The sequence below is a fragment of the Cupriavidus sp. MEYA8 genome (genome assembly GCF_059278825.1).
This window is the reverse complement of sequence record NZ_CM181221.1, coordinates 1684874-1909293: the sequence shown is the minus strand read 5'-3', so window position 1 is coordinate 1909293 and position 224420 is coordinate 1684874. Positions and strand designations below refer to the sequence as shown.

The following is a 224420-nucleotide window of genomic DNA, read 5'->3' as shown; positions in this document are numbered from 1 at the left end:
CGTGCGCCGCATGCGCACGCTGACGTTCCTGCTCGGCGGCGGCTTCGGCGCGGTAGCGGGGGTGCTGGTGACACCGCTGCTGTCGATGAACTACCAGATGGGTATCGGCCTGACGCTGAAGGGCTTTGCCGCGGCCATCCTCGGCGGGCTGGGCAATCCGCTGGGCGCGGTGGTGGGCGGGCTGCTGCTGGGCCTGACCGAATCGCTGGCGGTGGTGGGCTTTCCGTCGGGTTATCGCGACGTGGTCGCGCTGTCGATCCTGGTCGTCATCATGATTCTGCTCCCCAACGGCGTGCTGGGCCGCGCGGGGCGCAAGGGAGGATAAGCATGAATGCATCATCCAACGCCACGCGCTGGCTGGTGGTGGCCGCGGTGGTAGTGTGGGCGCTGGCCGGGCAACTGCTGTCGCGCCACCACATCGACCTGCTCAACTTCGCCGCCATCCTGGCCGTGGGCGGCCTGGGCGTCGGCCTGCTGCTGGGGCAGTGCGGCATCGTCAACCTGGCGCAGGCCTCGTTCTACGGCATCGGCGCCTATGCCTCGGCCTACAGCACCACGGTGCTGGGATGGCCGGCGCTGGCCGGTGCCGCGGCAGGCCTGCTGGCCAGCGCGGCGCTGGCGGCGGCGATCGGCCTGCCGGTGCTGCGCCTGGGCGGCTTCTTCCTGGCGCTGGCGACGCTGGCGGTCGGCAGCATCGCCAATGTGCTGTTCTTCGAATGGGACTGGCTGACCGGCGGCACGCTGGGCATCGGTGGCATCCCCAAGCTGTCGCTGTTCGGTTTCCTGCTGGATACGCCGGAGCGCTATTACTACTTTGCCTGGCCGCTGGTAGGGCTGCTGCTCTGGCTGGTGGACAACCTGGTCAAGGGCCGCCCCGGCCTGGCCATGCGGGCCATGCGCGACGCGGCGCCGGCAGCGCAGGTGCTCGGCATCGACATGCACCGGCTGAAGACCGTGATGTTCGTGCTGTCGGCCATGCTCGGCTCGCTGGCGGGAAGCCTGTTTGCGCACTACGTGTCGTTCGTCAGCGTGCAGAGCTTTACGGTGGAGCGCTCGATCGTATTCCTGCTGGTGCCGGTGGTGGCAGGCGCGCGCTCCACCTGCGGCGTGGTGATCGGCGCATTGTTTGTGTCGCTGGTGCCGGAGCTGCTGAGCGGATTGGGGGATTTCCACCAGGTGTTGTTTGGCGCGGTGCTGGTGCTGGTGGTCACGTTGATGCCTGGCGGGATCATGGGTGGGCTCGCGGGCATGGTTGGCCGCATGCATCGCCGCACCTTCGGCCGCACGCAGAACCCCGCATTGAAGGAGGTCCGATGAAATCCGCCATCGCTGAATCCGGCACCAGTGCCGCGGGCGCGGCAGGCGCGCAGGCCCTGCTGCGGGTCGAAGCGGTCGCGCACAGCTTTGGCGGCCTTGACGTGCTGCGCAATGTTGCGTTCGATGTGCCGGCCGGCGGCATCGTCGGCCTGCTCGGCCCCAACGGCAGTGGCAAGACCACCTGCTTCAACATCATCTCCGGCTTTCTGCGGCCCAAGGGCGGCAAGGTGCTGCTGGCGGGGCGCGACATCACCGCCGACAGCGTGCAGCAGCGCAGCCGCGCCGGGCTGGTGCGCACATTCCAGACGCCACAGGTGTTCGAGCACATGACGGTGCTGGAAAACCTGATGGCCGGCTGCCACAAGGCCACGCGCTCGGGCGTGGTGCATGCGATGCTGCGTTCGCCGCTGTCGCGGCGCGAGCTGCAGTCGATGCACGAAGCCGCGCTGGGATGCGCACGGAAGTTCGGTCTGGAAGGCCTGCTGCAGCACCGCGCCGGCGCGCTGCCCGCGGGCCAGCGCCGCATCGTCGAGCTGGCGCGCGCCTGCATCGGCGAACCCCGCCTGCTGTTGCTCGATGAACCGTCCTCGGGGCTGAACAGCGAGGAAATCGAACTGCTGCGCGCGTGGATCCTGCGCCTGAACGGCGAAGGCATGACCATCCTGCTGGTGTCGCACGACATGGGGCTGATGACGATCTGCGGCACCGCCCACGTGCTGTATTACGGGGAAATCATTGCCAGCGGCACGCTGCAAGCCGTGCAGGCGGATCCGCGCGTGCGCGAAGCCTATATGGGAGTCTGACCATGCTGAAAGTGAAAGGCCTGTATGCCGGCTACAGCCCGGTGCCGGTGCTGCATGATATCGACATGGAGGTCGGGCCGGGCGAGGCGGTGGCCGTGGTCGGCGCCAACGGCGCGGGCAAGACCGCGCTGGTGCGCACGCTGTCGGGGCTGGTGCGGCCGATGGCGGGCAGCATCGTCAAGGACGGGGTGGAAATCGGCCACGTGCCGGGGCATCGCCGCTTCGAGCATGGCATTGCCGTAGTGCTGGAGAACCGCAACCTGTTCGGCGAGCTGTCGGTGCGCGACAACCTGCGGCTGGCCGAGCAGGCCGGCAGGCGCGCGCGCGGCGGCGCGATGCGCTTCACGCACGACGAAGTCTGCGAACTGTTCCCGCTGCTGCGCGAGCGCGGCAGCGGCCAGGTTGGCCTGCTCTCGGGCGGGCAGCAGCAGATGGTGGCGATCGCCCGCGCGCTGCTGCTGCAGCCCGACCTGCTGATCATGGACGAGCTGACCACGGGCCTGGCGCCGCGCATTGTCAAGGAAATCCTGGCCGTGCTCAACCGGCTGCGCGAGCGCGGGCTGAGCATCGTGCTGGTGGAACAGAGCGTGGCGATTGCCGCGGAGATGACCGACCGCGCCTATGTGCTTTCGGTGGGACGGGTGATCCACGAAGTGCGGCGCGGAGAGTGGCAGGCGCTGCTGAACGACAAGACGCTGGTGAAAGCGTATCTGCATGGCTGAGGGCACCGGCATGGGCAAAACGGACACAAAGACCGGAGGGTATATGGAAGATCTCGCTGCGCTCAGGCAGGCGGATGCCGCGCGATACCGCGCGATGCTCGCCGCCGATATTGCGGGGCTGGAAGGCCTGCTTGCGGATGAACTCAGCTATACCCACTCCTCGGCGTTGCGCGAAGACAAGCAGGCATACCTGGCATCGCTGCGCAGCGGGCGGGTGCGCTACCTGCAGGCGTCGGTACGAGAGGTTGGGCAGGAAATCTACAACGACATCGCCGTGATGCAGGGCAAGGCCCTGCTGGTTGCCGTGGTCGACGGCGTGGAACGCACGCTGGACAACCGCTTCCTCTGCGTGTGGAAGCGGCGGGAGGGCGCGTGGCAGATGCTGGCGTGGGCCTCGACGCCGATCCCCGCGCCGGTTGCTGCTGTCCCAGGCCAGGCATTTCAATAGATATATTGATATGGACTTCATCATTCATTGCCTTGACCACGCCGATGCGCAGCAGCGCCGGCTCGACAGCTACGACGCACATCGCGCCTACCTGGCTGCCGCGGAGGTCCGGTGCGTCATGTGCGGGCCGTTGATGTCCGATGACGGCGGCCGCATGATCGGCAGCCTGTTCCTGGTGCGTGCGCTGGACAAGCGGCAGGTCATCGACTTCACCACGGGCGATCCCTTCCAGCAGGCCGGCGTGTGGAAGGAGGTGCAGATTCATCCGTTCCTGCTGCGGGTAGACAACCGCGATCCCGACTGAACGGACGCGATGATAACTGCATCAGCTATGACCCGACCTTTGCCTACGCGCTCGCCGTGATCATCCAGGACGGCCTGCGCCGCATGATGCAGGAGCAGGAGGATGTGTACTACTACCTCACGGTGATGAATGACCGCGGCTCAACCGTGCCGCAGCAGGGGCGCCGGCTCAGGCACCTGGCTGCCGCCCGCGGCGCGGGCCTCCCACGGCGGCGGTGACATTGCCTGCTGCAGGTATTGCACCAGCGTCCGCACTTTCTGCGAGGTGAAGTTGCTGCGCGGATAGATCGCGAAGATGCCGTCGTCGAGCGGAACCTCGTGCGGCAGCACCTGGACCAGGCGGCCCGCCGCCAGGTCCGCCGAGATAATGAACAAGGGCAATACCGTAATGCCATGGCCGGCCAGCGCCGCGTCGCGCAGCACTTCGCCGTTGTTGGCGGTGAAGACCCCGCGCGGGGCGATGACCTTCGGCGCGGCCTGCGGGGTCGCGCCACGGAACGCCCACACCTGGCCGGGCGCGGAGTTGCTGTACGACAGGCAGGCATGCTGCGAGATGTCGGCGAGGCTGGCCGGCAGCCCGGCGCGCGCAGCGTAGGCCGGGCTGCAGCATGCGATGCGCCGGCTCACCGCCAGCCGGCGCGCGATCAGCGCGCTGTCGCCCAGCCGGGTGATGCGGATGGCAACGTCGTAGCGCTCATGGCCGGTATCGGCCAAGCGGTCATCCAGCTCCATCACGACATGCAGGCGCGGGTGGGCGCTGGCAAACTCGGCGATCATCGGCGACAGCCAGAGCGTGCCGAAGCTCATCGGCGCCAGGATGCGCAACTCGCCGCATAGCTGCTGCGATGTCTCGGAAATGCTTTCCGCCGCATGCGTCAGTTGCGCCATCGCAGCACGGGCCTGTTCGTAGAAATGCCTGCCGCTTTCGGTGGGCTGCACGCTGCGCGTGGAACGCTGCAGCAAGGTCACGCCAAGGCTGCGCTCCAGGTCGCTGATACGTTTGCTGACAACGGACTTCGACAGTGCCAGGTGGCGCGCGGCACCGCTCACGCTCCCTGACTCCACCACCAGCAGGTATGCCTCGATCTCCTCGGTCTTGAGTTGCATGCTGGTCTTCCATATTTCGTTGCTCTCGGCACGAAGGATACCGGGCGGTACTGTACAGGAGCAATGGTTGGAAGCCTTGTCAGGGCCCTTCCAGTTGGCGGGAGTACAAAGCCCCATATCGGCTTGCCGCTTATGCCGTTCCGCTAGGCTCGAAGGGGGGCGAAAACTATCCTGGCTTCGCGCCCGAGCCGATGATGAGTTCAAGCTCGGTCTTGAAGCCTTCACCGACGTCGAACTGCTTTAGGCATTCATAAACATCGTTCCAGGCCCTCACCCTGGCCGCGACGTCGAGGTCCGCTACCACCGCCCGGTATGCCCCGGCGGCTTCCTGCATCAGTTGCAGCGCATCGGACGCGCTCGGCAAGACGAGCTGCGCTCGGACGTGGCGTGTTCTCACATCGCCAAGACCGCTGTCGTGCATCAGGCGTTCCAGCACGCCATCGCCTCCCAGTGCAAAGATTCCGGGTTGTCCGGGCGCGGGAGGAGACTTGCCCGCGTGGCGTAGAAGGATCGCCATCGGCTGAGCCATAAAGGGATTGGCGGCCGGCGTCGTGAAGACCAGCGCCGCGAAACGCGCGCCAGGCTTGAGTGCGCGCTGGACAGATTTCAATGCCTCACCAGGCGACGGAAAAAGCATTAGTCCCAATCGGCACATCGCCGCGTCGAACGGGGCCAGTGTCTCGTCCAATTCGTCTGCTGCGCATTCCAGCGTTTCGATATTCTGAAGGCCGGCACGGGCGGCATTTCGGCGGACATGCTCCAGCATGGTGCCCGATATATCACTGGCGACCACTTCGCCGTCGGCACCCACTCGCATCGCTGCCTGGATGCTCTGGCTGCCGGCACCGCAAGCCAGATCGAGAACGCGCATGCCCGGCCGGACACCGGCCATATCAATGAGCGTGTCCGTGGCGCCAGAAAGAGTGGTGGCGAACACATTCTCCCACTTCGCCCAGCCGGGTGCTGCCGACTCCCACGTATTGCGAAGACTGGATTTCACTCCGTTGTCGGTCATCTGGAGACTCCCTCAGGATCCACCGCCGCCTGTACAGAAGCATTGTATTTCCATCACTCATGAGCCGGCGGATCCTTGTCATAAAGAGAAAAGTTAAAGGCACGCAAGGGAAAGCGGAAAGCGGCGCCAGGCTCGATGATTCGGTCATGCAAAGTGCACTCGGACATCAACCCGTCTGAGTCACACCAGCACCGGCTTGTCCATTTTGTCCATCGGCGAGCCCAGGCGGCAAGCCCCAGGCAAGCCGTGACATCTACTCAAGAACAGGAGACCACATGGCGAAAGTCGTTAAGATTTACGAGACAGGCGGACCCGACGTCCTTCGTTTTGAGGACGCGCATGTGGGTGATCCGGGGCCAGGGGAGGTTCGTGTCCGTCACGTGGCCGCAGGTCTGAATTTTGCCGACACTTACTTCCGCAGCGGTACCTATAAGGTCCCGCTGCCCAGCGGCATCGGCAACGAAGCCGCCGGCGTTATCCAGGCCGTCGGTGCCGGCGTCACCCATCTGGCGGTCGGCGACCGTGTGACCTATACGGGCTTTACCAACACGCTGGGCGCCTACAGCACGGAGCGGTTGATCTCCGCCGCACCGCTGATCAAGCTGCCGGAGACGATCAGTTGCGAAATCGCGGCTGCCATGACCATGCGGGGCCTGTCAGCGGCCTACCTGATGCGCCGGATCTACCCCTTCAAGGCGGGCGACTCCATCCTGCTGCATGCCGCGGCAGGCGGTGTCGGCCTGATCATTTCGCAATGGGCCAAGCTGCAGGGACTGACGGTGATCGGAACGGTTTCTACCGATGCCAAGGCCGAAATCGCGCGCGCCCATGGCTGCGACCACACGATCAATTACAGCCATGAGGACGTGGCCACGCGCGTGCGGGAGTTGACGGATGGCGTGGGCGTGAACGTGGTCTTCGACAGCGTGGGCAAGGACACCTTCATGGCCTCGCTGGACTCCCTCAAGCGCCGCGGCCTGCTGGTGTGCGTGGGTTTCGCCTCCGGCCCGGTCACCGGGTTCGATCCTGCGATCCTGGCCCGCAAAGGCTCGGCATTCCTGACGCGCCCGGGCCTGGCCGACTATATCGCCGATCCTGCCGAGAAGGCGGAACTGGTGAGCGAGCTGTTCGGCCACGTGGCGGCGGGCCGCATCCACATCGGGATCAATCAGCGCTATGCCCTGGAAGATGCCACGCAGGCACATCGGGACCTCGAGTCCCGAAAGACCACCGGCTCGTCCATTTTCGTGATTTGACAGCGCGAAGCAGCCTTCCCATCTAGTTCGACGTTCCCAAGATTCAAACCTCAACCCGGAGATCCATCGATATGAACTTCCTTGACGGCCACCTGTATCCCGAGAACCAGCAGCCCCTGATCATCACCGCCGCTCCCTATGCGCCAGGCTGGATCCCGTCAGACTTCCCGGAAGACATCCCTGTCACCATGGCGGATCAGATTCAGAAGGCGGTGGATTGCTACGAAGCTGGTGCGAGAGTGCTGCATCTGCACGTGCGCGAAGAGGATGGCAAGGGCAGCAAGCGGCTGTCCAAGTTCAACGAACTGATCGCCGGCGTGCGCAAGGCCTGTCCGGAAATGGTCATCCAGGTGGGCGGCTCTATCAGCTTCGCGCCTGAAGAGGGACAGGCCGCCAAATGGCTTAGCGATGACACGCGGCACATGCTGGCCGAACTTGATCCGAAGCCGGACCAGGTGACGGTGACCGTCAACACTTCGCAGATGAATGTGACGGAGCACGCCAGTGTGGATGATTTCAAGGGAGTTTCGCGGGGGTTCGCGCACCTCTACGAAACCTACAAGGACATGGTCGTTCCCTCGAATCCCAGCTGGTTCGAGGAGCACGTTCGACGCCTGACGGCCGCCGGTATTCAAAGCGAGTTTCAATGCTACAACATCAACAGCTTTGAAACGATTGAGCGGATGATTCGCCGCGGTGTCTACAAGGGCCCGCTGGTGATGAACTGGGTGGCGATCAGCGGCGGCATGGATCAGGCGAACATCTACAACCTGGCCAACATTCTGCGTGCCGTGCCGGACGGAGCCGTGGTAACGGTGGAGAGTTCGGTGCTGAACGTGCTGCCCATCAACATGATCGGCATGGCTTTGGGCCTGCATGTGCGGTGCGGCATCGAGGACGTACTCTGGAACCAGACCCGCACCGGAAAGATGAGCACGGTCGAGCAGATCAAGCAATTGGTGCGTATTGCCGGCGAATTTGGTCGCCCCATCGCGACAGCGCAGCAGACCCGCGAGATCTTGCAGCTTGGGGTCTTCTACGACACGGTGGAAGAGACGCTGCAGAAGAATGGCTTTGCCCCCAATCGTAACGGTGGCCACCAGGGCTTCCTGCGCAAGGCCGAATGCATGTAAGTAGCCCTTGGGGGAACTTGACAGCATTTGCGGTATTGGCGATGCCAGCGTTGCTCATGCCGCCATGTGCGTCGCGCCTGCTGCCAGGGCGACGCACATGGAAGGCGCGCAGCTTGACCAATCGTCAACAAAACAAGTACATGGAGGTAGACAATGGCATTGCGAATTCAAAAGCTGGTTGCGGTCACGCTGGGCACCACAGCGCTTCTGGCGTTGTGCGCTTCAGGGCAGGCGCAGGAAGCCTGGCCCGCGCGCCCGATTCAGATGATCGTGGCCTCGTCGGCAGGATCAGGAACCGATGCCCTGGCACGGGTGATGGCGCAACGCCTGTCGGCATCCCTGAAGCAGCCAGTCGTTGTTGAAAACCGGCCGGGCGGCAGTGGAGTCATTGGGACAAGCGCTGTAGTCAAGGCGCCGGCCGACGGATACACGATTCTTTACACCACGGCATCGAACCAGGTCATCGCCCCGGCCGTTCTGAAGACCATCCCGTATGATCCTAAGAAGAGCCTTGTCCCAATCGCCGAGACGGCCGAGGGTGGCGTGATGTTGCTGGTGAGCAATGATCTGCCGGTCCACAACCTGCAGGAGCTTATCCAGTTGGTGAAGGCGAATCCGGACAAATACAGCTACGCTTCCTGGGCCACCGGCTCTTCAGGGCAGCTGACGATGGAATGGCTCAAGAAGCAGACCGGCATGAAGACCGATCACGTCGCATATCGGACCTCGAATCAGCTATTGACTGACCTTTCCTCAGGTGTCGTGAAAATCGGCTGGACCGATCCGGCCGCGCCCGTTCCCTTCCTGCGTTCCGGAAAGGTCCGCGCCATTGCCATTACCGGCAATGTGCGTGCGCCGCAGCTGCCTGATGTCAAGACCATGGGTGAACAGGGCTATAAGTTCGATATGGTGGGGTGGTTCGGCATGTTTGCTCCAGCGGGAACCAACCCGGCGATCGTGAAGAGGCTGGCCGATGAAGTCAACAAGGTGCAGGCGTCCCCTGATCTCGCAGCGATGATGAAGAGCATGAACTTTGGGCCGCCGCCGGTGAAGACCTCGGTGCAGTTCGGCGAGACTGTCAGCAACGATCTGCAGGCCTGGTCGAAGATCGCAGGCGATGCAAAGATCCGGCTCGATGAATGAAACGTGTTGTGACCGGGGGCGTTCTCACCTTGCCGATGGCGAGGCAAGACTGCAGCAGGTGAGGCTCCCCCGGGATCCGTGCCAGGTCGGAATCATGAACAAATCCGGTCGGCAGCGCTTGCCTGCGAAGGGGCTGCCTGTCGGCGCACGCTGCCGCTTGCGGCCCGGCTCTCCTTGGGGCTGCAACCGAATTGCACGTGATACCAGCGCGAGAATCCGCTTAGCGCGGAAAAGCCGAGCAGTGTCGCCACTTCAGTCAACGGACGATCGCTCTCGATGACATGACGGGTCGCGAGCTCCGTGCGGACTTCGTTCACGATCGACGAGAAGCTCTGACCCTCTTCCGCCAGCCGGCGCTGGACCGTGCGGCACACCACGCCCAGGCTATCAGCTACCCGTTCGATGCTGCAGCGCCCACTGGGCAATAGCAGCAGGATGGTGCGCCGCACGTCCTCATGCATTGTCGCCCGATGCGGCATGGCGGACTTGTCGACCAGCTGCTGCGCATAGCGCACCATGGCCGGATCGGCCCACGGATTGCGCGCATCGAGGTCGGCCCGCGCGCAGAGGATCCCGTTGAAGTCACAATCGAATTCGATGCGAGGGCCAAAAAACCGCTGGTGTGCGCTCAGGTCGCGCGGCGCCGGGTGCTCGAAGCATACGCGCTGCGGCTGCCAGTCGGGCTTGAGAAGCTGGCGTATCAACCGCACCATGACCCCCAGGGCCAGTTCAACCCTTTGGCGGGTTGGCTGATGCGCGCTGCCGGCGATCAGCGCCTCGCGGATGATGACCAGTTCGCCGCATTCCTCGACTGCCAGTGACTGCGCACCGTTGAGCATCGGCTGGTAGCGCATCAGCGTGCCAAGCGAGTCGCGCAGCGTCGCCTGGTCGCGGATCAGCATGCCTACCGCCCCGAGATTGGACAACTGGCGTGACTCGGCCATGCACAACCCGAAACTCTCGTTGCCCGACAGGTCTGCGGAGGCCTGGAGCAGGCGTCCGAAACGCTCGACTGGAATCATGAGGTCCGGCTCGCGAAGTACGCTCGGACTAATTCCTGCGTCAGACATCAGCCGCACCGGATCCAGTCCGGCGGCACGAGCGACCTCGCTGTAGTTGGTCAGGGCTGCAGCGCGGACAAGTAACGACATCGGGAAATGAGGCTGAAAATGGACAGCTCATGATAAATCGCTGTCACGTACTGTCAAGCGAGAATGACCCGCGACGTTCATCCTCTCAAGGTTGCGGGGAAGCGTTGAATCCTCTGGCTTCCTGTGCAATTGGATGGTTGTCGTCAATTGCCAAGTTCAAGGCGCGCAAGGCAAAGCGGGAAGTGTCGCCAGGCACGATGATATGCGTCAGCGGTCATTATCGAGAATTGTCACGTGAACGCGACTTGACTTCCTTCGCGACGGCGCCGCCGGAAAGCCTGGAACGCCGGATGCTCATCCGCAAGCAGCCGGACTCTGAACCCGTTCGCAGATTCATCCACCTGCAGGAGACGTAGAAATAATGAAGATCAGGCAAATCACCCCCGCCATCGGGGCCGAGATTTCTGGCGTCAACCTTGGCGAGGCGGCGCGCGATCCTGCGCGCTTCGCCGAGATCCGCGCGGCGCTGCTCAAGCACAGGGTGCTCTTCTTTCGCAAGCAGGAGATCACGCGCGCCGATCACGTGGCCTTCGCCAGCGGCTTCGGCAAGCTGGAAGACCATCCGGTGGTCGGCAGTGTTCCCGGGTATCCGGGCCTCGTGAAGGTCTACCGCAGCGACAACCCGCACAGCTACGAGAACAGCTACCACTGCGACGGCCTGTGGCGTCCCAATCCGGCCATGGGCGCAGTCCTGCGCTGCATCGAATGCCCGGAGATCGGCGGCGACACCATCTGGGTCAACATGGTCAAGGCATACGAAGAGCTGCCGGAGGAGATCAAAAGGAAGATCGACGGCCTGCGCGCCAGGGCCAGCATCGAGCACAGCTTCGGTGCGGTCATGACCCCGGAAGACCGCGCAAAGCTGGCCCAGGATCATCCGCCGGTGGAGCATCCGGTGGTACGCACCCACCCTGAGACCGGCGAGAAGATCCTGTTCGTCGGCGCCTCGTTCACGACGCACTTCACCAACTACAGCACCCCGGACAACGTGCGCTACGGCATCGACAAGTCGCCCGGCGCCTCGCTGCTGCTCAATTACCTGACCAGCCGCGCCACCATTCCCGAATACCAGGTGCGCTGGGCATGGCAGGAGGGCGACGTTGCGGTCTGGGACAACCGCAGCACGCAGCACTACGCCGTCAACGACTACTACCCGGCACCGCGCAAGCTCGAGCGCGCCGGCATCGTGGGCGATATCCCCTGCTAAGCCGCAAGCGGGCCGGGAGAATCACTTCCGACCATCGGCCGTACTCGCCGACGGACCAGGCTGCGCTGGCGAATCATCAAATCAAGCGAGGAAAATGAATCCCATGACATCCGGAAATCAGCCAACGGTTGTGATTGTTCCCGGCTTTCGCGATCACATGCCGGAGCACTGGCAATCGCTGCTGGCAGAGCGTTTGCAGCAGCAGGGACGAGCGGTGCGCATTGTGCCCCAGATTGATCAGGACAAGCGGTTGCGCAGTGCCAGGGTGGCCAACCTTGACCGTGTCGTAAGCAGCATTGCAGGGCCGGTCATCCTGGTTGCACATAGTGTTGGCTGCCTGATCACGGTTCACTGGGCACAGGAGACGGCGCGCGCCGTGCAGGGCGTGCTACTTGCCGGGCCGACCGACTACGACAGTCCGTTGCCGGCCGGATACAAGGATCCGCAGGCGCTGGCAGAGGAAGGATGGATCCCTATCCCGCGGCGGCCTCTGCAATTCCCGAGCATCGTAGTGGCGAGCCGAAATGATCCGCTCGGGAAGTTCGAACGAATCCGCGACCTGGCGCAGGCCTGGGGCAGCCGTTTCGTCGATGCCGGGGAAGTGGGCCATCTCGGACCGGCAGATGGCTATGGACCGTGGCCGCTGGCAGAGGAACTGATTCAGCAACTCTGAGTGGCTACGTCTCCTGCCGGCTTCCACGCATATCTTGCCGGAACATCTACTTTCCAATTGGCGACATTCAGGGCGTGGTCACAGCCGGCGACGGCAAAGTTCCCGAGCATTTGCGGCGTCGCATGAAGCAGTTCATTCCCCAGCCAGAGAACGAAGGAAATCTACCATGGCAGCTCCCCAGAGCAAGGTTATTGTCACGTGCGCCGTGACCGGTGGCATCCACACTCCGACGATGTCGCCTTATCTCCCCATTACCGCGCAGGAAATCGAAGACGAGGCTGTTGCCGCGGCCGAGGCAGGCGCCTCGATCGTCCATCTGCATGCCCGCAAGCCGGAGAATGGCCAGCCGTCCCAGGACCCCGCGCTCTTTCGTGAATTCCTTCCGCGCATCGCGGCGCGCTCCGACGTGGTGATCAACCTCACGACCGGCGGCGCCCCCAACATGCTGGTCGAGGAGCGCCTCCAGCCGGCGTTGCAGCTCAAGCCGGAAGTGGCCTCGCTGAACATGGGTTCAATGAACTTCGGCTTGTACCCGATGCTCGCCCGGCACAAGGAGTTCAAGCACGACTGGGAGCGTCCTTACCTGGAGGGTTCCGAGGACCGCGTCTTCCGCAACACGTTCAAGGAGATCCGCTACATCCTGGAGTCGTGCGCCGACAATGGCACTCGCTTCGAAGTCGAATGCTACGACACCAGTCATCTCTATACCGCCGCCCACTTCGCTGACCGCGGCATACTCAAGGCGCCGTTCTTCATCCAGTCGGTGTTCGGCCTGCTCGGCGGCATCGGCTCGCATCCCGAGGACGTCATGCACATGCGCCGCACCGCCGAGCGGCTGTTCGGCAAGGACTACTACTGGTCGGTGCTCGGCGCCGGCCGCAGCCAGATGCCGATTGCCTCGATGGCCGCCGCCATGGGCGGAAACGTCCGCGTGGGGCTGGAGGACTCGCTCTGGGACGGCCCGGGCCGCCTGTCGAAGAGCAATGCCGACCAGGTCAGGCGCGTCGTTGGTGTTCTGGAATCGCTGAACCTCGAGGTGGCTACGCCGGACGAGGCGCGTGACATGCTTCAACTGAAGGGCAGGAACGCTGTCGCATTCTGACAGTGCGAATGTTGTGCCGGCCAGTTGAGCATCCGGGCATGCGCGCGTCTTGAACATCTTCCCCAGGCTCTCGAATAGCTCCTCTTCACTCCCCCGAAGGAAATTCTCATGTCTCATGCTGTTGTCTTGATTACCGGTGCGACGGCAGGCATCGGCCGCGCGACGGCGCTTGCCTTTGCAGCCAAAGGTGCACGACTGGTCTGCTCGGGTCGGAACGCCGCTGCCGGAGATGCCCTCATCTCGGAACTTCGGCAGATGGGCGCGGAAGCGGACTTCGTCGCGGCCGATATCAGCCGTGAAGACGATGTCATCCGTCTTGTCGGCCATGCCGTCGAGCGCTTTGGATGCCTTGATATCGCAGTGAACAGTGCCGGAACGGAAGGAACCCCGGGATCGATCGTCGAGCAGACCGTCGAGTCGTACACGACGATTTTCGATGCGAATGTCCTTGGGACATTCCTTTGCATGAAGCACGAGCTGCGCGCGATGATCTCGCAGAAGCGTGGGGCGGTCGTCAACCTCTCTTCCACGATGGGCAGCCGCGGTAACCCGCGCAATCCCATGTATGTGGCAAGCAAGCACGCGATCGAGGGCTTCACCAAGTCGGCGGCGCTGGATGCCATCAAATCGAATGTCCGCGTCAACGCCGTGGCGCCGGGCCCGATTGAAACGGAAATGCTCGGACGCATTGCCGGCGGCGCGGATCGGGTCGCAGCTGTCGCCGCAACGATCCCAGCCGGACGCGTCGGCACACCGGAAGAAGTCGCTGAGGCGATTATCTTCCTGGCATCCGGCCAGTCCACGTACATCACGGGCCAGATCCTTCACGTGAACGGCGGGAAGACAGCCGCGTAGCTTTCATGGCATTCCTGCGCTCCCCCAGGCGCGGCTGTAGTCGCGCCACTTGATCCGGTTCAGGCGCGGGAGGGGGGCGACAGGGGGGCGACGTGCCACCCATCACTTCGACAGAAGCATGACACGTCGCCACTATGCGGGCCTCAGAAGACGTGACGGATACCCACGGCAACGCCAAACATCGAGGTCTGGCCATTGGGGAGCGCGTAACTATTCAACGTAAGGCTGGTGGCGAAATTGCTTGCCGCCGATTCCATGGCCAGGCCAGCGTTCTTTGAATAGGCCGTGGTCAGGTAGATGTCGGTACGCTTGGAGAGCACGTAGTCTGCAATCAGCGCAATCTGCCAGGGGTTGGCAATGTGAGTGTTCCCTCCCAGGTTCTTCACGTCCTGGTAGTTGTACTCGAGCGTGAAATCGAGAGTCGGTGAGAACCGGTATTGACCGCCAATCCAGTAGAAATCGTCACGTTGAATCAACGTGCCATTTTGATTCTTGTTCTGACCCCAGCGATAACCGCCCATTACCTTCGCCGTTCCATTGAGAGCGTAGCTGGCCATGACAGCAGCCTTCTTATAGGTACCGTGGCCAGTGCCGATCGTCGGATTCCATTGGTCATAGCCGACGCCCACCCCGAAAGGCCCGGCAAGATAGTTCAGCCCTGCTCCATAGCTTGTGTCCCGGCGGAACTGCCCTGGCACTTCACCGTTGCCACCAGCAGTCGGGAGGGTGGGAGCGACTTGCGGAAGTGTTGTGCCCACGCCAAACGACCAGTTTGCCATGGCCGTGAGCCCCCCGAACACGCCGGTGTACTTCACCGCGTTGTCCTGGCGGAAGTTGGCACCGGCAATCACGCCGGTAGGCTCATACTGGCTGGCATATCGCGCCGGGACAAAGTTGGCTAGCGTGGAGAACAACGAATGGTATTGCCGGCCGAAAGTAATCTGGCCATATGGCGACTCAACGCCAACAAAGGCCTGGCGGCCAAATATCCGGCCACCCTGTTGCAGGGTACCGGTATCGCTCGAGAAGCCGCTCTCCAGAACGAAAACCGATTTCAGCCCGCCGCCCAGGTCTTCCTTGCCGCGAAGGCCCCAGCGCGAGCCGGAGTAGCCGCCGGCGTCCTGTCTGAATGCTTTGCCGCCCGTGCCCGGATTGAATCCGTTACTCGCCTGCGGCACGGCACCAACGTGATTAACGTACTCGACGTTCACGTCCATCACGCCGTAGAGCGTTACGCTGGATTGCGCTTTGACTGCGCCACACGCAACCATCGCGGCGAGGGCGATCATCGTTCTTTTCATCTACTCGTTCCTCCTTGGCCCATGTTCTGGTTTCATTCTTGTGATGCTCGGCAACCCTGACATGCAGGATCAGGGTGCTGGGCGAGTGTCTGATGCCTTGGGCGCGTCGCGCTTGTGTTGCTGCGACTTTGAATTGCTGATTGGCGACACGTTGGGGCATACCCCTACCCGGCAAGCGGCAGACGTTGCGGACGCTGATGCGGGGCGTGTGACTGGCGAGTTCACAAGGGCCTGGCGCTGACGCATAATCCCAGGGCATACGGATAGCACGGCAGCGGCGGTTGAAGCCGCGCCGCATCGAATCCGGCCCCGGCGAAGCGCCGGGATAACAAGAAATCGGAGTCGCCTTGTCAGAAGATCAGGTGCAACGGGGTCCTGACGGGAACTGGATAGTTCCTATCCCCGGTCACAGTCCTTACACGTTCACCCGCATGAAATGCGGTTTCGATGCCCCCGACTCGCGCCACAAGGTGGTCGTGATCAACCTGGCGAAACTGCTCGCCTGCGCCGACCGCGATACCACGGACTATGTCCTTCAGGCTGCGCAGTACTGGCATGCGGGCAAGGTGCGCGGCATTTGCGAGTTCCTGGCGCCCGGCCAGGAGCGGATTCCGGAAGTCCCCTATGTAACGTTCACAACCCGGCGCCGCCGTACGCTATCCGGGCTGATCGGCATTGCCAGTGAAGGCGTGGTGTCGTTTCGAAACGGCCAGCATCGCGCCCGCTATCTGGCGTTTGCCGGCGCAAGCAGCCTGCCGGTTGAAGTCCATGAAACCGAGGCGGAACTGCTCGAGCGATTCTGCGGGTGGGGTCGTTAGCCAGCGCCTGGATGCCTGGCGGGCGCGTGAGCCTTGCCGTGGATGAGATTGTGCGGTAAATGGCATTTGCCGGTTACCCGGTCTGATCGCTCGGGGATCCGGTCCGCCCGGGAAGCTACAGTAGTAACATCGTCCTACCCACGCGCCAAGGAGCAGGGCATGCAGTTTCTCTGGCCGCAAATGCTATGGCTGCTGCTCTTGCTCCCACTGCTGGCAGCCGCCTACCTGTACCTGCTTGCGCGGCGCAAGAAAATCGCCCTGTTGTATTCCAGCCTTGCGCTGCCGCGCGCCGCGCTGGGCCGCAGGCAACGGCTGCGGCGTCATATCCCGCCGCTGCTCTTCCTGCTCGCGCTGGGCGCGGCGCTGCTGGCTTGCGCCCGTCCTACGGCGACCGTCACGCTGCCGTCCGACACCATCACCCTGGTGCTGGCCATGGATACTTCCCGCAGCATGGAGGCCACCGACGTCGCGCCCACCCGGATCAGCGCGGCCCAGCAGGCTGCGCGGGATCTTATCGTCGGGCTGCCGGCCAGCGTGCGCCTGGGCATTGTCTCTTTTGCCGCCACGGCGACCGTGGTGCTGCCCCCGACCGACAACCGGCAGGACATGATCGACGCGATCGACCGCTTCCAGCTCCAGCGCGGCACGGCGACAGGCAGCGGGCTGATCCAGGCGCTGGCGATGCTGTTTCCCGACGATGGCATCGACCTGGAAGCGATCCTCTTCAGTGGCGAGTCGCTCGCGCCCGGGCCGGGTGGCAGATCGATGACAGAGGCCGCGGCGGCGGACGCCGTCCGCAAGCGCGACCTGGAGCAGCCGGCGGCGCTGCCGGGCTCTTACCGGCACGGTGCGGTGATCCTCCTCAGCGACGGCCGCCGCACCACCGGCCCGGACCCCCTGGACGCCGCGCGCATGGCGGCCCAGCGCGGCGTTCGCGTCTACACCGTGGGCTTCGGCATGCCGCAGGACGGGGGTGCGGCAGTGTCTGGCCTGTCTTTCTACATGCAGCTGGACGAGCCCACCTTGCGCGCGGTCGCGGCGCTCACTGACGGCGAGTACTTCCAGGCAGGCTCGGCCGCGGACCTGACGCAGGTGTATCGCCGGCTGAGCGCCCGTTTCGTGCTCGAGCGCAGGGCAATCGAGATCGGCGCCTTGCTGGCGGCGGCCTCGGCCGTGCTGCTGGCGGCGGCGTGCGGGCTGTCGCTGCTGTGGTTCCGGCGCTGAACTGAAAGACCTCTGCCGGCGCCGGGATGGCGCCGGGGCGACAACAGCGGTCGTGGACGACTTCGTTGGGCGGCATCGGCACCCGCTACCAGTGGGCGCATCAGGCCCAGGCCAGATCAGGACCTGACAGCGATTTTGTATGTCTTTGTATTGCGCAGCCGGGGCGATACGCTTGGTGACAGCATCGGCCTCCCTGCACTACACGCGCGATACACCGGTCTCCTTAAATACGTTCCGTGGCCCGGCGCCGAAATCCAGCGAAAGCAAGCACCGGGCGCTCACAGTTCAACGTCGATTCTTGAGGAAACCAATCATGACTACCAACATCGCCCGCCGTTTCGTACTGGCCATCGCCTTGACCGCCGCAGCGGCAGGTGCCCAGGCCGCGAGCCTGTCCCATGTGGGCGCGCGTGACCCGTACACCGACGGCGCCCGCTCGGTGCTGGATGCCCGCGACCCGTACAGCGAAGGGGCGCGTTCGGTGCAGGAGCCGCGCAGCGCGTACAGCGACGGCGCCCGCAGCTTCGATCCCTTCACCGATGGCGCACGGACGCTGGCCGGCCTGGACCGCACCGGCGTCTCCGCGGCACCGGCGCGCAGTGCCGACCCCTATCTCGACGGCGCACACGCCTGACCCACGCCATCACCGTCTATCAAGGAGCAAATCATGACCCGCATCGAAAATGTGCTGTACACCGGCAAGGTCCATATCACCGCGGGTGGCCGCAACGGCGAAGCCCGTAGCGATGACGGCCGCCTGAACCTGCAGTTGTCGTCGCCGGGGTCCAGCGGATCCGGCACGAACCCGGAGCAATTGCTGGCGACGGGATGGTCGGCATGCTTTATCGGCGCGATCGGACTGGCTGCCGGCAAGATGAAGGTCAGGCTGCCGTCGGACCTGTCCGTCGACGCGGAAGTCGACCTGGGCACGGCCGGCGAAGCCTACCTGCTGCAGGCCCGCCTCAATGTCCGGATTCCCGGCATCGAGCGCGACGTGGCCCAGGCACTGGTGGATACCGCGCACCAGACTTGCCCGTATTCGAAGGCCCTGCGCGGCAACATCCATGTCGAAACCAAACTGATCTGAAGACCCGGGGATCCGCCTGCGTTCGCCAGGCGGTCCCACTCACCGAAGGAGGAAATCCATGTCGAACACCAGCACTCCTGCCGCCATGGCAATTTCGCCGGGCACGTTCCATGGCATTACGCTGGTCGGGGCCGTGGTGGCCGCAGTGACAACTTTCGTGACGCTCGCCGCGGCGTTGCCGGCCTGGGCCATGTTCCTTGGCTGGGTCGGCTACAACTCGCGCGGCCAGACGGTGCGCGAAGGCCTGGCGAATCTTGTGGCACTCCTGCTCGGCATCGTGTTTGGCGCCGGGACGGCACTGCTGATCGGATGGCTGTCCCCGCACGTCGGGAACCTTGCTACGCCGCTTGCTGTATTCGCCGATGTGGTGCTCGTGCTCAGCTTGCGGGCCTTGCCCGGCATCAACAACCCGCTTGCCTACTTTCTGGGGCTGATCAGCTTCTTTGCCGCGAGCCAGCCTCCGACTCCGTCGTTGCTGGCCGGACTGGTCGCGGCGGGGGTGCTCGGCGCGCTGGGCGGTGGCATCAGCAATGTGCTGCAGGGACGCCTGGCGCGCTAGCGCTGCTACCCGCAATCACGGCGAGTGCGGAAATGCCGTGATGGCATCGCAATCGCATCCGATCGTATCCGGTTTGCGCCGGATGCGGTCGCGTGCGCCTTCCGGCCGGCTACGCCGTTGCCGGGCGGGCCCATGATATATTCGCATGCGAACAAATTCACAATGCCGCCGAACACATGGAACCTCGCCTCGTCTACCTGTTGAACGTGGGCCAGCGGCGCCTGCAGCGGTGGTCTCAAGCGCGCATTGCCTCCGGTGGCGTGACATCCGCCCAGGCCGGGCTGCTGTTCTTTCTGGGCAGGAATGATGGCGCGCTGATGAGCGAGGCCGCCGCGGCACTCGATCTGGGCGCACCCGGGATGAGCGGGCTGGCCGACCGGACCGAACGGGCCGGCCTGATCGAGCGTCGGCCGGACGATAGCGATCGCCGTGCATCGCGCCTGTGGCTGACGGAAGCGGGGCGCAAGGCGCGCCTGCGCTCCAAGGCCAGCATGAAGGTATTGAATGCCAGGCTGACCGAGGGCTTCACCCCGGACGAGATCGACGTAGTGGCGCGCTGGCTGGGCAGTTTGCAGACGAAATTTCCGGCCGCCGACGAGCATCAGGAGTAACCCGGGGCAGCGGCGCCGAATCGAGGACGCGAGGCAGCCGGCTTACTGCCCGTCGAGCCTGGTGAAGTCCGGCTTGCGCTTTTCGGCGAAAGCCTGGAAGGCTTCCCTGGCTTCCGCACTGGCCAGCCGCTCCTCGAACCTGGCGCTTTCGCTGTGCATCTGCGACACCAGTTTTTCCGCATCGCGCATCAATTTTTTCATGGCGCTCAGCGAGCCCGGCGGCCGGGTGGCAAGCTTCTCGGCCATGCGGCGCGCCTCCGGCCGCAACTGGTCATTGCCGACGACCTTGTTCGCGATGCCCCAGGCCACCGCGGTCTGCGCGTCGAGCGGCTCGCCCAGCGCGAACATCTCGAAGGCCCTGACGTGGCCGATCCGCAGCGGGAGCAGATGGCTCGATGCCGCCTCGGGAACCAGCGCCAGGTTGACGAAAGGCGTGATCAACTGCGAATCCTGGCCGAGCACGACGTAGTCGCAATGCAGCAGCATGGTAGTTCCGACGCCGACGGCCTTGCCGTTGACGGCGGCGACAGTCGGTACCGTCGAGTTGGCAAGGGCGTGCAGGAAGCGATGCACGTGGCGTTCGCCGCCGTGCTTTCCCGCCGCGATCGCGGCGAATTCGCCGATGTCGTTGCCGGCGGTGAACATGTCCCCGTCTCCCTGGACCAGCAGGACCCGGATACGCCGGTCCTGTTGCGCCTGCTCGATCGTGTCGGCGAGTGCGCCATACATGTCGTTCGTCAGGGCGTTCTTCTTGTCGGGCCGGGCAAGCGTCATGGTCAGCACGCCGCCGGTGAGGTCAATGCGGATTTCGGGGGTCATTGGTCGGTCTCCGGGTGAGTTGCGGGATGGCAGGATGCCGTGCAAGCATCGGAATGAAGTTCGCGTGCGAAGTATATATATAATTCGCATGCGAAGTAAACGGATGAAGGATAGGTGCGCTGTCCATAACCGCAAGCCCTGGGCGCCGTGCGTCGCAGGCTCACCGAGCCGTGGCGGTCGCCTGTTCGGCCTGAAGGCGCTGATACAGCGCGAGGCGCTTCTGATACTCGGCGTTTTCGAAGTTGGAAGCGCGGTCGCCAAGCCGGTACTCCGACAGCCCGGCGCGGTGCCAGGCTTCGAGATCGGCGCGCACGGCTTCGCGGGTCAGGGCGCGGCTGGTGGCGTTCGTATCGGCGGCTTGCGCATGCGTCGGGAAAGCGAGGCTCGAAGCCATCAGCGCTGCAGCGAGCAAAGAAATCGTGATGAGTTTCATAGCATTTGAGACCTGTTCAAACGTACCGGGCGTCGCCTGTGACACCCGCCTCCAGCCTTCTCAGCCGGGGAGCGCCGATCCGGCGCCCCGGGATAACTGCCAGAGAACTGCCAGTGAACTACCGCGCCACGCCGTACCGGGCCGCGGGCCGGTCACGTGACAGATTGGGACCGAGCGCGGCACGTGCAGCCTCGAACGCCTTCCAGTCCGCGTCGTCGGGCAGCGATGGCACGGTAATCACTTCACCCAGGTCAAGCCCGGCCAGCGCGGCATCGACCAGGTCGTCGCCGCTCATCACGATGCCTTGCGGCAGGTTTTCGACCGAATGGCCGGCGGTGTCCCAGAACTCGGTCCGCGTGGCGCCGGGAAGCACGGCCTGCACGCGCACGCCCTTGCCGGCAAGCTCATGCTGCAACGACTGGGTAAAGGCCAGCACGAACGCTTTCGTGCCGCCATAGACGCCATTCAGGATCTCGGGCGCCACCGCGACGATCGACGCGATATTGATGATGGTGCCTTCGCCGCGCGCCACGAATGCCGGCGCGGCGGCATAAGTCAGGCGGGTCAGGGCCGTGACGTTGAGCTCGATCATCGCCTGCATCTTGTCGACGTCCGAGACCTCCAGCGGTGCCGCGGCGCCGACGCCGGCATTGTTGACCAGGGTGTTGATGCTGGCATCGCTGCGCAACAGTTCTTCGATGCGGCGGACATCGGCAGCCTGGCCAAGGTCCGCGGTCACGATCTCGACCGAGCGGCCGGTGTCGTCGCTGATGCGGCGGGCCAGCGCTTCGAGGCGGGAGCGATTGCGCGCCACCAGGATGAGATCGTGGCCGCGGCGCGCGAGGCGATCCGCATAGATCGCGCCGATGCCGGACGAGGCGCCGGTGATGACGGCGGTGCCGGCGTGGATGTGAGTCGTCATGTCTGAGCTCCGGGGTGCTGGGGAGGAGGGTGGAAGCCGTGGCCGGAATGGCCGGCTGCGTGAACTGAAGAGTAGGGGCACAATGGCATGGCGCCAATGTCATATATGCAACCTTTTCTGCCATCGCCACCGGCGGCGCGCTCATGCAGGGAGGGAGGGTGCGGTACGGGAGGCAACGGGATATGTACCGGATTGTGGCGTGTGCTGCGCCGGATACAGTGAGATACACGGAGAATTGCCGCCACCCATACAATGGCGTCGACGCAGACTGGCGGTTCACCTGACTTTTCTGAGGGGATAGAGATGGATGCACACGTCGACCATGTCCTGGTTGTCGATGACGACCGGGAAATCCGCGAGCTGGTATCGACCTACCTGACCAAGAATGGCCTGCGCGTGACCGTAGCGCAGGATGGCCGGCAAATGCGCTCGATCCTGGAAGCCAACGCCGTCGACCTGATCGTGCTGGACGTGATGATGCCCGGCGACGATGGCCTGGTGCTGTGTCGTGAACTGCGAGCCGGCAAGCACAAGACCACCCCGATCCTGATGCTGACCGCGCGCAGCGACGAGACCGATCGCATTCTCGGCCTCGAAATGGGTGCCGACGACTATCTCCCCAAGCCTTTCGCGGCGCGCGAGTTGCTGGCCCGCATCAAGGCGGTGCTGCGCAGGACGCGCATGCTGCCGCCCAACCTGCAGATCACCGAAGCGGGCCAGCTGCTGGCGTTCGGCGACTGGCAGCTGGACACCACGGCGCGGCACTTGATCGACCGCGATGGCATCATCGTCGCGCTCAGTGGCGCGGAATACCGCTTGCTGCGCGTGTTTGTCGACCATCCGCAGCGCGTGCTCAACCGCGACCAGCTGCTCAGCCTCACGCAAGGCCGCGAGGCGGAAATGTTCGAACGCTCGGTCGACCTGCTGGTCAGCCGCTTGCGCCAGCATCTCCGGGACGATGCGCGCGAGCCCCGCTACATCAAGACCGTGCGCAGCGAGGGCTACGTGTTCTCGGTGCCGGTCGAGATCCGGGAGGCCCGGCAGTGAATCTCCGCGCCTTGCCGTGGCCCCGCACGCTGGGCTCGCGGCTGTTCCTGATCTTGCTGGCCGGGCTCGTGGTGGCCCATGGGCTGTCGTTCGGCGTGCTGTTTGGGGAGCGCTACATCACCGCGCGCCAGGTGATGCTCGGCACGCTGGAAACCGACGTGTCCACGTCGATCGCCATCCTCGACCGCTTGCCCGCGGCGGAGCGGCCGCAGTGGCTACGGTACGTCAATCGCGGCAACTACCAATATGTGTTGGGGCCGGGTCTGCCAGGCATGCCGGAGATGAGCGAGCAGGCCCAGGAGATCGCCGATCGCATCACCGAGGCGAGCGGCGGCCGCTTTCCCGTCAGGGTCGAGTCGATCCCGGGGCAAGGCAAACGCCTGCAGGCGCACCTCACCCTCAGCGATGGCAGCCCCCTGACCATCGACGTGCATCCGAAGCCGCCACCCGTCGCGCAATGGCTGCCCTATGTGCTGGTGCTGCAGCTCTTGCTGCTGGTGCTGTGCTGCTGGCTGGCCGTACGGCTGTCGCTGCGTCCCGTGGTGGCGCTGGCCAATGCCGCCGACGCGCTCGACCCGAACGCCGCGGGCAAGCCGCTGGCCGAGACCGGTCCGACGGAACTGGTGCGTGCGGCGCGCGCGTTCAACGCCATGCGCGAGCGCATCGCACGCTTTGTCGAGGAACGCGTGCAGATCCTGGCGGCGATCTCGCACGACCTGCAGACGCCGATCACGCGCATGAGGCTGCGCGCCGAGATGGCGGAGGACTCCGAAGACAAGCGCAAGCTGGTGCACGACCTCGCCGAGATCGAGACGCTGGTGAAAGAGGGGCTGGCCTATGCGCGCGCCATGCATGGCGACGGCGAGAAGGCATCGCGGATCGACATCGGGTCATTTGTCGAGAGCCTGGTCTACGACTACCAGGACACCGGCAAGGCCGTCACGATCCTGCAGAACATCGGCGGCGCCATCATGACGCGGCCGCATGCGCTGCGCCGCATCCTGACCAACCTGACCGACAACGCGATCAAGTTCGGCGGGGCGGCGGAGCTGAGCGTGCGGCGCGATGGCGCGGTGGTGGTGATCGGCGTGCTCGATCGCGGCCCCGGCATCCCGGCGGAGAAGCTTGAATCCGTGGTGCAGCCGTTTGTCAGGCTCGAGGAATCGCGCAACCGCGAGACCGGCGGCACCGGCCTGGGCCTGGCCATTGCGCACCAGCTGGCGCTGGCGATCGGCGGTTCGCTGACGCTGCGCAATCGCGAGGGCGGCGGGCTGGAGGCGCAGCTCAGGCTCGGCTGAGGCGGTGAGGCCGGGACATGCAAACTACCAGCCGCCACCCAGCGCGCGGAACGTTGCCACCGCCGCGCGGGCATTGTCGGCGCGCACACGCGCCTGCTGGTCGCGCGCGGCCAGCAGCAGGCGATCTTCTTCGAGCACTTCGAACAGGCTGACGGCGCCGCCCTTGTAGGCATCCTCGGCCGCGCCGCGGGCGCGCGCGTGCGCGGCCACTTCCACGGCTAGGTCCTTGCTCTGCAATTCCAGCTGGGTCAGGGCGATGATCGCGTTTTCCACGTCCTCGGTGGCGCGCAGCATCGCCTTGCGGTAGGTGGCCAGCGCCTCGGCGTTGGCGCCCCTGGCCTGCGCTACCTCGGCGTCCACCCGCCCGAAGTCGAACAGCCGCCAGCGCAGCCCCGCGGCAGCGGCAGGCTGGAACGCGGCGGCGGTGAACAGCTTGCCGGCGGAAAGGCTTTCGAACCCGAGCAGCGCCGACAGCGACAGCTTCGGGTAGTACTCGGCAGTGGCCACGCCGATGCGGGCGCTCGATGCTGCCAGCCGGCGTTCGGCGGCAATCACGTCGGGGCGGCGTTGCAGCAGGTTGGCGGGGCCTTGCGCCACGGAAATCTGCGGGACCGTGGCGCGTTCGACGGGCGCGAGCAGTTCGGCTGCATACGTGCCCGGATGCGCGCCCATCAGTACGTCGAGGCGGTTCAGCTGCGTCTCCAGCTCGATCTGCAGCGGCGGGATGGTCACGCGGGTCTGTGCGAGCTGTGCTTCGGCCTGCGCTCGTTCGCGTTCCGCGCCAACGCCGTCGGCGAGACGGAACTGCACCAGTTCCAGCAGCCTGGCATTGGTCCGCACCTGCTGCTGCGCGATCGCGATGCGCTGCTGCGCGCCGCGCACGCGGAAGTACGCATCGGCGGCTTCCGCGGCCACCAGCACGCGCACGCCCATGTGCTCGGCTTCGGCGGCCTGCGCTTCCGCGCTGGCCGCCTCGGCGCCGCGCCGCAGGCCGCCCGCCACATCGATCTCCCAGCTCGCACCGGCGCCCACGCTGTACACCGTGCTGTTGCGGTCAAAGCCCGGCCGGCTGTTGGCAAGGCTGCCCAGCGGTCCTTCCAGCGATTGGTGCTGTTTGACAACGCTGCCCGACAGCGACCCTTCGGGCAGCAGCGCGGCGCCGGCGTACTGCGCCGCCGCGCGCGCCTGGTCGACGCGCGCGATGGCGGCTGCCAGGTCGAGGTTCTGTTCCAGCGCACGCCGGATCACCCGGGTCAGCGCGGGGTCGTCAAAGCCCTGCCACCAACTGTCGAGCGCCGGCGCTTCGCGGGTGGCTTCGCGGGCTTCCAATGCCGCGGCGTGCGGGTAGGCGGCCGGCAGATCCGACGACGGAGTCTGGTAGTCGGGCCCCACCGCGCAGGCGGCGAGCGCGGCCGCCAGCAGCAGCGGCACGGCGCGGGGGGCGATGCCGGCGCCGGGGCGCTGCAGACGGGAGCGCGTGGTGGGATGGAGGGCAGAACGGGAGGGATCTTGCGGCATTGCTAACACCTTTCAACGGCGACCTTCAGCGACTCGACAGCGGCGGATACTGCACAACCGAAAAACTAACTTGCATGATGATAGTGACTACTCTAGACTAACTTTCAAATTGAAAGCAACTAGATTCTCAGAGGACGCCGATCATGCCGAAAAAGCCCCTTGATCAAATGCCATGTCCCATTGCACGCACCGTGGCCCGCGTTGCCGACAGCTGGAGCGTGCTGATCCTGCGCGAGGCCTTCTATGGCGTGACCCGTTTTGACGAGTTCCAGCAGAACCTGGCGATCGCTCCCAATATGCTCACGCGCCGGCTGAACTCGCTGGTCGAGGAAGGGATGCTGGAGCGTCGCCAGTACTGCGACCGGCCGCCGCGTTCCGAATACATCCTGACCGAACGCGGGCGTGATTTCCGCCAGGTGCTGCTGGCCATGCTGGCGTGGGGTAACAAGCATCTCGCGCCCGAAGGCGAAAGCGTGCAGCTGGCGGACCGGCGCACCGGCGCTCGCGTGGAACCCCTGCTGGTCGACCCTGCCACCGGCAGCCCGGTCACCGGCGCCGACTACCACATTACGCCTGGCCCCGCCGCCAGCGAGCGCGTGCGCCAGCGGCTGAGCCGCTCGGCCGAAGCCTGATCCCGTTCCCCTTTCCAGTTTTCCGACCACCCGATTTCCCGACCCAGCCGCGCCACAGGCGGCGCAGACCCCCGACAGCAACGAGCAGAGAGCAGAAAGGAAGTGCCATGAGTAGCAATACGCTGACTGACCGGGCGGGTGCCGAACCCGTTCCCGAGCCGAAATCCAAAGCCAGTCCCAAGCGCCTGCTGGCGGCCGGCGCGCTGGTTGTCGCGGGTCTGGCGGCCATCGGCTATGGCCACCACTGGTGGACGTCGGGCCGTTACCTGCAGAGCACCGACGATGCCTACGTCGGCGGCGATGTCACGGTGATCGGTGCCAAGGTCGGGGGCTATATTGCCGAAGTCGCGGTGACCGACAACCAGTCGGTCCACGCCGGCGACGTGCTGGTGCGCATCGACGACCGCGACTATCGCGCGGCGCTGGCCAGGGCCGAAGGCGCCGTGGCAGCACAGAAGGCGCTGCTGGCCAACCTGGATGCCACCGCGCGGCTGCAGGAGGCGGTGATCGCGCAGGCCAGGGCGGGCATCACGGCGGCCAATGCCGACACGGTGCGGGCGCACGACGACCAGGTCCGCTACGCCAGCCTGGTGGCCAAGGCAGCCGTCTCGATCCAGAGCTCGCAGAAAGCCGACTCCGACTACAAGCAGGCGCAGGCCAATGGCGACAAGGCGCGCGCTGCGCTGCTGGCGGCCCAGCGCCAGCTTGAGGTCATCGGCACGCAGAAGCAGCAGGCCGAGGCCGCGCTGGCGCAGGCGAGCGCCGAGCGCGATATCGCCAGGCTCAATCTCAGCTATACGGAGCTGCGCGCCCCGGTGGACGGCACCGTCGGCAACCGCCGCGCACGTGTCGGTGCCTTTGCCGGTGCGGGCAGCCAGCTGCTTTCCATCGTTCCGGCCAACGGGCTGTGGGTGGACGCGAACTTCAAGGAAGGGCAGCTGGCCCATATGCGCCCTGGCATGCCGGTCGAAGTGGAGGCCGATATCCTGCCCGGACGCGTCTTCCATGGCCGGGTCGCGAGCCTGGCGCCCGCCACCGGAGCGCAGTTCAGCGTGCTGCCGGCGGAGAACGCTACGGGCAACTTCACCAAGATCGTCCAGCGCGTACCGGTGCGGATCCGCCTCGACGACCAGGACGCCCGGCTGGGGGTCTTGCGCCCGGGCCTGTCGGTCATCGCGCAGGTCGATACCAATCCCGCCAATCCCGCCACGCAGACCACCCCGCGGGTGCAGTGATGACGACGGCCAGCGTGACCACCCCTGCGGCCGCCGTGGCGACGACGCCGGACGCGATGTCCACCGGCGCCAAGGTCTTCGCCTTCGGCACCATGTGCGTGGGCATGTTTATCGCCTTGCTGGACATCCAGATCGTTTCCGCGTCGCTGCGCGATATCGGCGGCGCGTTGTCGGCCGGCGCCGATGAAACGGTATGGGTGCAGACCAGCTACCTGATCGCCGAGATCATCGTCATTCCGCTGTCCGGCTGGCTGTCGCGCGTGATGTCGACGCGCTGGCTGTTCGCCGCCTCGGCGGCCGGCTTCACCGTGACCAGCCTGCTGTGCGGGGTGGCGTGGGATATCCACAGCATGATCGTGTTCCGCGCGTTGCAGGGGTTCCTGGGCGGCTCGATGATCCCGATGGTGTTCACCACGGCTTTCGCGTTCTTCACCGGCCCGCAGCGCGTGATCGCCGCGGCCACCGTCGGCGGGCTGGCTTCGCTGGCGCCCACGCTCGGGCCCACGGTGGGCGGCTGGATCACCGATCATTTCTCGTGGCACTGGCTGTTCTTCATCAACCTGGTGCCGGGCATCTTCGTCACCATCGCGGTGCCGCTGCTGGTCAAGGTCGACCGGCCGAACTGGTCGCTGGTGCGCGGAGCCGATTACCTTGGCATCGTGATGATGGCGCTGTTCCTGGGCTGCCTGGAATACACGCTGGAGGAAGGCCCGCGCTGGGACTGGTTCGACGATGACGTGATCCTGACGACGGCGTGGATCGCCGGCGTGTCGGGCGTGGCCTTCATCTGGCGCACGCTGACCTACGCCAACCCGATCGTCGACCTGCGGGCGCTCAAGGATCGCAACTTCGCACTTGGCTGCTTCTTTTCCTTCGTTACCGGCATCGGCATCTTTGCCACCATCTACCTGACGCCGCTGTTCCTGGGGCGGGTGCGCGGCTTCAGCGCGCTGGACATCGGGCTGGCGGTGTTCTCCACCGGCGTGTTCCAGATGGCTTCGATCCCGTTCTATGCCTTCCTCGCCAACCGCGTCGACCTGCGCTGGCTGATGATGGCCGGGCTGGCGATGTTCGCGGTATCGATGTGGTTCTTTGCGCCCATCACCCACGACTGGGGCGCCGCGCAGCTACTGCTGCCGCAGGCGCTGCGCGGCATGGCACAGCAATTTGCCGTGGCGCCCACCGTGACCCTGACGCTGGGCAGCCTGCCGCCGGAGCGGCTCAAGCTGGCCTCCGGCCTGTTCAACCTGATGCGCAACCTGGGCGGCGCCATCGGCATCGCGGCGTGCGCAACCGTGCTCAACGACCGCGGCAACATGCATTTCCTGCGCGAGGCGGAGCACCTGAATATCCGCAATGAAGCCATGGGAAGCGTGCTGCAAGGGCTCACCGACCAGTTCGTGGCGGCCGGGCACGATGCCTTCGATGCGCATACCGCCGCGCTCAAGCAACTGTGGGGGCTGGCCTGGCGCGAGGCCCAGACGCAGACCTTCGGCGATGCGTTCCTGGTGATCCTGGTCTGCTTCGTCATCGCCACGGCGATGGTGCCGCTGATGCGCAAGGTCGGGGCGCCGAAGGGCCCGTCGGCGGATGCGCATTGATGGGGGCAGCGATGAAAGCCGTTCTGTTCAGACGAGTGCTGTGTGCCGCGCTGATCGCGGGCGGGGCGACGTTGGCCTACGCTGGCAATGAGCGCCCGCGTGACACCGGCGTGGCCTGTTCGCGGGCAGGCAATACGTATTGCAACCTTCAGGAGCCGGCCGCCGGGCGTTTGCCGCAGGGCGCCACGACTGAAGCGCGTGTGACCGATTGATCATTGGTTTTTTGGCAGGGAGAAAGCAATGCATGCAAGAGATGTCGTGCTGTGTCAGCCGGTGCGGACCGCCATTGGCGCCTACAACGGCTCATTGAAGTCCATTGCGGCAACCGAACTCGGCGCCGCGGCGATCCGGGCCAGCGTGGAACGCGCGGGTATCGATCCGGGCGAGGTCGGCAGCGTGGTGTTCGGCAATGTGATCCAGGCCGGCAACCGGATGAATCCGGCACGGCAGGCCGCCATCGGCGCGGGGCTGCCGGTGTCGGTTCCGGCGATGACCGTGAACCGCGTCTGCGGCTCGGGCGCGCAGGCGATCGCCACGGCCGCCGACGAGGTGCGCCTCGGCTATGTCGACATCGCCGTCGCCGGCGGCATGGAGAACATGGACCGCGCGCCTTACCTGATGACGTCCGGCCGCTGGGGCCAGCGCATGGGCGATGCCGTGCTGCGTGACAGCATGCTGTACGACGGACTGCACGACGCCTTCTCGGGCGAGCATTCCGGATGGCATACCGAGGACCTTGCCGCCCGCTATGAGCTCAGCCGCGAGGCGCAGGATCGCTGGGCCGAACGTTCGCAGCGCAATTTCGCGCGGGCACAGGCGAACGGCCGGTTCGCCGGCCAGATCGCCGGCGTGGCGGTCAAGGGCAAGGGCGGTACGACGTCTTTCGAGGTGGATGAAGCCAACCGGCCCGATACCACGCTGGAGGCGCTCGGCCGGCTCAAGCCGGCGTTCCGCCCCGACGGCACCATCACCGCCGGCAATGCTCCCGGGCTCAACAGCGGCGCCGCGGCCATGATCGTGGCGGAGCGTTCGCTGGCCGAAGCCCGCGGGCTGGAGCCGCTTGGCCGGCTGGCGGCCTACGGGGTCGGCGCCGTCGAGCCCGGCATGTTCGGCCTGGGTCCCGTCCCGGCGGTGCGGCAGGCGTTGCAGCGCGCCGGCTGGGCGCTGGGCGACATCGAGCGCATCGAGATCAACGAAGCCTTTGCCGCCGTGCCGCTGGCCGTGGCGGCGGAACTGGGCTTGCCCCACGACATTATCAATGTCGACGGCGGCGCGATCGCCCACGGCCACCCGATCGGCGCGACCGGCGCGGTGCTGACGACGCGCCTGCTGCATGCGATGCGCGCGGACGGCATCCGGCGCGGCATCGTCACGCTGTGCATCGGCGGAGGACAAGGAATCGCGCTGGCGCTCGAGGCCCTGGCCTGATCCGTCGGTTGCCGTCGCAATCAACACCTGGAGGAGCAAACCATGAACATCCAATTTATCGAGGATCTGGCGCCAGGCCAGAAATATGGTTCGGGGCGGCTGACCGTCGAGCCCGAGCGGATCAAGTCCTTCGCTGCCGAGTTCGACCCGCAGCCGTTCCACCTCGATGAAGCCGCTGCCCGCGACACGCTGTTCCGCGGCCTGGCCGCGAGCGGCTGGCACACGGCGGCGCTGACCATGCGCCTGCTGGTCGACGGCGAGCTCCGGCCCGCGGGCGGCATCATCGGCGCGGGCTTCGAGGAGCTGCGCTGGCCCAGGCCGGTGCGGCCCGGCGATGCACTGCGTGTCGAGAGCGAGATCCTGGAGGTGCGGACGTCCAAATCGCGTCCTGACCAGGGCATCGTCAAGGTGCGCATCACGACCTTCAACCAGCATGACGAAGCGGTGCAGGCCGGCGTCGTCAACCTGGTGGTGCAGTGCCGTCCCGGCGGCACGGCGTAGTCGGGAGGCACCATGAAGATACTGGTACTCGGCGCCGGCGCCATGGGCGGCTACTACGGCGCGCGGCTGATCGAGGCGGGCGCGGACGTCACCTTCCTGGTGCGGCCCGGCCGCGCACAGGCGCTGGAACGCCACGGCCTTGCCATACGCAGCGAACTCGGCGACTTCCATCGCCCGGTCAGGACCGCGCTGGCGGGCCAGGTAGACGCGCAGTACGACCTCATCCTGCTGGCATGCAAGACCTACGACCTGGCCGACGCGATCCGGGCGGTCAGTCCCGCCGTGGGCCGGGACACCGCGGTGCTGCCCTTGCTCAACGGGCTCGGCGCCTATGACTCGCTCGACCAGTGCTTTGGCAGGGAACGCGTGCTGGGTGGGGTCGCCTACATTGCGACCACGCTGGCGGCGGACGGAACCGTCATGCACGCCGGCCGCATGGACCGGCTCGTGATCGGGTCGCGTGCCGCGCAGGCGTCGGCAATTGCCGCGGAATTCCACGCGCTGCTGTCGCGAGCGGCGGGCACGCGTGAAATATCGGGCGCCATCGGGCAGGAACTCTGGAACAAATGGGCCATGATCGCCGCCGGGGCAGTGATGACATGCCTGATGCGCGGCTCGGTGGCGGACATCATGAAGACGCAGGATGGCCGCCGGCTGATGCTCGATGCAATGGCCGAATGCCGCACGGTGGCGCGACTGTGCGGCCATGCCATTCCCGAACCCGTTGCGGCCGCCATGCAGTCACGGCTGCTGGACGAAACCTCGACCTGGGCCGCGTCGATGATGCGGGACATTGCGCAGGGCGCGCCACGCATCGAAGCCGACGCCATCGTCGGCGACCTGATCCGGCGCGCCGCCGCCCACGGGAACGAGCTGCCGTTGAGCCGCACGGCCTATTGCCACCTGCAGGTCTACGAGCGCCAGCGCGCTGCCAGCCAGGCTACTGCCTGAACCGCGTCCGCCCACTCAAGCCATCAAGAATCACGACATGACGAATTTTTCCTCCCTGTTGCAACGCACCGAAGGCAGCGTGCGCGTGCTCACCATCAACAACCCGGGCAAGCGCAACGCCATCGCGGCGGATCTTTATGACAACATCCGCGCCGCTCTGGCCGCCGCCGCGGACGATCCGGCGATCGGCGCTATCGTGCTGACCGGCGCCGGCGACTACTTCTGTGCGGGCGGCGACCTGACATTGATCAGCAAGCGGCGCGAACTGACTTACGGCGAGCGCATCGAGAAGCTGGGGCACCTGCACGACGTCGTATGCAAGCTGCGCGACTTTCCCAAGCCGATCGTCGCAGCGGTGGAGGGCGGCGCGGCGGGCGCGGGCTTCTCGCTGGCACTGGCCTGCGACCTGCTGGTGGCATCCGCCGGCGCGGCCTTCTCGATTGCCTATGTAAAAGTGGGGCTGACACCCGATGGCGGCATCACGGGCCTGCTGGCGCAGAGCCTGTCGCGGCAGGTGCTGACGCAGCTCGCGTTGAGCGGCGACCGGATCACGGCCGAGCAGTTGCAGCAGTTCGGCGTGGTCAACCAGCTGGTGGAGGCGGGGCAGGCCGGCGCGGCGGCGATCGCGCTGGCGGCGCGGCTTGCCCAGGGCCCGCAGCAGGCGCTGGCTTCGATCAAGGCGCTGTGCCGGCATGCGCACGAACGCACGCTCGATGACCAGCTCGAAGCGGAACGGGTATCGATGGCCGTGGCCCAGGGCGGCGCAGAAGCCGCGGAGGGCATCGCCGCCTTCCTGGAGAAGCGTCCCGTGGACTTTGCCCGCTTGCGCCGCGGCGATCCGGCATAGCCGCGGCGCACGGCTGCCCGGCATTGCCGCCGGGCATTACTGTCCGACCTACTGGCCGGCGAGCTTCAGGCTCCTGGCGATACGGGTCAGCTTGGCGTGTTCGGTGCTCAGGAAGGCTTGTGCCTGCGCCATCGTCATCGGCTCGATCGCGCGCTGCAGGTTGACGGAGCGCCGGGTGCGGTTTTCCGGGCTGCCCACCCAGGCATTCATGGCTTCCACCAGCCGTGCCGCCACGGGGTCCGGGGTGTCCGGCGGCGCCAGCACCCCTGCCCACTGGCTGTACTCGAAGTCGGCAAGTCCGCTGGTTTCGGCCAGCGCCGGCACATCGGGCAGCGACGGATGCCGTGCCTTGCTGGCGACGCCGATCGGCCGGAAGCGGCCGGACTTGATCATGCCGTAGGTCGGGCCGCCCATCGGAATGAAGGTCAGGTCTACCTGCGCACCCGCGATATCGCTGGTGACCGGTGCCGCGCCCTTGTACGGGACTTCCAGGAAGCGCACGCCGGTACGGGCCTGGAAGTCGGCGCCGACCAGGTGGGGTGCCGAGCCTGGGCCCCAGTGCGCCAGCGACAACGGGCGGTTCTTCGGGTTCTTCGCGTAGGCGATGACCTCGTCGACGTTTCTGAACGACAACGTGGGATTCGACACCAGGATGAAATCGGAAATCCCGCTGAAGCCCGCCAGCTTGAACTTCTCCGGCGCATACCTGGCCGAGGCGATGGTCAGCGGCGCGACCAGGAAGTCGATGCCGGTCGTTCCCAGCAGGGTGTAGCCGTCGTTGGCGGCGCGCAGTACGTTCATGGCACAGATCGAGCCGCTCGCCCCCGGCAGGTTGTCGGCAATGACGTTCTGTCCAAGGCTTCGCTTCATCACGACGGCTGCCGCGCGGATCGACTCATCGGCCGGACCGCCGGCGGGAAATGCTACCTTGATCACAACGGGCTTGCCCGGATAGGTTCCTTCGGCGCGCAGCCAGGATGGCGCGAGCATGGCCGGCACGGCGCCGCAGGCCGTTTGCAGCAGGCGCCGGCGCGATAGCTGGATAGTCATGGTTGTCTCCTCTATGGATTGTGCTGGCCGGCAGCGCATCCCGCGATGGGGCGGCTGCCGGCAGGCACTGCTTCTGGTGAGAGCTGCCGGGCGGACTGCGGACTATTCGTAGACCACCGCGTACTTGATCGTCAGCGTCGTGAAGGCCTTGTCGATGCTCGCGACCGCGGCCTCCCGCTCTTCGGCGCTCAGCGCGGACGGCAGCACCAGCGTGGACAGCAGCCCCTGATCGCCCCGGTCGTCGATGCGGATATCGACAAGCGGCACGGGCGACTGCGCATTGACCTCGGCAAGCATCTGCCGTTGCGCCCGCAGCACGGCGTCGCTGCGCAGCGCATTCTTCTGGATCTTGCCGACCGCGGTCTTGGGAATGGCATCGACCAGGTAGAACTGCTTGGGCACGGCGGCGCGTTCCGGGATCACCTCATAGGCGTAGTGCTTGATCCGGCCGAGCGGGTAGGTGCTGCCCGGCTTGAGCGCGACATACGCCACCGGCAGCTCCCCGGCGTGTGCGTCAGGCAGGCCGACCGCGGCGGCATCGAAGACCTCGGGATGGCGATACAGCGCCTCTTCGATCATGCGCGGGTCGATATTGTTGCCCCCGCGGATAATCAGGTCCTTGGCCCGCCCCGTCAGCCAGAAGTAGCCGTCCTCATCCGCATAACCCAGGTCGCCGGTATTGAACCAGCCGCCGTCGAACCAGATGCCCTTGTTCTGCTCGGGATTCAGGTAGCCCGCGAAGATGTTGGGACCGCGCACCACCACGATGCCGGGTTCCCCCGGCGCGCAGTCGCGCTGGATGCGCCCGTCCGCCACCTTGACGACCTTCATCTCCTGGTAGGCCATCGGCAGGCCGATGGAGCCGATGCGGCGCTGGCCATAGCGCGGGTTGGTGGCGCTGAGCGCGGTCCCTTCGGTCAGGCCGTAGCCCTCGAAGATCAGCGCGCCGGTCAGTCGTTCGAAGGCTTCGGCAACGGCCACCGACAACGGCGCGGTGCCGCAGCTGGCCGCCTTGAGCGAGCTGATGTCGGCGTCGCCGACCGGGATATTCAGCGCCATGTTGACCACGCTCGGCACCATGCCGAGCGCGGTGACGCCGAAGTGTTCGACGATCTGCCAGAGGTTGCGGATGACAGAGGGATCGCGCCAGCCGCTGGACGTCAGCATCACCACCGAGGCGCCGCGGGCCAGCGGCATCAGGCAATTGGTCAGCACGCCGGTGACGTGGAACATCGGCACGCCGCAGACGCGGACATCCTCGGGCTGCACGTCGATCTGCATCGCGCTGATCCACGCCATCGCCACTTCATTGCCATGCGTGTGCAGCGCCAGCTTGGGCGTGCCGGTGGTGCCGCCGGTATGGAACATCGAAGCGGTGTCCGCCGGGGAGAACACGCGCTGGCTGTCGAGCGAGTCGCCGTCGAAGCGCTCGAGCGCGGCGTCCAGGTCGACGATGCCCGGCTCGCTCGCCTTGCCGCCGCCCGCCTTGATCCAGTGCTGCACGCCGGGCAATTCGCGGCGCACCAGCATGGCCTTGTTCCAGGCTTCGATATCCGGGTCGGGACCGTAGGCGATCACCGCCTTGGCGCCGGCGTTGCGCAGCAGCGCCGCGATGATCTCGGGCTCGAGCATCCAGTTGACCGGGCAGGCGATGCCGGTGGCCTCGCTGCCCCAGATCGCGTACTGCGATTCCGGCGTTACCGGCATCAGCACCCCGATCACGTCACTGGCGCCGAGGCCGAGCGAGTGCAGCAGGTTGGCGGTCTGCGTGATGCGCCCGAACATCTGCGCATGGGTGATGGTGACCGACTTCGCCAGTTCGTCGCCGGAGGTGAAGTAGTGCAGGGCGGGCGCCTCCGGCGCGCGGTCGCGCGCCAGCCGCAGCAACTCATAGGTGCTGTCGGGCAGGCGGCGCTCGGCCAGCGGTGTCTGCTCGAAGCGGCGGATATCGGCAAGCGCCGTCACCGTCAGCCTCGGCCGGTAGGGGTCTGGCTGCACCAGGTTGGCGGCTGCCTGCACGCGTGTAGTGAGCTGCGTCATGATCAGACTCCGCGATAGACCGGACGGCGCTTGTTGAGGAATGCTTCGCCGCCTTCATGCATGTCTTCGGTGCTGAACAGCGTGGCAAAGGCCAGCTGTTCCAGCATCAGCGCGGTATCCAGCGTGGCGTCCTGGCCGTTGTTGATCATCAGCTTGGCCATCGCGATCGAGTGCGGCGACTTCTCGGCAATGCGGTGCACGTAGGCTTTGGCTTCCGCCAGCAGTTCGTCCGCGGGCACCACCTTGTTGACCAGGCCGATGCGGTAGGCCTCGTCGGGCTTGATGATTTCGCCGGTAAAGATCATTTCCTTGGCGCGTGTCGCGCCGACCAGCCGGGTCAGCCGCTGCGTGCCCCCGCGTCCCGGGATCAGGCCGACGTTGGTCTCGGTCTGGCCCATCAGGGCATTGTCTGCGGCGACGCGCAGGTCGCACGCCATCGCGAGCTCCAGGCCGCCGCCAAAGCACGGTCCGGCGATGGCCGCGATCACGGGGATGGTGCTGTGATGGATCAGCGCCCACAGGTCGGGCGCGCCGCTGGTCGGCACGAAGGCTTCGATCGGGCGGCGCGCGAGCATTTCGGGAATGTCGCCGCCCGCCACGAAGGCCTTGGTGCCGCCCCAGAGGACGATGCCGCGGACCGTCCGGTCCGCCATCAGCGACGACAGCGCCGCGTAAAGGTCGCTGCGCAGTCCCGTGTTCAGCGCGTTGTACTTCTCCAGCCGGTTCATGGTGACGACGGCGCAGGGGCCGTCGCGGTCGATGAAGACGGTGTCGTACTCGGTGATATCGGTCATCGGTGTCTCCGTTATCGCTATGGGGTGCTTAGTGGATGAACTCGAACAGGCCGGCTGCGCCCATGCCGCCGGCGGCGCACATGGTCACCACGCCATATTTGGCCTTGCGGCGGCGGCCTTCGAGCAGGATGTGGCCGGTCTGGCGCGCGCCGGTCATGCCATAGGGGTGGCCGATGGCGATGGCGCCGCCATTGACGTTGACGCGCTCCAGCGGCAGGCCGAGCTTGTCGATGCAGTACAGCGCCTGGCAGGCAAAGGCTTCGTTGAGCTCCCACAGGTCGATGTCGTCGATGGAAAGCTCGTTGCGCTCCAGCAGGCGCGGCACCGCGCGCACCGGGCCGACGCCCATTTCGTCCGGTTCCACGCCGGCGGTGGCCAGGCTGACAAAGTAGCCGAGCGGTTCCAGGCCGCGGCGTTCGGCCTCACGCTCGGACATCACCACCAGCGCCGCGGCGCCGTCGGACAGCTGGCTGGAGTTGCCGGCCGTCACCTGGTAGCCCTCGCCCTTCACGGCGGGCAGCGCACCCAGGCCCGCCACCGTGGTGTCGGGACGGACCCCTTCGTCGGCCTCGAGCAGGCATTCCACCGTCGACGTCTCGCCGGTCACCTTGTCCTTCACCGCCTTCACCGTTGCCAGCGGGACGATTTCGTCGGCGTAGCGGCCTGCCTTCTGTGCTTCGACGGTGAGCCGCTGGCTGCGCAGGGCGAACTCGTCGGAGCGCTCGCGCGACATGCCATAGCGCTCGGCCAGGATTTCGGCCGTATCGATCATATGCAGGTAGACGTCGGGGCGATGCTTCGCCAGCCACGCCTCCTGCTGGGCGACCTTCAGCGTGACCGGCTGCGACAGGCTGATGGATTCGACGCCGCCCGCCACCATCACCGGCACCTTGTCGATCAGCACGCGCTGCGCGGCAAACGCGACCGCCTGCAGGCCGGAGGCGCAGAAGCGGGTCAGGGTGGTGCCGCTGACGGAGACCGGCAGGCCGGCGCGGATGCCGCCTTGCCGGGCAACGTTGCCGCCGGTTGCGGCGATGGGCTGGCCGCAGCCGAAGATGATGTCCTCGACTTCAGCGCCGTCGATTCCCGCGCGCTGGACGGCATGCTGGATGGCATGGCCCGCCATGGTTGCGCCATGGGTCATGTTGAATGCGCCCCGGGTGGCTTTGCCGATCGGGGTGCGGGCAAACGAAACGATCACTGCACGCGACATGGATTCTCCTTTGGAGTGGATGGAAGGGGGCGTTGACGGCCCGCCGGATCGAATATAGACAGTGGATAGATTTAGGCGCCTGTGGTTGCGTCGGACCGCAATCGGAAGCGTGAGAGGCCGGATGCTTCGCTTGCCTGGTTGCGCCAGTGCGGTCAGGCGCGAGCACCCAGTGTATCCACTGTCTACATCCTAGGATTGCCGTTGCAACGGCGTCAAGGAGTCGTTGGGCAAGGTCGGGTTTACCACCCCGTCAAAGCGTTGGCATCGCGGCGCCAGCCGATTGGGAGCGCTAGGGGTTAGCACTAGGGGCAAATGGCGTCCCGTTCCTTGACGCTGGCCGATGCGCTCCCTACGATATAGACGCTGGATACATTGAGCGTCCGGCCATGCGGTGACGACATCGCAGCAGCCGAAAGGAGCAGATATTGGAATTCACTGGCACACAGGTAATCAATGCTTCCAGGGCAGAGGTCTGGAAGCGGTTGAATGATCCCGCGACCTTGCAGCAGTGCCTGCCGGGATGCGAGCAGTACGGGCAAGCGGAGGATGGCAGCTATGACGCGGTCATCGTCGCGGCAGTCGGGCCGATCAAGGCCCGCTTCAAGGGAAACGTCCGCTTTTCCGGCCACGAAGAAGGCATCGGCTATCACATCGAAGGCAACGGCAGCGGTGGCGTCGCGGGATACGGCAAGCTGGGCGCCGATGTCCGGCTGGAAGACGCCGATGGCGGGACCTCGCTGCACTACGTGGCCGTGGCCCAGATCGGCGGAAAGCTCGCACAGATCGGATCCCGCCTGGTGGGTTCCGTGGCGAACAAGTTCCTCGCGGAGTTCTTTTCCCGCTTTGAGCGGCTGGTCACGCAGGAGATGGAGCGAAGTGCCTCCTCCCTTGAAGCGTCTTCCTAAGCAAGCTTCCGGATGGAGCGTAGTGCACCAAAAATTTTTGGCTCGTCAGCGAAATCTGTGGGTGAATCGAGGCGCGGTCAGGCGTTCGGCGACCGATTCAGATACTGGTAGAGCTTTCGGCAGGTTGCATCAAACGAATTCTGCTCAGACTCGGAGATACGTGGCCAGATGAGGGGGCCGCCGTCCTCCTCGATGAGGTTGTGCAAGAGGGTCACCACGGGCATGGCAAGCGCGTCGGGATCCTCGTAGCGTCGCCGGATCATTTCGCCGCCGAGCATCCAGAGGTGATCGCGGTGGCGAAGAAGTGTCTTGCGTGCGTATCCCAGGGTCAGCAGATGCTCGAGGAAAGGCGTGAATATGGCCACGATTGCCTGTCCTGGCGGGATATCCCTGTCTTCGACGCGCCACGATGCAGGCCATTCCTGCAGGTCGGGCACATATCGCACCAGCGTGTCTGGATCCTGCGCGACAATGGCCGGTTTGCCCTTGCCGCTCGCGGCCTTGCTAGCCATGTTGCTGACCCGCCTGCTCAATGCCTGCCATCATGTACCCGGTTTTGTTTACGAAGGTGCGCGGCTGTGCGAGCTCACCCAGTCCATCGAAATCGACGTACGTCCGCGCAAGGGTTCAAAGGCGATCTGCTCATGCTGTAGTCGGCCCGCCCGGGGCTACGACACGCTCGCACAGCGCAGGTTCGAGTTTATCCCGGTGTGGGGCTTTGCGGTGTTTCTGCTCTATGCCATGCGCCGCGTTGACTGCCGCGATTGCGGCGTGAAGGTTGAAGAGGTGCCGTGGGCCAGCGGCAAGCACACGTTGACGAAGGCTTACATGCTGTTCCTGGCGCAATGGGCTCGCAAGCTGTCCTGGAAAGAAACGGCACGAAGCTTCCGGACCAGTTGGGAGAAGGTCTTCAATGCAGTGGAATGGGTGGTGCAGTGGGGACTGGCCCATCGTGAGTTGGGCACGATCCGCGCCTTTGGGGTCGACGAGATCCAGTATGGCCGTGGACACCAGTACCTCACGCTGGTCTACCAGATCGAGGCCGGCTGCACGCGGCTGCTCTGGGTCGGGCAGGAGCGCACGAAGGAAAGCTTCGCTCGATTCTTCGGCCTGATCGGCGAACGGCTATGCGAAAGCGTCGAGTTTGTCTGCTCCGACATGTGGCAGCCCTATCTCGACATGGTTGCAAAACACTGCCCCAATGCGCTGAACATCCTCGACCGTTTCCACATCGTGGCGAAGATGAACAAGGCGATCGACGAGGTCCGTGCTGACGAAGCCCGCCGCATGAACCGCGACGGCTATGAACCGGTACTCAAGAAGACTCGCTGGTGCCTGCTCAAGCGGCAGGAAAACCTCACCGGCAAACAGCGGCTGCGCCTGCGTGAGCTGTTGCAGTACAACCTGCGTACCGTGCGCGCCTGGCTGCTCAAGGAGGAATTCCAGCAGCTATGGGAATACGTCTCGCCGGTCTGGGCCGAGAGATTCCTCGATCAGTGGTGCACCCGGGTCATGCGCTCGCGCATCGAGCCGATGAAGAAGTTCGCCCGTACTGTACGCGTGCACCGGCAACTGATCCTCAACTACTTCCGCGCGCGCGGGCAGTTCTCCAGCGGCATCGTTGAGGGCTTGAACAACAAGGCCAAAGTCACCATGAGAAAAGCCTATGGATTCAAGACCTTCAAAGCGACGGAAATCGCGCTATATCATGCACTTGGCAAACTCCCTGAGCCGCCGACAACCCACACTTTTTACTGACGAACCAAATTTTTTGACCTTTAGTATGATGATCGTAATACTATACGCATCGCGTCGACTGATGCTGAAGGTGATAACGGAGACACAGAGGCGACCGTGAAAATTGAAAACACCATCAATGGCGTGACCGGTGCGACCGAGGTCGAGCCAAGGCGGCTGCTGGTGCATATGCTGCGGGACCAGAAGCACCTGACCGGCGTCCATATCGGTTGCGATACGTCCCAATGCGGCGCCTGCACGGTCCTGCTGGACGGCTCGACCGTGAAGTCATGCACGGTGCTTGCCGCGCAAACCGACGGCTGCGAACTGCGCACGATCGAGGGAATGGAGCATGACCGCACGACCGACGCCCTCAAGCAGGCCTTCAACGAACTGCATGGCTTGCAGTGCGGTTTCTGCACGCCGGGAATGCTGCTGGCGGCGCGCGCGCTGCTCGGGCACCAGCCGGAGCCGGCCGAGGCCGATGTCAGGGAGGCGCTGCATGGCAACCTGTGCCGCTGCACCGGGTACCAGAACATCGTCGATGCGGTGCTGCTCGCCGCGACCAGGCTGCGGGAAGCGCAGGCCGTGATGCAAGCGGAGGCCTCCAGATGAGCGAAGCACTGAACGGCAGCACGACCCGGTATATCGGCAAGTCGGTCACGCGACGGGAAGACAAGCGGCTGATGAGTGGCCAGGGCAGGTTTACCGACGACCACCGGTTCCCTGGCATGGTCTACGCCGCCTTTGTCAGGTCGCCATATGCCCACGCCAGCGTCACCGGCATCGACACCTCGGCCGCGCGCGCGCTTCCCGGCGTGGTTGGCGTGCTGACCTACGCGGATATCGAGGGCAAGGTCGGCGACATCCGGCCGAACTGGGTGGTGGGCAATTCCAGGGTGCCGCCTCATCCGGCCCTCGCGGCGGAGCGCGTACGGTACGTCGGCGAAGCCGTGGCGATGGTGGTTGCCGGGAGCCGGGAAATCGCGGCGGATGCGGCCGAACTCGTCTCGGTGAGCTACGAGGAATTGCCGCCGGTCGTCGATGCGGAAGCCGCGCTGGCGGACTCCGCGCCCCAGCTCCACGATAACGTGCCGGGCAATCACATCGGCACTTTCCGGCTCAAGGGCGGCAGCTACGAGGACGCATTGAAACGGGCCGACCGCGTCGTATCGATCCGGCTGGTCAACCAGCGGCTGATACCCAGCCCGCTCGAACCCCGCGCCCTGTGCGCAAACTTCGACCCGGCCGACGAGCGCCTCACGTTTATCGTCCCGACCCAGGTCCCGCACATGTCGCGACGCTGGCTGGCGGAAACCCTGCGCTGGCCCGAGCACCGGGTCCGGATCGTGGCACCCGATATCGGCGGCGGATTCGGCGCGAAGATGCACTTCTATGCGGAAGAGGTGCTGGTGGCGTTCGCTTCCAGGCATTTCGGGCTCCCGGTGAGCTGGACCGAGACGCGCAGCGAGAACTTCGTCGCGACCACCCATGGCCGTGCGCATACCGAGTATGTGGAAGCCCCCGTCACCAGCGACGGCAAGGTGCTGGGGATCCGCTTGCGCTCGTACGCCAACCTCGGCGCCTACCTGTCGAACATGGCGACGGGCATCCCTACCGTCAACACGGCCAACTACATCACGGGAAACTACCGGATTACCTCGGTCGACGTGGAAGTGAACCTGGTGACGACCAATACCACGCCGGTCGACGCCTACCGCGGCGCCGGCCGGCCGGAAGCCGCATACATCATCGAGCGGCTGATGGACGCCGTGGCGGGCGAACTGGACCTGGACCCGGTCGAGCTGCGGCGCCGCAACCTGGTGCAACCCGACCAGTTCCCATATCTGCCGCACGACGGCGCGCGCGGCAAATGGGACTCCGGCGATTACGAAGCCTGCCTGAACCAGGCAACCGAGCTGATCGGCTACCGGCGCTGGCGCGAGCAGCAGGCGGCGCTGCGCGAGCAGGGCAGATATATCGGCATTGGCGTGATCTGCTATCTGGAGCTGGTCGGCATGGGCATTTCGCCGATGCTGGAAAAGGTCGGGTTCAACCGCGGCGGCTGGGAAAGCGCGCATATCCGCGTGCACTCCGATGGCAAGGTCACGCTGTTCAGCGGCTCGATGCCGCAGGGCCACGGCCATGCCACCAGTTTCGCGCAGATCGTCGCGGATGCCTTGCAGCTGCCGATGGCAGATATCGACGTCGTGCAGGGCGACACCGACCGCGTGCTGGCTGGCCACGGCACGTTCAACTCACGCTCGATGCCCGTGGGCGGCAGTGCCGCCTACATGGCAGCGGGCAAGATCCTGGCCAGGGCCAGGCGCATCGCCGCCTTCATGCTGGAAGTCCCGGAAGAGGAAGTGAACTATGCAGATGGCCGTTTCTCGAGCGCAGCCAATCCCACCGTTATCCCGTTCTCGCAGGTTGCAAGAATGGCATACCTTGCGCACAAGCTGCCCCGCGATTTTGAAGCAGGGCTGGATGAACGCGTCTTCTATGAGCCGGTCGCCCTGGGAGCGCCGAATGGCTGCCATGCCGTGGTTGTGGAAGTCGATGCCGAGACGGGCGTCGTGACGATCCTCGACTATGTGGCGGTCGACGACGTCGGGGTCCTGATCAATCCGATGCTTTGCCACGGCCAGATGCACGGCGGCATCGCACAGGGTATCGGCCAGGCGCTGTATGAGGAAGCCATCTACGACGATGCCGGGCAGTTGCTGTCCGGTTCGCTGCTCGACTACGGCTTTCCGCGCATCGAGCAGATCCCCCGCATGCGCACCGGCTTCCATGTCTCGCCGGCGCCGTCGAATCCGATCGGCGTCAAGGGCATCGGCGAGGCGGGCTGCGTCGGTGCGCCGCCCGCGGTGGTGGCGGCGGTTTGCGATGCACTGAAGCCATTCGGCATATCCCATCTCGATATGCCGCTGACGCCGCCGAAGGTCTGGCGTGCCATCCAACAAAGCCGGAGCGCGACATGATTCCCTACGAAGTCGAATACCTCAGGGCCGGCAGCGTGCAGCAGGCACTCTCCCTGCTGGTCCAGAATCCCGAGGCGAAGATCCTGGCCGGAGGCCACACGCTGCTGCCGATGATGAAGCTCAGGCTGGCGCGGCCCGCACTGCTGGTGGACATCGGCCGACTGCCCGAGCTGCGTGGGATCGCGGTCCATGAGGAAACCATTTCCATCGGCAGCGCCACGACGCACGCCGAACTCGAGGCGAGCGCGGAACTGAAGCAGCTGGCGCCGTTGTTCCCGCTGGCCGCCGCGGTGATAGCCGATCCGACCGTCAGGAACCGCGGCACCATCGGCGGCGCGCTGGTGCACGCGGATCCGTCGGCGGACTGGCCGGCTGTCGTGCTTGCCATGGACGCCGAGATGGAAGTCGTCGGCGCACACGGGAGCCGGCGCATTCCGGCGCCGGAGTTCTTTGCCGGCTTCATGGCGACTGCGGTCGCGCCGGACGAAATCCTGACGCGCATCCATGTGCCATTGCCGGCGCCGGCACGGGTTGGCTACCGCAAATTCCGCCATCCGTCGTCGGGCTATGCGGTGGCCGCGGCGGCCGTTGCGATCAACATCGGCAAGGACGGCTATACCTGGGGGAGGATTGCCATCACCGGCGTTGCCGATACCGCATTCCGCGCCTGGGAGGCCGGGGCGTTGCTGGAAGGCAGCTTCGCGGACCTGCCGGACAAGGTCGACGACATCGTCGAAGCCGCGTTCGCCAACGTGCCCCCGCTGGAGGACAACTTTGCCGATGGGGCATACCGGCTGCAACTGGGCCGGGTGATGCTGAAGCGCGCGCTTGCCGATGCGCTGAAGGGGCCGGGCACAACCTGAGTCTCCCGAGGGAGAGGTCACGTCTGCGCGGCGCTGCGTGACCTCGCCTTCGGTTTGCTTGCGGCGGCCTCGTCGGCCGCCGCGGCTTTTTTCTTATGGCCCGCTGCCAGCAGGCCGGTCAGCACGAACTGCTGCACGCTCTGCCGCCATTGGGCCAGCGCCACGCGCGGGCGCGGGCTGGGCCCCGTTGGCCTGGCACTGAAGAACATGCTGACGCCATGCATGGCCGACCAGGCGCAGCGCACCATCATGTCGTCGAACTGCTCGGCAAGACCGTTCTCGCGGAAGTAGTCCTGGACGGCTCCCGACAACAACTGGTAAGAAGCGCTGCCTGCTTCCAGCAGTTCCGGATACCGCTCCTTATCCTCGATCTGCGGCCCGAACATCAGGTAGAACAGCGCGGGATGCTTGACGGCGAACTCGATGTAGCCATCCATGATCGTCAGCAGCCGGGCCTCGGCGCCCATCTCGGGCGACAGGCGGGCGCGCCGCACCGCGACCAGCTCCCGGAACCCTTCTGTAGCGATCGCGGCCAGCAGGCCCTCCTTGTCGGAAAACTGGTTGCGCGGCGCGCCGTGCGAGACCCCGGCGAGCTTGGCCGCGGAGCGAAGCGTCAATCCATGGACGCCCTGGCTGGCGAGGATCTCGCGGCCGCAACGGATCATTTCTTCCCGCAGGTTGCCATGGTGATAGCTCTGGCGGGCCGGGCGCTTGGTGGTGGTGGTCATGAAAATGCGGGTCGCGGTTTCGTCAGGCCTCAATATTAGCGCCAACCCGTCGCGTGTTCGCTTGTTGCGGCGCGCAGGCGTGCCAGCTACCGGGCGGGCTGCAAAAGGACCGCAGAGGGGCCGCTAACGTCCCTGGGCGTCGATGACCTGGATGTCATCGAAGACGATCGGCGAGCCATCGGCGCGCGACAACGGCGGCGCCACGATCTCGCTGCCGGTCTGCTTGTCGACGAAGCGCTTGGCGCGCCGCTTCGGTTCCGCGACCCATCGCTCCGCCCACGCCTTGAGGCTCAGGTACGTCGGCAGGAAATCGCGCGCGCTGTCGGTCAGGAAATAGGCGCAACGCGTGCTGCCCTCGAGCCTCCTGCGCTCCAGCAGGCCATGATCGGTCATCGCCTGCAGCCTGGCGCTCAGGATGTTGGAAGCGATGCCGAGCCGGCGCTGGAACTCCTCGAACCGTGTCGACCCGTAATACGCTTCGCGCAGGATCAGGATGACCCAGCGCTCGCCCAATACTGCCGATGCATGTGCCACGGGACAGGGCATCGCGAGGAAGCGGGCTTGGCTCATGTCGGCTCGGGTGCTGTAGGCGCTCGCCTACAGGCCGGCGTGGAGCCCGGCCTGGACTGCATCCAGGATTTCGCCGGACAGCGCTTCCGACCTGACCGAACGCGCCAGCACCATCCCGCCGACCATGGCCGCCAGCGTAACGATGGCGTCCTTGCGCGCAGCTTCGTCATCGCTCCCGGCGATGGCATCGACCAGCGCTGTCACGCGCGCCTCGAAGCGCTTGCGCGTCTTCGCGTCAAGCCGCGACACATCGGCACCGAGCGCCGCGATGGCGCAGCCCGCTCCGGGGTTGTCGCGGTGCTTCCTGTTCACATACGCCTGGACGACGGCTTGCCTGCGCTGCCGGAAAGAGGCCACCGAGGTCGCATCCTTCAGGAAATCCATGGTCTGGTCGAAGGCCGCGTCGATGGCCTCGGCCACCAGCGCGTCCTTGGATTCGAAGTGCGCGTAGAAGCCGCCATGCGTGAGGCCGGCGCTTTTCATCAGCTGCGCAACGCCGATGCCGTTGACGCCATGCTTGCGGAATTGCGTCGAGGCGGCCTTCACGATGTGCTTGTGGGTTTCAGCTTTCTGGTCGAGCGAGTAGCGCATGATCGGGAGACGGCAACGGCAGGTGAGTCTCTGCAATATATAGCATTACGATCGTCATTGCATCGGGCGCTTCCCGAAGTCTGCCCGCCGCGCCGGGAAATGTGGCTGCCGAGGGACTCACGCCACCTCCTTCACTAGGGATAGCACCAACGCCGTGGCGGGGTGATCGTCCTTGACCCTGCCGCATCGCCTGACTAGCATGTAGACGCTGGATACATCAGCGGGGGCATGCAGGAATTTCGCGGCGAACGGCGTGGGGAACGTCATGGCCGCTGCGATCGTTCGCCCTTTGATATGACGATCATCATTGCATGACAGACAACGGAGACAACGCGCATGAAACCACAGCAATCCAGCTCGCCGGGGACGGTTGACGTCCAGGCGTTCATCGACAGCCAGAGATTCTCTCCCTACCAATGGATGATTCTTATCGTCTGCTTCCTGGTGGTGGTGGCGGATGGCTTCGACACCGCCGCGATCGGCTATGTGGCGCCGTCGCTGACCAGGGAGTGGGGCGTTTCAAAGCTGGCGATGGGCAATGTGCTGAGCGCTTCGCTGGTTGGGCTTGCGCTTGGCGCGCTGATCGCCGGGCCCTTTGCCGACCGGTTCGGGCGCAAGCCCGTGCTGGGCGTATCGGTGGCGGTCTTCGGCCTGTTCAGCCTGGCCACCGCGACGGCGGCTTCCGCGGTCGAGCTGTCCGGCTGGCGCTTCCTGACGGGCATGGGGCTGGGCGCAGCCATTCCCAACGCGACGACACTGCTGGCCGAATATGCGCCCGCCAGGCGCCGCGCATTCCTGGTGAACAGCATGTTTTGCGGGTTCACGCTGGGTGCTGCGGGCGGCGGCTTCCTTGCCGCGGTGATGATTCCGGAATTCGGCTGGCGCAGCGTCTTTGTCGTTGGCGGCGTGGTGCCGCTGGTCCTTGCCGTCATGGTGCTGGCGTTGCCGGAATCGATCCGGTTCATGGTGCTGCGCGACTGGCCGGCGCAGCGCATCGGTTCGGTGTTGCGGCGCATCGCAGGTTCCGCGCAATTCCAGGCATCGCGCTTCACCTTGCCGGATGACCACGCCGACAAGCTGCGCTCGCCGCTCGGGCTGATCCTGTCGCAGAAATACCGGATGGGCACCTTCATGCTCTGGACGACCTATTTCATGGGCGTGCTGGTCTTCTACCTGGTGACGAGCTGGATGCCGACGCTGGTCAACGAAACCGGCGCGACCCCGGCCGAGGCGGCGCTGATCGCGGCACTGTTTCCGCTGGGTGGCACGCTGGGCGCCATGGCATGTGGCTGGCTGATGGACCGCATCGATCCGCACCGCGTGATCGGTGTGGCCTATTTTTTTGCCGGCGTGTTTACGCTGGCAATGGGCCACGCCAGCAGTGGCTCATACCTGACGATGCTGACGCCGGTCGCCGGGCTGTTCATGGGGGCGGGCCTGGTTTCGATGCCGGCGCTGGCCGCCTCGTTCTATCCAACGCAGGGCCGCGCCTGCGGCGTCGGCTGGATGCTCGGCATCGGGCGCTTTGGCGGCATCCTCGGCGCCGTTGCCGGCGGCACGCTGTTGCAGCTGGGCCTGGGCATGAGCGCGATCCTGAGCATCCTGGCCGTGCCATCCGTGCTCGCGGCCATCGCCGTCGCGGCCAAGGGCATGGCGGCGGACGCGAAGCCATCGCAGCAGGCGGCTGTTGCCAACGAGGCATGACCCGTCTGTTGGCCCCCGGGGATTGATCCAGGCATGACAGACATGGGCCTGCCCCGCTTGCCCGGGGGCGGCGGGCGCGGGCTCCCGGCCCTGCGGCCGCGCCATGACGGTCGCGGCCGCCCGGGTCATGCGGTGCTCGCGGGAGTGCCCGCGCCACCGTCGTCAATATCCGCGCGATGCAGCGCGATCGCAGGCTTGCCGGGATCCCTCTCGCTGGCATCGGCAGGCACCCTGATCCGGTACCAGATGGCATACATCGCCGGCAGGAACACCAGCGTCAGCGCCGTGCCGGCAAAGGTGCCGCCGATCAGCGTGTAGGCCAGCGTTCCCCAGAACACCGACTGGGTCAGCGGAATGAAGGCCAGGATTGCGGCCAGCGCGGTCAAAAGCACCGGACGGGTACGCTGCACCGTCGCTTCGACGACCGCGTCGAACGGCGCCATGCCCGCCTGCTTGTTCTGGTGGATCTGTCCGATCAGGATCAGCGTGTTGCGCATCAGGATGCCGGACAGCGCGATCAGCCCCACCAGGGCGTTGATCCCGAACGGCTGCCGGAACAGCAGCAAGGTCGGCACGACGCCGATCAGTCCGAGCGGGCTGGTGGCAAGCACCATGACCATGGCGGAGATCGAACGCACCTGCAGGATGATGATCAGCAAGGTCAGGGCCAGCATGATGGGGAACAGCGGCAGCAACGCCTTGGTGGCCTTGTCGGATTCCTCGATGGCGCCTGCCTGCTCGATCCGGTAGCCTGCCGGCAGCTTTGCGAGGATCGGCTCCAGTTGCTGCCGGATCGACGCGGACACATCGGGCGGCTGCAATCCCTCGGCGATATCGCCGCGTACCGTGATCGTCGGCGTACGGTCGCGGCGGCGCAGGATCGGATCTTCCATGCGCACGTCGACGGTGCCAACCTGGGACAGCGGAATGCGCTGTCCTGCCGCGCCGGTCAGCGTGAAGCCGGAGATCTTCGCCGGATCCAGGCGTATGTCTCCCGCGGCGCGCGCCAGCACCTGCACCGAGCGGATGTCCTCGCGCACTTCAGTGACCGGCAAGCCGTTGAGGAGAAGCTGCAATTGCTGCGCGACGCTGCTGGAAGTCAGGCCTACGGCCTGCAAGCGATCCTGCTGCAGCGTGAAGTGCAAGGCCGGCGCACGCGATCCCCAGTCGGTATTGACGGTTCTCATCTGCGGACTGTTCTCCATCACGCGGCGCACGTCCGCCGCAATCGCACGCAGCTTGTCCGGATCCGGCCCTGCGACGCGGAATGCCACCGGGAAGGGCGAGTAAGGGCCGAATACCAACTGGCTGACGCGCACGCGCGCCTCGGGGGCCAGCCCGTCGGCAATGGCCTGGCGCAGGCGGGCCTTCAGCGCTTCGCGTTCGGCCTGGCTGTCGGTCCGCACCACGAGCTTTGCAAAGGAGGGATCCGGCAGTTCCGGCGACATGGCGAGATAGAAGCGGGGCGCGCCCTGGCCCACGTAGGCCGTCACGATCTTCGCCTCCGGCTGGCGGGCGAGCCAGGCTTCCACCTTGGCCGTGGCCGCGCTGGTCCGGGCAATCGCGCTGCCATAGGGCATCTGTACTTCGACCAGCACCTCGGGGCGGTCGGAGGTCGGGAAGAACTGTTTCTTCACGATGTCCATGCCCAGCACCGACACTACGAAGCCGCCCACCACCACCGCGGCCACGATCCACTTGCGCCGGATGACGCGCCCCAGCAGGCGCCGGAAACGGTTGTAGTTCGGCGTGCCATAGATGGCATCGTGGCCGCCTTCGGCCTTGCCGATCTCGGGCAGCAGCTTGACGCCCAGGTAGGGCGTAAAGGCGACGGCGACGATCCAGGACACGACCAGGGCAATGCCCACGATCCAGAACATGTTGCTGGTGTATTCGCCGGCCGTGGAGCGCGCAAAGCCGTTGGGCATGAAGCCCACCGCCGTGACCAGCGTGCCGGACAGCATCGGCGCGGCGGTGTGGCTCCAGGCATAGGCGGAGGCGGCAATGCGGCTGTAGCCTTCCTCCATCTTGACCACCATCATCTCGATCGCGATGATGGCGTCGTCAACCAGCAGGCCCAGCGCCAGGATCAGCGCGCCCAGGGTAATGCGGTCGAAGTTCTTGCCCGTGGCCGCCATGACGACGAACACCGCGGCCAGCGTCAGCGGCACGGCGGCCGCCACGACGATGCCGACGCGCCAGCCCATGCTCGCGAAGCACACTACCAGCACCACCAGCAGCGCGACGAAGAACTTGACCATGAACTCGTCGACCGATGCGCTGATGTTGACGGACTGGTCGGTCACCTTGGCCAGGCTCATGCCCAGCGGCAAGGCTTCATTGATCGCCGACACTTCCGCATCCAGCGCCTTGCCGAGGTCCAGGCCGTTCCAGCCGTCGCGCATCACGACGCCCAGCAGCAGCGCGGGTTCGCCGTTGTTGCGGACGAGGAAGGTCGCCGGGTCCTCATAGCCGCGTTCCACCGTGGCGACATCCGAAAGCTTGAGGGTGCGGCCCTGCGCCACCACCGGCGTGTCGCGGATCTTCTGCAGCTTGTCGAAGGCGCCGTCGAGGCGGATGAAGACTTGCGGACCCGCGGTGTCGATCGACCCGGCGGGGGTAAGCGCGTTCTGGCTGTTCAGCGCCGCGAAGATGTCCTGCGGCGAGATGCCCAGCGTGGCCAGGCGGTCATGGGAGAAGCTGACGAAGATGCGCTCGGACTGTTCGCCGATGATGTTCACCTTCTTCACGCCCGCGACGTGCAGCAGGCGCTGGCGCAAGGCTTCGGCGTCGCGCACCAGGGCCCGCTGCGGTTCGCCCTTTGCCTTCAATGCGAACAGCGCGAAGGTCACGTCCGAATATTCGTCGTTGACGAGCGGGCCGATCACGCCGGCAGGCAGCGTGGCGGACTCATCCCGGATTTTCTTGCGCGCCTGGTAAAACTCTTCCTGGACCTCCGCTGGCGGGGTGCTGTCGAGCAGCGTTACGGTGGTGAACGCCAGGCCGGGCCGCGTGTAGGTCTCCGTGCGGTCGTACCAGCGCAATTCCTGCATGCGCTTTTCCAGCCGTTCGGCCACCTGGTCCTGCATCTCCTGCGCCGTCGCTCCCGGCCACGCCGTGATGACGGTCATGGTCTTCACCGTGAAGGCGGGATCTTCCGCGCGGCCCAGCTGGAAAAAGGCGATGACGCCTGCCACGGACACCAGGATGATCAGGAACAGCGTGACGGATCGCTCGCGCACCGCGAGCGCGGAAAGGTTGAAACCACTCATTGCTGCGCTCCCTCGCCCGAAGCCTGCGTGGCGCGGGGCCCGATTGCCGCGATCCGTACCTGCTCGCCCTCGCGCAGCAGGTGGGCACCCAGCGCAATGATCCGGTCGCCGGCCCGGAGGTCGCCCGCCACGCGCGCGGCATCGTCGTCCAGGCTGCGTACCTTGACCGGGCGCCAGCTGACGCGATTGGACTTTCCGTTCAGCACCCACACGCCCGGGCCCTTGCCCGGATCGAAGATCGCGCCGATCGGTACCTGCAGGTCGGCCTGCGTCGCAGCGCGGCGGACTTCCGGGATCCGGAGGATCACGGTCGCTCCGAGCGGGGCCTCGGCCAGCGCGCCTTCGAGCACGTACCTCGCTTCGTAGGTGCGGGTTTGCCGGTCCGCCGCGCTGGAAAGCTGCCGCAGCCTTGCCGGCACCGTCAGCGTGTCATTGCCGTAGAGGGTCGCCTCGCCGACCGAGCCCACCGGCGGCAGCAGGGTTTCCGGGAGGTGGACGACGGCCTCGCGCCGCCCCGCATGCGCCACGCGCACCACCACCTGGCCGGCGTTGACGACCTGCCCGGCATCGGCCAGCGTTTCCACGACAACGCCGTCGGCGTCAGCGGCCAGGACCGCGTAGCCGGTGGCATTCCTTGCCACGTCGGCCTGGGCTTCCGCTGCCTTGAGCTGGGCCCTGGCCGATTCCGCCGCGGCCCTGATCTGGTCGTAGGCCGAGGCCGATACCGCGCCGGTCCCGACCAGGTCCCGATAGCGGGCTTCGTCCTCCGCCGTTTGCCTGGCCCGTGCGCGCGCGGCAACTACCGTCTCCTGCTGCGCGTGCGCTGCCAGCTTCAGGTCGTTCGGGTCGATGCGCATCAGGGGCTGGCCGCGCTTGACGGCCTGACCCGTATCGACAAGCCGCTCCAGGACTTTGCCGGAGACTCGAAAGCCCAGGTCGCCCTGGACCCGCGCGGCAACGGTCCCGGTGAAAGAACGCGTCGCGGCGGCCGGGTCCTGGACGACTCCGACCCGGACCAGCGGGGGCTGGACGCGGGGATCGGGCGCCGGCGGCCCGCCGCAAGCAGCTAGAACAAGTGGCAACACGCACGCGGCGGCGGATGAAGCGATTCGGCGCTGAAGCATAAGGTCCTCTCTACGCGAGACTGGACCTGAATTATTGTTCGTGTGACCAGTTTAGTCAATGGTCACAAAGCGGTCGCAATGATGGAGCGGCGACGACGCCGCTTGGGGAGATTTTTTTACGTCGCTTACGGAGCCAGGCTGCGCAGTATCAGGCTGGAAAGCTGCGCGTGAGCCTCTGCGGCAACGTCGAGGTTGTGCTGCAGCAGCAGCGGATCGATGTAGGGACGCATGACGAGGTAGATGCCGTTGACGGTCTCGTCCAGCGGTGTCTTGCGCTCGAACTCCCCGGATTTCCGCCCCTCCAGGATGATCCGCATCACGACAGCCCGGATGTGGTCCTCATAGGCGAGAACCGGCTGCCACCGCTCCTGCGCGGCCGCCGCGGCAATCGCGTAGAGCTTGCGGTCCTGGAAGAACAGGCGCACGCCTGCATCGACCAGCGTCTTGAACAGCCGCCGCAAGCATTCCGACGCTGTCGGCACGGCAGCAAGGGTCTCGTCGACCTCGGTGGTGATCGCGCCCAGGCAGTTGGCGCAGATCACTTCACCGATCGCCTGCTTGGAACCGAAGAACTTGTAGATGTATGCCTTGGAGAACCCGATCGCCTTGGCGAGGTCGGAAACCGTCGTCTTCTCGTAGCCATAGAGGCTGAAGTGCTCGGTAGCCGCCTCAAGGATCTGGGAGCGGACATTGTGGTCTGCGGGGCCGCGGGAAGGCAGGGCAGAGGGTGTGGTTTCGGTCATTCGGTCAGCTTACCGTGGCAGATGATCATTGACAACCAGTGACCATTTTATAATATAGTCACACCTCCGATCGTTTCCGAGTACCCAACCTCCATGCTTTTTCCTCGCTCTCTAACCCTGCTGCTGAGTGCCGGCGTCATGGCGGGTTGCGCTGTCGGCCCTGACTATAGAAAGCCGGACGTGCCGGTTTCGGAACGCTACCTGGGAAAGCCCGGCGTCGAACAGAGGCAGGCCTCGCCGCCGGCCGAGCTGACGACGTGGTGGGAAGGTTTCGGCGACCCCGTGCTGACCCGCCTGGTGTCGCTGGCGTTAGCGCAGAACCTGGACCTGGCGCAGGCGTCGGCGCGCGTCGCCCAGGCACGCGCGGGACTCGGCACGGCCACTGCGGCCTTGCTGCCGTCCGGCAGCGTCAGTGCGCAGGCGGGGCGGAGCTACCAGTCGGTCGAGACGCCGCTTGGCAAGCTGCTGAATGCCACGCCGGGCTTTGACAGGTATGGCAACCTCTACGAGGCAAACCTCGGCGCCGGCTGGGAACTGGACGTCTTCGGCGGACTGCGCCGCGGGCGCGAAGCCGCGCTGGCGGAGTACCAGGCCTCGACCGCGGGCGCGGCCGCGACGCGCCTCGCGGTGGCCGCGCAGACGGCGGATCTCTACATCACTGTGCGTGGATTGCAGACCCGTCTCGGCATCGCCAGGCGGCAAATGGAGACCCAGCAGAAATTGCTCTCCACGGTTGGGCTGCTGTTCGGCAAGGGCCTTGCCGCCGAGCTGGAAGTCCGGCAGGCCGAAGGCGCGCTGGCCCAGGTCAGCGCCACCGTGCCGGTGCTGGAAACAGGGCTCGATGCGGCGTTGAACGCGCTCGACGTGATGCTGGGTGTTCCGCCGGGCACGTACCGCGCCGAACTCGGCGGTGCCGGAACGATTCCCGCAGCGCCGCAGCTCGCCGGTACGGGTTCGCCGGCGGACCTGCTGCGACGCAGGCCGGATCTCATTGTCGCGGAGCGCCGGCTGGCGGCGGCCAACGCTCGCATCGGTGTCGCCATTGCCGAGTACTACCCCAAGTTCTCGCTCAGCGCCCTGTTGGGCAGCGCCACGACCGTGGCCGGCGGCAACCTGTTTTCCGCGGGCGCGAGCCAGGCGGCGGGCGTGCTGGGCTTGCGCTGGCGCCTGTTCGATTTCGGCCGCATCAACGCCCAGATCGACCTGGCCCGCGGCCAGGAGGCGGAAGCGCTGGCGGCATACCGGCAGGCCGTGCTGCGTGCGACCGAAGACGTCGAAAATGCCTTCTCCGCCCTGGTCAGGCGTGAAGACCAGGCCGGCACGCTGGCGCAGGGCGAAGCCTCGCTGACGCAGGCGCGAAACGCCTCGCTTGCCGCCTACCAGAAGGGTGTCGTACGCCTGATCGAGGTGCTGCTAGCCGACGAGAGCCTGCTGCGGACGTCCGATGCCAGGGCGCAGGCGCAGACCGAATCCGCCCGCGCCGCCGTGGCGGCATTCAAGGCGCTGGGCGGCGGTTGGGAGCCGGCAACCGCCTTGTAAGGCATAACTGCAGCACGGATTCTGGCAAGCAGGCAACGCCTGGGATTCCTGAATTAACAACATAATGAAAAAGCCCCGGCGAAATCATTAATACGGCCGCTAGTGAGAAGCCGGACTCGCGCCCTCAGTTTCACGCAACTTTTGCAAGGACCTGGTCAGCCTGGCGCCATGCCCGCTGTCCGCGGCCAGCAGCAGCGTTTCGATGCTCGACTCGAGGTCTGTCAGTTCAGTAGCTCCCGGCCTGGCGGCCTTCATCTCCTGAAACTCCTTGCAGATCCGCTTGGCCAGTTTGTGGACAAACTCGGGGTCAAGATCACCTTGCCCCACGGCATGCCTGATGTGCTCGATTAATCTCGCCAGGCCTTCTGGCGTGGTCTCGCTCGCATATGATATTTCCTGTGTCATTGGCAACTCCATTGGGCAGGTCGGATTATTCTAGGACGAGGCTGCTGCGCAGGGATTGCATTTTTCGCGAACGCCAGAGTCAGAATCGCGCCGATATGCGCGATACGCCAGCTAGAATCTGGAAAGAACTCTCTTCGGCACGGAATCATGAAACGCGAATCCAGCTTCATGCAGCACGGGTCGCCGGGTGCTCGGGGCGCGGGGCGCCCGGGCCCTCTGGTGGATGAGGAGAGCTTGCCCAATGGCAATGAGTTCTATATCAACCGCGAACTCAGCCAGCTGGAATTTTTCAGCCGCGTCCTGCAGCAGGCGGCCGATCCCGCCATTCCGCTGCTCGAGCGCCTGCGTGCGCTGTGCACCTTCAGCAGCAACCTGGATGAGTTCTACGAAATCCGCGTGGCGGGCCTGAAGGAACAGTGCGCGCTTCAGTCGCCGGTAGTCGGCCCCGACGGGCTTACGCCGCAGGTCGTCTATGCCGCGGTCAACCAGCGGGTGCGTGAATTGGTCGACCAGCAGTATCGCCTTTTCAATGACGTGTTGATCCCAGCCATGGCAGAGCAGCAGATCTGCTTTTTGCGACGGCCATCGTGGAACGCCGTGCAGCAGGCCTGGATTCGCGATTTCTTCTTCGTCGAGCTGATGCCGGTCCTGACACCCATCGGGCTGGATCCCGCGCATCCGTTCCCGCGCATTCTCAACAAGAGCCTGAACTTCGCGGTTGAGCTGGAGGGCAAGGATGCGTTCGGCCGCAACTCCGGCAATGCGATCGTGCAGGCGCCACGGGCGCTGCCACGTGTCATCGCACTGCCCGCTGACGTTTCGGGGTGCGAGCATGGCTTCGTCTTTCTCTCGTCCATCCTTCACGCCCATGTCGGCGAGCTTTTCAGCGGTATGTCGATACGGGGCTGCTATCAGTTCCGTGTGACCCGGAACAGCGAATTGTTCGTGGACGAGGAAGAAGTCAAGAACCTGCGCGAGGCGCTGCAAGGCGAACTGCCGCACCGCCATCTTGGCGACGCGGTCCGGCTGGAAGTCGCGGACAACTGCACCCCGGCAATGACGACATTCCTGCAGGAACAGTTCGGGCTGGCGCCGGGCGAAGTATTTTCGGTCAACGGGCCGGTCAACCTGGTTCGCCTGATGCAGGTGCCGGACCAGGTCGACAGGCCGGAGCTGAAATACACGCCTTTCCGGCCCGGCGTGCCGAAGATATTGAGGGAGCATGCCGACGTCTTCCGCGCCATGCGCGACGGCGACATCCTGCTGCACCATCCGTTCCAGTCATTTGCACCGGTCGTCGATTTCGTCAGGCAGGCGGCACAGGATCCCGATGTCGTGGCGATCAGCCACACCGTGTATCGCGCCGGGCACGACTCGGTCCTGTTGTCGGCACTCATCGAGGCTGCGCGCAACGGCAAGGAAGTCACCGCCGTGGTGGAATTGCTGGCCCGCTTCGACGAGGAGGCGAATATCGGCTGGGCGGCGCAACTGGAGGCAGTCGGCGCGCATGTTGTCTACGGCGTCGTCGGTTTCAAGGCGCACGCCAAGATGGTCATGGTGTTGCGCCGGGAGGGGGGGAAGCTCAGGCGCTATGTCCATCTCGGCACGGGAAACTATCACCTCGAGACCTCGCGCGCTTATACGGATTTTGGATTGCTGACCTGCAACGAAGCGCTGACGCAGGACGTGGCACAAGTCTTCAGCCAGCTGACCGGGCGCGGGCAGACGCACAGCATGACCCATATCTGGCAATCGCCGTTTACCATGAAGAAGCAGTTGCTGGCGGCGATCCGATGCGAAGCCGAGCACGCCAAGGCCGGGCGCAAGGGAAGGATTATCGCCAAGATGAATGCACTGCTGGAGCCGGAACTGATCCAGGCGCTATACGATGCCTCGCGTGAAGGCGTGCGTATCGACCTGATCGTCAGGGGCGCCTGCGCACTGCGGCCGGGCGTTGCCGGCCTGTCGGAGCACATCGCAGTGAAATCGGTCATGGGCCGGTTTCTCGAGCACTCGCGCATCTTCTACTTTCACGACGGCGGGGCGGAGAAGGTCATGCTGTCCAGCGGCGAATGGATGGAACGAAGCCTGTCCCGGCGGATCGAGATCTGTTTTCCCATCCTGGATCCCCGGCTGAAGGGGAGGGTCATTGCCGAAGGGCTGAAGCCGTACCTTTCCGACCGGCGCGACACGTGGGTGATGACGCCTGGCGGGACCTATGAACGTCAGCTTGCACAGGACGGCGAGGCAGCGCAGAACATGTTGCTGTCGGCGCTGACCTGAGTGCCCGTTCGACGGTTCGACGAACAGGGCGGGGTGAAATGGGGCGTCCCGCGCGCTTCAGGCCCCACCCAGCAGGTCGTGCGCATCGACGATCGCATAGGCGATCTCCGGATGCTGCTCCATGCTGCGCCGGATGGCCGCGGGAATGGACTGGCGGATCTTGCGGCACAGGCCCGGCTGTTCCTGCACCTGGATATTGATGCCGCGCACCGTCTTCACGCCGCGCGCGCTGGGCGTGATGGTCAGCACGATATTCAGCTGGGCCTGCATCAGGCCCTCCATGCGGCGCAGTTCGGCCAGGCTGGTCAGATTCTCGAGCCGCTCGACCAGGCGCTTTTCCTCGGCGCGGGTGAGCCGCAGCACGCGCAGGTCGGCGCCGGGATCACTCAACAGCGCTTCGCGCCCGCAGATGCAGGCGCCCGGCGGGCACTCCGTGCGAAGGGGGAACGGCGCGTTCATGGGGGCGCGGCGGTGGCTCCGCCGGATTCCGGGGCGATGGCCAGATATGTTAAATCAGGTTGCCCGCCTGCGGCGCTCGAACCGTTGCGTTGCCCTCGGATGCGGCAAGAGACGCCGGCACTGCTGCAAGAATCGGTGGCAGGTTCTGCGGCAAAGGCCAATCCGTTCTATGCTCGCGGCAGGTTGCCAGGACAGCCTGCCGACCCCCGGCAATCACTACAACCGCGACCACACACGCCACACCAGGAGACCCCATGGCACTTTCGATGTACGACGTATCGATCCCGCCGTTTATCCGCGCCCTCGGCAACCTTGCCGCGATCCTCGACAAGGGCGCCGCGCACGCGCAGGCCCAGGGCATGGATCCGGCCGACTTGATCCAGACCCGGCTGATCGCCGACATGGATCCGCTGTCGGCGCAGGTCCAGCGCGCCAGCGACGCCGCCAAGGGCGCCGCGGCGCGGCTGGCGGGGATCGAGGTGCCATCGTTCGCCGACACCGAAACCTCGTTCCCCGAGCTGCAGGACCGCATCGCGCGCACCATCGTGTTCCTGGAGCAGATCACGCCGGCGCAGCTCGAGGGCAGCGAACAGCGCGTGATCGAACTGAAATTGCGGCAGGGGCCGGTGACGTTCGACGGCAAGTCGTACCTGCTGGGGTTTGCGCTGCCCAACTTCTATTTCCACGTGACCACGGGCTACGACATCCTGCGCCACAAGGGTGTGCAGATCGGCAAGCGCGACTACCTCGGGCTCAAGTAAGGTGCGGCCGGCGGGCGACGCGCGCGTCACGCCGGCCCTAGGCAAAAACCCTTAGCCCTCTGGTATACTCAGATGTTGTCCGAGCCGTGTCCGGAGCGGCCGGACGCAGCCTGCGACAGGCCACGGGGCGGATTCGACCCCTGCGCCGGAACCCGGTGCTTCCCGCCCGCGCTGCCAGCGATAGCCACGATCGTGCGCCCGCCCTGGACGGCATCGGTCCCGCCGATCGATCCGCCAAGACTGGCCCCTGGCCGAGCCCAACCATACCAATACACCCGGCCAGCCCGAAGGCTGCCGATATTCCGCTGCCATAATCCGTTTACGGTCCCAGAGAGACCTCACGCATGACTTACGCCGTCAAGGAAATCTTCTATACGCTGCAGGGCGAGGGCGCCAACGCCGGCCGCGCCGCGGTGTTCTGCCGCTTTGCCGGCTGCAACCTGTGGAGCGGCCGCGAAGAGGATCGCGCCAGCGCGGTATGCCAGTTCTGCGACACCGATTTCGTCGGCACCGATGGCACCCGCGGCGGCAAGTACCGCACCGCCGGGGAGCTGGCCGCGGTGGTCGCCTCGGAATGGCCGCAGGGCGCTGGTGGCAGGCCGCTGGGCAAGCCGCTGGTGGTGTGCACCGGGGGCGAGCCGCTGCTGCAGCTCGACGCGCCGCTGATCGATGCGCTGCATGAGCAGGGCTTCGAGATCGCGATCGAGACCAACGGCACCATTGCCGTGCCGCCCGGCATCGACTGGGTTTGCGTGAGTCCCAAGATGGGTTCCGAGCTGGTGGTCAGGGGCGGCGACGAGCTCAAGGTCGTGATCCCGCAGGCGGGCCAGGACTTTGCCGCATACGAGCAGCTTGATTTCGAGCATTTCCTGGTGCAGCCCATGGACGGCCCGCTGCAGCGCGAGAATACGGCCGCCGCGGTGGACTTCTGCCAGCGCCATCCGCGCTGGCGGCTGTCGCTGCAGACCCACAAGCTGCTGGGCATTCGTTGAGCGCGGCTCCGGGGTTTTGCCCCGGGTTTTGCTCAACGCTGGGCAAACGTACACAATAGAGGCTTCGGGCGCACGCGCGGCGCCCGTCCAACGCAGGCGGCCTGGACCACGGAAAGGGCGCCGCTACACATGAGCAAACAAGTTTCCATTACCCGCCGGCTGGAGTTCGACTCCGGCCACCGCATCCCGAACCACGGCGGCCAGTGCCGCAATATCCACGGCCACCGCTACCGGCTGGACCTGACGCTGTCGGGCGAGGTGCTGCATCGCGAAGGTGCCTCGGATGACGGCATGATCCTGGACTTCGGCGATATCAAGGCGCTCGCCAACGAGCACCTGGTCAACAAGTGGGACCACGCCTTCCTGATCTACCGCGGCGACACCGCGCTGCTGAACTTCCTGCAATCGATGGAAGGGCACAAGACAGTGGTGCTGGATGCCATCCCCACCGTCGAGAACCTGGCCCAGGTCGCCTTCGATATCCTGGCGCCGGTGTTCAAGGATTGCTTCGGCCACCACCTGCAGTTGACCAGGCTGGTGCTGTTCGAAACCCCCAATTGCTGGGCCGAAGTCAGCGCCCCGGCAGTGCTGCCGGCGCAAGACTGATCCTGCCGATGCCAGAGACGCCGCCGCTGCCGCCGATGCCACTGAGGGCCCCGCGCGCGCTGCCGGACGATCCGGCCGAGGCTGCCGCGCGCGATGCCCGCTACATGCGCGCCGCGCTGGAGGAGGCGCGCCTGGCCGAGGCCGCCGGCGAAGTGCCGGTCGGCGCGGTGGTGGTCTGGAACGACACCATCATCGCGCGCGGCCACAACCTGCCGATCCGCTCGGTCGATCCTTCCGCGCATGCCGAAATGCAGGCGCTGCGCGCCGCCGCGCAGGTGATCGGCAACTACCGCATGCCCGAGTGCGAGCTATACGTGACGCTGGAACCGTGCGCGATGTGCAGCGGCGCGATCCTGCATGCGCGGCTGCGCCACGTGGTATTCGGCGCCACGGATCCGAAGACCGGTGCCGCCGGCAGCGTGCTCAACCTGTTCGAGCACGCGCAGCTCAACCACCAGACCACCATCACCGGCGGCGTGCTGGCCGACACCTGCGGGCAGATGCTGAAGGATTTCTTCGGGGCCAGGCGCCGCGCACAGAGGGCTGCCCGCGGTGTTGCCGGCGGTGTCGGCGCCGATGTCGAGGCAGGCAGCGAGGCCGGAACCGACGCAGCCTGCGCCTGTCCGACCCGTCCCGAACCGAATACACAGAACAAAGCCAACGACGCATGAGCACGCCGAACAGCAGGCCGCCGCATACCGAAGTCCGACTGATTGCCTCGTCCGGCTATCCGCACGACGTCGCCGTTGCCGCGCGCGGCGTTGCCTGGCTCAAGCAGCACGGCTACCACACCACCAACCCCGACGTGCTGGCCCGGCGCTACCTGCGCTTCGGCGGCACCGACGCGGAGCGGCTGGCCGACCTGCATGCCATCGGCACCGGCGCGCCGCATGAGCTGACGCTGGCGGTGCGCGGCGGCTACGGCATCGCCCGGCTGCTGGCGCAGGTGGACTTCGCGCGCATCGCCGAACAGGCGCGCGCCAGCGCCACGCCCATCGTCGGGCACAGCGACTTCACGGCGTTCCAGCTCGCTTACCTGGCCGCGGCCGGCGGCATCAGCTTTTCCGGACCGATGCTGCTGGCGGACTTTGGCGCGGACAGCGTCGATCCGTACATGTGGGAGCACTTCGAAGGCATCCTGCGCGATCCGGCCTACCGGGTCGACGTGGCGGCGCCGCAGGCCGGCGGGCAGCCGTTCAGCGGCGAAGTGTCCGGCACGCTGTGGGGCGGCAACCTGGCCATGCTGTGCAGCCTGCTCGGCACGCCCTTCATGCCGCGGGTCGAGGGCGGGGTGCTGTTCCTGGAAGACATCAACGAGCCGCCGTACCGGGTCGAACGCATGCTGCTCCAGTTGCAGCAGGCCGGCGTGCTCGACACCCAGCGCGCCATCGTGCTGGGCGACTTCTCCAACTATCGCGTCACCGACTACGACAACGGCTACGACATGGACGCCGTGGTGGCCTACCTGCGCGACCAGCTGCCGATGCCGGTGCTGACCGGCCTGCCGTTCGGCCATTGCGCGCGCAAGCTGACGCTGCCGGTGGGCGCGCAGGTGCGGCTGGCCGCACGTGCCGACGGGTTTTCGATGGCGTTTTCCGGCTATCCGGTGCTGCCGCCGGCGGCCTGAGCGCTGCACGCGAAGCGCGGCCGCCACATGCAGGCCGCCAGGCGTTCATCGCCCCGCCTACGGATGCAAGGAACGCATCCGGATGGTAGAATACGCGGTTATTTCCTGACTTCCTGCCGGGTTCTCGCAAGAACCGGGCGCGGTCCCTGCCGCATCGCCAGCCATGGCTCCGGAATGCTCCGGACGGCGCGATGCCTGCCGGCAGGGCCGGCCCCTGAACGGCATGGGGTGCACCCCGGTGCAACAACCTGCGCAACGCGGCCAGTGCCGCGGCGCCACATTCTCCAGACAAGGTTCCAGACGTGCTTTCTACCGCAAACATCACCATGCAGTTCGGCCCCAAGCCGTTGTTCGAGAATATCTCGGTCAAGTTCGGCGAGGGCAACCGCTACGGCCTGATCGGCGCGAACGGCTGCGGCAAGTCCACCTTCATGAAGATCCTGGGCGGCGACCTCGAGCCGTCGTCGGGCAACGTCATGCTGGAGCCCGGCATCCGCCTGGGCAAGCTGCGCCAGGACCAGTTCGCCTATGAAGACATGCGCGTGCTGGACGTGGTGATGATGGGCCACACCGAGATGTGGGCCGCCGCGCAGGAGCGCGACGCCATCTACGCCAACCCGGAAGCGACCGACGAAGACTACATGAAGGCCGCCGAGCTGGAAGCCAAGTACGCCGAGTACGACGGCTACACCGCCGAGGCGCGCGCCGGCGAACTGCTGCTGGGCGTGGGCATCCCCACCGCGCAGCACCAGGGCCCGATGAGCGACGTCGCACCGGGCTGGAAGCTGCGCGTGCTGTTGGCGCAGGCACTGTTCTCGAACCCGGACGTGCTGCTGCTGGACGAACCGACCAACAACCTGGACATCAACACGATCCGCTGGCTGGAGACCGTGCTCAACGAGCGCAACTCCACCATGATCATCATCTCGCACGATCGCCACTTCCTGAACTCGGTCTGCACGCACATGGCCGACATGGACTACGGCACGCTCAAGGTCTACCCGGGCAACTACGACGACTACATGGAAGCGTCGATGCAGGCCCGCGAGCGCCAGATGGCCGCCAACGCGCGCGCCAAGGAGCGCATCTCCGAACTGCAGGACTTCGTGCGCCGCTTCTCGGCCAACAAGTCCAAGGCACGCCAGGCCACCTCGCGGGCCAAGCAGATCGAGAAGATCAAGGTCGAGGACATCAAGCCGTCGTCGCGCCAGAACCCGTTCATCCGCTTCGAGTTCGAGAAGAAGCTGCACAACCTGGCGGTCGAGGTGGAGAACGTCACCAAGAGCTACGACCGCAAGATCATCGACAGCCTGTCGATGGCGATCCAGGCCGGCGAGCGCGTGGCGATCATCGGCGAAAACGGTGCGGGCAAGACCACGCTGCTGCGCAGCCTGCTCAATGGCGCGGTGCAGACCGGCGTGCAGCGTGGCGTCGAGGTGGATCGCGGCTCGGTCAAGTGGGCCGAGAACGCCAATGTCGGCTACATGCCGCAGGACACGTACGAGGAATTCCCGGCGGATCGCGACGTGATGGACTGGATGAGCCAGTGGACGCAGGCCGGCGATGACGAAACCTCGCTGCGCGGCACGCTGGGCCGGCTGCTGTTCTCTGCCGACGACATCAAGAAGAACGTCAAGGTGCTGTCCGGCGGCGAGAAGGGCCGCATGATCTGGGGCAAGCTGATGCTGGGCCGCCATAACGTGCTGGCGCTGGACGAGCCGACCAACCACATGGACATGGAGTCGATCGAGTCGATGCAGATCGCGCTGGACAAGTTCCAGGGCACGCTGATCTTCGTGTCGCACGACCGCGAGTTCGTGAGCGGCCTGGCGACGCGCGTGATCGAAGTGCGCACCGACGGCACGCTGACCGACTACCTGGGCACGTATGACGAGTACCTGCAGTCGCAGGGGATCGACGGCTGAGTTTGCCTCATGCCGATGAAAAAGGGCCGCCTTCCGAGGCGGCCTTTTTGCTGTCTGGCGCGGGGATCGCCGCTTATCCGGCCACTGCCGGGAGGTCCTGTGCGATGGAGTCCAGCTCACGCAGGATCGCATGCGCCGTGATTTCGCCTTTGGCCCTGAGCATCGCCGCGTGCAGCGGCTCGCGCAGGGTCAGCAGCGCGGGCAGGTCCTGCGCTTTTTCCACCTTTACCTGCAGCATGTAGCCGCGCAGGCCCAGGTGCTGGCCGATGACGTCGGTATAGAAGTGGTAGAGGCGCTGGAACGCGTCGATCTCGGCGGCAGAGTGCGTCGGATGGGTCGTCTGTGCCGCGTCGGGCGTTGCCGCCGGCCCGTGCCGCATGGCGTACACCGAAAACAGGTTGGTATCCGCCGCCGCGGCCGAAGTGCGTGCCGGGGCATCCGGCGCGGCAGCCGCAGCCGCTAGCGCCGGTGCCGCCTCATGCACTGGCTCGACCAGCCCCTGGGCGGCCAGCATGTCGAGGGCATCGGGCCCGACCCCCATGCCTGCCATCTGCGCCAGCAGGTCCTGCCCGCGGCGCTCACCGTTGACCATTAACAGCAGCGCGCGCAGCTTGTGGTCCAGCTTGCGCGCGCGCGTCCTGATCTCGTCCTGTCCCGCATCCGTCTTGCGGTAGATCGGATCGACCATGTGTCTCGCTCCCTTGTTATGCCGGCCGTCCGTGCGAGCATCCCGTATCCGGGTGCGGCCGATTATCGCCATTTGATGAGAAGCGCCCGGTGCGGGGGCTGCCAGGGCTGGAAACATAGTCTCCAAACCGCTCTACAATGTGCGTGCACCATAAAAGTAACAAAAAATTGCGGTTGCTCATCCGTCAAACTCAGCACCAACCGAGAACTGTGGCCATGCAACAACGAGACAAACTCTTTATCAACGGCAAGTGGGTCGTGCCCCACGGTACCGGCACCATCGACGTCATTCATTCCAGCACCGAAGCGGTGATGGGGACCATCCCCGAAGGCTCGCCGCGCGACGCGGAAGCCGCCATCCAGGCCGCGCGCGCTGCCTTTGACGGCTGGGCGTCGACGCCCGCGTCGGTGCGCGCTGGCTATATCGCCAAAATCGCCGAAGGGCTGAAGGCGCGCAGCGAAGAACTGGCCCAGATGATCGCCGGCGAAGTCGGCATGCCGATCAAGCTGGCGCGCGCGATCCAGGTGGGCGGCCCGGTCTACAACTGGGGGCAGGCCGCCAAGCTGCTCGATACCTTCCCCTTCGAGGAAGAAGTCGGCAATTCGCTGGTGGTGCGCGAGCCGGTGGGCGTGGTGGCGGCGATCACGCCGTGGAACTACCCGCTCAACCAGATCACGCTGAAGGTTGCGCCGGCGCTGGCCGCGGGCTGCACGGTGGTGCTCAAGCCGTCGGAAGTGGCGCCGCTGAACGCCTTCGTGCTGGCCGAGGTGATCGAGGCCGCGGGCCTGCCGCCGGGTGTGTTCAACCTGGTGACGGGGTTTGGCCCGGTGGTGGGCGAGGTGCTGGCGAGCCATCCGGAGGTCGACATGGTGTCGTTCACCGGTTCGACCCGCGCCGGCAAGCGCGTGTCGGAGCTGGCGTCGCAGACGGTCAAGCGCGTTGCGCTGGAGCTGGGCGGCAAGTCTGCCTCGGTGGTGCTGGACGATGCCGACCTGCCGGCGGCGGTCAAGGGCACGATCAGCGCCTGCTTCCTCAACTCCGGCCAGACCTGCTCGGCGCATACCCGCATGCTGGTACCGCGCGCCCGCTACGACGAAGTGAAAGCGATCGCGCAGAAGGTGGTGGCCGGCTTTACCGTGGGCGATCCGCTGCAGGAAACCACCAGGCTCGGACCGCTGATCTCCGCCGTGCAGAAGGAGCGCGTCACCGGCTATATCCGCCGCGGGCTGGAAGAGGGCGCCGAACTGGTGGCCGGCGGCCCCGAGGCGCCGGAAGGGCTGGACCAGGGCTTCTTCGTCAAGCCGACCGTGCTCGGCAATGTCGAGCCGCGTGCCACCGTGGCGCAGGAGGAGATCTTCGGGCCCGTGCTGACGATCATCTGCTACGACACCGAGGAAGACGCGGTCCGCATTGCCAACGACAGCATCTATGGGCTGGGCGGCGGCGTCTGGTCCGGCGACGAGGCGCGTGCGATCCGCGTGGCGCGGCGCATCCGCACCGGCCAGGTCGACATCAACGGCGGGCCGTTCAACATGGCCGCTCCGTTCGGCGGCTACAAGCAGTCCGGCAACGGGCGCGAAGCCGGCAAGTACGGGCTGGAGGAATTCCTCGAATACAAGGCCCTGCAGTTGAGGAAGCCGGCCTGAGGCCTGCGCGACATGGGAAAATGCCCGGCCGGTCCGGGCATTTTTTGCATTGCCGCCGGGGTCACGCAACGATAACGATAAGAGGGGAGCAACGATGCGCTGGTTCGGTCGTCTGGCCAGGCTTGTGGGATGGCTGCTGGTGCTGGCGCTAGCCGGCACGGCGGGGGCCTTCATCTGGTATCGCCAGGCGGCCCAGCCGCCCGCATCCGGCACGGTCGCGCTGCCCGGCCTGCGTGGCCAGGTCACGGTGGTGCGCGATGGCAACGGCGTGCCGCAGATCCGTGCCGCCAGCAAGGCCGACGCATGGTTCGCGCTGGGCTATGTCCACGCGCAGGACCGGCTGTGGCAGATGCAGATGAACAAGCGCGTGGTGGCCGGCCGGCTCGCCGAGATCCTGGGGCCCTCCGCGCTCGATACCGACAGGTTCCTGCGCACGCTGGGCGTGAGGCGCAATGCCGAAGCGATCCTTGCGCAGGCCTCGCCGGAGACGCGGGCGGCACTGCAGGCGTACGCCGACGGCGTCAATGCGTGGATCGACCATCGGCAGGGACCGCTGCCGCCTGAATTCCTGTTGCTGCGCACGCAGCCGGAGCAATGGGAGCCGGCCGATACGCTCGGCTGGCAGACCATGATGGCCTGGGACCTGGGCGGCAACTGGAACCAGGAGACGCTGCGCATGCGACTGGCGCAGGTGCTGCCGGTGGCGCGCATCAGCGAGCTGCTGGCGCCGTACCCGGACGAGCAGCCGGTGCGCACCATGGACTACGGCCACCTGTACAAGCAACTGGCGCCGCTGGCGAATGCCATGGCCAGCGTCGGCGACAAGGCGCCGCCGGGCTATGTCGAGGGCATGGGCTCGAACAACTGGGTGGTCTCCGGCGCGCACACGCAATCAGGCAAGCCGATGCTGGCCAACGATCCGCACCTCGGCTTGCAGGCGCCGGCGCTGTGGTACTTCGCCCGCATGACCGCCCCGGGGCTCGACGTGGCCGGCGCCACGCTGCCCGGCATCCCGGTGGTCGTGCTCGGGCACAACGACCGCATCGCCTGGGGCCTGACCAATACCGCGCCGGACGTGCAGGACCTGTTTATCGAACGGCTGCGCCCCGGCAGCGAAACCCAGTACCAGACGCCGGACGGCTGGGCCACCTTCGAGACCCGCACCGAGACCATCCGCGTCAAGGGCGCGCCCGACGTGACGCTGAAGGTCCGCAGCACGCGCCACGGGCCGGTCATCTCGGACGTGGCCGAGCCGCTGTCCGCCGCGGCCGGGCCGCTTGGCGCGCAATACGTGGTTGCGTTCCAGTGGACCGCGCTGCGTCCGGACGACCGCACCTTCCAGGCCGGCATGAAGATGAACGAGGCGCGCGACTGGGCCAGCTTCACCGCCGCGCTGCGCGACTTCCATTCTCCGCAGCAGAACATCGTCTACGCCGATGTCGACGGCAATATCGGCTTTTTCGCGCCGGGCCGGGTGCCGCTGCGCCGCGCCGACAACGACCTGAAGGGCCTGGCGCCCGCGCCGGGCTGGGATGCGCGCTATGACTGGGCCGGCTTTATCCCGTTCGAGTCGCTGCCGCAGCGCTACAACCCGGCGGAAGGCGTGATCGTGACCGCCAACCAGCGCATCGTGCCGCCGGACTACCCCTACTTCATCACCAGCGAATGGACGGTGCCGTACCGCCATGACCGCATCCAGGCGTTGCTGGCGGCCACGCCCAGGCACACGTTCGACACCTTCGCCGGGATCCAGAAAGACGTGCTGTCGCTGGCGGTGCGCGACGTCTTGCCGCTGCTGCTGGCCGCACCGGTCAGCCACGACGGCGCACGGCCGGAGCGCGAGCGCGCGCTGCTCGATGCGCTGCGCAAGTGGGACGGCACCATGGACGCCGATCGCGCCGAGCCGCTGGTGGTCACCGCATGGCTGCGCGAGCTGTCGCGGCGGCTGTTCGAGGAAAAGGTCGGCGAAGCGATCTTTGTCCGGCTGTGGGACCAGCGCAACGTGCAACAGCCGATGATGAATATCCTGCGCGATCCCGGCAAGCTCGGGGCGTTCTGGTGCGACCGTCCGCATACGGGCCCCGCGGAAAGCTGCAACGACGCGATTGCCGATGCCTGGACCCAGGCGATGGCCGACCTGTCGCGCCGCTATGGCGAGGACCCGAAACGCTGGCGCTGGGGCGAAGCGCATACGGCCCGCTCCGAGCACAAGCCGTTCGGCAAGGTTGCGTACCTGTCGCCGCTGTTCAACCTGCGCGTGCCGACCGGCGGCGACACGTATACCGTCAATGTCGGCCGCCACAACCTGCGCGACGAGAAGGCGCCGTTCGAGAATACCCATGCCGCCAGCGTGCGGGCGCTATACGACCTGGCCGACCTGCCGGGATCGCGCTTCATGGATTCGACCGGGCAGTCCGGCAACGCGTTGCTGCCGCGCTACCGCGACTGGACCGGCAAATGGGCGGCGGTGGAGTACGTGACCATGCCCCTGGCACCCGCGCAGGCCGGCGCCCTGACACTGGTCCCGGCTGCGACAAATTAGCGCACGGTGGCGGCATGCCGTGCCGGGATGCCGCCCCGACAGGCAGTAAGGCGACGTGGATTTCTCGCGGCGTAGCCATTGGCGCTACCATGGGGGCCCTTTTCGATCGGCAGGAGCCGCCCATGGCCACGCGCACCACCCATGTAATCCAGCACCTAGCGTTCGAGCATGCGGGCGTGATCGGCAACGCGCTGCGCGCGCGCGGCCATGCGCTGCGGGCATTCCAGGCGGGCGTCGACGACCTGCGCCCCATCGTCGATGACCCGGCCGACCTGCTGCTGATCCTGGGCGGCCCGATCGGCGTCTATGAGACCGACGCCTATCCGTGGCTGGAAGGCGAAATCGCGCTGATCCGCCAGCGGCTGGCCGCCGGCGGCAAGATGATCGGGGTTTGCCTGGGAGCGCAGCTGATTGCGCGTGCCGCCGGTGCGCGCGTGTATCCCGGCACGCGCGAAATCGGCTGGGCGCCGATCGTGCCGACGCCGGCCGGACGGGATTCGGCGCTTGGCGAACTGGTTGGGGCCAACTGGGAAGTGCTGCACTGGCACGGCGATACCTTCGACCTGCCGCCCGGCGCCGAACTGCTGGCGTCCACCGCCGCGGTAACTAACCAGGCGTATGCCATCGGCAACCAGGTGCTGGCGCTGCAGTTCCATCCCGAAGTGATGCCGGCGGACATCGAGGCCTGGCTGGTCGGCCATACCGTCGAACTCGGCAAGGCCGGCATCGACCCGCGCACCATCCGTGCGCGAACGGCGGAAGTCGGCGCAAAGGTGGCGGCGGCGGGCGAACGGATGTTTGCCCGCTGGCTGGAGCAGGCGGGACTATGAGCACGGCAGCATTGCCGGTGCCGCCTGTGTGCCGGCCGTGATCGGCGCAGTGCTTGTCGCGAAGCGCGGCCGCCCCGTACGTTTCAGCCCTGCCGGAAGCGGCGGGCCGTGCTCTCGCGCGTGATGCGCTCCCACACCACCTGCTTTTCCTCATCGCTGAAGAAAACCCAGTTGCTGACCTCGGCCGCGGTGCGCCCGCAGCCCTGGCAGATCTCGTCGAACAGCGTGGAGCAGATGCCGATGCATGGGCTGTCCGGGCGGTCGGACAACGTGGAATCCGTGGCGCCGGTGTCCGGTTGGGGGCGGAACGGGGCGGATTCGGGAGACTGCGGCATGTTAACGGGCGGGTTGGGCTCAAACGGGGGGACATTATACGGGGTGGGACCGGCCGCCACCGGTCCCACCGTCCAATCCCGCAGCCCGTCAGTGGCTATCGCGCAGTCCCAGCACGTTCGCGCCGATCTTCGGGTCGATGCCGCGTTCCAGTTGTTGCGGATAGGCCGTCACCGTCACTTCCAGTGATCCGGTGCCGACCTCCATCGACAGGATATGGCCGCCGTACGTGTCGAAGCTGCTGTCACCGGCCACGCCATGCGCATGGATCGACGGCTTGCCTTCCTTCCACGCCAGGCTGCCGACGATGCTGGCCATCTCCACGTTGCGGAAGGTGCGCGGGTTGAACTGCTTCTTCGCGGCATCCCAGAAGCCGAACGTGACATTGGCGAAGCCGATCGCGGACAGGCTCGCGCTGGGCACCTTCTCGCAGATGGCAAAGGCTTCGATCTGCTCGAACACGTTGTCGCCCATGCGCAGCACCAGCAGGTAGCCGGTGGGGGTCTTGATGTAGCGCGGCACGCTGTCGCGGGGGTAGTTGGGGTTCTGGGCACGGGCGTCCAGTGCCGCCTTGCATTCGGCGGATGGCGCGGGCTGCGCCGCGGCTGCCGCGGGCATCAGGGCGACGGCGCCGACGGCGGTGGCTGCTGCAAACGTGGCGAGCGCCTGGCGGGCGCGCAGGGTTTTGCGAAGGATCATCATCTGTTGTCTCCTGTCTGGTTTGATTGCGTCTGGGTTTGTGGCTACGGCAAGAAAACTACGAGGCGGGCGGATGCGGCGGCAGCAGGATGTCCGTGCCGACCGAGCGGATGTCGGTGTGGCCGCAGAAGGCCATGGTCAGGTCGAGTTCCTTGCGGATGATCTCCAGCGCCCGCGTCACGCCGGCCTGTCCCATGGCGCCCAGCCCATACAGCATCGGCCGGCCGATATAGACGCCCCGGGCGCCGAGCGCGACCGCCTTCAGCACGTCCTGCCCGGAGCGGATGCCGCCGTCCATATGGACTTCGATGCGCTCGCCCACGGCTTGCGCGATGGCGGGCAGGGCGCGGATCGATGCCGGCGCGCCGTCGAGCTGCCGGCCGCCGTGGTTTGACACGATCAGCGCGTCCGCGCCCGACTGGCACGCGAGCCGCGCATCCTCGACATCCTGGATGCCCTTGAGCACCAGCTTGCCGGGCCAGCGGCGGCGGATCCACGCCACGTCGTCCCAGTCCAGCGTCGGGTCGTACTGGCGGCTCGACCAGTCGGCCAGCGAGGTCATGTCGTCGACGCCCTGCACATGGCCGATGATGTTGCCGAAGCTGCGGCGGCGCGTGCCCAGCATGCCCAGGCACCAGCGCGGCTTGCCCATCATGTCGAGCAGGTTCCACGGCGTCAGGCGCGGCGGCGCCGACAGGCCGTTGCGCAGGTCCTTGTGGCGTTGCGCGCTGACCGGCAGGTCCAGCGTCAGCACCAGCGCCGGGCAGCCCGCGGCGCGGGCGCGGTCCATCAGGCGTTCGACGAAGGCGCGGTCGCGCATCACATAGAGCTGGAACCAGAACGGATGCCCGCCGGTGGCCTCGGCCACGTCTTCGATCGAACAGATGCTGACCGTGGACAGCGTGAACGGCACGCCGAAATCGCGCGCGGCGCGGGCGGCCAGGATCTCGCCGTCGGCGTGCTGCATGCCGGCCAGCCCGGTCGGGGCGATCGCCACCGGCATGGCGACGTCCTGGTCCAGCATGCGTGTGGCGACGCGGCGCTCGCCGATATCCACGGCCACGCGCTGGCGCAGCAGGATGTTGCCGAACTCGCGCTGGTTGGCGCGGTACGTGGACTCGGTCCACGAACCGGAGTCGGCGTATTCATAGAACATGCGCGGCACCCGCTGCCGGGCGAGCCGGCGCAGGTCCTCGATCTCGTTGATGGATGGCATCTTGTGTCCTGCAAGGAAGAAAGATGGAGCGCGCCTGGCCTTAGTGCAGCCATGCGGCCGGCACCAGGATCAGTTGCGGGAACAGCACGAACAGGAACATCAGCGCGGTCAGGCTCAGCAGGAACGGCCAGACGCCGCCGATCACGCTGTCCAGGCTGCAGCGCGAAGTGCCCGCCACCACGTTGAGCACCGTGCCCACCGGCGGCGTCAGCAGGCCGATGGCGTTGTTGAGCACGAACATCACGCCGAAATACACCGGGTCGATGCCTGCCTTGGTGATCACCGGCATCAGGATCGGGGTCATGATCAGCACCGTCGGCATCAGGTCGAGCGCGGTGCCCACCACGATCACCAGGATCATGATGACGAACATCAGCAGGATCTTGTTGTCGATGAAGGGCTCGAGCAGGTCGGTCACCTGCGCCGGGATATTGGCGATGGTGATCAGCCATGCCGACACCAGCGCGCAGGCCACCAGGAACAGCACCGTGGCGGAGGTCTTGGCCGCGGTGACGATCAGTTCCGGCAGCGCGCGCAGCTTCAGTTCGCCGTAGACGAAGCGGCCGACCACCATGGCGTAGACCACGGCGACCACCGCCGCTTCGGTCGGCGTGAACGCGCCGATCTTCATGCCGCCGATGATCACCACCGGCAGCACCAGGGCCCAGATGCCGTCGAGCGCGGCCCTGGCCAGGCGGCGGGCATTGAAGGGCTCGGTGGGCGCGAGCTTTTCCTTGCGCGCACAGAAGTGCCAGGTGACGGCGAGGGTCAGGGCCATCATCGCGCCCGGCGCGATGCCGGCGAGGAACAGCTTGGTGATCGACACCTGCGCGACCACGCCAAACACCACGATGGCGATCGACGGCGGGATCACCGGCGCGATGATGCCACCCGCCGCGATCAGTCCCGCCGCGCGCGGCACGTTGTAGCCGGCGTTGCGCATCATCGGGATCAGCAGCGCGGCGACCGCGGCGGTATCGGCCACGGCCGAGCCGGAGATGCTGGCCACCACCGTCGCCGCGATGATCGCCACGTAGCCCAGCCCGCCACGGACGTGCCCGACCGCCGCGTCGGCGACGCGCACGATGCGCCGCGACAGGCCGCCGGCGTTCATCAGCTCGCCCGCCAGCATGAAGAACGGCACCGCCATCAGCGGATAGTTGTTGACGCCCTCGAGCATGTTCTGCGCGAGGATCTGCGTATCGAAGTTACCCAGGTGCAGCATCAGCGCGACCCCGGAAGCCAGCAGCGCAAAACAGATGGGCATGCCGAGCGACATTGCGCCCAGCAGCGAGCCGACAAAGACAAAGATGGTCATGGCAGGCTCCTTGCGCTTATTCGCCGGAGGCGCCGGACTGCGGCACCAGTTCATGCTGCGCCATGCGGCCGCTGGCGAGGCGCCACAGCCCGTGCAGCAGCATCGCCGCCATGCCGACGCTGCACACCAGCAGGCAGGCATAGACCACGCCCAGCGGCACGCCGGTGACGGGTGCGCGGTCGTCCATGCCGATCGCCACCAGCTGCCAGGCGCCATGGGCCAGCAGCAGGCAGCAGCCCAGCGCGCCCGCGTCGGCGAGAAGGCGGCAGGCACGCTGCCCGGTCTCGCCCAGCCGCGATACCACGGTGGACATCCCCAGGTGGGCCTTGTCATGCATCACCAGCAGGGCGCCGGTCAGCGTCAGCCACATGAAGATGAAGCGCGAGGCTTCCTCGGAGAAGGCAATGCCGGAATTGAAGACGTAGCGCAGCACCACGTTGCCAAAGACCAGCACGATCATGGCGGCCATCATGGCGACCATCGCGCCCTGGATCAGGCGCAGCGTAATTCGGTTCATGATTGAGGACTCCTGGGTGGACGGGGGTCAGCGCAGGCGTCGCGCGGTTGCCCCGATCCGGTAAAAGCGCATGACGTTGTCGTGCCAAACCGCCTGCGCGGCGGCGTCGGGCAGGCCTTCCAGCGCCGCGGCGACGGTATTGACGATTTCATGCAGCGATGCGCGCAGCCCCGACACGGGCAGGTTGCTGGCGAACATGCAGCGCTGCCAGCCGAAGATCTCCAGCGCCTGGCGGATGACGGCGATATTGCCGGCGCGATCCCACGACGCGCCCGGCAAGCCGAACTCGGACAGCTTCAGGTGCACCCCGGGCAGGCTGGCCAGCGCCGCCAGCCCGCGGCGCCAGCCGGACAGGCCCGCTTCAGTGCGGTCCCACGGCAGGCCGGTGTGTTCCACCACCACGGCAAGCCCCGGCACCGCGGCGATCGCCTCGGCGGCTTCCTCCAGATGCCACCACGGCACCCGCAGGTCCCACGCCAGGCCATGCCCGGCCAGCCGCTGCAGCCCGGAGAGCCAGCGCGGGTCCTGCAGCGTGCCGGGCTGGCCGCGCACGCTGGCATCCGCTGACTGGCTGGTGCGCGGCTTGCACCGCACGCCCCGCACCAGCGGGAAGGCCTGGTGCGCGCGCAGCTGTGCCGCCAGCGTGTCGCTGTTGAAGTCGGCATGCGCGACTACCGCATTGGGAAAGCCGTGGCGCGCGTGGACCTGATGCAGCCACGCGGTCTCGGCCACCGATTCGTCGGCATGCCGCTCGGCTTCCACGTGGACGCTGGCGGCCAGGGGCAGGCCGTCCCACTGGCGCAGGTAGTCGGCCGGATCGAAGTCCTGCCGCAGCGCGGCGTAGTCGCCAAGAAAAAACGCTGCGGCGTCGTACCGCTCCTGCAGCCAGGGATAGCGTGCCGGGCCGAGCCGCCACAGGTGGTGGTGGGCGTCGACGATGGCAGCTGGCAATGTGGACGAAGCGGACATGGCCGGCCTCCTAGCGCTGGGCGTCCATGGCGCGCAGCACGGCGTCGCCGTTCTTCTGCACGAACAGCTGGCGCGTCTCCTCGCGCACCACCTTGCGGATGCCGGCGTTGTCGGGATGCTCGTTGACCTGCACGCCCCTGGCACGCAGCGTGGCGATAGCCGCAGCCTCGTTGTCGGCGTTGAGCTTGCGCTGGTAGGTGGCGGCGGCAGCGGCCTCTTCCAGCAGCACCTTCTGGTACTCGGGCCTGAGCCCGTCGAACTTCGCCTTGTTCATCAGCACCACCAGCGCGGTATAGGCGTGGCGCGTCATCGACACGTACTTCTGCACCTCGTACATCTTGGCCGAGACCATCAGCGTGGGCGGATTCTCCTGGCCGTCGACCGCGCCGGATTCCAGCGCGCCGAAGACCTCGGCGAACGGCATCGGCTGCGGGCTCGCGCCCAGCAGCTGGAAGGCCTTGATATGCGACGGGTTGGGCGTGGTGCGGATCTTCAGGCCGCGGATGTCCTCGGCCTTGCTGACCGGTCGCTTGTTGTTGCCCAGGCTGCGGAAGCCGATCTCCCAGAAGGCCAGGCCCTTGATGCGGTGGGCGCCCAGTTCTTCCAGCAATGAACGGCCGACCGGGCCGTCCAGCACCTTGTAGGCCGAGGGGCCGTCCTCGAACTGGTAGGGCAGGTCGAGCACGTTCAGGCGTGGCGCCAGGCCGGTGACAAAGGGATTGCCGGTGGCGCCGATATCGATGGTGCCGCTGCGCACGCCGGTGACCAGGGTGGTGTCGTTGCCGAGCTGGCTGTTGGCAAAGACCTGGATCTCGACGCCGCCCTGGGTGCGCTCCCTGACCTTCTTGCTGAAGGCGAGTGCGGCCAGGTGCTGCGAATCGGTTTCCGGAACGGTATGGGCGAAGCGCAGCTTTACCGGTGCCGGTGTCTGTGCGTGTGCCTGTGCCACGCCGGCAACGGACAATAGCGCTGCCAGCACGATATGCGGGATAACGTGTTTCATGGTGTCTCCTGGGTTTTGTGATGCGGCCTGGTCGATGTGCGCCGGGCTCTCGGTGCCCCCATACAGGGGCGGATCAGGGGCGGGAGGCGATCAGGGAGGCGGATGCAGCAGGCCACGCCGGGCGAGGCTGTCCATCAGCGCGCCGATGCCGAAGGTCCACGGCGGCAGCGCGTCGCTGGTGCGGACCCAGTTCACCAGGCCGCCGAAGTGCGCCGCCGAAATGCTGACGCGGTCGCCCGGGTGATGGGTAAAGCCGGCGCCAGCTGCGTCGCGATCCTGCACCGGCGCGAACAGCGTGCCGCAGAACAGCATCATGCCGTCGGGGTATTGGTGGTGCGCGCCCATCGCATGCGCCACCAGTTCCTGCGGCGAACGGCTGATCTGCGTCATCGCGCTGGCGCCATGCAGTACGAAGCCATCCTCGCCTTCGATGGTCAGCCCGATCTCGGTCCGCGCGATCTCGTCGATGCCGAAATGCGCATCGCACAGCCGGATCCACGGGCCGATGCCGCAGGACGCGTTGTTGTCCTTGGCCTTGCCCAGCAGCAGTGCGCTGCGGCCTTCGAAGTCGCGCAGGTTGACGTCGTTGCCCAGCGCCGCGCCGACGATCTCGCCGCGCGGCGAGACCGCCAGCACCACCTCCGGCTCGGGGTTGTTCCAGGTCGATGCCGGATGCAGGCCCACATCCACGCCGGTGCCCACCGATGACAGCGGCGCGGCCTTGGTGAAGATCTCCGCGTCCGGGCCGATGCCGACTTCCAGGTATTGCGACCACAACCCCTGCGCGACCAGCACATCCTTGATGCGCATGGCTTCGGGCGAACCCGGGCGAATGGCGGCAAGGCCCGTGCCGATGATGGCGCTGACGCTCTCGCGCACCGCGGCGGCGCTGGCCGCGTCGCCGCGCGCGCGCTCCTCGATCACGCGCTCGACCAGGCTGGCGGCAAAGGTCACGCCGGCGGCCTTGACCACCTGCAGGTCGTTCGGCGCCAGCAGGTGGCGATGCTCCGGGTCCGGCCCGTGCGCGCAGGTCGAGTCGAGCCAGTCCTGCAGCAGCCCCAGCGAAGGCCCGGTGGCCTGCCGCACGCGTTCGGCGCAGTCAGGCAGCGCCAGCAGGCCGGCAATCGTGGGCGCGGTGGCCGTGATATCGAACAATTCCGCGCCGCGCACGACTACCGTCACGGGGCCCCCGCGCGGGCCGGGCAGCCACGCGCGTCCCACCAGCAAGGCGTGGTCCGCGTCGCGCGGCAGGGTTTCCTCAACCGAGATGCGTCGTGTCATGTCACACCTTCACGTTGGCGTCCTTGACCACGCGCGCCCACTTGGCGCGCTCCGTGGCGATGAACTGCGCGAAGCGCGCCGCGCTGCCGCCGCCGTCCTCGGCACCGAAGCCGGCGAGCTTGCCCGCCACGTCGGGCATCGCCAGCACCTTGTTCAGGTCCGCGTTCATGCGCTGGACCATGGCCGCGGGCAGCCCGGCGGGGCCGACCAGCCCGTACCAGGTGCCGGCATCGAAGCCGGGAAAGCCCGATTCCGCCAGCGTCGGCACATTGGGATAACTGGCCGCGCGGCGCGTGCGCGTCTGCGCGATCGCCACCACCTTGCCGCCCTGGATCTGCGGCGTGGCGGAAGTCATGGTTTCGAAGCTGAAGTCGATCTGGCCGCCGATCAGGTCGGTCAGCATCGGCGCCGAGCCGCGATACGGCACGTGCAGCGCATCCACGCCGGCGCGCAGCTTGAACATCTCCAGCGCCAGGTGCTGCGCCGCGCCGGCGCCGGACGAGCCAAAGGTGATCTTGCCCGGCTGGCTGCGGCACAGCGCGACCACGTCGGCCACCGAGCGCGCGCGCCCGCCGGTATGGCAGATCAGCAGGTTGGGCGTGACGCCGACCAGCATGACCGGCGTGAAGTCCTTCTCCACCGAGTAGCCCAGCTTCGGGTACAGGCTGGGTGCGATGGCATGGTTGCTGATATTGGTCATCAGCAGCGTGGTGCCGTCCGGCGCCTGGCGCGCGGTGTACTCGGCGGCGACCACGCCGGCGGCGCCTGGCCGGTTCTCGACGATGACCGGCACCCGCCACAGCGCCGAGAGCTGCTGCGCGATCACGCGCGCCATCACGTCGGTGCCGCCGCCGGGCGGGAATCCCACGATGATGCGGATCGGGCCGGTCGGCAGTGCCTGGGACCAGGCTGCCAGCGGCGTGGCCAAGGCGGCCGCGCCCGCGCACAGCAATGTGCGACGTCGCATGCGTTGTCTCCTGATGTTGTTGTTGGTGTAGGGAAGTGCCGGCGCCTTACAAGGACGCCTGCAGCAGCGCCAGGTAGTCCTGGGCGCTGGCCTCGCGCGGGTTGGTCTTGTGGCAGTGGTCGGCCAGCGCGTAGTCGATGACGCGCGGGAACAGCGCCGCATCGACGCCCATCTCGCGCAGGCCCGCGGGCAGGCCCAGGCGCCGGTTCATGCCGGTGATGGCCGGGGCGACGGCGCTGGCATCGGGGAGTCCCATGGCCTGCGCGATGCGCCCAAGCTTGTCATCGGCCTGCATCGACGGCGCGTCGGCGTTGAAGCGGATCACCGCCGGCAGGAGTACGGCGTTCAGGGTGCCGTGGTGCAGCGTCGGCATCAGCCCGCCCAGCGCATGGCTCAGGCTGTGCACGCAGCCCAGCCCCTTCTGGAACGCGAGCGCGCCCTGCATCGATGCGCTCATCATGGCCAGGCGCGCGGCACGGTCCTGCGGATCGCGGCGCGCGCGCTCGATATGCAGCCAGGCGCGGCGCAGGCCATCGAGCGCGATGCCGTCGGCGGGCGGGTTGAAGGCCGGCGCCATGAACGTTTCCAGGCAATGCGCAATGGCATCCATGCCGGTGGCCGCCGTCAGCATCGGCGGCAGGCCCAGCGTCAGTTCCGGATCGCAGATCGCCACGCGCGGCACCAGGTAGGGCGACAGCACGCCGACCTTGCGTCCGTCGTCGAGGATCAGCACGGCGCCGCGGCCGACTTCGCTGCCGGTGCCGGCCGTGGTGGGGATCGCGATCACCGGTGCGGTGGACGCCGTGATCCGCGCCACGCCGCCCTCGATCGCGGCGAACTGGCGCAGCGGGCCGTCGTGGGTGGCGCAGACCGCCACTCCCTTGGCCAGGTCGATCGGCGAGCCGCCGCCCACCGCGATGATGCCGTCGCAACGGTACTCGCCATAGAGGCGCATGGCCTCGCGCATGGCGGCTTCGGTCGGGTTGGACGGCGTGCCGTCGTAGATCACCGCCTCGCAGCCGGGGCGCAGCTGCTCCAGCACGCGCTGCACGATGCCGGCGGCCTTGACGCCGGCGTCGGTGACCACCAGCGGGCGCGTGATGCCGATGCGTTCGCATTCCTGGGCCAGCAGCCCGATCGCGCCGAAGTCGATCTGGATCTGGGTGATGTAGTGGATCAGGGCCATCTTGTCTCCATGCTGTGTGGGGTGGGCCGGACGCTGCGGGGCGGGCCGGCTGCATTGGTGACGAAGTCTAGGAACAAGGGGCGCGGGTCACAACGTGGATTTACTTGAAGCAACCCCAAGAAAAACTCACAGCACCGGACGCCTAGTTTTTCTTGAAGCGGCGCTGAGATTTTCTCGTTTTGCGGCGCGCGGCGCGGGCCCTAGACTGGCGCAGACCAGCCGGATTCCGGACCACCGCCCGCACCCGACGGGCCTCCTCCACACCAACGACAACCATGAGACAACCCATCCTGATCGAGCGCGACGCGCAGGTCGCCACCATCACGCTGAACAATCCGGACAAGCTCAATGCCATGGACCTGTCCATGTGGCAGGGCCTGACTCAAGCCATCCAGGGCCTGTCGGCCGACGACACGCTGCGCTGCGTGGTGCTGCGCGGCGCCGGCGACAAGGCCTTCGCCGCCGGCGCCGACATCGCCGAGTTCGACACCATGCGCGCCAACGCCGCGCAGGCGCAGCAGTACGGCGTGATCACCAACGCCACCATGCGCGCCATCGCCGAATGCCGGCACCCGACCATCGCGCTGATCCAGGGCGCCTGCGTCGGCGGCGGGCTGGAAATCGCGTCGATGTGCGACCTGCGCATCTGCGGCAGGTCGAGCCGCTTCGGCGTGCCGGTCAACCGGCTCGGGCTGGTGATGTCGTATGGCGAACTCGGCGGGCTGGTGGCGCTGGCGGGACCGGCGACCGCGCTGGAAATCGTCCTGGAGGGCCGCGTATTCGATGCCGACGAGGCCCTGCACAAGCGCCTGGTCAACCGCGTGGTGGCAGACGAGGCCGTGCCGGACGAAGCCTACGCGGCGGCACGGCGCATTGCCGCCGGCGCGCCGCTGGTGGCGCGCTGGCACAAGCAGTTCGTGCGCAGGCTGCTCGACCCCACGCCGCTGCGTCCGGAAGAGCATGCCGAGTCCTATGCCTGCTTCGATACCGAGGATTTCCGCATCGGCCACCGCGCCTTCATCGACAAGACCCGGCCGCAGTTCGTGGGCCGTTGAAAACACCTTCACTCCAAGCACCGCGGCGCCGCCATTTCCATGCGGCCGCTCCAACCTCAGGTGGTATCCATGAATTTGCCGTTATCGAAAATCAAGGTCCTGGACGTCAGCCAGATCATGGCGGGTCCGTTCTGCTGCATGCTGCTGGGCGACATGGGCGCCGACGTCATCAAGGTCGAAGCGCCGGGCGCCGGCGACCAGACCCGCAAGTCGATGGGCTTCCGGCTCAAGGGCGACGACAGCGGCGGCTTCCTGGCGCTGAACCGCAACAAGCGCAGTGTCGAGATCGACCTGAAGAACCCGGCCGGCCTCGAGGCCTTCTATGAACTGGTGCGCGGCGCCGACGTGCTGGTGGAGAACAACCGTCCGGGCGTGGCCGCTCGCCTGAAGATCGACTATGCGGTGCTGCGCGAGATCAACCCGCGCCTGGTCTATGCCAGCATCTCCGGCTTCGGCCAGACCGGGCCGTGGTCGCGGCGCCCGGGGCTGGACCTGATCGCGCAGGCCATGTCCGGCGTGATGAGCGTGATGGGCCACCCGGACGCGCCGCCGGTCAAGGCCAGCGTGCCGATCGCCGACCTGGGGGCCGGTCTGTTCACCGCCTATGGCGTGCTCAGCGCGCTGATGGGGCGCGAGCATACCGGGCAGGGGCAATACGTGGATGCATCGCTGTTCGAGACGGCGCTGGGGCTGTCGGTGTGGGAGTCGGCCGAGTTCTGGGGCACCGGCGACGTGCCGGTGCCGATCGGCAGCGCCAACCGCATGAGCGCGCCGTACCAGGCGGTGCGGGCCGCCGACCGGCATTTTGTCATCGGCGCGGCCAATCCCAAGCTGTGGGCCGCGCTGTGCGAGGTGATCGAGCGGCCCGACCTGCTTGCCGACCCGCGCTTTACCGACAACGCCGCCCGCATCCGCAACCGCGCCGCGCTGATCCCTGAAATTGAGGCAGAATTCGCGCGCAAGCCGGCGGCGCAGTGGGTCGATGCGCTGCTCGCGGCCGGTGTGCCGGCGGCGCCGATCTTCACCTACGACGAAGCGCTGGCCAGCGAACAGGCGGTGGCGCGGGACATGGTGCTGGAGATCGACCACCCGGTCGAAGGGCGGGTCAAGGCGCTGGGCTTTCCGGTCAAGCTGAGCGGCACGCCGCAGCAGGTGCGCTATCCGGCGCCGCTGCTGGGCCAGCATACCGATGAAGTGCTGGGGGAGTTCGGCCTGGACGCCGCCACCGTCACGCGGCTGCGGGCGCAGGGGGCGTTCGGCGCACCGGCCCGCGCACAGGAACTGGAACGCGGCGCCGCCTGAGCGCACCGCGGCCATCATCCATACCGATCATCTATACCGATAAAAGACAGGAGACAACCATGACGATTTCACGTTCGCTGATGCGGCGCTGGGCGATGCCCGTGGCCGTGGTGCTGGGGCTGCCGGCCCTGTTGGGCGGCGCGGCCACGGCGAGTGCGGAAACCTACCCCAGCCGGCGCATCGAGCTGATCGTGCCGTGGCAGGCAGGCGGCGGGGCGGACGTGGTAGCGCGCGCGCTGTCCGCCGCGGCCGCGAAACACCTGCCGCAGCCGATCGTCGTCATCAACAAGCCGGGTGCTACCGGCTCGGTAGGCCTGGGCGAAGTGGTCCACGCGAAGCCGGACGGCTACAAGCTGGTGCTGTCGTCCAGCGAGCTGACCTTCCTGAACTACCTCGGGCTGGCCAAGTTCACTTACCAGGACCTGGTCCCCATCGCACGCCTGAACGCGGACCCGGCCGCCGTGGCGGTCCGGGCCGAGGCGCCGTGGAGCACGATCGAGCAGTTTGTCGCCGATGCGCGCAAGCCGGACGCCAATATCCGCGTGGGTAATGCCGGGCAGGGCTCCGCATGGCATATGGCAGCCGCCGCGCTGGCAGACAAGACCGGCGCGAAGTTCAACCATATCCCCTATGCCGGCGGTGCTCCCGCCACGCTCGCGCTGCTGGGCGGGCATATCGACGCGGTCACGGTCAGCACGGCGGAGGTCTTCACGCATGTCGCCGCGGGCAAGCTCAAGGTGCTGGCGGTGATGGCCGACAAGCGGGTCAGCGGCTTCGAGAACGTGCCCACGCTGAAGGAGCGCAATATCGACCTGTCGATGGGGATCTGGCGCGGCATCTCGGCACCGAAGGGCACGCCGCCGGAGGTGATCGCGGTACTGAAGACGGCGATCGCGAAATCCGTGCAGGAGCCGGTGATGCGCCAGACGCTGGAGAAGCTGCATTTCAGCACCGATACCTATGCCGATGACGTGACGCTGCAGGCGGCCATGGTGAAGGAGTCGGCGCAGTTCAAGCAGCTCGCTAGCCGCATCAGCGTCAAGGAGTAGGCCCATGCGCGACACACCCGCGGCGGGCGCGGCGTCCGTCGAGCCCTTTATCGACGCGCACCAGCATTTCTGGAACCTGGCGATCAACCCGTACCCGTGGCTGCAGGGCGAAACGGTGCCGAACTTCCGCTATGGCGACTATTCGGCGCTGCGCAGGAGCTACCTTCCCGAGGATCTCGCCCGCGATACGGCTGGCTGCGCGCCGGTGAAGACGGTGCATGTCGAAGCCGAATGGGCGCGCGCCAATCCCGTCGACGAGACCGCCTGGCTGACGCAGCTCGCCGCGCAGACGGGACGGCCAACGGTGATCGTCGGCCATGCCCAGCTTGACCGCGGCGATGTCGAGGAAGTGCTGGCAGGCCATGCCGCCTGCGCGATGATGCGCGGCATCCGCAACAAGCCGGTGACCGCGGCGCGGCGCGAGGATGCGCGGCGCGGCGTGCCGGGCTCGATGGACGATGAGCGCTGGCGGCGTGGCTATGCGTTGCTGGCCCGGCATGGCATGTCCTTCGACCTGCAGGCGCCGTGGTGGGACCTGGATCAGGCGGCTGCGCTGGCACGGGATTTCCCGGGCACGCAGCTGATCCTGAACCATACCGGGCTGCCGGCCGACCGCACTGAAGCCGGCCTGGCCGGCTGGCGTGCCGCGATGGCCGAGCTGGCCGGGCAGCCCAATGTCGCCGTGAAGATCTCGGGCCTGGGATTGCCGGGAAAACCCTGGACGCAGGCCGACAATGTGCCGGTGATCCGCGACGCCATCGCCATCTTCGGCGCGCAACGCTGCATGTTCGCCAGCAACTATCCGGTGGACAGCCTGGTGGCAAGCTACGACACCATCGTGGCAGGCTTCCGCGCCGCCATCGCCATCTATCCGCCCGAACAGCAGCGCGCGCTGTGGCACGACAACGCCGCGCGCTGCTATCGCCTGTAGCCATGCAGTGCAAGGATCCGCCACCCGCACGGCTCGCGCCTTGGCGGCGCGGGCGGATTCGTCCCTACACTTGAAAGGACCACTTATGAAGAACGGATTGGAACCGGGCGCGACCTGCGCGCGCACGCTGACGGTCGACCGCCAGCGCACCATCGATTTCCTCGGCGAAAGCCTGCGCATCTACGCCACGCCCGAGCTGGTACGCGATATCGAACAGACTTGCCTCCATTTCCTGCAAGGCTTTCTCGATGACGGCGAAAGCTCGGTGGGCGCGGAAGTGTCGGTGCAACACACCGGGGCCACGCCGCTGGGCGGCGAGGTGCGCATCCACGCCGAGATCACGGCCATCGATGGCCGCAGTGTCACCTTCAGCGTGACCGCCGACGATGCGGTGGAGCGGGTTTGCAGCGGCACGCATCGCCGCTTCGTGGTCGATGTCGAGCGCTTGCGCGCACGCGTGCAGAAGAAGGCGGCATCGATGCCCGCCGCGGCCTGACCTCGCGCGGCCAGGCGCGTGCAGCTTGCGGGACGCGCCCCGCAAGCTGTGCTCAGACGGGGGCCGGCTGCTGCTGGTCCGCCGACACTTCCGCGCGGATCCAGTCGGTGAAGCTGCGGATGCGGCGATCCTCCAGCCGCTCCTTCGGGAACACCACGAAGTAAGAGAACTCGACCGGCAGCCGGATCGATTCGAACAGGCGCACCAGGCGGCCTTCAGCCAGGTCCTGCTCGATCCAGTTCTTCTTCACCAGCGCCACGCCCAGGCCATTGAGCGCGGCGTTGATGACCAGGTGGCTCGGCCAGAACGACGGCCCGCGGCTGGCGTCGACATCGGTCACGCCGGCGTGCTCCAGCCACATCGCCCAGTCAGGGTTGCTCACGTCCGTATACGTGCTGTCGTCGTGCAGCAGCGTATGGTGCTTCAGGTCGGACGGTGTCTCGAGCGGCTGCGAACCTTGCAGCAGCGCCGGACTGCACACGGGAATGACTTCGACCGCCATGCACAGCTCGCAGTGCAGGCCGGGGTAATCGCCGCGGCCATAGCGGATCGCCATGTCGAAATCGTCGCGCTCGAAGTCGATGCGATGGTTCGAGGTGGACACCTTCAGGTCGATGTCCGGGTGCGCCTTCATGAAGCGGTCCATGCGCGGGATCAGCCATTTGACCGCGAACGTAGGCGGCATGTTGACCTTCAGCGCCGGGCGGTCCTTGCTGTGCAGGCGGTGCGTGGCATCGGCGAGTTGCTTGAAGGCCAGCTGCACGCTGGGCAGGTAGGCGTTGCCGGCCGGTGTCAGCACCAGCGCCTTGGCCTCGCGGATAAACAGCTGCACGCCCAGGCTTTCTTCCAGTGCCTTGATCTGGTGGCTGACCGCCGACGGTGTGACGAACAATTCCTCCGCGGCCCGCGTGAAGCTCAGATGCCGGGCAGCCACTTCGAACGCCCTGAGCGGGTTGAGTGGGGGAATCTGTCTCGACATAGCGGGGGTACGCAATCCTGTAGATGCCTTGCCGGCATGCGGGGTGCTGAGGCACCGGCAAGCCGCTGCACGATAGCATTCGTGCCCGGGCATGGGAATAGGGGCCTGTCCCCGTGTAGGTGTATTCACAGCCGCTGCGTTTTCATCCGGCCGCGTAGCGGGGCAAATGCCCGGATCTGGCCGCTCCGTGATGTGCGCGATATGAGCCATGCTGCGCATCGGCGGCGCCATTGCCGCACAACTATGTGCGACGTAATTGAGCCGCTCGCAGCATTCCCCTACGCTGGCTGGCATAGCCTCGATCACTGACCACCTGAAGGAGCGCCCCATGCCGCAAGCCATCGCCACTCTCGCACCGTCGCGCCGCGATGCCATCGTCGACCCCCGCATGCACGCAATGATCGACAACATCCTGCTTGGCTCTCCGGTCGCGCGGGCGCTGGGCGTGCGGCTGGCGAGCCTGGCGCCCGAACACGTTGAGCTGGAGATGCCGTTCTTGCCGACCAACGTGACCCATGGCAGCACCGTGCACGGCGGGGTGATCGCCACGCTGATCGATATTGCCGGCGCGGCGGCGGCAGCGTCCGGCGCCAGTGCCGACGAAGTGAAGGGTGGGGCGACCAGTTCGCTGTCGATCCAGTACCTTGCGCCGGCGCAGGGGGCGGCATTGCGCGCCGTGGCAACGGTGGTGCGGCGCGGCCGGCGGCAGGTGGCGACAGAGGTGTCGGTCTACGCCGAGGCCGCTGACGAAGGCGTGCTGGTGGCTAAAGCGTTGATGAGCAGCGCCATGTTCTGAGTCGCCGGGCCAGCGCAAGAGCGCTGGCGTCTCCTTCAAAAACGCAATTAACCGCCAGAACTGCTTCTCCACACCAAGGCGCGCCAGCGCACTGGCGCGATCCGCTTCCATCAAAAGCGGGCGGCTTGTGGAGGAATCGATGCAGAGCAAGACCCTGTCCCGCAAGCAGGAAAGGGCTCGCCGGAGAGGGCGGGGCGCGTAGGGTATCGACCCGGCCACGCCCACGCCGCCATCAATACTTCCAGAAAATCTGCTGCAGCGCCTTCGCGTCGTTGGTCTTGGTCAGCGCCAGCGCCATCAGGATGCGCGCCTTCTGCGGCAGCTGGTCGTCGGTGACGATCCAGTCGTACTTGTCGTCCGGCTGCTCCGCATTGCGGATCACCACGCCGCTGCCGGTGCGGGAGGCACGCACGATCTGCACGCCCTTGGCGCGCGCCGCCTTGAGCGGCTCGACCATGTAGTCGCCGACGCTGCCGTTGCCGGTGGCGGCGTAGACGATGGCCTTGGCGCCGTTCTTCACCGCGGCATCGATGCTGGCCGGGTTGACGTTGCCGTAGGCATAGACCACGGCCACTTCAGGCAGCTTGTCGATCTTGTCGATATCCCACTCGGTCTGCAGCGTGTGCGGGCGCGCCGGCAGGCGGTAGAACAGCGAGCGGCCTTCCACCACGTAGCCCAGCGGGCCGAACTGCGAGCGGAACGTCTCGGCCTTGAAGGTATTGCTCTTGGTGACGTCGCGGCCCGTGTGGATCTCGTCGTTCAGCACCACCAGCGTGCCTTTGCCCTTCGATGCCGGATTGGAGGCCACCAGCACCGCGTCATAGAGGTTGAGCGCGCCGTCCGCGCCCAGCGCCGTGCCCGGGCGCATCGAGCCGACCACCACCACCGGCTTGTCGCTCTTCAGCGTCAGGTTGAGGAAGTACGCGGTTTCCTCGATGGTATCGGTGCCGTGCGTGATGACGATGCCGTCGACGTCAGGCTGCTTGAGCAGCTCCGACACGCGCTTGCCCAGCTTCAGCAGGCGTTCGTTGTTGAAGCTTTCCGAGCCGATCTGGAAGATCTGCTCGCCCTTGACGTTGGCGACCTTGGAGACTTCCGGGACCGAGGCGATGATCTTGTCGACCGGCACCACGGCGGACTGGTAGGCCGCGGTATTGATGGCCGAGGCGCCGGCGCCGGCAATGGTGCCGCCGGTACCGATGATGACGATATTGGCCTTGCGGGCTTCGGCCTGGGCCGTGGCCGGCGCGGCGGCCGTTGCCGGCTGTGCATGGGCCGTAGCGGTGATCAGGCTGGCGGAAAGCAGGGCAGCGGCCAGCGTAGTGGCGCGGGCAAAGTTCTTCATGGTTCTCCTCGGATGTTATACGGACGTGTAGGCACGTACAGGCACGATCGGAACGGCACTGCAGACCTTGTGGGTGGTGCGGTGCGGTCCGTCTTCCTTCGACGGCTTGCCGCCGCGGGCGCGAGAGCGCCGGGCGGGCAGCGGCTGAGACTATACGTTAGGAGAATCTTCAGGGGTTATGCCGATTCGGCATGAAACACCGTACCCGATAACCTAAATCGCATACATATCGAGGTAGTCGTTCACGGCTATCGCCTCCAAGCGAGCCTGGTCCAGCGATACCGCCAGGATCGCCTGCTGCTGCTTCGGCGGGAAACGCCGCGCCAGGTTGGTGCGGAATTTCTCCACCAGCAGCGGGATGCCTTCGGCGCGCCGGCGCTTGTGCCCGAGGGGATATTCGACCAGCACTTCGTCCAGCACGGTGCCGTCGTTCAGCGTGACGGTCAGTGCATTGGCGATCGAGCGCTTGTCCGGGTCGTGGTAGTCATGCGTCAGCGCGGGGTCTTCCCGGCAGGCGATCCTGCCGCGCAGCGCGTCGATGCGCGGATCGGCCGCGACGTCATCCTCATAGTCCGCGGCGGTCAGGCGGCCGAACAGCAATGGCACCGCCACCATGTACTGGATGCAATGGTCGCGGTCGGCGGGATTGCTGAGCGGGCCCTTCTTGTCGATGATGCGCAGGCAGGCCTCGTGGGTGCGGATGGTGATGGCTGCAATATCCGCCGCCGAGCGCCCTGCGCGCGCGAGCGCCCCATGCAGCTGCATGGCGGCTTCCACCGCCGTCTGTGCATGAAACTCGGCGGGGAACGAGATCTTGAACAGCACGTTCTCCATCACGTACGAGCCGTAGGGCCGCTGGAACCTGAACGGCTGGCCCTTGAACAGCACGTCATAGAAGCCCCAGGTCTTTGCCGTCAGCGCCGACGGGTAGCCCATTTCCCCGGTGCGCGCGATCAGCGCCAGACGCACCGCGCGGCTGGTGGCATCGCCCGCGGCCCAGCTCTTGCGGCTGCCGGTATTGGGCGCATGGCGATAGGTGCGCAGGCTCTGGCCATCGACCCAGGCTAGCGAGACCGCATTGATGATCTCGTCGCGCGTCAGCCCCAGCATCTGCGCGACCACGGCAGTGGAGGCCACCTTGACCAGCACCACGTGGTCCAGCCCCACTTGGTTGAACGAGTTCTCCAGCGCGATGCAGCCCTGGATCTCATGCGCCTTGATCATGGCCGTGAGCACGGCCTTCATCGTCAGCGGCTTGCGGCCGGCGGCGAGGTTATTGCGCGAGATCCAGTCGGCGGTGGCCAGGATGCCGCCGAGGTTGTCGGACGGATGGCCCCATTCGGCCGCCAGCCAGGTGTCGTTGAAATCCAGCCAGCGGATCATCGTGCCGAGGTTGAACGCGGCCTGGACCGGGTCGAGCTGGAACTGGGTGCCGGGCACGCGCGCGCCGTTGGGCACGATCGTGCCCGGGACGATGGGGCCGAGCAGCTTGGTGCAGGCCGGGTAGGACAGGGCTTCGAGCCCGCAACCGAGCGTGTCGATCAGGCAGTTGCGGGCGGTATCGTAGGCGAGGCCGCTCTTGATCTCGTAGCGGGTGACATAGTCGGCGATGTCGACCAGCACCTGGTCCGGATCGGGGCGTTGCGCGGATGGCGTGCCGGTGGACATGAACGGCCTCGCGGGAGGGGCTCAGCTCAGAACGCGTCGCCCGGCACGCGCACCCAGCCTTCCATCAGCACGCGCGCGCTGCGGCTCATGATGGCCTTCTTTACGACCCATTCGCCATCGGCCTGCTGCGCCTCGGCGCCCACGCGCAGCGTGCCGGACGGGTGCCCGAAACGCACCGCGTTGCGTTCGCCACCGCCGGCAGCCAGGTTGACCAGCGTGCCGGGGATGGCCGCCGCGGTGCCGATGGCAACGGCTGCCGTGCCCATCATTGCGTGGTGCAGCTTGCCCATGGAGAGCGCGCGCACCAGCAGGTCCACGTCGGCCGCTGCCACCTTCTTGCCGCTGGAGGCGGTGTAGTCCACCGGCCTGGCCACGAAGGCCACCTTGGGCGTGTGCTGGCGCTTGGCGGCCTCGTCCACGTCCTTGATCAGGCCCATGCGCAGCGCGCCGTAGGCACGGATGGTCTCGAACATCGCCAGCGCCCTGGTGTCGCTGTTGATGGCGTCCTGCAGTTCGGTGCCCGTATAGCCGATGCTCTCCGCATTGACGAAGATGGTCGGGATGCCGGCGTTGATCATGGTCGCCTTGAGCGTGCCGACGCCCGGCACCTCCAGGTCGTCGACCACGTTGCCGGTCGGGAACATCGCGCCGCCGGCGCCTTCTTCCTCGGCGGCGGGGTCCATGAACTCGAGCTGCACTTCGGCGGCGGGGAAGGTCACGCCGTCGAGCTCGAAGTCACCGGTTTCCTGCACTTCACCGTTGGTGATGGGCACGTGGCCGATGATGGTCTTGCCGATATTGGCTTGCCAGATGCGCACGACAGCGATGCCATTCTGCGGGATGCGGCTGGGGTCGACCAGGCCGGCGCTGATGGCGAACGGGCCGACCGCTGCGGACAGGTTGCCGCAGTTGCCGCTCCAGTCGACGAAGGACTGGTCGATCGAGACCTGGCCGAACAGGTAGTCGACATCGTGGTCCGGGCGCGTGCTCTTCGACACGATCACGGTCTTGCTGGTGCTGGAGGTGGCACCGCCCATGCCGTCGATCTGCTTGCCGTACGGGTCGGGGCTGCCGATCACGCGCATCAGCAGCGCGTCGCGGGCAGGGCCGGGGACCTGCGCGGTCTCGGGCAGGTCTTGCAGGCGGAAGAACACGCCCTTGCTGGTGCCGCCACGGATGTAGGTGGCGGGGATCTTGATCTGGGGTACGTGGGCCATGGAGTCTTTAGTCCTGGTTAGGCCGGGGGCCTTTGCACAGCTTACGAATCGAATGCGGGGAAGCAAAGCGTAGCGCTTGTTTTCTCCCCTCTCCCGCAAGCGGGAGAGGGGAGAAAACCGGCAGCAGTGGTTTACGCCGCCGCCTTGCTCGACTCCAAAAAGTCCTGCGCAAACCGCTGCAGCACACCGCCAGCCTCATAGATCGACACTTCCTCGTCGCTGTCGAGACGGCACGTCACCGGCACTTCGATGCGCTCGCCATTCTTGCGATGCACCACCAGCGTCAGCGTGGCGCGCGGCTGGCGTTCGCCGATCACGTCATAGGTCTCGGTGCCGTCCAGCCCCAGCGTCAGGCGGTTCACGCCCGGCTTGAACTCCAGCGGCAGCACGCCCATGCCGATCAGGTTGGTGCGGTGGATGCGCTCGAAGCCCTCGGCCACGATCACTTCCACGCCGGCCAGGCGCACGCCCTTGGCGGCCCAGTCGCGCGACGAGCCCTGGCCATAGTCCGCGCCGGCGATGATGATCAGCGGCTGCTTGCGGTCCATGTAGGTCTCGATGGCTTCCCACATGCGCACGACCTTGCCTTCCGGCTCGATGCGCGCCAGCGAACCCTTCTTGACCTGGCCATCGACCACGGCCATTTCATTGATCAGCGTCGGGTTGGCGAAGGTGGCGCGCTGCGCGGTCAGGTGGTCGCCGCGGTGCGTCGCGTACGAGTTGAAGTCCTCTTCCGGCAGGCCCATCCTGGCCAGGTACTCGCCAGCCGCGCTGTTCAGCAGGATCGCGTTCGACGGCGACAGGTGGTCGGTGGTGATGTTGTCGCCCAGCACCGCCAGCGGACGCAGGCCCTGCAGCGTGCGCTCGCCGGCCAGCGCGCCTTCCCAGTACGGCGGGCGGCGGATATAGGTGCTTTGCGGGCGCCAGTCATACAGCGGCGCGGCGCTCTCGCCGGTTTCCGCGGTCAGCGCGAACATCGGCTCGTAGACCTTGCGGAACTGCTCGGGCTTGACGCTCTGCCTGACGATCGCGTCGATCTCTTCGTCGGTCGGCCAGATGTCCTTCAGGTAGACCGGCTTGCCGTCCTGGTCCGTGCCCAGCACATCCTTTTCGATATCGAAGCGGATGGTGCCGGCGATGGCGTAGGCGACCACCAGCGGCGGCGAGGCCAGGAAGGCCTGCTTGGCGTACGGGTGGATGCGGCCGTCGAAGTTGCGGTTGCCGGACAGCACCGCGGTGGCATACAGGTCGCGGTCGATGATTTCCTGCTGGATCTTCGGGTCGAGCGCGCCGGACATGCCGTTACAGGTGGTGCAGGCGAAGGCGACGATGCCGAAGCCGAGCTTTTCCAGGTCAGGCAGCAGGTTGGCTTCTTCCAGGTACAGCTCGACCGCCTTGGAGCCAGGCGCCAGCGACGACTTGACCCACGGCTTGCGCGCCAGGCCGCGCGCGTTGGCGTTGCGCGCCAGCAGCGCCGCGGCGATCACGTTGCGCGGGTTGCTGGTGTTGGTGCAGCTGGTGATGGCGGCGATGATCACCGCGCCATCGGGCATCAGCCCTTCGGCTTCCTGCGCGCGGGCCTTGTCCAGGTCCACGGCGATGCCGCGCTCGGCCAGCGCCGAGGTCGGCAGGCGCTTGTGCGGGTTGGACGGGCCGGCCATGTTGCGCACCACGCTCGACAGGTCGAACTTCAGCACGCGCTCGTATTCGGCGTTCTGCAGCGAATCCGCCCACAGGCCCGCGGCCCTGGCGTACGTTTCGACCAGCTTGAGCTGCTCGTCGGTGCGGCCGGTCAGGCGCAGGTATTCGATGGTCTGCTCGTCGATGAAGAACATCGCCGCGGTGGCGCCGTATTCCGGCGCCATGTTGGAGATGGTGGCGCGGTCGCCGAGCGTCAGGCTGGAGGCGCCTTCGCCGCGGAATTCCAGGTAGGCGCCGACCACCTTTTCCTTGCGCAGGAATTCGGTCAGGGCCAGCACGATGTCGGTGGCGGTGATGCCGGGCTGGCGCTTGCCGGTCAGCTCGACGCCGACGATATCCGGCAGGCGCATCCACGAGGCGCGGCCGAGCATCACGTTCTCGGCTTCCAGGCCGCCCACGCCAATGGCGATCACGCCCAGCGCATCGACGTGCGGGGTGTGGCTGTCGGTGCCGACGCAGGTATCCGGATAGGCCACGCCATTGTCAGCGTGGATCACCGGCGACATCTTCTCCAGGTTGATCTGGTGCATGATGCCGTTGCCCGGCGGGATCACATCGACGTTCTTGAACGCCTTCTTGGTCCAGTCGATGAAATGGAAGCGGTCTTCGTTGCGGCGGTCTTCGATGGCGCGGTTCTTCTCGAACGCCTGCGGGTCGAAGCCACCGCATTCCACCGCCAGCGAGTGGTCGACGATCAGCTGCACCGGAACCACCGGGTTGACCTTGGCGGGGTCGCCGCCCTGGTCGGCAATGGCGTCGCGCAGGCCGGCCAGGTCCACCAGAGCGGTCTGGCCCAGGATGTCGTGGCACACCACGCGCGCCGGGAACCACGGGAAGTCGAGGTCGCGCTTGCGCTCGATCAGTTGCTTGAGCGAATCCGTCAGCGTGGCGGGATCGCAGCGGCGCACCAGGTTTTCTGCCAGCACGCGCGACGTGTACGGCAGCTTGTCGTAGGCACCCGGCTGGATGGCCTCGACCGCGGCGCGCGCGTCGAAGTAATCCAGCTTGGTGCCCGGTAGCGGTTTGCGGTTTGCAGAATTCATGGTGTAGGGAAATCTATATAAGTATGAAAAAGGGGTAGTGGTCCCGTGTCAGCGACCAACTACCCCCTTTGCCCGCAGGCCCGGATCAATGCAACCCGACGCAGGGCAAACCGGCAGCCGGTCTTACTTGCGGTCCTTGATCGGCACGAACTTCAGGTTCTCCGGACCGGTGTAGTTGGCGCTCGGGCGGATGATCTTGTTGTCGATGCGTTGCTCGATGATATGCGCGGCCCAGCCGGACGTACGCGCGATCACGAACAGCGGCGTGAACATTGCCGTCGGCACGCCCATCATGTGGTAGCTCACCGCGCTGAACCAGTCCAGGTTCGGGAACATCTTCTTGATGTCCCACATCACGGTTTCCAGGCGCTCGGCGATGTCGAACATCTTCATCGAGCCGGCATCCTTCGACAGCTTCTTCGCCACTTCCTTGATCACCTGGTTGCGCGGGTCGCTGATGGTGTACACCGGGTGGCCAAAGCCGATCACGACTTCCTTGTTCTCGACGCGGCGGGTGATGTCGGCCTGGGCCTCGTCGGCGTTGTCGTAGCGCTTCTGGATTTCAAACGCGACTTCGTTGGCGCCGCCGTGCTTGGGGCCGCGCAGCGCACCGATCGCGCCGGCGATCGACGAGTACATGTCCGAGCCCGTGCCGGCGATCACGCGCGCGGTGAAGGTCGAGGCGTTGAATTCGTGCTCGGCGTACAGGTTGAGCGACGTGTTCATGGCGCTTACCCACAGCGCCGACGGCTTTTCGCCGTGCAGCAGGTGCAGGAAGTGGCCGCCGATGGAGTCATCGTCGGTTTCCACTTCGATGCGCTTGCCGTTGTGGCTGTAGTGGTACCAGTACAGCAGCATCGAACCGAGGCTGGCCATCAGGCGGTCGGCGATATCGCGCGCGCCCGGGGTGTTGTGGTCGTCCTTTTCCGGCAGCACGGTGCCCAGCACCGACACGCCGGTGCGCATCACGTCCATCGGGTGGGCGCTGGCGGGGACCCACTCCAGCGCGGCCTTGACGTTGGCGGGCAGGCCGCGCAGGGACTTCAGCTTGGCCTTGTAGGCGGACAGTTCGGACTTGGTCGGCAGCTTGCCGTGCACCAGCAGGTGGGCGATTTCTTCGAACTCGCAGGTCTCGGCGATATCGAGGATGTCATAGCCGCGGTAGTGCAGGTCGTTGCCGGTACGGCCAACGGTGCACAGCGCGGTATTGCCGGCGGCAACGCCGGACAGCGCGACGGATTTCTTGGGCTTGGGAGTGACGAGCGGTTGCGCTTCGGACATCTGGGTCTCCTTGGTGTGATGCCTGGTGTTGCCTGTCTTTGTCAGGCGAACGGCCGGGAGGGGATCTGCCCCGGCCCGGCCGCGCCTGCCTCTATGGTGTCTTACTTGCCCTTGCCTTGTGCGAACAGGGCGTCGAGCTTCTGCTCGAAGTCATGGTAGCCGATGCTCTCGTAGAGCTCCGAGCGGGTCTGCATGGTATCGACCACGTTCTTCTGCGTGCCGTCGCGGCGGATGGCCGCGTACACGTTCTCCGCGGCCTTGTTCATGGCGCGGAAGGCCGACAGCGGGTACAGCACCATCGACACGCCGGCACCGCCCAGTTCGTCGGTGGTGAACAGCGGCGTGGCGCCGAACTCGGTGATGTTGGCCAGCACCGGCACCTTCACCGCGTCGACAAACTTGCGATACATGCCGAGGTCGGTCATGGCTTCCGGGAAGATGGCGTCGGCGCCGGCTTCCACGCAGGCCACGGCGCGCTCGATGGCGCTGTCCAGGCCTTCCACGGCCAGCGCGTCGGTGCGGGCCATGATGACGAAGTTCTCGTCGGTGCGGGCGTCGACGGCGGCCTTGATGCGGTCGACCATTTCACCCTGGGTGACGATTTCCTTGTTGGGGCGGTGGCCGCAGCGCTTGGCGCCGACCTGGTCCTCGATATGCATGGCCGCGGCGCCGAACTTGATCAGCGACTTGGTGGTGCGGGCCACGTTGAAGGCCGAAGCGCCGAAACCGGTGTCGACGTCCACCAGCAGCGGCGTGTCGCACACGTCGGTGATGCGGCGGATATCGGTCAGGACGTCGTCCAGGCTGGAGATGCCCAGGTCGGGCAGGCCGAGCGAGCCGGCCGCGACACCGCCGCCGGACAGGTAGATGGCCCGGTAGCCGGCACGCTTGGCCAGCAGGGCGTGGTTGGCGTTGATGGTGCCGACCACCTGAAGCGGATGCTCTTCGGCAAGCGCCTGGCGGAAACGGGCGCCTGCGGAGCGCGCGAGGTCGGAAGCGGAGTAGGTCATGGCGTTTGCGTTTGAGGTGAACAAGACGGAGCCATAAGCGCAAGGGGTGTGCCAGCCTTTGCGGGCACGTCGCTGGAATCGCCGTAAAGCCTTGTCAGGACTGGCCTCGCGGGCAGCAGCGTGAAATCTTGCCGATGCCGGATGTCCTCATTTCAGCACATTTGAATTTCACATTCGCAAATCGCGAATTCAAAGTTGAAATCGGGGCGGGCATGACGGACAATGTGCCAGCACTGTACGCCTGTTCCGACGGGGTTTCACCCGCTCCCCACGCCGCACCGCACCATGAGTCCTCCCGCCTCCACGCCCGCCCGCCCGCGCATCTGGGCCATCGGCATCAGCCGCCTGGCACGTGCCTTTGCCGACCTGATCCCGTCCTATGCCGCGCGCGCGGAATTCCGCATCGTCGGCAAGGGCTTCGAGGCCGCCGCCAGCGCGGTATCGCGTGAAGTGCGCGAAGGCCGGCTCGATGTGGTGGTCGCCGGCGGCTCCAACGGCGCCTACCTGCGGCAGCATGTGGACGTGCCGGTGGTGCTGGTCAAGGTGACGGGCTTCGACGTCATGAGCGCACTCGCCACCGCGCGCCGCATCTCGCCCCGGGTCGCGCTGGTCACGCATGCCTCCACCTATGCCGAGGTCGATGAATTCGTGCGCGCGTTCTCGCTGGCGATCCCGGCCTATACCTACCTGACCGAGGACGATGCCGTGGCGCGGGTCAAGGCGCTCAAGCAGGAGGGCATCCAGGTGGTGGTCGGCCCAGGGCTGGTCACCGACCTGGCCGACCGCTACGGCCTGACCGGCGTGTTCCTGTATTCAGGCAACTCGGTGCGCATGGCGCTGGAAGACGCGATCGAGGCCGCACGGCTGCGCCGCATTGAATCGACCCGGCGCGACTATGTCAACACTATCCTGGCGCACCTGAACGAGGGCGTGGCCGCCGTCGATGCGGAAGGGCGGATCCAGTCGTTCAATCCGGCCATGGAGCGATTCCTCGGTACCTCGGCCGCGGCCGCTGTGGGCCGCAAGCTGCAGACGCTGGCGCCCAACCTGTCGCTTGAAGGCGTGATGCAGAGCGGCGACAAGGAGCTGGAAGCGATCCACAAGCTCGGCGACAAGATGGTGGTGGTCAACCGCATCCCGATCGCCAGCGAAGCCGGCACCCTCGGCGCGGTGCTCACCATCCAGGACGCCAGCGCGATCCAGCGCGTCGACCGCAACCTGCGCTCGCGCAGCCGCGCCCGGCCCGCGGGCGTGCGCTACAGCCTCGACGACCTCGCCGGCACCTCCGCGGTGATGACCGAACTGCGCACGCTGGCGCGGCGCTACGCCGTGGTCGATTCCACCGTGCTGATCGGCGGCGAGAGCGGCACCGGCAAGGAAGTGCTGGCGCAGGGCATGCACGACGCCAGCCCGCGCCGCGCGTTCCCGTTCGTGGCGGTCAACTGCGCCGCGTTTCCGGAAGCGCTGCTGGAGAGCGAGCTGTTCGGCTACGAAGAGGGCGCCTTCACCGGCGCGCGCCGCGGGGGCAAGGCCGGCCTGTTCGAGTCGGCGCACAACGGGACACTGTTCCTCGACGAAGTGGGCGACATGCCGCCGACGCTGCAGACGCGCCTGCTGCGCGTGCTGCAGGAAAAACAGGTGCTGCCGATCGGCGGCCTCGACGCCGTGCCCGTCAACGTGCGCGTGATCGCGGCCACCCACCGCGACCTGCCCGCGATGGTGCGCGACGGCGGCTTCCGCCAGGACCTGTACTACCGCCTCAATATCCTGCGCATCGAGATGCCGCCGTTGCGCGAGCGCGCCGAAGACCTGGCCGAGCTCGCCGAGCTGCTGTACCGCCGCGCGCAGGAGCGCCTGGGCACCGAGCGTGCGCAGCGCTTGCCGGCCGTGGCGCGCTCGCGCCTGGCGCGCTACGCATGGCCGGGCAATATCCGCGAGCTGGAAAATGTCACGGAGCGCATCGCGGTGCTGGTGGCCGGCCGCAAGCTGGAAGCCGATGCACTGCTCCGAGAACTGCAGGCCGCCGTGCCGGAACTTTTTGGCGGCGAGGGCGTGGCGATGGCCGTGGCGGAAGCCCCAACGGAACCGGCCGCGCGCGCTGCAACGGCCGGCAGGCCCGGCCATTCGCTGGCGCGCGTCAAGCAGTCGAGCGAAGTCGAGCATATCCGCCGCGTGCTCGCCGAATGCGGCGGCGACCGGACCGCCGCGTGCCACATCCTGGGCATCAGCCCGACCACGCTGTGGCGGCGGCTGAAGGCGGCGTAGCCGCCGGCCGTGCCTATACCCCCGGGCCGACGCGCCGGAACGGAATCGGCTGCAGGTTCTTGCCGGCCAGCCACGCCTCGTTGAAGAGCCGGCCCATGTACAGGTCGCCGCGGTCGCAGAGCAGGGTCACGATGGTGTGGCCCGGTCCCATCTCGCGCGCCAGCGCCACGGCGGCGCCGACATTGATTCCTGAAGAGCCACCCAGGAACAGCCCTTCCTCGCGCAGCATCCGGTAGACCATGTCGACGCAGGTCTGGTCGTCGACCTGCACCGCATCGTCGATCGGCGTGTCCTGCAGGTTGGCGGTGACGCGGCTGGTGCCGATGCCTTCGGTGATCGAACTGCCCTCGGCCTTGAGTTCTCGGTGCTTGACGAAGTTATAGAGGGCGCTGCCGTGCGGGTCGGCCAGCACGATGCGCACGGCCGGCTTGTGCTCCTTCAGGCAACGCGCGATGCCCGCCAGCGACCCGCCCGTGCCGGTGGAGCAGGTGAAGGCATCGATGCGGCCAGCCGTGGCGTGCCAGATCTCGGGGCCGGTGGTTTCGTAGTGGGCCTGCCGGTTGGCGAGGTTGTCGAACTGGTTGGCCCAGATCGCATTATCGGTTTCCTCGGCCAGCCGGCAAGCGATCTTCTGGTAGTTGCCGGGATCGGCATAAGGCTTGGCGGGAACCGGCCGCACCTCGGCGCCGAGCATGCGCAGCCGTTCCATCTTCTCCGGCGACTGCGTGTCGGGGATCACCACGATGCAGCGATAGCCGCGCGCCGCGCACAGGTGGGCCAGGCCGATGCCGGTATTGCCCGCCGTGCCTTCGATCACGGTGCCGCCGGGCTTCAGCACGCCGCGGCGCTCGGCGTCGCGGATGATGTAGAGCGCGGCGCGGTCCTTGACCGAGCCGCCCGGGTTCAGGAATTCGGCCTTGCCGTAGATATCGCAGCCGGTCTCGGCGCTCAGCCCCGCCAACCGGATCAGCGGGGTGTGTCCGATGGTGCCGGCAAATCCGTCCCTGACTTCCATGATGCACTCCTGCCAGGCCGCGGCGGCCCGAGATGAGGGTCAATCTGATTGATAGACCGGGGCGGCGGGAATGACAAGCGGGGGGAAGAAGGCCGTGGGGCCGGGGAAGTGGCTCCGGTAACGCCTGGCGCCGTGGCTGGCCGTTTCAGGCCGTTTCAGGCCGTGTCAGGCCGCATTCAGCCAGCGGAAACTGAAGTCGCCTTCGACGAATTCCCGCCGCGACGCGTGGAAATCGCGCATATACGGCCGGTTCAGGTGCGATTCCAGCGCGTTCTTCGAGTCCCAGACCATATAGATCACGAAGACCTGAGCGTCCTCGGCATCCTGCCCGACATGGTAGTCCAGGCAGCCGGGCTCCTTCAGCCCGCGCGTTTGCAGCGTGGTGAGCTGGGATACCAGCGCCTCGCGGCGATGGGACTTGGCACGGGCGATGCCGACTAGCGTGTACGTTCCGGACATGGTTGAACGGGGGCGACTGGCTGGCGTCTGGTGAGCTCTGGGCGCGCCATTGTAGCGCCGGCGCCGGGGCCGCCTGGAATGCCTGACGGCGCCGTCCGGGCATTTGGCGCCCCCTTGACAACGCCGGCGCGGTTCCGGCGGGCAAAAAACAGGCCTCAAGTCTGGCGCCGGCCTGCCGATAGCCATTCCGACAAGAAAAAAACCAGCGTCCGGGGGACATCTCATGCTGAGACGAATCGGGTCGGAACAATTGCAGGTCGGGATGTTTGTCGCCAGGCTGGGTGGGCCGTGGATCAGCCACCCGTTCTGGCGCGCGAAGTTTCTGGTCAGCCACGAAGACCAGATCCGGCAGATCCAGTCCGCGGGCGTCCGCGAAGTCTGGATCGATATCCTCAAGGGGCGCAACCTGCCCGCACCAGCCGTGCCCGAGGCGCCGCCAGTGCCGGTTGCCGAGGCCGAGCCACCGGCGTGGGAGCCTGCGGCCGAGCAGCCGGTCGCTTCGCTCGAAGCCGAGCTCGGCCGGGCGCGCGACCTGCTCCAGTCCGGCAAGGCGGTGATCGGCTCCATGTTCGCCGACATCCGCATGGGCCGCGCGCTGGAGGTCGGACGCGCGCTGCCGCTGGTCGACGCCGCGTCGCGCTCGCTGTCGCGCCACGGGCAGGCGCTGCTGGCGCTGGCGCGGCTCAAGGCGCGCGACGACTACAGCTACCTGCACGCCTTTGCCGTCTGCGCGCTGATGATCGCGGTCGGGCGGACGCTGAGCCTGCCGGAGGACGAGGTGCGCGAACTCGGCCTCGCCGGCCTGGTGCACGACATCGGCAAGCTGACGTTGCCCGAATCCGTGCAGCACAAGGCCGTCGCACGCACGCCCGAGGAAGAGGAAAGCTACCGCCGCCATCCGTCGGCGGGCTACCGCATCCTCAACGAGGCGCGGCTGGTCTCCAATATCCCGCTCGATGTCTGTGTCCACCACCACGAACGCGTGGATGGCCGCGGCTACCCGTTCGGGCTGGCCGGCCACGAACTGAGCATCCACGCCAGGATTGCCGCGATCTGCGACGCCTACGATGCGCTGACCTCGGACCGTCCGGGCCACCAGCAATGGTCGCCGGCGCGCGCCATGGAATACATGGCCGTGCGCGTCGACACGCTGTTCGACCGCCGGGTGTTCAAGGCCTTCACGCGCACCGTCGGCATCTACCCGCTGGGCACCGTGCTGCGGCTGCGCTCCAACCGGCTGGCGGTGGTTTGCGGCCAGAACGAAGCCGACCCCTTGCGGCCGCTGGTGATGGCGTTCTATTCGGTGTCGCAGTCACGCCCGGTACCGACGGAACTGATCGACCTGCGGCACAGCGAGGAGACGGTGGTGGCGTTCGAGAATGCCGCCGAATGGGGTTACACGGACGAGCAACTGATGGCGATGTATACGAATACGAACGCTTCATAGCGCCGGCGCCGGCTTCAGCCAGGGCGACGCACTGAGCCTGGCGTAGAGAAAGTCGTTGAACGCCCGGACCCGCGCGCTATGGCGCAGGTCGGGATGGGTCAGGATCCACAGCGGCGTGCCGAGCGCGGGGTCGGGCCGGGCCAGACGGACCAGGCCTGCGTCGTGCTCGGCCAGCAGGCACAGCAGCATGCCGATACCCATGCCATGCCTGACGGCATCGACCATGGCCACCAGGCTGTCTACGCTCACCAGCCGGCGCGCCGGCGGCACGTGCTCGGCCACCCAGCGAGCCTGCGCGAGATGCGCGAGCGCGTCGTCCGGGACCACCCAGTCGTGGCCGGCCCAGTCAGGCGCTGCGGTTCCACGGGCCGGGGCGTTGCCGGTTTGCGCCAGGTAGTCGCGCGATGCGTACGGCGCAGTTTCCAGCATCCCGACCTGGCGCCCGACCAGGTATTCCGGCGGCGCGCTGGCCGGACGTACCGCCACATCCGCCTCGCGCCGGCTCAGGCTCAGGAAGCTGTTGTTGACCACGATCTGCAACTGGATCCGCGGATGCAGCGCGCGAAATTCCGCGAACAGCGGCATCAGCAGCCCGGCCAGCAGCGTGTCCGTAGTGGTGACCCGCAGCGGCCCGCTCAGCTGGCTGTCCAGGCCGGACAACTGGCGTTGCGCGGCATCGATCTGTTCGCCGACGCCGGCAAGCCGCTGGGCCAGCGCTTCGCCCGCTGTGGTGAGGGCGTAGCCCGTCGGATGGCGCTCGAAGAGCAGGGTGCCGAGCACCTCTTCCAGCCGGGCGAGCCGGCGCAGCACGGTGGAGTGGTTGACGTGCAGCGTCCGGGCAGCGCCGGCCAGCGAGCCTGACTGGCTGACGGCAAGGAAGTACTTCAGGTCGTCCCAGTCCGCTTCCTGCATGTTTGCATAGCCCCTTTGCGAAAATAGCCAGTTCTCGTGCCGATTCGCACAGCCTACATTGGCCTGGCGGGCCCGGCAATGGTCGCCGGGCGGCAATCAGGGAACAGGAAAAGGCAATGGCGTGGATGCTGCTAGTGCTGGCGGGGCTGATCGAGATCGTGATGGCGCTCGCCTTGAAGTACACGGACGGATGGACGCGGCCGGGGCCGACGGTGCTGGGGACCGGGGCCGCCCTGGCCAGCATCTTCCTGCTCAGTGCGGCCTTGCGGCACCTGCCGGTGGGAACGGCGTACGCGGTATGGACCGGGATCGGGGCGATCGGGGTCACCGTGATCGGGATCCTGTTCCTTGGGGAGAGCGCGGCGCCGATGCGCCTGGCGCTGATCGCGCTGATTTTTGTCGGGATCGGGGGGCTGAAGCTGCTGCCTGCCTGAGCGAGGGCAGGGCCGCGGGACACGGGGGGGCTGGTGGGTCCTGGTGGGTCCTGGGATCGCAGTTTTACGAAGGGGCGTGCACGTTTTGTACACTATCCGGCCGAACCACTGGCTTGACTTCGCCCCCTTATGAGTTTCGATGCCCTGCTGGAGCTGTTCCAGCAACGTATTCCGGCCCATCCCTGGGCGCAGATCACGCTGTACCTGGTGGTGCTGGTGCTGATCGCGCTGGTCGCGCAATGGCTGTTCGGCCATGTGATGTCGCGCATCGCCCATCGCGTGCTGACGGTCTGGGGCAAGGGGCCCTGGAGCAAGGCGCTGACGCGCCATCGCGCGTACCGGCGCTTCGGCTATGCGGTGGGTTTTGCGGTGATCACCGTCGGCATCGGCGAGGTGCCGCACATGGGCCGCTATGCGCTGCTGGTGGAGCGCCTGGCCCATTCCAGCCTGTGGGTCTGCTTCTTCCTGATGCTGGGCGGCGTGCTGGGCGCGTGGCAGGACGTTTACGCCGGCAGCCGCCGCGCGCAGACGCGCTCGATCAAGGGTTATATCCAGGTGGGGCGGCTCGGGCTGGGGCTGGTGTGCGCGGTGCTGGTGCTGTCGATCCTGATCAACCGTTCGCCGCTGTGGATGCTGTCCGGCCTGGGGGCGTTGTCGGCGGTGCTGCTGCTGGTGTTCAAGGACACGCTGCTGTCGCTGGTGGCCAGCACGCAGCTGACCTCGAACGACATGCTGCGCATCGGCGACTGGATCGAAATGCCGCAATGCAATGCCGATGGCTACGTCAAGGACATCGCGCTGCATACGGTCAAGGTGCAGAACTGGGACAACACCGTGACCACGGTGCCGACCTACAAGCTGTTTTCGGAGAGTTACCGCAACTACCGCCAGATGTTCGAGTCCGGCGCGCGCCGTATCAAGCGGACGTTGCGCATCGACGCGAGCAGCGTGCGCTTCCTGGAAGACGACGAAGTGCATGCGCTGATGCGGTACCAGTTGCTGCACGACTACCTGGCCGAGAAGCAGGCCAAGGTCGACGAGGCCAACCGGCTGCTGATTGCCGCCGGCAATGACCCGGTGAACCGGCGGCGGCTGACCAATGTCGGCACCTTCCGCGCGTATGGCATCGCCTACCTGAAGGCGCATCCCGAAATCCACCACGACCTGCTGCTCAACGTGCGCATGATGGAGCCCGATTCGCAGGGCATCCCGGTGGAAATCTATTGCTTTACCGCGCTGACGGCGTGGATGGACTACGAGCGCATCCAGGGCGATGTGTTCGACCACCTGCTGGCGATCCTGCCGGAACTGGGCCTGCGGCTGTACCAGGCCCCGTCCGGTGCCGACCTGAGCGGCGTGCGCATGGCGCCGGTGCTGGCCGCGGCGCACGCTGCCGCGCAGGTGGCGGCACCGCACCCGCCCGCCCATGCCGCCGCGGGCAGTCACGTGCTGTAACGCCTTCCGCTCCTTCAGGTATCAGCCCACCGCGCGCGGACGCACGCGGCTTGCGGCTTCCTTGGCGCGGGTGCGGGCGGTGTCAACATCGTCCGCATAGGCCAGCGCCACGCCCATGCGGCGCTTGGTAAAGCTCTCGGGCTTGCCGAACAGGCGCACCTCGGTCTGCGGCACGCTCAGCGCCTGGTCCACGCCGTCGAACACCACGCCCTGCGCGTCCACGCCGCCGTAGATCACCGCGCTGGCGCCGGGGCTGCGCAGCGAGGTATCGACCGGCAGGCCAAGGATGGCACGCGCATGCAACTCGAATTCGTTCTGGTGCTGCGTGGCCATGGTCACCATGCCGGTATCGTGCGGGCGCGGGCTGACCTCGCTGAACCAGACCTGCTCGCCCTTGACGAACAGTTCCACGCCGAACAGGCCCATGCCGCCCAGGTCGGCGGTGACGGCCTGCGCGATCTGCTGGGCCTTCTGCAGCGCGGCGGGGTGCATCGGCTGCGGCTGCCAGCTTTCCACGTAGTCGCCGCTGACCTGGACGTGCCCGATCGGCGCGCAGAACTGCGTCTCGACCTGGCCGCTGGCGCCGATGGCGCGCACCGTCAGTAGCGTGATCTCGTAGTCGAAGTCGATAAAGCCTTCCACGATGATGCGGCCGTGGCTGACGCGGCCGCCGGCCATGGCGTAGTCCCACGCGGCCTGCACGCCCTCGGGGCCGTCGATCTTGCTCTGGCCCTTGCCGGAGCTGCTCATCACCGGCTTGACCACGCACGGATAGCCGATGCCGCCATCGATGGCGGCCTGCAGTTCTTCCAGCGAATCGCAGAACTTGTACGGGCTGGTGGGCAGGCCGAGCGACTCGGCGGCGAGGCGGCGGATGCCTTCGCGGTCCATGGTCAGGCGCGCGGCGCGCGCGGTGGGGATCACGCGCACGGTGCCGGCGGCTTCCAGCGTTTCCAGCATGGGGGTGGCGATGGCTTCGATCTCGGGCACCACCAGGTGAGGCTTCTCCGCTTCGATCAGCGCCCTGAGCTGGTCCGGGTCGCTCATGGCAATGGTGCGCGCGTGGTGGGCCACCTGCTGGCCCGGCGCATTGTCATAGCGGTCGACGGCGATGGTCTCGACGCCCAGGCGCTGCAGTGCGATCAGCACTTCCTTGCCCAGCTCGCCGGAGCCGAGCAGCATCACTTTGGTTGCAGAGGGGGAAAGGGGCGTTCCGAGGGTGGTCATGGCAGCAGGGCGGCGGGGCGAAGGGAAAACCAGGATTGTACGTGGTGCCGCCCGCCGTGGCGTCGCCCTGGCCTAGTCTTCGGCGTCGCGCGAGCCGGGGTGGCGCCGTGTCGCCTCGTCCTTGCGGTCGGCCGCCTCCGCCTCTGCCGGAGTGGACGCGACCCCGTACATGCCGTGGCGCGGCGTGCCTTCCGGCAGGTTGCCGAGATCAGTGGCCTGGTAAGGGTGCGGACCCGGCGGCGGCTGCGAGGTGTCGCTCGACGGATGCGCGCGGCCGGTCAGCTTCTCGTCCTGGGTCGCGCTGTGGCCGCCGTAGTGATAGTCGGTCAGCGATCCTCCATGCGCGGGGGCCGACGGTGCCGGCGCCCCGGAGATATCGGTCACGCGCACCGGAATCGACGGATAGACCTGCTGGGCGCCGGCGATGGCCATGTCGGGCGAATCGAACTCGCCGGCGAGCCGCTCCGGTGCGGCGTTGCCGGTGCGCATTTCGAGGTGCCAGCGGCCGTTTTCCGGGCCGCACACCAGGATTTCCTGTTCGGTCGAGATCATGGCAGGGCTCCTTGTGCAGGTTCCAGGGGGCCGGCACGCCATACCGGCCGCGTGGGCCGGCCGTGTGGTCGGTCCCCAGGCAGACAGGCAAGTTGCATTCCAGCGCCGCCGCGCTGGAACGGAACCTGCTGCTCCTGCGGGAATACGCCGTTAACTCAAAAAGAGGTTCGCCATGCCCCCGACCCGACCGCTTACTGTTGTCATCACCGGCGCTTCCAGCGGCATCGGGCTGGCCACCGCGCTGGCGTTCGCGCGTGCCCAGGCGCGCGTGGTGCTGTGCGCGCGCGGCGAGGCGCCGCTGGCGCGCGCCGCCGCGGCGTGCCGCGAACTGGGCGCGCGGGCACTGGCCGTCCCGGGCGACGTCACGCAGCCGGCGGCCATGCACCGGCTGGCCGAGCGTGCGGCGGAGTTCGGCGACGGCGGCATCGATGTCTGGGTCAACAATGCCGGTGTCGGCGCGGTTGGGCTGTTCGACGAAACACCGGTGGCCGCGCATGAGCAGGTGGTACGCATCAACCTGCTGGGCTACCTGCACGGCGCGCATGCGGTGCTGCCGTTCTTCAAGGCGGCGCGCAAGGGCGTGCTGGTCAATATCGTGTCGCTGGGCGCATGGGCGCCGTCGCCATATGGCGTGTCGTATACGGCAAGCAAGTTCGGGCTGCGCGGCTTTTCGGAGGCGTTGCGCGCGGAGCTGGTCGACTATCCGCAGATCCGCATCTGCGACATCTTCCCGGCCACCGCCGACACGCCGGGCATGCGCCACAGTGCCAACTACACCGGCAAGGCACTGCGTCCGCCGCGGCCGCTGGTCGACGCCGGCGCGGTCGCGCGTGCGGTGCTGCGCGCGGTCGCGGCGCCGGCCTCGCAGGCGGTGACGGTAGGCGTGGTCGCAAGGCTGGCGCGCGTTGCCAACCTGCTGGCGCCAGGCCTGCTGCAACGGGCGTACGGCCGCATCCTGCATCGGCATTTCAGCGGGGCGCACGAGATACCGGTCACCGACGGCAACCTGTTCCATGCCTCGCTGGGACATATGGACGTCCAGGGCGGCTGGACCTCGCCGGAACAGATGCGCCAGCTTCGCATTGCCGGCGCGGCGGTGGCGGCCGGACTGGCCGGCCTCGCGCTGTGGCATTGGCGCCGCCACGCCCGCTGAGTGCCGGCAGGCACTGACAGGCAGACTGGCAGGCAGATTTACAACCGCGGGCGATTCTTACCTGCGCCGCGTGCGGCTGCCGGCCCATATAGAAAAAGGCCCGCGCGAACGCGGGCCGCAAAGGCCTGAGGATCCGCTAGAGGACCGCTCGGTATTTATCCTAATTGCCCGGCAGCGGCTGCACATCCCCCGTTCGGGGTGCAGGCCGCATTCGTGCGTGATCCCGCCTCGATACGGCGGCGGACGGAGCGGTGCCCTCAGGACGTCGCCATCAAAGGTGGTCGACGCTGCGTCGCCACCGCAAACACGATCTGCGCGATCCCGGCCGCCAGCCCCATCGCCACGCCCGCCTGCCAGGCAACGGTGTACGAGCCCAGCGCGTCATAGACCACCCCGCCGCCGAAGGCACCGGTAAAGCTGCCGATCTGGTGGCTGAAGAAGGCCACGCCGCCCAGCATCGCCTGCCAGCGCAGGCCGAAGGTCTCGGCGATCCAGCCCGACACCAGCGGCGCCACGCCCAGCCACAGGAAGCCCATCACCGCGGCAAACACCAGCGTGCTGCCCGGCGTGGGCGCCGACGAGAAGTACCAGGTCAGCGCCAGCGAGCGCACGGTATAGATGCCGCCCAGCAGCATCAGCTTGTTGAAGCGCCCGCCGGCCCAGCCGAAGAAGATGCTGCCGAGCACGTTGAAGCCGCCGATCACGCCCAGCGCCTGCGCGCTAAGCATCGGGTCCATGCCGCAGATGTCCAGGTACGACGGCAGGTGTGTGGTCAGGAAGACCAGTTGCATGCCGCAGACGAAATACGCCAGCGCCATGACGATGAACGGCGCGTGCCGCAGCGCCGTGCCCAGCGCCTGCCGCGCATTGCTCTGGTCGGCGCCGCCGAACGCGGGCAACGGCAGCTTGTCCACGCGCCCCGCCATCCAGGCCGCCGGCAGCATCACCAGCGCCAGCAGCACGAACGCGGCCAGCCCGGCGCGCCAGCCGTAAGCCTGCGTCACCATTTGCCCGATCGGCGCGGCCAGCAGCGCGCCGAGCGAGCCGGCCCCCGACACCAGCCCCAGCACCGTGCTGCGCAGCGCCGCCGGCACCGGCCGTGCCGCCACCGCCATCGCCAGCGCGCTGCCGGTGCAGGCCATCGAAGCGCCGATCGCCACGCCCGCGCCCAGCGTGACGCCGATCATGCCTTGCGCGGTCGCCAGCAGCACCAGCCCGGCCACATGCGACAGCGAGCCGGCCAGCATCAGGGGCCGGAAGCCGATCCGCGTGGCCCATGCGCCAGCCAGCGGCTGCAGCAGCCCCCAGGCCAGGTTCTGCACGGCGATGGCGACCGTGAAGTCGGAGACCGAGATGCCGATGTCCCGCGTCAGCGGCGGCATGAAGATGCCCAGGCTCTGGCGCAGGCCCATGGCCAGGCTGAGCATCAGGGAGGCGCCAAGCAGGATCGGCAGGGCCGGGCGGAGGCTTTCCAGGCGGGAAGGCGCGATGGAGGCAGGCACGATGGTCGTCTCGCGGGATTGTCGTTGTCGTTATGTGCCCGCGGCGGCGCCTGGCATGTTAAGCATGCGCTGAATATACCGCAGGGTAGGCCGAGAGTAAGCGGCAGCCTGCACCGTGTCAATTTGGCTTTGGGCTGGGCCGCCTTCCGCTTTGCCGAAGGCGGCCCGGCGCCGCGCTAGTCCAGGCTGACCCGCCGGCTTGCGGCCGGCCGTCCAGGCGAAAGGCGCGACGACGGCATGGCTTGCTCCCGCCTTACTTGCCGGTCCACACCGGCTTGCGCTTCTCCGCAAAGGCCGCGGCGCCTTCGCGCGCATCGGCCGAGGTGAACACCGGCGCCATCAGCGGGCGCTGGCGCTCGAACATCTCCTCGTTGCTCCAGTCCGCCGACTCGGCCACGATCTGCTTGCTCACCGCCACCGCCAGCGGGCCGTTGGCCCCGATTTCCCCGGCCAGCGCCAGCGCGCCCTGCAGCGCTTCGCCCGGTTCGGTCAGGCGGTTGATCAGGCCGTAGGCATGCGCCTGCTCGGCGCCCAGCATGTTGCCGGTCAGCGCATATTCCATGGCGATGTGGTACGGCACGCGGCGTGGCAGGCGCATCAGGCCGCCGGCACCGGCAACCAGGCCGCGCTTGACTTCGGGCAGGCCGAATTTGGCCGCCTTCGACGAGACGATCAGGTCGCAGGCCAGCGCCAGCTCGAAACCGCCGGCCAGCGCATAGCCTTCCACCGCGGCGATCAGCACCTTGCGCGGCGGCTTCTCGGTGAGCCCGCCGAAGCCACGGCCGGGCAGGCTCGGGCGCTTGCCCTCCAGGAAGCCCTTCAGGTCCATGCCGGAACAGAAGGTGCCGCCGGCGCCGGTCAGGATGGCGACGGCGAGGTCGTCACGGCTTTCCAGCTGGTCGATCGCGGCGGCCAGCGCGGTCGCGGTCTCGAAATCCATGGCGTTGCGCGCCTGGGGCCGGTTCATGGTGATCAGCAGCGTATTGCCGCGGGTCTCTAGTTGCAGCGTGTCGCTCATGCAGGTGTCCTGGTCAAGAAGGCCATTGGGGAGTGCTGGATGGTGATCGATGGCGCTCAGCGCGGGGCCATGCGGATGGCGCCGTCCAGGCGGATGGTCTCGCCGTTGAGCATCGGGTTCTCCAGGATGTGCAGCGCGGTCGAGGCGTACTCGTCCGGCGCGCCCAGGCGCGCCGGGTGCGGCACCATCGCGCCCAGCGAGGTGCGCACGTTCTCCGGCAGCTTCGCCAGCAGCGGCGTGTCGAACAGGCCCGGCGCGATGGTGCAGACGCGGATGGCGCGCTGCGCCAGGTCGCGCGCGGCCACCAGCGTCATGCCGACGATGCCGGCCTTGGCCGAGCTGTAGGGGATCTGGCCGATCTGGCCTTCGTAGGCGGCGACCGAAGCGGTCAGCACGCATGCGCCGCGCTCGCCGTCCACCATTTCGTTCCTGGCCATGCGCGCGGCGCCGAGGCGCAGCGCGTTGAAGGTGCCGATCAGGTTGATGCGCACCACCGACTCGTACTTTTCCAGCGAGCCCGGCGAGCCGTCCTTTTCGACCACGCGCACCGGCGCGCCCAGGCCGGCGCAGTGGATCAGCGCGCGCAGCGGGGCGATGGCCTCGGCGGCGTCGTAGACCGCGTTCATCTGCTCTGTGTCGGTGACGTCGGCCTTGACGAAGCGGACCTTGCCGCCGAACTCGTCCACCACCGCGTTGCCGCGCTCTTCGTTCAGGTCGGCGATGACCACGCCGACGCCGCGCTCCACCAGGCGGCGGGTGCAGGCCAGGCCCAGGCCGGAAGCACCGCCGGTGACGACGGCGGACATGTTTTCGAGTTTCATGGGTGTCTCCTAGGAAAAAGTCACTGGGTTCCCGCCTGCGCGGGAACGACGCAGGCGGTTACAGGCGTTCGATGATGGTGGCGTTGGCCATGCCGCCTGCCTCGCACATCGACTGCAGGCCGTAGCGCTGGCCGCTGTCTTCCAGCGCATGCAGCATGGTGGTCATCAGGCGCACGCCCGACGCACCCAGCGGATGGCCCAGCGCGATCGCGCCACCGCGCGGGTTCAGGCGCGCCGGGTCGGCGCCCAGCGCCTTCTGCCAGGCGAGCGGCACGCAGGCGAAGGCTTCGTTGATTTCGTAGTGGTCGATCTGGTCCAGCGCCAGGCCGCTCTTCCTGATGGCGCGCTGGCTGGCCGCGATCGGGGCAGTCAGCATCATCACCGGATCGTCGCCGCAGACGTCGAACGCGACAAAGCGCGCGCGCGGCTTCAGGCCCAGGCGCTGCGCCATGGCTTCGCTCATCAGCAGCATGGCCGAGGCGCCGTCACTGATCTGCGAGGCATTGCCCGCGGTGACGTTCCAGCCGATCTGCGGGAAGCGCTCGCTCAGTTCGTCGTTGCGGAACGAGGCCTGCAGCGTGCCGAGTTTTTCCACCGAGGTGCCGGGGCGGATGGTTTCGTCATGCTCGACCACGCCGTTGGGCGTGCTGATCGGCAGGATCTCGCGGCGGAAGGCGCCGCTCTCGCGGGCCGCGGCAGCCAGTTCGTGCGAGCGGGCCGAGTAGTTGTCCATGTCCTGGCGCGACAGCTCGTACTTGGCCGCGACCAGCTCCGCAGCAACGCCCTGCGACACCAGACCCGGCGCGTAGCGCGCTTCCATCGACGGTCCATATGGGTTCTGGCCGATGCGCGCCGAGCCCATCGGCACCCGGCTCATCGACTCGATGCCGCAGGCGATGACGATGTCGTAGGCGCCGGCCATGATGCCTTGCGCGGCAAAGTGCACCGCCTGCTGGCTCGAACCGCACTTGCGGTCGATGGTGGTGGCAGGCACGTGGTCGGGGAAGCCGGCCGCCAGCCAGGCCACGCGGCCCGGCCCGGCTGACTGCTCGCCCGCCTGCGTCACGCAACCGGTGATGACGTCGTCCACCAGGCCGGGATCGAGCTGGTTGCGTTCGACCAGGCCCCTGAGCACCTGGGCCAGCAGTTCGGTGGCATGCAGCTCGGTAAAGGCCGATCCCGGCTTGGAGCGGCCCATCGGGCTGCGGATGGCGTCGACGATGACGGCTTGTTGCATGAGGGTGTCTCCTGGTGCAGCGGTTGCGAGTCGTTGATGAATCGTTGAGTTGGGATATTGAGACGTCGGTTTCAAAAAGTGATCGTCCAATACGATGAATCGGAATTCTCGCGTCGGAAATTCGCCATGTAAACTCAAAATCCTGTGTTTGACTTCGGAATCAACGAAGGGCAACATCCGGGTTTTGAGACGCTGGTATCAAAAAAATCCAGACGAAGGCCCGGTTATGACCAATGAAGCACATGCCTCCCTGACCCCGCCGGCCGCCGATGCCGATGGCGAGTCGCGCCTCGTCAGCGCGCTGGCGCGGGGCGTTTCGATCCTCAACTGCTTCTCGCCAACGGTGCAGGAGCTGAGCAGCCGCGAGCTGATGGAGCGCACCGGGCTGGCCAAGCCGACGCTGTTCCGCCTGCTCGACACCCTGTGCGAACTGGGCCTGCTGCACTATTCGGAGCGCCTGTCGCGCTACGTGCCGGGGGTCGGGCTGGTCAACCTGGCCGCGCCCGCGCTGGCGCGAATGACGGTGCGCCAGCTGGCGCGGCCGGCCATGCAGGAGCTGGCCGACCACATCGCCGGACAGGTCGAGCTGATCGTCGGCAACGGCAACGCCATGACCTACGTCGAGATCGCCCAGGGCGTGGGCAGCCATGTGTTCCGGCCCGAGGTCGGTACCCGGGTCTCGATCTCGCGCACCGGTTCGGGCCGCGGCTACCTGTTGCTGATGCCCGAGCCCGAGCGCGAGGCGTATCTGGCCCAGCTGCGCGCCGCCGATCCGGCGCGCGCTGACTGGCTGCAGCAGCGCCTAAAGGATGCCGCGCGCGACCTCCAGGAGCACGGCTTCTGCCGCGGCCATCGCGACCTGCATCGCGAGGTGGAATCCGTTGCCGTGCCGATGCGCGCACGGCGCGATGGCGAAGCGTGGATCTTTGCCGCGTCGGTGCCGGTGTTCAGCCTGCAGAGCAAGCAGATCGAGGAAGACATCGGCCCGCGGCTGGTCAGCCTGGTGCGCAACGTGGAGGGGGCCATCGGGGTGTCAGGCTGACGTTCCGGCGCCCCGCCAGGCGGGGTGACTTGTCTTGGCCCCGGGCGGGCTGGCGACTATCCTGAGTCACAAACAAGGACGTCGGGAACCCGTCGCAGCCAGCCTCCTGGGGGTGTGCCATGCAGCAGATACGCCTGGCGGCAATCGTCGCCGTGCTGGTACTCGTCGCCGGCGTGGTGTCGCGCTCGCTGGCGCATGCGTCGACCGAGGCCGTGCCGGTCTGGCTCGGCAGCGGCGTCACGTTTGCCGCGCTGCTGGTCTGTGCGCGCTGGTCATGGCCAGCGGTGCTGGCCGGGGCCGGGCTGGCGCTGGCAGGGTGGGGCATGGCCACGCACGGCCTGCCGCTGCGCGGGGCGGTCGCCTTCGGCCTGATCGAGGTCATCAGCCTGGGCACCGCCGGCTGGATCGCCACCTATGGCCGGCGCGATCCGCAAAGCCCGCCGGGAGCCACGCTGCTGATCGCGGGGGCGCTGGTCGGCTCGGCGCTGGGCGCTTCGCTGGCGGTCGAGCTATGGCGCTGGCAGCGGCCGGGACTGGACCTGCCGGTCGAATGGCGCGCCTGGGCCTTTTCCACCGCGGCCGGGCTGCTGCTGGTGGGGCCGCTGGCGGTGGCGTTCCGCGGCTTCCGCGTGCGGCGCTCGGGCGGCATGCCGATGCAGCAGTTCGCGGCCGGCGGGCTGGCCTTCGTGGTCTTTATCGTGGCGGTGCTGGCGGTGTTCTCGGACAACGCCGCGCAGCGCTTCGGCGGCCTTGCGCCCACGCTGGCCTACGTGCCGATGCCGCTGCTGCTTGCCACCGCGCTGCTGTGGGGACCGCGCGGCGGTGCCATTGCCACGCTGCTGGGCTGCCTGCTGATCATCCACCGCACCGCGGCCGGTGCCGGCCCGTTCAACGTCATCGAAGGCTTTCCGGGCGAAGCGGTGGTCGAGGTGCAGGGCTTTGTCATTGTTTGGGCGCTGGTGATGCTGCTCGGCCGCGCATTGTCCGAGGGCCGCCGCACCGCGCTGGAGGAAGCGCGTGCCTGGCGCCTGCGCTATGCGCGCACGCTGCAGGCGGTGGGCGTGGCCAGCGTCGAGTATGACGCGGTCACCGGCCGCGCTACATGGAGCGAGGGCGCGGCGGCGTTGCTCGGCGACACGATCCGCGACGTCAACAGCGTCGACGAATGGCTGGACCATATCGACGCCACCGACCGCGGGCTGGTGCAGGCCACCTGGTCCGCCGTGGTGCGCGGCGATGCGCCCGACAGCGTGCAGGAATACGCCGTGACGCTGCCGGGCAGCGGCCGCCTGCGCGTGCACGAGCGGCTGGCCGGCATCCGCGGCGCGGACGGCAAGGTAGAGCAGGTGGCGGCACTGCTGCGCCGTGCCGGCGCGGAGCCCGCGCATGTCTGACCCGGGCGTGTTCCTGATCCACGGCCTGGGCGGCACGCAGTATGACCTGGGCTCGATGCACAAGCGCCTCAAGCGCGCCGGCTTTGTCACGCACTCCCTGACGCTGCCGGGACACGGCACGCAACCCGAAGACCTGTGCGGCGTGCGCGCCGAGGACTGGCTCGAGGCGGTGCGCGCCAAATACCGCGAGATCATCGACCAGCATGAAACGCTGCACGTGATGGGCATGTGCATGGGCGCGCTGCTGGCGGTGGAAACGGTCAAGCGCGAGCAGCACACCAGGGGCCGGCTGGTGGCGCTGGCGCCGCCGGTCTATATCGACGGCTGGGCCACGCCATGGTATCGCAGCCTGCGCCCGCTGCTGTACCGGATTCCAGGCGTTCCCAACCGGATGAAGGTGGAAGAGGAAGAGCCGTTCGGCATCAAGAACGAACAGCTGCGCGAGATCGTCAAGGCCAAGTTCGCGCGCGGCGAGAACTTCCACTACCAGTGGGTGCCGCTGGCGTGCATCCGCGAAGTCGATCGCTTGCGCGGCTACGTGCGCAAGGGGTTGCAGCGCATTGCCTGCCCCACGCTGGTGGTCCACGCGCGGCTGGACGAGCTGACCAGCCTGCGCTCCGCCAACTTCCTGGTCGAGCAGATCGGGCAGGGCAAGCGTGCCGGGCAGGCGCGCATGCTGGTGCTGGAAGACAGCTACCACATGGTCTGCGTCGACAATGACCGCGAGCTGGTGGCGCGCAATGTGCTGGAATTCTTCGAGGCCAGCGTGGGCACGTCGCTTGGCATGGCGGGTGCGGAGCGCGACGATGCGCGCATGACGCCGGACCAGATGACCGGGCTGCTGGCGGCGGCGCGCGCGGACCTGGAGCAGGGCGACCTGGCCGCGCTGTATGCGCGCGGCAAGGGCGATTTTGCGTGGTTCCAGCCGGGCGCCAACCGGACCAGCGGGGTCTATCGTGGCGATCGTGGCCTGGCGCGGCTGCGCGAGTGGGCGGATGCGGGGCTGGCGTTCACCGCGTTCGGCGCGCCGGTGCTCAACACCGGCATGGCCGTGGTGCCTGCGACCTTGCGCAGCGGCACGCTGGCCTCGCAGGGCGTGCTGGCGTTTGCGCTGCGCGACGGCAGGCTGCTGGAGGGGCGGTGGTTCCCGGACGAAGTGGCGCTGGAAGATGCGTACTTCGGCGGCACGCCGGCGCTGCAGGGGCCAAGCCCCGCTGAAAAAGCCTTCGAGGCCGCCGCGGCGTTGTCGAAGACGCTGCGCCAGGCGCCCGACAACGACACCTTGCTGTCGCTCTATGCGCTCTACAAGCAGGGCAGCGTCGGCGACGTCAGCGGCGACCGCCCGGGCATGATGGACATGGTCGGGCGCGCCAAGTACGACGCCTGGGCCGCCCGGCGCGGCTTGCAGCGCGAGCAGGCCATGCGCGACTATGTGGCGCTCGTCAACCAGCTCAAGGCGGCGGAAACGCAATCCGCCTGAAGCCGGGTTGCGTAGCTGCCGCGATCAGTTTCCGCTGAACACCGGCGTGCGCTTGTCCAGGAAAGCCTGCACCGCCTCGCGGTGGTCCGCAGTCTGGTGCGACAGGGCCTGGAAGCCGGCCGACAATTCCAGCAGCGTGTCGAGGCGGGTGTGCATGGCCTCGCGCATCAGCCGCTTGGCCAGCCGCACCGCATGCGGCGGGTTGGCCGCGATGCGCCCGGCCAGCTCGTATGCGGTCGGCAGCAGCGCCTCGGGCGCCACCACGCGCGACACCAGGTTCCATTCCAGCGCGGTCTTTGCATCGATCGCCTGCCCGGTAAAGGTCATCTCGGCGGCACGCGACAGCCCGATCACGCGCGGCAGCAGCCAGGCGCCGCCATCGCCGGGGATGATGCCCAGCTTGACGAAGGATTCGGCGAACTGCGCGCGCTCCGAAGCGATGCGGATATCGCACATGCAGGTCAGGTCCAGGCCCGCGCCCATGGCGGCGCCGTTGACGGCGGCGATCACCGGCACTTCCAGGTTGAACAGCGCCAGCGGCAGGCGCTGGATGCCGCAGCGGTAGTCCTGCCGGATCTCCATGCCCGGCACCTGGCCCGAGGCCTGGCGTTCCATGTCCTTGATGTTGCCGCCCGACGAGAACGCCGTGCCGGCGCCGGTGATGACCACGGCGCGCACGCTGCGGTCGGCATGGATGCGCTCGATCGCGGCCAGGAACTCAGCCACCGCGGTGTTGCCGGTCAGCGGGTTGCGGCGCTCGGGCTCGTTCATCGTCAGCGTGACGATGTGGCCGTCCTGTGCGTAGAGGAGGAAGTTGCTCATGGTGGGTGTCTCCGGGGGGGCATCGGGTTCAGTTGCTGCCGCCAAGGCTAAGTCAGCCGGGGCGGCCGCGTCCAATATTCATTTGTTGGCGGGCGATAGCGGGCATGTATCGATTGCCGGGGCGATTCTCGGGACTTCAGTATGTTATGCAGGGCGATGAATTCTTTCGTGCAGCCGGTAGCAGGCCACGCATGACTTGCGCAATACCCCCAGAATCCGGAAAGTAGGGGGCAGCCTGCCCGCTGCCTTGTTAATCCTGGATCCCTGCCCATGACAGTCGTCGTACTCGCGATGGACGGATCGCCCGACAGCGTTGCCGCCGCCCGCCGCCTGGCCAGCCGCCCGCTGCTGGCCGGGCCCTTGTCCGTGCATGTTGCCCATGTCTCGCCGGTGCCGGGCAGCCCCGGCCTGTCCCGGGCCGCGCAGGCGCGCGCGCCGGCCCGGGCCTGAGGCGGCGCCCATGGAACTGCCGCTGCTGCTCGCGCTGCCGCTGCTGGCCGCCGGACTGACCTGGGTGATCGGCATGCGCGCGCCGCGGCTGGTGGCGCCCGTCATCGTCGGCCTGCCGCTGGTCGCGCTGGTACTGCTGCTGCAGCTGCGCGGCGCGGTCTTCGACCAGCCAGAGGACGGCCTTGCCTGGCGCGTGGGCTGGCTGCCCGCGCTGGGACTCGACCTGTCGCTGCGCCTGGACGGCCTGGCCTACCTGTTTGCGCTGCTGGTGGTCGGCGTGGGCCTGCTGGTGATCCTGTACGCGCGCTACTATCTGGCGCGCAATGAATCGGCGGTGCGCTTCTTCTGCCTGCTGCTGCTGTTCATGGCGGCCATGCTGGGCGTGGTGCTGGCCGGCAACCTGCTGTTGCTGGTGGTGTTCTGGGAGCTGACCAGCATCCTGTCGTTCCTGCTGATCGGCTTCTGGTCGTGGCGCGGCGATGCCCGCCAGGGCGCCCGCATGGCGCTGGCCGTCACCGGCGGCGGCGGGCTGGCGCTGCTGGCCGCGGTGCTGCTGCTGGGCCATATCTGCGGCAGCTTCGAACTGTCGGTGGTGCTGGCGCAGGCCGGCAACGTGCAGCGCCACCCGCTCTACATGCCGATGCTGGTGCTGATCCTGCTGGCGGTCTTTACCAAGTCGGCGCAGTTCCCGTTCAGCTTCTGGCTGCCGCAGGCGATGGCCGCGCCCACGCCGGTATCCGCGTACCTGCACTCCGCCACCATGGTCAAGGCCGGCGTGTTCCTGCTGGCGCGGCTGTACCCGGTGCTGGACGGGACCAACGGCTGGTTCTACCTGGTCAGCATGACGGGGCTGGCCACACTGATCTTCGGCGCGGCGATGGCGCTGCTGCAGCGCGACCTCAAGGGGCTGCTGGCGTATTCCACCATCAGCCACCTGGGACTGATCACGCTGCTGTTCGGGCTCGATACCCAGCTGAGCACGGTGGCGGCGATCTTCCACATCATCAACCACGCGGTGTTCAAGGCGTCGCTGTTCATGGCCGCCGGCATCATCGACCACGAGACCGGCACGCGCGACCTGGAACGGCTGCACGGGCTGGCGCGCTACATGCCGCATACGGCGGTGCTGGCGATCGTGGCGTCGCTGTCAATGGCGGGCGTGCCGCTGTTCAACGGCTTCCTCAGCAAGGAAATGTTCTTTGGCGAGACGCTGGCGCAGGGCCTGCTGGGCGAATTCAACTGGGTCATCCCGGCGGCGGCGACCATGGCCGGCGCGCTGACGATGGCGTATTCGCTGCGCTTTATCTACGGCGTGTTCTTTGGCGGCAGGCAGCCCGACGTTCCCAACTATCCGCCGCACGAGCCGCCGCGCTTCATGAAGGTGCCGGTGGAGTTCCTGGTCGTGATCTGCCTGGTGGTGGGACTGGTGCCGGCCTACACGGTAGGCACCCTGCTGGCGGCGGCGTCGCTGGCCACGCTGCGCGCGCCGCTGCCGCCGTACAGCCTGAACCTGTGGCATGGCGTCAACCTGCCGCTGCTGATGAGCCTGCTGTCCATGACCGGCGGCGCGGCGCTGTTCTTCCTGCGCCGCGATGCGCTGCGCCGCTGGCAGCAGTCGCTCGAGCACCTGAACGCGCGCCGCTCGTTCGAGAGCGGCATGCGCGCGCTGGAGCGCATTGCCACCGCGATCACGCGCGCGCTGGAGAGCGGCTCGTTGCCGGGCTATATCGCCTGGATGCTGCTGGCGCTGCTGGCGATTCCGGCGTGGTTCCTGGCCGATCTCGACACGCTCGCCGGCACCGTCCCGGCCGGCGCGCTCGACCCGATGGGCGCCGCGGCGCTGGCGATACTGGCGGTGCTGGCGCTTGCCGTGGTGGCCGCGCGCGGGCAGCGGCTGGCGGCGCTGGTGCTGCTCAGCGGCTGCGGGCTGATGGTGTCGCTGGTGTTCCTGCGCTTCTCGGCGCCGGACCTGGCGCTGACGCAGCTGTCGGTGGAAGTGGTGACGGTCTTGCTGCTGGTGCTGGCGTTGTTCTATCTGCCGCGCGAGACGGCCGAGCAGGGCGGCCCTGCGCGCCGCATCCGCGACGTGATGCTGGCACTGGGCGGCGGCACGCTGCTGGCGGTGGCAGCCTACGCGGTGATGACGCGCCCGTTCGACCCGGTATCGGCCTTCTATGTCGAGCAGGCGGTGCCGGGCGGCGGCGGCCACAACGTGGTCAACGTGCTGCTGGTGGACTTCCGCGGCTTCGATACCATGGGCGAGATCTGCGTGCTGCTGATTGCCGGCCTGGCGGTGCAGGCGCTGCTCAAGGGCATGCGCCTGCCGACGCCGTCGGCCGCGCCGGACGGGCTGCCGTGGACCAGCCAGGCGCATCCGCTGCTGCTCGCCATGCTGGCGCGGCTGATGCTGCCGCTGACGCTGCTGGTGGCGGTCTTTATCCTGCTGCGCGGGCACAACCTGCCCGGCGGCGGCTTTATCGCGGCGCTGGCCACGTCGGTGGCGCTGCTGCTGCAATACGTGGCCAACGGCGTGCGCTGGACCGAAGCGCGCATCGCGCCGGACTACCGCGCCATTGCCGGCGCCGGCATCGTGCTGGCGGGGCTGACCGGCCTCGGCAGCCTGGCCTTCGGCTACCCGTTCCTGACGACGGCGTTCGGGCATTTCCACCTGCCGGGCATCGGCGAAATCGAACTGGCTACGGCCATGATCTTTGACCTTGGGGTGTTCTGCACCGTGACCGGGACCACGCTGGTCATCGTCTCGCACCTTGGGGTGCGCAACCTGCCGCCCGCGCGCGCTACGGAGGACGACTGATGGCCGCCCTCTATGCCGTGACGATCGGCATCCTGGCTGCCTGTGGCATCTACCTGCTGCTGCGCGAGCGCGTCTTCACCGTGGTGCTGGGCCTGACGCTGCTGTCGTATGCGGTCAGCCTGTTCCTGCTCGGCATGGGCCGGCTGTCGATCGGCCGGCCGCCGGTGATCGTGCCCGGCGCCAGCTACGCCGATCCGCTGCCGCAGGCGCTGGTGCTGACCGCCATCGTGATCGCGTTCGGCATGACGGCGTTTGCCGTGGTGCTGGCGCTGCGTTCGCTGGGACTGACCGGCAGCGACCATGTCGATGCCGCCGGCGAGCCGGAAGGCGCCCCGGTGCACGACCCGGACGGCGACGACGAAGCGCGGGGGCCACGCCCATGAACCACGCCGTGCTGCTCCCCATCCTGCTGCCGATGTTCGCCGGCGCGCTGCTGACGGCGATGCCGGCGCAGGCGCTGCGCGCGCAGCGCGCCGTGTGCGCGGTAGCGACACTGTTGCTGCTGCCGGTGGCCATCATGCTGATGCAGCACGCGGCAGGCGGCGCCATCGAGGTCTATGCGATGGGCAACTGGGCCGCGCCCTTCGGCATCGTGCTGCAGCTGGACCGCACCGGCGCCATGATGCTGGCGCTGACCGCGGTGCTGGCCGTCGCGGCGCTGGCCGCGGCAGGCGACGGCACCGCGCGCCAGGGCCGGCATTTCCACGCGCTGTTCCAGTTCCAGCTGATGGGCCTCAACGGCGCCTTCCTGACTGGCGACCTGTTCAACCTGTTCGTCTTCTTCGAGATCCTGCTGATCGCCTCCTACGCGCTGCTAGTGCACGGCGCCGGGCGCGCGCGCATCGGCGCCGGGTTCCATTACGTGATCCTGAACCTGGTGGCGTCGTCGTTCTTCCTGGTGGCGATCGGCGTGCTGTACGGGCTCGGCGGCACGCTCAACATGGCGCACCTGGGCTTGCGGCTGGCCGGCCTGCCGGCGCAGGACCTGCCGCTCGCGGTAGCCGCCGGCGTCATGCTGATGCTCGTGTTCGCGCTCAAGGCGGCGCTGTTCCCGCTGTACTTCTGGCTGCCGCGCGCCTACGCCAGCGCCACCGGCCCGGTCGCCGCGCTGTTCGCCATCATGACCAAGGTGGGCATCTACGCCATGCTGCGCTGTGCCGCGCTGCTGTTCGGCGGCGCGCAGGGCTTGCTGGGGCCATTCCTGGATGACTGGGTGTTTCCGCTGGCGCTGGTGACGCTGGCGATCGGCGGCATCGGCGCGGTGGCCGCCCGCACGCTGCGCGCGATGACGAGCTACCTGGTGGTAGCGTCGGTGGGCTTGCTGTCGGCGTGCGTGGCGATGCAGACGCAAGCCGGCTGGGCCGCCGCCCTGTACTACCTGCCCAGCACCACGCTGTGCACGGCGGGGCTGTTCCTGCTGGCCGATGCGCTGGAGCCGGATCCCGCGCACGACGGCGCGCCGCCGGTGGCCTCGCGGCTGGCCGGGGTGCTGTACCTGGTCGGCGTGCTCGCGGCGGTGGGCCTGCCGCCGCTGTCGGGTTTCCTGGGCAAGGCCATGATCCTGCGCGCGACCCCGGCGCCGTGGATGCCGGCGCTGTGGCCGGTGGTGCTGCTGTCGAGCCTGCTGCTGCTGATCGCGGTGTCGCGCACCGGCACGCGGCTGCTGTGGCGCCTGCCGCATGAGGCGGCGCAGGTGCCGGAAGGCGCCGAGCATCTCGACGAGGACCATCCCAGCGCCGCGCGCTCCCGCGTGCGGCCGGACCCGCGCAAGCTGGCCTGCTGCGCGCTGCTGCTGGCGGGCAACGTCGCGCTGACCGTGTACGCGCGGCCGGCCACCGAATATATGGCAGACGCCGCCGCGCAGCTGCTGGACCGCGCGGCCTACATGCGGGCCGTGCTGCCCGCGCAGAAGGAGTAGGCCATGCTGCACCGCCTGCTGCCGCATCCCTGGCTCAGCCTGATCCTGCTGCTGATGTGGCTGATGCTGGCCAACAGCATCGCCCCCGGGCATTGGCTGCTGGGCGCGCTGCTCGGCTGGGCCATCGGCCGGCTGGCCGACCGCTGGCTGGTGCTAAGCGCGTTCCGGCTGTCGCGTCCCGACCTGATCCTGCGCCTGAGCATCCATGTGCTGATCGACATTGTCATGGCCAATATCGAAGTGGCGATCCTGGTGCTGGGCCGCACCGCGCGGTTGCGGCCGGCCTTTATCGTGGTGCCGCTGGATGTGGAGCACGAACTGGCCACCACCGCGCTGATCAGCATCGTCTCGCTGAGCCCCGGCACGCTGTGCGCAGAACTGAGCGACGACCGGCGCGCGCTGCTGGTCCATGTGCTCGACCTGGAAGAAGAAGCGGCGCTGGTCGAACGCATCAAGTCGCGCTATGAAGTCCCGCTGAAGGAGATCTTCCAATGCTTGCCATCGTGATACCGGTGTGCCTGGCCATCCTCGGGCTGGCCTTCCTGCTGACCTTTGCGCGGCTGCTGCGCGGGCCCAGCCTGCCGGACCGCATCGTGGCGCTCGATACGCTCAATATCAACGCCATCGCGCTGATCGTGCTGCTGGGCATCAGGCTCGATTCGGCGATGTTCTTCGAGGCGGCGCTGCTGATCGCGGTGATGGGCTTCGTCGGCACGGTGGCGCTGGCCAAGTACCTGCAGCGCGGCGACATCATCGAATACTGAGGAGCCATGGCCATGCTGCATCCCGTTGCGGAGTTCGTTGTCTGCGCGCTGCTTGTGACCGGCAGCGTATTCATGCTGGTGGGGGCGATCGGGCTGTTCCGCCTGCCGGATTTCTTCATGCGGCTGCACGGGCCCACCAAGTCGACCACGCTGGGCGTGGGCGGGGTGGTGCTGGCGTCGGTGGCGTATTTCAGCTTCCGCGGCGATGCCAGCCTGCATGAGCTGCTGGTAACCGCATTTCTGTTCCTGACCGCGCCGATCAGTGCGCACATGCTGTCCAAGGCCGCGTTGCAGCGCCAGCTGCCGGTGGACCCGCGCACGCGCGGCAGCGGCTGGATGCCGCGCATCCGCGACTGATGGCCTTCAGGCGTTCTGCAGCAGGCGCATCAGGCGCTGCGCGTCGAACGGCGCCTTGACCTTCTTGTCGTTGTCGAAATAGCAATAGACGTCGCGGTGCGCCGCCTTGCGCGGCCGCCTGGGCGAGATCCGCTGCGCATCGGCCGGTTCGTGGCCGCTGGCCCATTTTTCCAGCCGCGCGGCCCAGCGGTGCAGCGCCTTGTCGGAGTAGCTGCCACCGTACAGCGTCTGGCTGCCGTGCAGCCGCAGGTAGAGGAAATTGCTGGTGATGTCTTCGGCGTAGGGCCAGTCGGCGACGGCGTCGGAGATCACCAGCGCCACGCGGTGGCGTCGCAGCAGCGCCGGGAATTCGGGCGTACAGAAGCTGTCGTGCCGGATCTCCACCGCGTGCCGGATCCGGCGCCGGCGCCGCGTCTCGCACCAGGGTTGTTTGACCCGGCTGTCATGCTCGCGCGCCAGTTCGCGCGCGCTGTGGGTGTCATGCGGCAGCAGGGCAAGGAAGCGCTCCATCCGCTCGGGATCGAAGGCAAAGCTGGGCGGAAACTGCCACAGCATCGGGCCCAGCTTTTCCTCCAGCGCCAGCACGCCGGACGCCAGGAAGTTGGCCATGGCCGGGCGCGCCTTGTCGTCGCGGACGCGCAGCATGTGCGTCAGGTAGCGCGATCCCTTGACGCTGAAGACAAAATCGTCGGGCGTGGCGTCGTACCACGCGCGATAGCTGCGCAACGTCTGCAGCGCGTAGTGCGAGCCGTTGATCTCGATGGAATCGACCGCGCGCGAGGCGAACTCCAGCTCGCGCCGTTGCGCCAGCCCCTTGGGATAGAACACGCCGCGCCACCCGTCGTAGCGCCAGCCCGAGATGCCGATCCGGATCATTGCCTTGCCTGCGAGTGCCCTGTATTTTTTCCAATATGCACGCCACGCACGGCGCGCAGGCCTTGCCAACGCCTACAGGAGGAAAGGTTCCATGACTGCCACGCAAGTTTCGCGCCTTGATGCCTGCGCCTACCTGCTGCACCTGCTGCTGCAGCGCGCCGAGGCCAGCCAGCCCGGCTTCCTGGAAGACCTGATCCGGGGCGTTGCCGCCGACCGCGCCGCCATGCCCGAGGTGCCGGACCGGGAACACGCGCTGCCGGTATTCGACGAAGTACTGCGCATGCTCGAATTCGCCAACGCACAGATGAAGGAAGCGCAGGCACTGGGACGGCCCTGACGACGTTGCGCCACGGCAGGCAGCGCCGTCTGGTTTACTTTCGCGGCCAGGTGTCCTACACACACTGAGGCGATCCCGGGCTTCCAGCGCGCCGGGCAAGGGGACTTCCAATGGCTTTGCCGAATGCCGACCACCCGGATTTCGACCACATTTTTGCGGGTGCGATCCCCGACGTATACGCGTCGATGATGGTGCCGATGATCTTTGCGCCCTATGCCGCCGACCTGGCCGAACGCATCGCCGCGCTGCAACCGCGCCGGGTGCTGGAACTGGCTGCCGGCACCGGCGTGCTCACGCGCGAACTGGCGCGCCGGCTCGCGCCCGACGCCATCATCGTCGCCACCGACCTCAATGCGCCGATGCTGGCGCGGGCCCAGGCCGAGGGCACGGAGCGCCCCGTGACCTGGCGGGAGGCCGACGCGATGGCGCTGCCGTTCGGCGATGCCAGCTTCGACCTGGTGGCTTGCCAGTTCGGCGTGATGTTCTTCCCGGACAAGGCCAAGGCCTTCGCCGAGGCGCGCCGCGTGCTGGTGCCGGGCGGGACGCTGGCGTTCAACGTTTGGGACCGGATCGAATTCAACGCCTTTGCCCGCGATGTCACGGCGGCGCTGGCGCGCCTGTTCCCCGAATCGCCGCCGGATTTCATGGTGCGCACGCCACACGGCTATCACAGCCAGGTGGCGATCGAGCAGGACTTGCGCCAGGGCGGCTTTACCGCGCCGCCGCTGTTCGAGACCGTCACCGCCACCAGCCGCGCCGATGACGCCCGCATCCCCGCGGTGGCGTACTGCCAGGGCACGCCGCTGCGCGCGGACCTGGAGCGGCGCGGTCCCGACGCGCTGGCGCGGGCGACCGAGGCGTGCGCACGGGCGTTGGTGGCGGCATATGGGGACGGTCCGGTCTCCGGCCCGATGCAGGCGCACGTGGTGATGGCCGGCGCCGGCGCGTGACGGATGTCCGGGCATGGCACCAGCGGCAAGCGCGCCATCGGTCCGCCCGTCAGGCCACGCGCCAGGCCACGCGCCGGGCTGCCGGAAAACGGCTTATTCCCTACACTGGATTGATACGGATCACCGCCCGCAGCACGGAGCCTGGCACACCCGCATGGCGCGCCAGGGAGGGAGCCTCGGATGCAGCCGGACCAGCCAGACCACAAACCCGTGTCGCTTGCCCTGCAGGGCGGCGGCATGCACGGCGCCTTCACCTGGGGCGTGCTCGACCGCCTGCTGGAGGACGGCAGGCTGGTGATCGAAGGCGTCAGCGCCACCAGCGCCGGCGCCATGAACGGCGCGGTGCTGGCCTATGGGCTGCTGCAAGGCGGCAGCGCCGGCGCGCGCGAGGCCTTGCACTCCTTCTGGCTGGCGATCTCGAACTCGGCCCAGCGCTACAGCCCGTTCCGCTGGATGCCCTGGTTCAAGACCGGCCATACGCTGGGGCTGAACCATTCGCCCCTGTACGCCATGGCCGACATTGCGCTGCGCCTGCTATCGCCGTACCAGTTCAATCCCAACAACCTGAACCCGCTGCGCGAAGTGCTCGGCACACAGGTGGACTTCGCCGCGCTGCGCGAGCATTGCCCGATCCAGCTCTACCTGTGCGCGACCAATATCGAGACCGGCCGCATACGCATCTTCCCGCCGGAGGAACTGAGCATCGATGCCGTGCTGGCGTCAGCCTGCGTTCCCACGCTGTTCCAGGCGGTGTGCATCGATGGCCAGTACTACTGGGACGGCGGCTATGTCGGCAACCCGGCGATCTTTCCGCTGATCTACCACTGCCAGACCCGCGACGTGGTCATCGTCCATATCAACCCCATCGTGCGCCGCGGCGTGCCGACCTCGGCGGCGGATATCCTCAACCGCGTCAATGAACTCAGCTTCAACTCATCGCTGATGCGCGAGATGCGCGCCATTGCCTTTGTCACGTCGCTGATCCAGCAGGGCAAGGTGGACGGGCGCGAGATGAAGGAGATGTGGATCCACTCGATCCGCTCCGACGAAACCATGGCGGCGCTCGGCGTGTCGACCAAGTACAACGCCGACTGGGGCTTCCTGTGCGCATTGCGCGACCAGGGCAGGGCGCAGGCCACGGCCTGGCTGGCGCAGCACTACGACAGCGTCGGCCGGCGCTCCAGCATCGACATCAGCGGCGAATTCCTGTGACGCCGGGAGGGCCCGGCTGCGCCAGCCGCCACGCCAGGTTGCCGCGCGCGCGCGCCTCGTAGCGCGCGTGGAACAGCTCGGTGTGGAAGATGCGCGGGCTGTCCAGCAGCGCGCGCAGGAAGGCACGCTCGGCGGCGTCGTAGGCCTGGTCGTCGAGGTCGGTGCGCTCGGCGCGCAGGCAGGCGCCGTTATGGCGGAAGCGCCTCCGGCCGCAGCCCAGCGCGGCCAGGTCGATATCCGCGGTAAAGCGGCCCGCCGTGCTGGCAGGAATGCCGTCGTGGACGGTTTCCAGCACCAGTGCGGCGATCCGGCCGGCCGTGGCCATGCCGGTCCCCCATTGCCGGATCCAGCCGGCGCTGCGCGCCTCGTTGTCGGTCGCACCGGGCACATAGATCACGTCATGGCACCACAGCGCCAGTTCCACCGCATCGGCATCGGCCGTGTCGATGGTGCTGCGTGCCCAGTCCAGGTCGCGCAGGCAGCGGCGGATGTGGTCGAGGGTGTGGTAATGGCGGCCCGGCTCGCCATAGCGGCCGGCAAGGTCGGCATAGGCGTCGCGCGCATGCGCGCCGCCCGCGCGCGTCCACACGGCATGGAAGCGGTCCTCGAGCTGGCGGGCCTGGAGCGGAGTCATTGGCGCACAGGGGTTGTGGTGTCGCTGGCAGTGCCGGATACTTCGCCTTCCAGCTGCGCCAGCAACGCTGCGGCCTCCTGCTGGTCGGCGGTGTCGGCGCCTTCGGTCAGCGGGGCCAGGTACCGGGCCAGCGTCTCGCGCGCCATTTCGGCCTTGCCTTGCGCGCGCCACAGCCTGGCCAGGCTGCGCGCGGCGCGCAGCGCCAGCAGCCGGGCGCCTTGCTCGCCGGCGATGCCGAGCGCCCGGTGGAAGCAGGCTTCCGCTTCATCGAGTCCGGGCGGCTGCATCCGGCACAGCATGTCGCCGCGCAGCCGCCACAGCGTGGCTTCGTCCAGCCGCTCGCCGGTCTTTTCCGCCAGCGCCAGCCCGCGCGCTATCGCTTCCTGCGCGGCTTCCGGCTGTCCGGCCTTGCAACAGGCATCGGCCAGCAGCGACAGCAGGTTGGGCGTGCCGAGCACGGCGCCGGTGCCCTCGTAGGAAGCCAGGCCATGGCGGATCCGGGCGATCCCCGCCTCGGCCTCGCCAAGTTCGGCCATCGCCCAGCCTTGCACGACGGTTCCCCACGCGAGGTAGATCGGGAAACCCTGTTCGCCCGAAATCGCGATTGCTGCCTCCGCATACTCGCGTGCCAGCTTCGCTTCGCGCCGGCACTGGTGCACTTCCGCGGCGAAGACCAGGCACAGCGCCAGGTTGTAGGCATCGGGCCGCGCGCGCGCCATCACCAGTGCTTCCTGGCACAGCGCGCGGGCATGGTCGGGACAGCCGAGGTACCACAGGATCCAGCCCAGCGTGCTGGTCGCGTGCACGGCCGGATCGCGCCCGTAGCCCATCAGGAAGTCGTAAGCCTGCGAATCGGGGTGGGGCAGGCCGATCACCGTCTCCATATGCGAGCGCGCGGCGTCGAGCTTGCCCAGCCGGAACAGCGTGGCGCCCAGCACGCGATGGCCTTCGGCCAGTTGCTTGGGCCGCTGCGACTGCAGCGCCAGGCCGAGCAGCCGCTTGCCCAGCGGCAGCGCCACCTGGTACTGCGCGCGCAGCTGGTAGAAGGCCCACAGGCCGAGCTGCGCGGAAAAGACGTAGGGGGTCTGACGGCCCTGTTCGCACAGCGCCAGCGCGCGCCGGTAGTTGGCCTCGACTTCCTGCGACGCCTGCCCGCGCGCGGCCATCAGCGCCGGCCCCAGCGTCAGCAGCAGCGTCAGTTCCTGGCGCGCGCGCTCGGCGGTATCGGGCTGGCGCTTGAGCAGCTCGATGGCGGCGCTCAGGTGCCGGATCGCCTCGGCCTGCGCCGAGCGCTGCAGCGCCTGCTGGCCGGCGCAGTGCAGGTATTCGACCGCCTTGGGCACATTGCCGCTGAGGCTGTAGTGGTGCGCCAGCTCGCTGCAATAGTCCTTGAGCCGGCCCTGGAACAAGTCTTCGATCGCCCGCGCCGTGGCTTCATGCAAGGCGCTGCGGCGTTCGGTCAGCAGCGAGTTGCCCGCGACTTCCTGGGTCAGCGCGTGCTTGAAGACGTACTCGACCTCCGGGAATGCCGGGCGTTCATGGATGAAGTCCGCGGCCTGTAGGTCGGCCAGCAGCGGATGCAGCCTGTCGTCCTCGAGCCCCGCCACGCGCAGCACCAGGCTTTGCGGGAATTCCTTGCCGATCACCGCCAGCGTCTGCAGCAGTTCTTTCTGCGCCAGCGGCAGCCGGTCGATACGCGCGGCCAGCACGCCCTGGACCGTGGTCGGGATATGGAGCAGGGCCGGCGCCTGCTCGATGCGGTAGCAGCCGGGCTGGCCCAGCAGCGCGCCTTCCTCGGACAGGGTCTGGACCACTTCCTCCATGAAGAACGGGTTGCCTTCGGTCTTGTCGAGGATCAGCCGCTTCAGCGGCACCAGGCTCTGGTCGTCGCCCAGCAAAGCGGTCAACAGGCCCTGCGCCTCGGCCGGGCCCAGCGGCTGCAGCCGCAGCTGCGAGTAATGCGGCCCCGCGTCCCAGCGATGGGTGTATTCGGGCCGGTAGTTGACCAGCAGCACCATGCGCGCGGCGGGCACATGGTCGACCATCATGTTGAGGAAGGCTTCGGTCTCGCCGTCGAGCCATTGCAGGTCTTCGAAGATCAGCATCAGCGGCTGGTTGACGCTCTCGCGCACCAGCAGCCGGGCGATCGCGTCAAAGGTGCGCTGGCGCCGGATCGACGGATCCATGGTCGGCAGCGGCGAACCCGGTTCGGTGGTGCCGAGCAGGTAGAGCAGGTAGGGCAGGTTATCTTCCAGCGAACGGTCGAGCGTCAGCAGCCGGCCCGTCACCTTCTCGCGGCAGGCGCGGTCGCCGTCCTGCGCGGTGATCTGGAAGTAGTTCTTCAGCAGTTCGATCAGCGGCAGGTAGGCAAAAGCCTTGCCGTGCGAGACCGAGAACGTCTCCAGCGCCAGGCAGCCCTGTTGCGAGCGGGTCTTGAACTCATGGAACAACCGCGACTTGCCGACGCCCGCTTCGCCGACCACGGCGACAATGCGCCCGCTGCCCGCCTTGGCGTGCTCCAGCGCCTCATTCAGATGCTCCAGTTCCTGCTGGCGCCCGACGAAGCGCGCCAGCCCGCGGTGCGCCGCCACCTGCAGCCGCGTGCGCAACGCGCCCAGGCCCACCACCTCGTACACCGCCAGCGGCTCGCGCACGCCCTTGACATGGGTGGTGCCCAGCGCCGTGAACTCGAAATAGCCCTCGGCGAGCTTGTGTGTGGATTCGCTGACCAGGATCGATGCCGGGGTGGCAATCCCTTCCATGCGCGAGGCAATGTGGATAGTGTGGCCGACCGGATCGTAATCGGTATGCAGGTCGTCCTTGCGGATCGATCGCACCACCACCTCGCCGGTATGGATGCCGATGCGGATCTGCAGCGGGATGCCTTGCTCCAGCCGGACCCGGTCGCTGTGGCGATGCATCGCGCCCTGCATCCGCAGCGCGGCGTACAACGCGCGCAGGGCATGGTCCTCGTGCGCGATCGGCGCGCCGAACAGCGCCAGGATGCCGTCGCCGAGGAACTTGGCGACATAGCCTTCGTAGTGGTGGACCGCCTCCATCATCAGCGTCACGACCGGGTCAATCAGGCGGCGCGAGTCTTCCGGGTCCATGTCCTGCGTCAGCGCGGTCGAGCCGGCCATGTCAGCGAACAGGGCGGTGATGGTCTTGCGCTCGCCGGCGGCCTCGCCGCGGGCTTCCATCGCGGCCTGTTCGGCCAGGATGCGCTCGGCGAGGTGGGGCGGGGTGTAGTGCACGGGGGCGGTCGCCGGCGGCCGGGGCGGCTGGGGCGGCTGGGGCGCGGGTTGGGGCGCAGGTCGCGGCGCGGCTGTATCGCCGAGGGAAACACCGCAGGCGCGGCAGAACTTGGCCGCTGGCGTGGCTTCAGCGCCACACTGTGGGCAAATGCGGGCAAGCCTTGCCCCGCACTCCTCGCAGAAGTTGGCGCCCGCAAGGTTCGCGAAGCCGCAATGCGTGCAGCGCATTTCGCCTCCTGACCGGACCGGGTCATGCCGACCCGCCTGTTCAGACTATTAGAGGCAGATTTGGGCGGCGTGGCAAGGTGAGGGCGGTGGTGGCGCGGTGGTGGCGATACAGGGCCGGCTTCGGCACAATGCAGGGCCAGCCATGTGCCGCGGGCACGGTATCCGCTTGAGGAGAACCGCCATGAAAAAGAGCGAAGCGCAGGACAGCAGCCAGGACAGCATTCCGGCTTCCGAGCTGATCGATGCCAGGATCCGCGAGCTCGGCGACTGGCGCGGCCAGATGCTCGGCCGGCTGCGCGCGCTGGTCAGGGAAGCCGACCCCGAAGTCGTCGAGGAATGGAAATGGCGCGGCGTCCCGGTCTGGTCGCACGACGGCATCATTTGCACCGGCGAGACCTACAAGAACGTTGTCAAGATGACCTTCGCCAAGGGTGCGGCGCTGGACGATCCTGCCGGCCTGTTCAACGCCAGCCTGGAGGGCAACACCCGGCGCGCCATCGATTTCCAGGAAGGCGACAAGATCGACGAGAAAGCGCTGAAGACACTGGTCCGCGCCGCCGTGGCGCTGAACCAGTCCACGCGCAGGCGCTAGCCTCAGGCAGCAAGGCGCCGCTGCTGCCGGCGCATGCCGTCGAAGATCGCATCGGCCAGGTCCAGGGGGAATTCCGGCGGCAGCGCGGAAGCGGCGGCGTCGATGGCCCGGCCGGTCTGCGACACGACCTCGTCGAGCATCGACCCGACGTCGTCGGGCGAGAAGCCGATGCGCTGTCCCTGGGCAAACCAGTGTCGCCGCTGGATCTCCTGGATGGCGTAGTGCGAATTCTTGCCGTGCAACGCCATCGCCAGCCGGGCCCGTTGCGGCGCCACCTGGTTCTTGCCCCTGCCGATGATCGGATGCGCCGACAGGATGTCGTACAGCGGCGTCGCCTCATAGCGGCTGCCCGGCAGATGGCTGATGCTGAAGTTCTTGCCATGGCCATCGGTGGCGGCAAGCAGCCAGAAGACGATCTGCGCAAGGAAGAAGTTGCGGCGATCGGCCAGCGCCGAGCGCGAGCCGGAGAGGATGTCGGCGATCTGCTGGATGCCGGGCCCGCCGTCCGACTCGTACTTCTGCAATGCCGACGTCCCGGTGGCCTGGCACATGTCTTCCTGCGGCAGGCGCAGCAGCCAGGAACCGTCGGCCGAAGGCTTGCGGTCGAAGCGTTCGACCACCAGTGCCTTGACATCCCCGAAGCGCGCGATCTCGCAGGCAGCGACCGGCAGGCCAAAGGCGGCGACGATCCTGGCGCAGATCCATTCGTTTTCCACCGAGGTCCGCATGTCGGCGCGCATATTGCCCACCAGTCCCATCGGCAGCTTGAAGATATGCGTGGTAGGCGTACTGCCTTGCGGCAACAGCCAGTGCCCGCCCCAGCGCAGCAGCGCGGTCTTCTCCTGCGCGCCGGCGATGGACAGGCGCAGGTCATCGATGGGCTCGCGCAGCCCGAGCACGGGCTCGGCCGTGGCCTCATGCAGCAGGGTGGCGATCTCGGTCTCCGACAGCGGGCGGCCCTGGACGCGCTTCAACGCCGTCGGTGCCTCCTGCGGCGGCAGCATCTGGAGGGCGCCGGCACAGTCGCGGCCGAGCTTGGCCAGCAGCGCGAAGGCGTCGGTCCCGCCGGTCCGGTACCGGGCAGCGATGCGCCGCCTGATGGCATCGCTGTCGGGCAGCAGGTTGTCGAAATAGTTGGCGACGACCGGCCCGCGGTGGGGCTGGTTGCCCGGCGTAAAGGGTAATGACAGGGACAGCGGCCGGCCTTGCGGGTCGGCAATCCAGTCCTCGCGATAGGCCAGCCGGTCGCCGGCGGGCGTGGTTTCCCAGTGACCCACCGGCAACCCGTTCATCCACAGATCGAGACGCCTCGCCTGCGTGCCGCGCGCCATGGCTACCAATCCTCCCGCTGTGGCCTGGTGCTCTTGCGGGCGGCGCGGCTTGCCTTGCCGCCAGCGGGCTTTTTCGGCTGTTCCGTTGTTGCCTTGCGGGCAGCCTTGCTTGCCGGCAGGGAGGCGGGACTTGTCTCTTGCACAGGTTCCGGCTGCACCTGGGGCACCTGGGACACCTGGGTATCCGGGGCAGGGGACAGCACCATCTCCACGCCGAGCACGCGCAGTGCCTTGAACAGCCGCTCGACGCTGGCCGCGGCGGGGTTGGCTTCCAGCTCGGCGTAGGTCTGCTGCCGGACGCCCAGGTAAGCCGCCATCCCGGCCTGCGTCAGGCCCCTGGACTTCCTGAAGCCCTGCAGGATCGGCCGCAGCTGGGTGAGGGTATGGATGGGATATTGCATGGCGCCGCCTGCCGTCCCGGATGGCAGGCCGTGGGTTGCTGATGATGTACAGGATATAGCCTGTTTTGATGTTTTACAAGTTGTAGCCTGTATCTTGAAAATACAGGATTTGGCCTGTGTATTGTGAAAACAGGGAATCGCCTGTATGGCCCCAGGGGTAGAACCCACGCACGGCGTTATCGCCGGATAAAAAAACGCCAACCCGTTATGGGTTGGCGTTTTGCCTGGGGTATGACTGGTATCAGAACTGGTTCATGGTGTTGTCTTTACCCGCCGCTTTCAGGGCCGCTTCGCCGCTGAAATACTCCTTGTGGTCGTCACCGATGTCCGAGCCGGACATGTTCTGGTGCTTGACGCAGGCGATGCCCTGACGGATTTCCTTGCGCTGCACGCCAGCCACATAACCCAGCATGCCCTGGTCGCCGAAGTATTCCTTGGCCAGGTTGTCGGTCGACAGTGCGGCGGTGTGGTAGGTCGGCAGCGTGATGAGGTGGTGGAAAATGCCGGCTTCGCGCGACGCGTCTGCCTGGAAGGTGCGGATCTTTTCGTCGGCGAGCTTCGCCAGTTCGCTGTCATCGTATTCCACGCTCATCAGCTGGCTGCGATCGTAGGCCGACACATCCTTGCCCGCGGCCTTCATCGCGTCATACGCCTGCTGGCGGAAGTTCAGGGTCCAGTTGAACGACGGGCTGTTGTTGTAAACCAGCTTGGCGTTCGGGATGACCTTGCGAATCTCGCTGACCATGCCGCCGATCTGGGCGATATGCGGCTTTTCGGTTTCGATCCACAGCAGGTCGGCGCCGTTCTGCAGGGCGGTGACGCAATCCAGCACGCAGCGCGCTTCGCCCGTGCCGGCGCGGAACTGGAACAGGTTGCTCGGCAGGCGCTTGGGACGCAGCAGCTTGCCGTCGCGCTTGATGATGACATCACCGTTGCCCAGTTGGTCGGCCGACAGTTCGTCGCAATCGAGGAAGGAGTTGTATTGGTCGCCCAGGTCGCCCGGCGTGTGGGTCACGGCGATCTGCTTGGTCAGGCCGGCACCCAGCGAGTCGGTACGGGCCACGATGATGCCGTCGTCCACGCCCAGTTCCAGGAAGGCGTAGCGGATGGCGCGGATCTTGGCCAGGAAGTCCTCGTGCGGCACGGTGACTTTGCCATCCTGGTGGCCGCATTGCTTCTCGTCGGACACCTGGTTCTCGATCTGGATGCAGCATGCACCCGCTTCGATGAACTGCTTGGCCAGCAGGTAAGTGGCTTCGGCGTTGCCGAAACCCGCGTCGATGTCGGCGATGATGGGCACGACGTGGGTGACGTGATTGTCGATTTTCGCCTGGATGGCGGCCTTGGCAGCGCCTTGGGCAGCATCCAGCTCGCGGAACAGGCCGCCCAGTTCACGGGCGTCGGCCTGGCGCAGGAAGGTGTACAGCTCGCGGATCAACGCGCTGACAGAGGTCTTTTCGTGCATCGACTGGTCCGGCAGCGGGCCGAACTCGGAGCGCAGCGCGGCCACCATCCAGCCGGACAGGTACAGGTAGCGGCGCTCGGTGCTGTTGAAGTGCTTCTTGATGGAGATCATCTTCTGCTGGCCGATGAAGCCGTGCCAGCAGCCCAGCGACTGGGTGTACTTGGACGAGTCCGCATCGTAGGCGGCCATGTCGGCGCGCATGATTTTGGCGGTGTACTTGGCGATGTCCAGGCCCGTCTTGAACTTGTTCTGGGCACGCATGCGGGCGGCATACTCGGGATTGATGGCATTCCACGCGCTGCCGTTGTTCTCTTTCAAAGCAGCAACTGCCTTGATGTCGTCTTGATACTGGGCCATGTGAATTTCCTAGGGGTAGGGAGCGTTTGAAAAAATGGTCGAGTGTGCCGCTACGGATGTCGAAGCAAGCAGCGTGGACTTATTGTAGGGCGTACTTGATGCGTTGCGGCAAGGTCTTATATAAGACATAAGAGTTAGTTTTTCTTTATTTTTCAATGAGATAGGAAGTAAATTTTGCGATGTGGAACGGGTTTTCAAGCAACGAAAAGCAATGCTGTGAAAAACTGGCGTGGATTCCATAATGTGAAATCAGCTTTCAGTTCACGCATTCGGGCAACAGTGGCACGCCGCCCAAGTGCGATCTCGCTAGGTCCAAGGTCCCGCCTGTACTTGATGGCATCGGAAAGCAGGTTGAGGAGGAGTTGCGATGTGCAGGAGCCCGGCCAAGGCCGGGTCGAGCGAATGAACGCCACGCTGCAGAACCGGCTGGTCAAGGTTTGCATCGCAGCAGCCCAGCATCGCCATCGGATGCCCGTTTCAGGCGATATTCGATTTCGTACCGCCCATGCAGAGTAGATGGCCGGAAGACATTGCTTAAAGCGCTTCTGCCAACGTTATCGTAACGATGCCACGCGCTTTATACGGCCCGCTCGATCCTCTCCCAACTCATCGCCCAGCCATACAACGCAATGCATCCGAACACCAGCATCGTTGGCCCGAATACAAACGACAGGAGCGGCATCATCAGCAGCGAACAGGTCACCATCAGATAGACGTGTAGCGCTAGCTGCATCGGCACTGCGATCACCACGAACAAAAGCGTGAGTAGCGTCAGGAATATCTTCTTCGGCCAGGAGAAGTCAAAGATGTAGTAGACCAGCGCATGCCCCCATGGCAACAGGAACAGGAAGCTCGCGCAGGTCTTGACGCCGTTGTCCACATACCTGCTGGCAGTGTACGGAAAACTCTGTGGCGCCACCGCGAAAAACAACAGTGCTGTGGCCTGGATGAACACAGCGAACAGCAGGAAGTACCGCAGTGGCAGGTACTTGTCGCGTATCCGGAGCGCCATCAGGCAGACAACCAGCGTGGCGACCAGCGATACACACCAGGTCAGCACGTCCGGCGCAGGGGCCACGACATCGGTGTAGGGCAGGTTGAAGTCGAACCACGCTACCCGCGTCAGTTGTTCGATGACGCTGCCTTCGATCCCGAGCTTGTCAACCCAGAAGCGCAGCACGGCAGCCCAGAGCCCGCTGATACGGTCGCGCAGCAGCCATTCGCCCAAATTGAATGCCACCGGCACCAGCAGGATAGCCGCAAGGGAGGTGACGGACAGCGTCAGATGGTCCAGCGAGCGATGCCTGGCCAGACAGAGAATGCTCAGGCCGAGGGCGTCGCTTTGGTCGTGTGTGGCTGCAGTGTGGCCGGTAGGTTGTGCCATGGCTAGAACTCCGCGAAGACACCGATTTCCGCTTGCTTGCGCGTGTAGGACGGGTTGTCGTAGTAAATGGCTCGAAGGTTGATGCCGTAGCGCTTGGTGAACCATTTGCGCCACGTCAGCGACACTTCATGACTGTTGAAGTCACTCAGCAGGGCCTGCTCGCCGGTGAGCTGATAGGCTTCACTACCGCCGTCGTATTTCAGGGTGATGAACTGGTCCTTGTCGCGTCCGTAAGTTACCGCGACGATGCCGCGATTCGAGCGGACATTGCCAGGATCGCTGCGATTGAGCCGTGCGTTAAGCTGGATGATCCACGGCGCGTCAAAATAGTAGATCAGGCCGAGCAGCAAGGTCTTGTCGGTATAGACTTCCTTGGCGCGGTAGTAGGTAAAACCGGCGTTGACCACCAGGTTCTTCTTCTCGAGCAGCTTGCGGAAGATAAGGCCATCGACCCGAACCTCGGGCAGGAAGAAGCCGCCCGCGCTGGTGCCGGCGCTCAGGAAGCCGTACCAGTCCTCGTTGAAGGTGCGGGTATAGCCCAGACCGAAGAATGTACCCTGGTCGCCAAAGTGGCTCTGGTGGCTGATTTCGCCAGTCACGTAATCCTTCGGGGTCAGGTTGACTCCGCCTCGCAGGTACTGGTCGTTCCAGCTGGAATTGTCGCCAGTGAGGTTGGCGTGCCCAAGACCACCTTCGATGAAACCCGTGAGCAAGGGCACGAAGGTCCGGGGAGGGGTGGCTTCAGCCTGCGCGCGAACATCGGTGGTGGCAAGCAGTGCGAGCATGCCCATCAAGGGCAGGGCTTGGGCGCCGTGAATTCTTGTATCCGGGGGTTTCGCCATGGGAATCCTGTGGATTTTCTGATCGATGTCGCCCGGAGGGGCCTGACAGGACCCTCCGGCCCGCAAGCTGCAGACACACCATACACCGCCTCGCGGCGATCGGTCGATAAAGTCCGGCTCATTTTGTCGCCTTCTTGCATGTCTGGTCCGGGGTGAGTCATCGACACCGCAGGCCCGGGGCAGGCGGAGCGATCGCCTGCTCAGGGGTCAGGCGCGATTCGAATGCCAGGTATAGCGCCTCTTCCAACACATTCCAGTGCTTGCCATGGCGGAACTGGATGGAACGCAGGCGCCAGCAAGTGATGGCATCCTTGTCTCCCATCCGGTCAGCTACCAGGGCCACCAGTCCCCAGGGGAAATCAACCTCTGACATCTGCAACCAGGCCCAGCGGTTCTCTTTCATCCACGACTGGTAAGCGACGACATGGGATCGGCCGGCGGGATGGATATCGCCCAGGATGGGGAAGATCTGCGCGACGGCGTCGGGATAGAACTCGAACTGTTCGCGCGGCTGGGTGCTGACGAGGTAGCGGCTAGCGCGCCAGAACACGCGCAGGATGTCCTTGTCCAGCTGCTCGGCCTTGCGCTGCCAGGCAGCGGCGCCCACGGCGTCTCCATGGCGCTGCCGATAGAGGCTGGCCGCCTTGAAGGCGCTTGAGACTTCGACGTTGTCCATCAGCAGGGCCACCGGAAGCCTGGCGGAGATGTGGTAGACGCCGGAGCCCGGGTCGCGCAGCCTGTCCAGGTAGCGGCTGGCCTTGTCGAAGCTGGCCTGCCACGCCGGCGGCATGCCCTTGGGCGGCGCGCTGCGGACCAGCAGTTCCATCCAGGCGGCCATCAGCGCATCGTCGGCGTCGGCCTCCTGGCAGGAGACGAAGCGTTGGCCCCGCTCGCAATAGCGGTCGAAGCGGCCATCGGCTTGCTGGCGCGGCAATAGCCATGCAATCCAGCGGGTCGCAGCAATTCGGGTGGTCATGCCGGCGTCCTGCGCGGCCAGCAGTGCCTTGGCCGCGAAGTAGGGATCGACCGAGTCGCCGGCGAAATAGGTGGTGATCGCCCCGTCGGGACGCTGGTAGTCTGTCAGCGTGAGCTCGACCGCGTCCGCCGGCCGGTGGACGTATGTGGCAAGGGCCAGGAGCAGGACAAGGAGGGTTTTCATGGCAGGTGGGGAGGTTTCATGGGGTGGCCACATCGGCCAGGACTCGTCCTTTCTCCGGGGCGCATGCCGCCCCATAGACCACCGTACCGACCCGTACGCGGAGCACCGGCGCCACCACGGTGGTGCGCTTGTTCGCCGCCCCGATAACGCTGCGCGCCCCCACTTCAATCTCGCGCTCGGCAGCCACCGGCCCGGCGATGGCACACTCGCGGGCAATGGAAATGGCGCCCCCGGCAATCAGTGCGCCGTCAATGCGCACCCGCGAGCCTAGCCAGATGCGGCCGTTTGCCTTGACGCTGCCGATCACGCGCGCGCCGGAGCCGATCCACAAGTCGCCTTGCACGATAAGGTCACCGCGATACAAGGTGCCGGCGGGAAATGTCATATCGTGCGTTACCAGCCAGCGGCCGTCCGAGGGTTCGGAGGGGGGATTCAGCACTTCATGCGCCCAGTCTCCGCCGGGTGGGGCGGTGGCGTCCATGTCGGGCGGCGCGGCCAGGTGACGGCCGCCGAAACCGATTTCCGCCGCGCTGACAGACGTGAATTCGCAGTCCTCTTCGAGCCGCATGGCGTAGAGGGCGGAGAGCGGTCCGAGCAAGCGGCAGCGTGGCTCGACATGGACAGTGCGGGCGTGCGCCCAGCGTTGCACCTCGCTATCGCTGCGCACCAGGATCTCGCCTTCGGACAGCAGGACCTGCATGCGATTCCTTCGGCCCGTGGAGATGCCACGCCGGCCGTAGATGTCCCTTGAAAACGTATAGCCGTCAGGAAGCACCAGTGAGCCGCTGGTGACAATGGTTCGCGCACAAGTGCCGATGAACGCCTCCGCCGCCGTGGGCATGAAGGTGCCTGTCACCTGCACCAGGGGCCGCAATGCGTTGGCTGAGTAAAGTCGGCCACGCAAGCCTTGCCTTGCCCCCCCCCGCCCGACCATCGCACGAAAGTCCGCGGCGACGGCCGCGACATCCAGCGTGTGTTCGCTATCGATTGCCAGCGGCCGTACATCGAGCCGGCGTCGCCATTCAAGCACTGCGGGTATCAGCGGCAATCCGAAGAGCAGCATGGTGAGGATGCCAAGCAGCAGGGCCCACATGTTCAGCTCCTTGGGCGATAACGCGTGGTCTTGTCCCACCGCAACTCGCGGCGGAGCACATAGTCGAAGGCGAGCTGACCAAGAATGGCGCGCGACACGGTCAGCATGCTGACGAGGAAGCCGAAGTAGTTCATCGGCAGCAGGCGGATGCGCTCGCGGCTGCCGTCCAGATACACGGCGGCGGCGATTTCGAAGAAGGCGGCAAAGTTGCCCAGCGTCCCGTACGACATCAACGCAAACAGGATTACCGCTTCACCGAACAGCGGCAGGCCACCAGCGTAGTACAGCAGGATGGCCAGCAGCCAGCCGAACAACATCAGCGGCGCCATCATGTAGATGCCAAGCAGCGCCACACCGTCGATCTTCTCGAACAAACCGTGGTTGCGGCAGACGGCCATCTTCCAGCCGTGCCGATAGAGCGCCTGGTTGTGGCCCTTGGTCCAGCGCATGATCTGGCGCACCCGCACTGGCCAGGTCTCGGGCACTTCTTCATAGCACTCCGACCAGTTCTGGTAGACAGTCTTCCAGTTGGCCAGCAGCAGCCGGTAAGTCAGGTCGGTGTCTTCGGCCAGTACATCGTCGTGCCAGCCGCCGACGCTGCGTAACGCCCGCATCCTGACGCCGCCGACGGTGCCACCATACTGGGGGACGAGGCTCAGGTTCATGCGGGCCTGCTGGTCGACCTGATAGCCGCCGGAGCGCTCCAGATCGAGCAGCCGCGTCAGCAGGTTGCTACCGAGGTTCAACGGTACGACGCGGCCCATGGTCGCGCCGACTTCGGGGTCGAAGAACGGCGCCACCAGTTGCTTGAGCATGCTTACCGGCGGAAGGTAGTCGGCGTCGAACACGACGATGATGTCGCTGGCCACGGCGTCGCTGGCATCCTTGAGCGCGGCTGCCTTGCCGGGCTTGCCGTCGGCACGGTGAAACGGTGTGATGCGTCCCGGGTACTGCTTCACGAGGTCATCGATGATTTCGCGCGTACAGTCGCTGGATCGGTCGTTGACGGGCATGATGGTAAGCCGGTCGGCCGGATAGTCCGCGTGCAAGAGGCATAGCAGCGAGCCGGCGATCACTGCCTCTTCGTTATGCGCGGCGACCCGACCTGGCGCTTCGAAATGCCGAGCCTCTCCGCGGCGCGCCAGACCATCAGACCGTCTTCGACGACGGCCTGGATGACCCTGCAGCGGTCCAGTTCCCGCATGCTCATGGTAATCGTGTCGGGTCGTCCCATGATCGCGCTCCAGGCTAGACGGCAAAGCCGCCAGCTTGGCACGCTCCGGGACGGGGTACGACATTTCTATTTGGCTCAACTACGACATTACTATTTGGGTCTAACAACACATGTCCAGGCAAAGTTGAAATGTCCGGGCGCCAGCAAAGTTGAAATGTCCGGTTGTCCGGTGTCATTTCAGCGTTGTTTGTTCTGTTTTTGGGGTGCCCGTCGGGCGGTGGTGCTGGCCTGAAGCGGCAGAGTTGTGATCAGGGTGGGGCGGTCATGCCAGCAGGGCGGATTTGAATTCCCAGGTGTCAAGCTGAAATCAGTTCTCGGTTCCGTTAAGCGGCCACGGTTGCCGCTGTAAGCGTTTTAGCGCTTCCAACATATCGTTCTGATCCAGCGAGCGCTGCGACTTCTTGCCTGGTGGTCGTCCACGCTTGCGGACAACGCCTTCCGTGGCAGGCAAAGAGAGCGATCGTGTGTTGTCGCGTTTCTCCTGGACAAATTGCGCCATCTGCAACACGGCTCCGAGTCGCTTGTTATCGACGATGGCGCCTTGATCGATTTCTGACAGTCGGTCATAGATGGTGTAGGGCAGCGCAGCGCCATTCGCCCGTGGCTCAATCCTACCGTCCGGATAGTGATAGACGTCGATATAGCGCCCAGCAAGCTTCCGATGCTCTGGCGTATCGGCCAGCAGGTAGAGCATCTTGTCGTACTGGATCGTCAGGCTCTTGGAGACGCAGCGCGGCTCGCGCCAGGTAAAGACTAGGTCCAGGTTTTCATCCGATCGCAGTGGTCGATGGGCATCATGGCTGTTGCGCGGTACCTTGGCAAAGCGCGCGTTGTAATCCGCAATGAATTCCGACATGAAGGCGTTGGCGGCCTCCATGGTGCTGATGCCGCGCAGGCGCAGTTCCTTGACCAGGCGATCCTGCAACGTCAGGTGGGTCCGTTCGACGCGGCCCTTGGCTTGGCTGCTGTTGGCGCAAATGCCCTCAATGTTCAGCTCGAACAAGGCCCGGGCAAACTGGGTGTGGCCGTCGCCGCTGGTCGCCCCTTGTTTGTTGACCCGGAAGACACTCGCCTTGTCGCTGTAGAGCGCCACCGGCTTGCCATGGCGCTCCAGGTAGGCGCGTGTTGCGGCAAAGTATGTGAAGGTGGCCTCCGAATGGGTAAAGCGCAACTCCATGATCCGGCTGGTGGCGTCGTCGACATAGACCAGCAGCGTGCAGGCCGGCGCGCGATCCTCGAACCACCGGTGATCGCATCCGTCGATCTGGATCAGTTCACCGAGGCACGCGCGGCGGTTGCGTGGCTGGTAGATCTTTGGTGGCCGCTGTTTGCGTGGCACCCACAGTCCGGCCACCGTCATCAGCCGGCGAATCGTTTCCTTAGACAGCGTCAGCCCATGACGCTCGCGCAGTTTCTCGGCGGCCAGGGTCGGGCCAAAGTCGGCGTAATGCTCGCGGATCAGGCCAAGCGCTACGGATTCGCGATCCACCGGCATGCGATTGTTGCTAGGTCGGCCGCGCCGGCGAGATACCAAGCCCGATGGGCCTTCCTGCTTGTAGCGTTCCAGCAATCGCCGGAACTGCCGGTCGGTGATCTCCAATCGTTCGGCCGCCACGCCGGGCCGCAATTGGCCATCCATCACGGCCTGGACTGTCTTGAGCCTGTCTAATTCCTGCATGCTTACTGTAATGACCTCGGGTCTAGCCATCCTCGGGCGTCTCCATTGCATTCAACCGGGCAGGCTGAATACCATGGACAGGCGCCTCAGGCGGACATTTCAACTTTGCTAGAACCGGACATTACAACTTTGCCGCTACAGCACATGTCCAGGCAAAGTTGAAATGTCCGGTCGCCAGCAAAGTTAAAATGTCCGGTGTGTCTTCAACTTGCTTGGTCAGTTTTTGGGTGTCCCGTAGGGCGGTGGTGCTGGCCTGACACGATTGAATCCAGCTCAGGGTGAGGGCTGTCATGCCAGCGGAGCGAATTTGAGTTCCAGTAATAAGCTGAGATCAGTTCTCCGTTCCGTTAAGCGGCCACGACTGCTTCTGCAACCGCTGCAGCGCCTCCAGCATGTCGTTCTGGCCCAGCGAGCGCTGCGACTTCTTGCCGGGCGGACGTCCTCGTTTGCGGGGAGCTCCCTCAGTGCCAGGCACAGATAGTGACCGCGTGTTGTCGCGCTTCTCCTGAACGTATTGCGCTAATTGCAGCACGTGTCCCAGCCGCTTGTTATCCACGATCGCGCCTTGATCGACTTCCGACAGCTTGTCGTAGATGGTGTAGGGTAGGGCTGTGCCATTGGCCCGAGGCTCGATCCTGCCATCCGGGTAGTGATAGACATCGATGTAGCGACCGGCCAGCTTCCGATGCTCTGGCGTATCGGTCAGCAGGTAGAGCATCTTGTCGTACTGAATCGTCAGGTTCTTTGACACACAGCGTGGCTCGCGCCACGCGAAGATCAGATCCAGGTTCTCATCCGATCGCAGCGGCCGATGGGCGTTGTGCTCATTGCGCGGCACCTTGGCAAAGCGCGCGTTATAGTCGGCGATGAACTCCACCATGAAGGCATTGGCCGCCTCCATCGTATTGATCCCGCGCAGGCGCAGCTCCTTGACCAGGCGGTCCTGCAAGGTCAGGTGCGTGCGTTCGACGCGGCCCTTGGCCTGGCTGCTGTTAGCGCAGATACCTTCGATGTTCAACTCGAACAAGGCCCGCGCAAACTGGGTGTGGCCGTCGCCGCTGGTTGCTCCTTTCTTGTTGACCCGAAAAACGCTGGCCTTGTCGCTGTAGAACGCCACCGGCTTGCCGTGGCGCTCCAGATAGGCCCGCGTCGCCGCAAAGTATGTGAACGTGGATTCCGCATGAGTGAAGCGCAATTCCATGATCCGGCTGGTGGCGTCGTCGACGTACACCAGCAGCGTGCAGGCTGGGGCACGCTCCTCAAACCAGCGGTGATCGCTGCCATCGATCTGGATCAGTTCGCCATAGCAAGCGCGCCGGTTACGAGGCTGGTAGACCTTCGGCGGCCGCTGTTTGCGCGGCACCCACAGGCCGGCCACCGTCATCAGTCGGCGGATCGTTTCCTTGGACAGCGTGAGCCCGTGGCGCTCGCGCAGCTTCTCGGCGGCCAGGGTCGGGCCGAAGTCGGCGTAGTGTTCGCGAATCAGGCCAAGAGCTACGGATTCGCGATCCGCCGGCATGCGATTGTTGCTGGGTCGGCCGCGCCGGCGAGATACCAGCCCGGATGGGCCTTCCTGCTTGTAGCGTTCCAGCAATCGCCGAAACTGCCGGTCGGTGATCTCCAACCGTTCGGCGGCCACGCCGGGCCGCAATTGGCCATCCATCACGGCCTGGACCGTCTTGAGCCTGTCTAATTCCTGCATGCTTACTGTAATGACCTCGGGTCTAGCCATCCTCTGGCGTCTCCATTGCATTCAACCGGGCAGGCTGAATACCACGAATGGAGCACTCAGGCGGACATTTGAACTTTGCCAAATCCGGACATTACAACTTTGCCGCTACAGCACAAAAACGCATAATAATCGTTATGTTAAATCATAGTTGCGGTCCATCCCGGCACGAAGGTCGTCAGGGTTCGGACTGCCGGCCGGCAAGGTGGCAAACCGCCCTCACCATCACAATATAGCTGCCGGGGCGGCCTAACCGCGCCCTGCCGCCAGCCGTTTCAGCGCGGCATCGATGGCCTCCACGGACGCGTGCAGGCCGGCCGCATGTGCTTCATCCCTGAGCTGGCGCAGGTTTTCGCGAAGCGCCGGGGTGCCGCTACCTTCTTTTTCCTGTCCGGCGCTGACCAGCGCGCGGCCCCTGCGGATCAGGAAGTCGCCCCACGGAAACGGCTCGGGCCGCATGTAATCCTGTAGCGCCGCGAGGTAGCGATCCGCTTCCTGCCAGTGCTGCAACGACACGGAAACGTCGATCGCGGCTTCCAGCAGGTCGACGTGGCAATGGCTCACGCAGCCCTGCGCCAGGATCGCCTCGGCCTGCCGCAAGGCGTGGAGCTGCCGGCCGGGATCGCGCGTGGTGCGTGCCAGGAACCCCAGCACGGTAGGGCCGGAGTAGCGCAGCCCGCTGGCGTGGCTCAGTTGCAGCGCCTCGTCGAGCAGTGCCTCGGCTTCCTGCATCTGGCCAAGCGCGCCGAGCGCCAGGCCAAGCCGCGCCAACACCTCGGCCTCGAAGCGCCGCGCGCCCAGCCGGCGCGTCAGCGCCAGGGCCAGCCGCGCGTGCGCTTCGGCGTGCGGCCAGTCGCCGGCCAGCTGCGCGGTCGAGGTCATCACGTCGTAGGCCAGCATCTCGCTGCGCGCATCGCCGATGCGCTGCGCCAGGCGCAGCCCTTCCTCGCAATGGGCCCGCGCCGCATCGAGCTGGTTGAGGAACAGCTCCACCGCGCCCACCATCGGCAGGTTGGCACATTCGATGCGGACAAAGCCGTGCGTTCGCGCCAGCTCGACGCAACGGACAAAATGCGGATGGGCGGTAATCATGCGGCCTTGCTGGTAGTAGGCATCGCCGAGGCCGCCCAGCGCACGCGCTTCGCCCAGCACCGATCCGGCCGCGCGCGCATGGCCGAGGGCGCGCTGGTGGGCGGCCAGGCACCGGTCCATGTCTCCCATCGGGAAATACAGGTTGCCGCGCAGCGATTCGATCTCGGCCAGCCGCTCCGACTGGCCCAGCTTGGCGGCGGCCTGTTCGGCCTCGCGCAGCGCTGACAGGGCCTCTTCATGGCGGTCGAGCAGGCGCAAGGCAGCCGCCGTGCCCTGCCATGCCCGGGCCTGCTGCGCCGGCACGCTGGCAAGTGGCTGGGCCTGCCGGAACGCCTGCAGGGATTGCGCGGCCAGACCCAGGTCCAGCGCCAGCTCGCCGTGCAGGCAGGCAAGCGCCTGCCTGCAGTCATCGTCGCTGGGCAGCCGCTGCGCGCGCTCGACCAGGCGCAGCGCGCGCTCGCCGCGGAAGTGCGCCGCCTCATGCCGTGCCGCGGCGGCATAGGCCTCGGGCGCGCCGGGATCGCCCGCGGCATCCAGGTGCTCGGCCATCAGTGCGGGGTCCCTGCCCTCGTACCAGGCGGCCGCGCGCCGGTGCAGGTTCTGGCGGCGCGACTTGAGCAGCGATGCGTAGACCGCCTCATGGATCAGCGCGTGCATGAACAGGTAGTCCTCGCCTTCCGGCCGTGTCATGGCGGCCATGACCAGGCGCTCGCACGCATAGCCGGGATCCTGGAGCAGGTGCCGCAGCGCGGCGGGGCTGAAGCGCTGGCCCAGCACGGCAGCGGCCTGCAGCGCCTGCCGGTCGGCGCTGGAGAAGCGGTCCAGCCGCGCCAGCACGATGCTCTGCAGCGTCCCGGGCAGCTCTTCCGTGCCAGCTTCCGCGCCCGCCTCGACGCCGCGCAGCAGTTGGTCGAGGAACAGCGGATTCCCTTCGGCCCGGCGGATGCAGGAAGCGGCGACTGCCGGATCGACCTGCCGGTAGCAGGCGGCCAGTTCGTGCGCTTCGGCATCGTCGAGCGGGCCGAGGTCGATGGTGGTCAGCGGCGCGCCCTGGCTGGTCGCGCGCCAGGCCGCATCGATCGGGTCGTGCTCGGGGCGCACGGTCAGCACCAGGACCAGCGCATGGCCGCGCGTTGCGGCCGCCAGCTGCGCCAGGCAATCGAGCACCGTGCGCTCGGCCCAGTGCACGTCTTCGACCACGATCAGCAGCGCTCGCGCGGCGCTGCGGCGGGTGGCCAGCGTCACCATCAGCCGCTGCGCGCCGCGCTGCCTGCTGGCGGGATCCATCGCGGCCAGCGCGGCGGCGTGCTCGGGGGACTGCGGCAGCTCCAGCATGTCGCGCACGAACATCAGCTCTTGCTCGGCAAGTTGCCAGGCGGCGAGCGTGCCTTCGATGGCAGCCACGTTACTGCCTTTCACGTCGGGACCCGGCGCGGCGCCCGTCAGTCTGTGCGCGAGCATGCGCATGGGATCGCCGCCGCTGCCCGCGCCGAAGTCGAGCACCAGGATCCGGTGCGCCTCCAGGCCGCGTTCGCGCGCCAGCGCGACAAAGCGCCCGGCCAGCCGGCTCTTGCCGATGCCGGCCTCGCCGCGGATCAGTACGACGCGGCCATGGCCCGAGCGCAGGCAGCTGTCGGCCACCCCGGCCAGCTGCGCCAGTTCCGCGTGCCTGCCGACGAAGGCATGCTCGGCCGGCGCCTGCTCCACGCCAAGGAAACGCCGCACGCACCACAGCGGGATCGGCTCGGCTACGCCGGGCAGCACGGCGCGGGCCACGCAATCGGCTACCAGGCGCCCGGGCAGCGCCTGGTAGACCCGGTTGGACACCATCGTGCCGCCAGCCTCGGCAGCCTCCATTGCCTGCAGGGCCACGCCGACCGGGCCGCCGGTCAGCGTCATGTCGCTGTCGCCATAGGCCGCCAGCACCTGCCCGCTTGCCAGGCCGACGCGGGCCTGCAGCCGCGATTCGGCGGCCCCGGCCACCCCGGCAACTCGCGCCAACGCTGCATGCAGCGCCCCGGCGGTGTGCAGCGCGCGCTCGGCGTCGTTGCCGTGCGCCACCGGGACCCCGAACACGATGGTCAGCCGGGTGCCGATCTCATCGGTAATGTGTCCGCCACAGGCGCCCGCCAGGGCGCGGGCCTGCTGGCGCCAGCAGCTCAGCGCCTGGTGCAGTTGCTCGGGCTCCAGCGGGCCGCCGGCGCCCTCCTGCAGGCTTGCCACCAGTACCACCGCGTGGCGCAGTTGCGGCTCGGGTGTCAGCGTGGCCGCGGGTGAAATCGCATCCGGTCCCGCAATTTGCCCGCCGCCGTCGTCACCGCCCAGGCTGCCTGGCGCCGGCTCGCGCCGCGCGCGCAGGATGGCCTGGTACAGCGCATCGGTCTCGGGCTCCGGCGACACACCGAGCTCGCGTTGCAACGCTGCCCGGCACAGCCGGTATTGCTTGAGTGCCAGGGCCTGCCTGCCCTGCCGTTCATAGAGCCGGATCAGCGCCCGGTGCACGCCTTCCTGCAGCGGGTCGAGCGCGAGCAGGCGCGTGGCACTGGCAATCGCAAGGTCTGTCGCGCCGGCCTGTTCGTGGTGCCCAAGCAACTTCGCCAGGGCGCCCAGCGCCACGCCGCGCAGGCGCTCGCGCTCGATCGCCAGCCAGTGGTCGAAGGCCGGCGCCGCGGCATGAAAGCCTTCCAGCAAGTCGCCACGGTACAGGTCCGCCGCCCGTGCCAGAGAGGACGGCGTGGCTTCACGGGCACACTGCTCGAACTCGCACACGTCGACCGAAATCTCGCCCAGCATCACGCAGTCGCCTTCCGCCATGAGCACGTGCTGGCCCTGCGTGCCCGCCTCGTCGAGCGCGCGGCGTGCCGCGCTCAGCGCCTGTCGCAGGCTGCTGCGCGCCTGCTCTGCATTGCTTTCCGCCCAGCACAGCGCGGCAAGCTTGTCGCGCGGCTGGGCCCGGCCATGGGCCAGTGCGAGGTAGGCCAGCACGGCGCGCGCCTTGCGCGCCGTCAGCGGAATCGGCGTGCCGTCGGCGGAGCTGAGCTGGAAACCGCCGAACAGGTCTAGACGGGCGCGGGTCATGGGAAGGAACCTGGCAGGCCCATCCGTTATAGGCGACGGCAATGGACTACGCTGCGGCTCCACGCCGCAAAGACAGGTAGCCGTTACTTTTCGGCCCGCGGCAACTTTCACGCTTCTTTCACGCCGGACCGCCGGGCCCGTTCACGGCCCCTGCCTACTATCAGGACAACCCCCGGGGCCGCGCGGCACTACCGTAGCGCGCAATAGCGGCATCAGCGGGCTGATTATCGAGACAAGGGCTGTCTCCATCACACTGGAAGGATTGCGTCATGGCACATACGGATTCGCGGAGTGTTTCGGTTTCAAGCACCAACGCCAGCTCGATCGAGCGCTTCGAGGCAGCACTGGAACTGCTGCACGGTTACTACGGCGACCCGCTCACCGTGATCGATCACGCCCTGGCGGAGGACCCCGGCTTCGTGATGGGGCATGCGCTGCGGGCCGGGATGATGATCACCGCGGGCGACGGCACCGTAGCGCCGCTGCTGCGCGAAAGCGTGGAAGCAGGCGAAGCGCTGTCCGCCAGCGCGAACGAGCGCGAGCGCCGGCATATCGCCGCGGCGCGCGCCTGGCTGGATGGCCATTTCACACGCTCGATCCAGCTCTACGGCGACATCGTGATCGACTACCCGCGCGACAGCCTGGCGCTGCAGGTAGCCCATATCGGGGACTTCCTGCTCGGGCAGTCCACCCTGCTGCGCGACCGCATCGCCCAGGTGCTGCCCCACTGGAACACCCGTGTGCCGGGCTTCGGCTATGTGCTCGGCATGCATGCCTTCGGCCTCGAGGAAACGCACCGGTACGAGCAGGCCGAGGAACGCGGCCGCTTCGCGCTGGAACTGAACCCGCGCGATCCCTGGGCGATCCACGCCGTGGCCCACGTGATGGAAATGCAGGGCCGCCAGGACGAAGGCATCGACTGGCTGAGCGGGCGTGCCGGCGACTGGTCGCAGGACAACATGATGGCCGTGCACAACTGGTGGCACCTGGCGCTGTTCCATCTGGAGCTCGGCCACGCCAGGCAGGTACTGGACATCTACGACGCGCACATCCGCGAGAACCAGTCTTCGGTCGCGCTGGAACTGATCGATGGCTGCGCCATGCTGTGGCGCCTGCACCTGCGCGGCATCGACGTGGGCTCGCGCTGGGACGAGCTGGCCGATACCTGGCAGGCCCGCGGCGCGCAAGGGTACTACGCCTTCAACGACACCCATGCGGCGATGGCCTTCCTGTGCGCCGGGCGCGATGACGCGCTCGCCGCCCTGCTCGCCGGCATGCGCGCCGCGGCGGCCGGAAGCGGCTGCAACGCGATGATGACGCGCGATGTCGGCCTGCCGGTGACCGAGGCCCTGGTCGCCTTCTCGCGGCGCGACTACGATCGCAGCATCGAGCTGCTGATGCCGGTGCGCCAGATCGCGCACCGCTTCGGCGGCAGCCATGCCCAGCGCGACCTGATCAACCTGACCCTGATCGAGTCGGCGCTGCGCGGCGAACGCGCCAACCTGGCCTGCGCGCTGGCGGCCGAACGCATGGAGCTGAAGCCGATGAACCCCAGCCTCAGCAAGCTGGCGCAGCGCGCCTCCGCGCTGCAGCGCGAAGCGGCGGACGGCACGCGCGACGCGGCGGCCGTGAAGGCGGCATAAGGTTGGGACGACGGGTGCGTGGCTCGGTGACAACCGCTATGTTGCCTCGTAAGCCACCATGGCCAAGGCGCGTGCGCCCGCGGCCACCCCCACCGTCTGCGAGGGCGGCTGCGGCTTGAGCAGCGCGCTGCTGGTCAGCACATTGGCGGCACTGACGGTATAGCTGCCAGGAGCCAGGTTGGACAGCGTGGTCGGCTGGGTCACGGTCTGGCGGAACTCGCCGGGCCCCAGTACCGTGATGGCCGCCGACGTCCCGGACGGCAGGCCGGAGATGGAGATCATCAGCGTGCCGGTGCCGCCGTCATTGCCCTCTTCGTCGCCGCCCCCTCCGCAGGCTGCGATGCCAAGGCAGCAGGCGACGAAGAATTGGCAAAGCGAAGATCGAAGTGCTACGGACATGACACGCTCCCTTCCAGGCCCGGGCACAGGCGGTCATCCCATCGCGTTCTGGCGCGATGGGCGTGGAACCTTTTAATTACAGGGCGTGCCAGGTAGCGGCGTCCCGTAACTGGTGATCCCATGACAGGTATCGCCTTGCTTGAGGGGGCCGTCCGCGCTCGCTTCCGGGTCCATGGGAAATTTACCGACCTTGGTGCAGCAGAATCGGAATTCCGTCGCAGGCGCCGGAGAATTCACCACTGCGGGAGAAGCCATGGCGGATCGCTCAGCCGGCATGGCGTGCTCAGGGGCGGGAACGCTTTTCGTCACTTGCGCAGACTTGGGAGGTGGCGCAGGCGCCGGAACATTTTTCGTTGCCGGGAAAGCCCGGGTGGGTTGCTCAGCTTTGGGGATGCTTTTTGGAGCCGCAGGGACCTTGATGCCTGGATCGACGCTCCGCTCCTGTGCCCCGGGAGAGACGCACTGACTGTTCTCGCAGATTCGCTCCCCTTTGCACTGCATGTCGTATTGGCATCCAGCGGCTCCGGCGTAAGGCGCAACCCCAGCCGCCATGGATATGCCGAGAAGCACGCCTAGCGCTTTCATATCTAGCTCTTGCTCCTTAGCCGTTTGGGCGCCCTTCATGCTTGCTCGGAGCCGGCGCTCTTGCGCCAGCCTGAGCCCCCTGGTCCTCAGGGCACCGCTTCTAGTATGGGATGCGCGCGCGCTGAGCGCCACCCTGGCCGGCCGGTCTTGCTGCGCGCCCTTGTGCCAGGCAGGGCTTTGACGAAGAGGACGATCCGCCTATACCAGTATGTACGCTTTTCGCACAGTCCCCCTTGCATCCGGAGTCGGATACGGAAGCACGCCGGGCTGGCGTCAACGGCGCGATCTTCGACCCCTTCGACTTCTCACGCTGCCCTAAACCGGGGAAGCAACATGCCAGACGTAACCTCAGACGGTGTTCGTATCCACTACGAGATCAAGGGCCAGGGTTCAACCGTTCTCTTGTTGGCCGGGCTTGCGGGAGTGGGTGCATCCTGGGGACCGCAGATTGATCTGTTCGCCTCGCATCACCAGGTGATCATCCCGGACCACCGGGGAACCGGTGCATCTGAGCACACCGCCCGCGACATGACGATTCCTCAGCACGCGCGAGACATGGCGCGGATTGTCGAGGCCGTCGGATGCGGACCAGTCCATGTCGTCGGTTCTTCAACCGGCGGCGCCATCGCGCAGCTACTGGCGATCCGTCACCGCGAGTTATTGCGCAGCGCAACCATTGTCTCCTCGATTGCTCGCGCGGATGCGTTCTACCGTCGCCAGTTCGCCATGCGGCAACGCATGCTGAACGATTCCGGCCTGCGCGCCTCGACGGAGGCCAACGCGCTGTTCCTGTTCGATGCGCGATTCATGCGCGAGCACCCGCAGCAGGTGCAGGCATGGGTGGACGCGACAGCGGCCGGCACATTTGAACCAGAGATCGGCTTTGCCCGCATCGAGATGATCGTCGGTCATGACGCCTTCGAGGACCTTCCTTCTATCTCGACACCGACGCTGGTAGTGGTGGGTGAGCGCGACTTCTGCGCCCCGCCCTACTTCTCCGCGGAGATTGCCGCGCGAATCCCCGGCGCCGAGCTTGTCATGCTGGACGGCGGCCACTTCATCTTCCTGGAGCAGCCGCACCTGCTGTACGACACCGTTGCGGGCTTTATCGCCAGGCACGAATGATCGTCGTGCGCACAGGCCACACTGATCCGCTCGGCGCTGGCAGCCCTTGCAAAGGAACGCCCCATGTGGATGAACTGGCTTCTCGTATTCGTGCCGATCGCGATTGCCCTGGAATTCCTCGCGGCCGACCAGCATCTGCTCATTTTCCTGACTTCTGCCGTGGCCATCCTTCCCCTTGCGGGACGGATGGGCCATGCCACCGAGCAGTTGGCAGAGCGGCTGGGCGAGGCCATCGGTGGCTTGCTCAATGCGACATTCGGCAATGCGGCGGAGCTGATCATTGCACTGGTTGCCTTGCGTGCAGGCCTTCATCAGGTCGTGGAAGCCTCCATCGTCGGTTCCATTGTCGGCAACCTGCTGCTGGTGTTTGGCGCCGCGATGCTCGCGGGGGGCATTCGCTATCCCGAGCAACGGTTCAACCCGCGCGGTGCGCGTTCGCAGGCGACCATGCTCATACTGTCGGCGATCGCGCTGGTCCTCCCTGCCAGCTTCGAAGCCGTAGCGGACAGATCAGACGTGCTGTACCGGCTCAGCGTCTGTATTTCCATTGCGCTGCTTGTCATCTACGCGCTGTATCTGTTGTTTTCGTTGGTCACTCATCCTGCGCTGTTCCGCAGTGCACACGAAGCCGGGATGGCGGCGACAGAACGCGAGAAAGACAAGCCACCTGCCAACGCCCCCCGCGCGCTAGCGATACTGGCGGCAGCCACCGTCGGGACGGCGTGGATGAGCGAGATCATGGTGGGCGCTATTGGCCCCATGATGCACGCCTACGCCCTCAGCGAAATTTTTGTCGGCGCGTTCGTCGTGGCAATCCTGGGCAATGCAGCCGAACATGCATCGGCCATTACCGCAGCCATCAGAAATCGCATGGACCTTTCGTTTTCCATTGCGGTGGGATCCAGCGTCCAGGTGGCACTTTTCGTCGCGCCAGTCCTGGTGCTCGTCAGCCATTTTCTCGGTCCGGCTCCGATGGACCTGGCCTTTCGTCCAGCCCTGGTACTCATTGTGGTCCTGTCAGTGCTGGTCACGGCGCAAATGGCAAGCGACGGACGCGCCGACTGGTTCAAGGGCACGCAACTCCTGATGGTCTATTTCGCGCTTGCCCTCACCTTCTTCTTCCTGCCGCGCTAACTCATGGCCGGCCACGGCTGAAGCGCAAGTGACAAGCTCGACAGTTAGCTCGCGAGTCGTCAAGGCATCTGGAGTCTGATTGATCTGCATCAGATCCCCATGGTGACGGATGCCTATGGTGTCATCAGGATCTTGCAATTCCGATATGGATGCGGACTCAAGATCCACTCGACCTCCCGGGAGGGGCACCATGAATAACCAACTTGCCGCCTGGCATACCGACCATATCAACTTCGCCAGCCTGCTCGACCTGTTGGAGAGAGAGGTGAGCGCCTTTTACCAGGAGGAGCAGCCAAACTACGGTTTGATGGAGCTGATCATCGAGTACATGCGCAAGTATGGCGATTGCGTTCACCATCCTCGGGAGGATGTTGCATACGCGCTGCTCGTCGAGCGAGACCCAGGCATGCGCATTGTGATCAGCCGGCTTCTGCAAGAGCATCGTGTGATTGCAGCGGTAGGCGAGGATTTGCTCAACCGGCTTCATGAAGCGGAACGAGATGTCATAACGTCGCGAACGGCGCTGGAAGCCGCTGCCGCCATGTACCTTGCCTACTATCGCAATCATCTCTCCACCGAGGAGAAACAGGTCATGCCCCGTGCCGCACACTTGCTAACCGAAGAAGATTGGGCAGCGGTCGCGGCCATTGAGCCGGCCAGCGTCGATCCATTATTTGGAGAAGATGTACACCAGCGTTTCGCAGCCTTGCGGAGACTGATTGACGGCGAAGCAAGTGTGTATATCCCCTCCCCTGATCATCACGAGCTGGCTTGAAACCACGACCCCGATGCCGCATCCAAGGCCTCGCAAAGAAGGTTGTGCGGTATCCGTCCCTTCCCCCACCCAAGCGCACTGCACCGGCCCCCAACTAACCCTAACTGTCCCGAACAGCAAAATTTTTGTCCCGCCACGTCAAATGGAGGCGCGGCGATTTCACATACTGATAGCAGCGCTTCCCCTCCATCCACCGATTCGGCAAGACAGCACAAGCGAAAGGGAGTGAGAGCGACACGCCGTCCCGCGCGACGCCACTGTAGATCCCCCTTGCGAGTTTCCGTCATGTTCGCCATTGCCTGTTGGTTGATTTTCTCCGTTCTGGTCGGCTTCTTTGCCAACGGGCTGGGGCGCTCCGGCGCGGCCTGGACGACTTTCTCGATGATCTTCAGCCCGTCCCTTGGCTTGCTTCTTGTGGCCATCCTTGACGAGAAGCCGGTGCAGTCTCGCTTCGCAAGAGGCCTGGCTCTGATGCGGCTGCTGGCGGTCCGACCCCAATAGACTCCCTCCCTGCCCAGCATTGCCCGCACGCCCGAGCCATGGGTTATATGACATGGCTACCGGCGGAGGCTGCTGGAGTCCTGCGTGGAACGCACTCGCGAGTTCTACCGCCTGCTCGGCGTCAACGCTTGCCCGCGCTTCATTTCCGAAGAACTCCGTCTGGTCGAAGCGTAGCAGGCGTCCGCTCAGCTGACGTGAAGGGGCATGCAGATTGCCGTAGATATGCCGAAGGATATTGTGCGACTGGATAAAGCTGCCGTTATTGATATACGGCGGCTGGTTGGTGCCTAACGGCGAATCCTCGGCATTGTCGGTGATGATCGAATGGCCAGCCGGCACGCTGTCGTCAAAGAAGATGTTGTCAACGTGATATACCGGTTGCCGTAAGGCGGTGGCTGGCGAAGTCGGACTGGCCGAAAGTAAAGTCGATATAGTTGTATCCCTGATATCGAGGTCAATACCGGATACTGGGTGGCACAGACGCTTGCGGCACAGGCGGCGCCGGCGGGAGCTAAAGTCGAAACTGGTGTACGGGCGGGGAATTTGAGGCGCGGAGTAGAGGGCGGTGGAGCTTTCCGCTGAGAATCTGATTGTCGAGATCGGAAACCAGCACAAGAAAGGTCCACCATGAGCAAGGATAAAGGGAAAGAAGCAGTCGGTCTATCGGAAATCGGGCTTGGGCTCGAGGAGCTGATCAGGCGCGGGGCTCGGCGGGTCATCCAGGAGGCGATTGAAGTGGAGCTGGCAGAGCTGCTTGAGCAGTTCAGTAACGTCAAGACGTTGAGCGGGCAGCGCGCCGTGGTTCGCAATGGCTACCTCCCGGAGCGCGAGGTGCTGACGGGGGCCGGCCCGATTGCCGTGAAGGTGCCCAAGGTGCGCGATCGGTCCGGGTCTGGCGTGAAGTTCAACTCGGCGATCGTGCCGCCGTATGTGAGGAAGTCGCCGCGGGTGAGTGCAGCGCTGCCCTGGCTGTATCTGAAGGGAGTATCGACAGGCGACATGAGCGAGGCGTTGTCGGTGCTGCTTGGTGAGGATGCCAAAGGGCTATCGGCCAACGTGGTGAGCCGATTGAAGGCGCAGTGGGCAGACGAGCATGCGAGCTGGAATCAGCGTGATCTGTCGGCGGCGCGCCATGTGTATTGGTGGGTGGACGGCATCCACACGGGTCTGCGTAGCGAGGGATCGGACGGGCAATGCCTGCTGGTCATCATCGGCGTTACGCCAGACGGCAGGAAGGAGCGCGTGGCGATCGGTGACGGCTATCGGGAATCGAAGGCATCGTGGGTGGAAGTACTGTTGGACCTGAAATCCCGCGGCCTGCAGGCTGGCCCGCTGGCGGCGGTCGGCGATGGCGCCATGGGATTCTGGGCTGCCCTGGAGGAGGTGTTCCCGGCCACGCGCGCCCAGCGTTGCTGGTTCCACAAGATGGGCAATGTCCTGAACGCCTTGCCCAAGTCCCAGCACGGCCGCGCCAAGGCAGATCTGCAGGCGATTTGGATGGCGGCCACCAGGGCAGATGCCTATGCTGCCTTCGATCGCTTTGCGACGATCTACGGCGCCAAGTACCCCAAGGCCACCGGCGTGCTCACCAAGGACCGAGACAGCCTGCTGACCTTCTACGACTTCCCGGCCGAGCACTGGCAGCACATCCGCACGACCAACGCGATTGAGTCGACCTTCGCGACCGTGCGTCACCGCACGACGCGCACGCGCAATTGCGTGTCACGAGCGACTTTCCTTGGCCTGGCCTTCAAGCTGATCGAGGAAGCCGAGAAAACATGGCGCCGCATCAAAGGTGCCGAACACATCGAACTGCTCTTGAAGGGCGTCCCCTTCAAGGACGGTGCCCCGGCGCAAGACAATCCGCCGGTTCAGCAGAAACTCGCCGCCTGACGACCGGCCACGATCAACCTTCATACACCAGATTTGACTTTATCTCCGCCGGCGGATCAGGTGGCAGAAGCATAGTCGCTGGCCTGGCGGCCGCTGCACCATTCTAGGCGTGACCGCCAAAGCAAAAACCCCTCGCAGCACACGCTGTCGAGGGGTTTTGCACAATAAGAGCCTGGCGATGACCTACTTTCACACGGGTAATCCGCACTATCATCGGCGCGGAGCTGTTTCACGGTCCTGTTCGGGATGGGAAGGGGTGGTTCCAGCTCGCTATGGTCACCAGGCATGAGGGGTTGTGGCGCTGGGGTTCAAGCCAGCGTCACGAATCGGGATGTAGTTGGGGTTGTGCGTATCTGGCACAGACACGATCACACACACCAGGTGAAACACACTGGTTATAGGATCAAGCCTTACGGGCAATTAGTACTGGTTAGCTTAACGCATTACTGCGCTTCCACACCCAGCCTATCAACGTCCTGGTCTCGAACGACCCTTCAAGGAGGTCAAGCCTCCAGGGAATCCTCATCTTCAGGCGAGTTTCCCGCTTAGATGCTTTCAGCGGTTATCTCTTCCGTACATAGCTACCCTGCGATGCCTCTGGCGAGACAACAGGTACACCAGCGGTACGTCCACTCCGGTCCTCTCGTACTAGGAGCAGCCCCCGTCAAGATTCCAACGCCCACGGCAGATAGGGACCAAACTGTCTCACGACGTTTTAAACCCAGCTCACGTACCTCTTTAAATGGCGAACAGCCATACCCTTGGGACCGGCTACAGCCCCAGGATGAGATGAGCCGACATCGAGGTGCCAAACACCGCCGTCGATATGAACTCTTGGGCGGTATCAGCCTGTTATCCCCAGAGTACCTTTTATCCGTTGAGCGATGGCCCTTCCATTCAGAACCACCGGATCACTATGTCCTGCTTTCGCACCTGCTCGACTTGTCGGTCTCGCAGTTAAGCACGCTTTTGCCATTGCACTTTAGGTACGATGTCCGACCGTACCAAGCGTACCTTCGAACTCCTCCGTTACACTTTGGGAGGAGACCGCCCCAGTCAAACTGCCTACCATGCACTGTCCCGACCCGGATTCACGGGCCAAGGTTAGAACCTCAAACAAACCAGGGTGGTATTTCAAGGACGGCTCCACGTGAACTGGCGTCCACGCTTCAAAGCCTCCCACCTATCCTACACAGATCGGTTCAAAGTCCAATGCAAAGCTACAGTAAAGGTTCATGGGGTCTTTCCGTCTAGCCGCGGGGAGATTGCATCATCACAAACACTTCAACTTCGCTGAGTCTCGGGAGGAGACAGTGTGGCCATCGTTACGCCATTCGTGCAGGTCGGAACTTACCCGACAAGGAATTTCGCTACCTTAGGACCGTTATAGTTACGGCCGCCGTTTACCGGGACTTCAATCAAGAGCTTGCACCCCATCATTTAATCTTCCGGCACCGGGCAGGCGTCACACCCTATACGTCCACTTTCGTGTTTGCAGAGTGCTGTGTTTTTATTAAACAGTCGCAGCCACCATTTTATTGCAACCCCTTCACCCTTCTGGCGCAGGCCAGTCAAGCTACCAGGGCGTACCTTATCCCGAAGTTACGGTACCAATTTGCCGAGTTCCTTCTCCCGAGTTCTCTCAAGCGCCTTAGAATACTCATCTCGCCCACCTGTGTCGGTTTGCGGTACGGTCTCGTATGACTGAAGCTTAGAGGCTTTTCTTGGAACCACTTCCAATTGCTTCGCAGCACTAGGCCGCTCGCCCCGCATCCTTGAATCCCGCGCCCGGATTTGCCTGAGCGCCTTCTCCAATGCAGGGACCGGGACTTCCAACACCCGGACAACCTTCCGCGATCCGTCCCCCCATCGCATCATACGACGGTGCAGGAATATTAACCTGCTTCCCATCAGCTACGCATCTCTGCCTCGCCTTAGGGGCCGACTCACCCTACGCCGATGAACGTTGCGTAGGAAACCTTGGGCTTACGGCGAGGGGGCCTTTCACCCCCTTTATCGCTACTCATGTCAGCATTCGCACTTCTGATACCTCCAGCATCCTTTACAAGACACCTTCACAGGCTTACAGAACGCTCTCCTACCACGCGTGCGCTCCTTTAAATCCACTAGCATTGGCCACCACGATCATTGTGGGTGGCTTTGTCAATGCTGCGCATCGACAAGCTTGGTGCACTTAAAGGAACGCACGCGTCCGCAGCTTCGGTATATAGCTTAGCCCCGTTACATCTTCCGCGCAGGACGACTCGATCAGTGAGCTATTACGCTTTCTTTAAAGGGTGGCTGCTTCTAAGCCAACCTCCTGACTGTTTTAGCCTTCCCACTTCGTTTCCCACTTAGCTATATTTGGGGACCTTAGCTGGCGGTCTGGGTTGTTTCCCTCTTGACACCGGACGTTAGCACCCGATGTCTGTCTCCCGTGATTGCACTCTTCGGTATTCGGAGTTTGCTATGGCGGGGTAATCAGCAATAGACCCCCCAACCATGACAGTGCTCTACCCCCGAAGGTGAGACACGAGGCACTACCTAAATAGTTTTCGGAGAGAACCAGCTATTTCCAGATTTGTTTAGCCTTTCACCCCTATCCACAGCTCATCCCCTAACTTTTCAACGTTAGTGGGTTCGGTCCTCCAGTACGTGTTACCGCACCTTCAACCTGGCCATGGATAGATCATCTGGTTTCGGGTCTACACCCAGCGACTCAACGCCCTGTTCGGACTCGCTTTCGCTACGCCTGCCCTAATCGGTTAAGCTTGCCACTGAATGTAAGTCGCTGACCCATTATACAAAAGGTACGCCGTCACCCCGCTTTAAGCGCTCTCGCGCTTAAACCGCTTTGCGCGCCAGTGCTGCTATTTCACACTGAGGTCTTTTGGCGATCCTCACTGCGTGAGGTTCGCCGAAAGCGCTTAAAGCGGGGCTCCGACTGTTTGTATGCATGCGGTTTCAGGATCTATTTCACTCCCCTCCCGGGGTTCTTTTCGCCTTTCCCTCACGGTACTGGTTCACTATCGGTCGATCACGAGTATTTAGCCTTGGAGGATGGTCCCCCCATCTTCAGACAGGATTTCACGTGTCCCGCCCTACTTGTCGTACACCTAGTTCCACAACGCTGTTTTCGCATACAGGGCTATCACCTGCTAGGGCCGGGCTTTCCATCCCGTTCTGCTAACAACACTGCTAAAGAGTACAAGGCTGTTCCCATTTCGTTCGCCACTACTTTGGGAATCTCGGTTGATTTCTGTTCCTGCAGCTACTTAGATGTTTCAGTTCGCCGCGTTCGCTTCCCACACCTATGGATTCAGTGTGGGATGACCCATACGGGCCGGGTTTCCCCATTCGGACATCTCCGGATCAAAGCTCGTTTGCCAGCTCCCCGAAGCTTTTCGCAGGCTACCGCGTCCTTCATCGCCTGTGATCGCCAAGGCATCCACCACATGCACTTGTTCGCTTGACCCTATAACAAGTGTGTCTCGAGGACACGACTCACTACAGGTTGAGTTCTCGCATTTGTGCCGTATTCCAAGTCATCTTTCGATCACTTTAAATACATTTTGGTTGATACAATCACAACCCGGTATCGCGTTTGCTACTGCAGCGTCTCATCAACGCTCGCGCGACACCTTTACTACATCCCATATTGTTAAAGAACAGCCGATCCGCAGGTCAGACCCGCGATCGCTTGGCAATGCCAAATGCAAGCGCTCAAGCCTTAAGCGCTTGCATTTGGCCACCTGGCCTTCACCAACAAACTACCGATAAGTGTGGACGCTCAACGTAGGATGCACGCTCTGAAAGGAGGTGATCCAGCCGCACCTTCCGATACGGCTACCTTGTTACGACTTCACCCCAGTCATGAACCCTGCCGTGGTAATCGCCCTCCTTGCGGTTAGGCTAACTACTTCTGGCAAAACCCACTCCCATGGTGTGACGGGCGGTGTGTACAAGACCCGGGAACGTATTCACCGCGGCATGCTGATCCGCGATTACTAGCGATTCCAGCTTCACGTAGTCGAGTTGCAGACTACGATCCGGACTACGATGCGTTTTCTGGGATTAGCTCCCCCTCGCGGGTTGGCAACCCTCTGTACGCACCATTGTATGACGTGTGAAGCCCTACCCATAAGGGCCATGAGGACTTGACGTCATCCCCACCTTCCTCCGGTTTGTCACCGGCAGTCTCTCTAGAGTGCTCTTGCGTAGCAACTAGAGACAAGGGTTGCGCTCGTTGCGGGACTTAACCCAACATCTCACGACACGAGCTGACGACAGCCATGCAGCACCTGTGTCCACTTTCCCTTTCGGGCACCTAAGGCATCTCTGCTTCGTTAGTGGCATGTCAAGGGTAGGTAAGGTTTTTCGCGTTGCATCGAATTAATCCACATCATCCACCGCTTGTGCGGGTCCCCGTCAATTCCTTTGAGTTTTAATCTTGCGACCGTACTCCCCAGGCGGTCAACTTCACGCGTTAGCTACGTTACTGAAGAAATGAATCCCCAACAACTAGTTGACATCGTTTAGGGCGTGGACTACCAGGGTATCTAATCCTGTTTGCTCCCCACGCTTTCGTGCATGAGCGTCAGTGACGTCCCAGGGGGCTGCCTTCGCCATCGGTATTCCTCCACATCTCTACGCATTTCACTGCTACACGTGGAATTCTACCCCCCTCTGACATACTCTAGCCTGACAGTCACAAGCGCCATTCCCAAGTTAAGCTCGGGGATTTCACGCCTGTCTTATCAAACCGCCTGCGCACGCTTTACGCCCAGTAATTCCGATTAACGCTCGCACCCTACGTATTACCGCGGCTGCTGGCACGTAGTTAGCCGGTGCTTATTCTTCCGGTACCGTCATCCACGCCAGGTATTAACCAGCGCGATTTCTTTCCGGACAAAAGTGCTTTACAACCCGAAGGCCTTCTTCACACACGCGGCATTGCTGGATCAGGGTTGCCCCCATTGTCCAAAATTCCCCACTGCTGCCTCCCGTAGGAGTCTGGGCCGTGTCTCAGTCCCAGTGTGGCTGATCGTCCTCTCAGACCAGCTACTGATCGTCGCCTTGGTAGGCTCTTACCCCACCAACTAGCTAATCAGACATCGGCCGCTCCTGTAGCGCGAGGCCTTACGGTCCCCCGCTTTCACCCTCAGGTCGTATGCGGTATTAGCTAATCTTTCGACTAGTTATCCCCCACTACAGGGCACGTTCCGATGTATTACTCACCCGTTCGCCACTCGCCACCAGGCCGAAGCCCGTGCTGCCGTTCGACTTGCATGTGTAAGGCATGCCGCCAGCGTTCAATCTGAGCCAGGATCAAACTCTTCAGTTCAATCTCTGTGTGGGTCCGAAGACCCTCGCTCTTTCGAGCGGTCGCTCACTCTCAGAAAACTGACTGACCAGATCCGAAGACCCGGTCACGTTTTGCTGTGCGAGCACTGTATAACTTGTAAGCTAAAAGACCGAAGTCTTTCGCATCCGTTATCAAGCGCCCACACTTATCGGTGTTTGTTTGTTAAAGAACTTGCGCGATTCGCTTTGCTTGTCGCGTCGCTGCTTTGTCAGCAGCGAAGGAGCGAGACTATAAAGAAATTTCGTCGATCAATCAATCATTTTCGAGAAATTTTTTAATTCTGCAAGGCGTGCTCTTTTGAGCGAAGCCTCGCAGGTCTTTTTCCTCCCCCGTTGCGCGGTGCCTTGCGAACGGGGGGCGAATATTAATGGCCCCGTACCCTGGCTGGCAAGCTTTTTCGAAAATAATCTGAGAGAGCATTACTCGGCACTTGCAAGTTGCCGGTCCATACGACTGGCTAACTTCGGGAGGTCAGCCAAAGCGCACGGGGTCGTAAGGCGAGGCGTCGACCCACGGCTGCTCGCCGTCCATCAACTCGGCCAGCAGCCGGGCCGTGACGGGGCCCAGCGTAAAACCCTGATGCCCATGCCCGAAGTTGAACCACAGGCCGGGATGGCGCGGCGCCTGCCCGACGATCGGCCGCATGTCGGCGACGCAAGGCCGGGCGCCCAGCCAGGGCGTGTCCTCGACCGGCGCGCCCATCCGTACGAGTTCACGCGCGTGGCGCTCGGCATTGCGCAGCTGCACCGGCGTCGGCGCCGCATCGTGATGGGCAAACTCGGCGCCGGTGGTCAGGCGCAGCCCACGCTTCATCGGCGCCAGGAGGAACCCGTTCTCGACATCCAGCAGCGGCAGGCTCGGCATGGATTCGACCGCATAGTGGCGGTGGTAGCCACGCTTGACGAACAGCGGGAAGCGGTAGCCGAGCGGCCGGATCAGCGCCGAGGCCCACGGCCCCAGGGTAACGACAGCGTGGGCGGCGTTGACCGGGCCCTCGTCCGTCGTCACGGTCCAGCCGCTTCCCGCCTGCCTTAGCGTCATCGCGTCGCCGCGGCGCACGATGCCACCGGCCTGCGAGTACAGCGTGGCATAGCGGCTGACCAGCTCGCCGGGATCCGCAATGGTCCAGGGATCGCGCCAGTGGATCGCGCCGGCCAACGGCCCGCACCACGCCGGGTCGGTTGCGGTAATGCCGGCCCGGTCCAGGATCCGGTAGTCAAGCCCGTGCTGCTGCCCGACTTCCGTCGCGGCACGCGCGGCGTCGTCGAAGGCTGCGGCGCTGCGATAGCCCTGCAGCCATCCTGACTTGCGCACGAGGTCCTCGGCGCCGGCCAGCGCAATGAGGCGTTCGTGCTCGGTCAGGCAATGGCGGATCAGCGCGCTGTAGGCCGCGATGGTGCCGGCATAGCGGTCGGGTGCCGATTCGCGCCAGTAGCGCGCCAGCGGGGGCAGCAGGCTGGCGAGCGCGCCTGGGTGGTAGTGGACATCGTTACCCTGCCGGGCCACCACGCGCAGCACGGCCGCCCACTCGCGCGGAAAGGCGTAGGGCTGCACTGCTTCACGCTGGATGATGCCGGCGTTGCCATAAGACGTTTCCCTGCCCGGCTCGCGCCGATCGACCAGCACGACTGCATGGCCGCGCTGGCGCAGCGCCAGTGCCGTGCAGACGCCGACCATGCCGGCGCCGAGTACTACGATGTCCTTTGTCATGATGTCCGATGCGGTGCCTGGGGCACGGCAGGTTTTGTGATACGGGTGTCCAAAGCCCGATTCTGCATTGGGCGCGGACGCTGCGGAATATCGGCCGCAGGCAATTATTGGAATCCTTGGTTGCCGATCCGGCAATCAAGCGCTGGACATGCGCGCGATCGCCTCGGCCAGGTGCTGCACGAAGGCGCGCCCCGCCGGCGGCAGGTTGCGGCGGGCTAGCGTCTGGATCTCGATATAGCGCTCGTTCATTTCGCGGTCGCGCAACGGTACCGCGGCAATGCTGCCTTGCGCCAGCCGTTGCCGGACCGATAGCTCGCCATAGAAAGCAACGACGCCACCACCCGCCGTCGTAAAGCCGACCAGCGAATCCAGGTTGTTGCTGGAAAAGACGGTCTGGTAGCTCAACCCCTGCCGGCTGCAACTGGTGTCGAGCAGCTGCCGCAGCGAGCTTTCCTTCGGCGGCAGCGCCAGCGGATAGCCGATGACCTGGGACAGCGATACCTGGCGCTGGCCGGCAAGCGGATGGTCCGGCGCCATGATGGCGAGCACCGGCGCCGGATGGCGCAGCTCCACTTCGATATCGAGCTCGGGCAACCCGCTCAGCGTGATGCCGATGTCCGCCTCGCCGTCCCGGATGCGGCGGGCGATGTCGCCCTGAGGGCAGACGTGGAGGTCGAAGCGGATCCCACCATACTTTTCGCGGAAGCTGGCGGCCAGTTCCGGGATGAAGTCGTGCGCAATACCCTCCACACTTGCCAGGCGCACCTGGCCGACGCGCAGGCCGCGCAGCGCCTGGATATCGGCGGTGACGCGATCGATCTCCTGCTGGGCGCGCTTGGCGTGTGCGGCGAGCAGCTCTCCCGCAGCGTTGGGGACGAGGCCGCGGGCGCGCCGGTCGAACAGCAGCGTATCCATTTCGCTTTCCAGCTTGGCGATCTGCCGGCTCACCGCCGACGGCGCCACGTTGAGCTTGAGCGCGGCGTCCTTGACCGAGCCGGTGCGCACGACTTCAAGGAAATAGCGGACAGCTGTTTCTTGCAGGATGCGGTAGGACATGAGCGGATATTGCGGGGGGCGATCGGCATCCGCCGACCAGGGTCCATTCTACGGATTGCTGTTTTGGCAATCAAGCTTTCGAAACATTGCCACGATTCCGAGTCGGATCGGTCGTACGATGGGTTCAACGCGGTCACAGCCCTTCCACCGCACTGCATCGAGTCCTACCTGCCGGAGCCTCTTCATGCGATCCACCGCTCACCGCCCGCACTTGTTCCTGTCCGCCTGCAGCCTGGCTGCCGCCGCCGTGCTGGCGCCCGCTCCGGCTGGGGCCCAGGGCGGGTATCCGTCGAAGCCGATCCAGCTTGTCCTGCCCTTCCCGCCCGGTGGTGCCACCGACCTCGTCGGGCGCACGATCGCGCGCAAGCTTGGCGAACGGCTGGGCCAGACCGTGGTGGTCGAGAACCGGCCTGGCGCCGGCACCGTGGTCGCGGCGAGCTATGTGGCCAAGTCGGCACCGGACGGCTACACGCTGATGGCCACCTCGGGTACCACATTCACCGTCAACCCCTCGGTCTACGCCAGGCTGCCGTATGACCCGCAAAAGAACTTCGAGCCGATCGGCCTGATCGGCTCGACTGGCCTGGTGCTGCTGGCCAACCGCGACGTGCCGGTCAACAACCTCAAGGAGTTCGTCAGCGCAGTCAAGGCGCAGCCCGGCAAGTACTCGTACGGCTCGTTCGGCGCCGGCACCACCGCGCACTTCGCCGGCGAGGAACTGCTGAACCTCATCGGCACGAAGCTGCTGCATGTCCCGTACAAGGGCAGCGCGCCGGCGATGACCGACCTGATCGGGGGCCAGATCCCATTCAGCGTCGATACCGTCGCGGCGGCGATCCCGCAACTGAAGTCCGGCAAGATCAAGGCCATCGCGGTCACGACGGCGAAGCGCTCGACGCTGCTGCCCAATGTGCCGACCGTGGCGGAAAGCGGCTACCCCGGCATGGATACCAGTACCTGGATCGCGTTGGTCGGGCCGCGCGGCCTGCCGGAAGACGTCCGGGCGAAGCTGGAGAAGGCGCTGGCCGACACCATCGCCGATCCGGCCACACGCAGCCAACTGGCGGACAGCGGCATCGAGCCGTCGTTCGCACCCGGCAAGCAGGTCGCCGCCATGATCGACAAGGAGATCCCGCAGATGCGCGCGATCGCGCAGCGGGCCAACATCAGGCTCGACTGACCTTTCCTGGCACCGCGCCACAGTAGCCACATTCCACCGTCAAGCCACCGTCAAGCAACCGATGCAAACATCGCTGACCTCACTGACCGCGGTCGAACTGCGCCGCCTGATCGGTACCAGGGAAATCTCGCCGGTCGAACTGCTCGAAGCGTGCATCGCGCGCATCGAGGCCTACAACCCTCTGATCAACGCCATCACCGCCACCTGCTTCGAGCGCGCCCGCCAGGAAGCGCGCAACGCCGAACAGGCGGTGCTGCGCAAAGAACCGCTCGGCCTGCTGCATGGGCTGCCGCTCGGGGTCAAGGACCTGGAGGCGACGCAGGGGCTGCTGACCACCTATGGCTCGCCGCTGTTCCGCAACCATGTCCCGGCCGAGGACAACGTGCTGGTGGCGCGCCTGCGTGCGGCCGGCGCCATCGTGGTGGGCAAGACCAACATCCCGGAGATGGGCGCCGGCGCGAATTCGCGCAACGCGGTCTGGGGCGCGACCGGCAATCCGTTCAACCCGAACCTCAATGCCGGCGGATCGTCGGGCGGCTCAGCGGCGGCGCTGGCTGCGGACCTGCTGCCGGTCTGCACCGGCTCCGACACCGGCGGCTCGCTGCGCATTCCCGCGGCCAAGTGCGGCGTGGTCGGATTCCGCCCTTCGCCCGGCATCGTACCCAACTCACGCAAGCTGCTGGGCTGGACGCCGATCTCGGTGGTAGGACCGATGGGACGCACCGTCGCCGACACCTGCCTGCAGCTGGCGGCCTCCGCCGGGGTGTCGGTGACCGATCCGCTGAGCTACACGGTGGATGCCGATGCATACCTGTCGCCGCCACCGGGCGACCTGTCGACGTTGCGTGTGGGCTGGACTGAAGACTTCGGCAGCTGCGCGGTCGATGACGGCATCCGTCGCGTGTTCCGCACGAAGATCGCGGCGATGCGCCACCTGTTCGCGCGCTGCGATGAAGTCAGTTTCGACCTTGGCGATGTGCACCGCTGCTTCGACGTGCTGCGTGCCGAGAGCTTCGTCGCCGGCCTGCACGACGCTTACCAGCGCGACCCCGCGGCGCTCGGGCCTAACACCCGCGCCAACTATGAAATGGGCGCAAAGATGTCGCTGGCCGACAGTGCGTGGGCGCAGGCCGAGCAGAACCGCATCCTGCAGCGCTTCCAGCGGGCCTACCAGGAATACGACCTGATCCTGTCGCCGACCACACCCGTGTCGCCGTTCGCCTGGACTAACCTGTATGCCGACACCATCAACGGCGAGAAGCAGGTGAACTATTACCGTTGGCTGGCGCTGACCTATGTCGTGACCCTGACCACGCACCCGGCAATCGCGCTGCCCTGCGGCACCGACGACGCCGGCATGCCGTTCGGCCTGCAGGTCACCGGCCGCTTCCACGGCGACCTGCAAACGTTGTCGGCAGCGCGGGCCATGGAAGCGGCGTTCGCGACGTCGCCCGCGTTGCGCCGTCCGGTGCCGGATCTGGCATCGCTGAAACCCGCCCAGCCGGCGCTGCGCTCGATTGTCACGGCGCCGCCGTCGGCTGGAGCCGCGCAGCAAGGCGGCGGCGTCTCTGCGGTTTGAGCCAGGCGAATGATATGGAGCAAAGCCCGCCTGTCTTATTGGCAGGCCCGGGGCGCCACCTATCGAATCCGCTTCAGTTCATCGATGCGCAGGTGATAGCTGCGTAGCAGGCAAGCCTTATCGCTACACTTGTTGCGAGAATTACGCAGCCATGCGCGTTGATCCTCCCGTAAGCGCCTCTTGTCAGCCGATGCTTTCAGCTTCCGGTCATAGATTCCTGCCAAGGTCTTATCGACCCGGGTAAGTTCTGTATCCCCGCAAATAAGTTGCGCTTGAACGGATATGAGCTTGCTGCAATCAAGGCTGTGCATCAGCGCAGCCTTCGTATCGTATCGAGCTTCGAGCAGGCCAGGCCTGCACAGACCTTCCAATGACTTGCAAGCGACGTCGCGCCCGACCCATGCCATGTCTCTCGCACCATAATGCCTGACGAAGCGATTGATGGCTGCGTGGCTGACTCCCCTTTGCATTGCGTTTGCCGCGATGATTTCGTTGCAAAGTGAGTCCGCGGCGTAGCTGTGGCCACCGCCGCGCCGGTAGCAACTGTGAAAGCCGAGCAGCCCGGTGCCAACGACACTTCGGCGCTCGCCTGAAGCGAACAGGATCGAGGCACATGCGGACGCGCACCTGGCGTTGTCTGGAACTGTTGTATAGACGCCAACCTTATCCATTGCGTCGACAACCCGGAAAGCGGCCTCGACATTTCCGCCCGGACTATTCAGAACAAGGATGACAAGTCCCTCCTTATCGCGGTCGGCCATACGGGCGACCGCCTGGAACTTCCTTGCATCACCGTCCTGAATGGTTCCCTCCCCGATCACCATTCTCAGATTGATTTGCGGCTGGTGGTAGATCTTGAAGTCCATGCCCAGCACCACGCCGGGAAACATGAGCACAGTGAAACCAAACCATAACAGCGCCTGTTGTCTCAGGCTTCGCGGCGCCGCGCATCTGGCTGCGGGGTGCTCAGTGCTGCGCATGCATGTCTCCTCAGGATGTAAGGAGCATAGCTTCGAACCTGCGCATGGAGGATACGGCGTCTGCGGGGATCACCATTGGCCGGACAGGCGCCGTCGAGGCAGTGAAGCTCGAACGGCGCCAACGGGTCGATAGTCCGCCCGGCGTGGCGAAGACCTTGCAATCAGAATGCGGTTGGGGACAGATCCAGGCCGCCACTCGAATCGATGGAAATGCGATAGCGGACCGTCGAAGCCGGAGTGAGCCTTACCTCCCTCTCCTTCAAGCCACCGAGACACATTGCCGAAGTCTGGGCGCCAAGAATGATCGGCCCCGGTTTGGCGTAGAACCGGGCGACCTCACCGGATTTGAGTCGGCCCACTTCCTTCCCGTCAACCGAGAGGACGGCATCGCACGCGCTGCCGTAGAACCCCTCATCGCGGGTCACGACCAGCGTGGCAAACTCGCCGGGTGGCGGCGTTTGCAATCCGCTAAGTCTTTCTGAAGGTGCTGGCGCTGCCTTACTCGCCGGTATGGGCGTGGTCGAGCATGCGGAAACCAGCATGGTCACCACGCAGGCAGAAAGGATGGTTCTTTGGATTAACACGTGGCCCTCCGGAATGTTTCAGCGCGAGTGCAGGAACAAGGCGATGATTGCGAGGCGGCTCAGAATTTGTGCCGGACTCCCAAGGCAATGCCAAACATGTTGCTCTGCCCGTTGCCCAGGACATAGCTGTTACCCAGCGACAGACTGTTGGCAAAGACGGTCGCCAGTGAATCGAGCATCAGCCCGGCGTTCTTGGCATAGGCAGTGGTCACGTAGACATCGGTACGCTTGGACAACGAGTAGTCGGCCACGAAGGAGACCTGCCACGGATTGGCCACGCTCGTGTTGCCGTAAAGGTTCTTGAGATCGTCGTAGTTGTACTCGAGCGTGAGCGCGAGCGCCGGCGTGACCTGGTAGTTGGCGCCGATCCAGTAGAAGTCATCGCGCTGGATCAGGGCATCGGCCGCATTCCTGTTCTGGCCCCAACGGTAGCCGCCCATGATCTTGGCCGGGCCTAAGGCATAGCTGGCGCCTACCACCGCCTTCTTGACGGTGCCGGTGCCGGTGCCGATGGTGGGATTCCACTGGTCATAGCCGGCTGTCGCTGCGAACGGGCCGAACGTGTAAGCCAGCGCCCCGCCATAGGCGGTGTCGCGTCGGAACTGCCCCGGGACTTCCCCATTGCCGCCGATCGGAATGGGAAATCCTACCGAGGCGGGCAAGGCGACCCCGACGCCGAAGGACCAATGCGCCAGCGCCGTCAGTCCCCCGAACTTGCCGGAGTACTTGACGGTGTTGTCCGCGCGGTAGTTGGGGCCGGACTGCATGACGACCGGCTCATACTGCGTGGCATAGGCGGTCGGAGAGAAGTTGGCCAGGGCCTCGAACATCGAGGTGTATTGCCGGCCAAGGCTGATCTGGCCGAAACGGTTGCTTTGGACGCCGACGTACGCCTGGCGGCCGAACAGACGGCCGCTTTGCTGCGACAAGCCGTTGTCGATGCCGAAGCCGCTTTCCAGCACAAAAATGGCCTTGATACCGCCACCCAGGTCCTCGTTGCCACGCAGGCCCCAGCGGGAGCCGGAAAGCCCTCCCGAAGTCAGTCGGTAAGCATCGTTGCCCGGTCCCGGATTAAATCCGTTGGCGGCTGTCGGCACGACGCCCGCGTGGTTGACGTATTCCACGTTGGCGTCGATCACGCCGTACAGCGTGACGCTTGACTGCGCAAGGGTTGCCAGCGGCCATCCCAGCAGTGACGCCAGGGCTATTCTTTTCAGTGCCATGCCCGCTCTCCTCTCGTTCTTTTCTCTTGGTGGTTCAACCACGGCTTCGTTCGTTGCATGGCTGACCTTGCAGCATGTCTGCCAGGCAATCTGTTCGAGCATAGGAGCGCAGTTCGTTCTCCGCCAACATCCGATGACTGGTTACGCTCGAAACGGAAAAACAGTGTCGGCCGATTGCAACAGTCGCGAGCAAAGCGCTCTCCGTGCGGAGCGCCTAGAATGCTGGTGAGCCAAGGCTCACCGGAGTTTGATCAGAAGTCGTTTTGGTGTCTTAAATCCAAACACATAACGTATCGAGGAGAGCGACATGTCCGTATGCAAATTTCCCGCATTTGGTTTCGCAGTCCTGATGGCACTGACTTCGATAGGAGCGGCCGCCCAGCCGGCCTCGGGATCCCAACCGGCGGCGGCGCCATCCGAAGTTCCGGCAGCGCCTCCGACTACGGCCCAGGCCAAGGCCTTGATTGCCGAGCGCTTCAAGGCGGCCGATGCCAACCATAATGGCAAGCTGACTCGTGACGAAGCTCAGGCGGGTATGCCAAAGGTCTACGAAAACTTCGACAAGATCGACGTAAAAAAACAGGGTTATGTCACTGAGCGCCAGATCGGTGCCTACTGGATGAAAAAAACCAAGGACCAGATGCAGAAGGAAGATCCGATCTGGAACTGAAAGCGCTACAGCTTCTTTTTAGGCGCATAGGATGACGGAGCGGGAGAATTCGGGCCGTATCTCCCGCCCACAGTGGTCCCGCATGACCGGATCGATACTAAGATAAAAAGCGCATCGGACCCGCAAGGCAACCGCAACCGCTGAGGGAGACCGCAATGGCGAGATCGCTCATCCGAATCGCAGTGACTGCTGCGACACTTATGACGTTGTCCCTGGCCACCGGCTCCCGCGCCGATGAAGTGCCGCTGATCACCGGCAAGCAGTGGACGGATTCCTCCGAACAGACAAAAAAGGCCTACCTCGTAGGCATTGCCAACCTGGTGCAGGTGGATATCGCTTATCACGAGGGCAAGCCGCCGCCTGACTCCGCGAGCATTGTTCCGCGCTTTGCGAAAGGGCTCAGAGGCCATTCGCTCGACTCAGTGCGCCAGGGCCTGGATCGCTGGTACGCGGCACATCCCGACCAGTTGCAGCGGCCGGTCATTGAAACGATCTGGTTCGAAATGGTTGTTCCCGGCCTGCAGGGCAAGAAGTAAGGTGACACCATGAAAAGACTCAATCTGATTGGCGTTGCATTGGTCGTTGCCGGCGCTGCCGGATGCACGAATATGACACCGCAGCAGCAAGGCACCGTGAGCGGTGCTGCCCTCGGCGCCGCGGCCGGTGCAGGCATCGCGGCCATCGCGGGAGGAAGCGGCTGGACTGGCGCGGCGATCGGCGCCGTGGCCGGCGGCGTAGCGGGCAACATCAAAGGAGGCAAGCAGCAGCAGTGATAGTGCCCTGCCGCCTGCTGCATAACTGCTGACACGCCCGGTTCACGAAACACAAGGTACAGCGCGAGGGAATTCGCCAGCCAGAACAACGCCTTCGCGCGCTGCCGTCGAACCATTACTGCCTCAAGCTCGTGGAAGCGAAATGACCTCAGCCGCCCCCGGCTGTTGTTGTCCGCGGTTGTCCGCGCTGGTCATGCCGCTCCTTTCTGTCTCCATTATGCGAATGGCACTTGGCATGCCGTCGATCCAATGCTTGGCGCGCTCCTGGCGTGCCTGGCACTAGTTCGATAAACCGATCGCAACTGGTAAGCGGCGATCCGCCGGCCGTGCCAACGTCTCCCGCCGACGCCTGACCGCCCGCGTGGTATCGCGTGCTGTGCCCCCGCTGCCTGCAGCGCACGACGTGGAGCCGAAGCGCCAGTTGCCGCGATGGATGGGCAATCTTTCAGGTCACCCCTTGACCTGCTTTCTCCCAGCCTTTATAAATTAACCATCCATATGGATGGTATACGGATGGTGCTCGGATGGTTCGCTAGCTTTTGTGCCGCAAATGACACATATTCCGGCGCCTATAGGCAACAACAAACCCGATGAGCAAACCAAAGCCCGGTGACACGGAAAAAATCACGATCAATCTCGGCCCGGTGGACCTGGGGCAGATCGACCTGCTGGTCGAAGAAGGCTTTTATTCGAATCGCACTGACCTGATCCGGACCGCCATTCGCAACCAATTGGCGACGCACGCTCAGGCCATACAGGAAACGGTGACGCGCCGGGCCCTTGTCCTCGGGCTCCAGCATTTCACCCGCCGCGACCTGGAGGCGGCGCGCGCGGCCAACGAGAAGCTCGACATCCATGTCCTTGGCCTGGCGAGCATTGCCTCGGATGTCAGTCCGGAACTGGCGCTGGCAACGATTGAGTCGGTCGTGGTGCTCGGCGCCTTTCATGCCCCCGCGGCAGTCAAGGCCGCGCTCGCCGGGCGAATACGGTAGTACTGCGCGGTAGCACCGCGGCAATGTCGCCGCGCCCTGGCTCGCCAGGTTTGCCTGGAAACAAGTATGAAAATGAATGACGCCTTCCTCGCTTCGATGCGAGAAGCCATGCACTTGCTGCAGACGGCGGGTCCGCTTGAGGCCACCGAGGCTATCCAGCGTGCACTGCGCGAGCAAGCGTCGATGGGCGCGGCGGTCGCTCCGGCCTCCCCCTCCGCTCCCATGCCCGCACAGGTGGTCGAACGCCTGCTCACCGATGCCCGCGCGCAGGCCCGCCCGGCCGATGTCGCCGGCAGCGCCGCCAACGCAGCGCCCCCGGCATCTGCGCGCGGCACCCACTCGCTACGCCCCGACGGCAAACAAGCGTCCCCGCAGGATGTCAGCCATTTCAGCCAGCGCACGTTCGTGAACCGGGCGGGATCCCGCGCGTACAAGCTTTATGTTCCCGCTGGCCGTCGTGTCGAGCCGATGCCGCTGGTCGTGATGCTGCACGGTTGCACGCAGGATGCCGACGATTTCGCGGCCGGCACCCAGATGAACGCCCTTGCCGACATGCTCGGCTTTGTGGTGCTGTATCCGATCCAGGCCGCCGGGGACAATCCGTCGAAATGCTGGAACTGGTTCCGGCCCGGCGACCAGCAGGCCGGCAAGGGAGAGCCGTCGATCATTGCTGGCATGGCGCGCGAGGTGATCGCCAGCCACGGCATTGACGCAAGGCGCGTCTACGTTGCCGGCCTGTCCGCCGGCGGCGCGATGGCCGCGGTGCTGATCCAGCGCTATCCGGAATTGTTTGCAGCGGCCGGCGTGCATTCCGGCCTGCCCGCCGGGTCCGCGCACGACTTGCCTTCGGCGCTGGGCGCGATGAAGGGTGGCAAAGGGCTCGGCCGGTCCAGGTCAGGCGCGGTGCCGCCCGCCTCCACCGGGCGGCCCATCATTGTGTTCCACGGCGATGCGGACCATACGGTGCATCCGTCCAACGGCGACCGTCTTGTTGCGCCGTTCAAGAGCGATCACGCGCGCCAGCTGACGGAACGCAGGAACGTCGCCGGGGGCCATGACTACACGCGGCACAGAATCACCACGCCCGCTGGCGTCAATGTTGAATACTGGATCATCCATGGCGCCGGGCACGCCTGGGCGGGCGGAAGCCCCCAGGGCAGCTATACCGATCCGAAGGGTCCGGATGCCAGTGCGGAAATGCTGCGGTTCTTTCTCGCAAATCCGCTGCCGGGCTGAGCCGGCGCAGTCCCGCGCAAGCCTGAGCGAATCACGGTTGCAACACCAAGAACAGCGGGGCCAGTCGCTCGTGTAGCCTTTACTGCGCGGGGCATGGACGGCTGAGCCGCTGTCAACGAGCTGCCGGCATAAGCGGTACGGAACCTGCTTGGTCAGGGACGACATCGAGGAGCATGAACAATGACATATTGCCTGCATGCGCGAGGCCATTGCCGCGCGCGGAGGTCCTGACATGGCCGGTTCGAGCTTGCTGGTACTGATCGACGACATCGCAACCATCCTTGACGATGTCGCCGCGATGAGCAAAGTGGCGGCGAAAAAGACCGCAGGGGTGCTGGGCGACGACCTGGCGCTCAATGCGCAGCAGGTCAGCGGCGTCAAGGCGGATCGGGAATTGCCGGTGGTCTGGGCCGTCGCGCTGGGGTCGCTTCGCAACAAAGTGATCCTGGTCCCCGCGGCGCTGGCCATCAGCACCTGGTTGCCGTGGGCCGTCGTGCCGCTGCTGATGGTGGGCGGCGCGTTTCTTTGCTATGAAGGCTTTGAAAAACTGGCACACCGGTTCTTGCATAGCGATGCGGAGGACGCGGCACATCACGCCCGTGAAGTTCATGTCATGTCGAATCCCGCGGTCGACGTGGTGGCATTCGAGAAAGAGAAAATCAAGGGTGCGATCCGCACGGACTTCATACTTTCGGCCGAAATCATCGTCATTTCGCTAGGCACCGTCGCCGACGCACCTTTCGGCCAGCGGCTGGCGGTGTTGTGCGCGATCGCGGCCATCATGACGGTCGGCGTCTATGGCCTGGTGGCCGGCATCGTGAAGCTCGATGACGCGGGCCTGTACCTGAGCCGGCGCCCGTCGGCCGGCTTCCGCTGGCTGGGCCGAGGTTTGCTGCGGCTTGCACCCTGGCTGATGAAAGCCTTGTCGCTGGCCGGAACGGCGGCGATGTTCCTGGTGGGCGGCGGCATCCTGATGCACGGCATCCCGGCGATGCACCACGTGCTGGACGCGGCGGCACAGGTGGCGGCAGGCGTGCCGGCGATCGGCGGTGTCCTGTCGGTGCTGGCCCCGTTGGTGCTGGACGGCGTTGCCGGCATCGTCGCCGGTGCGCTGGTGCTGGCGGCGGTGACCGTGGTGAAGGCCGGGATGCGAGCATTGCGCCCGTCGGGACGCTAGGCGGGTACGGCGGATACTTCTGGCCACTGCCCCCGGCGCATCTCTTCAGGCCGCCCGTCGTCGGTGCCGGCACACTGGCGTCCCGAAACGGCTAACGTTCGCCTAGACGCGCTGGACGCTGACCCCGCCGGCAAGCACGCCGAACATGCGCTTGAATGTGCGCGTAGAAATGGTCACAAGGTCTACACTGTGGTCAACTATGGCCCGGCCCCCGCATCAATCTTGCTCGCGCAAGAGCATCGCCACATTACGCTCCGCGAGCGCAGCGATGGTGCGCGAAGGGTTCAGGCCGAGCGGGCGCGGGACGATCGCACCGTCCATGACATAGAGCCCCTTGTAGCCGAATACCCGGCCCGCTGCATCGACGACACCGTCGGCAGCGGAGGTCCCCATGTTGCAGCCTCCCAGCGGGTGCGGTGTGATCAGGTTATGCCATCGCCGCCAGGTGAGCGGCACCCACGGGTCCCCGCCGGTCGCTTCCGAGAGCCGCGTGTGCGCGGCGATCATGGCCTCGATGACGGCCACCGATGCCTGATAGGACCAGTCAAGCTGCAGCACCCGACGCCACGGTGCGTACCACTTGCGGCCCAGCCTGAGCTGGCCGTCGCCTGGGTCCACGCCCTGGCCGAACCACGGCATCATCCCCTCGACCGGATCGCCGTCGTCAAACAGCGCACCCACGTCCTTCAACACCGCGCGCAGCTTGCGGGAACGGGTTCGCTTCATATGGCGCCGAATAAAGTTGCCTGCGAGGTTCGGGATGCCGCCATCCTCGACGAAAAGCGCCTGCCCGTTCGGGCCGCTGTGGTCCAGCAGGTCGATCGCGGCGGAGATGGTTACGCCATGAGCAGGAGAAATCTTCCTGTTGCCATAGAAGGCTGGCGTCACGAAGTCGCCATTGTGGGCCCAGCCATATCCCAACCGCGGTGAAAGCCCGGGCAGCGTGCGATGTTCATCCCGGCAGCGCAACAGTAGTTCGGTGCTGCCGATGGAACCGGCGGCCAGTATTACCCTGGCGGCCGTGACTTCGCCAGGGCTCGTCGTCTGTCCTTCCGGGTCGATTTTCCTGAAGCGCACCCGCCAGCCCTGCTGCAGCGGCTCCAGCCTGTCGATCAGGTGCAAGGGACGAATCTCGGCACCGTTGTCTTCAGCCACTGCCAGGTAATTCAGGTCCAGCGTATTCCTGGCCGATACCTGGCACCCGACGTCGCAGTTGCCGCAATGCACGCAAGTGCCCTGCCACCTGCCGTGCTGGTTCAGGAATTTCACCGAATGCCGGTCATCGCGGGCGTCTTGCCGTGTGGGGTCCCAATGCTCGGAAAACGTCACGGCCAGCGGCAGCTTGCGAAAGCGCCCGCCCCATCCGCATGCTTGCGCCCCCTCGCGCAGCAGCCTGGTTCGCTCGCTCTCCTGCATGTCCGGCACTTCGCTCACGGCGAGCATGCGTCCTACCTCCGCATAGTGGGCCTGCAGGCCGGCATAGGTCACCTCTTTCGGCCAGCCGTGCTCGAACGCTTCCGGCCTGGCTTCCACCGAGACGTTGGCGTAGATCAGCGAGCCGCCACCGACTCCGGCCCCGGCGATGACCCATACGTCGGAGAATGTCCGGATATCAGCCCAGCCATTGAAGCGGTGCGCGCGTTCCTGGTTCCACAACCAGGCATCATTTTCGTCGCGCGGGAAAGTCGCCGGGCTCCAGCGCCTTCCGCGCTCCAGCACCAGAACCTTGCGGCCGGCCTGCGCCAGCCTGCAGGCCGAGACCGCGCCACCGAAGCCGCTGCCGATGACGACGACATCGTAGGCAAGCGTATTGCTCATCATGACGCCCCCTGTCGTTGGGATGCTTACCGCTGGATGATGATCGCCTTCTCCTCAATCATCCGCACCGCTTCCGTCGGCGATACCTGGCCGTCAGCCGGCACGAAGCGGGGACCGGTTGCGCCGGGCTGGGCGCGTACGCGCCAGCTGCCGCGGACCTTCGTCATCTGGCGGACGCCCTCGCCCAGCTTCCAGTCTCTGCACACCTTCTCCAGCTTGAGCGGGTAGATCGTCAATTGCCCATGCTCGAACCGCATCCGCAGGAAGCACTTGTAGTCGGCGATGCGCTGCGATGAGAACACCTCCTCGGGATGCAGGCGCCACAGCGCGTTGCCCATCACCATCCACACGCCAAACAGCAGGCCGCCGAGGACACCGCCCAGCAGCATGGCCTCGACGAGGAACAGCAGGATCGGCGTCGCATTGTGCGCGCCAAAGCCATGGACGTTGAAACGCGTGATGAGCCATAGCACGGCGACAGCCAGCGCCAGGTGCAGCAGGCCGTGGCAGGCGCCGACAACCCAGGCCAGCCCGACGCCGCGCCTGACATCCCGGGTCGACAGCGCACCACAACAAAAGACAATGCCCGCGGCGAACACCACTGACGCCGGACTGTGCGCCATGATCCGGAACAGTTCGTGATACACCTCGCACATATTCCCGAATGTCACTTCGAGGTCGGCCAGCCCTTGGATGAAGTTGCGATGCTCGCGCCCGGGCACTGGTACCAGGCTCGCGCTTTGGACGATCCAGTCGAACAGCAGGTACAGGATCGCCACCAGCGCACAGAACGAGAGATTGCGCGCAGGAAGTTGCCACGCGCGATTGCGCAATTGCCGGGACGTCGCCTTTTCCGGATATGCGGACTTCAGCTCGTAGTGCTGCCTCGCCGGACCCACGACGATGGGCCGCGGCGGATCCGGCAGCAGATGCGTGCCGTGAAGAAACGCGCCGCCGCCTCCACAGGTGATCCGATGCGGCCCCGCCGTGCCTGCTCGCGGCACGTAGTGCGCGTAATGGTGCGAGTTGCCGGCCAGCACCAGTGCGAGCCGGTCGCCCAGCACGCCCTCGATCTCGCTCAGGCTTCTAAAGCGCGGCGTCTTGGTTTCGATCGACGGCACGGCGCGCTTTTCCCCGCGGCGCACGCGGTCCATCTCGTCAACCCAGCTCGCCTCGGGCGCGCACAATACCACGCGGTCGCCGGGCTGCAGCTGCGTGTACAACTTCTGGAAATACTCGCGCTGCGGCCGGTCGATTTCGGACTCCAGTTGCAGGTCCAGGCCCCAGATCCACCAGCCGCCGGGCAACTGCAAGGCGTAATAGCCGGTGCGCTGGCGTGTCTCCCAGCCGCCCACGGGCTTGCCACTGCAGAACAGGCGGGCGAAGCCACGCAGGCCGTCGTACCAGTCGTGATTGCCAGGCGTGGCAATCATCCACGGCGCATCCGGCAACTTGACCGGCTGGTCGCTGTATGCGGGGCGCGTGGCCTCGACCGGCGCCGGGAACGCAGCACGAAAGGGATCGACGAAGCGGCTCCGATAGCCGTCATGGGCAGGCGTCGGATACACCTGGTCGCCACCCAGCAACAGCACCTTTGAGCGCGGCAGCGTCACGCCCTGGTCGCGCAGCGTCACCGCGTGGCTGACGCACAATGCCATGGAGTAGGTCGAGTCCCAGCCGTCGCCCGTGTCTGCCATATAGTCGACCCAGACACCGCCCTGTTCGTCAGCCGGTACCGGCAGCGGCGGATTCGGATTCAGCGTGGAGAGCGCGGCCTGCACCATGCGCTGGTCCGCAAAGGCGCCGACAGCCATCGCCACGGCAACGCGCATGGCGGTGAACGGAAGCTGCAGCGGGCTCAGCCAGTTCACCATGGTTCGTTGCGTGTAGAGCTCCACGCGCCCGGTCGCCGCGGCCCCCGAATCCTTCATTGCCTTCCCCCTGAGACTTCAAAGCTCGCCTGATGGCCGGGGCGCGCGCGTCGGTGCCCTCACCCCGTCAGCATCCCCACCGCTTCCGCAATCGCCCGCCTGATCCGCGTATACGTGCCGCACCGGCAGATCACGCAGCTCATCTGGTCGACAATCTCCGTCTCCTTCGGATTCCGCGTGCGCTTGAGCAGCGCGCTCGCCGCCATCAGTTGCGCGCTCTGGCAGTAGCCACACTGCACGACCTCGTGCTTCTGCCAGGCCGCCCGCAGGGCATTCGGCTCGGGGCCGTCAAGTCCTTCGATGGTGACGATCTTCTTGCCCTCCATCTCGCTCACCTGGTGCTGGCACGACAACAGCATCTTGCCGTCGACATGCACCGCGCAGGCGCCGCACACGCCCACGCCGCACCCGAACTTGGTGCCCGTCAGCTTGAGCTCGCAGCGAAGCACCCACAACAGCGGCGTGCATCCGTCGGCGTGGATTTCGACGTTTTTACCGTTGACACTGAGCTGACGGTCTGACATCGCAGGCTCCGGAAGGCGGCAGGGTCTTCAGCAGCGGCAGGTCGCGCAAGCGCTCGCCGGTGGCATTGAACAAGGCGTTCGCCACCGCCGGCGCGATCGGCGGCGTGGTGGACTCGCCCACGCCCTGTGGCGTTGCCGTCGATGGCATCACGTGTACCTGGATCTCGGGGCAGTCCCGCAGGCGCATGGCAGGAAAGGCGGTGTAGTAGTCCTCCTTGACCTTGCCTTGCTCCAGCGTGATCTTCTGCCACAGCGCCGCCGACAGCCCGAACACAATGCCGCCCTCGACCTGCTGCTCGATCAGGGTCGGGTTGACCGGCATGCCGCAATCGATGGCGCAAAAAACGCGCTCCACGCGCACCTGCCCCGCGTTGTCCACCGACACCTCGGCGACCTGCGCCACCACGCTGCCGAACGATTCGTGCAACGCCACCCCGCGCCCCACCTTTGCCACGCCAGGCTTCTTGCGCAAAGGCTGGCCCCAGCCAGACATCTTTCCTGCCTGCTCCAGCACCGCGCGCTGCCGATCATCCTTGAGCAGGCTCATGCGGTAGTCGAGCGGGTCCTTGCTGGCCGCCACCGCCAGCTCGTCGACAAAACTCTCCATAAAGAAGGCGTGGTGCGAGTGTCCCACCGAGCGCCAGTAGCCCACCGGGATGGGGAGATCCACGGTCCGGTGCCCCACCCACACCTCCGGCCAGTCATAGGCCTGGTCGAAAGCGCCCTCCACGGTGGACTTGTCCAGCCGTGACACGAAGATATCGGGCAGGCCGAAGTTGCGTTTCGCGGTGCTCTCCAGCACTGACTGGCTGGCCGACATATTGCGCACGGCGATGACCTTGCGGTCCCCGTCGAGCCAGGCCTCGAAGCGCGACACGCTGGCCGGACGGTAGAAGTCATGCCGCATGTCCTCGGGGCGCGACCAGATCGTCTGCACCGGCACGCCCTTGCGCTTCGCCGCGATGGCGGCCGCCTGGCAGATGAAATCGACTTCGAGCCGGCGCCCGAATGCGCCCCCGATGGATTGCTCGTGCAGTTCTACCTTGTCCGTGTCCAGACCCAGTGTCCTTGCCACGCAGCGGCGGGCCAGCCCGGGCATCTGCGTAGCGGCCCACACGATGGCGTGGTCCTCCTGTACCAGGACCGTGCAGTTGACCGGCTCCAGCGCGGCATGAGCGAGATAGGGCGCCGAGTACACGACCTGGATGGCGGGCTTGCCCTGCTTCATGGCGCGCCCGTCGCCATGCTCGTACCAGACGCGCGGGTTGGAGCTATCGAGCGCCTTCACCAGCGTGTCGCGGATGCCGGCGCTTGACAGGTTCCCCGCCTCGCCCGCGTCCCACTTGCACTGGACCTTTTCCACCGCCTCCATGGCGATCCACGCATCGCTGGCAATCACTGCCACGCCGCCGCTGCCGCCGGGGAACGGCGGCAGCTCGACGAGATCGAGCACCCCGGGCAGCTTTTTCACGTCATCGGGCGGGGATCCCTGCAGCTTGCCGCCCAGCGTCGGACACATCTGCACGCTGGCGTAGACCATCTTGTCCGCCACCACGTCGATGCCGAAGCGCGCGGTGCCGTTGATCTTGGCAGCGGCATCAAGGCGTGCCGTGCGGGTGCCGATGAGCCTGTAGCTGCCTGGCTCCTTCAACTCGACCTTGCGTGGCACATCCTCACGCGCGGCTGCCGCGGCCAGCTCACCGAACGTGGCACTGCGTCCCGACGGATGCACCACCTTGCCGGCCTGCGCGCGGCACTCTTCGACCTTGACGTTCCACTGCTTCGCCGCTGCCGCGCACAGCATCATGCGGGCGGCGGCGCCGGCCTCGCGCATCGGATTCCACAGGTCCCGGATGCTGGTCGAGCCGCCGGTGAACATCATGCCCACCTCGCGCACGCCCTTGCGCGTAAACCATGCCGCGGCGCGCCTGGGCCAGCCATTGTTGTCGGGGCGGAACGGCAGGTTGGCGACCACGCCCTCGATGTTGTTGTACAGGTTGTCGATGGGCGACGGCTCGACGCGGATCTGCGACCAGTCTGCCTCCATCTCCTCGGCCAGCAGCATCGCCGCGCCGGTATGCACGCCCTGCCCCATCTCGGCCTTGTTCATCACCACCGTGACGGTGTTGTCGGACGCCACCTTGACCCAGCCGTTCAGCGCGAACTGCCCGTCGCGCACCGCCAGCGGCTCGCCACCCACCACGCGCTGGCGCGGCGGCAGCAAGGCCCATCCGATCACCAGCGCACCGGCAGCGCCTGCCCCCCCGAGCAGGAAAGCTCTGCGCGTCAACATGGCAAGACTGGCGGATCGATCATCATCGGTAAGCCCCCCGTACCGCCGATGGCATGGCCTATATTAGGTCGGGAAGTGCTTCAGTGCGAATACGAACACGTGGGTGGCGCTAGCGCGCAACACCTGCCCTTCTGTCCGGTGGTGCCGCCGCGGGGCCGGCACCGGGTCTGGTCCGATGTGATATGTCGCGCGACTTTGTTGTATCAAATCACTTCCGAGTGAATGAGAATGCACGCAATGGCTTCTTTGGCTCTGAGACTTAGCTCACTTGGGGGATGGCGCCATGAATCCCTTTCGTGCATAGTCCTCCGTTTTCGGGGTACTTGCTCACGGAGAGTCGCGAAGGGGCGGCTATGGTTGTGGCGAGGTGCCATGACGTGAGAAGCGAGAATGATAAGAAATGCCAGACTCCGTGCTGCGAATGCAGAGGACCTGGAGGCAGTTGGACAAGTGCTGGCAGCGTGTGGACTGCCGCTTCCAGAGCCGAGGGATGCGACTCCGCTTTACCATGTCGCAATCGTCGAGGACAGTATTGTCGGCTGCGCCTGTGGCGAGCAGCGCTCTCAAACCATCGTCGTTCACACGGTTGCAGTGTTGCCCGGCTATCGCGGGCACCGACTCGCCACCCATCTCGTGAGCGTGCTCCTGACGAGAGCGCGGGCCAATGGCTGTACGAAGGCCACCGTTTTAACCAACGAGAATCCAGGCTTCTTCGCTCGATACGGCTTCTCGCTGACCCCTACCGACACCGTTGTTCGGGAGATGCAGTTGTCAATGGATTTTCTCCGTCGATTCGGCGCCCGCTCGCACTATATGTGCCGACAACTTTAGGCTCTGTTGCGCGGCCGCCTGCCGGCTGCGGCTTGCGCCGAGGTGATAATGCAGATATGCCCGACATTGCCGTCATGGCCAGCAGCGGGCGCCATTCCAGTTCGGCGCCAAATCCTGCGGTCGAGGTAATCGTGCGGCCCCGGCAGCCAAGCCGAAGTGTCATCAAGTCATCAATGCCGCAAACCCCTGCAGCAGGCGCTCGATGTCGTGTGCGTGAATATCTCCCATCGTGGAGATCCGGAACAGTTCATCCGACAGCTGCCCTTGCCCTGCATAGATCACGAAGCCGAGCGCTTTCAGGCCGTCGTGCAGCTGCGTGTACGACAAGCTTGCCGGCAAACGGTAGGCGCGCAGGACGACGGAGGACTGGTCCGCCGGCAACGCACTCGCGATGCCGCGCAATGCAAGTCCCGCGCGCACTTGCTCGGCCAGGGCCGCATAGCGCGCGTGCCTGGCGTGCTGGCCGCCGCTGTCGTCGAGTTCGCGCAGCGCTTCCACGAGCGCGTAGTAGGCGTGCACGGACGGCGTGAAAGGGGTGTTGCGCTGATCCTGCAGGCGTGCCAGCCGGCCAAGATCCAGGTAGTAGGTCCGGCTTGCCGCCTGGGCCAGCGCGTCACGCCGCGCGATCACGAAGGCGGCCCCCGGCACGCCGTGCAGGCACTTGTTGGCAGTGGCGGCCACGGCGGCAATGCTGCCGCTGAAGTCGATGGTCTCGGCCCCGAAGCTGCTGACGGCGTCGACCAGCAGGTGAGCGCCGCGCTGGCGGCAAACGGCGTCGAGCGCGTGCAGGTCGTTCAAGCGCCCGGTGGTCGTTTCATGGTGGATCACCGCCACATGGCCGATGGTCCGGTCCGCGTCGAGCATGGCGGCTAGCCGGTCAAGGTCGGGCGCCTGCATCCAGTCATGCTTGATCACCTCGTGGTCGATGTGGTATTGACTCGCAATCTGCGTAATGCGCTCGCCGTACACGCCGTTTTCGACAATGAGCAGCTTGCCGCGCGCGGGCACCAGCGCGGCAATCATGCTTTCTACTGCTGCCGTGCCTGACCCGGTCATCAAGATCGCGGCCCACTCGGTGGGGTCCAGCCGGTAGACGCCGAGCAGCCGCGCGCGCGCCTCGTCCTGCAAATCGAAGAATTCGCTTTCGCGATGGCACAGGTCGGGCTGCAGCAGGCTGCGGCGGACGCGCTCGGACAAGGTCACCGGGCCGGGGTTGAGCAATAGCATCAGTTCTCTCCGTGATCAGCGCCGATGTGGCGCGCGAGGCGGGACTTCACTTCCGCGGGGGTGATGGTGGGCCGGGGCAGGCCGTCCGGCGTGCCGGCGCGTATCACCAGCCGCACGAAGCGCGATCCGGGAGCGGCGCCCGGCTCGCCCGGCACAGCCGCCGCGAGCACCTCGTCAAGCAGTTCGAGGCAGTCGCCTTCGGCCGCCGAGGCATAGCCGCAAGCCGCCGCCACGCCGGCGAATGACACATTGGGCGACACCGTGGCCTGTGCGCCGGTCGAGTCGTGTGCGCCGTTGTCGAGCAGCACGTGCGTGAGGTTCGACGGACCGTACGCGCCCAGCGTGGCGAAGTTTCCCATGCGCATCAGGGCAGCGCCGTCGCCATCGATGGCGACCACATGCAGGTCCGGGCGCACCAGCGCGAGGCCAAGCGCCAACGGCGCCACGCAACCCATCGAGCCCACCATATAGAGCTGGTTTGGCCGGTCATCGAGCGCATACAATTCGCGGCCGCAGAAACCGGTCGATGCCAGCACCACCGTCGCAGCGGCCGGCGTATGTGCAATCACGCGCTGCAAGGCCTCGCGCCGCGAAGGCAGCGCATCCGGCGCCCCTCCCCGCCATTGCGTGCGCACCGCGCATCGCGCACGCGGCGCGGATCGATCCTGCGGCTTGAGCGCATAGGGCGCGACAATGCCCTTTTGCATGACCAAAGCGTAAGGGCGTCCGGTCGCGTCCATATGCGCCAGCGCGCGATCGAGCGCCGGGCCGATGGCGGCCGCGTCAGTCGGGAACAGCTCCCACGGTATCTCCATGGTGTCGAGCATCGCAGGCGTGACCGGGCCCATCAACGCGTGCTGCGGCTCGTCCGCGGTGCCCGGTTGCCCTCGCCACGTCACGATCAGCAATTGCGGCAGGCGGAACGTCCAGGTCAGCGAAGTGAGCGGGCTTACCGCATTGCCAAGGCCGGAGTTCTGCATCATCGTGATGCCGCGCTGGCCCCCTCTGGCCCCGAGCGTCACGCCCGCGATCAGCGCTACCGCGTCACCCTCGTTCGCCGACGAGACGTAGTGCAACGAAGGATCCTGCAGCACGCAATTGATAAACGGGGTGAGATACGAGCACGGTACCCCCGCATACCAGGAGAAGCCACGCGCCAGCGCCGCCTCGATAAACTGAGCCGCTTCGATCATCGGCGTTTCTCGGTGCCGGGTGTGCCGGGTGCGCCCTGGGCAAACGGCAGCCGGGCATGCGCGAACTCGCCCGCGCGCTGGTAGTCCTCCAGGTCGTTCACGCTGCGCCAGTGGCCATGCACATACTTCACGTCGATCTCCTCGCCAGCCCCGATCAGGGCGTTGAGCAGGTCAGGCATGTCCAGCGTGTCGAAGTCCGCCCGCGCACGCAGGCCGGCAAGTGCCTGCTGCAGGGCCTCACGCCCGGCGCCGCGCACGCACAGCAGGCCGATCCAGCGTCCCTGCGGCGCCTGCCCGCCGGTGACGGCCGCTTCCTTCCCCTGGTTCGAAACATGCCGCAGCAGGACCTTCTGGCCGAACAGGGCGCGGTCGTCGGGCGCGGAGCAGTAGGCGAAATCGCGTACGCTCTGGTTCGACGGTTGCGTCTGCGACGAGTCGACCACCACGCTGAAGCGGGACTCGCTCTCGAACAGGTCGCGCAGGAAGTAGCTGCGAAAGAGCAGGTCACCGTAGGCGATCACGGTATCCGTATGCAGGCCGTCGGCCGCGCACGCCAGCGACGCCAGTTCGCCGGTACTCGCGTAGCGCTCGTTGCGCACGAGCTTGATACCCGTGCTCTGGATCGCATCGGCGCGATAGCCGCCGACCACGGTGATGTCGTGGATGCCCTGCATCTTGAAGGCGTCCACCAGCCAGCGCAGCAGCGGCTTGCCCGCGACCGGCAGCATGACCTTGGGGCGCTCGGCGGTCAGGGCGTCAAGCCCTTCGCCGCGGCTCGCCGCCAGCACAACCGCCGCGCCGGGCGCCTCGGCGCCAGACAGGTACAGCCGTTCGGCGGCGGCATACTCGTCGGCATCCTGCAGGCGGAAGATCTCGCTCATCGGCGCGATGCGGTCCTCCACATGAACCAGCGTCTGGGTGTCATGGATCTCCCTGGCCACCGCCTGCATCGACGATGCCGCCGCGCGGATCAGATGGTTGGCCCAGATCACGAGGCTGATGCCGGCCTGGCGGAATACGTCGGTGGGAGTGCTGTAGTACTTGGTCGGCACGATCACCAGCGGAGCGCGGCCGGCCCACTCGCGTGCGAACTCGAGGATCTCGTCCGGCCGCGACAGCTTGCTGTGGATGAGGATCGCGTCGGCACCGGCCTGCCGATAGGCTTCGGCCCGGCGCAAGGCCTCGTCCATGCCCCAGCCCGCGATCAGTGCTTCTACGCGCGCGACAATCGAGAAATCGGCATCCGTCTGCGTATCCTTGCCGGCCTTGATCTTGCCGCAGAATTCGTCGATCGTGGCCAGCGGCTGGCGTTCGCCGTCGATAAAGCTGTTGGTCTTGGGGAACTGCTTGTCCTCGATGCACAAACCCGCGATGCCGCGCTGTTCGAGCTTCCTCACCAGGCGCCGCACATTGTTGAAGTTGCCGTAGCCGGTATCGCCGTCGACCAGGATCGGCAAGCCGCTGGAGTCGGCCATGAATTCGAGCGTGTCGACCACCTGTGTCCAGCTTGCCTCGTTGTTGTCGCGCACGCCGAATTGCGCCGAGATCGCCAGGCCGGAGGCCCAGATAGCCTTGAAGCCTGCTTCGCGCACAATCCGGGCCGAGAGCCCGTTGTGGGCTTCCATCATGAATTCAAGTTCGCTGCCCACCAGCAACTGGCGCAGCGCGGCGCTGCGCGACGCAGCGGGCAAAGCCGGATCACGTGCGTTCATGGCGTGACTCCCGAGGTAACACCGCGTCGGAGTTGCGGCAACACTTCATCGCGGGCGCGCACGACGTCGCCCGGGAAGTCGATCTCGAGCCAGGGCGCACCGGTGACGTCTGCGATCTCGAATGCATGGCCGCCCTCCAGCAGCAGGTCGCGCACGGCTTCCTCGTGCGGCATCTTCTCCTGGTTGCGCTCGACATACCCCGCGACGATCTGCGCCAGGCGGCGTGCGGTCTGCTCGCTGAAGCGGAAGAACCCGACCGACTCGCCAATCGTGTCATATGCCAGGCCCACCGCCACCTGCTTGCGCAGCTCGACTGGAACGCCGTCCCGCAGGCAAAGCTTGACTGGCTCGTCGCCGGTTTCGAAGTCGCGGTCGATCAGCAGGCGGTTGGCGCTGTCGCCGGCAACCAGCGCGGCGAGAATGCGCTCGTCGTAGAGCACGTCGGCGTCCATCAGCAGTACGTCGCCGCCGCGCGTGAGCGCGTCGGCGACGGTGTGCACGGTCAGGACGCTGCCGAGTTCGTAGCGCGGGTTCAGAACGATTTCGGGATGGGGCGAACGTCCGAGCCGGTCGAGTTCGGCCTTGACCTGTTCCGGCTGGAAACCGAGGGCAAGCACGACCTCCGTGACGCCCGCCGCGTCCAGCATGCGTAGATGCCGTTCCAGCAGGGTGATGCCATCGAAGCGCAACAGGCACTTCGGGAATTGTGCTTCGGGCGGTTGCTGCAAACGCAGGCCAAGGCCTGCGGCAAGAATAATCGCTCGCATATTTTTCTCCGCTCTCATGCAACCGCCATCAATCGGTAGCCGGCACACCCCCCATGCTTCGCCGCCGGTGTCTTCGTTCACTCCAGTACAAATACAGAAGGCCGGGCGCGCCAAGCACGATTTCCCGCGCGCGCTTGATCAGCGACAGCGCCAGCGCCGCGTCGGCAGGCAGTCCCACCAATGGCGCGAGCAGCAGGTAGCCAGCCTCCTGCACACCCAGCGAGCCGGGAATCGCAAACGCGGCGCCGCGGATCGCCTGCCCGGCGCTCTCCAGCAGCAAGGCGTCGAGCCAGCTGACGGGATGGCCGAGAAACCGCAGGGCCAGCCACACCTCCCCGGTGCCGACCAGCCAGCCCGCCAGGCTCAGCGCGAAGGTCGCGGCGACCTTGCCGGGCGCGCGATAGATCCGCCGTACGGCTGCGTCCACCGCATCGGCACGCATCGTCAGCGCCGCCCAGTCGCGCTTTCCCCGCAATTTCGACAGCAAGCGCAGCACGCGCCCAAACAGGCCGCGCCGCTGCGCCACATAGAACCCGAACAGGCACAGCGCCAGCAGCGCGGTGACGGCAATGACCGGCAAGCGCACATCCTCGCCCGCCTCGCTCGCCGTTGACGCGCCGAACAGCACGAGTCCGAGCACCGCGAACACCAGCTGCGCGATCGCTTGCATCGTCGTGCTGACGGTGATCGCTGCGGCAGCGTCGCGCATGCGTGCACCGCGTTGCGCGAGATGGCGCACCATCAGCACCGGTCCACCCAGCTGTCCGGCGGGCAGCAGGCTGTTCACGGACTCGCCCACCCAGCGCGCAAACAGCGCGTCGCGCATGGCGCGATGGCTGGCGTGGCGATCGAACAGCACGAAAATGGCACCAGCATCCAGCGCCAGCGGCAGCAGGTGAAACATCACCACCAACAGGCTCAACCAGCCCGCCGACATCAGCGTCGACGCCACCGAGCCGAAGCCGGTAAAGGCAATCAGGGCGACAAAGAGCGCCGCACCGACCGACAGCGAAATCATCGCCGCACGCGTCATGCCCGGGGCTGCTGGCCCTTGGCCAGCCGTTTGAATACTTGCCGGAAGCCGAAATAAGCGAGGGCGTCCTTCATGTTGGAGACGAAACGCAGCCAGGGCCGCATGCCCGGGTCGGTGACGTATTCGAAGGTCAGCGACACCCGTATCTGGTTCGCCCCGAGTGGCGTGATGCGGTGGCGCAGCTTGTCGCCATCGAAGAAAACGAGGCCACCGGGGGGAATCTGTACCGAGCCCGCTTGCACAGGCACATCGGGCTCGCGCGTGTGCAATTCGTAGTCGAGACGGCACGACGATTCGTCGATCACGCCGAACAGCAAGGTATAGCGCCTGCCGTTGTAGTAAGAGGTATCGTAATGCCAGCCGATATGATCGCCCTCGCGCGTGTAGTAATAGAGCGCGTAGGCATGCGGATCCTGCTCGGGCGAAGGCAGCAGCTGCTCGCCGCAGATCTGTTCGAGCCAGCCGATCAGCGCCTTGGACCGATAGAGTTGCGCGATAAAAGGCGCGTGCTGGTCGATCGTATGGCGGCTGACGCTGCCGCCCTGCTTGTGGCCCGGGAGATAATTGCGATTGATTTGGTCTTGCAAGGCCAGGGCGCTGGCAACCAGGCCTTCCGTGACTTCATCCGGCAAAAACTCGCCCACATGCAGGAACGCTCCCTGGCGCTCGAATTCCGCGCGCAGGGCGCTGTGCCCCAAAGCGCCAACACGTGCGGCCACACCTGCATCGGGACCGGCACGCGCGCCCGCGGGGTCGGCGAACGGCTGCTGCCGCTCGCCAGGCAGGGTGAGAAGATCCCGGTCCGCTTCGGCTGATTCGCTCATCGGCGCCTCATGGTCTGGTAGCCGCTGTAACGGGGCGAGCGCGCCGCACGGCGCGCCAGTAGTCGAAGACCACCCATGCCGCGAACAAGGGCGCGCCGATCGACGCCGCCGTCAGGAACGGGCTGATGGCACTGCTCAGGGTCACAAGCGGCAGGAGGTAGAGCACATCCTCCGTCTCGAAGCCACCGACCGAGGCCTGTTTCGTGGCGGTCTTGCCAGCGAGCGCTTCGATGCGCATGCGCAAGAAGAAGATCAGCGCCACGGCCACGCCCGCCACGCTGCCGCGCACGACTGCTGGCACCGCAGTATCCTGAAACTGGCCCGAGACGCCGATCCCCATGCTGACGAAGAGCAGGATAGTGACCAGCGAGTCGCTGAAAAGATCGTAGAAATGGCCTAACTTGCTGGATTTCCCGCTGATCCTCGCCAGTTCTCCGTCAGTATGGTCAATAAAATTGGAAAACACGACCAGCAGCGCACCGCCATTCGCCCAGCCGAAGCCGCCCTGCGCGAGGCACGCCGCGCCGGCCAGGCCGGTCAAAAGCCGTATCGTGGTCAGATGGTTGGGCGTAACCCGGGAATCCTTGAGCGGCTCGACAAGCCGCCGCGCCAGGCGTGCGTCCCATGTGCGCGGAGATGGCGGCGGCGCAGGCGGGTCCATTGGATTGCTGCTCATCTTGCAAATACCCCCGCGGCAGGAAATGCGACATGGCCAGGACTGCAGGGCAAGTTCGCGTGGTTTGCTTGGCAGTATTTCAATCTGAAGGACCAAGGCCGGCCGCGCGCCGGATTCCGCGCCGCAGTCGCGTCCAGGCACTGAGACCGCACGCCCGGGGCAGCTACCGTCCCTTGCGTGCGCAAGACAACTGCACTCAGGCACTCAGGCCTTCATTGGCGTCAATAATAGACGTGATTCCGACGAGCTGTCGAGGCAGCAACCCCTGGGCGTTGCCGGTAGCAGGCCGGTAATGGCGGGCGCGGCGGATCGAAACATGGCCGACTATGGGCTGACGATGGAAAGAGCTGGAAGCGGCGCGAGAATCCAGCGGATCGCCTTCGCCCGCCATTCTTGGCTGTCGTTACCGTCGTTGCCGTCATCCGGATTCAGGGTTGTAGTTGGCGCACCCTGCTTTTTGTCCTGCTGTCCGGTCTGTGCTTGTTTCTTGGCTGGCCCGGGCCGTTGGCCTTGCGCCGCCGCCCGCCGCCACCAGCTCGGCGCTGGCGAGCCGATCGGCGAGCGCGGCGGCCTGGGCTTCGAGCCGGGCCCGCGCTTCGCGCCTGCGCCACCATCGCGTGCCTCGTTGCGCGCCGCCACCAGTTCCCCGCGCAACGCTCCGGCCGTGCGCTCGTTCTGCTGGCGCGCGGTGCGCTCATCGTCAAGTATTACTACGTAATACGTATCAAAACTTGATATCATCGAATTACTTTAGACATAACTGCGCTTATGTCTATAATGTCCAGATGAGTGTGAATCTCGAAGGCTCTCGTTGGTTAAACTAACTTTGTATCCATTTCTAAACTAATTTTGTTCCTGGCCCCCTGGAGCAAAATCGTCGTGCTGCCGCGCCCACCGAGCGACAGCGAGCCAAGCACCACACCGGCCGACGCCATGTGCGTCAGCCATGATGACCGCGCACACGCCCCATCACCTGGATGCAGACATCGCCGGTCGCTCTCGACCGCCGTGATGATGCCGGCTACGTTCGACCGTCAATTGCAAACGATTCTCGATTCGGCGTGCAGGACCAGCAGCGGTCCGTGTTGGCCAACCCCTTTGCCGGCATCAAGGTTCGTGGCGCCGCCCTTCGTCCGGCGCTGGATACGGCACGAGGCTTTACCGAAACCGAGTGGCTGCTGGTCAGAACGAGGCTTTCGGTCAGCGCAAAGCCTCGCGGCGATCTGGCTGAGCGCGGGGCTGCCATCGTCTTGACTTACCTTGGCGCCCCTTTCGTGCGGCGCCCGATTACCCATGGTGGCCCGCTCCGTGCCGGAGCTCGTGCCCAACGTCGCGCTCAGAACGGAGTCGTCTGCGACGCGGACCCTTCTGCCTGCGTCCATCTAATCAGCAACAGCCCGTCGTCGGTTTCGCACAGGCGGACGCAAGATTTGGAATCGTCGCGCTCAAGCGGATCGACACCCCGATCGATGTCATCTAGCCAAGTGGTCAACGCATCGAACGTCAGCTCGATTTCCACGTGACCGCCATATCGAGCACTGCAGTTAGCGTCGACTCCCAGACCCACTCGCAGCAGGTCCAGACGTCCTGATCGGCATATAGGTAACCCGCCGGCGCTACCGCTGCATCCCGTGTATAGCGGATGAGGCCCAAGTCGCGCATCGCGTGAGAAACGCTGCAGAAGCGCCGCCGTTCCTGCTCCGCCGGCCGATTGGAGAGCGCCAGGTCCGAACGGCCCCAGCCGAGTTGAAGTTCGTTGAGCGCGATCTCGTATGGGCAGATCAGGCCCCAGCGGGGCCCCTCCTCTGGACGCACGCTGACCCAGCGCGAAAGCCGTCCCTCCTTGGTCAGCCTCCACCGACAGCGACAGGTGCCATGGCGAGTCTGCCGGTCCTGCATGGCATTCAGGCGCGTGACAAACGAAGACGGATTCGCCGAAGCGGCGTTGATGCGTATATAGAAGTGAAGTACGTCGGCAAATCTGAGGTGGCTCGACCTGAGGCGGCCGAGCTGGATTTTCGCTTGCCGCGCAAACGCGTGGCTTTCCAGAGTCCACCGATCACCGGCTTCGATAAGGAGCTGCTCGATGTCCTCGGGCGGGGGCTCAAGCGTGCGCAGCTGAGCGAACGCTTGGTCGAGGGAGACAGCCCCCGGCATGCCATGGTTGCCCGACGACCAGATCTCGCCGAGCGACATGCGCGCGGCAGCGACGCTCGCCCGTGCGACCCAGCCGGCGAGCGACGCAACGCGCCCCTGCTCTCGGGCCGGAAAGCCGGCATCAATGCCGTGCGGCCACGTCCTGCAGCGTTGCCGCATCACGAACTCCAACGCGCCCACGCGCTGCGACACGAGGCTGGCGGTGTGCTTCTGCGCCCAGGTCGTTTTCAGCTCGCTCAGGTGAAATGGGCACCGCGAAAGCCACCCAAGCTGATGCAGGTAGCTGTGGTAGCCGTGCTGCACACAGGTCTCGCAATAGCGGATGGCACGTCGCTCGCGACTATCGGGAGGCGGGCCATAACGGCCGACATCGATGAACCGTATGGAAGGCGAGAAAACGTCTTCGACAAGCGGCGCGGTCTCACCGAGCACGGACGCCAGGCGTCTGATTTCGTCGATCGGAAGCGGCGTGTTGCTATCGGGCTCCACACTCAAAAACTCCGCGCATTTTCGGACGTTGATGCCATTCAGTGCGCAGAAGCGGGCGACGAACGATAGCCGCGACTCGTACGGACGGAGGCTTCCCGGCCACCAGTTCACCGATGGGTAGGCCGCCATGTCAACTACCCGTCGAGATGATCCTCATGTGGTCCGGGAAGTTCGCTTTTGCGAATTCCTGCAACCAGTTCTCGTAAGACGTCACGTCAACCCAGTCTCCGCCATGCGCCAGCTGGAAAAGCATCGCCTCGGTTGCCCTGGCGATATGCTGCATCGGGAACTCGAGATGACGGCGCGCAGATTCGGGCGAGAGTTCCACCAGCGCTTTCCACACCAGCGCGGCACAGTCTGCAAGGCGGTGCCCTGCCGCGAATTGAACCGGCGCGAAATACTTCAGGTATGAAACGCCGCTGCCCGGTGGCCATTCCGAGTCGATATCGTAGCCGTTGAGCACGTATGCGATTTCTTCCGGCGAACGCAGCCCATGAAATCGCGCATGCGCGGCCATAAAACGTGCTGCCAGGTGAGCGTTGCCGGTGATCGCCATATACTCGTGACGATAGTTCAGCTGGTGCGAGCCGACGGAAAACACGCTCAGCAGGTAGCCCTCGTAATCAAGGTCATTCTGAAGACCGAGCAACCACTTCCACTCCCGGAACGTCAAATCCTGCGCTTCGTCGATGGCCAGTACGACATAATTACGCTGCGCGTTGTTCGCAATGGCGATGAAGCGTTGCCTGCACAGGTGGATCCCTTCCGCTCTTTTCGGTGGTTTCGCCGGGTTGGCGAATTCGAAGTTCGAGGCGAGCAACAGCTGATGCCAGAATCCCGCTTCGCTTGTCTGGCTGTCCGGACGGCGATTCCACACCACCAGCGGTACCACGGCGTTAAGGCGTTCCTGCAGCACCTGAGCGACGTACCATTGCACGCAGCGAGACTTGCCCAGCCGTGATGCACCATATATATAGCCGCCGGGGCGCTGCTGGTCGATCCATTCGCCGAGCTGTTCAATCATCTCGTGCATGGGCGGCGTATATACTGCGTACTGCTTCGTCACGATGCAGTGTCGCGGATCGATGCGCTCGGGCAGAGGGAATCGCATGACCTACCCCGATTGCGCCATTCGGCGTGGCGGGAGCATGGAGCCCGGAGTCGCGGGCTCAGTTTTGATAGCCACGTTAGGTCGCGCTGGCTTGTTGCTGGTGCCACCGTTGCGCGAACCTGTGCTGTCCTTCTGTTTGGCACGATCCATCGCAGCGTCCAGCATGGCAGCGCCGATCGACGGATCCGCTGCAGCAACCAGAATGCGTCGCGCTTCGAGGTAGGCCGGATGGATGGGTAAGCGTTTGTGCGCCTGACTCTCCACAAAGCGCATGAAGATTTCAATGGCGTCTCCGCCCGCTGGGATAGTCAGTTGTCCGTGCGAGCAGGCCTGAGAGATTGCAGCGCGAACGGCAAGACTATGTGGTGAAACGTTCCATGGCGGCGCTGCCCGCAGTACACCGAGTGAGATGCCGTCAAGCGTGGAGGCGAGCGCTACCCGGCAATCATCCTCCTTGTGACAGACCACCCAGATCTCGGATCCTGCCAGGTCGTGCCGGTTGTGCAGCACCTCGTTGGTGTAGCGGCCGTAATAGAACTCCACATACGGGGCGCGCCCACTCGCTGCTCCGCCGCGCACGATGCAGCGCTTGCGGATGCTGAATAGCGCTTCCACAACGGCGGGATCGACTCGGCGCAAGCTCTGCTGAGCGTGGTGGTACAGGAAGTTCGCGTATGCGAGCGGCGTGCGGTTGCCAATCCCGCTGTGCGGTGTTGCGTTGTAATTGGCGATGAGCACGTCCAGCAGCTCTTCCGCATATTCGTACTGGAATCGGCTTGCCAGCGCAACGTCTTCCGGCTTCCGGCCCTTACGGTCCTGAGGCTTGGCGCCGGTGGTGTTGGAAAGACGCTGAAAGCCCTTCCCCGCCAGATTTCGGAAAAACGCCTCGATGAAGGGCCGGTCGTCCTTGCTTCGACGTTTCGAGAACGAGGTTTTCGGCTCAAGCAGCGTCGCGCGAACCGTATCGCGCAACGCGTCGCGCACGTGCTGACAGGTCTCGGCAAGGGCACCGTCTACGCTGGTCTCATCCCAGCACAGTCCGACGAAATTGTCACCCAGCACCGACAGAAGCCCGGCATCGGGCAGATACGCCTTGTCGCTGAAGCTTACCGGGCGCGCCCACCATTTTCCCAATGCCCGCTTCAGCGCGCGCAGGACATCATCCTTCGAGACTTCCCGTCTCATGCTGAAGTAGTAGCCGAGCACCGCGCGCGACATCACTTCGAGAATCACGATAACCCAGAGACGATGAACGATCTTCTCCCGAAAGCCGCCTCCCATCAGGGGAAGCGACACGCAGAAACGTCCGTCCAGTTTGTGCGCATCCATCTCCACGCGCTGCATGAACTTCTGAACTGGCCGTCCGGTTCCGTCCCCTGTCTTCAGCTTTGACACCAGGTCTGGACCGCCGCTCGCCGCCGCCAGCGCTCGTGGGTTGGCCGACAACACCCTGTCGATATACCGGCCAATCGAGACGTATCCCAGGGTCGCCGTGTTGAACGGCCACTCGTTTCGCTGTTCACATCCAAGTTCGCGGAGCTGGTCGAGAAGCCACCCGCAGTGTCGTCTTTTCGACTGCCGGGTTTCGACCAGCCGCTTGCCTGACGCGCTCGCGAGAATACGCGCTTCGAATGCCTGGCGAAGCTCCGGCTGCGCATCAAGGAGCGCCTGCAGGGCACCAACGGCGCCGCCGCCGAACTGACTGACATGGATCTTCCGATGGCGCCGGTAGTGCTTGATCCGGGTCCACGGAACCAGCCCGCGCCAGCCGTAGGGTCGCCCGTCCGGATGCGTTTCGAGGCAACGTTCGCGGATCAGTCGATAAGCCTGTTTTGCGCCAAGTGCGGTGAGACGCTTGATGGTATCGGCCGTCGCGCCAGAAAGGTACAGCGAGACCGCCTGCTTTCTCGCAAAATACAACGCGCGCCGTTCTCCTTCGAGCGCCCCTTCATCCGGGCTTGCCCAGAGCGAGGTGTCGATGGCTCTCCTGCCGATTGTGCGGCGGGAGCAATGACAGCTGTCGTCAGCGTCGCGGACTTGCATGGAGGTTCCAGCACAAATGGCCACCATCGCCTATGGCCCAATCGCTATGAACCATAGGGCGCTATCGCGGGACTGCAAGGCAAGGATGTGCCGGAACGTGGGCAAGGATACAATATTAGTTTAACTGTCGGCCGAAGGAACAATTTGTCTTTCAACTTTTTAAACTAATTTTGTTACTCGACCCTCTGGTTGCCCTTATTTTCCGTGTCCATGACGGGAACAAAATTAGTTTCACTGACGACTCGCGCATGGACCTACTGCCCCTCAAACCGCTTGGGAGTCTTACCGACTCACTTCCCACACCGCTGGAGCGGTTGAAACTGTCATCGCCGCTGTCCGGCGCCGCCGGTACTAATCGCGCGCCCGCCACCGGCGCTCGTATTGCCGCGGCCGATGACCTGGCCGCCGTGACCGCCTGGCTGGCCCGCTATGCCGACAGTGCGGCGACCATCGCCACCTACCGCCGCGAGGTGGAGAGGCTGATCCTGTGGGCCGTGCTCCAGTTGGGCAAACCTTTGTCCTCGCTGACGCACGAAGACCTGCTAGCCTATGAGCGCTTCCTCGCCGATCCGCAACCGGCCGCGCGCTGGGTGCTGGCCGGCAACAAGAAGCTCGCGCGCAGCCATCCGGACTGGCGCCCGTTTGCCGGGCCGCTGTCGCCCGGCAGCGTGCGCCAGGCCATGGTGATCCTGAACGCGCTGTTCGCCTGGCTGACCGAGGCCGGCTACCTGGCCGGCAATCCGCTCGCCCTCGCCCGCCGTCGGCGCGCTCCCAGCAAGGCGCGCATCACCCGTTATCTGAGCCACGACCTGTGGGCGATCGTCAAGGAGACGGTCGAAGCGATGCCGACCGAGACCGTGCGGGAACGGCTGCATGCGGCACGCTGCCGCTGGGTGCTGAGCGTGCTCTATCTGGGCGGCTTGCGGGCGTCGGAGCTGACAGCGACCACGATGGGCGCGTTCTTCTGCCGGCGCGATGCCCAGGGCACTGAGCGCTGGTGGCTGGAGGTGACCGGCAAAGGCAGCAAGACCCGGCTGGTGCCGGCGACCGACGAGCTGATTGCAGAACTGGCGCGCTACCGTCGCGCCCACGCACTGCCGCCGACTCCGCAGTTCGGTGAGACGCGTCCCCTGGTGCTGCCGGTGATCGGAAAAGCGGACAGCGAGAAACCGCTGTCACGCGGCGCGCTGCACCTGATCCTGAAAGAGGTGTTTGGCATGGCCGCGGCGCGCCTGCGGGCGCGCGGGCCGGAATGGGAAGCGCAAGCCGCGGTGCTGGCCAGCGCCTCGGCGCACTGGCTGCGCCACACCGCTGGTTCGCACATGACCGACCAGCAGGTCGACCTGCGCTTTGTGCGCGACAATTTCGGGCACAGCTCGCTGTCGACGACGAGCGGCTATCTGCACAGTGAAGAGGATGCGCGCCATGAAGCCACGCAGGCGCGGCATCGGATCGGCTGGGACGCGGAGAAGTAGCGGGACGGCGATACTCCACTAGGCTAGCGGTTCAGCGGACGCATCAAGCCGCTATTCTGAGCGCTTACCTCATCGAGAAAATCGGCCGATTCGGGCCGACTCTGGCGATGCAGATCAGGATTTGGACGTGCGCTACCATGCGCCATCGCTCGCTGACCTTCGCCCTATGCTGCTGTGCGAGCGGAAGACCATCCGCGCGGATATCGGGATGGAGAGCGCTCGCGCGATTGGATAAGGATCAAGCGTCCCGGCGCCGTGCCTCCAGAAAGGTTTCGTCGCTGACACTTGGTTCTGTTTGGCACCCCATACGGTGTTTGCGACACATACCGTAAGCTGGATCAAGCGTGGTGGGCCTTTCCCCCCTTCCCCAGGGTCACTGCGCTTTGCCCCGCCGCGTTTCAGCGGCTCCGCGGCGGGGCCTTTCTAGAATGGCGCCAGACGAAGCTATCGCGAAACTTTGGCGTTCTGCCCGAGAGCCTTCGAAAGCGTTTCTCCTTGCGACACACCCGCCGCGTCGACAATCCCGCTATCGCCCCTGGCTTGCTCGGCTTCAGGGCTTACCGGACCTTGGTTGCCGGCGGGACGCCACTCCGAATCGCCTTGGGTGCAGCGCCTTTTCTTTTGGTTCTTTGACTGGTCCAGGGGCAGTCCAGCGTGAGCCCGTTCATTCTGTCGGCCTACTTAAGCCGGCTGTCAAAGCAACCGGCAGCGTCTCCGCAAGGCGGGGAGCAGGCCTGTGTCTGCCCCCAACCTTCGAGTTGCAATCTAGTCCGGAGCGCGCTCGGGGACCGGCATTTGCACCCATTCCTTATAGAATGCCTCGATGTCTGGCTCGAAGTCGTGGATCACTGGATACCATGGTGTTGGCGCCTCGACGTCGTGCATAGTGCCGCATGCCGGGCAGTAGTACTCTCGATACACCTGCCACTGGGTATCGGGGGCCATCAGCTTGGGATACACCTCGGCCATCGCTTCCTCTGTGTCGCGCACATAGATGGATGCATGCAGTTTCCAGTTCTCGCGGTAATCGCAGAACTCGTGGCCGCAATCGCACTTGACCACCCACTTCTTATTATTGGTCGATTGCACAATATGCATGTGCGGGCCGAGCGGAAGCACAATGCGGTCCGGGAAGCTGACCTTGGCCTGCAGAGCGGCCAAATACTGAGCAAAGCGGCTGTCATCTTTGGGCATCGACAGCATGCGGAAAGTTGTTTCCCAGTCCAGGGAGCCCTCAACGAGGTGGGCAACCTGTTCATTCGTGTACTTGGACATGACTCAACTCCTCGATTCTGTGATTACTCTTCGACCTGGACGACGGTGGTAACGTCGGGCAGCAGGGAAAGGTCCATGCGGTGCCTGGCGCCGTAGGACGGCACGCCCAGTTCATCCTCAAGCAGCTGCCACTCGGCGGGGAGGCTCCAGAATGCCTTGAACTCCCGCGTGAACTTTTCCGACAGGGCGAAGCTGGTAGCGAACATGTGTTGCACCTGGACGGACGCGTGCTTGTTGAGGATGCGATCGCGTTCTTCCTTCATCCATTCGCGGGTTGGCAGGGAACGTGCCAGGCGTTCCTTGCGGATCTCGGCACGGCGGGCCTGGGTTTTCTCTACATCCACCGTGAACACGCCCTTGGCGTCCTGGGTGAAGACGGCACCGTAGACTTTCTGCGCATATTCCGGCAGAAGGAATTTCTGGTTGAGGTCCGCCTCGACGGCCTTCGGATCGCGGTCGATCGGGTCGCCAAAGCCCGGCCCCCCGCGCAAGTAGTTGAGGTACAGGTCATGGTTGGCGTAGCAGTCCTCGGTAGTGATGCACTGCTTGTCACGCTTGACCACCGCAGTTGCATCGATGTGGCGCTCGTAGTCTGGCTTGCCGGGATCGATGTCGCCACCCAGAGGCAGGGAATCGCCAATGGCGATGCGCTTGTCCAGCCCGGTCTTGTGTGCCTCAAACCGGTATCCGGTCGCCGAGGGATAGCCACCCATCATGCCCCAGTCGCTGTTCATGAACCCATTGCCCATGAAGAACATGGTCCAATCCTGGGCGTTCCACACCATGCGCAGCGTCTCGAAGCCGCAACCGCCGCGGTACTTGCCATACCCGCCGGAGTTGGCCTTGACGTTTCTGCCAAGATAGAGCAACGGTTCGGCCATCTCCCAGATTTCGATGTCGCCCATGTCCCCTTCCGGGTTCCAGATGGCGGCTGCGTGGTTGAGGCCATCCTTGACGGCGCAGGCGCCCGTTCCGCAGGAACTGGCCTCGAAACTGTTAACCGCATGGATCTCGCCATCCTGATTGATGCCACCACCTTGCAGCCAGTTTGAAGTGTTGGCGTTACCGGCGTTCACCTCCTCCAGATACCCCCGGCTAAAATAGGACTGGGATAGGCCGCGCCACAGGGCCGCCCAGCCGGAGACCAGGAAGTGCCAGGCATAAGCGTGACCGGTGCGGCGGTCGTCGGGATTGCACCAAGTGCCCTTTGGCAGGCGGAACTCGGTGGCGAAGTAGGCGCCATCATTGATGCGCTGGGTTGGCACCAGGGTCTGGCACATCATCACCCAGATTCCTGAAGTAAATGCCACCTGATGGGCGTTGAAGGTGTGCCAGCCCCAGCGGCTCGCTCCTTCGAAGTCCAGGCGCCACTTTCCGTCCGGCTTGATGGTCATCTCCACCGGCGAATGCATGATGGAGTCGAGCTTGGCGAAGGCGTTGGATACCTGCACGTCGTCATGCTTGTAGGGCACATCGACAAAGGAGACTTTGCGATACTTGCCCGGCAGGGTCATGGCCCTGATACGGCTCTGCAGTCCGCGGCGGCCTTCTTCGATGACCTCGTAGGTAAATTTCTCATAGGCCTCGATGCCATCAGCCCGAATCACTTCCTCAACCAGGTCGCGAATCATGTGGCAGCCGGCGATGCGGGTCTTTTCGTCAAGGATCCAGTACTTGGGCGTGCGCACTGAACGCTGGGACTCGTGCAGCCAGTCGCGCAACGGCACGTCATTCACCCCCGTCTTGCGGCAGGTAATCATGTAGCCATCGCCGAAGCGCTGGGTCTGGCCGGTGGACATCGAACCCGGCGTCACTGAGCCGGTGTCGATGACGTGCGTGACGCCACCGACCCAACCGATAAGCCGGCCTTGCCAGAAGATCGGGACGATAGTCGCGATGTCACAGGGATGCACGTTGCCGATAGAGCAATCGTTGTTGGTAAACATGTCCCCCGGATTAATGCCGGGGTTGGCCTCCCAGTTATTCTCGATCATGTATTTGATTGCCGCCCCCATGGTCCCGACGTGGATGATGATCCCGGTCGAGGTCAGCACGCAGTCGCCCACAGCGTTGTAAAGCGTGAAGCAAAGCTCGCCTTCTTGCTCGACGATAGGGCTCGCGGCAATCTTCTTGGCCGTTTCACGAGCATGCACGAGGCCGCCACGCAGCTTGGAGAACAGCTTTTCGTAGCCAATCGGATCGCTGTCCCGGAATTCCAGCTTCCCGAGGCCGTTGTAATGGCCCGTAGCATTGGTGCGCTCAATGATGCCGTCACGGTGCTGCTTGAGCGTCTGGCCGTTTTGCAGCAGGTCGGCGAAGCCGACTTCTTTATTGCTCATCATGTTCATGGCATGTCTCCTTACTTCACTTCTTTGAGATGGAACAGGCGGTGCTTGTCAATCGTCGTTTCGAAGCCGTCGGGCACCACGAACGTGGTGGCATCGGATTCGATGATGGCGGGACCGACGATGTGATTGCCGGCCTTGAGGGATTCCATCTTCCAGAGCGCGGCATCGACCCACTTCTTGTGGCGATAGAAGGGTCGGGTACCGAGATAGGCCGACTTTGGCGGCGTGGGCCCGGCGTCCGGGTCCTCCGGCAGCACGGGTTTCTGGGTTACAACCATCCCGCGAAGAATGGCGCCAGTAATGGAAAAGCCCAGTTCCGGCGAGCGGGCAGAACTCGCGTAGACGCGTCCATAGGTATTTTCGAATGCGTCGACGATTTTGTCCCAATCGGCGGCAGTCGCGGCACGGGTCACCGGCGACACAATCTCGAGATCGTTCAGTTGGCCCATGTACTGCATCTTGTAGCCGGGAATCAGCATCACGTCTTCGGGCTTGTACCCGTTGAGGACGAACTCGTCGATGACCTTCACCGCCAGTTCCGACCAGGCTTCCTGCAAGATTCCGCATGCAACCGCCTTGGCATCGTCCGGCGCGAGCTGGGCAACACCAAGGTCCACTGACTTGTCGTAGCGGTACTCAAAGTCGGCGCAAGCGCAACCGAAGGCCGAGAATCCCGCCGCCCACGCAGGCACGACGACGTCCTTGAAGCCGACGCCGCCGGTGTAGCCGTAGGTGTGCACCGGGCCGGCGCCGCCGTAAGAAAAGCAGGTGAATTCCGCCGGGTTATAGCCTTTGGCACTGATGTTGGCGCGCAGGTACTCGGAAAGGGTAAGGTCAAGCAGCTCGATGACGCCTGCCGCGGCGTCTTCGACTGACAGGCCGAGCGGGTCGGCGATCTGCGCCTTGATGTGGTCGCGGGCGCGTTGCACGTCGAGCTTGATGGCACCGCCCAGGAAATTGTCCGGGTTCAGATAGCCCAGAACGACGTGGCAATCGGAAACGGACACCGTGTCGAGACCGCTTTCCGGCCAGCAGGTGCCCACGCGGTAGCCTGCGCTGTCGGGGCCGAGCTTGATCGACTTGCTGTAGGGGTCGAGGCGCACAAAGCTGCCGGCGCCGGCGCCAACCGAGTCCATTGCCACCAGGGGCAAGGAGAGGACCAGACGGGCCATGTCGGGGTCGGACTTGATGGCGAAATTGCCCTTGGTGATCAGGGCCACGTCGAAGCTGGTGCCGCCGATGTCGGAACAGGCGATGTTCTCGTCGCCCAGATACTCGCCCAGCAGCCTGGACCCAATGACGCCGCCGATCGGGCCAGAAACAATCGTGCGCGCGAGTTCCTTGGCCTTCCAGCTGATGGTGCCGCCGTGGGTGGCCATCACCCGCAGATCGAATTTGGCGCCGTGCTTCTTGAACCGGTCACTCACCTTCTTCAAGGTCTGGCGCGAAGGCTCTGCACCGTAAGCCTCCAGGATGGTGGTATTCATCCTGTGACTCTCCTTGCGCGACGGGTAGTAGTCCACCGAGGCGAACACCGGTATATCGGCCTTTAGTTTTTTGAGCTCCTCGCGCACGACGTCTCGGGCGCGCTGCTCGCTTGATTCGTTCTTGTGGGATTGCAGCAGGCAAATGACGATGGCTTGCGAGCCAGCCTCCACCAGTTCTCGGGTAGCCTGACGGACCTCATCTTCACGCAGTGGGATAACCAGCTTCCCCTGCACGTCGGTACGTTCGGTGACGCCGCGCGTGCGCGAGACGGGCACAAGAGGCTCGTCGTAGCGGTGGGTGTTCAGGTGGATGCGGTCCTCCAGTGCATAGCCCAGGTAGCTCTGCAGTGCTCGGCCCATCGAATGGATCTGCTCGAAACCGCGATTGCAGATGAGACCAACGTCGAGGCCTTTGCGCATGAGGATGCGGTTGAGCATCGCCGTACCTGAGTAGACGCAAGTCACCAGTTCGGGGTAAACGTCATCCACTGTCCGGTCCCAGTGAGCAAGGGCGTCCTCGGAAGAGTTGTAGATGGCGAGCGATTCGTCGCCGGGATTGCTCTGCGCCTTGCCTACGACGAAGCGGCCATCGGAGCGCACAAAGAATGTGTCGGTCATCGTGCCGCCAGCATCGATGCCCATCACCTGTACGGTGGACTGCGATTGCATACTGCCTCCTGTCATTGATGTAGTCATGGTGGGATCCCCCCACGACCCATCTATGGCAAAGCTTGTGCCAGAGCCGGCTGGCATCGGAAACAGCCCCTGCAGGCTATTGAATTCAATGGGTTGGCACTGTTGTTCGGCTATTTCGTTGATGGCGGCATGCCTTTGGTCAGTGTCCGGATTCTCGACGTCCTGTGCAGCGGTGTCCGGGAATCGGACGCTTTCTGACCAGGAAGGATGGGATTGGCCCGTGCGAGTCCGGGCGGCATGTAGCAGTTGTAGGGCCGCCCAACAATTGCCGCAGGCGTGGCGGCATCGAAGTCTGGCGGTCGATGCCGAGAGGGACGCCAGCTACCTTGAAACTCCAAGGCGGCGTCCATGCGAAGCGCTTGTGGCGCTGGCACGCGCTATGCACTGAATTCAAGCGAAATGACAGCGACGTATGGTGAAGTCCATGAAGTACTCAACGTCAAGCCACCCGGTTTTTGAATCAGTTGCCGATATGGACCTGGCGATCGGAACCCATCTCGTCACCGACCGGCTTTGGTATACGCATCATGGCCTCTACGCGGGGGCCGGCAAGGTCGTGCACTACTCGGGTCTGTCACGATCACTGCGTCGCGGCCCGGTGCACGAGGTCACGCTCGCGGAATTCGCGCATGGGCATCCGATCAGAGTTCGCCAAAGTCCTGGCGCCAGGTTTGATGGTGTGGAGGCCGTCCAGCGCGCCTACTCACGCATCGGTGAGGATCGATATCGCCTGATTTCCAACAACTGCGAGCACTTCTGCATGTGGTGCCTGTATGGCGAGAGCCGCAGCGAGCAGATCGATGTCTGGAGGTTCTGGGCTGGGTCCGCTGCCTGGTTTAAACCTGCGACGTTGCCCACAGTCGCAACCTTGCTGGGCGGGTCGGTATTGCGAGCAATTTCCCGGTTCGGACCTGAGGACAGGACATTCGCAAGCACAACGCAATCGGCTTCCTGAACCTGCGTAGGGTGCATTGACAGAAAACTAGATACTTGGCGCAGGCCCTCGTGTACGCCGTTGCCGCCTTGTCGCTGCCGACGCTGTCCGGTTTCCGGACACTGATTGCTGCGATGGCCGGAAATCGGACACCTTGGGATTTTCATGCTGCAAAGCACAAATATTTGATTTGAAAAGAGATTATTGACTTGGCGGTGTCTCGCGGATACGGTTATCCCAGTCAATTGAGAGCGACCGTCCTATGCCGTTTTCTCGTTGCGGCACCCTGATCCCACGTATCGGCGACGAGCCCGTCGTGGCTTCCGCCTGGGAGCGTTTTGTGCAGGATCAGTCCCTGGAAGGGGCGGGTGTGCGCAGCGTCGTCCTCGCCTCATGGCAGCGGTGTCGTTCGGAGGCCGTCGACCCTGCTCGGCACTCCGCACCGGGGGCAGCGGCCGAACGAGTGCGCCAGTTGCAGCGACAGAACCGGGAGCTCTGTGACGCTGCGCTGCCGGCGCTTGAGAGCCTGCGGGATATCCTACGGGAATGCGGCACGCTCATCATGCTTTGCGACCCGAGCGGAACGGTTCTCCATCTCAAGGGCGAAACCAGGGCTCGCAGCGTTGGCGAGGGAATCAACCTGGCCACCGGTGGCTGCTGGAATGAGGAAGTCATTGGCACCAATGCCATCGGAACCGCGATCGCCACGGCGGCTCCTGTCCAGATCCATGCCGACGAGCATTTTTGTCTGGACGTCAAGCGTTGGACCTGCGCTGCGGCTCCCATTCTTGACCCCTTCAGTCGCACCCTGTTAGGGGTCGTGGATGTTTCCGGCGTCAAGGAAACCTTCCATGGCCACACCTTGGGCCTGGTGATGACTGCTGCCAGCCAGATCGTCAGCGAACTAGCCCGCCGAGACGTTGCTCTTCACGAGCGGCTGCTGACTCGAGCCATTGATTATTTCATCCGTTACGCCAGCGACTACGTTGTGCTTGTCGACAGCCGTGGGCGCATTGTTCGTACGAATGGAAATGCGCAGGTGGCGCGCGAGAGCTATGACGTGCGGCTGCCCTCTGAAGTTGGCAGCCAGGTGCCAGGACTGAACCTCGCACTGTCGGATGTCGACCGGTACTGCCAACGTCCGGAATGGCTGCGTCCTGAATGGCTGCACCCTGTGAAGGATCATGCCGGCATGCTCGGTACGGTGCTGGTGCTTCCCCTCGTGACTCGCCAGAATCGAGCCGCTATATTGCCCGGGGCCCCAGTCGGGACAACGACAGCAGGAAACGATGTGTTTGGCGACATCGTAGGCGAAAGCGAGGTGCTGAAGGCGACCAAGGCGCGCGCGCGCCGGATCGCGCCGCTCGATCTGCCGGTACTGCTTCTTGGCGAAACTGGCGCGGGGAAAGAACTCTTTGCCCGAGCACTGCATCGGGCTGGCAACCATCCCGACGGCCCTTTCATTGCTGTCAATTGCGGCGCATTTACGCGTGAGCTCTTGGCCAGCGAACTTTTTGGCTATTCCGATGGCGCTTTCACAGGTGCCCGTCGAGGTGGCCTTCCCGGGAAGTTTGAGCAAGCTGACGGGGGCACACTCTTCCTGGACGAGGTCGGCGAGTTGCCACTTGATATGCAGCCTCACCTGTTGCGCGTGCTGCAGGATGGCGTTGTGGTTCGCTTGGGTGACACCCGCGAGCGGCGCGTTTCGGTCCGCATAGTTGCCGCTACGAACCGTGATCTGCAAAAGGAGATTACCGCCGGCCGCTTCCGCGAAGACTTGTTCCACCGTCTCTGCGTAGTGAGCCTGGCTCTCCCCCCGCTGCGCGATAGGCCCGGGGATATCGATGCAATCATCAAGCATCTCAACGTCAAACTCGCGCACAAGTATGGCTGTGCGCCCAAGCAGCTTGAACCGGCCGTGCGCCAGGCGCTACTTGGTCATCGCTGGCCGGGTAACATACGCGAATTGCAGAACGTCTTCGAGATGATGTTCGCGCTCAGCGACGACGACGTCATCGATGCCTCTCTGCTTCCCCCGAACATCCAGCAAACGACAAACGCCTCCCTTTCCGTACCTGCCCCGTCGTCAAAGCCGGTTTCATTCCGCCGACTTGAGGAAGTCGAAAGACAAGCGATACTCGACGCGCTCGCGAACGCCCACGGAAACATCTCTATGGCAGCGCGGACACTGGGCATTTCCCGAAGTACTTTGTATGTCAAGCTAGCCGAGATTCGGGCTCAGTCCGGCAGTTCAGGTTGATCTTGGAGCTTAGCTCAAGCTCTCTGACGGGGAACCGGGTCTTCGCTACAGGCCGGTCGGCTCGATGAACCAGCCCTTCTCCATCCCCGGGCCCTGTGCCACACGCCCCCCAACGGCCGGAACGAGCCCGAGGCGGCGCGCCGCGTCGAAGCTTTCCTGGGCCTTCTCAAACTGGGCCCTGGTCGTCATCGGGATCACGCTTACACGCTCGGCGACCTCGGACTACTGCAGCCTGCAAGGTTTCTCGATCAGCGGGCGCTATCCTGAATCAGGATGTCCAGAAATCGGTCCATAATCAGATTTTTTCTTCGGCCCTTCCGCGTCGCGACGCCAAGCGTCACTTCAAAGTGCATCTCTTTGGTCACCAGAGGTATGAGCATGCCCTTTTCCACCCAAGTCGCCGCGAAATGGTCTGGCAGAAAGCCAATGTACTCGCCGGTGAGAATCAGGAAAGCTATACCTTCGCGGTCCGTCGCCGTCGCCGCGCAACTCAACTTCTGGTGCAATTGCATGGCCTCAGCACTGATACGGTAGCTCGGCGCCACGGCAGCTACCTCTCGCAGGTCAGCCACCGACAACTTCTTCCCAGACGGAAACAATCGATGATTTCGGCTGCAATAGAGCTGTGAGCGTTCTTCGTACAGCGGAATGTAGTCCAGTGTCGAGAGCGTAGTGAGCATCGGCAACGCGCCGATGTGGAGACGGCCATCCAGCAAGCCCCGCTCGATCTCGCCAGGCGTACTCATGCTGATGTTGATGCGCACGCCCTCGCTCTGGCGCCGAATTCCTTTCAAGGCGTCGGTGATCCGCATCTTCGGCTGCGTCACCAGGTTGTTCATCAGCCCGATATTGAGTTCACCCCTGAGGCTTTGGTGGAGCTGATTCACCTCTGTACGGAAGCCTTCGATGGCAGAAAGCACCGCCTCCCCCGCCCGAAGTACTTCGCGTCCTTCGTCCGTTAGCGCGAATCCCGCTCGCCCCCGCTGGCACAACCTGACACCCAGCCGCTTCTCCAGGTCACTCATGTGAAGGCTAATCGCGGATCTCGTGATTCCGAGAGCACTTTCAGCCGCAGTAAAGCTTCCTACTTCTGCAACGGTGCGGAAGACCCGAAGCAGGCGCAGGTCGAAGTCCGTGACCTGTGAGAGCGGCAGCCTTTTCATAGGTGAGTAATTCAATATGTAATCGTGAGAATAATTGTATTTTACTCACCCAAATAACGTACCACACTCGAGGCCGTAGACCCTCTCCAAAGGAAGCCGCCTTGAACCCCTCCGCCGCCTACGCCCTCAGGAACAAGAACGAGCTCAATCTCAGCGCTCACTGGATGCCGTTCAGCGCGAACCGCAATTTCCGTCAGGACCCGCGTCTGATTGTCGCGGCTGAGGGGCGCTATCTGATTGACGCCGATGGGCGCAAGGTCTTCGACGGATTGTCGGGTCTATGGACATGTGGTGCCGGCCATAGCCGGAAGGAGATCCAGGAAGCGGTGGCAAGCCAGTTGGGAACTCTGGACTACGCGCCTGCGTTCCAGTTTGGCCACCCGCTGTCGTTCACGCTGGCCGAGCGCATCGTTGACATGATGCCTGGCAACCTGAAGCACGTCTTCTACACCAACTCCGGCTCGGAATGTGCGGATACGGCTGTAAAAATGGCCCGCGCATACTGGAGGCTCAAAGGCCAACCGGCAAAGACCAAGCTCATTGGTCGTGCCCGCGGCTATCACGGTGTGAACGTCGCCGGCACGAGCCTGGGCGGCATCGGTGGAAACCGCAAGACGTTTGGCCAGCTGATGGACGTTGACCACCTCCCGCACACGCTGCAGCCCGATTGCACGTTCACCAAAGGCCAGGCCGAGACCGGCGGCGTGGCGCTCGCCAATGAACTGCTGAAACTCATCGAACTGCACGACGCGTCGAACATCGCAGCGGTTATTGTCGAGCCGATGTCGGGTTCGGCCGGCGTCATTGTTCCGCCCCTGGGATACCTCCAGCGCCTGCGCGAAATCTGCGACCAGCACGGCATCCTGTTGATCTTCGATGAAGTGATCACGGGCTTCGGCCGCATGGGTGAACCGACTGGCGCCGAATTCTTCGGCGTCACCCCCGACCTGATGAATGTCGCAAAGCAGCTGACCAATGGAGCAATTCCCATGGGCGCGGTCATCGCGTCGAGCGAAATCTACGAGACGTTCATGAACCAGGCGGCGCCGCAACATGCCGTCGAGTTCGCGCACGGCTACACGTACTCAGCCCACCCAGTAGCATGCGCCGCCGGCCTGGCGACGCTGGACGTGCTGAAACGTGAAAACCTGATTCAGCAAGCCGCCGAGCTGGCTCCCCATTTCGAGCAGGCCATCCACGGCATACGGGGCACAAAGCATGTCGTGGACATCCGCAACTGTGGCCTGGCCGGAGCCATCCAACTGGCCCCGCGCGACGGTGACGCAACCATACGCCCGTTCGAGGCTGGTCTCGCGCTGTGGAAGAAGGGATTCTACGTACGCTTCGGCGGCGACACGCTCCAGTTCGGACCGGCTTTCAACACCACCACCAGCGAGCTTGACACCATGTTCGACGCCGTTGGCGTTGTCATCGGGACGCTCGCTTAAGGCCGTTCGGCCACCTGCCCTTCCAGCAACTACCCTTGTTTTCCTGGATTCAGTATGAACACCATCCCGCATTTCATTAATGGCGAGCGTGTCGTAGGCGAAGGCCGCCCCTCGCCGGTCTACAACCCCTCCACCGGCGAAGTCACCGGCCAGCTTGTCCTGGCGGATTCCGCTACCGTGAGACACGCCATCCTGACTGCCAAGGCTGCATTCCCGGCATGGCGCAATACGCCCCCGGCCAAGCGGGCGCAGGTGCTGTTCCGCTTCAAACAGTTGCTGGAGGAACATGAAAGGGCCATCGTCGAACTCATCAGCAAGGAACACGGCAAGACCATCGAAGATGCCGCCGGCGAACTGAAGCGCGGCATCGAGAACGTGGAATACGCGTGCGCCGCTCCCGAACTACTGAAGGGCGAGTACACCCGCAACGTAGGTCCGAACATCGACGCCTGGAGCGAATTCCAGCCGCTGGGCGTAGTCGCCGGCGTCACGCCGTTCAACTTCCCGGCGATGGTGCCGCTGTGGATGTACCCGCTCGCCATCGCCTGCGGTAACACCTTTGTCCTGAAGCCGTCGGAGCGTGACCCCAGCTCGACGCTCATGATTGCCGAACTGTTCTATCAAGCCGGCTTGCCCAAAGGTGTCCTTAATGTGGTTAACGGAGACAAGGAAGCTGTCGATGCGTTGATCGAACATCCCGACGTGAAAGCGCTGAGCTTTGTCGGGTCCACGCCAATTGCGGAGTACATCTATGCGGAAGGCACGAAGCGCGGCAAGCGTGTACAGGCCCTGGGCGGCGCAAAGAACCATGCGGTCTTTATGCCAGACGCTGACCTGGACAGCGCCGTCAACGCCTTGATGGGCGCTGCATACGGCTCTTGCGGCGAACGCTGCATGGCCATTTCGGTTGCCGTATGTGTTGGCGACAAGATTGCCGACGCTCTCATCGAGAAGGTTGTTCCCGCAATCCAGGCCTTGAAAATTGGCCCGGGTACCTCGTGTGGACTGGATATGGGGCCGCTAGTCACGTCCGCAGCGCTCGAGCGCGTGACCGGATACATTGCGGCGGGTGAAGCCGCCGGCGCCAAGCTGCTGGTCGATGGTCGCGGCTTCACGGTAGCTGGCCACGAGGACGGCTACTTCGTGGGCGGCACGCTGTTCGACAACGTCAGCACAGACATGACCATCTACAAGGATGAAATCTTTGGGCCGGTACTGTGCATCGTGCGTGTCAAAAGCCTGGAGGATGCGATGCAGCTCATCAACGCTCACGAATATGGCAATGGCACGTGCATCTTTACGCGCGATGGCGAATCGGCTCGCACCTTCTGCGACGAAATCGAAGTTGGCATGGTTGGTGTCAATGTACCGCTGCCGGTGCCCGTGGCCTACCACAGCTTCGGTGGCTGGAAGCGTTCACTGTTTGGCGACCTGCATGCCTACGGTCCGGATGGTGTGCGCTTCTACACCCGTCGCAAGGCAATCACCCAGCGCTGGCCAAAGCGCGAGGTCACCGAGAAGGCGCAGTTCGCTTTTCCGAGCAACGGCTAGGCTCGGAGGAGGCGGAGCCGGGGCCGGAAAGCCAAGGTTTCGCCTTCACCATCGAACTCCGGGTCTCGTTCAGGCTGCGTTTTCGGCCAGCGTGGGGTAGTCGGTCAGCCCTTGCGCACCGCCACCGAAGAGCGTGCCGCGGTCATGCTGCGCGAGCGGCGCGCCAACGCGCAGGCGCTCGGGCAGGTCCGGGTTCGCGACGAACGGACGGCCGAAGGCGACCAGGTCGGCCCAGCCCGCCGCGATCGCTTCGCGCGCGCGTTCCGCGGTGTACTTGCCGGCATAGATCAGCACGCCGGGGAACGCTTCACGCAGCTTGCGCTTGAATGCCGCCGGCATCAGCGGCGCATCGTCCCAGTCCGCTTCCGCGATGTGGAGGTAGCCGACACCGAGATCACCAAGCAGCCTGGCCCCGGCAAGGTATGTCGTTTCCGGATCGTCGTCGACGCAGCCGTTCAGCGTGGTCAGCGGCGCGAGGCGGATACCGACGCGCGACGCGTCGCCCGTGCCTTCGACCAGCGCCTGCGCGACTTCGCCAAGGAAACGCAAGCGGTTCTCCAGCGACCCGCCGTAGGCGTCGCTGCGCGTGTTGGCATTCGAGTCGATGAACTGGTTCACCAGGTAACCGTTCGCGCCATGCAGCTCGACGCCGTCAAAACCCGCCTCGATGGCGTTGCGCGCGGCGGCGCGGTACTGGTCCACGACTTCGCGGATCTCGTCGACGGTCAGCGCGCGCGGCGCGGAGGCCTGGACGAAGCCGGGCGTGCTGCCGTCCTCGCCGGCGATGAACACGTTTACGCCCTGCGCCTGGATCGGCGACGACGACACGGGCTGTTGCCCGCCAAGCAGGCTCGCGTGGCTCAGCCGGCCCACATGCCAGAGCTGCGCGAAGATGTGGCCGCCGGCGGCGTGCACGGCATCGGTCACCTTGCGCCATCCGGCCACCTGCGCGGGCGTGTGGATGCCGGGCGTCCATGCATAGCCCTTGCCGAGCGGCGCGATGTAGGTGCCTTCGCTGACGATCAGGCCGGCGCCCGCGCGCTGCGCGTAGTACGCGGCCATCAGCGCATTGGCCTCGTCGCCGGGCTGGCTGGCGCGCGAGCGCGTCATCGGCGGCATCACGATGCGGTTCGGCAGCGTCAGCCCGCCGAGTTGAAGCGATTGAAACAGCGGATCCTGGGTCATGGTGCGTGTGCTATCGGATCCGCGGCCTGCGGGCCGCGGAGGGATCGAGGAAAGACGGGACGAAGATAGACGAAGAGAGACGAGGAGAGACGGAACGAAAAACGGTCGCTGCGCGTTCAGTCCCATTGCGGCGCGAGGCCGTCGGGACTGACTTCGCGGCCGTTGCGCTCGAGCGCGGCGATCTGCGCCATGTCGTCGTCGCTCAGGTGCAGCGTCTGCGCGAGCAGGTTGCTGGCGAGGTTCTCGCGCCTGGTGGACGACGGGATCACCGAGTAGCCGAGCTGCAGCGCCCAGGCCAGCACGACCTGGGCCGGCGTCGCCTGGTGCCGCTGCGCGATCGCGCCGATCACCGGGTCGCCAAGCACCTTGCCGTACGCCAGCGTCATGTATGACGTGACGTGGATACCCTCTTGCTGCAGGAAGTCCACCAGCTTGCGGCCCTGCAGATAGGGGCTCAGCTCGATCTGGTTGGTCGCGATCGCGTCCTTGCCGACCGCGGCGATCGCCTGCTTTGTCAGTTCGATGTTGAAGTTCGAGATGCCGATCTGCCGCGTCAGGCCTTTTTCCTTCGCCTCGGCGAGCGCGGTCATGTAGGCCTCGAGCGGCACGCCGTTGCCGGGCGCCGGCCAGTGGATCAGGGTCAGGTCGACGTAGTCCGTGCGCAGCTTCGCCAGGCTTTCCTCGAGGCTGGGCACGAGCTTGTCCTGTGCGTAGTTGTCGACCCAGATCTTCGTCGTCAGGAACAGGTCGTCGCGGCGCACGCCGGAGGCGGCGATCGCCTCGCCCACGTCCGCTTCGTTGCCATAGATCTGGGCGGTGTCGATTGCGCGGTAGCCGAGTTCGAGGCCGTTGCGGACCGAGTCGATGACAACCTGGCCTTGCAGGCGGAACGTGCCGAGGCCGAAAGCGGGAATATTGCGCATGGTGTGCTCCTTGGAAGGGACCGGTTTGATCTGGAGGAGATTCTGCCGGTGGAAACTGATGAAATAAACGCCGTTACTGGACAAAAATATTTGATTTCAAATCAAGTATTGATGCCGCCCGTATTGATGCCGCCCGGAACGGATTCGAATCCGGTCAAGGGCGCCGTTCAGAGGGCGCGCAGGCTGCCTTCGAGCCGGTAGAAGTCCAGCGACGGCGCGGTAAAGAACGAACGCGAAGTACTGCTCGGCAGCGGGAGCCCCGCGCGAGGGACGCCGAACTGGACGGAGCAATGACCTTGCCGAATTTCAGGATTGCCGCGCGGCCCACGGCCTAAGCCACCACAAAGCGCGGATCCAGCCGGGCCAGCGCGAAGGCGCGCGTGTGGGTGACGAACGCCTTGAGCAATATCGACGGCGACCGCTGCGCCGAAAACAGCACGGAAAAGTCCGTCGTCAGCAACGGTTCGAACATCCGGAAGCAGACGCCGGTGCCCTTGTACTCGTGCGCGGTGATCGGATCGATCAGCGCCACGCCCAGCCCCTCCTCCACGAATGCGCAGATGCTCCAGGACACCTGCGTTTCCACCTGCACCTTGCACTCGATGCCGTAGGAAGCGAACAGCGCATCGATCTGCAGCCGGGAATCCAGCACGCGCGGATGGGAGACAAAGCTCTCCCCCGCCAGGTCCTGGGGCCGGATCACTTCCTTGCCGGCCAGCGGGTGCCCGGCCGGGATGGCGCAAACCATCCGGGTCGAGATCAGGCGCTCGCCATGCGTGCTGGGGTGGTTCATCGACAGGATCGCAAAGCCCACGTCGCAGCGCTGCTCCGACACCATGTTCACGACCGTGCGCGAAGAATGCGGCAGCATGGTGATGTGGGTCTGCGGGTGGTCCTGCATGAACGCGGCGATCGCCCGCGGCAGGAACGACAACGCCAGCGCCGGCGCGGCGGCGATCTGCAGCGAGCCGCGCTGCATGTCGCGGATCTCCAGTGCCGTCTGCGCAATCCGGTCGATCCCCACCAGCGAGCGCTGCACCTCGTCGAACAGCGCCTGCGCCTCGGCGGTGGGATGGAGCCTGCCGCGCAACCGCTCGAACAGGGCAAACCCTACCGCCTCTTCCAGATCCGCGATCAGGCGCGTGGTGGCTGGCTGCGAGATGTGCAGCATCTCGGCGGCGCGCGTGACGGTCTGGCAGAGCATCACGGCCCGGAAGGCTTCGAGCTGGCGGATTTTCATGCGGCAAGTCTATAACATGCCGTTATGGACGTGCCAAAAAAAAGAATTTTTCACGGCCGCTCCATCCTCCTAATCTATCCCAACGCCGCATAGTTCCTGAGCATTGTCGTTATGGTGCAGGGATAACCCTAATGCATGGATGTGGTGATCGACTTGCATTTTATTGGTGCATACCACGGAGGAAAGCATGAAGCATCAAGTTCTGGCCGCGGCAGTGTTCGCGTTGTGCAGTGCCTCAGCCGCAATGGCCCAGCAGCCGACCCTTTACGTGGGTTCGTACGGCGGCTCCACCGAAAAGGCGTTCAAGGAAAAGATCATTCCCGCCTTCGAAGCCAGGCAAAAGGTCAAGGTGGTCTACGTGGCCGGCAACTCCACCGATACCCTGGCCAAGCTGCAGGCGCAGAAGGCCAAGCAGGAACTCGACGTGGTGCTGCTGGACGACGGCCCGATGTACCAGGCTGTGCAGTTCGGCTTCTGCGATGCCATCAAGGATGCGCCGATCTACAAGGACCTCTACCCGATCGCGAAAATCGGCGGCAACAACGCCACCGGCATCGGCGTGGTGGCAACCGGCCTGGTCTACAACACCGAAGCGTTCAGGAAGGCGGGCCTGCCGAAGCCCGATTCCTGGGAAGCGCTGACCGACAAGAAATTCCGCCAGAAGGTCGCCATCCCGCCGATCAGCAACACCTATGGGCTGCAGACCCTGATGGTGTTCGCCAAGCTGCGCAAGGGCAGCGACCAGAACATCGACCCCGGTTTCAGCGCGCTGGCCAGGGAGGTCGGCCCCAATGTGCTGGCATGGGAGCCGTCGCCGGGCAAGATGACCGAGCTGTTCCAGAACGGCGATGTCACGCTGGCCGTGTGGGGCAGCGGACGCGCGCAAAGCCTGAAGGACACCGGCTTCCCGGTGGAATTCGTCTATCCGAAGGAAGGCGCCCCGGCGCTGCTGACCGCCGCGTGTCCGGTGGTGCAGAGCGATGTGCCCGAAGCCTCCCAGGCCTTCGTGCAATACCTGCTCACGCCGGAGGTGCAGGCCATCCTGGCGGACAGCCAGGGCTGGGGGCCGGTCAATGGCAAGGCCAGGCTCGAGCCGAAGGTGGCCGCCAAGGTGCCGTATGGCCAGGCGCAGGTCGACAAGCTGCTGCCCACCAACTGGACCCTGGTCAACGATAAGCGCGCCGAGTGGACCAACCGCTGGAACCGGACGGTGGAACGCTAGTCCGGCCATCCTCCCGCCCCTCGACACCGTCCACATGACCGCCCCCGCATAACCATGAGCTTCCTTACACTGAGCGGCCTCGCGAAATCCTTTGGCAGCTTTCATGCCGTCGAAGACCTGAGCCTCGAAGTCCGGCGCGGCGAATTCCTGTCGCTGCTGGGCCCGTCCGGCTGCGGCAAGACCACCACGCTGCAGATGATTGCCGGCTTTGTCGACCCCACGCGCGGGCGCATCGTGCTCGACGGGCGCGATATCACCGCGCTGCGCCCCGAAAAGCGCGGCATGGGCGTGGTATTCCAGAGCTACGCGCTGTTCCCGCACATGACCGTGGCCGGCAATATCGGCTTCGGGCTGGAAATGCGCGGCGTGGCGGCGGCGGAGCGCGCCCGCAGGATCGACGAGGCGCTCGAGCTGGTGCGCCTGGGCGGCCTCGGCAAGCGCTTTCCGAAAGAGCTGTCGGGCGGCCAGCGCCAGCGCGTGGCCATTGCCCGGGCGCTGGCGATCCGTCCCGAGGTGCTGCTGCTCGACGAACCGATGTCGAACCTCGACGCCAAGCTGCGCGAGGACATGCACATCGAGCTGCGCGCGATCCAGCGCCACCTCGGCATCACCACCATCCTGGTCACGCACGACCAGGTCGAGGCGATGACGATGAGCGACCGCATCGCGGTGATGCATGGCGGGCGCATCGTCCAGCTTGCCACCCCGTTCGAGGCCTATGAGCGCCCGCAGTCGGCGTTCGCGTCGGGATTCCTGGGCAAGACCAACAGTATCCCGGGCGTGGTCGAACAGACCAATCCGCGTTGCTGCGAAGTGCGCCTGGGCGAAACGCTCGCGCACGTGCCGCATGAAGGCCGCCAGGTCGGGCGCGACGTGAACGTCTACGTCCGCCCCGAGAAGATCCGGCTCGGCCGGGCCGGCGACGGCGGCATTCCCGGCACGGTGCAGGCACGCCTGTTCCTCGGCAACCACTGGATGCTCGAGGTCGACAGCGCGCTGGGCCGGCTGCGCGTCAGCCAGCCCAACCTTGGCGAGGCGCCACCCGCGGAAGGCGCCGCGGTCAGCGTGCTCTGGCAAGACCAGGACCTGCGCGTGCTGGCATCGGAGTCGAAGCATGGCTGATACCGCAACCCCCAACCTGGCCGGCGCGCCCGTGTCGGCGCCACGCCCGGCCGGCCAGCCGTTCGCCGGGGCCGCACCGTGGCTGCTGTGCGGCCCCGCCCTGCTGCTGTTCTGCGCGATGCTGCTGGTCCCGCTGGCGCTCACGGCGCTGCTGTCGTTCCACGCCTTCGACGGCACGCGCGGCGTGCTGCCGGAGATGACGGCCGCCAACTACCTGGAAATCCTCGGCGACAGCTACTACCACGAGATCTTCCTGCGCACGGCGGGCATGGCACTGGCGGTGACGGTGCTGTCCATCGTGTTCGGCGTGCCCGAGACCATCATCCTGTCGCGCATGCGCAGCCCGTGGCGCGGGCTGTTCCTGATCGTCATCCTGGGTCCGCTGCTGATCTCGGTGGTGGTGCGCACGCTGGGCTGGGCCATCCTGATGGGCAACAACGGGCTGATCAATGAGGCACTGCAATGGCTGGGCATTGTCGACGCGCCGCTGAAGCTCGTCTTCACGCAGACCGGCGTCATCGTCGCGCTGACCCACGTGATGATGCCGTTCATGGTCATCTCGGTATGGGCGTCGCTGCAAAAGCTCGACCCGCAGGTGGAACAGGCCGGCCAGGCGTTCGGTGCCTCGCCGTTCACGGTGTTCCGCCGCGTGGTGCTGCCGCAGATCCTGCCCGGCATCCTGTCGGGCAGCATCATCGTCTTCGCGCTGTCGGCATCGGCCTTTGCCACGCCAGCCATCCTCGGTGGCCGCCGGCTCAAGGTGGTGGCCACCGCCGCCTACGACGAATTCCTGAACACGCTGAACTGGCCGCTGGGCGCATCGATCGCGGTGCTGCTGCTGGTGGCCAACGTGATCGTCATCGTCGGCTGCAACCGGCTGGTGGAGCGCCGCTTCCGCCAGGTCTTCGAAGCATAAGGAGCTGACGCCATGCGCAAGAATGGTCCGCTTTCCCTGCTGTTCCACGCCCTGTTCATCGTCTTCATGGTGGCGCCGCTGCTGGTGGTGGTGGCCGTGTCCTTCACCGGCAAGGGCTATATCTCGATGCCCACCGACGGGCTCTCGCTGCGCTGGTTCCGCGCCATTGCCGATGCGCACGAGATCGTCGACGCCTTCTGGCTATCGCTGACGCTCGGCCTGTCCAGCGCCACCATCGCGGTGGCGCTGGCGGTGCCCGCCGCGCTGGCGCTGGTGCGCCATCGCTTTCCCGGCCGCGGCGCGCTGATGGCCTTCTTCCTGTCGCCGCTGATGATCCCGCACGTGGTGCTGGGCGTGGCCTTCCTGCGCTTCTTTACCACGCTGGGCGCGACCGGCTCGTTCTTCTGGCTGGCGCTCACGCACGTGGTGGTGGTCATGCCCTACGCGCTGCGGCTGGTGCTGGCTGCCGCCACCGGCCTGGACCGCGACGCCGAGCGCGCGGCCCTCTCGCTCGGTGCCAGCCGCTTCACGGCATTCCGCCGCGTGGTGCTGCCGCTGATCCTGCCCGGCGTGGTGGGCGGCTGGATGCTCGCCTTTATCCAGAGCTTCGACGAGCTGACCATGACCGTGTTCGTGGCCACGCCCGGCACCACCACACTGCCGGTGGCGATGTACAACCAGATCGCGCAGACCATCGATCCGCTGGTGGCTTCGGTATCCACGGTGCTGATCGTCGGCACGCTCGTGCTGATGGTGCTGCTGGACCGCATTGTCGGCCTGGACCGCGTGCTGATCGGCAAGAACTGAACCCCGACTGACATGACAACATCCGATCTCATCGTGATTGGCGGCGGCCTGGTTGGCACTGCCATCGCCTACGGCGCGGCCAGGCAAGGCGCGCGCGTCACCGTGCTCGACGAGGGCGACGATGCCCTGCGCGCCTCGCGCGGCAATTTCGGCCTGGTCTGGGTCCAGGGCAAGGGCTTCGGCATGGCGCCCTACGCGCGCTGGACGCTGGGCTCGGCACGCCTGTGGCCGCAGCTGCGCGACGCGCTGCGCGACGAAACGGGCATCGACGTTTGCCTCAGGCAGCCCGGTGGCTTCCACCTGTGCTTTTCCGAAGAGGAGATCCAAGAGCGCCGGCAACGCCTGCAGGGCATCCAGGACGCGCTCGACGGCGACTATCCGTTCGAGATGCTCGGGCACCGCGAGGTGGCGCAGCTGTTGCCCGGCGTCGGGCCGGCCGTGGCCGGTGCCAGCTATACGCCGATGGACGGGCACACCAATCCGCTCAAGCTGCTGCGCGCGCTGCATGCCGCCTGCCAGGCGCGCGGCGTCCGCATCGTCGGCCGGCATGGCGCGCAATCGATCACGCCCCAGGCGGGCGGCTTCACCGTCCATGCGGGCGAAGGCGGCAAGGCGCGCTTTGCCGCGCCACGCGTCGTGCTGGCCGCCGGCCTCGGCAACCGCATGCTTGCGGCGCAGGTTGGCCTGCATGCGCCGGTGGCGCCGAACCGCGGCCAGGTCCTGATCGGCGAACGCGCGACGCCCTTCCTCGATTTCCCGACCACCTACGTGCGCCAGACCGACGAAGGCACGATCCAGCTGGGCGACTCGATGGAAGACGTCGGCTTCGACGATGGCACCACCGCCGACGTGCTCGCCCAGATTGCCCGGCGCGGCGTGCGCAGCTTCCCCGCGCTGGCCGGCCTCAAGCTGGTGCGGGCCTGGGGCGCGCTGCGCGTGATGAGCCCGGACGGCTTTCCGATCTACCAGGAGAGCGCGGCCTGTCCGGGCGCCTTTGTCACCACGTGCCATAGCGGCGTCACGCTGGCCGCCGCGCATGCGCTGCGGGTGGCGCCCTGGGTGGCGGGCGGCGAGCGCCCGCAAGGTATCGACGTATTTGCCGGCGACCGCTTCCTGAACTCCAACCAGACCTTCCACCATGCCCACTGATCGCTTGTTCAAACAGATGGCCGCGCCTGCCGGCAACACCGGCAGCAGCGCCGGCGCCGATACGGTCGCCATCGAATTCAACGGCGCGCCGCTGCGGGTGCCGGCCGGGTGCAGCGTTGCCGCGGCGCTGCTGGCCAGCGGCGTGACCCGCTTCCGCAATTCGCCGGTCAGCGGCGAGCCGCGCGCACCGTACTGCATGATGGGCGTCTGCTTCGAGTGCCTGATGGAGATCGACGGGCAACCGAGCCGCCAAAGCTGCCTGGTGACCGTCAGCGAAGGCATGCGTGTGCGCACCCAGGATGGCGCGCGCACCCTGCCTCTGCCTCCCGCCGTGCCGGCTGCCCGTGCCCCGGAGGTGGAACATGGCTGACATCGACGTGGACATCGCCATCGTCGGCGCCGGCCCGGCCGGCATGGCGGCTGCGGTGGCCGCCGCCGCCACCGGCGCGCGCGTGGCCCTGCTCGATGAGCAGGAATCCTGTGGCGGCCAGATCTACCGCAGCATCCAGAGCGCCCCGCCGGAGCGCCTGCGTATCCTGGGCCCCGACTACGCGGCCGGCCGCGCGCTGGCAGACCGCTTTGCCGCCAGCGGCGCGCAGCACATTACCGGCGCAGCGGTGTGGCAGGTCACGCGCGAGCACACGGTGCATTACCTGCGCAACGGCAGCGTGGCCAGCCTGCAGGCCCGGCAGGTGATCCTGTGCACCGGCGCCATGGAACGCCCCTTCCCGATCCCGGGCTGGACACTGCCCGGCGTGCTGACCGCCGGCGCCGCGCAGATCCTGCTCAAGAGCGCCGATGTGGCGCCTGCCGAACCTGTGGTGCTGGCCGGCTGCGGCCCGCTGCTGTACCTGCTGGGCTGGCAATATGTGCGGGCCGGGGTGCCGATCCGCGCCATCGTCGATACCACCGATGGCGCCGACTACCAGCGCGCGCTGGCCCACCTCGGCGGCGCGCTGGCCGGCTGGCGCTACCTGAAAAAGGGCCTCGCGCTGATGCGCGCCCTGAAGCGCGGCGGCGTGCCGTTCTACAAAGGGGCGTCGGCCTTGTCGATCGAGGGCGACGACGCGGTGCGGGCCCTGCACTTCACCAGCCGCGGGCAGGCCCACCGCCTTGCCACCAGTGCGGTGCTGCTGCACCAGGGCGTGGTCCCCAACACCCAGTTCAGCTGGGCGCTGCGCGCGGTGCACCGCTGGGACGACACGCAGCTGTGCTGGCAGCCGGTGGTGGACGAATGGGGCACGCTCGACGTGCCCGGCATCTTCGTGGCGGGCGATGGCCGCGGCATTGGCGGCGCCGTGGCCGCCGCGCTGCAGGGCGAACTGGCCGGCCTGGCGGCCGCCCACAACGTGGGCAAGCTCGACGCCCCGCAACGGGACCGCCGGGCCGCGCCGCTGCGCACCGCGCTGCGCTCGCACCTGGGCATCCGGCCATTCCTCGACGCGCTGTACCGCCCCAAGCCGGCCAACCGGGTGCCGGCCGACGATGTGGTCGTATGCCGCTGCGAGGAAGTGACCGCCGGCGACATCCGCGGTTTCGTCGCGCTTGGCTGCAGCGGCCCAAACCAGGCCAAGTCTTTCGGGCGCTGCGGCATGGGGCCTTGCCAGGGGCGCCAATGCGGGCTGACGGTGACCGAGGTCATCGCCGACGCGCGTGACGTGCCGCCGCAGGAGGTGGGCTACTACCGCATCCGGCCCCCGATCAAGCCGGTCACGCTCGGAGAACTGGCCGGTGAAGCCTGATCGCGGTGCCGATGCCGACGTGATCGTTATCGGCGGCGGCTTGCATGGGACCTCGAGCGCGCTCCATCTCGCGCGCAAGGGGCTGCGCGTCACGCTGCTCGAAGCCGAGTATTGCGGCCGGCACGCGTCCGGCGTCAATGCCGGCGGCGTGCGCACCCTGGGCCGCCATGTTGCCGAGATTCCGCTGGCGCTGGCCTCGCGCGAGCTCTGGCATCGCCTTGGCGAACTCACCGGCGACGACGCCGGTTTCGTCCCCAGCGGCCAGCTGAAGGTGGCGGAAACCGAAGCCGAGCTCGACACGCTGCGCCAGCGCGTGGCCCGGCTGGAAGCCCTCGGCTTTACGCACGAAAGGCTTGTCGACGGACACGCGGTGCGGGAGCTGGTCCCGTCCATCGCGCCGCATGTCACCGGCGCCATCTGGGCGTGCCGCGACGGACACGCGTTGCCCTATCGTGCCGTCATGGCGTTCCGCCGGGCCGCGCAAGCGGCAGGGGTGGCGGTGCACGAAGCCACGCCGGCCGGCCGCCTGGAACATGCCGGCGGCCGCTGGCATGTGCATACGCCGCGGGGCGTGTTCCGCGCCGAACGCATGGTCAACACGGCAGGCGCCTGGGCCGGGGAATTCGCGGCACAGCTCGGCGAACCCGTGCCGGTCGAGGCCGGCGGACTGATGCTGATGATCACGCACCGCTTGGCCCCGTTCGTGAAGCCTGTGCTCGGCGCCACCGGGCGTGCGCTCTCGTTCAAGCAGTTCGACAACGGCACCGTGCTGATCGGCGGCGGCTTGCGCTGCCCTGCCGATGCGCAGGCGCGTCATGGCGAAGTCGACATGCTCAGGCTCGGCACCAGCGCGCAGACGGTGACGGCGCTGTTCCCGCACCTTGGCCCGCTTGGCATCAACCGCGCATGGGCCGGCATCGAGGCCTTCATGCCCGACCAGATTCCGGTCATCGGCCCCAGCCAGTCCGCCCCAGGCGTGGTGCATGCCTTTGGCTTCTCCGCGCACGGCTTCGAACTCGGCCCCATCGTCGGCCAGATCGTCGCCGAACTCATCACCGAACAACGCTCCACCCTGCCGGTCGATGCCTTTGCCATCGACCGCTTCGGCAAGCCCCGCAGTGCCATGGCCGGCGCACTACGGGAGCAGGTTCCAGCCGGCCGCTCCACCCTTCATTCTTCTTCGAGGTCATACGGATGAGCAATATCCAGCGCTTCCAGTCCACCAAACGTCTTTCCCGTCTCGTCGTGCACAGCGGCGTGGTCTACGTGGCCGGTGTCACGGCCAGCGACATCTCCGGGGATATCGGCGCCCAGACGCGCGATGTCCTGGAAAAGATCGAGGGCTACCTCGCCACCGTCGGCAGCGACAAGACCAGGCTGCTGTCCGCGCAGATCTGGCTCAAGGATATCGACAGGGACTTTGCCGGCATGAACGCCGCCTGGGAAGCCTGGATTCCCGAGGACGCCGTGCCGACGCGCGCAACCTGCGAGGCCAAGCTCGCACGTCCCGAATTGCTGGTGGAAATCATCGTGACGGCGGCGGTCTGACGCTGGGCGCTGCCCTGATTTGCCAGGTCTCTCGCGCATTCGCGCCCCAGGCCGTCGGGGCGGCCATGCCGCTCGACCAACTCAGGTAAATGTGGTGAAGAAAGAGATAGCCGGCGGAGCGTCGCGCTAGCGCTCCGTCCATCCCCAGGCACAAGCCGCACGTTTACGGGGCAAACCATGCACGCACGATTTCCGGATTTGCCTTCATCCAGTCGCGCGCGACAGCCGCCGGCGGCTTCCGGTCGACGACGATCTGCCGTTCCAGCTCCGTCACGACCGGAATCCCCAGCTGGATCGGGCTTGCCCAGCTTCAGCTGGTAGCCGGCGGCTTCAAGGCCGTAGCGCTGCATGATATCCGCGGATCCGACCATCAGGCCCGATCCCGGCCCCACGCCGACGACCGATAACGGTTGCGACAGCCGCACCGGCCGCTGCGTCAGTGCCCAGGCGATCACCCCACCGTTACGCCACCCCGTTATGCCACCCCGTTACGCCATCCCGGAAACCCGCCTGATTTCCTCCGCGACGATCGCGATCAACGCCTCGGCCGCCGTGCTCAGCGGCCGTTGCGGATGGCTCACGCAAACCAGATGCCGCACGATGCGCGGCGCAATGATGGTATGCATCCGCAGCCGTCCCTCTTCCACGGCGCGCAGCACCACGATGCGCGGCAGCACGGTGGCAAAGCGCGTCTCCTGCACGAACTGGACGATGGTGCCGAGGATGTCGATCTCGAACTTCGGCGCAAGGGTGACGTCCTGCGCCTGCGTCGCCGTGTCCAGCACCACGCGCAGGCCATGCCGCTTGGTCGGCAGCACCAGTTCCAGTCCCGGCAGCTTCGCCATCTCTACCGATTCCGGCAGTTCGGGGCCGTGTTCGACGCTGGTCACCAGCACCATTTCCTCGTCGTGCAGCGGCTGCACATGCAGCGCCGGCCGGCCGCGCTGGCGATGCACCACGGCCGCGTCAAGCTGGCCGGCGGAAACGAGATCGATCAGCGCGGCACTGAAGCCGTCCGCCACGGAAACCTCTACGTTTGGATAGCGCGCATTGAAGCGCGCCAGCGATCCCACCAGCACGCTCTCCGTCTCGGACGCCACCATGCCAAGCGTGATGCGGCCGGCCATCTGCTCCTCTCGCTGCATCATCTGCTGCCGCGCGCCGGCGATGTCGCGCACGATGGGCAGGAACAGGCGGTACATCATGCGACCCGCAGCAGTCGGCACCATGCCGTGCGGGATGCGGTCGAACAGCTTCTGCCCGAACTCCTCTTCCAGCCGCGCGATCTGCATGCTAAGCGCCGGCTGCACGATATTCAGGCGCTTGGCCGCGCGCGTGACGGAGCCGTCTTCGAACAGCGCGATGAAGTACTGGATTTGCTTAAGGTCCATGGGTTGGTATCAATGGGACTGTCATTCCGGCATCAATTCTAGTGATGAAGCCAGGGCGGCATGCGATACAGAAGACTCCGGCATTGGCCAGCTTGTTGCGCATCCCGCTTGTCTCCGGGAAGACCCTTATCAATCATCACAAATGATGGCTCGAATCAGAAATCAATATTAGATCTTATATCGAGATGTCACTAATCTCCGTTTGACGTTGCACGGCCCCATCGCCTTCCGGCGCGGTTCCGTCGCACGGAACGGAGTCGCAAATGAAAAGATTCGATGCTGGCGAAATGACCGGCACGGTGGAGACACAGCAGCCCCGGCCGGCGCCGCATGTCGGCCGCCCGATGCCGCGTGTCGAGGATGCCGCCATCCTGACCGGGCGAGGCCGGTACGCCGACGACCTCGGCGTCAGGCCCGGCACCCTGCACGCCGCCATCCTGCGCTCGCCGCACGCGCATGCCGAACTCGGCGCCATCGACTGCGCCGCCGCGTTGCATGCGCCGGGCGTGCGTGCCGTGCTGACGGGGGCCGACCTGCCTGCCTGGTCGAAGCCCTTCGTGGTGGGCGTGAAGGCGCCGATGGAGCAGTGGGCACTGGCCATGGAGCGCGTGCGCTATGTGGGCGAGCCGGTGGCCGTGGTGGTGGCCGAGAGCCGTGCCCTGGCGGAAGACGCGCTCGACCTCATGCGGGTGGAGTACCGCGTGTTGCCGCCGGTGGTGTCGATAGAGGCCGCCGTCGCCGACGACACGAGCGTGCTGCATCCCGGCCTCTGCAGCAACGTGGCCAGCGACCGCCATTTCCGCTATGGCGACCCCGAGGCCGCCTTTGCCGCCGCGCCGCACCGCGTGGCGCTGACCGCCCATTACCCGCGCAACACCTGCACGCCGATCGAGTGCGGCGTGGTGATTGCCGAGCACTTGCCGGGCAACGAGGGCTACCAGGTCACTTCCAACTTCATGGGGCCGTTCTCGCTGCACGCCGTGATGGCGATGGCGCTGCAGGTCCCGGCCAACCGCCTGCGCCATGTCGCGCCGCGTGACTCGGGCGGCAGCTTCGGCGTCAAGCAGGCGGTGTTCCCCTACGTGGTGCTGATGTGCCTCGCCTCGCGCAAGGCGGGCGCGCCGGTGAAGTGGGTGGAAGACCGGCTCGAGCACCTGAGCGCCGCCACGTCAGCTACCGCGCGGCTTTCCACCCTGGAAGCCGCGGTCGAGGCGGACGGCCGCATCGTCGCGCTCTCGTACGACCAGCTCGAGGATTGCGGCGGTTACCTGCGTGCGCCGGAGCCCGCCACCTTCTACCGCATGCATGGCCTGCTGACCGGTGCCTACTCGATCCCGAACCTGCTGGTGCGCAACCGCGTGGTGCTGACCAACAAAACGCCGACCGGCCTCGTGCGCGGTTTCGGCGGGCCGCAGGTGTACTTCGCGCTGGAGCGGCTGGTGCAGCGGATCGCGGTGGAGCTGGGCCTGGATCCGCTCGACGTCTACCGCCGCAACTTCGTGCCCGCCGATGCCTTTCCCTATCGCGCGGCAGCGGGCGCGCTGCTCGATTCCGGCAACTACCAGCTGGCGCTGTCGCGCGCGCTGGAAGCGGGCGACTACGGTGAACTCAAGCGCCGCCGCGACGCCGCGCGCGCCGAGGGCAGGCTGTACGGCATCGGCTTCGCGGCCATCGTCGAGCCCTCGGTATCGAACATGGGCTACATCACCACCGCCACGCCGGCCGCGGCACGCCGCAAGGCGGGCCCGAAGAACGGCGCCATCGCCAGCGCAACGGTCAGCGTGGACCTGCTCGGCGGCGTGGTGGTGACCATCGCGTCGACGCCGGCGGGACAGGGCCACATGACCGTGTCGGCGCAGGTCGTGGCCGACGTGCTCGGCATCGATCCGGCTGACGTCGTGGTCAACGTCGAATTCGACACGCACAAGGACGCGTGGTCCGTGGCCGCGGGCAACTACTCCAGCCGCTTCGCCGGCGCCGTCGCCGGCACCGTGCACCTGGCGGCCTCGCGCGTGCGCGACAAGCTGGCGCGCATTGTGGCCTCGCACCTGCACTGCGACCCGGCCGAACTGGTCTTCGCGGATGGCCGCATCGTACGCCGGGGCGCGCCCGATACCGCCCTGCCCTTTGCGCGCGCGGCCAGTAACGCGCCGCATTGGTCGCCGCAGCTGCTGCCGGCCGGCGAGGAGCCTGGCCTGCGCGAAACCGTGTTCTGGTCGCCCCCCAACCTCGACGCCCCGGACGAGCAGGACCGCGTCAACACATCCGCCTGCTACGGCTTTGCCTTCGACCTGTGCGGCGTGGAGATCGACCGCGCTACCGGCCGCGTGCGCATCGACCGCTACGTGACTGCGCACGACGCCGGCAAGCTGCTCAACCCGGCGCTGGCCGACGGCCAGATCCGCGGCGCCTTTGCGCAGGGGCTGGGCGCGGCGCTGATGGAGGAATTCCGCTACGGCCCCGACGGCAGCTTCCAGTCCGGCACGCTGGCGGACTACCTGATGCCGACTACGTGCGAGGTGCCCGACCCGCTCATCGTCCACCTGGAGACGCCGAGCCCGTTCACGCCGCTCGGCGCCAAGGGCCTCGGCGAGGGCAACAACATGAGCACGCCGCCATGCATCGCCAACGCGGTGGCCGATGCGCTGGGCGTGAGCGACATCCGCCTGCCGCTCACGCCCGCCAGGGTGATGGCGATGATCGGCTTCGACGACCCGCCGCCATCGCGTCCGGAACTGGCCGAGGCGGCAAGAGAGGCCTCGGCGAACAACAAGAGCGGCGGCAAGGGCGGCAAGGCCCTGAGCGCGCGCGGCA

194 protein-coding genes, 3 rRNA genes and 3 pseudogenes (2 of these 200 running past the window's edge) are annotated in these 224420 nt (G+C 65.7%); 102 read left to right on the top strand and 98 right to left on the bottom strand.

What is annotated here, in order from left to right:
* The 7 genes and pseudogenes from AC5WJ1_RS08785 to AC5WJ1_RS08755 form a co-directional block, all read left to right on the top strand.
* Positions 1-325 carry the 3' portion of a branched-chain amino acid ABC transporter permease gene (locus AC5WJ1_RS08785; RefSeq protein WP_133096263.1) on the top strand. 563 nt of this gene lie to the left of the window's left edge, so 325 of the gene's 888 nt are visible here — the last part of the coding sequence; the start codon falls outside the window, past its left edge; it ends in the stop codon at positions 323-325.
* 2 nt (positions 326-327) lie between these two features.
* On the top strand, positions 328-1317 hold the full coding sequence (locus tag AC5WJ1_RS08780) for a branched-chain amino acid ABC transporter permease (RefSeq protein ID WP_434032640.1): 990 nt from the start codon (positions 328-330) through the stop codon (positions 1315-1317).
* Complete coding sequence (locus AC5WJ1_RS08775) at positions 1314-2120, top strand: ABC transporter ATP-binding protein (RefSeq protein WP_195427642.1); 807 nt, start codon at positions 1314-1316, stop codon at positions 2118-2120. Before AC5WJ1_RS08780 ends, AC5WJ1_RS08775 begins: the two co-directional genes overlap by 4 nt.
* A 2-nt stretch (positions 2121-2122) precedes the next feature.
* A complete protein-coding gene (locus AC5WJ1_RS08770; RefSeq protein ID WP_135705339.1) occupies positions 2123-2842 on the top strand; it encodes an ABC transporter ATP-binding protein in 720 nt (239 codons plus the stop codon).
* Between the two features lie 43 nt (positions 2843-2885).
* On the top strand, positions 2886-3290 hold the full coding sequence (locus tag AC5WJ1_RS08765) for a nuclear transport factor 2 family protein (protein ID WP_195427643.1): 405 nt from the start codon (positions 2886-2888) through the stop codon (positions 3288-3290).
* 10 nt (positions 3291-3300) lie between these two features.
* Positions 3301-3594, top strand: coding sequence for a YciI family protein (locus tag AC5WJ1_RS08760; protein WP_494476030.1), 294 nt, complete (start codon positions 3301-3303; stop codon positions 3592-3594).
* Between the two features lie 14 nt (positions 3595-3608).
* A pseudogene (locus AC5WJ1_RS08755) lies at positions 3609-3728 on the top strand (hypothetical protein); the annotation flags it as partial.
* A 6-nt stretch (positions 3729-3734) separates the two neighbouring features.
* On the opposite strand, the gene AC5WJ1_RS08750 reads toward AC5WJ1_RS08755, so the two are convergent.
* Positions 3735-4700 (bottom strand): LysR family transcriptional regulator, encoded by a 966-nt coding sequence (locus AC5WJ1_RS08750; RefSeq protein ID WP_434032642.1) that lies wholly within the window; start codon positions 4698-4700, stop codon positions 3735-3737.
* Between the two features lie 166 nt (positions 4701-4866).
* Positions 4867-5715 carry a class I SAM-dependent methyltransferase gene (locus AC5WJ1_RS08745; protein ID WP_494476029.1) on the bottom strand — a complete coding sequence of 283 codons (849 nt, stop codon included), beginning with the start codon at positions 5713-5715 and terminating at the stop codon, positions 4867-4869.
* A 275-nt stretch (positions 5716-5990) separates the two neighbouring features.
* Here AC5WJ1_RS08745 and AC5WJ1_RS08740 point away from each other — a divergent pair, with 275 nt between their 5' ends.
* From AC5WJ1_RS08740 to AC5WJ1_RS08730, 3 genes are all read left to right on the top strand, one after another.
* On the top strand, positions 5991-6971 hold the full coding sequence (locus AC5WJ1_RS08740) for a quinone oxidoreductase family protein (protein ID WP_195427647.1): 981 nt from the start codon (positions 5991-5993) through the stop codon (positions 6969-6971).
* A gap of 71 nt (positions 6972-7042) precedes the next feature.
* A complete protein-coding gene (locus AC5WJ1_RS08735) occupies positions 7043-8104 on the top strand; it encodes a beta-keto acid cleavage family enzyme (RefSeq protein WP_133096253.1) in 1062 nt (353 codons plus the stop codon).
* A gap of 153 nt (positions 8105-8257) precedes the next feature.
* Positions 8258-9247: a Bug family tripartite tricarboxylate transporter substrate binding protein gene (locus tag AC5WJ1_RS08730; protein WP_494476028.1), complete on the top strand. Its 990-nt coding sequence runs from the start codon at positions 8258-8260 to the stop codon at positions 9245-9247.
* Positions 9248-9339: 92 nt separating this feature from the next.
* Here AC5WJ1_RS08730 and AC5WJ1_RS08725 read toward each other — a convergent pair whose 3' ends face one another.
* Positions 9340-10398 (bottom strand): AraC family transcriptional regulator, encoded by a 1059-nt coding sequence (locus AC5WJ1_RS08725; protein ID WP_135705332.1) that lies wholly within the window; start codon positions 10396-10398, stop codon positions 9340-9342.
* A gap of 361 nt (positions 10399-10759) precedes the next feature.
* On the opposite strand from AC5WJ1_RS08725, the gene AC5WJ1_RS08720 reads away from it, so the two are divergent.
* From AC5WJ1_RS08720 to AC5WJ1_RS08705, 4 genes are all read left to right on the top strand, one after another.
* On the top strand, positions 10760-11605 hold the full coding sequence (locus AC5WJ1_RS08720; protein ID WP_133096250.1) for a TauD/TfdA dioxygenase family protein: 846 nt from the start codon (positions 10760-10762) through the stop codon (positions 11603-11605).
* Positions 11606-11708: 103 nt separating this feature from the next.
* Positions 11709-12278 (top strand): RBBP9/YdeN family alpha/beta hydrolase, encoded by a 570-nt coding sequence (locus AC5WJ1_RS08715; RefSeq protein ID WP_133096249.1) that lies wholly within the window; start codon positions 11709-11711, stop codon positions 12276-12278.
* Between the two features lie 166 nt (positions 12279-12444).
* Complete coding sequence (gene kce, locus AC5WJ1_RS08710) at positions 12445-13380, top strand: 3,5-dioxohexanoate:acetyl-CoA acetone transferase (protein WP_133096248.1); 936 nt, start codon at positions 12445-12447, stop codon at positions 13378-13380.
* A gap of 108 nt (positions 13381-13488) precedes the next feature.
* The gene (locus AC5WJ1_RS08705) at positions 13489-14235 is read left to right on the top strand and encodes an SDR family NAD(P)-dependent oxidoreductase (RefSeq protein WP_135705329.1); all 747 of its coding nucleotides are present in this window, start codon (positions 13489-13491) and stop codon (positions 14233-14235) included.
* Between the two features lie 143 nt (positions 14236-14378).
* Here the strand turns inward: AC5WJ1_RS08705 and AC5WJ1_RS08700 are convergent, their stop codons facing one another.
* Positions 14379-15536, bottom strand: coding sequence for a porin (locus AC5WJ1_RS08700; RefSeq protein ID WP_195427650.1), 1158 nt, complete (start codon positions 15534-15536; stop codon positions 14379-14381).
* A 347-nt stretch (positions 15537-15883) separates the two neighbouring features.
* On the opposite strand from AC5WJ1_RS08700, the gene AC5WJ1_RS08695 reads away from it, so the two are divergent.
* The 6 genes from AC5WJ1_RS08695 to AC5WJ1_RS08670 all read left to right on the top strand — a co-directional run bounded on the left by AC5WJ1_RS08695 (position 15884) and on the right by AC5WJ1_RS08670 (position 19835).
* Positions 15884-16354, top strand: coding sequence for a plasmid fertility inhibition factor family protein (locus tag AC5WJ1_RS08695; RefSeq protein ID WP_195427651.1), 471 nt, complete (start codon positions 15884-15886; stop codon positions 16352-16354).
* Positions 16355-16513: 159 nt separating this feature from the next.
* On the top strand, positions 16514-17578 hold the full coding sequence (locus AC5WJ1_RS08690; protein ID WP_135705326.1) for a VWA domain-containing protein: 1065 nt from the start codon (positions 16514-16516) through the stop codon (positions 17576-17578).
* 313 nt (positions 17579-17891) lie between these two features.
* Positions 17892-18212, top strand: a complete 321-nt coding sequence (locus tag AC5WJ1_RS08685; protein WP_133096243.1) for a hydroxyquinol 1,2-dioxygenase — start codon at positions 17892-17894, stop codon at positions 18210-18212.
* Between the two features lie 33 nt (positions 18213-18245).
* On the top strand, positions 18246-18665 hold the full coding sequence (locus tag AC5WJ1_RS08680; RefSeq protein ID WP_133096242.1) for an organic hydroperoxide resistance protein: 420 nt from the start codon (positions 18246-18248) through the stop codon (positions 18663-18665).
* 58 nt (positions 18666-18723) lie between these two features.
* A complete protein-coding gene (locus AC5WJ1_RS08675) occupies positions 18724-19224 on the top strand; it encodes a DUF1097 domain-containing protein (protein ID WP_135705324.1) in 501 nt (166 codons plus the stop codon).
* A 176-nt stretch (positions 19225-19400) separates the two neighbouring features.
* A complete protein-coding gene (locus AC5WJ1_RS08670) occupies positions 19401-19835 on the top strand; it encodes a MarR family winged helix-turn-helix transcriptional regulator (RefSeq protein WP_135706276.1) in 435 nt (144 codons plus the stop codon).
* A 42-nt stretch (positions 19836-19877) separates the two neighbouring features.
* Here the strand turns inward: AC5WJ1_RS08670 and AC5WJ1_RS08665 are convergent, their stop codons facing one another.
* From AC5WJ1_RS08665 to AC5WJ1_RS08655, 3 genes are all read right to left on the bottom strand, one after another.
* Positions 19878-20654, bottom strand: a complete 777-nt coding sequence (locus AC5WJ1_RS08665; RefSeq protein ID WP_135705323.1) for an enoyl-CoA hydratase — start codon at positions 20652-20654, stop codon at positions 19878-19880.
* A gap of 160 nt (positions 20655-20814) precedes the next feature.
* Positions 20815-21087: a DUF4148 domain-containing protein gene (locus AC5WJ1_RS08660; RefSeq protein WP_135705322.1), complete on the bottom strand. Its 273-nt coding sequence runs from the start codon at positions 21085-21087 to the stop codon at positions 20815-20817.
* Between the two features lie 118 nt (positions 21088-21205).
* Entirely contained in the window at positions 21206-22009 is an 804-nt protein-coding gene (locus AC5WJ1_RS08655; protein ID WP_195427652.1) for an SDR family NAD(P)-dependent oxidoreductase, read from the bottom strand.
* Between the two features lie 303 nt (positions 22010-22312).
* On the opposite strand from AC5WJ1_RS08655, the gene AC5WJ1_RS08650 reads away from it, so the two are divergent.
* Together AC5WJ1_RS08650 and AC5WJ1_RS08645 are read left to right on the top strand one after the other, a co-directional pair.
* Positions 22313-23056 (top strand): response regulator, encoded by a 744-nt coding sequence (locus AC5WJ1_RS08650; protein WP_133096239.1) that lies wholly within the window; start codon positions 22313-22315, stop codon positions 23054-23056.
* A complete protein-coding gene (locus AC5WJ1_RS08645) occupies positions 23053-24354 on the top strand; it encodes an ATP-binding protein (protein WP_133096238.1) in 1302 nt (433 codons plus the stop codon). Before AC5WJ1_RS08650 ends, AC5WJ1_RS08645 begins: the two co-directional genes overlap by 4 nt.
* 24 nt (positions 24355-24378) lie before the next feature.
* Here the strand turns inward: AC5WJ1_RS08645 and AC5WJ1_RS08640 are convergent, their stop codons facing one another.
* Positions 24379-25872 carry an efflux transporter outer membrane subunit gene (locus tag AC5WJ1_RS08640; RefSeq protein ID WP_240745869.1) on the bottom strand — a complete coding sequence of 498 codons (1494 nt, stop codon included), beginning with the start codon at positions 25870-25872 and terminating at the stop codon, positions 24379-24381.
* Positions 25873-26015: 143 nt separating this feature from the next.
* Here AC5WJ1_RS08640 and AC5WJ1_RS08635 point away from each other — a divergent pair, with 143 nt between their 5' ends.
* The 7 genes from AC5WJ1_RS08635 (at position 26016) to AC5WJ1_RS08605 (ending at position 33067) form a co-directional block, all read left to right on the top strand.
* Positions 26016-26504, top strand: coding sequence for a winged helix-turn-helix transcriptional regulator (locus tag AC5WJ1_RS08635; protein WP_133096236.1), 489 nt, complete (start codon positions 26016-26018; stop codon positions 26502-26504).
* A gap of 107 nt (positions 26505-26611) precedes the next feature.
* On the top strand, positions 26612-27739 hold the full coding sequence (locus AC5WJ1_RS08630) for an HlyD family secretion protein (RefSeq protein WP_195427653.1): 1128 nt from the start codon (positions 26612-26614) through the stop codon (positions 27737-27739).
* Entirely contained in the window at positions 27739-29340 is a 1602-nt protein-coding gene (locus AC5WJ1_RS08625) for a DHA2 family efflux MFS transporter permease subunit (protein ID WP_434032652.1), read from the top strand. The genes AC5WJ1_RS08630 and AC5WJ1_RS08625 overlap by 1 nt, the downstream gene beginning before the upstream one ends.
* Before the next feature lie 240 nt (positions 29341-29580).
* Entirely contained in the window at positions 29581-30768 is a 1188-nt protein-coding gene (locus tag AC5WJ1_RS08620; RefSeq protein WP_195427655.1) for a thiolase family protein, read from the top strand.
* Between the two features lie 42 nt (positions 30769-30810).
* The gene (locus AC5WJ1_RS08615) at positions 30811-31269 is read left to right on the top strand and encodes a MaoC family dehydratase (RefSeq protein WP_133096231.1); all 459 of its coding nucleotides are present in this window, start codon (positions 30811-30813) and stop codon (positions 31267-31269) included.
* 12 nt (positions 31270-31281) lie between these two features.
* Positions 31282-32220 carry a 2-dehydropantoate 2-reductase gene (locus tag AC5WJ1_RS08610; protein WP_135705316.1) on the top strand — a complete coding sequence of 313 codons (939 nt, stop codon included), beginning with the start codon at positions 31282-31284 and terminating at the stop codon, positions 32218-32220.
* Positions 32221-32257: 37 nt separating this feature from the next.
* Positions 32258-33067 (top strand): oxepin-CoA hydrolase, alternative type, encoded by an 810-nt coding sequence (locus AC5WJ1_RS08605; protein WP_195427656.1) that lies wholly within the window; start codon positions 32258-32260, stop codon positions 33065-33067.
* Between the two features lie 48 nt (positions 33068-33115).
* On the opposite strand, the gene AC5WJ1_RS08600 is transcribed toward AC5WJ1_RS08605, so the two are convergent.
* The 4 genes from AC5WJ1_RS08600 to AC5WJ1_RS08585 all read right to left on the bottom strand — a co-directional run bounded on the left by AC5WJ1_RS08600 (position 33116) and on the right by AC5WJ1_RS08585 (position 38164).
* The gene (locus AC5WJ1_RS08600; protein WP_434032653.1) at positions 33116-34117 is read right to left on the bottom strand and encodes a tripartite tricarboxylate transporter substrate binding protein; all 1002 of its coding nucleotides are present in this window, start codon (positions 34115-34117) and stop codon (positions 33116-33118) included.
* Positions 34118-34219: 102 nt separating this feature from the next.
* Complete coding sequence (locus AC5WJ1_RS08595) at positions 34220-36157, bottom strand: acyl-CoA synthetase (protein ID WP_434032654.1); 1938 nt, start codon at positions 36155-36157, stop codon at positions 34220-34222.
* A gap of 2 nt (positions 36158-36159) precedes the next feature.
* The gene (locus tag AC5WJ1_RS08590) at positions 36160-36951 is read right to left on the bottom strand and encodes an enoyl-CoA hydratase/isomerase family protein (RefSeq protein WP_135705312.1); all 792 of its coding nucleotides are present in this window, start codon (positions 36949-36951) and stop codon (positions 36160-36162) included.
* A 28-nt stretch (positions 36952-36979) separates the two neighbouring features.
* Positions 36980-38164 (bottom strand): acetyl-CoA C-acyltransferase, encoded by a 1185-nt coding sequence (locus AC5WJ1_RS08585; RefSeq protein ID WP_434032655.1) that lies wholly within the window; start codon positions 38162-38164, stop codon positions 36980-36982.
* 425 nt (positions 38165-38589) lie between these two features.
* On the opposite strand from AC5WJ1_RS08585, the gene AC5WJ1_RS08580 reads away from it, so the two are divergent.
* Positions 38590-39069 carry an SRPBCC family protein gene (locus AC5WJ1_RS08580; RefSeq protein WP_434032656.1) on the top strand — a complete coding sequence of 160 codons (480 nt, stop codon included), beginning with the start codon at positions 38590-38592 and terminating at the stop codon, positions 39067-39069.
* A gap of 77 nt (positions 39070-39146) precedes the next feature.
* Here the strand turns inward: AC5WJ1_RS08580 and AC5WJ1_RS08575 are convergent, their stop codons facing one another.
* On the bottom strand, positions 39147-39581 hold the full coding sequence (locus tag AC5WJ1_RS08575) for a hypothetical protein (RefSeq protein WP_483734871.1): 435 nt from the start codon (positions 39579-39581) through the stop codon (positions 39147-39149).
* On the opposite strand from AC5WJ1_RS08575, the gene AC5WJ1_RS08570 reads away from it, so the two are divergent.
* The 4 genes from AC5WJ1_RS08570 to AC5WJ1_RS08555 all read left to right on the top strand — a co-directional run bounded on the left by AC5WJ1_RS08570 (position 39580) and on the right by AC5WJ1_RS08555 (position 44653).
* On the top strand, positions 39580-40827 hold the full coding sequence (locus AC5WJ1_RS08570) for an ISL3 family transposase (RefSeq protein WP_494476027.1): 1248 nt from the start codon (positions 39580-39582) through the stop codon (positions 40825-40827). The genes AC5WJ1_RS08575 and AC5WJ1_RS08570 overlap by 2 nt on opposite strands.
* 96 nt (positions 40828-40923) lie before the next feature.
* The gene (locus AC5WJ1_RS08565) at positions 40924-41421 is read left to right on the top strand and encodes a (2Fe-2S)-binding protein (protein WP_434032657.1); all 498 of its coding nucleotides are present in this window, start codon (positions 40924-40926) and stop codon (positions 41419-41421) included.
* Positions 41418-43790, top strand: coding sequence for a xanthine dehydrogenase family protein molybdopterin-binding subunit (locus AC5WJ1_RS08560; protein ID WP_494476026.1), 2373 nt, complete (start codon positions 41418-41420; stop codon positions 43788-43790). The genes AC5WJ1_RS08565 and AC5WJ1_RS08560 overlap by 4 nt, the downstream gene beginning before the upstream one ends.
* Positions 43787-44653 (top strand): FAD binding domain-containing protein, encoded by an 867-nt coding sequence (locus AC5WJ1_RS08555; RefSeq protein ID WP_494476025.1) that lies wholly within the window; start codon positions 43787-43789, stop codon positions 44651-44653. The genes AC5WJ1_RS08560 and AC5WJ1_RS08555 overlap by 4 nt, the downstream gene beginning before the upstream one ends.
* A 17-nt stretch (positions 44654-44670) precedes the next feature.
* Here AC5WJ1_RS08555 and AC5WJ1_RS08550 read toward each other — a convergent pair whose 3' ends face one another.
* The 3 genes from AC5WJ1_RS08550 to AC5WJ1_RS08540 all read right to left on the bottom strand — a co-directional run bounded on the left by AC5WJ1_RS08550 (position 44671) and on the right by AC5WJ1_RS08540 (position 46542).
* Complete coding sequence (locus AC5WJ1_RS08550) at positions 44671-45381, bottom strand: TetR/AcrR family transcriptional regulator (protein WP_133096220.1); 711 nt, start codon at positions 45379-45381, stop codon at positions 44671-44673.
* Positions 45382-45504: 123 nt separating this feature from the next.
* Positions 45505-45951, bottom strand: coding sequence for a winged helix-turn-helix transcriptional regulator (locus tag AC5WJ1_RS08545; RefSeq protein ID WP_494476024.1), 447 nt, complete (start codon positions 45949-45951; stop codon positions 45505-45507).
* A gap of 27 nt (positions 45952-45978) precedes the next feature.
* Positions 45979-46542, bottom strand: a complete 564-nt coding sequence (locus tag AC5WJ1_RS08540) for a TetR/AcrR family transcriptional regulator (RefSeq protein WP_494476023.1) — start codon at positions 46540-46542, stop codon at positions 45979-45981.
* 336 nt (positions 46543-46878) lie between these two features.
* Here AC5WJ1_RS08540 and AC5WJ1_RS08535 point away from each other — a divergent pair, with 336 nt between their 5' ends.
* Positions 46879-48246 carry an MFS transporter gene (locus AC5WJ1_RS08535; RefSeq protein WP_135705307.1) on the top strand — a complete coding sequence of 456 codons (1368 nt, stop codon included), beginning with the start codon at positions 46879-46881 and terminating at the stop codon, positions 48244-48246.
* 125 nt (positions 48247-48371) lie between these two features.
* Here AC5WJ1_RS08535 and AC5WJ1_RS08530 read toward each other — a convergent pair whose 3' ends face one another.
* From AC5WJ1_RS08530 to AC5WJ1_RS08520, 3 genes are all read right to left on the bottom strand, one after another.
* Positions 48372-51518: an efflux RND transporter permease subunit gene (locus AC5WJ1_RS08530; RefSeq protein ID WP_494476022.1), complete on the bottom strand. Its 3147-nt coding sequence runs from the start codon at positions 51516-51518 to the stop codon at positions 48372-48374.
* On the bottom strand, positions 51515-52642 hold the full coding sequence (locus AC5WJ1_RS08525) for an efflux RND transporter periplasmic adaptor subunit (RefSeq protein ID WP_195427661.1): 1128 nt from the start codon (positions 52640-52642) through the stop codon (positions 51515-51517). The genes AC5WJ1_RS08530 and AC5WJ1_RS08525 overlap by 4 nt, the downstream gene beginning before the upstream one ends.
* 125 nt (positions 52643-52767) lie before the next feature.
* Entirely contained in the window at positions 52768-53385 is a 618-nt protein-coding gene (locus AC5WJ1_RS08520; RefSeq protein ID WP_494476021.1) for a TetR/AcrR family transcriptional regulator, read from the bottom strand.
* Positions 53386-53478: 93 nt separating this feature from the next.
* Between AC5WJ1_RS08520 and AC5WJ1_RS08515 the strand changes: the two genes are divergently transcribed.
* Positions 53479-54924, top strand: coding sequence for an efflux transporter outer membrane subunit (locus AC5WJ1_RS08515; protein WP_133096214.1), 1446 nt, complete (start codon positions 53479-53481; stop codon positions 54922-54924).
* A 99-nt stretch (positions 54925-55023) separates the two neighbouring features.
* Here AC5WJ1_RS08515 and AC5WJ1_RS08510 read toward each other — a convergent pair whose 3' ends face one another.
* Entirely contained in the window at positions 55024-55329 is a 306-nt protein-coding gene (locus AC5WJ1_RS08510) for a hypothetical protein (protein ID WP_133096213.1), read from the bottom strand.
* Positions 55330-55476: 147 nt separating this feature from the next.
* Here AC5WJ1_RS08510 and ppk1 point away from each other — a divergent pair, with 147 nt between their 5' ends.
* A complete protein-coding gene (gene ppk1, locus AC5WJ1_RS08505) occupies positions 55477-57612 on the top strand; it encodes a polyphosphate kinase 1 (protein WP_494476020.1) in 2136 nt (711 codons plus the stop codon).
* 57 nt (positions 57613-57669) lie between these two features.
* Here the strand turns inward: ppk1 and AC5WJ1_RS08500 are convergent, their stop codons facing one another.
* A complete protein-coding gene (locus AC5WJ1_RS08500) occupies positions 57670-58071 on the bottom strand; it encodes a hypothetical protein (protein ID WP_133096211.1) in 402 nt (133 codons plus the stop codon).
* Positions 58072-58325: 254 nt separating this feature from the next.
* Between AC5WJ1_RS08500 and AC5WJ1_RS08495 the strand changes: the two genes are divergently transcribed.
* From AC5WJ1_RS08495 to AC5WJ1_RS08470, 6 genes are all read left to right on the top strand, one after another.
* Positions 58326-58832: a DUF1993 domain-containing protein gene (locus AC5WJ1_RS08495; protein ID WP_434032660.1), complete on the top strand. Its 507-nt coding sequence runs from the start codon at positions 58326-58328 to the stop codon at positions 58830-58832.
* Between the two features lie 344 nt (positions 58833-59176).
* Entirely contained in the window at positions 59177-59824 is a 648-nt protein-coding gene (gene queE / locus AC5WJ1_RS08490) for a 7-carboxy-7-deazaguanine synthase (RefSeq protein WP_494476019.1), read from the top strand.
* A gap of 129 nt (positions 59825-59953) precedes the next feature.
* Positions 59954-60430 carry a 6-carboxytetrahydropterin synthase QueD gene (queD, locus tag AC5WJ1_RS08485; RefSeq protein WP_135705302.1) on the top strand — a complete coding sequence of 159 codons (477 nt, stop codon included), beginning with the start codon at positions 59954-59956 and terminating at the stop codon, positions 60428-60430.
* Positions 60431-60438: 8 nt separating this feature from the next.
* Positions 60439-61101, top strand: coding sequence for a tRNA adenosine(34) deaminase TadA (gene tadA / locus AC5WJ1_RS08480; RefSeq protein WP_195427664.1), 663 nt, complete (start codon positions 60439-60441; stop codon positions 61099-61101).
* Positions 61098-62057, top strand: a complete 960-nt coding sequence (gene ldcA / locus AC5WJ1_RS08475; RefSeq protein WP_195427665.1) for a muramoyltetrapeptide carboxypeptidase — start codon at positions 61098-61100, stop codon at positions 62055-62057. The genes tadA and ldcA overlap by 4 nt, the downstream gene beginning before the upstream one ends.
* Before the next feature lie 302 nt (positions 62058-62359).
* Entirely contained in the window at positions 62360-63982 is a 1623-nt protein-coding gene (locus tag AC5WJ1_RS08470; protein WP_133096205.1) for an ABC-F family ATPase, read from the top strand.
* 73 nt (positions 63983-64055) lie between these two features.
* On the opposite strand, the gene AC5WJ1_RS08465 is transcribed toward AC5WJ1_RS08470, so the two are convergent.
* Complete coding sequence (locus AC5WJ1_RS08465; protein WP_494476018.1) at positions 64056-64670, bottom strand: hypothetical protein; 615 nt, start codon at positions 64668-64670, stop codon at positions 64056-64058.
* A gap of 215 nt (positions 64671-64885) precedes the next feature.
* On the opposite strand from AC5WJ1_RS08465, the gene AC5WJ1_RS08460 reads away from it, so the two are divergent.
* From AC5WJ1_RS08460 to AC5WJ1_RS08450, 3 genes are all read left to right on the top strand, one after another.
* The gene (locus tag AC5WJ1_RS08460) at positions 64886-66316 is read left to right on the top strand and encodes an aldehyde dehydrogenase family protein (RefSeq protein ID WP_494476017.1); all 1431 of its coding nucleotides are present in this window, start codon (positions 64886-64888) and stop codon (positions 66314-66316) included.
* Between the two features lie 94 nt (positions 66317-66410).
* On the top strand, positions 66411-68858 hold the full coding sequence (locus tag AC5WJ1_RS08455; protein ID WP_135705298.1) for a penicillin acylase family protein: 2448 nt from the start codon (positions 66411-66413) through the stop codon (positions 68856-68858).
* A 122-nt stretch (positions 68859-68980) separates the two neighbouring features.
* Positions 68981-69688 (top strand): glutamine amidotransferase, encoded by a 708-nt coding sequence (locus AC5WJ1_RS08450; protein WP_133096201.1) that lies wholly within the window; start codon positions 68981-68983, stop codon positions 69686-69688.
* An 83-nt stretch (positions 69689-69771) separates the two neighbouring features.
* Here AC5WJ1_RS08450 and AC5WJ1_RS08445 read toward each other — a convergent pair whose 3' ends face one another.
* From AC5WJ1_RS08445 to gbd, 10 genes are all read right to left on the bottom strand, one after another.
* Complete coding sequence (locus tag AC5WJ1_RS08445; protein WP_255519699.1) at positions 69772-70023, bottom strand: DUF1289 domain-containing protein; 252 nt, start codon at positions 70021-70023, stop codon at positions 69772-69774.
* An 88-nt stretch (positions 70024-70111) separates the two neighbouring features.
* The gene (locus tag AC5WJ1_RS08440; RefSeq protein WP_135705295.1) at positions 70112-70723 is read right to left on the bottom strand and encodes a PPC domain-containing DNA-binding protein; all 612 of its coding nucleotides are present in this window, start codon (positions 70721-70723) and stop codon (positions 70112-70114) included.
* Positions 70724-70778: 55 nt separating this feature from the next.
* Positions 70779-71936, bottom strand: coding sequence for an alpha-hydroxy acid oxidase (locus AC5WJ1_RS08435; RefSeq protein ID WP_494476016.1), 1158 nt, complete (start codon positions 71934-71936; stop codon positions 70779-70781).
* Between the two features lie 40 nt (positions 71937-71976).
* On the bottom strand, positions 71977-73254 hold the full coding sequence (locus AC5WJ1_RS08430; RefSeq protein WP_135705293.1) for a TRAP transporter large permease: 1278 nt from the start codon (positions 73252-73254) through the stop codon (positions 71977-71979).
* Between the two features lie 16 nt (positions 73255-73270).
* Positions 73271-73771: a TRAP transporter small permease gene (locus AC5WJ1_RS08425; protein ID WP_116312639.1), complete on the bottom strand. Its 501-nt coding sequence runs from the start codon at positions 73769-73771 to the stop codon at positions 73271-73273.
* Between the two features lie 27 nt (positions 73772-73798).
* Positions 73799-74740 carry an amidohydrolase family protein gene (locus tag AC5WJ1_RS08420; RefSeq protein WP_494476521.1) on the bottom strand — a complete coding sequence of 314 codons (942 nt, stop codon included), beginning with the start codon at positions 74738-74740 and terminating at the stop codon, positions 73799-73801.
* A gap of 10 nt (positions 74741-74750) precedes the next feature.
* Positions 74751-75743 carry a DctP family TRAP transporter solute-binding subunit gene (locus tag AC5WJ1_RS08415; RefSeq protein ID WP_133096196.1) on the bottom strand — a complete coding sequence of 331 codons (993 nt, stop codon included), beginning with the start codon at positions 75741-75743 and terminating at the stop codon, positions 74751-74753.
* A 90-nt stretch (positions 75744-75833) separates the two neighbouring features.
* Positions 75834-77024 (bottom strand): fumarylacetoacetate hydrolase family protein, encoded by a 1191-nt coding sequence (locus tag AC5WJ1_RS08410; RefSeq protein WP_135705291.1) that lies wholly within the window; start codon positions 77022-77024, stop codon positions 75834-75836.
* Between the two features lies 1 nt (position 77025).
* Positions 77026-77991, bottom strand: coding sequence for a Bug family tripartite tricarboxylate transporter substrate binding protein (locus AC5WJ1_RS08405; RefSeq protein WP_195427671.1), 966 nt, complete (start codon positions 77989-77991; stop codon positions 77026-77028).
* A 46-nt stretch (positions 77992-78037) separates the two neighbouring features.
* A complete protein-coding gene (gene gbd / locus AC5WJ1_RS08400; protein ID WP_135705289.1) occupies positions 78038-79177 on the bottom strand; it encodes a 4-hydroxybutyrate dehydrogenase in 1140 nt (379 codons plus the stop codon).
* Between the two features lie 275 nt (positions 79178-79452).
* On the opposite strand from gbd, the gene AC5WJ1_RS08395 reads away from it, so the two are divergent.
* The 5 genes from AC5WJ1_RS08395 to AC5WJ1_RS08375 all read left to right on the top strand — a co-directional run bounded on the left by AC5WJ1_RS08395 (position 79453) and on the right by AC5WJ1_RS08375 (position 84010).
* Positions 79453-80232, top strand: coding sequence for an enoyl-CoA hydratase-related protein (locus AC5WJ1_RS08395; protein WP_133096192.1), 780 nt, complete (start codon positions 79453-79455; stop codon positions 80230-80232).
* A 69-nt stretch (positions 80233-80301) separates the two neighbouring features.
* Entirely contained in the window at positions 80302-81534 is a 1233-nt protein-coding gene (locus tag AC5WJ1_RS08390; protein ID WP_133096191.1) for a CaiB/BaiF CoA transferase family protein, read from the top strand.
* A gap of 59 nt (positions 81535-81593) precedes the next feature.
* A complete protein-coding gene (locus AC5WJ1_RS08385) occupies positions 81594-82583 on the top strand; it encodes a Bug family tripartite tricarboxylate transporter substrate binding protein (RefSeq protein WP_135705287.1) in 990 nt (329 codons plus the stop codon).
* Positions 82584-82587: 4 nt separating this feature from the next.
* Positions 82588-83514 carry an amidohydrolase family protein gene (locus AC5WJ1_RS08380; RefSeq protein ID WP_135705286.1) on the top strand — a complete coding sequence of 309 codons (927 nt, stop codon included), beginning with the start codon at positions 82588-82590 and terminating at the stop codon, positions 83512-83514.
* A gap of 85 nt (positions 83515-83599) precedes the next feature.
* Complete coding sequence (locus AC5WJ1_RS08375; RefSeq protein ID WP_135705285.1) at positions 83600-84010, top strand: thioesterase family protein; 411 nt, start codon at positions 83600-83602, stop codon at positions 84008-84010.
* Between the two features lie 52 nt (positions 84011-84062).
* Here AC5WJ1_RS08375 and AC5WJ1_RS08370 read toward each other — a convergent pair whose 3' ends face one another.
* Positions 84063-84989: a transcriptional regulator GcvA gene (locus AC5WJ1_RS08370; protein WP_133096187.1), complete on the bottom strand. Its 927-nt coding sequence runs from the start codon at positions 84987-84989 to the stop codon at positions 84063-84065.
* Between the two features lie 328 nt (positions 84990-85317).
* Here AC5WJ1_RS08370 and AC5WJ1_RS08365 point away from each other — a divergent pair, with 328 nt between their 5' ends.
* The gene (locus AC5WJ1_RS08365; RefSeq protein ID WP_133096186.1) at positions 85318-85785 is read left to right on the top strand and encodes a PaaI family thioesterase; all 468 of its coding nucleotides are present in this window, start codon (positions 85318-85320) and stop codon (positions 85783-85785) included.
* A gap of 232 nt (positions 85786-86017) precedes the next feature.
* Here the strand turns inward: AC5WJ1_RS08365 and AC5WJ1_RS08360 are convergent, their stop codons facing one another.
* The 6 genes from AC5WJ1_RS08360 to prpB form a co-directional block, all read right to left on the bottom strand.
* Entirely contained in the window at positions 86018-87130 is a 1113-nt protein-coding gene (locus AC5WJ1_RS08360; RefSeq protein WP_494476520.1) for an asparaginase, read from the bottom strand.
* Between the two features lie 213 nt (positions 87131-87343).
* Positions 87344-88798 carry a bifunctional 2-methylcitrate dehydratase/aconitate hydratase gene (locus AC5WJ1_RS08355; RefSeq protein ID WP_434032672.1) on the bottom strand — a complete coding sequence of 485 codons (1455 nt, stop codon included), beginning with the start codon at positions 88796-88798 and terminating at the stop codon, positions 87344-87346.
* A 26-nt stretch (positions 88799-88824) separates the two neighbouring features.
* Positions 88825-90015: a 2-methylaconitate cis-trans isomerase PrpF gene (gene prpF, locus AC5WJ1_RS08350; RefSeq protein WP_135705282.1), complete on the bottom strand. Its 1191-nt coding sequence runs from the start codon at positions 90013-90015 to the stop codon at positions 88825-88827.
* A gap of 131 nt (positions 90016-90146) precedes the next feature.
* Positions 90147-92759 (bottom strand): Fe/S-dependent 2-methylisocitrate dehydratase AcnD, encoded by a 2613-nt coding sequence (gene acnD / locus AC5WJ1_RS08345; protein ID WP_494476519.1) that lies wholly within the window; start codon positions 92757-92759, stop codon positions 90147-90149.
* A gap of 123 nt (positions 92760-92882) precedes the next feature.
* Positions 92883-94040 carry a bifunctional 2-methylcitrate synthase/citrate synthase gene (gene prpC, locus AC5WJ1_RS08340; RefSeq protein WP_135705280.1) on the bottom strand — a complete coding sequence of 386 codons (1158 nt, stop codon included), beginning with the start codon at positions 94038-94040 and terminating at the stop codon, positions 92883-92885.
* Positions 94041-94141: 101 nt separating this feature from the next.
* Positions 94142-95050, bottom strand: a complete 909-nt coding sequence (gene prpB, locus AC5WJ1_RS08335) for a methylisocitrate lyase (protein WP_135705279.1) — start codon at positions 95048-95050, stop codon at positions 94142-94144.
* A 285-nt stretch (positions 95051-95335) separates the two neighbouring features.
* Here prpB and prpR point away from each other — a divergent pair, with 285 nt between their 5' ends.
* The gene (prpR, locus tag AC5WJ1_RS08330; RefSeq protein ID WP_135705278.1) at positions 95336-97315 is read left to right on the top strand and encodes a propionate catabolism operon regulatory protein PrpR; all 1980 of its coding nucleotides are present in this window, start codon (positions 95336-95338) and stop codon (positions 97313-97315) included.
* Between the two features lie 13 nt (positions 97316-97328).
* On the opposite strand, the gene AC5WJ1_RS08325 is transcribed toward prpR, so the two are convergent.
* Together AC5WJ1_RS08325 and AC5WJ1_RS08320 are read right to left on the bottom strand one after the other, a co-directional pair.
* Entirely contained in the window at positions 97329-98330 is a 1002-nt protein-coding gene (locus tag AC5WJ1_RS08325; RefSeq protein ID WP_135705277.1) for a cysteine synthase A, read from the bottom strand.
* 165 nt (positions 98331-98495) lie between these two features.
* Positions 98496-98789: a putative quinol monooxygenase gene (locus tag AC5WJ1_RS08320; protein WP_133096177.1), complete on the bottom strand. Its 294-nt coding sequence runs from the start codon at positions 98787-98789 to the stop codon at positions 98496-98498.
* A gap of 223 nt (positions 98790-99012) precedes the next feature.
* On the opposite strand from AC5WJ1_RS08320, the gene AC5WJ1_RS08315 reads away from it, so the two are divergent.
* The gene (locus AC5WJ1_RS08315) at positions 99013-100236 is read left to right on the top strand and encodes an HD-GYP domain-containing protein (protein ID WP_494476518.1); all 1224 of its coding nucleotides are present in this window, start codon (positions 99013-99015) and stop codon (positions 100234-100236) included.
* Here the strand turns inward: AC5WJ1_RS08315 and AC5WJ1_RS08310 are convergent.
* The gene (locus AC5WJ1_RS08310; RefSeq protein WP_195427677.1) at positions 100231-101148 is read right to left on the bottom strand and encodes a LysR family transcriptional regulator; all 918 of its coding nucleotides are present in this window, start codon (positions 101146-101148) and stop codon (positions 100231-100233) included. The genes AC5WJ1_RS08315 and AC5WJ1_RS08310 overlap by 6 nt on opposite strands.
* 116 nt (positions 101149-101264) lie before the next feature.
* Between AC5WJ1_RS08310 and AC5WJ1_RS08305 the strand changes: the two genes are divergently transcribed.
* Complete coding sequence (locus tag AC5WJ1_RS08305; RefSeq protein WP_494476517.1) at positions 101265-101582, top strand: DMT family transporter; 318 nt, start codon at positions 101265-101267, stop codon at positions 101580-101582.
* A 129-nt stretch (positions 101583-101711) separates the two neighbouring features.
* Complete coding sequence (locus AC5WJ1_RS08300) at positions 101712-103037, top strand: mechanosensitive ion channel family protein (protein WP_133096174.1); 1326 nt, start codon at positions 101712-101714, stop codon at positions 103035-103037.
* Between the two features lie 21 nt (positions 103038-103058).
* Here AC5WJ1_RS08300 and purT read toward each other — a convergent pair whose 3' ends face one another.
* Complete coding sequence (gene purT, locus AC5WJ1_RS08295) at positions 103059-104264, bottom strand: formate-dependent phosphoribosylglycinamide formyltransferase (RefSeq protein WP_133096173.1); 1206 nt, start codon at positions 104262-104264, stop codon at positions 103059-103061.
* A 72-nt stretch (positions 104265-104336) separates the two neighbouring features.
* Positions 104337-104816 (bottom strand): hypothetical protein, encoded by a 480-nt coding sequence (locus tag AC5WJ1_RS08290; RefSeq protein ID WP_133096172.1) that lies wholly within the window; start codon positions 104814-104816, stop codon positions 104337-104339.
* A gap of 172 nt (positions 104817-104988) precedes the next feature.
* Here AC5WJ1_RS08290 and AC5WJ1_RS08285 point away from each other — a divergent pair, with 172 nt between their 5' ends.
* A complete protein-coding gene (locus AC5WJ1_RS08285) occupies positions 104989-105969 on the top strand; it encodes an SDR family oxidoreductase (protein WP_195427678.1) in 981 nt (326 codons plus the stop codon).
* A 257-nt stretch (positions 105970-106226) separates the two neighbouring features.
* Here AC5WJ1_RS08285 and AC5WJ1_RS08280 read toward each other — a convergent pair whose 3' ends face one another.
* From AC5WJ1_RS08280 to AC5WJ1_RS08265, 4 genes are all read right to left on the bottom strand, one after another.
* Complete coding sequence (locus tag AC5WJ1_RS08280) at positions 106227-107471, bottom strand: MFS transporter (RefSeq protein ID WP_434032674.1); 1245 nt, start codon at positions 107469-107471, stop codon at positions 106227-106229.
* Positions 107472-107724: 253 nt separating this feature from the next.
* Positions 107725-108489 carry a crotonase/enoyl-CoA hydratase family protein gene (locus AC5WJ1_RS08275; RefSeq protein ID WP_135705273.1) on the bottom strand — a complete coding sequence of 255 codons (765 nt, stop codon included), beginning with the start codon at positions 108487-108489 and terminating at the stop codon, positions 107725-107727.
* A gap of 56 nt (positions 108490-108545) precedes the next feature.
* Positions 108546-109310, bottom strand: a complete 765-nt coding sequence (locus AC5WJ1_RS08270; RefSeq protein ID WP_135705272.1) for an SDR family NAD(P)-dependent oxidoreductase — start codon at positions 109308-109310, stop codon at positions 108546-108548.
* A gap of 58 nt (positions 109311-109368) precedes the next feature.
* Positions 109369-110547, bottom strand: coding sequence for a thiolase family protein (locus AC5WJ1_RS08265; protein ID WP_135705271.1), 1179 nt, complete (start codon positions 110545-110547; stop codon positions 109369-109371).
* Positions 110548-110773: 226 nt separating this feature from the next.
* Here AC5WJ1_RS08265 and AC5WJ1_RS08260 point away from each other — a divergent pair, with 226 nt between their 5' ends.
* The 3 genes from AC5WJ1_RS08260 (at position 110774) to AC5WJ1_RS08250 (ending at position 114463) form a co-directional block, all read left to right on the top strand.
* The gene (locus AC5WJ1_RS08260) at positions 110774-111589 is read left to right on the top strand and encodes an IclR family transcriptional regulator (protein WP_434032675.1); all 816 of its coding nucleotides are present in this window, start codon (positions 110774-110776) and stop codon (positions 111587-111589) included.
* Positions 111590-111708: 119 nt separating this feature from the next.
* A complete protein-coding gene (locus AC5WJ1_RS08255) occupies positions 111709-112983 on the top strand; it encodes an MASE1 domain-containing protein (protein WP_494476516.1) in 1275 nt (424 codons plus the stop codon).
* A complete protein-coding gene (locus AC5WJ1_RS08250; protein WP_434032676.1) occupies positions 112976-114463 on the top strand; it encodes an acyl-CoA-binding protein in 1488 nt (495 codons plus the stop codon). Before AC5WJ1_RS08255 ends, AC5WJ1_RS08250 begins: the two co-directional genes overlap by 8 nt.
* A 24-nt stretch (positions 114464-114487) precedes the next feature.
* On the opposite strand, the gene AC5WJ1_RS08245 is transcribed toward AC5WJ1_RS08250, so the two are convergent.
* Positions 114488-115285 carry a crotonase/enoyl-CoA hydratase family protein gene (locus AC5WJ1_RS08245; protein ID WP_434032677.1) on the bottom strand — a complete coding sequence of 266 codons (798 nt, stop codon included), beginning with the start codon at positions 115283-115285 and terminating at the stop codon, positions 114488-114490.
* 270 nt (positions 115286-115555) lie between these two features.
* Between AC5WJ1_RS08245 and AC5WJ1_RS08240 the strand changes: the two genes are divergently transcribed.
* From AC5WJ1_RS08240 to AC5WJ1_RS08210, 7 genes are read left to right on the top strand one after another with little or no spacing between them, the layout of a single operon-like run.
* Entirely contained in the window at positions 115556-115735 is a 180-nt protein-coding gene (locus AC5WJ1_RS08240; RefSeq protein ID WP_135705266.1) for a hypothetical protein, read from the top strand.
* Positions 115736-115745: 10 nt separating this feature from the next.
* Entirely contained in the window at positions 115746-118550 is a 2805-nt protein-coding gene (locus AC5WJ1_RS08235) for a monovalent cation/H+ antiporter subunit A (protein WP_135705265.1), read from the top strand.
* Positions 118550-118933: a Na+/H+ antiporter subunit C gene (locus AC5WJ1_RS08230; protein ID WP_133096160.1), complete on the top strand. Its 384-nt coding sequence runs from the start codon at positions 118550-118552 to the stop codon at positions 118931-118933. The genes AC5WJ1_RS08235 and AC5WJ1_RS08230 overlap by 1 nt, the downstream gene beginning before the upstream one ends.
* Positions 118930-120468: a monovalent cation/H+ antiporter subunit D gene (locus AC5WJ1_RS08225; protein WP_494476515.1), complete on the top strand. Its 1539-nt coding sequence runs from the start codon at positions 118930-118932 to the stop codon at positions 120466-120468. The genes AC5WJ1_RS08230 and AC5WJ1_RS08225 overlap by 4 nt, the downstream gene beginning before the upstream one ends.
* A gap of 3 nt (positions 120469-120471) precedes the next feature.
* Positions 120472-120975, top strand: a complete 504-nt coding sequence (locus AC5WJ1_RS08220) for a Na+/H+ antiporter subunit E (protein WP_135705262.1) — start codon at positions 120472-120474, stop codon at positions 120973-120975.
* Positions 120960-121232: a K+/H+ antiporter subunit F gene (locus AC5WJ1_RS08215; protein ID WP_133096157.1), complete on the top strand. Its 273-nt coding sequence runs from the start codon at positions 120960-120962 to the stop codon at positions 121230-121232. The genes AC5WJ1_RS08220 and AC5WJ1_RS08215 overlap by 16 nt, the downstream gene beginning before the upstream one ends.
* Positions 121233-121244: 12 nt before the next feature.
* Entirely contained in the window at positions 121245-121589 is a 345-nt protein-coding gene (locus tag AC5WJ1_RS08210) for a Na+/H+ antiporter subunit G (protein WP_434032681.1), read from the top strand.
* Positions 121590-121595: 6 nt separating this feature from the next.
* On the opposite strand, the gene AC5WJ1_RS08205 is transcribed toward AC5WJ1_RS08210, so the two are convergent.
* Positions 121596-122465 carry a DUF72 domain-containing protein gene (locus tag AC5WJ1_RS08205; protein WP_133096155.1) on the bottom strand — a complete coding sequence of 290 codons (870 nt, stop codon included), beginning with the start codon at positions 122463-122465 and terminating at the stop codon, positions 121596-121598.
* Positions 122466-122556: 91 nt separating this feature from the next.
* Between AC5WJ1_RS08205 and AC5WJ1_RS08200 the strand changes: the two genes are divergently transcribed.
* The 3 genes from AC5WJ1_RS08200 (at position 122557) to AC5WJ1_RS08190 (ending at position 124964) form a co-directional block, all read left to right on the top strand.
* Positions 122557-122802, top strand: coding sequence for a hypothetical protein (locus AC5WJ1_RS08200; protein ID WP_135705259.1), 246 nt, complete (start codon positions 122557-122559; stop codon positions 122800-122802).
* A 110-nt stretch (positions 122803-122912) separates the two neighbouring features.
* The gene (locus tag AC5WJ1_RS08195) at positions 122913-123752 is read left to right on the top strand and encodes a class I SAM-dependent methyltransferase (RefSeq protein ID WP_135705258.1); all 840 of its coding nucleotides are present in this window, start codon (positions 122913-122915) and stop codon (positions 123750-123752) included.
* 180 nt (positions 123753-123932) lie between these two features.
* Positions 123933-124964, top strand: a complete 1032-nt coding sequence (locus AC5WJ1_RS08190; RefSeq protein ID WP_133096152.1) for a patatin-like phospholipase family protein — start codon at positions 123933-123935, stop codon at positions 124962-124964.
* On the opposite strand, the gene AC5WJ1_RS08185 is transcribed toward AC5WJ1_RS08190, so the two are convergent.
* Together AC5WJ1_RS08185 and AC5WJ1_RS08180 are read right to left on the bottom strand one after the other, a co-directional pair.
* The gene (locus AC5WJ1_RS08185) at positions 124945-125598 is read right to left on the bottom strand and encodes an HD domain-containing protein (RefSeq protein WP_434032682.1); all 654 of its coding nucleotides are present in this window, start codon (positions 125596-125598) and stop codon (positions 124945-124947) included. The genes AC5WJ1_RS08190 and AC5WJ1_RS08185 overlap by 20 nt on opposite strands.
* A complete protein-coding gene (locus AC5WJ1_RS08180; protein WP_494476514.1) occupies positions 125595-129080 on the bottom strand; it encodes an adenylate/guanylate cyclase domain-containing protein in 3486 nt (1161 codons plus the stop codon). The genes AC5WJ1_RS08185 and AC5WJ1_RS08180 overlap by 4 nt, the downstream gene beginning before the upstream one ends.
* A 181-nt stretch (positions 129081-129261) precedes the next feature.
* On the opposite strand from AC5WJ1_RS08180, the gene AC5WJ1_RS08175 reads away from it, so the two are divergent.
* On the top strand, positions 129262-129672 hold the full coding sequence (locus AC5WJ1_RS08175) for a DUF1801 domain-containing protein (RefSeq protein WP_135705255.1): 411 nt from the start codon (positions 129262-129264) through the stop codon (positions 129670-129672).
* A gap of 2 nt (positions 129673-129674) precedes the next feature.
* Here the strand turns inward: AC5WJ1_RS08175 and AC5WJ1_RS08170 are convergent, their stop codons facing one another.
* The 12 genes and pseudogenes from AC5WJ1_RS08170 to AC5WJ1_RS08115 all read right to left on the bottom strand — a co-directional run bounded on the left by AC5WJ1_RS08170 (position 129675) and on the right by AC5WJ1_RS08115 (position 146515).
* Positions 129675-131003, bottom strand: a complete 1329-nt coding sequence (locus tag AC5WJ1_RS08170) for a type II toxin-antitoxin system HipA family toxin (RefSeq protein WP_494476513.1) — start codon at positions 131001-131003, stop codon at positions 129675-129677.
* Positions 131004-131005: 2 nt separating this feature from the next.
* Complete coding sequence (locus tag AC5WJ1_RS08165) at positions 131006-131404, bottom strand: helix-turn-helix transcriptional regulator (RefSeq protein WP_494476512.1); 399 nt, start codon at positions 131402-131404, stop codon at positions 131006-131008.
* Positions 131405-131645: 241 nt separating this feature from the next.
* Positions 131646-133226, bottom strand: coding sequence for an isocitrate lyase (locus AC5WJ1_RS08160; protein WP_133096146.1), 1581 nt, complete (start codon positions 133224-133226; stop codon positions 131646-131648).
* Between the two features lie 577 nt (positions 133227-133803).
* Positions 133804-134610, bottom strand: a complete 807-nt coding sequence (locus AC5WJ1_RS08155) for a hypothetical protein (protein WP_135705251.1) — start codon at positions 134608-134610, stop codon at positions 133804-133806.
* Between the two features lie 2 nt (positions 134611-134612).
* Positions 134613-135452, bottom strand: a complete 840-nt coding sequence (locus AC5WJ1_RS08150; protein ID WP_494476511.1) for a YaiO family outer membrane beta-barrel protein — start codon at positions 135450-135452, stop codon at positions 134613-134615.
* Positions 135453-135609: 157 nt separating this feature from the next.
* Positions 135610-136611, bottom strand: a complete 1002-nt coding sequence (locus AC5WJ1_RS08145) for a prenyltransferase/squalene oxidase repeat-containing protein (RefSeq protein ID WP_240745971.1) — start codon at positions 136609-136611, stop codon at positions 135610-135612.
* Between the two features lie 16 nt (positions 136612-136627).
* Positions 136628-137704 carry a bactofilin family protein gene (locus AC5WJ1_RS08140; protein ID WP_434032683.1) on the bottom strand — a complete coding sequence of 359 codons (1077 nt, stop codon included), beginning with the start codon at positions 137702-137704 and terminating at the stop codon, positions 136628-136630.
* Positions 137705-137706: 2 nt separating this feature from the next.
* Positions 137707-138804, bottom strand: a pseudogene (locus AC5WJ1_RS08135) (glycosyltransferase family 2 protein); the annotation flags it as partial.
* Positions 138777-138938, bottom strand: a complete 162-nt coding sequence (locus AC5WJ1_RS08130) for a hypothetical protein (RefSeq protein ID WP_494476553.1) — start codon at positions 138936-138938, stop codon at positions 138777-138779. The gene AC5WJ1_RS08130 and the pseudogene AC5WJ1_RS08135, both read right to left, overlap by 28 nt.
* A 307-nt stretch (positions 138939-139245) precedes the next feature.
* Entirely contained in the window at positions 139246-140646 is a 1401-nt protein-coding gene (locus AC5WJ1_RS08125; protein WP_494476510.1) for an ISNCY family transposase, read from the bottom strand.
* 301 nt (positions 140647-140947) lie between these two features.
* The gene (locus AC5WJ1_RS08120) at positions 140948-142348 is read right to left on the bottom strand and encodes an ISNCY family transposase (RefSeq protein ID WP_479947548.1); all 1401 of its coding nucleotides are present in this window, start codon (positions 142346-142348) and stop codon (positions 140948-140950) included.
* Between the two features lie 246 nt (positions 142349-142594).
* The gene (locus AC5WJ1_RS08115; RefSeq protein WP_494476509.1) at positions 142595-146515 is read right to left on the bottom strand and encodes an ATP-binding protein; all 3921 of its coding nucleotides are present in this window, start codon (positions 146513-146515) and stop codon (positions 142595-142597) included.
* Between the two features lie 269 nt (positions 146516-146784).
* On the opposite strand from AC5WJ1_RS08115, the gene AC5WJ1_RS08110 reads away from it, so the two are divergent.
* Positions 146785-148158, top strand: coding sequence for a tetratricopeptide repeat protein (locus AC5WJ1_RS08110; protein ID WP_133096143.1), 1374 nt, complete (start codon positions 146785-146787; stop codon positions 148156-148158).
* Between the two features lie 36 nt (positions 148159-148194).
* Here the strand turns inward: AC5WJ1_RS08110 and AC5WJ1_RS08105 are convergent, their stop codons facing one another.
* The gene (locus tag AC5WJ1_RS08105; protein ID WP_195432032.1) at positions 148195-148557 is read right to left on the bottom strand and encodes a hypothetical protein; all 363 of its coding nucleotides are present in this window, start codon (positions 148555-148557) and stop codon (positions 148195-148197) included.
* Positions 148558-149475: 918 nt separating this feature from the next.
* On the opposite strand from AC5WJ1_RS08105, the gene AC5WJ1_RS08100 reads away from it, so the two are divergent.
* From AC5WJ1_RS08100 to AC5WJ1_RS08080, 5 genes are all read left to right on the top strand, one after another.
* Positions 149476-150267 (top strand): alpha/beta fold hydrolase, encoded by a 792-nt coding sequence (locus tag AC5WJ1_RS08100; RefSeq protein ID WP_135705237.1) that lies wholly within the window; start codon positions 149476-149478, stop codon positions 150265-150267.
* A 63-nt stretch (positions 150268-150330) separates the two neighbouring features.
* Positions 150331-151401: a calcium/proton exchanger gene (cax, locus tag AC5WJ1_RS08095; RefSeq protein ID WP_135705236.1), complete on the top strand. Its 1071-nt coding sequence runs from the start codon at positions 150331-150333 to the stop codon at positions 151399-151401.
* A gap of 190 nt (positions 151402-151591) precedes the next feature.
* Complete coding sequence (locus tag AC5WJ1_RS08090) at positions 151592-152176, top strand: hemerythrin domain-containing protein (RefSeq protein WP_135705235.1); 585 nt, start codon at positions 151592-151594, stop codon at positions 152174-152176.
* A 285-nt stretch (positions 152177-152461) separates the two neighbouring features.
* Positions 152462-152677, top strand: coding sequence for a hypothetical protein (locus AC5WJ1_RS08085; RefSeq protein WP_195432033.1), 216 nt, complete (start codon positions 152462-152464; stop codon positions 152675-152677).
* A gap of 627 nt (positions 152678-153304) precedes the next feature.
* Positions 153305-154570, top strand: coding sequence for an IS256 family transposase (locus AC5WJ1_RS08080; protein WP_022540107.1), 1266 nt, complete (start codon positions 153305-153307; stop codon positions 154568-154570).
* A 170-nt stretch (positions 154571-154740) separates the two neighbouring features.
* Here AC5WJ1_RS08080 and rrf read toward each other — a convergent pair.
* The 5 genes from rrf to AC5WJ1_RS08055 all read right to left on the bottom strand — a co-directional run bounded on the left by rrf (position 154741) and on the right by AC5WJ1_RS08055 (position 162701).
* A 5S ribosomal RNA gene (rrf, locus tag AC5WJ1_RS08075) occupies positions 154741-154854 on the bottom strand.
* A gap of 115 nt (positions 154855-154969) precedes the next feature.
* A 23S ribosomal RNA gene (locus AC5WJ1_RS08070) occupies positions 154970-158045 on the bottom strand.
* Between the two features lie 337 nt (positions 158046-158382).
* Positions 158383-159914 (bottom strand): 16S ribosomal RNA (locus tag AC5WJ1_RS08065).
* Together the 16S, 23S and 5S rRNA genes form the textbook arrangement of a ribosomal RNA operon.
* Before the next feature lie 492 nt (positions 159915-160406).
* Positions 160407-161645 carry an NAD(P)/FAD-dependent oxidoreductase gene (locus tag AC5WJ1_RS08060; RefSeq protein WP_133097283.1) on the bottom strand — a complete coding sequence of 413 codons (1239 nt, stop codon included), beginning with the start codon at positions 161643-161645 and terminating at the stop codon, positions 160407-160409.
* Positions 161646-161780: 135 nt separating this feature from the next.
* Positions 161781-162701, bottom strand: coding sequence for a LysR family transcriptional regulator (locus tag AC5WJ1_RS08055; RefSeq protein WP_135705232.1), 921 nt, complete (start codon positions 162699-162701; stop codon positions 161781-161783).
* A gap of 184 nt (positions 162702-162885) precedes the next feature.
* Here AC5WJ1_RS08055 and AC5WJ1_RS08050 point away from each other — a divergent pair, with 184 nt between their 5' ends.
* Together AC5WJ1_RS08050 and AC5WJ1_RS08045 are read left to right on the top strand one after the other, a co-directional pair.
* On the top strand, positions 162886-163881 hold the full coding sequence (locus tag AC5WJ1_RS08050; RefSeq protein ID WP_133097285.1) for a Bug family tripartite tricarboxylate transporter substrate binding protein: 996 nt from the start codon (positions 162886-162888) through the stop codon (positions 163879-163881).
* 61 nt (positions 163882-163942) lie between these two features.
* Positions 163943-165460, top strand: a complete 1518-nt coding sequence (locus tag AC5WJ1_RS08045) for an amidase (RefSeq protein WP_195432314.1) — start codon at positions 163943-163945, stop codon at positions 165458-165460.
* A 59-nt stretch (positions 165461-165519) separates the two neighbouring features.
* On the opposite strand, the gene AC5WJ1_RS08040 is transcribed toward AC5WJ1_RS08045, so the two are convergent.
* From AC5WJ1_RS08040 to AC5WJ1_RS08030, 3 genes are all read right to left on the bottom strand, one after another.
* Positions 165520-166440, bottom strand: a complete 921-nt coding sequence (locus AC5WJ1_RS08040) for a lysozyme inhibitor LprI family protein (protein WP_240745970.1) — start codon at positions 166438-166440, stop codon at positions 165520-165522.
* A gap of 161 nt (positions 166441-166601) precedes the next feature.
* The gene (locus AC5WJ1_RS08035) at positions 166602-166982 is read right to left on the bottom strand and encodes a hypothetical protein (RefSeq protein WP_133097288.1); all 381 of its coding nucleotides are present in this window, start codon (positions 166980-166982) and stop codon (positions 166602-166604) included.
* Between the two features lie 101 nt (positions 166983-167083).
* Positions 167084-168247, bottom strand: coding sequence for a porin (locus tag AC5WJ1_RS08030; RefSeq protein WP_133097318.1), 1164 nt, complete (start codon positions 168245-168247; stop codon positions 167084-167086).
* Positions 168248-168554: 307 nt separating this feature from the next.
* Here AC5WJ1_RS08030 and AC5WJ1_RS08025 point away from each other — a divergent pair, with 307 nt between their 5' ends.
* The 6 genes from AC5WJ1_RS08025 (at position 168555) to AC5WJ1_RS08000 (ending at position 173095) form a co-directional block, all read left to right on the top strand.
* Entirely contained in the window at positions 168555-168917 is a 363-nt protein-coding gene (locus tag AC5WJ1_RS08025) for a CREC-EF hand family protein (protein ID WP_135705229.1), read from the top strand.
* Between the two features lie 200 nt (positions 168918-169117).
* A complete protein-coding gene (locus AC5WJ1_RS08020) occupies positions 169118-169453 on the top strand; it encodes a hypothetical protein (RefSeq protein WP_243737022.1) in 336 nt (111 codons plus the stop codon).
* Between the two features lie 9 nt (positions 169454-169462).
* Complete coding sequence (locus tag AC5WJ1_RS08015) at positions 169463-169690, top strand: YMGG-like glycine zipper-containing protein (RefSeq protein ID WP_133097290.1); 228 nt, start codon at positions 169463-169465, stop codon at positions 169688-169690.
* 590 nt (positions 169691-170280) lie between these two features.
* Positions 170281-170682, top strand: coding sequence for a CopG family transcriptional regulator (locus tag AC5WJ1_RS08010; RefSeq protein ID WP_494476508.1), 402 nt, complete (start codon positions 170281-170283; stop codon positions 170680-170682).
* Between the two features lie 66 nt (positions 170683-170748).
* Positions 170749-171918 carry an extracellular catalytic domain type 1 short-chain-length polyhydroxyalkanoate depolymerase gene (locus tag AC5WJ1_RS08005; protein ID WP_135705228.1) on the top strand — a complete coding sequence of 390 codons (1170 nt, stop codon included), beginning with the start codon at positions 170749-170751 and terminating at the stop codon, positions 171916-171918.
* A gap of 232 nt (positions 171919-172150) precedes the next feature.
* Positions 172151-173095 (top strand): DUF808 domain-containing protein, encoded by a 945-nt coding sequence (locus AC5WJ1_RS08000; protein WP_135705227.1) that lies wholly within the window; start codon positions 172151-172153, stop codon positions 173093-173095.
* Between the two features lie 216 nt (positions 173096-173311).
* Here AC5WJ1_RS08000 and AC5WJ1_RS07995 read toward each other — a convergent pair whose 3' ends face one another.
* The 4 genes from AC5WJ1_RS07995 to AC5WJ1_RS07980 are packed head-to-tail and all read right to left on the bottom strand — an operon-like array spanning position 173312 to position 179661.
* Positions 173312-174916 (bottom strand): GMC oxidoreductase, encoded by a 1605-nt coding sequence (locus AC5WJ1_RS07995; RefSeq protein WP_494476507.1) that lies wholly within the window; start codon positions 174914-174916, stop codon positions 173312-173314.
* A 23-nt stretch (positions 174917-174939) separates the two neighbouring features.
* Positions 174940-176844, bottom strand: a complete 1905-nt coding sequence (locus tag AC5WJ1_RS07990; RefSeq protein WP_240745969.1) for a preprotein translocase subunit YajC — start codon at positions 176842-176844, stop codon at positions 174940-174942.
* A 59-nt stretch (positions 176845-176903) separates the two neighbouring features.
* Positions 176904-177368, bottom strand: a complete 465-nt coding sequence (locus AC5WJ1_RS07985) for a (2Fe-2S)-binding protein (RefSeq protein WP_135705225.1) — start codon at positions 177366-177368, stop codon at positions 176904-176906.
* Positions 177337-179661: a xanthine dehydrogenase family protein molybdopterin-binding subunit gene (locus AC5WJ1_RS07980; RefSeq protein WP_494476506.1), complete on the bottom strand. Its 2325-nt coding sequence runs from the start codon at positions 179659-179661 to the stop codon at positions 177337-177339. The genes AC5WJ1_RS07985 and AC5WJ1_RS07980 overlap by 32 nt, the downstream gene beginning before the upstream one ends.
* Positions 179662-180051: 390 nt before the next feature.
* Here AC5WJ1_RS07980 and AC5WJ1_RS07975 point away from each other — a divergent pair, with 390 nt between their 5' ends.
* Entirely contained in the window at positions 180052-180492 is a 441-nt protein-coding gene (locus AC5WJ1_RS07975; protein ID WP_133097299.1) for a GNAT family N-acetyltransferase, read from the top strand.
* Between the two features lie 162 nt (positions 180493-180654).
* Here AC5WJ1_RS07975 and AC5WJ1_RS07970 read toward each other — a convergent pair whose 3' ends face one another.
* The 12 genes from AC5WJ1_RS07970 to AC5WJ1_RS07915 form a co-directional block, all read right to left on the bottom strand.
* Positions 180655-181719 carry a 2-aminoethylphosphonate aminotransferase gene (locus AC5WJ1_RS07970; protein ID WP_494476505.1) on the bottom strand — a complete coding sequence of 355 codons (1065 nt, stop codon included), beginning with the start codon at positions 181717-181719 and terminating at the stop codon, positions 180655-180657.
* On the bottom strand, positions 181719-182912 hold the full coding sequence (gene aepY, locus AC5WJ1_RS07965; protein ID WP_135705222.1) for a phosphonopyruvate decarboxylase: 1194 nt from the start codon (positions 182910-182912) through the stop codon (positions 181719-181721). Before aepY ends, AC5WJ1_RS07970 begins: the two co-directional genes overlap by 1 nt.
* On the bottom strand, positions 182909-184624 hold the full coding sequence (aepX, locus tag AC5WJ1_RS07960) for a phosphoenolpyruvate mutase (protein ID WP_195432300.1): 1716 nt from the start codon (positions 184622-184624) through the stop codon (positions 182909-182911). Before aepX ends, aepY begins: the two co-directional genes overlap by 4 nt.
* A complete protein-coding gene (locus AC5WJ1_RS07955) occupies positions 184621-185391 on the bottom strand; it encodes a phosphocholine cytidylyltransferase family protein (RefSeq protein WP_494476534.1) in 771 nt (256 codons plus the stop codon). The genes aepX and AC5WJ1_RS07955 overlap by 4 nt, the downstream gene beginning before the upstream one ends.
* Before the next feature lie 28 nt (positions 185392-185419).
* A complete protein-coding gene (locus tag AC5WJ1_RS07950) occupies positions 185420-186424 on the bottom strand; it encodes a flippase-like domain-containing protein (protein ID WP_434032780.1) in 1005 nt (334 codons plus the stop codon).
* On the bottom strand, positions 186421-187248 hold the full coding sequence (locus tag AC5WJ1_RS07945; protein WP_434032781.1) for a HalD/BesD family halogenase: 828 nt from the start codon (positions 187246-187248) through the stop codon (positions 186421-186423). The genes AC5WJ1_RS07950 and AC5WJ1_RS07945 overlap by 4 nt, the downstream gene beginning before the upstream one ends.
* 7 nt (positions 187249-187255) lie before the next feature.
* Complete coding sequence (locus AC5WJ1_RS07940) at positions 187256-187924, bottom strand: CDP-alcohol phosphatidyltransferase family protein (RefSeq protein ID WP_135705218.1); 669 nt, start codon at positions 187922-187924, stop codon at positions 187256-187258.
* Between the two features lie 324 nt (positions 187925-188248).
* Entirely contained in the window at positions 188249-188665 is a 417-nt protein-coding gene (locus tag AC5WJ1_RS07935; protein ID WP_434032782.1) for a hypothetical protein, read from the bottom strand.
* Between the two features lie 595 nt (positions 188666-189260).
* Positions 189261-189443 (bottom strand): hypothetical protein, encoded by a 183-nt coding sequence (locus tag AC5WJ1_RS07930; RefSeq protein ID WP_494476552.1) that lies wholly within the window; start codon positions 189441-189443, stop codon positions 189261-189263.
* Entirely contained in the window at positions 189428-190699 is a 1272-nt protein-coding gene (locus tag AC5WJ1_RS07925; RefSeq protein WP_494476504.1) for a hypothetical protein, read from the bottom strand. The genes AC5WJ1_RS07930 and AC5WJ1_RS07925 overlap by 16 nt, the downstream gene beginning before the upstream one ends.
* Before the next feature lies 1 nt (position 190700).
* Entirely contained in the window at positions 190701-191681 is a 981-nt protein-coding gene (locus tag AC5WJ1_RS07920; RefSeq protein WP_039015432.1) for an ATP-binding protein, read from the bottom strand.
* Positions 191682-191684: 3 nt separating this feature from the next.
* Positions 191685-193724, bottom strand: coding sequence for a hypothetical protein (locus tag AC5WJ1_RS07915; protein ID WP_494476503.1), 2040 nt, complete (start codon positions 193722-193724; stop codon positions 191685-191687).
* 248 nt (positions 193725-193972) lie between these two features.
* Between AC5WJ1_RS07915 and AC5WJ1_RS07910 the strand changes: the two genes are divergently transcribed.
* Entirely contained in the window at positions 193973-195199 is a 1227-nt protein-coding gene (locus AC5WJ1_RS07910) for a tyrosine-type recombinase/integrase (RefSeq protein ID WP_135705217.1), read from the top strand.
* A 765-nt stretch (positions 195200-195964) separates the two neighbouring features.
* Here the strand turns inward: AC5WJ1_RS07910 and AC5WJ1_RS07905 are convergent.
* Genes AC5WJ1_RS07905 through AC5WJ1_RS07895 form a run of 3 tightly spaced genes read right to left on the bottom strand, consistent with a single transcriptional unit; the run spans position 195965 to position 200978 of the window.
* Entirely contained in the window at positions 195965-196474 is a 510-nt protein-coding gene (locus tag AC5WJ1_RS07905) for an acetone carboxylase subunit gamma (RefSeq protein WP_133097306.1), read from the bottom strand.
* A 23-nt stretch (positions 196475-196497) separates the two neighbouring features.
* On the bottom strand, positions 196498-198822 hold the full coding sequence (locus AC5WJ1_RS07900) for a hydantoinase B/oxoprolinase family protein (protein ID WP_135705216.1): 2325 nt from the start codon (positions 198820-198822) through the stop codon (positions 196498-196500).
* Between the two features lie 11 nt (positions 198823-198833).
* Positions 198834-200978: a hydantoinase/oxoprolinase family protein gene (locus tag AC5WJ1_RS07895; RefSeq protein WP_135705215.1), complete on the bottom strand. Its 2145-nt coding sequence runs from the start codon at positions 200976-200978 to the stop codon at positions 198834-198836.
* 451 nt (positions 200979-201429) lie between these two features.
* Between AC5WJ1_RS07895 and AC5WJ1_RS07890 the strand changes: the two genes are divergently transcribed.
* From AC5WJ1_RS07890 to AC5WJ1_RS07880, 3 genes are all read left to right on the top strand, one after another.
* Entirely contained in the window at positions 201430-201960 is a 531-nt protein-coding gene (locus AC5WJ1_RS07890; RefSeq protein ID WP_205751653.1) for a lecithin retinol acyltransferase family protein, read from the top strand.
* 35 nt (positions 201961-201995) lie between these two features.
* On the top strand, positions 201996-202133 hold the full coding sequence (locus AC5WJ1_RS07885) for a hypothetical protein (RefSeq protein WP_167884585.1): 138 nt from the start codon (positions 201996-201998) through the stop codon (positions 202131-202133).
* Positions 202134-202201: 68 nt separating this feature from the next.
* Positions 202202-204199, top strand: coding sequence for a sigma-54-dependent Fis family transcriptional regulator (locus tag AC5WJ1_RS07880; RefSeq protein ID WP_135705213.1), 1998 nt, complete (start codon positions 202202-202204; stop codon positions 204197-204199).
* Between the two features lie 248 nt (positions 204200-204447).
* Here the strand turns inward: AC5WJ1_RS07880 and AC5WJ1_RS07875 are convergent, their stop codons facing one another.
* Entirely contained in the window at positions 204448-205362 is a 915-nt protein-coding gene (locus AC5WJ1_RS07875; protein ID WP_135705212.1) for a LysR family transcriptional regulator, read from the bottom strand.
* 164 nt (positions 205363-205526) lie between these two features.
* Here AC5WJ1_RS07875 and aptA point away from each other — a divergent pair, with 164 nt between their 5' ends.
* On the top strand, positions 205527-206810 hold the full coding sequence (gene aptA / locus AC5WJ1_RS07870) for an omega-aminotransferase AptA (RefSeq protein WP_135706270.1): 1284 nt from the start codon (positions 205527-205529) through the stop codon (positions 206808-206810).
* Positions 206811-206864: 54 nt separating this feature from the next.
* Positions 206865-208361 carry a CoA-acylating methylmalonate-semialdehyde dehydrogenase gene (locus AC5WJ1_RS07865; protein ID WP_494476502.1) on the top strand — a complete coding sequence of 499 codons (1497 nt, stop codon included), beginning with the start codon at positions 206865-206867 and terminating at the stop codon, positions 208359-208361.
* A gap of 69 nt (positions 208362-208430) precedes the next feature.
* On the opposite strand, the gene AC5WJ1_RS07860 is transcribed toward AC5WJ1_RS07865, so the two are convergent.
* The 4 genes and pseudogenes from AC5WJ1_RS07860 to AC5WJ1_RS07845 form a co-directional block, all read right to left on the bottom strand.
* A complete protein-coding gene (locus tag AC5WJ1_RS07860) occupies positions 208431-209546 on the bottom strand; it encodes an alkene reductase (RefSeq protein WP_494476501.1) in 1116 nt (371 codons plus the stop codon).
* Between the two features lie 116 nt (positions 209547-209662).
* The gene (gene dkgB, locus AC5WJ1_RS07855) at positions 209663-210469 is read right to left on the bottom strand and encodes a 2,5-didehydrogluconate reductase DkgB (protein ID WP_135705209.1); all 807 of its coding nucleotides are present in this window, start codon (positions 210467-210469) and stop codon (positions 209663-209665) included.
* 167 nt (positions 210470-210636) lie between these two features.
* Positions 210637-210714, bottom strand: a pseudogene (locus AC5WJ1_RS07850) (MoaF-related domain-containing protein); the annotation flags it as partial.
* Between the two features lie 86 nt (positions 210715-210800).
* On the bottom strand, positions 210801-211709 hold the full coding sequence (locus AC5WJ1_RS07845) for a LysR substrate-binding domain-containing protein (RefSeq protein ID WP_494476500.1): 909 nt from the start codon (positions 211707-211709) through the stop codon (positions 210801-210803).
* Positions 211710-211896: 187 nt separating this feature from the next.
* On the opposite strand from AC5WJ1_RS07845, the gene AC5WJ1_RS07840 reads away from it, so the two are divergent.
* The 9 genes from AC5WJ1_RS07840 to AC5WJ1_RS07800 all read left to right on the top strand — a co-directional run bounded on the left by AC5WJ1_RS07840 (position 211897) and on the right by AC5WJ1_RS07800 (position 220215).
* Positions 211897-212931 (top strand): ABC transporter substrate-binding protein, encoded by a 1035-nt coding sequence (locus AC5WJ1_RS07840; protein ID WP_494476499.1) that lies wholly within the window; start codon positions 211897-211899, stop codon positions 212929-212931.
* 54 nt (positions 212932-212985) lie between these two features.
* Positions 212986-214053, top strand: a complete 1068-nt coding sequence (locus AC5WJ1_RS07835; protein WP_494476498.1) for an ABC transporter ATP-binding protein — start codon at positions 212986-212988, stop codon at positions 214051-214053.
* Positions 214054-214171: 118 nt separating this feature from the next.
* A complete protein-coding gene (locus AC5WJ1_RS07830; RefSeq protein WP_494476533.1) occupies positions 214172-214969 on the top strand; it encodes an ABC transporter permease in 798 nt (265 codons plus the stop codon).
* A 12-nt stretch (positions 214970-214981) separates the two neighbouring features.
* Positions 214982-215776 carry an ABC transporter permease gene (locus AC5WJ1_RS07825; protein WP_494476497.1) on the top strand — a complete coding sequence of 265 codons (795 nt, stop codon included), beginning with the start codon at positions 214982-214984 and terminating at the stop codon, positions 215774-215776.
* A gap of 12 nt (positions 215777-215788) precedes the next feature.
* Positions 215789-216925, top strand: coding sequence for an NAD(P)/FAD-dependent oxidoreductase (locus AC5WJ1_RS07820; protein WP_494476496.1), 1137 nt, complete (start codon positions 215789-215791; stop codon positions 216923-216925).
* Entirely contained in the window at positions 216915-217295 is a 381-nt protein-coding gene (locus AC5WJ1_RS07815; protein WP_494476495.1) for a (2Fe-2S)-binding protein, read from the top strand. Before AC5WJ1_RS07820 ends, AC5WJ1_RS07815 begins: the two co-directional genes overlap by 11 nt.
* Positions 217288-218667, top strand: coding sequence for an FAD/NAD(P)-dependent oxidoreductase (locus tag AC5WJ1_RS07810; RefSeq protein WP_494476494.1), 1380 nt, complete (start codon positions 217288-217290; stop codon positions 218665-218667). Before AC5WJ1_RS07815 ends, AC5WJ1_RS07810 begins: the two co-directional genes overlap by 8 nt.
* Entirely contained in the window at positions 218657-219865 is a 1209-nt protein-coding gene (locus AC5WJ1_RS07805; protein ID WP_494476493.1) for an NAD(P)/FAD-dependent oxidoreductase, read from the top strand. Before AC5WJ1_RS07810 ends, AC5WJ1_RS07805 begins: the two co-directional genes overlap by 11 nt.
* Positions 219862-220215, top strand: coding sequence for a RidA family protein (locus tag AC5WJ1_RS07800; protein ID WP_494476492.1), 354 nt, complete (start codon positions 219862-219864; stop codon positions 220213-220215). The genes AC5WJ1_RS07805 and AC5WJ1_RS07800 overlap by 4 nt, the downstream gene beginning before the upstream one ends.
* A 488-nt stretch (positions 220216-220703) precedes the next feature.
* On the opposite strand, the gene AC5WJ1_RS07795 is transcribed toward AC5WJ1_RS07800, so the two are convergent.
* On the bottom strand, positions 220704-221606 hold the full coding sequence (locus AC5WJ1_RS07795; protein ID WP_133098285.1) for a LysR family transcriptional regulator: 903 nt from the start codon (positions 221604-221606) through the stop codon (positions 220704-220706).
* A gap of 263 nt (positions 221607-221869) precedes the next feature.
* Here AC5WJ1_RS07795 and AC5WJ1_RS07790 point away from each other — a divergent pair, with 263 nt between their 5' ends.
* On the top strand, positions 221870-224420 hold the 5' portion of the coding sequence (locus AC5WJ1_RS07790) for a xanthine dehydrogenase family protein molybdopterin-binding subunit (protein ID WP_494476491.1). The gene runs 482 nt beyond the window's last position; the window shows 2551 of its 3033 coding nt (coding positions 1-2551); it begins with the start codon at positions 221870-221872; the stop codon falls past the right edge of the window.

What these genes read in the sequence shown, in the direction of transcription:
- AC5WJ1_RS08780 (WP_434032640.1), top strand. Translation starts at nt 328, where the DNA reads ATGAATGCATCATCCAACGCCACGCGCTGGCTGGTGGTGGCCGCGGTG.
- AC5WJ1_RS08775 (WP_195427642.1), top strand. Translation starts at nt 1,314, where the DNA reads ATGAAATCCGCCATCGCTGAATCCGGCACCAGTGCCGCGGGCGCGGCA.
- AC5WJ1_RS08770 (WP_135705339.1), top strand. Translation starts at nt 2,123, where the DNA reads ATGCTGAAAGTGAAAGGCCTGTATGCCGGCTACAGCCCGGTGCCGGTG.
- AC5WJ1_RS08765 (WP_195427643.1), top strand. Translation starts at nt 2,886, where the DNA reads ATGGAAGATCTCGCTGCGCTCAGGCAGGCGGATGCCGCGCGATACCGC.
- AC5WJ1_RS08760 (WP_494476030.1), top strand. Translation starts at nt 3,301, where the DNA reads ATGGACTTCATCATTCATTGCCTTGACCACGCCGATGCGCAGCAGCGC.
- AC5WJ1_RS08750 (WP_434032642.1), bottom strand. Translation starts at nt 4,700, where the DNA reads ATGCAACTCAAGACCGAGGAGATCGAGGCATACCTGCTGGTGGTGGAG.
- AC5WJ1_RS08745 (WP_494476029.1), bottom strand. Translation starts at nt 5,715, where the DNA reads ATGACCGACAACGGAGTGAAATCCAGTCTTCGCAATACGTGGGAGTCG.
- AC5WJ1_RS08740 (WP_195427647.1), top strand. Translation starts at nt 5,991, where the DNA reads ATGGCGAAAGTCGTTAAGATTTACGAGACAGGCGGACCCGACGTCCTT.
- AC5WJ1_RS08735 (WP_133096253.1), top strand. Translation starts at nt 7,043, where the DNA reads ATGAACTTCCTTGACGGCCACCTGTATCCCGAGAACCAGCAGCCCCTG.
- AC5WJ1_RS08730 (WP_494476028.1), top strand. Translation starts at nt 8,258, where the DNA reads ATGGCATTGCGAATTCAAAAGCTGGTTGCGGTCACGCTGGGCACCACA.
- AC5WJ1_RS08725 (WP_135705332.1), bottom strand. Translation starts at nt 10,398, where the DNA reads ATGTCGTTACTTGTCCGCGCTGCAGCCCTGACCAACTACAGCGAGGTC.
- AC5WJ1_RS08720 (WP_133096250.1), top strand. Translation starts at nt 10,760, where the DNA reads ATGAAGATCAGGCAAATCACCCCCGCCATCGGGGCCGAGATTTCTGGC.
- AC5WJ1_RS08715 (WP_133096249.1), top strand. Translation starts at nt 11,709, where the DNA reads ATGACATCCGGAAATCAGCCAACGGTTGTGATTGTTCCCGGCTTTCGC.
- kce (WP_133096248.1), top strand. Translation starts at nt 12,445, where the DNA reads ATGGCAGCTCCCCAGAGCAAGGTTATTGTCACGTGCGCCGTGACCGGT.
- AC5WJ1_RS08705 (WP_135705329.1), top strand. Translation starts at nt 13,489, where the DNA reads ATGTCTCATGCTGTTGTCTTGATTACCGGTGCGACGGCAGGCATCGGC.
- AC5WJ1_RS08700 (WP_195427650.1), bottom strand. Translation starts at nt 15,536, where the DNA reads ATGAAAAGAACGATGATCGCCCTCGCCGCGATGGTTGCGTGTGGCGCA.
- AC5WJ1_RS08690 (WP_135705326.1), top strand. Translation starts at nt 16,514, where the DNA reads ATGCAGTTTCTCTGGCCGCAAATGCTATGGCTGCTGCTCTTGCTCCCA.
- AC5WJ1_RS08685 (WP_133096243.1), top strand. Translation starts at nt 17,892, where the DNA reads ATGACTACCAACATCGCCCGCCGTTTCGTACTGGCCATCGCCTTGACC.
- AC5WJ1_RS08680 (WP_133096242.1), top strand. Translation starts at nt 18,246, where the DNA reads ATGACCCGCATCGAAAATGTGCTGTACACCGGCAAGGTCCATATCACC.
- AC5WJ1_RS08675 (WP_135705324.1), top strand. Translation starts at nt 18,724, where the DNA reads ATGTCGAACACCAGCACTCCTGCCGCCATGGCAATTTCGCCGGGCACG.
- AC5WJ1_RS08670 (WP_135706276.1), top strand. Translation starts at nt 19,401, where the DNA reads ATGGAACCTCGCCTCGTCTACCTGTTGAACGTGGGCCAGCGGCGCCTG.
- AC5WJ1_RS08665 (WP_135705323.1), bottom strand. Translation starts at nt 20,654, where the DNA reads ATGACCCCCGAAATCCGCATTGACCTCACCGGCGGCGTGCTGACCATG.
- AC5WJ1_RS08660 (WP_135705322.1), bottom strand. Translation starts at nt 21,087, where the DNA reads ATGAAACTCATCACGATTTCTTTGCTCGCTGCAGCGCTGATGGCTTCG.
- AC5WJ1_RS08655 (WP_195427652.1), bottom strand. Translation starts at nt 22,009, where the DNA reads ATGACGACTCACATCCACGCCGGCACCGCCGTCATCACCGGCGCCTCG.
- AC5WJ1_RS08650 (WP_133096239.1), top strand. Translation starts at nt 22,313, where the DNA reads ATGGATGCACACGTCGACCATGTCCTGGTTGTCGATGACGACCGGGAA.
- AC5WJ1_RS08640 (WP_240745869.1), bottom strand. Translation starts at nt 25,872, where the DNA reads ATGCCGCAAGATCCCTCCCGTTCTGCCCTCCATCCCACCACGCGCTCC.
- AC5WJ1_RS08635 (WP_133096236.1), top strand. Translation starts at nt 26,016, where the DNA reads ATGCCGAAAAAGCCCCTTGATCAAATGCCATGTCCCATTGCACGCACC.
- AC5WJ1_RS08630 (WP_195427653.1), top strand. Translation starts at nt 26,612, where the DNA reads ATGAGTAGCAATACGCTGACTGACCGGGCGGGTGCCGAACCCGTTCCC.
- AC5WJ1_RS08625 (WP_434032652.1), top strand. Translation starts at nt 27,739, where the DNA reads ATGACGACGGCCAGCGTGACCACCCCTGCGGCCGCCGTGGCGACGACG.
- AC5WJ1_RS08620 (WP_195427655.1), top strand. Translation starts at nt 29,581, where the DNA reads ATGCATGCAAGAGATGTCGTGCTGTGTCAGCCGGTGCGGACCGCCATT.
- AC5WJ1_RS08615 (WP_133096231.1), top strand. Translation starts at nt 30,811, where the DNA reads ATGAACATCCAATTTATCGAGGATCTGGCGCCAGGCCAGAAATATGGT.
- AC5WJ1_RS08610 (WP_135705316.1), top strand. Translation starts at nt 31,282, where the DNA reads ATGAAGATACTGGTACTCGGCGCCGGCGCCATGGGCGGCTACTACGGC.
- AC5WJ1_RS08605 (WP_195427656.1), top strand. Translation starts at nt 32,258, where the DNA reads ATGACGAATTTTTCCTCCCTGTTGCAACGCACCGAAGGCAGCGTGCGC.
- AC5WJ1_RS08600 (WP_434032653.1), bottom strand. Translation starts at nt 34,117, where the DNA reads ATGACTATCCAGCTATCGCGCCGGCGCCTGCTGCAAACGGCCTGCGGC.
- AC5WJ1_RS08595 (WP_434032654.1), bottom strand. Translation starts at nt 36,157, where the DNA reads ATGACGCAGCTCACTACACGCGTGCAGGCAGCCGCCAACCTGGTGCAG.
- AC5WJ1_RS08590 (WP_135705312.1), bottom strand. Translation starts at nt 36,951, where the DNA reads ATGACCGATATCACCGAGTACGACACCGTCTTCATCGACCGCGACGGC.
- AC5WJ1_RS08585 (WP_434032655.1), bottom strand. Translation starts at nt 38,164, where the DNA reads ATGTCGCGTGCAGTGATCGTTTCGTTTGCCCGCACCCCGATCGGCAAA.
- AC5WJ1_RS08570 (WP_494476027.1), top strand. Translation starts at nt 39,580, where the DNA reads ATGTTGCTGACCCGCCTGCTCAATGCCTGCCATCATGTACCCGGTTTT.
- AC5WJ1_RS08575 (WP_483734871.1), bottom strand. Translation starts at nt 39,581, where the DNA reads ATGGCTAGCAAGGCCGCGAGCGGCAAGGGCAAACCGGCCATTGTCGCG.
- AC5WJ1_RS08560 (WP_494476026.1), top strand. Translation starts at nt 41,418, where the DNA reads ATGAGCGAAGCACTGAACGGCAGCACGACCCGGTATATCGGCAAGTCG.
- AC5WJ1_RS08555 (WP_494476025.1), top strand. Translation starts at nt 43,787, where the DNA reads ATGATTCCCTACGAAGTCGAATACCTCAGGGCCGGCAGCGTGCAGCAG.
- AC5WJ1_RS08550 (WP_133096220.1), bottom strand. Translation starts at nt 45,381, where the DNA reads ATGACCACCACCACCAAGCGCCCGGCCCGCCAGAGCTATCACCATGGC.
- AC5WJ1_RS08545 (WP_494476024.1), bottom strand. Translation starts at nt 45,951, where the DNA reads ATGAGCCAAGCCCGCTTCCTCGCGATGCCCTGTCCCGTGGCACATGCA.
- AC5WJ1_RS08540 (WP_494476023.1), bottom strand. Translation starts at nt 46,542, where the DNA reads ATGCGCTACTCGCTCGACCAGAAAGCTGAAACCCACAAGCACATCGTG.
- AC5WJ1_RS08535 (WP_135705307.1), top strand. Translation starts at nt 46,879, where the DNA reads ATGAAACCACAGCAATCCAGCTCGCCGGGGACGGTTGACGTCCAGGCG.
- AC5WJ1_RS08530 (WP_494476022.1), bottom strand. Translation starts at nt 51,518, where the DNA reads ATGAGTGGTTTCAACCTTTCCGCGCTCGCGGTGCGCGAGCGATCCGTC.
- AC5WJ1_RS08525 (WP_195427661.1), bottom strand. Translation starts at nt 52,642, where the DNA reads ATGCTTCAGCGCCGAATCGCTTCATCCGCCGCCGCGTGCGTGTTGCCA.
- AC5WJ1_RS08520 (WP_494476021.1), bottom strand. Translation starts at nt 53,385, where the DNA reads ATGACCGAAACCACACCCTCTGCCCTGCCTTCCCGCGGCCCCGCAGAC.
- AC5WJ1_RS08515 (WP_133096214.1), top strand. Translation starts at nt 53,479, where the DNA reads ATGCTTTTTCCTCGCTCTCTAACCCTGCTGCTGAGTGCCGGCGTCATG.
- AC5WJ1_RS08510 (WP_133096213.1), bottom strand. Translation starts at nt 55,329, where the DNA reads ATGACACAGGAAATATCATATGCGAGCGAGACCACGCCAGAAGGCCTG.
- ppk1 (WP_494476020.1), top strand. Translation starts at nt 55,477, where the DNA reads ATGAAACGCGAATCCAGCTTCATGCAGCACGGGTCGCCGGGTGCTCGG.
- AC5WJ1_RS08500 (WP_133096211.1), bottom strand. Translation starts at nt 58,071, where the DNA reads ATGAACGCGCCGTTCCCCCTTCGCACGGAGTGCCCGCCGGGCGCCTGC.
- AC5WJ1_RS08495 (WP_434032660.1), top strand. Translation starts at nt 58,326, where the DNA reads ATGGCACTTTCGATGTACGACGTATCGATCCCGCCGTTTATCCGCGCC.
- queE (WP_494476019.1), top strand. Translation starts at nt 59,177, where the DNA reads ATGACTTACGCCGTCAAGGAAATCTTCTATACGCTGCAGGGCGAGGGC.
- queD (WP_135705302.1), top strand. Translation starts at nt 59,954, where the DNA reads ATGAGCAAACAAGTTTCCATTACCCGCCGGCTGGAGTTCGACTCCGGC.
- tadA (WP_195427664.1), top strand. Translation starts at nt 60,439, where the DNA reads ATGCCAGAGACGCCGCCGCTGCCGCCGATGCCACTGAGGGCCCCGCGC.
- ldcA (WP_195427665.1), top strand. Translation starts at nt 61,098, where the DNA reads ATGAGCACGCCGAACAGCAGGCCGCCGCATACCGAAGTCCGACTGATT.
- AC5WJ1_RS08465 (WP_494476018.1), bottom strand. Translation starts at nt 64,670, where the DNA reads ATGGTCGATCCGATCTACCGCAAGACGGATGCGGGACAGGACGAGATC.
- AC5WJ1_RS08460 (WP_494476017.1), top strand. Translation starts at nt 64,886, where the DNA reads ATGCAACAACGAGACAAACTCTTTATCAACGGCAAGTGGGTCGTGCCC.
- AC5WJ1_RS08455 (WP_135705298.1), top strand. Translation starts at nt 66,411, where the DNA reads ATGCGCTGGTTCGGTCGTCTGGCCAGGCTTGTGGGATGGCTGCTGGTG.
- AC5WJ1_RS08450 (WP_133096201.1), top strand. Translation starts at nt 68,981, where the DNA reads ATGGCCACGCGCACCACCCATGTAATCCAGCACCTAGCGTTCGAGCAT.
- AC5WJ1_RS08445 (WP_255519699.1), bottom strand. Translation starts at nt 70,023, where the DNA reads ATGCCGCAGTCTCCCGAATCCGCCCCGTTCCGCCCCCAACCGGACACC.
- AC5WJ1_RS08440 (WP_135705295.1), bottom strand. Translation starts at nt 70,723, where the DNA reads ATGATGATCCTTCGCAAAACCCTGCGCGCCCGCCAGGCGCTCGCCACG.
- AC5WJ1_RS08435 (WP_494476016.1), bottom strand. Translation starts at nt 71,936, where the DNA reads ATGCCATCCATCAACGAGATCGAGGACCTGCGCCGGCTCGCCCGGCAG.
- AC5WJ1_RS08430 (WP_135705293.1), bottom strand. Translation starts at nt 73,254, where the DNA reads ATGACCATCTTTGTCTTTGTCGGCTCGCTGCTGGGCGCAATGTCGCTC.
- AC5WJ1_RS08425 (WP_116312639.1), bottom strand. Translation starts at nt 73,771, where the DNA reads ATGAACCGAATTACGCTGCGCCTGATCCAGGGCGCGATGGTCGCCATG.
- AC5WJ1_RS08420 (WP_494476521.1), bottom strand. Translation starts at nt 74,740, where the DNA reads ATGTCCGCTTCGTCCACATTGCCAGCTGCCATCGTCGACGCCCACCAC.
- AC5WJ1_RS08415 (WP_133096196.1), bottom strand. Translation starts at nt 75,743, where the DNA reads ATGAAACACGTTATCCCGCATATCGTGCTGGCAGCGCTATTGTCCGTT.
- AC5WJ1_RS08410 (WP_135705291.1), bottom strand. Translation starts at nt 77,024, where the DNA reads ATGACACGACGCATCTCGGTTGAGGAAACCCTGCCGCGCGACGCGGAC.
- AC5WJ1_RS08405 (WP_195427671.1), bottom strand. Translation starts at nt 77,991, where the DNA reads ATGCGACGTCGCACATTGCTGTGCGCGGGCGCGGCCGCCTTGGCCACG.
- gbd (WP_135705289.1), bottom strand. Translation starts at nt 79,177, where the DNA reads ATGGCCCTGATCCACTACATCACCCAGATCCAGATCGACTTCGGCGCG.
- AC5WJ1_RS08395 (WP_133096192.1), top strand. Translation starts at nt 79,453, where the DNA reads ATGAGACAACCCATCCTGATCGAGCGCGACGCGCAGGTCGCCACCATC.
- AC5WJ1_RS08390 (WP_133096191.1), top strand. Translation starts at nt 80,302, where the DNA reads ATGAATTTGCCGTTATCGAAAATCAAGGTCCTGGACGTCAGCCAGATC.
- AC5WJ1_RS08385 (WP_135705287.1), top strand. Translation starts at nt 81,594, where the DNA reads ATGACGATTTCACGTTCGCTGATGCGGCGCTGGGCGATGCCCGTGGCC.
- AC5WJ1_RS08380 (WP_135705286.1), top strand. Translation starts at nt 82,588, where the DNA reads ATGCGCGACACACCCGCGGCGGGCGCGGCGTCCGTCGAGCCCTTTATC.
- AC5WJ1_RS08375 (WP_135705285.1), top strand. Translation starts at nt 83,600, where the DNA reads ATGAAGAACGGATTGGAACCGGGCGCGACCTGCGCGCGCACGCTGACG.
- AC5WJ1_RS08370 (WP_133096187.1), bottom strand. Translation starts at nt 84,989, where the DNA reads ATGTCGAGACAGATTCCCCCACTCAACCCGCTCAGGGCGTTCGAAGTG.
- AC5WJ1_RS08365 (WP_133096186.1), top strand. Translation starts at nt 85,318, where the DNA reads ATGCCGCAAGCCATCGCCACTCTCGCACCGTCGCGCCGCGATGCCATC.
- AC5WJ1_RS08360 (WP_494476520.1), bottom strand. Translation starts at nt 87,130, where the DNA reads ATGAAGAACTTTGCCCGCGCCACTACGCTGGCCGCTGCCCTGCTTTCC.
- AC5WJ1_RS08355 (WP_434032672.1), bottom strand. Translation starts at nt 88,798, where the DNA reads ATGTCCACCGGCACGCCATCCGCGCAACGCCCCGATCCGGACCAGGTG.
- prpF (WP_135705282.1), bottom strand. Translation starts at nt 90,015, where the DNA reads ATGGCCCACGTACCCCAGATCAAGATCCCCGCCACCTACATCCGTGGC.
- acnD (WP_494476519.1), bottom strand. Translation starts at nt 92,759, where the DNA reads ATGAATTCTGCAAACCGCAAACCGCTACCGGGCACCAAGCTGGATTAC.
- prpC (WP_135705280.1), bottom strand. Translation starts at nt 94,040, where the DNA reads ATGTCCGAAGCGCAACCGCTCGTCACTCCCAAGCCCAAGAAATCCGTC.
- prpB (WP_135705279.1), bottom strand. Translation starts at nt 95,050, where the DNA reads ATGACCTACTCCGCTTCCGACCTCGCGCGCTCCGCAGGCGCCCGTTTC.
- prpR (WP_135705278.1), top strand. Translation starts at nt 95,336, where the DNA reads ATGAGTCCTCCCGCCTCCACGCCCGCCCGCCCGCGCATCTGGGCCATC.
- AC5WJ1_RS08325 (WP_135705277.1), bottom strand. Translation starts at nt 98,330, where the DNA reads ATGGAAGTCAGGGACGGATTTGCCGGCACCATCGGACACACCCCGCTG.
- AC5WJ1_RS08320 (WP_133096177.1), bottom strand. Translation starts at nt 98,789, where the DNA reads ATGTCCGGAACGTACACGCTAGTCGGCATCGCCCGTGCCAAGTCCCAT.
- AC5WJ1_RS08315 (WP_494476518.1), top strand. Translation starts at nt 99,013, where the DNA reads ATGCTGAGACGAATCGGGTCGGAACAATTGCAGGTCGGGATGTTTGTC.
- AC5WJ1_RS08310 (WP_195427677.1), bottom strand. Translation starts at nt 101,148, where the DNA reads ATGCAGGAAGCGGACTGGGACGACCTGAAGTACTTCCTTGCCGTCAGC.
- AC5WJ1_RS08305 (WP_494476517.1), top strand. Translation starts at nt 101,265, where the DNA reads ATGGCGTGGATGCTGCTAGTGCTGGCGGGGCTGATCGAGATCGTGATG.
- AC5WJ1_RS08300 (WP_133096174.1), top strand. Translation starts at nt 101,712, where the DNA reads ATGAGTTTCGATGCCCTGCTGGAGCTGTTCCAGCAACGTATTCCGGCC.
- purT (WP_133096173.1), bottom strand. Translation starts at nt 104,264, where the DNA reads ATGACCACCCTCGGAACGCCCCTTTCCCCCTCTGCAACCAAAGTGATG.
- AC5WJ1_RS08290 (WP_133096172.1), bottom strand. Translation starts at nt 104,816, where the DNA reads ATGATCTCGACCGAACAGGAAATCCTGGTGTGCGGCCCGGAAAACGGC.
- AC5WJ1_RS08285 (WP_195427678.1), top strand. Translation starts at nt 104,989, where the DNA reads ATGCCCCCGACCCGACCGCTTACTGTTGTCATCACCGGCGCTTCCAGC.
- AC5WJ1_RS08275 (WP_135705273.1), bottom strand. Translation starts at nt 108,489, where the DNA reads ATGAGCGACACGCTGCAACTAGAGACCCGCGGCAATACGCTGCTGATC.
- AC5WJ1_RS08270 (WP_135705272.1), bottom strand. Translation starts at nt 109,310, where the DNA reads ATGAAACTCGAAAACATGTCCGCCGTCGTCACCGGCGGTGCTTCCGGC.
- AC5WJ1_RS08265 (WP_135705271.1), bottom strand. Translation starts at nt 110,547, where the DNA reads ATGCAACAAGCCGTCATCGTCGACGCCATCCGCAGCCCGATGGGCCGC.
- AC5WJ1_RS08260 (WP_434032675.1), top strand. Translation starts at nt 110,774, where the DNA reads ATGACCAATGAAGCACATGCCTCCCTGACCCCGCCGGCCGCCGATGCC.
- AC5WJ1_RS08255 (WP_494476516.1), top strand. Translation starts at nt 111,709, where the DNA reads ATGCAGCAGATACGCCTGGCGGCAATCGTCGCCGTGCTGGTACTCGTC.
- AC5WJ1_RS08250 (WP_434032676.1), top strand. Translation starts at nt 112,976, where the DNA reads ATGTCTGACCCGGGCGTGTTCCTGATCCACGGCCTGGGCGGCACGCAG.
- AC5WJ1_RS08245 (WP_434032677.1), bottom strand. Translation starts at nt 115,285, where the DNA reads ATGAGCAACTTCCTCCTCTACGCACAGGACGGCCACATCGTCACGCTG.
- AC5WJ1_RS08240 (WP_135705266.1), top strand. Translation starts at nt 115,556, where the DNA reads ATGACAGTCGTCGTACTCGCGATGGACGGATCGCCCGACAGCGTTGCC.
- AC5WJ1_RS08235 (WP_135705265.1), top strand. Translation starts at nt 115,746, where the DNA reads ATGGAACTGCCGCTGCTGCTCGCGCTGCCGCTGCTGGCCGCCGGACTG.
- AC5WJ1_RS08230 (WP_133096160.1), top strand. Translation starts at nt 118,550, where the DNA reads ATGGCCGCCCTCTATGCCGTGACGATCGGCATCCTGGCTGCCTGTGGC.
- AC5WJ1_RS08225 (WP_494476515.1), top strand. Translation starts at nt 118,930, where the DNA reads ATGAACCACGCCGTGCTGCTCCCCATCCTGCTGCCGATGTTCGCCGGC.
- AC5WJ1_RS08220 (WP_135705262.1), top strand. Translation starts at nt 120,472, where the DNA reads ATGCTGCACCGCCTGCTGCCGCATCCCTGGCTCAGCCTGATCCTGCTG.
- AC5WJ1_RS08215 (WP_133096157.1), top strand. Translation starts at nt 120,960, where the DNA reads ATGCTTGCCATCGTGATACCGGTGTGCCTGGCCATCCTCGGGCTGGCC.
- AC5WJ1_RS08210 (WP_434032681.1), top strand. Translation starts at nt 121,245, where the DNA reads ATGCTGCATCCCGTTGCGGAGTTCGTTGTCTGCGCGCTGCTTGTGACC.
- AC5WJ1_RS08205 (WP_133096155.1), bottom strand. Translation starts at nt 122,465, where the DNA reads ATGATCCGGATCGGCATCTCGGGCTGGCGCTACGACGGGTGGCGCGGC.
- AC5WJ1_RS08200 (WP_135705259.1), top strand. Translation starts at nt 122,557, where the DNA reads ATGACTGCCACGCAAGTTTCGCGCCTTGATGCCTGCGCCTACCTGCTG.
- AC5WJ1_RS08195 (WP_135705258.1), top strand. Translation starts at nt 122,913, where the DNA reads ATGGCTTTGCCGAATGCCGACCACCCGGATTTCGACCACATTTTTGCG.
- AC5WJ1_RS08190 (WP_133096152.1), top strand. Translation starts at nt 123,933, where the DNA reads ATGCAGCCGGACCAGCCAGACCACAAACCCGTGTCGCTTGCCCTGCAG.
- AC5WJ1_RS08185 (WP_434032682.1), bottom strand. Translation starts at nt 125,598, where the DNA reads ATGACTCCGCTCCAGGCCCGCCAGCTCGAGGACCGCTTCCATGCCGTG.
- AC5WJ1_RS08180 (WP_494476514.1), bottom strand. Translation starts at nt 129,080, where the DNA reads ATGCGCTGCACGCATTGCGGCTTCGCGAACCTTGCGGGCGCCAACTTC.
- AC5WJ1_RS08175 (WP_135705255.1), top strand. Translation starts at nt 129,262, where the DNA reads ATGAAAAAGAGCGAAGCGCAGGACAGCAGCCAGGACAGCATTCCGGCT.
- AC5WJ1_RS08170 (WP_494476513.1), bottom strand. Translation starts at nt 131,003, where the DNA reads ATGGCGCGCGGCACGCAGGCGAGGCGTCTCGATCTGTGGATGAACGGG.
- AC5WJ1_RS08165 (WP_494476512.1), bottom strand. Translation starts at nt 131,404, where the DNA reads ATGCAATATCCCATCCATACCCTCACCCAGCTGCGGCCGATCCTGCAG.
- AC5WJ1_RS08160 (WP_133096146.1), bottom strand. Translation starts at nt 133,226, where the DNA reads ATGGCCCAGTATCAAGACGACATCAAGGCAGTTGCTGCTTTGAAAGAG.
- AC5WJ1_RS08155 (WP_135705251.1), bottom strand. Translation starts at nt 134,610, where the DNA reads ATGGCACAACCTACCGGCCACACTGCAGCCACACACGACCAAAGCGAC.
- AC5WJ1_RS08150 (WP_494476511.1), bottom strand. Translation starts at nt 135,452, where the DNA reads ATGGCGAAACCCCCGGATACAAGAATTCACGGCGCCCAAGCCCTGCCC.
- AC5WJ1_RS08145 (WP_240745971.1), bottom strand. Translation starts at nt 136,611, where the DNA reads ATGAAAACCCTCCTTGTCCTGCTCCTGGCCCTTGCCACATACGTCCAC.
- AC5WJ1_RS08140 (WP_434032683.1), bottom strand. Translation starts at nt 137,704, where the DNA reads ATGTGGGCCCTGCTGCTTGGCATCCTCACCATGCTGCTCTTCGGATTG.
- AC5WJ1_RS08130 (WP_494476553.1), bottom strand. Translation starts at nt 138,938, where the DNA reads ATGGGACGACCCGACACGATTACCATGAGCATGCGGGAACTGGACCGC.
- AC5WJ1_RS08125 (WP_494476510.1), bottom strand. Translation starts at nt 140,646, where the DNA reads ATGGCTAGACCCGAGGTCATTACAGTAAGCATGCAGGAATTAGACAGG.
- AC5WJ1_RS08120 (WP_479947548.1), bottom strand. Translation starts at nt 142,348, where the DNA reads ATGGCTAGACCCGAGGTCATTACAGTAAGCATGCAGGAATTAGACAGG.
- AC5WJ1_RS08115 (WP_494476509.1), bottom strand. Translation starts at nt 146,515, where the DNA reads ATGACCCGCGCCCGTCTAGACCTGTTCGGCGGTTTCCAGCTCAGCTCC.
- AC5WJ1_RS08110 (WP_133096143.1), top strand. Translation starts at nt 146,785, where the DNA reads ATGGCACATACGGATTCGCGGAGTGTTTCGGTTTCAAGCACCAACGCC.
- AC5WJ1_RS08105 (WP_195432032.1), bottom strand. Translation starts at nt 148,557, where the DNA reads ATGTCCGTAGCACTTCGATCTTCGCTTTGCCAATTCTTCGTCGCCTGC.
- AC5WJ1_RS08100 (WP_135705237.1), top strand. Translation starts at nt 149,476, where the DNA reads ATGCCAGACGTAACCTCAGACGGTGTTCGTATCCACTACGAGATCAAG.
- cax (WP_135705236.1), top strand. Translation starts at nt 150,331, where the DNA reads ATGTGGATGAACTGGCTTCTCGTATTCGTGCCGATCGCGATTGCCCTG.
- AC5WJ1_RS08090 (WP_135705235.1), top strand. Translation starts at nt 151,592, where the DNA reads ATGAATAACCAACTTGCCGCCTGGCATACCGACCATATCAACTTCGCC.
- AC5WJ1_RS08085 (WP_195432033.1), top strand. Translation starts at nt 152,462, where the DNA reads ATGTTCGCCATTGCCTGTTGGTTGATTTTCTCCGTTCTGGTCGGCTTC.
- AC5WJ1_RS08080 (WP_022540107.1), top strand. Translation starts at nt 153,305, where the DNA reads ATGAGCAAGGATAAAGGGAAAGAAGCAGTCGGTCTATCGGAAATCGGG.
- AC5WJ1_RS08060 (WP_133097283.1), bottom strand. Translation starts at nt 161,645, where the DNA reads ATGACAAAGGACATCGTAGTACTCGGCGCCGGCATGGTCGGCGTCTGC.
- AC5WJ1_RS08055 (WP_135705232.1), bottom strand. Translation starts at nt 162,701, where the DNA reads ATGTCCTACCGCATCCTGCAAGAAACAGCTGTCCGCTATTTCCTTGAA.
- AC5WJ1_RS08050 (WP_133097285.1), top strand. Translation starts at nt 162,886, where the DNA reads ATGCGATCCACCGCTCACCGCCCGCACTTGTTCCTGTCCGCCTGCAGC.
- AC5WJ1_RS08045 (WP_195432314.1), top strand. Translation starts at nt 163,943, where the DNA reads ATGCAAACATCGCTGACCTCACTGACCGCGGTCGAACTGCGCCGCCTG.
- AC5WJ1_RS08040 (WP_240745970.1), bottom strand. Translation starts at nt 166,440, where the DNA reads ATGCGCAGCACTGAGCACCCCGCAGCCAGATGCGCGGCGCCGCGAAGC.
- AC5WJ1_RS08035 (WP_133097288.1), bottom strand. Translation starts at nt 166,982, where the DNA reads ATGCTGGTTTCCGCATGCTCGACCACGCCCATACCGGCGAGTAAGGCA.
- AC5WJ1_RS08030 (WP_133097318.1), bottom strand. Translation starts at nt 168,247, where the DNA reads ATGGCACTGAAAAGAATAGCCCTGGCGTCACTGCTGGGATGGCCGCTG.
- AC5WJ1_RS08025 (WP_135705229.1), top strand. Translation starts at nt 168,555, where the DNA reads ATGTCCGTATGCAAATTTCCCGCATTTGGTTTCGCAGTCCTGATGGCA.
- AC5WJ1_RS08020 (WP_243737022.1), top strand. Translation starts at nt 169,118, where the DNA reads ATGACGTTGTCCCTGGCCACCGGCTCCCGCGCCGATGAAGTGCCGCTG.
- AC5WJ1_RS08015 (WP_133097290.1), top strand. Translation starts at nt 169,463, where the DNA reads ATGAAAAGACTCAATCTGATTGGCGTTGCATTGGTCGTTGCCGGCGCT.
- AC5WJ1_RS08010 (WP_494476508.1), top strand. Translation starts at nt 170,281, where the DNA reads ATGAGCAAACCAAAGCCCGGTGACACGGAAAAAATCACGATCAATCTC.
- AC5WJ1_RS08005 (WP_135705228.1), top strand. Translation starts at nt 170,749, where the DNA reads ATGAAAATGAATGACGCCTTCCTCGCTTCGATGCGAGAAGCCATGCAC.
- AC5WJ1_RS08000 (WP_135705227.1), top strand. Translation starts at nt 172,151, where the DNA reads ATGGCCGGTTCGAGCTTGCTGGTACTGATCGACGACATCGCAACCATC.
- AC5WJ1_RS07995 (WP_494476507.1), bottom strand. Translation starts at nt 174,916, where the DNA reads ATGATGAGCAATACGCTTGCCTACGATGTCGTCGTCATCGGCAGCGGC.
- AC5WJ1_RS07990 (WP_240745969.1), bottom strand. Translation starts at nt 176,844, where the DNA reads ATGAAGGATTCGGGGGCCGCGGCGACCGGGCGCGTGGAGCTCTACACG.
- AC5WJ1_RS07985 (WP_135705225.1), bottom strand. Translation starts at nt 177,368, where the DNA reads ATGTCAGACCGTCAGCTCAGTGTCAACGGTAAAAACGTCGAAATCCAC.
- AC5WJ1_RS07980 (WP_494476506.1), bottom strand. Translation starts at nt 179,661, where the DNA reads ATGTTGACGCGCAGAGCTTTCCTGCTCGGGGGGGCAGGCGCTGCCGGT.
- AC5WJ1_RS07975 (WP_133097299.1), top strand. Translation starts at nt 180,052, where the DNA reads ATGATAAGAAATGCCAGACTCCGTGCTGCGAATGCAGAGGACCTGGAG.
- AC5WJ1_RS07970 (WP_494476505.1), bottom strand. Translation starts at nt 181,719, where the DNA reads ATGCTATTGCTCAACCCCGGCCCGGTGACCTTGTCCGAGCGCGTCCGC.
- aepY (WP_135705222.1), bottom strand. Translation starts at nt 182,912, where the DNA reads ATGATCGAAGCGGCTCAGTTTATCGAGGCGGCGCTGGCGCGTGGCTTC.
- aepX (WP_195432300.1), bottom strand. Translation starts at nt 184,624, where the DNA reads ATGAACGCACGTGATCCGGCTTTGCCCGCTGCGTCGCGCAGCGCCGCG.
- AC5WJ1_RS07955 (WP_494476534.1), bottom strand. Translation starts at nt 185,391, where the DNA reads ATGCGAGCGATTATTCTTGCCGCAGGCCTTGGCCTGCGTTTGCAGCAA.
- AC5WJ1_RS07950 (WP_434032780.1), bottom strand. Translation starts at nt 186,424, where the DNA reads ATGACGCGTGCGGCGATGATTTCGCTGTCGGTCGGTGCGGCGCTCTTT.
- AC5WJ1_RS07945 (WP_434032781.1), bottom strand. Translation starts at nt 187,248, where the DNA reads ATGAGCGAATCAGCCGAAGCGGACCGGGATCTTCTCACCCTGCCTGGC.
- AC5WJ1_RS07940 (WP_135705218.1), bottom strand. Translation starts at nt 187,924, where the DNA reads ATGAGCAGCAATCCAATGGACCCGCCTGCGCCGCCGCCATCTCCGCGC.
- AC5WJ1_RS07935 (WP_434032782.1), bottom strand. Translation starts at nt 188,665, where the DNA reads ATGATATCAAGTTTTGATACGTATTACGTAGTAATACTTGACGATGAG.
- AC5WJ1_RS07925 (WP_494476504.1), bottom strand. Translation starts at nt 190,699, where the DNA reads ATGGCGGCCTACCCATCGGTGAACTGGTGGCCGGGAAGCCTCCGTCCG.
- AC5WJ1_RS07920 (WP_039015432.1), bottom strand. Translation starts at nt 191,681, where the DNA reads ATGCGATTCCCTCTGCCCGAGCGCATCGATCCGCGACACTGCATCGTG.
- AC5WJ1_RS07915 (WP_494476503.1), bottom strand. Translation starts at nt 193,724, where the DNA reads ATGCAAGTCCGCGACGCTGACGACAGCTGTCATTGCTCCCGCCGCACA.
- AC5WJ1_RS07910 (WP_135705217.1), top strand. Translation starts at nt 193,973, where the DNA reads ATGGACCTACTGCCCCTCAAACCGCTTGGGAGTCTTACCGACTCACTT.
- AC5WJ1_RS07905 (WP_133097306.1), bottom strand. Translation starts at nt 196,474, where the DNA reads ATGTCCAAGTACACGAATGAACAGGTTGCCCACCTCGTTGAGGGCTCC.
- AC5WJ1_RS07900 (WP_135705216.1), bottom strand. Translation starts at nt 198,822, where the DNA reads ATGAACATGATGAGCAATAAAGAAGTCGGCTTCGCCGACCTGCTGCAA.
- AC5WJ1_RS07895 (WP_135705215.1), bottom strand. Translation starts at nt 200,978, where the DNA reads ATGCAATCGCAGTCCACCGTACAGGTGATGGGCATCGATGCTGGCGGC.
- AC5WJ1_RS07890 (WP_205751653.1), top strand. Translation starts at nt 201,430, where the DNA reads ATGAAGTACTCAACGTCAAGCCACCCGGTTTTTGAATCAGTTGCCGAT.
- AC5WJ1_RS07880 (WP_135705213.1), top strand. Translation starts at nt 202,202, where the DNA reads ATGCCGTTTTCTCGTTGCGGCACCCTGATCCCACGTATCGGCGACGAG.
- AC5WJ1_RS07875 (WP_135705212.1), bottom strand. Translation starts at nt 205,362, where the DNA reads ATGAAAAGGCTGCCGCTCTCACAGGTCACGGACTTCGACCTGCGCCTG.
- aptA (WP_135706270.1), top strand. Translation starts at nt 205,527, where the DNA reads ATGCCGTTCAGCGCGAACCGCAATTTCCGTCAGGACCCGCGTCTGATT.
- AC5WJ1_RS07865 (WP_494476502.1), top strand. Translation starts at nt 206,865, where the DNA reads ATGAACACCATCCCGCATTTCATTAATGGCGAGCGTGTCGTAGGCGAA.
- AC5WJ1_RS07860 (WP_494476501.1), bottom strand. Translation starts at nt 209,546, where the DNA reads ATGACCCAGGATCCGCTGTTTCAATCGCTTCAACTCGGCGGGCTGACG.
- dkgB (WP_135705209.1), bottom strand. Translation starts at nt 210,469, where the DNA reads ATGCGCAATATTCCCGCTTTCGGCCTCGGCACGTTCCGCCTGCAAGGC.
- AC5WJ1_RS07845 (WP_494476500.1), bottom strand. Translation starts at nt 211,709, where the DNA reads ATGAAAATCCGCCAGCTCGAAGCCTTCCGGGCCGTGATGCTCTGCCAG.
- AC5WJ1_RS07840 (WP_494476499.1), top strand. Translation starts at nt 211,897, where the DNA reads ATGAAGCATCAAGTTCTGGCCGCGGCAGTGTTCGCGTTGTGCAGTGCC.
- AC5WJ1_RS07835 (WP_494476498.1), top strand. Translation starts at nt 212,986, where the DNA reads ATGAGCTTCCTTACACTGAGCGGCCTCGCGAAATCCTTTGGCAGCTTT.
- AC5WJ1_RS07830 (WP_494476533.1), top strand. Translation starts at nt 214,172, where the DNA reads ATGCTGCTGGTCCCGCTGGCGCTCACGGCGCTGCTGTCGTTCCACGCC.
- AC5WJ1_RS07825 (WP_494476497.1), top strand. Translation starts at nt 214,982, where the DNA reads ATGCGCAAGAATGGTCCGCTTTCCCTGCTGTTCCACGCCCTGTTCATC.
- AC5WJ1_RS07820 (WP_494476496.1), top strand. Translation starts at nt 215,789, where the DNA reads ATGACAACATCCGATCTCATCGTGATTGGCGGCGGCCTGGTTGGCACT.
- AC5WJ1_RS07815 (WP_494476495.1), top strand. Translation starts at nt 216,915, where the DNA reads ATGCCCACTGATCGCTTGTTCAAACAGATGGCCGCGCCTGCCGGCAAC.
- AC5WJ1_RS07810 (WP_494476494.1), top strand. Translation starts at nt 217,288, where the DNA reads ATGGCTGACATCGACGTGGACATCGCCATCGTCGGCGCCGGCCCGGCC.
- AC5WJ1_RS07800 (WP_494476492.1), top strand. Translation starts at nt 219,862, where the DNA reads ATGAGCAATATCCAGCGCTTCCAGTCCACCAAACGTCTTTCCCGTCTC.
- AC5WJ1_RS07795 (WP_133098285.1), bottom strand. Translation starts at nt 221,606, where the DNA reads ATGGACCTTAAGCAAATCCAGTACTTCATCGCGCTGTTCGAAGACGGC.